The organism is Paenibacillus bovis (assembly GCF_001421015.2).
In the GTDB taxonomy this organism is placed as follows: Bacteria; Bacillota; Bacilli; order Paenibacillales; family Paenibacillaceae; genus Saccharibacillus; species Saccharibacillus bovis.
This window is the reverse complement of the sequence record NZ_CP013023.1, coordinates 2799291-3029976: the sequence shown is the minus strand read 5'-3', so window position 1 is coordinate 3029976 and position 230686 is coordinate 2799291. Positions and strand designations below refer to the sequence as shown.

188 protein-coding genes, 1 tRNA gene, 5 pseudogenes and 2 riboswitches (2 of these 196 only partly in view) are annotated in these 230686 nt (G+C 47.2%); of the genes and pseudogenes, 48 read left to right on the top strand and 146 right to left on the bottom strand.

From position 1 onward, the window contains the following. Positions 1-71, bottom strand: a riboswitch (cyclic di-AMP (ydaO/yuaA leader); it reaches 130 nt to the left of the window's first position. Positions 72-550: 479 nt separating this feature from the next. Together AR543_RS13015 and AR543_RS13010 are read right to left on the bottom strand one after the other, a co-directional pair. After that, positions 551-2095, bottom strand: coding sequence for an SMI1/KNR4 family protein (locus AR543_RS13015; protein ID WP_060534929.1), 1545 nt, complete (start codon positions 2093-2095; stop codon positions 551-553). Between the two features lie 95 nt (positions 2096-2190). After that, entirely contained in the window at positions 2191-2394 is a 204-nt protein-coding gene (locus AR543_RS13010; RefSeq protein ID WP_060534928.1) for a DUF4177 domain-containing protein, read from the bottom strand. A 194-nt stretch (positions 2395-2588) separates the two neighbouring features. Between AR543_RS13010 and AR543_RS13005 the strand changes: the two genes are divergently transcribed. Continuing rightward, complete coding sequence (locus AR543_RS13005) at positions 2589-3161, top strand: histidine phosphatase family protein (RefSeq protein ID WP_060534927.1); 573 nt, start codon at positions 2589-2591, stop codon at positions 3159-3161. A gap of 131 nt (positions 3162-3292) precedes the next feature. Here the strand turns inward: AR543_RS13005 and AR543_RS13000 are convergent, their stop codons facing one another. Together AR543_RS13000 and AR543_RS12995 are read right to left on the bottom strand one after the other, a co-directional pair. Next, positions 3293-4156: an MBL fold metallo-hydrolase gene (locus tag AR543_RS13000; RefSeq protein WP_060534926.1), complete on the bottom strand. Its 864-nt coding sequence runs from the start codon at positions 4154-4156 to the stop codon at positions 3293-3295. A gap of 191 nt (positions 4157-4347) precedes the next feature. Continuing rightward, entirely contained in the window at positions 4348-5205 is an 858-nt protein-coding gene (locus AR543_RS12995) for a helix-turn-helix transcriptional regulator (RefSeq protein WP_060534925.1), read from the bottom strand. 131 nt (positions 5206-5336) lie between these two features. Here AR543_RS12995 and fabF point away from each other — a divergent pair, with 131 nt between their 5' ends. After that, positions 5337-6575 (top strand): beta-ketoacyl-ACP synthase II, encoded by a 1239-nt coding sequence (fabF, locus tag AR543_RS12990; protein ID WP_060534924.1) that lies wholly within the window; start codon positions 5337-5339, stop codon positions 6573-6575. 128 nt (positions 6576-6703) lie between these two features. Here the strand turns inward: fabF and AR543_RS12985 are convergent, their stop codons facing one another. Continuing rightward, complete coding sequence (locus AR543_RS12985; protein ID WP_060534923.1) at positions 6704-7189, bottom strand: P-loop NTPase family protein; 486 nt, start codon at positions 7187-7189, stop codon at positions 6704-6706. Positions 7190-7901: 712 nt separating this feature from the next. On the opposite strand from AR543_RS12985, the gene AR543_RS12980 reads away from it, so the two are divergent. Continuing rightward, complete coding sequence (locus AR543_RS12980; RefSeq protein WP_060534922.1) at positions 7902-8906, top strand: RNA polymerase sigma factor; 1005 nt, start codon at positions 7902-7904, stop codon at positions 8904-8906. 187 nt (positions 8907-9093) lie between these two features. On the opposite strand, the pseudogene AR543_RS12975 reads toward AR543_RS12980, so the two are convergent. From AR543_RS12975 to AR543_RS12965, 3 genes and pseudogenes are all read right to left on the bottom strand, one after another. Beyond that, positions 9094-9935, bottom strand: a pseudogene (locus AR543_RS12975) (sugar ABC transporter permease). After that, a complete protein-coding gene (locus AR543_RS12970) occupies positions 9932-11281 on the bottom strand; it encodes a carbohydrate ABC transporter permease (RefSeq protein WP_174703741.1) in 1350 nt (449 codons plus the stop codon). The pseudogene AR543_RS12975 and the gene AR543_RS12970 overlap by 4 nt, the downstream one beginning before the upstream one ends. 2 nt (positions 11282-11283) lie before the next feature. After that, entirely contained in the window at positions 11284-12573 is a 1290-nt protein-coding gene (locus tag AR543_RS12965; RefSeq protein ID WP_060534921.1) for a sugar ABC transporter substrate-binding protein, read from the bottom strand. A 652-nt stretch (positions 12574-13225) separates the two neighbouring features. Here AR543_RS12965 and AR543_RS12960 point away from each other — a divergent pair. Beyond that, positions 13226-14263 carry a LacI family DNA-binding transcriptional regulator gene (locus AR543_RS12960; RefSeq protein ID WP_060534920.1) on the top strand — a complete coding sequence of 346 codons (1038 nt, stop codon included), beginning with the start codon at positions 13226-13228 and terminating at the stop codon, positions 14261-14263. A 369-nt stretch (positions 14264-14632) separates the two neighbouring features. Next, positions 14633-14815, top strand: coding sequence for a hypothetical protein (locus tag AR543_RS12955; RefSeq protein ID WP_060534919.1), 183 nt, complete (start codon positions 14633-14635; stop codon positions 14813-14815). Positions 14816-14932: 117 nt separating this feature from the next. Here AR543_RS12955 and AR543_RS12950 read toward each other — a convergent pair whose 3' ends face one another. The 11 genes from AR543_RS12950 to AR543_RS12900 all read right to left on the bottom strand — a co-directional run bounded on the left by AR543_RS12950 (position 14933) and on the right by AR543_RS12900 (position 23704). Continuing rightward, complete coding sequence (locus AR543_RS12950) at positions 14933-15676, bottom strand: DUF7638 domain-containing protein (protein WP_060534918.1); 744 nt, start codon at positions 15674-15676, stop codon at positions 14933-14935. Positions 15677-15970: 294 nt separating this feature from the next. Beyond that, a complete protein-coding gene (locus AR543_RS12945; protein ID WP_060534917.1) occupies positions 15971-16561 on the bottom strand; it encodes a PepSY domain-containing protein in 591 nt (196 codons plus the stop codon). Between the two features lie 129 nt (positions 16562-16690). Further along, positions 16691-17437, bottom strand: coding sequence for a PepSY domain-containing protein (locus AR543_RS12940; RefSeq protein WP_060534916.1), 747 nt, complete (start codon positions 17435-17437; stop codon positions 16691-16693). Between the two features lie 135 nt (positions 17438-17572). After that, positions 17573-19036, bottom strand: a complete 1464-nt coding sequence (locus AR543_RS12935; RefSeq protein ID WP_060534915.1) for a sensor histidine kinase — start codon at positions 19034-19036, stop codon at positions 17573-17575. Next, positions 19033-19731 (bottom strand): response regulator transcription factor, encoded by a 699-nt coding sequence (locus tag AR543_RS12930; RefSeq protein WP_060534914.1) that lies wholly within the window; start codon positions 19729-19731, stop codon positions 19033-19035. The genes AR543_RS12935 and AR543_RS12930 overlap by 4 nt, the downstream gene beginning before the upstream one ends. 27 nt (positions 19732-19758) lie before the next feature. After that, positions 19759-20271 carry a GNAT family N-acetyltransferase gene (locus tag AR543_RS12925; protein ID WP_060534913.1) on the bottom strand — a complete coding sequence of 171 codons (513 nt, stop codon included), beginning with the start codon at positions 20269-20271 and terminating at the stop codon, positions 19759-19761. Positions 20272-20297: 26 nt separating this feature from the next. Then, on the bottom strand, positions 20298-20840 hold the full coding sequence (locus AR543_RS12920) for a GNAT family N-acetyltransferase (protein ID WP_060534912.1): 543 nt from the start codon (positions 20838-20840) through the stop codon (positions 20298-20300). A 39-nt stretch (positions 20841-20879) separates the two neighbouring features. Then, positions 20880-21311 carry a GNAT family N-acetyltransferase gene (locus tag AR543_RS12915; protein ID WP_064505583.1) on the bottom strand — a complete coding sequence of 144 codons (432 nt, stop codon included), beginning with the start codon at positions 21309-21311 and terminating at the stop codon, positions 20880-20882. Between the two features lie 56 nt (positions 21312-21367). Then, a complete protein-coding gene (locus AR543_RS12910; protein WP_060534910.1) occupies positions 21368-21922 on the bottom strand; it encodes a GNAT family N-acetyltransferase in 555 nt (184 codons plus the stop codon). A gap of 237 nt (positions 21923-22159) precedes the next feature. After that, the gene (locus AR543_RS12905) at positions 22160-22852 is read right to left on the bottom strand and encodes a phospholipase D-like domain-containing protein (protein WP_060534909.1); all 693 of its coding nucleotides are present in this window, start codon (positions 22850-22852) and stop codon (positions 22160-22162) included. 429 nt (positions 22853-23281) lie between these two features. After that, complete coding sequence (locus AR543_RS12900; protein WP_060534908.1) at positions 23282-23704, bottom strand: chemotaxis protein CheW; 423 nt, start codon at positions 23702-23704, stop codon at positions 23282-23284. Between the two features lie 341 nt (positions 23705-24045). On the opposite strand from AR543_RS12900, the gene AR543_RS12895 reads away from it, so the two are divergent. Both AR543_RS12895 and AR543_RS12890 read left to right on the top strand, forming a co-directional pair. Further along, on the top strand, positions 24046-25020 hold the full coding sequence (locus AR543_RS12895; protein ID WP_060534907.1) for a glycoside hydrolase family 43 protein: 975 nt from the start codon (positions 24046-24048) through the stop codon (positions 25018-25020). A gap of 95 nt (positions 25021-25115) precedes the next feature. After that, positions 25116-26396, top strand: a complete 1281-nt coding sequence (locus AR543_RS12890; RefSeq protein ID WP_060534906.1) for an MFS transporter — start codon at positions 25116-25118, stop codon at positions 26394-26396. A gap of 802 nt (positions 26397-27198) precedes the next feature. Here the strand turns inward: AR543_RS12890 and AR543_RS12880 are convergent. The 3 genes from AR543_RS12880 to AR543_RS12870 all read right to left on the bottom strand — a co-directional run bounded on the left by AR543_RS12880 (position 27199) and on the right by AR543_RS12870 (position 32759). Next, positions 27199-29121, bottom strand: coding sequence for a beta-glucoside-specific PTS transporter subunit IIABC (locus tag AR543_RS12880; RefSeq protein WP_060534905.1), 1923 nt, complete (start codon positions 29119-29121; stop codon positions 27199-27201). A 281-nt stretch (positions 29122-29402) separates the two neighbouring features. Then, positions 29403-30251 carry a BglG family transcription antiterminator LicT gene (gene licT / locus AR543_RS12875; protein ID WP_060534904.1) on the bottom strand — a complete coding sequence of 283 codons (849 nt, stop codon included), beginning with the start codon at positions 30249-30251 and terminating at the stop codon, positions 29403-29405. Positions 30252-30497: 246 nt separating this feature from the next. Beyond that, positions 30498-32759 carry a glycoside hydrolase family 3 N-terminal domain-containing protein gene (locus tag AR543_RS12870; protein WP_335582692.1) on the bottom strand — a complete coding sequence of 754 codons (2262 nt, stop codon included), beginning with the start codon at positions 32757-32759 and terminating at the stop codon, positions 30498-30500. 252 nt (positions 32760-33011) lie between these two features. Between AR543_RS12870 and AR543_RS12865 the strand changes: the two genes are divergently transcribed. Then, on the top strand, positions 33012-34295 hold the full coding sequence (locus AR543_RS12865; protein WP_060534903.1) for a helix-turn-helix domain-containing protein: 1284 nt from the start codon (positions 33012-33014) through the stop codon (positions 34293-34295). A gap of 21 nt (positions 34296-34316) precedes the next feature. Here AR543_RS12865 and AR543_RS12860 read toward each other — a convergent pair whose 3' ends face one another. The 7 genes from AR543_RS12860 to AR543_RS12830 all read right to left on the bottom strand — a co-directional run bounded on the left by AR543_RS12860 (position 34317) and on the right by AR543_RS12830 (position 42981). Further along, positions 34317-35228, bottom strand: a complete 912-nt coding sequence (locus AR543_RS12860) for an NmrA family NAD(P)-binding protein (RefSeq protein ID WP_060534902.1) — start codon at positions 35226-35228, stop codon at positions 34317-34319. A 183-nt stretch (positions 35229-35411) separates the two neighbouring features. Continuing rightward, complete coding sequence (locus AR543_RS12855) at positions 35412-37853, bottom strand: glycogen/starch/alpha-glucan phosphorylase (RefSeq protein WP_060534901.1); 2442 nt, start codon at positions 37851-37853, stop codon at positions 35412-35414. A 37-nt stretch (positions 37854-37890) separates the two neighbouring features. After that, positions 37891-38994: a glucose-1-phosphate adenylyltransferase subunit GlgD gene (gene glgD, locus AR543_RS12850; protein ID WP_060534900.1), complete on the bottom strand. Its 1104-nt coding sequence runs from the start codon at positions 38992-38994 to the stop codon at positions 37891-37893. Between the two features lie 20 nt (positions 38995-39014). Then, positions 39015-40145, bottom strand: a complete 1131-nt coding sequence (locus AR543_RS12845) for a glucose-1-phosphate adenylyltransferase (RefSeq protein ID WP_060534899.1) — start codon at positions 40143-40145, stop codon at positions 39015-39017. A 166-nt stretch (positions 40146-40311) separates the two neighbouring features. After that, on the bottom strand, positions 40312-40869 hold the full coding sequence (locus AR543_RS12840; RefSeq protein ID WP_060534898.1) for an imm11 family protein: 558 nt from the start codon (positions 40867-40869) through the stop codon (positions 40312-40314). 266 nt (positions 40870-41135) lie between these two features. Continuing rightward, the gene (locus tag AR543_RS12835) at positions 41136-42314 is read right to left on the bottom strand and encodes an acetoin utilization protein AcuC (protein WP_060534897.1); all 1179 of its coding nucleotides are present in this window, start codon (positions 42312-42314) and stop codon (positions 41136-41138) included. A gap of 34 nt (positions 42315-42348) precedes the next feature. Continuing rightward, positions 42349-42981 (bottom strand): GNAT family N-acetyltransferase, encoded by a 633-nt coding sequence (locus AR543_RS12830; RefSeq protein ID WP_060534896.1) that lies wholly within the window; start codon positions 42979-42981, stop codon positions 42349-42351. A 211-nt stretch (positions 42982-43192) separates the two neighbouring features. On the opposite strand from AR543_RS12830, the gene acsA reads away from it, so the two are divergent. After that, entirely contained in the window at positions 43193-44917 is a 1725-nt protein-coding gene (gene acsA, locus AR543_RS12825) for an acetate--CoA ligase (protein ID WP_060534895.1), read from the top strand. Between the two features lie 234 nt (positions 44918-45151). Here acsA and AR543_RS12820 read toward each other — a convergent pair whose 3' ends face one another. The 3 genes from AR543_RS12820 to AR543_RS12810 form a co-directional block, all read right to left on the bottom strand. Next, a complete protein-coding gene (locus tag AR543_RS12820) occupies positions 45152-46798 on the bottom strand; it encodes an ATP-binding protein (RefSeq protein WP_060534894.1) in 1647 nt (548 codons plus the stop codon). Between the two features lie 306 nt (positions 46799-47104). Then, a complete protein-coding gene (locus AR543_RS12815) occupies positions 47105-48265 on the bottom strand; it encodes a C40 family peptidase (protein WP_060534893.1) in 1161 nt (386 codons plus the stop codon). 219 nt (positions 48266-48484) lie between these two features. After that, positions 48485-49993 carry an N-acetylmuramoyl-L-alanine amidase family protein gene (locus tag AR543_RS12810; protein WP_060534892.1) on the bottom strand — a complete coding sequence of 503 codons (1509 nt, stop codon included), beginning with the start codon at positions 49991-49993 and terminating at the stop codon, positions 48485-48487. A gap of 695 nt (positions 49994-50688) precedes the next feature. On the opposite strand from AR543_RS12810, the gene AR543_RS12805 reads away from it, so the two are divergent. Next, positions 50689-51732 (top strand): glycoside hydrolase family 53 protein, encoded by a 1044-nt coding sequence (locus AR543_RS12805; protein WP_060534891.1) that lies wholly within the window; start codon positions 50689-50691, stop codon positions 51730-51732. A gap of 431 nt (positions 51733-52163) precedes the next feature. On the opposite strand, the gene AR543_RS12800 is transcribed toward AR543_RS12805, so the two are convergent. After that, positions 52164-54233 carry a beta-galactosidase gene (locus AR543_RS12800; protein WP_060534890.1) on the bottom strand — a complete coding sequence of 690 codons (2070 nt, stop codon included), beginning with the start codon at positions 54231-54233 and terminating at the stop codon, positions 52164-52166. Positions 54234-54868: 635 nt separating this feature from the next. On the opposite strand from AR543_RS12800, the gene AR543_RS24440 reads away from it, so the two are divergent. Beyond that, on the top strand, positions 54869-55075 hold the full coding sequence (locus AR543_RS24440) for a hypothetical protein (protein WP_162495395.1): 207 nt from the start codon (positions 54869-54871) through the stop codon (positions 55073-55075). 31 nt (positions 55076-55106) lie between these two features. Here AR543_RS24440 and AR543_RS12795 read toward each other — a convergent pair whose 3' ends face one another. The 9 genes from AR543_RS12795 to AR543_RS12755 form a co-directional block, all read right to left on the bottom strand. After that, positions 55107-55985: a carbohydrate ABC transporter permease gene (locus AR543_RS12795; protein WP_060534889.1), complete on the bottom strand. Its 879-nt coding sequence runs from the start codon at positions 55983-55985 to the stop codon at positions 55107-55109. Between the two features lie 27 nt (positions 55986-56012). Continuing rightward, positions 56013-56903: an ABC transporter permease gene (locus AR543_RS12790; protein WP_060534888.1), complete on the bottom strand. Its 891-nt coding sequence runs from the start codon at positions 56901-56903 to the stop codon at positions 56013-56015. A gap of 111 nt (positions 56904-57014) precedes the next feature. Continuing rightward, positions 57015-58685, bottom strand: a complete 1671-nt coding sequence (locus AR543_RS12785) for a type 2 periplasmic-binding domain-containing protein (protein WP_060534887.1) — start codon at positions 58683-58685, stop codon at positions 57015-57017. 140 nt (positions 58686-58825) lie between these two features. Continuing rightward, positions 58826-60433, bottom strand: a complete 1608-nt coding sequence (locus AR543_RS12780; RefSeq protein WP_060534886.1) for a response regulator — start codon at positions 60431-60433, stop codon at positions 58826-58828. Between the two features lie 67 nt (positions 60434-60500). After that, positions 60501-62252 carry a sensor histidine kinase gene (locus AR543_RS12775; RefSeq protein ID WP_060534885.1) on the bottom strand — a complete coding sequence of 584 codons (1752 nt, stop codon included), beginning with the start codon at positions 62250-62252 and terminating at the stop codon, positions 60501-60503. Between the two features lie 20 nt (positions 62253-62272). Beyond that, entirely contained in the window at positions 62273-63016 is a 744-nt protein-coding gene (locus AR543_RS12770; RefSeq protein ID WP_060534884.1) for a DUF1361 domain-containing protein, read from the bottom strand. After that, the gene (locus AR543_RS12765; RefSeq protein ID WP_060534883.1) at positions 63006-64010 is read right to left on the bottom strand and encodes an ADP-ribosylglycohydrolase family protein; all 1005 of its coding nucleotides are present in this window, start codon (positions 64008-64010) and stop codon (positions 63006-63008) included. Before AR543_RS12765 ends, AR543_RS12770 begins: the two co-directional genes overlap by 11 nt. A 103-nt stretch (positions 64011-64113) precedes the next feature. Beyond that, positions 64114-64455, bottom strand: coding sequence for an RNA polymerase subunit sigma (locus tag AR543_RS12760; RefSeq protein ID WP_158523959.1), 342 nt, complete (start codon positions 64453-64455; stop codon positions 64114-64116). 346 nt (positions 64456-64801) lie between these two features. Then, positions 64802-65434 (bottom strand): hypothetical protein, encoded by a 633-nt coding sequence (locus AR543_RS12755; protein WP_060534881.1) that lies wholly within the window; start codon positions 65432-65434, stop codon positions 64802-64804. A 390-nt stretch (positions 65435-65824) separates the two neighbouring features. Between AR543_RS12755 and AR543_RS12750 the strand changes: the two genes are divergently transcribed. From AR543_RS12750 to AR543_RS12735, 4 genes are all read left to right on the top strand, one after another. Continuing rightward, positions 65825-66637 carry an ABC transporter ATP-binding protein gene (locus AR543_RS12750; RefSeq protein WP_087071269.1) on the top strand — a complete coding sequence of 271 codons (813 nt, stop codon included), beginning with the start codon at positions 65825-65827 and terminating at the stop codon, positions 66635-66637. Positions 66638-66679: 42 nt separating this feature from the next. Continuing rightward, positions 66680-67657: an aldo/keto reductase gene (locus tag AR543_RS12745; protein ID WP_060536767.1), complete on the top strand. Its 978-nt coding sequence runs from the start codon at positions 66680-66682 to the stop codon at positions 67655-67657. Positions 67658-67689: 32 nt separating this feature from the next. Beyond that, a complete protein-coding gene (locus tag AR543_RS12740) occupies positions 67690-68778 on the top strand; it encodes a S66 family peptidase (protein WP_060534880.1) in 1089 nt (362 codons plus the stop codon). Positions 68779-68986: 208 nt separating this feature from the next. Then, positions 68987-70480 carry an MFS transporter gene (locus tag AR543_RS12735; RefSeq protein ID WP_060534879.1) on the top strand — a complete coding sequence of 498 codons (1494 nt, stop codon included), beginning with the start codon at positions 68987-68989 and terminating at the stop codon, positions 70478-70480. A gap of 220 nt (positions 70481-70700) precedes the next feature. Here AR543_RS12735 and AR543_RS12730 read toward each other — a convergent pair whose 3' ends face one another. The 10 genes from AR543_RS12730 to pxpB all read right to left on the bottom strand — a co-directional run bounded on the left by AR543_RS12730 (position 70701) and on the right by pxpB (position 81725). Beyond that, positions 70701-71177, bottom strand: a complete 477-nt coding sequence (locus AR543_RS12730) for a VanZ family protein (RefSeq protein ID WP_227871745.1) — start codon at positions 71175-71177, stop codon at positions 70701-70703. Between the two features lie 63 nt (positions 71178-71240). After that, positions 71241-71792, bottom strand: coding sequence for a GNAT family N-acetyltransferase (locus tag AR543_RS12725; RefSeq protein ID WP_060534878.1), 552 nt, complete (start codon positions 71790-71792; stop codon positions 71241-71243). Further along, positions 71782-72984, bottom strand: a complete 1203-nt coding sequence (gene yqeK, locus AR543_RS24710; RefSeq protein WP_082472219.1) for a bis(5'-nucleosyl)-tetraphosphatase (symmetrical) YqeK — start codon at positions 72982-72984, stop codon at positions 71782-71784. The genes AR543_RS12725 and yqeK overlap by 11 nt, the downstream gene beginning before the upstream one ends. A gap of 77 nt (positions 72985-73061) precedes the next feature. Continuing rightward, positions 73062-74963 (bottom strand): glycoside hydrolase family 2 protein, encoded by a 1902-nt coding sequence (locus AR543_RS24620; protein ID WP_060534877.1) that lies wholly within the window; start codon positions 74961-74963, stop codon positions 73062-73064. A 220-nt stretch (positions 74964-75183) separates the two neighbouring features. Further along, a complete protein-coding gene (locus AR543_RS12710; RefSeq protein ID WP_060534876.1) occupies positions 75184-76878 on the bottom strand; it encodes a M3 family oligoendopeptidase in 1695 nt (564 codons plus the stop codon). A 223-nt stretch (positions 76879-77101) separates the two neighbouring features. Further along, on the bottom strand, positions 77102-78109 hold the full coding sequence (locus AR543_RS12705) for a TRM11 family SAM-dependent methyltransferase (protein WP_082472218.1): 1008 nt from the start codon (positions 78107-78109) through the stop codon (positions 77102-77104). Positions 78110-78292: 183 nt separating this feature from the next. Next, complete coding sequence (locus tag AR543_RS12700) at positions 78293-79159, bottom strand: DMT family transporter (protein ID WP_060534875.1); 867 nt, start codon at positions 79157-79159, stop codon at positions 78293-78295. Between the two features lie 15 nt (positions 79160-79174). Beyond that, on the bottom strand, positions 79175-79942 hold the full coding sequence (locus tag AR543_RS12695; RefSeq protein WP_060534874.1) for a LamB/YcsF family protein: 768 nt from the start codon (positions 79940-79942) through the stop codon (positions 79175-79177). A gap of 23 nt (positions 79943-79965) precedes the next feature. Continuing rightward, positions 79966-80970 carry a 5-oxoprolinase subunit C family protein gene (locus AR543_RS12690; protein ID WP_060534873.1) on the bottom strand — a complete coding sequence of 335 codons (1005 nt, stop codon included), beginning with the start codon at positions 80968-80970 and terminating at the stop codon, positions 79966-79968. Then, a complete protein-coding gene (gene pxpB, locus AR543_RS12685; RefSeq protein WP_060534872.1) occupies positions 80967-81725 on the bottom strand; it encodes a 5-oxoprolinase subunit PxpB in 759 nt (252 codons plus the stop codon). The genes AR543_RS12690 and pxpB overlap by 4 nt, the downstream gene beginning before the upstream one ends. A gap of 275 nt (positions 81726-82000) precedes the next feature. Between pxpB and AR543_RS12680 the strand changes: the two genes are divergently transcribed. Next, a complete protein-coding gene (locus tag AR543_RS12680; RefSeq protein ID WP_060534871.1) occupies positions 82001-82846 on the top strand; it encodes an alpha/beta hydrolase family protein in 846 nt (281 codons plus the stop codon). Between the two features lie 218 nt (positions 82847-83064). Here AR543_RS12680 and AR543_RS12675 read toward each other — a convergent pair whose 3' ends face one another. From AR543_RS12675 to AR543_RS12665, 3 genes are all read right to left on the bottom strand, one after another. Next, positions 83065-84531, bottom strand: a complete 1467-nt coding sequence (locus AR543_RS12675; RefSeq protein ID WP_060534870.1) for an NAD(P)/FAD-dependent oxidoreductase — start codon at positions 84529-84531, stop codon at positions 83065-83067. 179 nt (positions 84532-84710) lie between these two features. After that, a riboswitch (purine riboswitch) is annotated at positions 84711-84810 on the bottom strand. A gap of 322 nt (positions 84811-85132) precedes the next feature. Further along, complete coding sequence (locus AR543_RS12670) at positions 85133-85900, bottom strand: TIM barrel protein (protein ID WP_060534869.1); 768 nt, start codon at positions 85898-85900, stop codon at positions 85133-85135. Between the two features lie 204 nt (positions 85901-86104). Beyond that, positions 86105-86479 (bottom strand): hypothetical protein, encoded by a 375-nt coding sequence (locus AR543_RS12665; protein WP_060534868.1) that lies wholly within the window; start codon positions 86477-86479, stop codon positions 86105-86107. A gap of 433 nt (positions 86480-86912) precedes the next feature. On the opposite strand from AR543_RS12665, the gene AR543_RS12660 reads away from it, so the two are divergent. Then, on the top strand, positions 86913-87254 hold the full coding sequence (locus AR543_RS12660) for a protein YmzB (RefSeq protein WP_060534867.1): 342 nt from the start codon (positions 86913-86915) through the stop codon (positions 87252-87254). A 196-nt stretch (positions 87255-87450) separates the two neighbouring features. Beyond that, positions 87451-88944, top strand: a complete 1494-nt coding sequence (locus AR543_RS12655; RefSeq protein WP_060534866.1) for a glycoside hydrolase family 30 protein — start codon at positions 87451-87453, stop codon at positions 88942-88944. Between the two features lie 173 nt (positions 88945-89117). On the opposite strand, the gene AR543_RS12650 is transcribed toward AR543_RS12655, so the two are convergent. Further along, on the bottom strand, positions 89118-89771 hold the full coding sequence (locus AR543_RS12650; protein WP_060534865.1) for a DUF3298 and DUF4163 domain-containing protein: 654 nt from the start codon (positions 89769-89771) through the stop codon (positions 89118-89120). A gap of 316 nt (positions 89772-90087) precedes the next feature. On the opposite strand from AR543_RS12650, the gene AR543_RS12645 reads away from it, so the two are divergent. Continuing rightward, a complete protein-coding gene (locus AR543_RS12645; RefSeq protein WP_060534864.1) occupies positions 90088-90804 on the top strand; it encodes a GntR family transcriptional regulator in 717 nt (238 codons plus the stop codon). 182 nt (positions 90805-90986) lie between these two features. On the opposite strand, the gene AR543_RS12640 is transcribed toward AR543_RS12645, so the two are convergent. After that, positions 90987-91751, bottom strand: a complete 765-nt coding sequence (locus AR543_RS12640) for a GolD/DthD family dehydrogenase (RefSeq protein ID WP_060534863.1) — start codon at positions 91749-91751, stop codon at positions 90987-90989. Continuing rightward, a complete protein-coding gene (locus tag AR543_RS12635) occupies positions 91741-93399 on the bottom strand; it encodes a xylulokinase (RefSeq protein ID WP_227871744.1) in 1659 nt (552 codons plus the stop codon). The genes AR543_RS12640 and AR543_RS12635 overlap by 11 nt, the downstream gene beginning before the upstream one ends. Positions 93400-93665: 266 nt before the next feature. Here AR543_RS12635 and deoC point away from each other — a divergent pair, with 266 nt between their 5' ends. Continuing rightward, entirely contained in the window at positions 93666-94421 is a 756-nt protein-coding gene (gene deoC / locus AR543_RS12630) for a deoxyribose-phosphate aldolase (RefSeq protein ID WP_060534862.1), read from the top strand. A gap of 332 nt (positions 94422-94753) precedes the next feature. Here the strand turns inward: deoC and AR543_RS12625 are convergent, their stop codons facing one another. The 5 genes from AR543_RS12625 to AR543_RS12605 form a co-directional block, all read right to left on the bottom strand. Continuing rightward, positions 94754-95839 carry a hypothetical protein gene (locus AR543_RS12625; RefSeq protein WP_060534861.1) on the bottom strand — a complete coding sequence of 362 codons (1086 nt, stop codon included), beginning with the start codon at positions 95837-95839 and terminating at the stop codon, positions 94754-94756. 1 nt (position 95840) lies between these two features. Further along, a complete protein-coding gene (locus tag AR543_RS12620) occupies positions 95841-96371 on the bottom strand; it encodes an NUDIX hydrolase (protein ID WP_227871743.1) in 531 nt (176 codons plus the stop codon). An 89-nt stretch (positions 96372-96460) separates the two neighbouring features. Then, the gene (locus tag AR543_RS12615) at positions 96461-96934 is read right to left on the bottom strand and encodes an NUDIX domain-containing protein (RefSeq protein ID WP_060534860.1); all 474 of its coding nucleotides are present in this window, start codon (positions 96932-96934) and stop codon (positions 96461-96463) included. Between the two features lie 146 nt (positions 96935-97080). Then, complete coding sequence (locus tag AR543_RS12610; protein ID WP_060534859.1) at positions 97081-97926, bottom strand: PPK2 family polyphosphate kinase; 846 nt, start codon at positions 97924-97926, stop codon at positions 97081-97083. A gap of 146 nt (positions 97927-98072) precedes the next feature. Beyond that, on the bottom strand, positions 98073-98939 hold the full coding sequence (locus AR543_RS12605) for a CHAD domain-containing protein (RefSeq protein ID WP_060534858.1): 867 nt from the start codon (positions 98937-98939) through the stop codon (positions 98073-98075). 195 nt (positions 98940-99134) lie between these two features. Here AR543_RS12605 and AR543_RS12600 point away from each other — a divergent pair, with 195 nt between their 5' ends. The 3 genes from AR543_RS12600 (at position 99135) to AR543_RS12590 (ending at position 101501) form a co-directional block, all read left to right on the top strand. Continuing rightward, positions 99135-99446 (top strand): ArsR/SmtB family transcription factor, encoded by a 312-nt coding sequence (locus tag AR543_RS12600; RefSeq protein ID WP_060536762.1) that lies wholly within the window; start codon positions 99135-99137, stop codon positions 99444-99446. A 149-nt stretch (positions 99447-99595) separates the two neighbouring features. After that, positions 99596-100759 (top strand): MFS transporter, encoded by a 1164-nt coding sequence (locus AR543_RS12595; protein ID WP_060534857.1) that lies wholly within the window; start codon positions 99596-99598, stop codon positions 100757-100759. A gap of 319 nt (positions 100760-101078) precedes the next feature. Next, on the top strand, positions 101079-101501 hold the full coding sequence (locus tag AR543_RS12590; RefSeq protein WP_060534856.1) for a hypothetical protein: 423 nt from the start codon (positions 101079-101081) through the stop codon (positions 101499-101501). 218 nt (positions 101502-101719) lie between these two features. Here AR543_RS12590 and AR543_RS12585 read toward each other — a convergent pair whose 3' ends face one another. Then, positions 101720-103441 carry a carboxylesterase family protein gene (locus tag AR543_RS12585; protein ID WP_060534855.1) on the bottom strand — a complete coding sequence of 574 codons (1722 nt, stop codon included), beginning with the start codon at positions 103439-103441 and terminating at the stop codon, positions 101720-101722. A gap of 333 nt (positions 103442-103774) precedes the next feature. Further along, complete coding sequence (gene rpsN / locus AR543_RS12580) at positions 103775-104044, bottom strand: 30S ribosomal protein S14 (protein WP_060534854.1); 270 nt, start codon at positions 104042-104044, stop codon at positions 103775-103777. 231 nt (positions 104045-104275) lie between these two features. On the opposite strand from rpsN, the gene AR543_RS12575 reads away from it, so the two are divergent. Together AR543_RS12575 and AR543_RS12570 are read left to right on the top strand one after the other, a co-directional pair. Further along, positions 104276-105589 carry an MFS transporter gene (locus AR543_RS12575; RefSeq protein ID WP_060534853.1) on the top strand — a complete coding sequence of 438 codons (1314 nt, stop codon included), beginning with the start codon at positions 104276-104278 and terminating at the stop codon, positions 105587-105589. Between the two features lie 440 nt (positions 105590-106029). Beyond that, entirely contained in the window at positions 106030-107046 is a 1017-nt protein-coding gene (locus AR543_RS12570) for an LCP family protein (RefSeq protein ID WP_418304196.1), read from the top strand. A gap of 126 nt (positions 107047-107172) precedes the next feature. Here AR543_RS12570 and AR543_RS12565 read toward each other — a convergent pair whose 3' ends face one another. The 8 genes from AR543_RS12565 to AR543_RS12530 all read right to left on the bottom strand — a co-directional run bounded on the left by AR543_RS12565 (position 107173) and on the right by AR543_RS12530 (position 117370). After that, positions 107173-107904 (bottom strand): LutC/YkgG family protein, encoded by a 732-nt coding sequence (locus tag AR543_RS12565; protein WP_060534852.1) that lies wholly within the window; start codon positions 107902-107904, stop codon positions 107173-107175. Further along, positions 107897-109420 carry a LutB/LldF family L-lactate oxidation iron-sulfur protein gene (locus AR543_RS12560; RefSeq protein ID WP_060534851.1) on the bottom strand — a complete coding sequence of 508 codons (1524 nt, stop codon included), beginning with the start codon at positions 109418-109420 and terminating at the stop codon, positions 107897-107899. The genes AR543_RS12565 and AR543_RS12560 overlap by 8 nt, the downstream gene beginning before the upstream one ends. Next, the gene (locus AR543_RS12555) at positions 109359-110144 is read right to left on the bottom strand and encodes a (Fe-S)-binding protein (RefSeq protein ID WP_060534850.1); all 786 of its coding nucleotides are present in this window, start codon (positions 110142-110144) and stop codon (positions 109359-109361) included. Before AR543_RS12555 ends, AR543_RS12560 begins: the two co-directional genes overlap by 62 nt. Positions 110145-110463: 319 nt before the next feature. Continuing rightward, positions 110464-111222: a DeoR/GlpR family DNA-binding transcription regulator gene (locus AR543_RS12550; protein ID WP_060534849.1), complete on the bottom strand. Its 759-nt coding sequence runs from the start codon at positions 111220-111222 to the stop codon at positions 110464-110466. A gap of 21 nt (positions 111223-111243) precedes the next feature. Further along, on the bottom strand, positions 111244-112719 hold the full coding sequence (locus AR543_RS12545) for a rhamnulokinase (RefSeq protein WP_060534848.1): 1476 nt from the start codon (positions 112717-112719) through the stop codon (positions 111244-111246). Beyond that, entirely contained in the window at positions 112716-113936 is a 1221-nt protein-coding gene (rhaI, locus tag AR543_RS12540; RefSeq protein ID WP_060534847.1) for an L-rhamnose isomerase, read from the bottom strand. Before rhaI ends, AR543_RS12545 begins: the two co-directional genes overlap by 4 nt. Positions 113937-113990: 54 nt before the next feature. After that, a complete protein-coding gene (locus AR543_RS12535) occupies positions 113991-116060 on the bottom strand; it encodes a bifunctional rhamnulose-1-phosphate aldolase/short-chain dehydrogenase (RefSeq protein WP_060534846.1) in 2070 nt (689 codons plus the stop codon). A 362-nt stretch (positions 116061-116422) separates the two neighbouring features. Further along, positions 116423-117370 carry a ring-cleaving dioxygenase gene (locus tag AR543_RS12530; protein WP_060534845.1) on the bottom strand — a complete coding sequence of 316 codons (948 nt, stop codon included), beginning with the start codon at positions 117368-117370 and terminating at the stop codon, positions 116423-116425. A 257-nt stretch (positions 117371-117627) separates the two neighbouring features. Between AR543_RS12530 and AR543_RS24550 the strand changes: the two genes are divergently transcribed. Continuing rightward, positions 117628-117798: a hypothetical protein gene (locus AR543_RS24550; RefSeq protein WP_017813166.1), complete on the top strand. Its 171-nt coding sequence runs from the start codon at positions 117628-117630 to the stop codon at positions 117796-117798. A gap of 286 nt (positions 117799-118084) precedes the next feature. Here the strand turns inward: AR543_RS24550 and AR543_RS12525 are convergent, their stop codons facing one another. The 3 genes from AR543_RS12525 to AR543_RS12520 form a co-directional block, all read right to left on the bottom strand. After that, positions 118085-120757 (bottom strand): cation-translocating P-type ATPase, encoded by a 2673-nt coding sequence (locus tag AR543_RS12525; RefSeq protein ID WP_060534844.1) that lies wholly within the window; start codon positions 120755-120757, stop codon positions 118085-118087. Positions 120758-121240: 483 nt separating this feature from the next. Further along, complete coding sequence (locus AR543_RS24545; protein ID WP_169725597.1) at positions 121241-121393, bottom strand: hypothetical protein; 153 nt, start codon at positions 121391-121393, stop codon at positions 121241-121243. A 211-nt stretch (positions 121394-121604) separates the two neighbouring features. Beyond that, positions 121605-123203 (bottom strand): catalase, encoded by a 1599-nt coding sequence (locus AR543_RS12520; RefSeq protein ID WP_060534843.1) that lies wholly within the window; start codon positions 123201-123203, stop codon positions 121605-121607. Between the two features lie 350 nt (positions 123204-123553). Here AR543_RS12520 and AR543_RS12515 point away from each other — a divergent pair, with 350 nt between their 5' ends. Then, positions 123554-124276 (top strand): AAA family ATPase, encoded by a 723-nt coding sequence (locus AR543_RS12515; protein WP_060534842.1) that lies wholly within the window; start codon positions 123554-123556, stop codon positions 124274-124276. Positions 124277-124592: 316 nt separating this feature from the next. Here the strand turns inward: AR543_RS12515 and AR543_RS12510 are convergent, their stop codons facing one another. Beyond that, positions 124593-125039 (bottom strand): nuclear transport factor 2 family protein, encoded by a 447-nt coding sequence (locus AR543_RS12510; RefSeq protein WP_060534841.1) that lies wholly within the window; start codon positions 125037-125039, stop codon positions 124593-124595. 85 nt (positions 125040-125124) lie between these two features. After that, positions 125125-126339 carry an MFS transporter gene (locus AR543_RS12505; protein ID WP_060534840.1) on the bottom strand — a complete coding sequence of 405 codons (1215 nt, stop codon included), beginning with the start codon at positions 126337-126339 and terminating at the stop codon, positions 125125-125127. 359 nt (positions 126340-126698) lie between these two features. Between AR543_RS12505 and AR543_RS12500 the strand changes: the two genes are divergently transcribed. Beyond that, on the top strand, positions 126699-128378 hold the full coding sequence (locus tag AR543_RS12500; protein ID WP_060534839.1) for an esterase/lipase family protein: 1680 nt from the start codon (positions 126699-126701) through the stop codon (positions 128376-128378). Positions 128379-128585: 207 nt separating this feature from the next. On the opposite strand, the gene AR543_RS12495 is transcribed toward AR543_RS12500, so the two are convergent. The 17 genes from AR543_RS12495 to AR543_RS12410 all read right to left on the bottom strand — a co-directional run bounded on the left by AR543_RS12495 (position 128586) and on the right by AR543_RS12410 (position 147414). Next, entirely contained in the window at positions 128586-129095 is a 510-nt protein-coding gene (locus AR543_RS12495) for a hypothetical protein (RefSeq protein ID WP_145953915.1), read from the bottom strand. A gap of 134 nt (positions 129096-129229) precedes the next feature. After that, complete coding sequence (locus AR543_RS12490) at positions 129230-130378, bottom strand: NADH-dependent flavin oxidoreductase (protein ID WP_060534837.1); 1149 nt, start codon at positions 130376-130378, stop codon at positions 129230-129232. Positions 130379-130777: 399 nt separating this feature from the next. After that, positions 130778-132253 (bottom strand): MDR family MFS transporter, encoded by a 1476-nt coding sequence (locus AR543_RS12485; RefSeq protein ID WP_060534836.1) that lies wholly within the window; start codon positions 132251-132253, stop codon positions 130778-130780. Beyond that, positions 132246-133154 carry a TetR/AcrR family transcriptional regulator gene (locus AR543_RS12480; RefSeq protein ID WP_060534835.1) on the bottom strand — a complete coding sequence of 303 codons (909 nt, stop codon included), beginning with the start codon at positions 133152-133154 and terminating at the stop codon, positions 132246-132248. Before AR543_RS12480 ends, AR543_RS12485 begins: the two co-directional genes overlap by 8 nt. Before the next feature lie 243 nt (positions 133155-133397). Further along, a complete protein-coding gene (locus tag AR543_RS12475; RefSeq protein WP_060534834.1) occupies positions 133398-134417 on the bottom strand; it encodes a metal ABC transporter substrate-binding protein in 1020 nt (339 codons plus the stop codon). Between the two features lie 139 nt (positions 134418-134556). Next, on the bottom strand, positions 134557-135477 hold the full coding sequence (locus AR543_RS12470) for a metal ABC transporter permease (RefSeq protein WP_060534833.1): 921 nt from the start codon (positions 135475-135477) through the stop codon (positions 134557-134559). Continuing rightward, on the bottom strand, positions 135423-136127 hold the full coding sequence (locus AR543_RS12465) for a metal ABC transporter ATP-binding protein (RefSeq protein WP_060534832.1): 705 nt from the start codon (positions 136125-136127) through the stop codon (positions 135423-135425). Before AR543_RS12465 ends, AR543_RS12470 begins: the two co-directional genes overlap by 55 nt. Before the next feature lie 271 nt (positions 136128-136398). After that, on the bottom strand, positions 136399-137400 hold the full coding sequence (locus AR543_RS12460) for an aldose 1-epimerase (RefSeq protein ID WP_060534831.1): 1002 nt from the start codon (positions 137398-137400) through the stop codon (positions 136399-136401). A gap of 234 nt (positions 137401-137634) precedes the next feature. Beyond that, the gene (locus tag AR543_RS12450) at positions 137635-138642 is read right to left on the bottom strand and encodes a Gfo/Idh/MocA family protein (protein WP_060534829.1); all 1008 of its coding nucleotides are present in this window, start codon (positions 138640-138642) and stop codon (positions 137635-137637) included. A gap of 284 nt (positions 138643-138926) precedes the next feature. Next, the gene (locus AR543_RS12445; RefSeq protein ID WP_017813149.1) at positions 138927-139289 is read right to left on the bottom strand and encodes a replication termination protein; all 363 of its coding nucleotides are present in this window, start codon (positions 139287-139289) and stop codon (positions 138927-138929) included. 152 nt (positions 139290-139441) lie between these two features. Further along, positions 139442-140599 carry an acyltransferase gene (locus AR543_RS12440; protein WP_060534827.1) on the bottom strand — a complete coding sequence of 386 codons (1158 nt, stop codon included), beginning with the start codon at positions 140597-140599 and terminating at the stop codon, positions 139442-139444. Between the two features lie 33 nt (positions 140600-140632). Further along, positions 140633-140842, bottom strand: a complete 210-nt coding sequence (locus tag AR543_RS12435; protein WP_060534825.1) for a hypothetical protein — start codon at positions 140840-140842, stop codon at positions 140633-140635. Positions 140843-141133: 291 nt separating this feature from the next. Further along, on the bottom strand, positions 141134-141835 hold the full coding sequence (locus AR543_RS12430) for a general stress protein (RefSeq protein ID WP_060534823.1): 702 nt from the start codon (positions 141833-141835) through the stop codon (positions 141134-141136). Positions 141836-141981: 146 nt separating this feature from the next. Continuing rightward, positions 141982-144594: an ATP-dependent helicase HrpB gene (hrpB, locus tag AR543_RS12425; protein ID WP_060534821.1), complete on the bottom strand. Its 2613-nt coding sequence runs from the start codon at positions 144592-144594 to the stop codon at positions 141982-141984. Between the two features lie 72 nt (positions 144595-144666). Continuing rightward, on the bottom strand, positions 144667-145038 hold the full coding sequence (locus tag AR543_RS12420; RefSeq protein ID WP_060534819.1) for a DnaJ family domain-containing protein: 372 nt from the start codon (positions 145036-145038) through the stop codon (positions 144667-144669). A 468-nt stretch (positions 145039-145506) separates the two neighbouring features. After that, on the bottom strand, positions 145507-146310 hold the full coding sequence (locus tag AR543_RS12415) for an SDR family oxidoreductase (RefSeq protein WP_060534817.1): 804 nt from the start codon (positions 146308-146310) through the stop codon (positions 145507-145509). A gap of 276 nt (positions 146311-146586) precedes the next feature. After that, entirely contained in the window at positions 146587-147414 is an 828-nt protein-coding gene (locus AR543_RS12410; RefSeq protein WP_060534815.1) for a hypothetical protein, read from the bottom strand. 422 nt (positions 147415-147836) lie between these two features. On the opposite strand from AR543_RS12410, the gene AR543_RS12405 reads away from it, so the two are divergent. Together AR543_RS12405 and AR543_RS12400 are read left to right on the top strand one after the other, a co-directional pair. Then, entirely contained in the window at positions 147837-148076 is a 240-nt protein-coding gene (locus AR543_RS12405) for a hypothetical protein (protein WP_017813140.1), read from the top strand. A gap of 375 nt (positions 148077-148451) precedes the next feature. Continuing rightward, positions 148452-148805: a winged helix-turn-helix transcriptional regulator gene (locus tag AR543_RS12400; protein ID WP_017813139.1), complete on the top strand. Its 354-nt coding sequence runs from the start codon at positions 148452-148454 to the stop codon at positions 148803-148805. Positions 148806-148988: 183 nt separating this feature from the next. Here AR543_RS12400 and AR543_RS24540 read toward each other — a convergent pair whose 3' ends face one another. Next, positions 148989-149132 (bottom strand): hypothetical protein, encoded by a 144-nt coding sequence (locus tag AR543_RS24540; protein ID WP_017813138.1) that lies wholly within the window; start codon positions 149130-149132, stop codon positions 148989-148991. 294 nt (positions 149133-149426) lie between these two features. Beyond that, on the bottom strand, positions 149427-150893 hold the full coding sequence (locus tag AR543_RS12395) for an aldehyde dehydrogenase family protein (protein ID WP_060534813.1): 1467 nt from the start codon (positions 150891-150893) through the stop codon (positions 149427-149429). 735 nt (positions 150894-151628) lie between these two features. Here AR543_RS12395 and AR543_RS12390 point away from each other — a divergent pair. After that, complete coding sequence (locus AR543_RS12390; protein WP_060534811.1) at positions 151629-152855, top strand: replication initiation protein; 1227 nt, start codon at positions 151629-151631, stop codon at positions 152853-152855. 628 nt (positions 152856-153483) lie between these two features. On the opposite strand, the gene AR543_RS12385 is transcribed toward AR543_RS12390, so the two are convergent. The 5 genes from AR543_RS12385 to AR543_RS12365 form a co-directional block, all read right to left on the bottom strand. Further along, positions 153484-153849 carry a nuclear transport factor 2 family protein gene (locus AR543_RS12385; protein WP_064505581.1) on the bottom strand — a complete coding sequence of 122 codons (366 nt, stop codon included), beginning with the start codon at positions 153847-153849 and terminating at the stop codon, positions 153484-153486. 96 nt (positions 153850-153945) lie between these two features. Further along, positions 153946-154326 carry a hypothetical protein gene (locus AR543_RS12380; protein ID WP_060534809.1) on the bottom strand — a complete coding sequence of 127 codons (381 nt, stop codon included), beginning with the start codon at positions 154324-154326 and terminating at the stop codon, positions 153946-153948. A 116-nt stretch (positions 154327-154442) separates the two neighbouring features. After that, positions 154443-155336 carry an NAD-dependent epimerase/dehydratase family protein gene (locus AR543_RS12375; protein ID WP_060534807.1) on the bottom strand — a complete coding sequence of 298 codons (894 nt, stop codon included), beginning with the start codon at positions 155334-155336 and terminating at the stop codon, positions 154443-154445. Positions 155337-155571: 235 nt separating this feature from the next. Further along, positions 155572-156114 carry an SUKH-4 family immunity protein gene (locus AR543_RS12370; RefSeq protein ID WP_060534805.1) on the bottom strand — a complete coding sequence of 181 codons (543 nt, stop codon included), beginning with the start codon at positions 156112-156114 and terminating at the stop codon, positions 155572-155574. A 107-nt stretch (positions 156115-156221) separates the two neighbouring features. After that, positions 156222-156827, bottom strand: a complete 606-nt coding sequence (locus AR543_RS12365; protein ID WP_060534803.1) for a hypothetical protein — start codon at positions 156825-156827, stop codon at positions 156222-156224. Between the two features lie 376 nt (positions 156828-157203). Between AR543_RS12365 and metE the strand changes: the two genes are divergently transcribed. Then, positions 157204-159498: a 5-methyltetrahydropteroyltriglutamate--homocysteine S-methyltransferase gene (gene metE, locus AR543_RS12360; RefSeq protein ID WP_060534801.1), complete on the top strand. Its 2295-nt coding sequence runs from the start codon at positions 157204-157206 to the stop codon at positions 159496-159498. Positions 159499-159821: 323 nt separating this feature from the next. On the opposite strand, the gene AR543_RS12355 is transcribed toward metE, so the two are convergent. Both AR543_RS12355 and AR543_RS12350 read right to left on the bottom strand, forming a co-directional pair. Then, positions 159822-160565 (bottom strand): spermidine synthase, encoded by a 744-nt coding sequence (locus tag AR543_RS12355; RefSeq protein WP_064505580.1) that lies wholly within the window; start codon positions 160563-160565, stop codon positions 159822-159824. Between the two features lie 120 nt (positions 160566-160685). Then, complete coding sequence (locus tag AR543_RS12350) at positions 160686-160910, bottom strand: hypothetical protein (RefSeq protein ID WP_060534798.1); 225 nt, start codon at positions 160908-160910, stop codon at positions 160686-160688. A 469-nt stretch (positions 160911-161379) separates the two neighbouring features. Between AR543_RS12350 and AR543_RS12345 the strand changes: the two genes are divergently transcribed. Further along, a complete protein-coding gene (locus AR543_RS12345; protein WP_060534796.1) occupies positions 161380-161976 on the top strand; it encodes a hypothetical protein in 597 nt (198 codons plus the stop codon). Positions 161977-162088: 112 nt separating this feature from the next. Here the strand turns inward: AR543_RS12345 and map are convergent, their stop codons facing one another. Then, entirely contained in the window at positions 162089-162835 is a 747-nt protein-coding gene (map, locus tag AR543_RS12340; RefSeq protein ID WP_060534794.1) for a type I methionyl aminopeptidase, read from the bottom strand. A 6-nt stretch (positions 162836-162841) separates the two neighbouring features. After that, positions 162842-163426 carry a TetR/AcrR family transcriptional regulator gene (locus AR543_RS12335; protein WP_060534792.1) on the bottom strand — a complete coding sequence of 195 codons (585 nt, stop codon included), beginning with the start codon at positions 163424-163426 and terminating at the stop codon, positions 162842-162844. A gap of 346 nt (positions 163427-163772) precedes the next feature. On the opposite strand from AR543_RS12335, the gene AR543_RS12330 reads away from it, so the two are divergent. Continuing rightward, positions 163773-164300, top strand: coding sequence for a GrpB family protein (locus AR543_RS12330; RefSeq protein ID WP_064505579.1), 528 nt, complete (start codon positions 163773-163775; stop codon positions 164298-164300). A gap of 7 nt (positions 164301-164307) precedes the next feature. Further along, on the top strand, positions 164308-165294 hold the full coding sequence (locus AR543_RS12325; RefSeq protein ID WP_060534790.1) for a phosphotransferase: 987 nt from the start codon (positions 164308-164310) through the stop codon (positions 165292-165294). A 96-nt stretch (positions 165295-165390) separates the two neighbouring features. Here AR543_RS12325 and AR543_RS12320 read toward each other — a convergent pair whose 3' ends face one another. From AR543_RS12320 to AR543_RS12280, 9 genes and pseudogenes are all read right to left on the bottom strand, one after another. After that, the gene (locus AR543_RS12320; protein ID WP_060534788.1) at positions 165391-167418 is read right to left on the bottom strand and encodes a PTS fructose transporter subunit IIABC; all 2028 of its coding nucleotides are present in this window, start codon (positions 167416-167418) and stop codon (positions 165391-165393) included. Positions 167419-167554: 136 nt separating this feature from the next. After that, a complete protein-coding gene (locus AR543_RS12315) occupies positions 167555-169273 on the bottom strand; it encodes a BglG family transcription antiterminator (protein WP_060534787.1) in 1719 nt (572 codons plus the stop codon). A gap of 56 nt (positions 169274-169329) precedes the next feature. Next, entirely contained in the window at positions 169330-169503 is a 174-nt protein-coding gene (locus AR543_RS12310; protein WP_082472214.1) for an HTH domain-containing protein, read from the bottom strand. A gap of 202 nt (positions 169504-169705) precedes the next feature. Next, positions 169706-170665, bottom strand: a pseudogene (locus AR543_RS24990) (acetylxylan esterase). Between the two features lie 37 nt (positions 170666-170702). Beyond that, positions 170703-171613 (bottom strand): annotated as a pseudogene (locus AR543_RS25055) (glycoside hydrolase family 113). A gap of 103 nt (positions 171614-171716) precedes the next feature. After that, positions 171717-172761: pseudogene (locus AR543_RS12295) on the bottom strand (glycoside hydrolase family 130 protein). Between the two features lie 119 nt (positions 172762-172880). Then, positions 172881-173690: a carbohydrate ABC transporter permease gene (locus tag AR543_RS12290; RefSeq protein ID WP_418304224.1), complete on the bottom strand. Its 810-nt coding sequence runs from the start codon at positions 173688-173690 to the stop codon at positions 172881-172883. 27 nt (positions 173691-173717) lie between these two features. Beyond that, positions 173718-174599, bottom strand: a complete 882-nt coding sequence (locus AR543_RS12285; protein ID WP_060534783.1) for a carbohydrate ABC transporter permease — start codon at positions 174597-174599, stop codon at positions 173718-173720. A 104-nt stretch (positions 174600-174703) separates the two neighbouring features. After that, positions 174704-176005: an ABC transporter substrate-binding protein gene (locus AR543_RS12280; protein WP_060534781.1), complete on the bottom strand. Its 1302-nt coding sequence runs from the start codon at positions 176003-176005 to the stop codon at positions 174704-174706. 218 nt (positions 176006-176223) lie between these two features. Here AR543_RS12280 and AR543_RS12275 point away from each other — a divergent pair, with 218 nt between their 5' ends. From AR543_RS12275 to AR543_RS12260, 4 genes are all read left to right on the top strand, one after another. Continuing rightward, on the top strand, positions 176224-177393 hold the full coding sequence (locus AR543_RS12275; RefSeq protein ID WP_227871742.1) for an AGE family epimerase/isomerase: 1170 nt from the start codon (positions 176224-176226) through the stop codon (positions 177391-177393). Positions 177394-177396: 3 nt separating this feature from the next. Beyond that, a complete protein-coding gene (locus tag AR543_RS12270) occupies positions 177397-178575 on the top strand; it encodes a glycoside hydrolase family 130 protein (protein ID WP_060534779.1) in 1179 nt (392 codons plus the stop codon). Between the two features lie 131 nt (positions 178576-178706). Then, on the top strand, positions 178707-179714 hold the full coding sequence (locus AR543_RS12265; RefSeq protein WP_060534777.1) for a substrate-binding domain-containing protein: 1008 nt from the start codon (positions 178707-178709) through the stop codon (positions 179712-179714). Between the two features lie 190 nt (positions 179715-179904). Next, positions 179905-180888 (top strand): glycoside hydrolase family 5 protein, encoded by a 984-nt coding sequence (locus AR543_RS12260; RefSeq protein WP_060534775.1) that lies wholly within the window; start codon positions 179905-179907, stop codon positions 180886-180888. A gap of 102 nt (positions 180889-180990) precedes the next feature. Here AR543_RS12260 and AR543_RS12255 read toward each other — a convergent pair whose 3' ends face one another. Then, the gene (locus AR543_RS12255; RefSeq protein ID WP_060534773.1) at positions 180991-181773 is read right to left on the bottom strand and encodes a DeoR/GlpR family DNA-binding transcription regulator; all 783 of its coding nucleotides are present in this window, start codon (positions 181771-181773) and stop codon (positions 180991-180993) included. A gap of 171 nt (positions 181774-181944) precedes the next feature. Between AR543_RS12255 and AR543_RS12250 the strand changes: the two genes are divergently transcribed. Beyond that, positions 181945-182442 carry a GNAT family N-acetyltransferase gene (locus tag AR543_RS12250; RefSeq protein ID WP_060534771.1) on the top strand — a complete coding sequence of 166 codons (498 nt, stop codon included), beginning with the start codon at positions 181945-181947 and terminating at the stop codon, positions 182440-182442. Between the two features lie 17 nt (positions 182443-182459). Here AR543_RS12250 and AR543_RS12245 read toward each other — a convergent pair whose 3' ends face one another. Both AR543_RS12245 and AR543_RS12240 read right to left on the bottom strand, forming a co-directional pair. Next, complete coding sequence (locus AR543_RS12245) at positions 182460-182906, bottom strand: NUDIX hydrolase (RefSeq protein ID WP_060534768.1); 447 nt, start codon at positions 182904-182906, stop codon at positions 182460-182462. Positions 182907-182984: 78 nt separating this feature from the next. Further along, positions 182985-183290, bottom strand: coding sequence for an NIPSNAP family protein (locus tag AR543_RS12240; protein ID WP_060534766.1), 306 nt, complete (start codon positions 183288-183290; stop codon positions 182985-182987). 326 nt (positions 183291-183616) lie between these two features. Between AR543_RS12240 and AR543_RS12235 the strand changes: the two genes are divergently transcribed. Continuing rightward, positions 183617-184357 (top strand): GntR family transcriptional regulator, encoded by a 741-nt coding sequence (locus AR543_RS12235; RefSeq protein WP_060534764.1) that lies wholly within the window; start codon positions 183617-183619, stop codon positions 184355-184357. A gap of 315 nt (positions 184358-184672) precedes the next feature. Here the strand turns inward: AR543_RS12235 and AR543_RS12230 are convergent, their stop codons facing one another. Further along, positions 184673-185587 (bottom strand): phosphotransferase, encoded by a 915-nt coding sequence (locus AR543_RS12230; RefSeq protein WP_060534762.1) that lies wholly within the window; start codon positions 185585-185587, stop codon positions 184673-184675. Positions 185588-185793: 206 nt separating this feature from the next. On the opposite strand from AR543_RS12230, the gene deoD reads away from it, so the two are divergent. From deoD to AR543_RS12215, 3 genes are all read left to right on the top strand, one after another. Beyond that, positions 185794-186528 carry a purine-nucleoside phosphorylase gene (gene deoD, locus AR543_RS12225; RefSeq protein WP_060534760.1) on the top strand — a complete coding sequence of 245 codons (735 nt, stop codon included), beginning with the start codon at positions 185794-185796 and terminating at the stop codon, positions 186526-186528. Positions 186529-186678: 150 nt separating this feature from the next. Continuing rightward, positions 186679-188001: an MFS transporter gene (locus AR543_RS12220; RefSeq protein ID WP_060536758.1), complete on the top strand. Its 1323-nt coding sequence runs from the start codon at positions 186679-186681 to the stop codon at positions 187999-188001. Positions 188002-188356: 355 nt separating this feature from the next. After that, entirely contained in the window at positions 188357-190084 is a 1728-nt protein-coding gene (locus AR543_RS12215; protein ID WP_060534758.1) for a cellulase family glycosylhydrolase, read from the top strand. Positions 190085-190247: 163 nt separating this feature from the next. Here the strand turns inward: AR543_RS12215 and AR543_RS12210 are convergent, their stop codons facing one another. After that, positions 190248-191747: a TROVE domain-containing protein gene (locus AR543_RS12210; RefSeq protein WP_060534756.1), complete on the bottom strand. Its 1500-nt coding sequence runs from the start codon at positions 191745-191747 to the stop codon at positions 190248-190250. 889 nt (positions 191748-192636) lie between these two features. Continuing rightward, positions 192637-192701, bottom strand: a tRNA-OTHER gene (locus AR543_RS24145). A gap of 328 nt (positions 192702-193029) precedes the next feature. On the opposite strand from AR543_RS24145, the gene AR543_RS12205 reads away from it, so the two are divergent. Beyond that, positions 193030-194337, top strand: a complete 1308-nt coding sequence (locus AR543_RS12205; protein ID WP_060534755.1) for a helix-turn-helix transcriptional regulator — start codon at positions 193030-193032, stop codon at positions 194335-194337. Then, positions 194324-195145 (top strand): WYL domain-containing protein, encoded by an 822-nt coding sequence (locus AR543_RS12200; protein WP_060534752.1) that lies wholly within the window; start codon positions 194324-194326, stop codon positions 195143-195145. The genes AR543_RS12205 and AR543_RS12200 overlap by 14 nt, the downstream gene beginning before the upstream one ends. 203 nt (positions 195146-195348) lie before the next feature. Here the strand turns inward: AR543_RS12200 and AR543_RS12195 are convergent, their stop codons facing one another. The 8 genes from AR543_RS12195 to AR543_RS12160 all read right to left on the bottom strand — a co-directional run bounded on the left by AR543_RS12195 (position 195349) and on the right by AR543_RS12160 (position 209166). Further along, positions 195349-195627: a hypothetical protein gene (locus AR543_RS12195; protein ID WP_060534750.1), complete on the bottom strand. Its 279-nt coding sequence runs from the start codon at positions 195625-195627 to the stop codon at positions 195349-195351. 27 nt (positions 195628-195654) lie between these two features. Next, positions 195655-197364 carry a hypothetical protein gene (locus tag AR543_RS12190; protein ID WP_060534748.1) on the bottom strand — a complete coding sequence of 570 codons (1710 nt, stop codon included), beginning with the start codon at positions 197362-197364 and terminating at the stop codon, positions 195655-195657. A 74-nt stretch (positions 197365-197438) separates the two neighbouring features. Further along, the gene (locus tag AR543_RS12185; RefSeq protein ID WP_060534746.1) at positions 197439-200981 is read right to left on the bottom strand and encodes a DUF4132 domain-containing protein; all 3543 of its coding nucleotides are present in this window, start codon (positions 200979-200981) and stop codon (positions 197439-197441) included. A gap of 59 nt (positions 200982-201040) precedes the next feature. Then, positions 201041-202213: a VWA domain-containing protein gene (locus AR543_RS12180; protein ID WP_060534744.1), complete on the bottom strand. Its 1173-nt coding sequence runs from the start codon at positions 202211-202213 to the stop codon at positions 201041-201043. Further along, positions 202198-204609, bottom strand: coding sequence for a DUF5682 family protein (locus tag AR543_RS12175; protein WP_060534742.1), 2412 nt, complete (start codon positions 204607-204609; stop codon positions 202198-202200). Before AR543_RS12175 ends, AR543_RS12180 begins: the two co-directional genes overlap by 16 nt. Further along, the gene (locus AR543_RS12170) at positions 204597-205697 is read right to left on the bottom strand and encodes an ATP-binding protein (RefSeq protein ID WP_087071267.1); all 1101 of its coding nucleotides are present in this window, start codon (positions 205695-205697) and stop codon (positions 204597-204599) included. Before AR543_RS12170 ends, AR543_RS12175 begins: the two co-directional genes overlap by 13 nt. Positions 205698-206070: 373 nt before the next feature. Further along, positions 206071-207408, bottom strand: a complete 1338-nt coding sequence (locus AR543_RS12165; RefSeq protein ID WP_060534738.1) for an MATE family efflux transporter — start codon at positions 207406-207408, stop codon at positions 206071-206073. A gap of 174 nt (positions 207409-207582) precedes the next feature. Further along, positions 207583-209166, bottom strand: a complete 1584-nt coding sequence (locus AR543_RS12160; protein ID WP_060534736.1) for a sensor domain-containing diguanylate cyclase — start codon at positions 209164-209166, stop codon at positions 207583-207585. Between the two features lie 480 nt (positions 209167-209646). On the opposite strand from AR543_RS12160, the gene AR543_RS12155 reads away from it, so the two are divergent. Then, positions 209647-209844, top strand: coding sequence for a hypothetical protein (locus AR543_RS12155; protein ID WP_017813090.1), 198 nt, complete (start codon positions 209647-209649; stop codon positions 209842-209844). Positions 209845-210288: 444 nt separating this feature from the next. On the opposite strand, the gene AR543_RS12150 is transcribed toward AR543_RS12155, so the two are convergent. From AR543_RS12150 to AR543_RS12070, 17 genes and pseudogenes are all read right to left on the bottom strand, one after another. Continuing rightward, entirely contained in the window at positions 210289-211803 is a 1515-nt protein-coding gene (locus tag AR543_RS12150) for an efflux RND transporter periplasmic adaptor subunit (RefSeq protein WP_060534734.1), read from the bottom strand. Between the two features lie 50 nt (positions 211804-211853). Further along, a pseudogene (locus AR543_RS12145) lies at positions 211854-213382 on the bottom strand (DHA2 family efflux MFS transporter permease subunit). A 16-nt stretch (positions 213383-213398) separates the two neighbouring features. Beyond that, the gene (locus AR543_RS12140) at positions 213399-214052 is read right to left on the bottom strand and encodes an HlyD family secretion protein (RefSeq protein ID WP_060534732.1); all 654 of its coding nucleotides are present in this window, start codon (positions 214050-214052) and stop codon (positions 213399-213401) included. A 200-nt stretch (positions 214053-214252) separates the two neighbouring features. Then, the gene (locus AR543_RS12135) at positions 214253-214897 is read right to left on the bottom strand and encodes a TetR/AcrR family transcriptional regulator (RefSeq protein ID WP_060534730.1); all 645 of its coding nucleotides are present in this window, start codon (positions 214895-214897) and stop codon (positions 214253-214255) included. Between the two features lie 488 nt (positions 214898-215385). Beyond that, on the bottom strand, positions 215386-216963 hold the full coding sequence (locus tag AR543_RS12130; protein WP_060534728.1) for a sensor domain-containing diguanylate cyclase: 1578 nt from the start codon (positions 216961-216963) through the stop codon (positions 215386-215388). Positions 216964-217278: 315 nt separating this feature from the next. After that, positions 217279-219036: a dihydroxyacetone kinase subunit DhaK gene (gene dhaK, locus AR543_RS12125; RefSeq protein WP_064505578.1), complete on the bottom strand. Its 1758-nt coding sequence runs from the start codon at positions 219034-219036 to the stop codon at positions 217279-217281. Positions 219037-219201: 165 nt separating this feature from the next. Next, the gene (locus tag AR543_RS12120; RefSeq protein WP_060534726.1) at positions 219202-219771 is read right to left on the bottom strand and encodes a YdeI/OmpD-associated family protein; all 570 of its coding nucleotides are present in this window, start codon (positions 219769-219771) and stop codon (positions 219202-219204) included. Between the two features lie 64 nt (positions 219772-219835). After that, a complete protein-coding gene (locus AR543_RS12115) occupies positions 219836-220357 on the bottom strand; it encodes a DinB family protein (protein WP_060534725.1) in 522 nt (173 codons plus the stop codon). Positions 220358-220437: 80 nt separating this feature from the next. Then, positions 220438-221373, bottom strand: coding sequence for a helix-turn-helix transcriptional regulator (locus AR543_RS12110; RefSeq protein WP_060534724.1), 936 nt, complete (start codon positions 221371-221373; stop codon positions 220438-220440). A 10-nt stretch (positions 221374-221383) separates the two neighbouring features. Beyond that, positions 221384-222166 carry an SDR family NAD(P)-dependent oxidoreductase gene (locus tag AR543_RS12105; RefSeq protein WP_060534722.1) on the bottom strand — a complete coding sequence of 261 codons (783 nt, stop codon included), beginning with the start codon at positions 222164-222166 and terminating at the stop codon, positions 221384-221386. Positions 222167-222346: 180 nt separating this feature from the next. Then, entirely contained in the window at positions 222347-223000 is a 654-nt protein-coding gene (locus AR543_RS12100) for a M48 family metallopeptidase (protein WP_060534720.1), read from the bottom strand. A 184-nt stretch (positions 223001-223184) separates the two neighbouring features. After that, on the bottom strand, positions 223185-223949 hold the full coding sequence (locus AR543_RS12095; protein WP_060534718.1) for an SDR family NAD(P)-dependent oxidoreductase: 765 nt from the start codon (positions 223947-223949) through the stop codon (positions 223185-223187). A gap of 269 nt (positions 223950-224218) precedes the next feature. Further along, complete coding sequence (locus AR543_RS12090) at positions 224219-226183, bottom strand: GTP-binding protein (RefSeq protein ID WP_060534717.1); 1965 nt, start codon at positions 226181-226183, stop codon at positions 224219-224221. Positions 226184-226354: 171 nt separating this feature from the next. Beyond that, on the bottom strand, positions 226355-227161 hold the full coding sequence (locus AR543_RS12085) for a dienelactone hydrolase family protein (protein ID WP_060534714.1): 807 nt from the start codon (positions 227159-227161) through the stop codon (positions 226355-226357). 199 nt (positions 227162-227360) lie between these two features. Then, entirely contained in the window at positions 227361-228464 is a 1104-nt protein-coding gene (locus tag AR543_RS12080) for an NADH:flavin oxidoreductase (protein ID WP_060534713.1), read from the bottom strand. 80 nt (positions 228465-228544) lie between these two features. Continuing rightward, positions 228545-229084 carry a histidine phosphatase family protein gene (locus AR543_RS12075; protein WP_060534711.1) on the bottom strand — a complete coding sequence of 180 codons (540 nt, stop codon included), beginning with the start codon at positions 229082-229084 and terminating at the stop codon, positions 228545-228547. A 171-nt stretch (positions 229085-229255) separates the two neighbouring features. Continuing rightward, positions 229256-230152, bottom strand: coding sequence for an SDR family oxidoreductase (locus tag AR543_RS12070; RefSeq protein WP_060534709.1), 897 nt, complete (start codon positions 230150-230152; stop codon positions 229256-229258). A 165-nt stretch (positions 230153-230317) separates the two neighbouring features. Here AR543_RS12070 and AR543_RS12065 point away from each other — a divergent pair, with 165 nt between their 5' ends. Further along, positions 230318-230686, top strand: the beginning of a protein-coding gene (locus AR543_RS12065) for a helix-turn-helix transcriptional regulator (protein ID WP_060534707.1). The gene runs 597 nt beyond the window's last position; 369 of the gene's 966 nt are visible here — the first part of the coding sequence; the start codon lies at positions 230318-230320; its stop codon lies beyond the right edge, outside the window.

Sequence of the window (230686 nt, the reverse complement as noted above, 5' to 3'; positions counted from 1 at the left end):
CACCGCCAGTACTCCCGCTTGATTGGTTCCCCCGTTTTCCGGTTATCCCGGAAACTCAGCAATTACAGAATATAAAACCCAATTATAATGACTGCCATTTACAGCAGCCGCCGATCCCAGATTGGTTGTCCAAATCTGTGAATCTCTAAATCCTGAAATGTATATTACGCCTGTCCTTGCTAACTGTAAAGGTGAAAGAAAAGGCAAAATGAACCTTGATGGTTCACAGATGTTCCTGTACAACAATTATTAATTTTTTATCTATCCGAACCTCTATTTTGCTCCGTTTTACTTTCATTTGCTTGAATTCGACTTTATTTTCATTCTTGTTAACATGGATTTTTGCAAAATAATGAAAATGAATATGTCATTCTTTTCATGAGTGTCACGTTCTGCTCTCCTTCTCGAAATCATAGCTTGTATATATCACAAAAAGCCGAAGCATCTACAATGCTCCGGCAACTGTTGCTTATAGCCTGATGTCCACTAAATAAGCAGGCTGAATAGAGATCCGCACAAAATGGCCTGCCCTGCAATCCAATCTGTAAGATCAGCGGGTATGACGTATCCATATATCCTGCTGCTCATCGGTCATTTCTCCGATCATTTGCGAGAAATTCACGTATTGAGCAAAAGCATCCTTGAGTAATTCAAATTGGGCAAATGTTCCGGTGAACTTTTCCAGTGTCACCGAGCCGCCTATCGATTCCAGATTACCGATACTGCAGCCTTCCATTAGCTTGAGCTCTTTGAGTGCTGGCAGATCGGCCAGAGCGGAAATATCCTCGATCTGGGAATCATACAGAGTAAGACACTCCAATTGACTGTAACTGCTCAGATAGTGGATATGTGGCTTGTGCAGCGCGCCGATATACAGCTTGCGCAGCGGTAGCATACGCCCCAGCTGCTCCCAGTCTTCTTCCTCCCATTCATCAGCTCCGAGAATAGTCAGTTCGCATAGCTTCGGCAGGCTGGCGATAAATGCAGCTGCCTGACGGGTCGGTGCCGAGATTGCCAGCTTGTGCAGCGTCGTCAATTGAGCAAGTGAGGAATAATCCTGCACGGCTGTACCACGGCAATCCAGCTCAGATAGACGTGACAGATTGGTCAGCGGCTTCAGGTCTTGCACCTGGGTGTCCTCAATATTCAAAATCTGCAGATAAGGCAAATTCTGCAGCGGCGACAGATCACGTACCGGATTACGGAACAGATGCAGCTTTTTCAGTTCTCGGCAGTGGGCTAGCGGCGTAATATCCTCGATCTCATTACGGTTCAGCAGCAGCTCACGCACCTGGGTGCAGCGAGACAGCGGACGAATATCACTCAACTGCGCATCAGGCAAATAAATCTGATGGGCTGAAACAAACGACGCTGCATCTCCATAACCTTCTGTTATCAGATTGCGCCAGATTGGGTCCAGACTCGCAAACCAGGTATCCAGCTGTTCGCTCTCCTGCCCTTCGGACTGCTGCATAATGTGACCCATGGCATACATCTGTGCATCCCTGAGCAGACGGGATTGTTCATTCCGTCCATACATCCAGTATCCCATGCCCTCTTCTTCCACAACCGTATAATTCCCTTCACGCACCGTATCCCGCATGAAATGGATAAACTCGCCGAGACTTGGCGCAATCACATGCTTCATTTCCTCATCCCGGCCAAAGTTGATAATTTGCCCTGCTATGCCTTTTTCAGCCGGGTCCAGATCGATCCCGAGATGATTGCCTCCGCCATCGTGACAGAAAGGCAGCCAGCCTTTGTTGATATACTGCTCTTTGATCCAGCCCGATGGAATCGAATAATGATCGCCAAGCTCCTGATACTCCGGCTGCAGATCCGACCAGATTTTCCATTCGCTCACCATATCATCCAGACTCAAAAACTGAAGTCCAAAGAAAAGGCCGGGACCGTTGCGGGATTCCCCGTTGTGAATATGATAGAGCTGCTTTAATTCATCCGGAAATGTCACTCCTATTGCCTGTTCTGCCTGAGCAATCTCCACATCTCCGGCAGGTGGCAGCAGAAAGTCTTCCAGACTGTTCAGTTCCGGTCTCAAAATGGACTTGATTTCCTCGATCCATGTTCCTATCATATGCAAGCCTCCTTCTTCCTAACTTAAACCAATCTCTCCGTTTTCTATCCATGGCGATATGTAGACTGCCGGTATCGCTGACTATGTAATTCCGATTAATCCAGAAGAGCGCTGCGTTTGAAAATAAGAACGACTTCTCCGAGATCGCCCTGACTTGTGCTCGTATCAAAGGACGATACCAGCTCCCAACCGTCAAAGCCGAGATTATTCAACTCTTCCTGAAGAAGACGGTCATCGACCCGTCCATTTACAAAACCGGCTGCCGGTAATTTTAATGTTTTATATTCCCACTGACTCATGGTATGATCTTCCTTTCTCCAAAACAATTCGGCATTTGCCAAAAAGGGTATACAATGTATAGGAATAGCATGTATACCATAGTAACTGCCGATTATTAACTTTGTAGTCATGAATCGGAATCTTGACTTATTTGAACCGATCCAACAAGCTATATTGTAACATAATAACGATAAGGAGTTACACCAGACTCGTGATGAAGACTATAGGGCTTGTCCGCCATTTCAAAGTGAATAAGGAATTCCCCATTCGGCAGATGGTGACGGTTCGCGAGCTGGTCACCTGGCTGGAAGAGTATGATGTTGCCGACATCGAGGAAGGTCAGACGGATCTGCTGGGCCTGAATTGGGAGAAATGTTTTGCCAGTGATCTGCCCAGAGCGCTCAAAACAGCTCAGTATATTTACCCCGGAGAAATTATTATTATGCCCGAACTGCGAGAGATTACACCGCCTACCTTTCAGACCGAGCTGCGTTTTCCGTTTATTGGCTGGGCTGTGTTTGCCCGGATCGCTCCTCTACTGAGTCGGCGCTATAAACGCATGGTCGCCGAGACGGAAGCACGAATCGACCGTGCGCTGGATGTTATCCTGTCTTCGGATGCCGAGCATGTGCTGGTAGTCAGTCACTGGGCGCTGATGCTATATATGCGCAAGCAGCTGATCAAGCGTGGATTCACCGGACCGCGGATGCGAATGGTGGAGAATGGCAAACTGCATATTTTCCGGGATGCCGAAGCTCAGGCTGCTTTACGCCGGATGCCACGTTAATCGGATGCAATCTTATCCCTGAACAGTGAATCCGCTTGCTGTGCCTGCTCAAAATGTCTTATCGCTGCTACTCTACGAATACTCAAACACCCTGTACCGATTAACCGGACAGGGTGTTTTTCGTGAATCAATTAGATATGCGCTTCCATAGCCCGACCGCTGATAAACAGATCAATAGTCTCTTGCTCATATTCACTGAGCTCTCTGCCATATTGTTCTTGCAGCAGTCTGGCTGTGCTGTCCCGGTCATTCTCTGCATTCTGTACCAGCAGTGCTGTACGCTCCAGCAGTACCAGTTCCTGTTCGAATCGCTCGGCATCCCAGATCTCTGCGTGATGAGACAATACTACCGTATCGGCATCATACTTACGCAGCGACTGAATCAACTTCAGCGTAGTTGCTGGCGTATAGCAGTTGGGCGTTACATGAATATTCGGATATAATGCATCCCCGAGGAACAGTACTTTGTCTTCCTGGATATAGATAATCGAGGAATCGGCAGAATGATCTCCACCTACATGCTCGATAATACAATGCACACGTCCAAGATCCAGCTCCAGCTTGCGGTCAAAGGTAATATCCGGTGTGGGCAGCAGAATATCGCGTTCTTCGCCAAATTCCTTTTTGATAGCATCAGCGCAAAAAGCAATTTCGGTACCTTCCTCCACACGCCGGTCCAACTCTTCGTCTGTCCAAGACAGCTGCTGCATTTCCTTGATATGCTGCGTTGTCAGAGTCTGGGCAATAATGGTGGTATTCGCCTGATTCATGCCAAATACATGATCCCAATGCCAATGGGTCAGCACCAGCCAGCGGGGAGAAATATCGAGCTTCACCAACTGATCGATAAACAGCTGGATATGACTCGCGGAGTTCCCTGCATCGATCAACAAGGTTGAACGGGTACCTGTAACAGCCGCCAAAATAGGACGATCCGTTTCCTGGTAGGGAGTAAGATAATTAATATGGGAAGATAAATTCTGCATAATCTGCATAGACGGCAGCTCCTGTTCTGATTACATGCACCTGCACAATGGTAAGGCGCATCTTATGATAAATTCCATAGATGGATAGCGTATTCATGGGACAGTCCGGCTCTATATTGATCCAGACTATTTGGCATACGGACTATTTCTATATTTCCCTATTGTACTACATCTGATAGCTGTACCCAACGGCAGACAGATTACTGCATATCCGCTTCCCTGCTTCGTTCCATTAATGCCATCAGCTTCACCTCTGTCGCCGAATCCTGTACAGGCGTATAAATGCTGCAGCGCAGATCCCCACTTCCCTGTACGACCAGCGACGTCAATTCGAACAGCATCTTGCCTCCACGGGCATGACGGAATTCAATCACGACCTGCGGCGCCGAGCTGACTTTGCTGTGCTGCCATAATGAGCGAAAATCCGGATACAGACTCATCATTTCATTTAAAAACTGCTCATACCATTCATCCTCTACATACTGCCCATAGTAAGCACGGAAAATAGACAGAAAATCACCGGCAAAATCATCCCAGTTCACAGCGAGTCTGCGAAATTCCTTGCGGGCAAACAGCAGACTGATCATATTGCGCTGCGATTCGGGAATTTGCTCGAAATCCAGAAATACATGCTGTGCTGCCTCATTCCAGCCGACGATCTGGCAATGTCTGTCGGAGACGATAGTTGGGCAATATTTGAGCTGCTCCAGTATTTTGGTCAATGACGGGGAGATATGCGGCAGCTCTTCGGCAATAGGCGTTACACCATGCCCTTTATCGAGTGCCAGCGAGAACAGGTAACGCCGTTCATCCGAGTTCAATTGCAGGGCAGCAGCTACATTCTCCAGTACCGAAGCAGACACCTGGATATCTCTTCCCTGCTCCAACCAGGTGTACCAGGTAGTACTTACTCCCGCGAGCTGAGCTACCTCTTCCCGCCGCAGACCGGGTGTACGACGCCTTGTACCTGCGGTAAGTCCTACCGATGTAGGCAGAATTTTGGAACGCTGGGATTTAAGAAAAGCCGACAAGGCTAGTAAACGGGCCTGATGGTTCATAACTCCTCCTCGGTGAATACATTTGAATAAACCTGTTACTTATTATACTAGGATAAATGCTAACTTGTAATAGGATAATTTACATGCAAAAATACATATAGCAATCAATACAGCTACAAGGAGGAAGCCGTATGGAACGAGTAGTGATTACAGGGATGGGTATTGTTTCCCCCATCGGAAATAATGTAGATACGTTCTGGCAGCAATTGAGCAGTGGCCAATCAGGCATACGTTCTATTGATGCTTTTGATACCCAACGATATAAAAGTACTATTGCAGGTGTAGTGCAGGACTTTGATGCGGATGCTCTGTTCGGCCGCAAAGAAGCACGCCGGATGGATCGCTTTACCCAGTTTGCTATAGCGGCAGCGGATCAGGCGATACAGGATGCCGGTCTTGATATGAATCAGGTTAACCGGGAGCGTGTCGGTGTCTATGTCGGTTCAGGCATTGGTGGAATTCAATCGCTGTTGGATCAGCATCAGACTCTGCTGCAGCGCGGGCCGGAGCGAGTCAGTCCGACACTTGTACCTTCGATGATTGCCAATAGTGCTGCAGCCATGATCAGTATACGAATTGGTAGCTGGGGACCAACGCTCGCACCGGTTACAGCCTGTTCAATCGGCAATACCGCGATTGGAGAAGCGATGCGTATGATTCGCGCTGGAGATGCCGATGTGATTATTGCAGGGGGCACCGAATCGGCGACCAATGAAGTTTCTCTTGCCAGCTTTGGCAATGCAACAGCGGTATCCACCCGCAATGATGCACCGGAGGCTGCCAGTCGTCCTTTTGACCAAGACCGTGACGGATTTGTAATGTCCGAGGGGGCCGGTATTGTCGTGCTGGAATCTCTCAGTCATGCTTTGAGCCGCCAGGCTCCCATCTATGCAGAAGTAATCGGCTACGGCGCCAGCTCGGATGCCTATCATATGGTCGCTACCCACCCCGAAGGTCGAGGTGCACTGCTGGCGATGAAAACAGCACTGGCTAATGCGCGCATTACACCGGAGCAGGTAGATGTCATCAGTGCACATGCTACAAGTACTGTGATCGGTGATATCTCGGAGACATTGGCTATCCGGCAGCTATTTGGCGAACATGCCTACAAACTGCCTGTCACTGCAAATAAGTCAATCACCGGCCATATGCTCGGCGCAGCAGGCGGTGCAGAAGCAATCGCGCTTGTACAGACGCTGCGCCATGGCCTGATTCCGCCTACTATCAATCTGGAACATCCCGATCCTGCTTGTGACCTGGACTACGTGCCTCATACGGCACGCAAAGCCAATATGCAGATCGGTTTGTCGAACTCCTTTGGATTTGGTGGTCATAATGCTGTAATTGTACTGAAGCGATACGAGGAATAATCGAAGAATACAAAAAATCAGCCGGGGGCATTCACCCGGCTTTTTTCTGTCGATACATGTGAAAAAGCACCGGCAGATGCCGGAGCTGTGGTGATTGCTGGACAGGCAGAATATAGCTGCGCAAATATTCAGTCTACCTGACGGGTTACAATCAGTTTATGTTTGTAGGGTTCGGCGACCTTAAGAATAGCAGGCTTAGACTCATATTCAAACCGGTGATTCCAATATAACCGGTCAATCAGCCCTATTACATTCAAGCGATCCCGATCCGGGTCTGTGCCAATTTTCTGCCTTAGAAAACGCTGCAGCATTCTGCCATCCCGTACAAATGGATGAGGTGTCAGGAAAATGATCTGGTCTGCCAGCGCAAAGCTCGGAATAAGCCATTCCATCAAATTCCCTTCCACGATCCATTCATCCCTGCCGATAATATCCAGCAGCATACGCTGCCGTACAACCGGTGTGTTGCGACGTCTTTTTTTGCCTTCATTGTTCCAAAGGACGGATTCCAGCGAATAGTTGGGTATATCCAATCGCTCAGACAGCCTCGCAGCCAGCTCGGTTTTGCCGCTGCCGGGTGCTCCCACAATATGTATTCTTTTGGCCAACGACATAGTCACTACCTCCCCAAGATTACCCCGCGCCGGTGAATAATCGTTCAGCCAAAGGCTCTACGTACTATCTTCACCATTTTGTTGTTTCCTTTTTCCTATGGGCAGTAGATATCGTCTACCCTCTATTTCAATTATTAACCAGAAGTAAATGAACATGCACCAATACATCAGGCGTACCTATATTGCTGTTTCACATACATTTTTATAGCTGTTCCTGTGTTGCAGTTGCTCTTGTATAGGCAGTCAATTTTTGAAATCAGCTTTCAAACAGATCTGGAAATCGATGTTATAATAGTAACAGAATTTCCACAGGGAGGGAAAAAACCATAAAAAAGATGATAACCAAATCAGCTGGAAGCTTTTTCGTTATTGGTTAAAGATCCCGCGTATCCTGCGCATAAGTATTATACCGTTGGTATTGCTAATCATCGCCGTCCTCGGCTGGATCCACATTTTCCGGTATGGCTGGTAGAAGAGCGTATCCTTTGACCGGTTTTATTCGTTTACATCATATCAGCAGAAGCACTGGAATAGATAGAGAGGTACGGTACGCCTATGTGATCTTTGGAAACAACGGTACGGATTACGCAAAATGTATCTGTCTATTGTACTGCATGATCTGCTGAACACGACGTTATGCATCCTTTCCAGTACCGGATTACTGGATAATTTCGTTTTATTTTACTTGGAACAAACAAAGGAGGGCCCCATTATGGCCTTTGTACACTCCACTGCTCCTGCGGCAGCAAGTCATTCACAGCATTCCTGTTATTCGGATACTACTTCAGGCAATACATATTCTGATTCGGAATCCGCCAGCATTTCCATACAGCCTGTCCACAGCAGCACCTCATGGAATATGTCTTCGGCTTATTCTGATACAAATGGCAAAATAGAAGCATCTGTCCTGCCTAATCCCCGCTCTGACATACCTTATGCTGGTATGGATGATACGATCACTTCTTTTTCCGATCAGCAGGAACTACAATCACTGATGCACAGTCTGTACAAATACTGTCTGCATCTTACCCGTTCTGCCTGGGATGCAGAAGATCTGGTACAGGAGACCTGTCTGAAAACGATCTCACTGCTCACAGAATCAACAGCGATACAGCACATAAACCGGGAAGCCTATATGCTGCGTACCGCACGCAATCTATGGATCGATATTTTACGACGACGTACGACCTGGCAACACAAGCAGATTTTGCTGCAAAATTCTGCAGATCAACTGGATTGCCATAGCGATGCAGGCTATCAGCGGCTGGAATCCGAGTGGGCCGCCGCCCTTCTGCTGCATCAGCTATCTCCGTGGCAGCATGCTGTTTTTGTACTCCGCGATTTGTTTGGGTACCCGGCAGCAGAGACTGCCCGTATACTGGATACCACCGAAGGTGCGGTCAAGGCCGCACTTCATCGTGCGCGTGCTGTTGTGCGATCTATGCGCGAGCAAATCGAATCAGACGATGATGTTGCTCTCCCGTTGCCTGATAAACAGGATCAGAAATTATTGCGCAGCTATCTGTCTGCTTTTCGTAATGGACAGGCCGAAGATATGGTGCGACTGCTCCTCGATCCTGCTGTAGATCCAATCTCGATTGCTCCGCAGATCATCCGGCAGGCTCGCTATACACTGCGGCAGACAAAATCTGTACAATCAATACCTTATAACAATAAGCTGAACGGCAGCAGAACATGTATGCTAGTGTCTGCCTGATTTTAGAAAATAATTAAAAACATACCGAGAAGAATACCAATCTCGATTTCTTTTTTACTATTTAAATCTGTACAAACAAAGAAGAGACCTGTACGTAACGGTCTCTTCTTTGTTTGCTGCATCCTATTATACTTTTATACGAAGCAGCATTATTTGGGCATATTCTTCTTATTTCGATGTTTTACGATTATCCTTTTGTTGCACCAGCTGTCAGTCCATGTACCAGGAAGCGCTGCAGGAACATGTACAGCAGTGTAATCGGCAGAGCGACCAGCACCGAACCAGCTGCAAACAGTGTAAATTCCGTACTGGAATAACTGCTCACCAGTTCGTACAGTCCTACCGCCAGTGTCCAGTTTTCACGGGAGCGCAGGATCAGCCGGGCGAAAATAAAATCAACCCAAGCAGCGGTAAAAGTCGTTATGGCGATGTACGTCATAATCGGTGTCGACAGTGGCAAAATAATCAGCCGGAAAATCTGTGAATGACTCGCACCATCGAGCAGAGCTGATTCTTCAAGCGCCCGTGGAATCGTATCAAAGAAACCTTTGGCTACGAACATCCCCAGTGCAGCGCCAGATGTATACACCAGTATAAGCGCCCATGGCGAGTTCAGCAGATTCATCTGCAGCAGAATTACATAGACAGCGATCATACTCATGAACCCCGGAAACACCCCAGAATCAGAATGATCGACATCATGGTCTGTCTGCCTTTGAACCGGAAACGGGACATCGCATAAGCTGTCAGAACCTGCAGTAGTGTACCCAGCACCATACTGGTTACAGCGATTTTGAGCGTGTTCCAATACCATTTTAGATAAGGCAGATCTTTGTCCGATTGTGAACGGAACAGATCCATATAATGCTCAAGTGTCAGTTGGGTCGGAATCAGCGTCTCGCTGTACAGGGAGTCACCGACTTTGAACGAAGACAGAATAATCCACAGCGCGGGATAGATACAGACCAGCGCGATCAGCACGAGCAGTACATAGCTAAGCGCCAGATTGAGGCGTCTTTTTTGCTTCATTGGATCATATCCTCCTCTTTGAAGGAACGGCTTCGGCGGTAATTGTACAGCGAGAATGCCGCAATAATGATGAAAATAATAATTCCGATCGCCGAGGCAAAGTTATAACGCTGATTATCCAGTGTCAGCTTGTACAGCCAGGTGACGAGCAGATCGGTACTGCCTGCATACGCATAGTCTCCATTAGCTGGAAGACCATTCGTGAGCAGGAAGATCACGTTAAAGTTATTGATATTCCCGGCAAACTGCATAATCAGAATCGGTGCAGTCTGGAACAGGACAAACGGCATCGTGATATTGCGGAACTTCTGGAATCCGGTCGCTCCATCTACTTCTGCTGCTTCATACAGATCACGCGGAATGGCGGTCAGTACGCCCAGTACCAGAATCATCGATACCGGAATACCAATCCACATATTGACCAGAATAACGGTTACTTTGGCCCAGAACGGATCATTTAGCCAAGGTACCCCGCCAAACCCCATCATACGCAAATACTGGTTTACCGGTCCAAACTGGTAATTCAGCAGATTACGCATAACGAGCAGCGAGATAAACTGCGGAATTGCATAAGGCAGAATAAACAGCGTACGCCAGAATCCTTTGAATTTGATACCGCGCTGTTCTATTAGCAGCGCTACCAGAATCCCGCCAAAATAAGTCGTTACCGTCGCTACAACGGCCCAGATAATCGTCCATGTAAATACTCCTACAAAGGTATGACTCCAGGCTTCCAGCGTAACCAGATTGGTAAAGGTACGCAGCCCTACCCAATCCACCAGACTTTTCGGCGGGATATGATCCGGTGCCGAATAGTTGGTAAATGCCATTAACACCATAAAGATAATCGGCAAAATCGTAAATACGAGCACACCAATTGCAGGCAGCGTCAGCAGTACATACGGAAATCCCTGATTACCAAGCAAACGCCAGGTTTCACGGAAACTATTCACTTTTTCCCTGCGTTCACGGCGCTTGCCAATACGATAAGCATCCTTGATATTGGCAATATAAAAACATACCAGCAGTCCGATATACAGCAATGCTACCAGACCATAGATCATCATGAAAATGGAATGATCTCCAGGTACATTGCGGTACAAACGACCGATTTTCTCCATATGGGCAGGCTGTTCACCCAGTGTGACCAGCCCCCACAGATTATATGCCAGACTGGTAACAATCAGATACAGACTGACCAGCTCGGCAACTAAAAAGATAATGCCTTTTGTCCATTGACGGTTGTACATCTGACCCAGACCCATGAATATAGCGGACAGCAGAGCCGCTATGCCGGCATTCCCCATACCTGCAGCTCGATTATGATCGGCGATAGCTTTATTCATTCTTATTGTCCTGTCTGGATATTACTCTTCATTTGCTTAACCATATTATCCAGAGCTGCTTTTGGATCTTTGTTGTCATTCCAGATCGAAGACATCGCTGCTTCCATCGGTGACCAGAATTGTGCTGTAGCAGGGATTGATGGCATTGGTACAGAATTCTCGAACTGCTTCAGGAATACGGATGCGATCGGATCGCTCTGTACCGTTTCGCTCGCAGCAGCCTTGGTATTGGCTGGAAGCGCACCGTTCATCTCAAAGTTCTTGACCTGCCACTCTTCCGAAGTGATAAAGTCCGCGAACATTTTGGATGCATTTGGATATTTGGTATATGCATTAACAAAGTAAGCTTTGACACCAGAGAATGGCGTCATTGGCTTGCCATTAGGCAGGTTCGGATACATACCTACACCCAGGTTTTTCACCGATTCCTTGAGTGAGCCGGTATCCCATGGTCCGCTGATATTCATAGCCAGTTTGTTTGAGGTAAACAGGGATTTCTTGATATCCGCATTGATATCGGATGTTTTGAGCGGCAGGATTTTGTTGAGGCTCTGGATAAACTTGGCACCTTCTACCGCTTGCTCATTGTTCATACCGATATCGGTTGCATCCGTACCTTCTTTACCAAACAGGTAAGCTCCATATCCACCCAGGAACGGGAATACATAATAGCCATTGCCGACTTCCCACATAATCGCGAACTTGTTGGCTTTGGTATCATTGAATGTATTGGCAAAGTCCACTACGCCTTTCCAGTCCTGCGGTACTTCCTTGATCAGATCCTTATTATAAAAAACAGCTGTTGTCTCTACCGATTTGGGATATCCGTACAGAATATTCTCATAGGTAAGCGCCTTCACAGCCAGCTCACTGTTACGACCACGTGTATCTTCCTCGAACCAGTCGTTAGGCATCAGTACGCCTGCAGATACACCCTGACCGATCTGGTCGTGTACACCTGCGAACACGTCGGCACCTACACCTGCCGGACCATCGGTCACCATTTGCACCATCGATTTATCCGGTCCCAACTCGGCAAAAGTAACATCCACATTATATTTTTCCTTGAATGCTTTGGCTGCTTCTTCGATAAATGCTTTTTGATCGCCACTATCCCATACCGTCAGCTTGGCACCATCTTCCGGTTTCATCTCCTGCATTTCTTCTCCAGCACCAGCGGCAGGATCGGCTGTTTGCCCTGCTCCTGTACCACTTGGTCCTCCACACGCCGATACCAGCAGCATCATGATCAGAATAGAGCTCAATATTCCCCAGTTCCGTTTACGTGACATATCTTCTTCATCCTTCCGCTCCGTATTAGCTTGTGAGCGCTTTCCATGCACGGTTCATAAGAGGATTATGCAAATGATAATACGGTTCCCTCCCTGCTTGTCTATGTGCAGTTCAGGAAAGTGCCTGCCGGTGTGCATAATAATACTATGTATGTGCAAACGTTTGTTCAAGTTACAGCGTTTCTCCTCTTATTTAGCTGTACCTATGTACTGCAATCTGTAATTTACTACATATTGCTTTTAGAAAGCGCTTTATTAAGCAAATTCATCATAACTCAAATCTTTTATTAGTTAAAACGTTTGCACAGATGATTTTGGGCTATTTTCCGTCATTTATGGTACATTATATAGAGTATGCTTAATATTTCTTCTTCTCATGCATTTTATTGGAATTTTACAGCTGCTGCCTGATCTGTTAATTTTACAGTTTACATGATAGCGCGATTTCGATTACCATAGATACACATCGGTTAGACGAAATATACATCATGGATTCATGCTTGTTCGCTCCTGTATTTCCGCCTGGCGGATTCATTACCCTGAACGGCATCCTTTTGTACTTGCCGCTGCATAACAGGGATTCTGCTTGTTGTTTTGCTTTGTTGGACAGAATGATTCTGTCTGATCATACATTTTAATCCTGGAGGTACATATGTCAGTTACGATCAAAGATGTCGCCAAAAAGGCGGGCGTATCTCCTTCTACCGTTTCGCGTGTATTATCCAATCATCCGCGAATCAGTCACGCCACTTCCGAAAAAGTAAAAGCCATTATGCTGGAAATGGGCTATCATCCCAATATTATGGCCAAGAGCCTCGTATCCAAAACGACTCACAGTCTGGGCGTGATTCTGCCCAAGCCTGCGGAAGAATTATTTCTGAATACCTTTTTTATGGAGCTAATTCGCGGTATTGTCGCTCAGGCCAATCGCAGTGGCTACGATGTGGTCCTCAGCTCCGGTTCCAGTGAGCAGGAAGAGGTCGAGGCGGTATCGCGTCTCGTATACGGTGGACGGATCGATGGAGCTATCCTGCTCTATTCCCGTAAAAATGATCCGGTTGTCGATTTTCTCAGCCGAAATCATTTTCCTGCTGTTCTCGTCGGACGCAGTGAGCAGCATAAAAATATTATTTCTGTAGATACGGATAATGTGCAGGCTGCTGCCGATGCAACGCGTCATCTCATCCAGATGGGCCATCAGCGTATCGGTTTTGTGAGTGGTCCTCCCGAACTCGTCGTCTCGCTTGACCGAATGGAAGGATTCAAGATGGCGCTCAATGAAGCCAATCTGGAGTTTCACAAAGACTGGATTGTCGAAGGCGAATTTTTGCAGGAGAGCGGCTACCGGGCGATGTCCTTTTTCATGAATCTGCCGGAGCGTCCTACCGCATTGGTCGTTGTCGATGATATCGTTAGCTTTGGTATCCTGCGTGGACTGCATGAGCTAGGATATAAGGTACCTGAGGATATCGCAATCGTGAGCTTTAATAATATCGCTCTCTCCGAGCTGTCGACTCCCCCGCTGAGCAGTGTGGATATCGGCATTTATCATCTGGGATATACCGCTTCCCAGGCATTGATTCAGGCGATTCAGGAAAAGGACCCTGACAAACTGGTGCATCAGCGTCATATTGTGCCGCATCGTCTGATTCTGCGTCAATCTTCAATGTTCGCTCCTTCGCGCAATTGATTCGGTCTCTTTATCTTCAGTGCCCTTTCTGTGCGTAAGGTAAGTCGACTGTATTAGTAAGCACACAACAAAGCCGTGTCGTTATGCTCTCCAACCTCTGGACAGCGTAATCGCCCGGCTTTTTGAATTGTACTTTACAGTCGATTATTGATTGTTGCTACAAGTACGCTTTGTATCCAAGCGTATGTATAAATTTCTGAATTTAATGTAATTTTAAGGTGAACATCACATTTTATTAAACAAAGGACGATACAATAGGTATACAGATCAGGCAAACACGTCCAGCCCACATCTGCCGCTTACCTTTTTATTATATTGTATTGAACTATCTGGTTAATGCTTTTACTCTATATTGAGGAGGGTTACATCATGAAAAAGGATACTGATCTATCCCTGTGGATGACCCAATTTCTATGCAGTTCCGATTCCATCAAAGAAGTACGTATGGAAGAAGCCGAGCAGGAACATAACCCGCTACTGCTGGAGAGCATCCGCTTTCACCTGGAACTGCGCAATCGTCACGATCTGCTAGAACATCATTCACTGAAATAATCGAATCTCGTCCTATTCCCTCATTTGCTTAGCAGATGGGGGTATTTGCTATATGAAGATTATGGTACAGCAGGATATCTGCACATAGGAATCACACCCATATACAGATCCAGCACCCTATTCTTTGCTGTCTTGTTTTTGATTAAGACGTCTATAAATAGCCTGGAGCTGGTCATATTTCTGCTCGATATTAACCGCATATCCATGACTTACTATATCTGCTTCTCCCAGATGATCAAATACAACTCGCAGCGGAGTATGAATTTCCGTAAAAAAGACGCCTTCCATAAACAGATCATGCAGTTCATGAATATGAAATATCTCCTCGAACACTGTACTTTCACACTTGATCCGTCCATCTTGATAGACCGTCAGATAAACAAGATAATTCTGCTGTTCCCGTCGCATAAAGATAAAGCTGCCATCTCCACGTACCGGTGTATAATCTTCCTCCGACGGTACATAAAAATCTTCCGGTTCAGCCAATGGAATAATCCGGCGCTGTTCCATTTTCATCTTTTCCTCCAGCGTCATTTTATAAATATTGGTCATGGAAGGATTCAGATCATGCAGGATATTAACGATACGCTCATAATAGCCATCCTGGTCATAATTCCATTTTCCTCCCAGTACACGGAAGCTTCCCAGATCAAACACTAGAATAGATTCGCGTTCCGGTACAGATGCCGTAAGCCAGCCCAGTTCGATCTTCTGGGATAATCCTTGCATATCGACCAATTCCCAGCAGTTGACCATACCATCTTCAAAAATATGCACATTGATATACATGTATTCTCCATTACTGATAAAACCGGGGATCGTAGTGCCTTCAATAGTTTTTTGTCTGCTAATTTTATGCATTTTTTTCTTCTCCTTTTGGTACGTCCTGCGAAAACGCCTTTTTTGATATTGCTTTATCTATCTATTAATTAATTTCTTACCTTCTTAATCATTTATTTTCACATAATGTGGATGAAGATTCAAATGGTGGAATTGATTATAGCCCGGCAGCCCTTCTAAATACAGAGGAGAAAGCAGCAAAAAGACCGGCCTGAAATGATAGTATTCTACCATTTTAGGCCGGTCTCTATTTATACAAGCAATTTTTGCTATAATAGCAGACAGTACTACTTCGTACTATACTCTGACTTCGTATTAATCGTTATCGTTGTCATCCTCATCATTATCAAAATCCTTGTCGACTGTAGTTACTTTGCCGGTAGCCGCATCAATCTCTACAGTAGCTTCGCCGCCCGTGATGCGCAGGTCAACCTCATACTGAATTCGTCCATCCTCTTCATCGCGCTCAATACCGGTAACGGTACCGCTCACCTGAACTTTGGCGATTTGTGCAGCCTGTTCGTTGGTTTTCACTTTCAGATTGGCATTATTCACATTTTGACGTTCACGGATGGTCGCTTCGTTGTCGTCATTATCATCGGTAACGGTACGAATAACACTGCCATTCAGTGCGTTAATATGCACGTCCACATCAGCTGCTTGCGGACGATCGACATCGACTTCATAATACAGCTGACCGCGCTCACGATCCAGTTCGATACTTTCCACTGTACCGCCTGGTACTTTTTGCAGAGCAATCGTTTCTGCTTTTTGTATACCGATGACATTATTTAGATTGTTCTGATTATTCGATGTGCCACCGCTTGTAGCAGCAAATACGCTGCCTGCTGTTCCCAGGGTAATGGCTGCAGTAAGTACGCTAATTCCAACTTTTTTGTTCATCATAAGTAACTCCTCCTCATATGGTGTGCTGTTTATCGGGTATGCTTATACTATAAAGTTCCCGAATGAGACGAAGATTACAGCAACATTAGAATTTGATGAGAAGCCCTTCTGATCAAATAGATACTCAAATTATGACTCCGGTTCGTCAGCATCATCCCAGGTAACCGACATGACTTCACCAGAAATAGCGTTGATCTGTACCGTAGCTTCGCGATCATCGGCTGTATCAATCTCTACCAGATAATAGCGCTGCCCCTGCTTGTCCCCATGTTCATAGTCGGTATCATCGACTGTTCCCTGTACCTGTCGCAGCGCGATTTGCTCGGCTTTTTCTGCGCTGATCACCCCTGATGGGGATACGTTTCCAGATTGGGAAGATTGATTACTTTGGGATGTATCGGCTGGATTGGGTTCATTGCCAGATGAATGATGGTCTGATGAAACCGCAGACGATGAAGTGGATGGATTTTGCTGCTGGTCAGAAGGCTCCGGATTCGGTGATGACGAAGACGGATTGTTGTGGTTATTGTTATTTTTATCGGTCGCAGCCGTGCCCGTTGAATGCTGGCTCGTGGAAGTATTGTTCGCTGACGATGCACTATCCACACGCTTAATAGACTGGATATCTCCATTTTGTGCCCCCAGCACCATATCATAGATACCCTGTTCCGACTGCAGCCGGATGCTGTACGTATTTCCCTGCTGGATTAAGCGAGTAATTTCTCCCGGATATTCTGCCAATACCCGTTGGTTGACTTCTTCCACCGTGAGTGCCGGCGATGTCTGCAGCCATGTTCTCCAGATCAGGACACCTACACACAATATAATAATACTTGCGGCTACTCCTCCTGTGAGCCACCAGCGACGTTTGATCATGTCTGTTCCTCCCTGCATAATTGTCCCTTGTATATCGTTTGACGACTCTATGAATTCAATACGTATGCTGTAACTTTGCTATCATGAATCCACAGCTGGTCCAATCGTATATATTTCTTTCCAGTATACAGAGGTTCAATTAGAATTCGCTGAGAAAGAAGGCATCGAGGTCGGCGCTTCCGGCAAAGTCAAAATAGCACTCGTTCCTTGTCCAGCAACACTTTCCAGACGAATCGAAGCACCCAATGCTTCGGCGATTCGCCGGGCAAGAGTCAGGCCGAGGCCTGAACCACCCGTGTCCTGACGAACCCTCGCTTCGTCCACCCGGTAGAACCGGTCGAACACTTTATCCAGCTCGGCTGTCGGTATACCGATTCCATAATCGATAATTTTGATACATCGGTTGGAAGTGACGGCTGCCGTATGCTGACGCTTGCCTGAGGTGCCTTGCTGACGCGGCGTATGATCAAGAGACAGTTCGATAGTGATATCATCCACGCTGTACTTGCGTGCATTATCCAGCAAAATAAACATCATCTGACGCAGCTTGCCTGCATCGGTCTGGACAGAAAGCAGGTCCGGCTGCTGCTCCAGCTGTGGATCTACCCGAATCTCGATCCGGCGATGGTAGGCTGTATCAAACTCTCTGGCAAGCTGCTGTGCCTGTTCCAGCAGATCAACTGGCTCTACTGTCAGATTCCACTGTTCTTCGTGTCTTGCCAGCATCAGCAGCTGCTCGGTCATTTCCTTCATACGAACGGCTTCGGAATGGATAGCTTCTACTGATTCCGCAAATAGTTCAGGACGATCCATGCCACGGCGTTTTAACAAACTGGCATAGCTCTCGATAATCGTCAGCGGTGTACGCAGTTCATGCGAAGCATTGGAGACAAATTGCTTTTGCTTATCATAATTACTTTCCAGCAGATCCATCATGCTATTAAACGTGGCGCTCATCTCATAAAGTTCATCGCTGGAAGCTGACGGCATGGTTAACCGTTGAAACTGTCCGCTTCGACGAATATCCCGCATTGTAGCCGTAATCGCAGCTATCGGACGAATAATAATCCGCCCAAGCACATGACCAGACAGAAATACCGGAATCATCGCCAGCCCGGTTACGATCAACAGTACAATCCGCAGAGCACGCAGGTATTCACCGGTCTGGCGTAGACTCTCGGTGATCTGAATATTGATAACCTGTCCGTCATTCCAGATTACAGGTACCGATACAAATACATAACGCTGCTGCTCATAGGTAATAATCTCTGCTGTACGTTCTTGCAGATATTGTACAGGGCGCTTAGCTAGCTGCTGTTGATCGGCTGATGTCACGAGCAGTGTATTGCTGCCTGTCTCGCGTACGATCCAAATCATCCCTTCTACCGGAACATAAGCTCGTAGCAAATCGGCAGCAGGCGTATCTACCGATGACTGGCGCATGTTATCCGCAGTTTTGTTTGTCTGCGACTCGATCCGGCTCTGCTGCTGTTGAAGCGTCATTGTACTGAATACAATATAGACAATCAGATTGGTGGTCAGAAACAACAGGGCAAATAATACGGATGAGTACAGATGAATCTTGGTACGCAGCTTCATGTGTTATCACGAAGTACATATCCTACACCGCGAACCGTATGAATCAATTCACGATCATATCCTTCGTCCACCTTTTTGCGGACATAGCGTATGTACACATCCACTACATTGGTATCCCCATAGTAATCATAGCCCCAGACTCCAGCCAGAATCTGGTCCCGGTTCAGTACCTGACGCTGATTACGCAGCAAATAAGCCAGCAGATCGAATTCTCTGGGGGTCAGCTCGATAGAATGACCATTTCGCTCCACTTCACGAGTACCTTCATTCAGGCGAAGTTCCCCGGCCGAGAGCCACCCGGCATCTTCCGGTATAGCTGCTGCCTGCTGTTGTTCACGCAAACGAAGTGCGGCGCGAATACGTGCCAGCAGTTCTTCAATCTGAAATGGCTTGGTCACATAATCATTGGCTCCGAGATCCAGCCCGGATACTTTGTCTTCTACAGAATCCTTGGCTGTCAATAAAATGACCATGGTTGACGGATCATTGGTGCGTATACGACGCAGAATCTCGATACCACTCATCTCCGGCAGCATAACATCCAGCAGGATGAGATCCCAACTGTCCTCGCGATACATATCCCAGGCCTGGGCACCGTTATAAGCCTGAGACACTTCATACCCTTCTGCCTCTAGCTCGATCTGCAGCAGCCGGGATATTTTATGTTCGTCTTCTACGATCAAAATGCCTGACATATGAAGCCTCCTCTATCGTCCATCCTTTTATTCTTTCATGATTTTCTGGTAGCTGGCAATATCGAGCCAGCGATCAAATTTACGTCCGATCTGCCGAAAATGGGCGCATTTCTCATACCCATGACGTTCAAACAAACGGATACTGTTTATGTTCTCTGTACATACGGTAGCAACCAGCACATGGAATCCACTCTCGGCAGCGGCTTCTTCCAGAAAGCAAAGCGCCTGACTGCCCAGACCCTGACCGGTCTGGTCCGGATGAAGATAAACGGTGACTTCTGCCGTTGTATCATAGGCCTGCTTGTTTTTGTGCGGAGTCACCAGTATATAACCGGCAATATCAGCAGAAGCTTCTCCACTGCGAATAATATAGGATTTGTAATGAGCCGGTACATTCATCAGCTGCGCCCGCATCTGTTCCAGGGATAACGGTTCAGTATGAAAAGATACTGTTGTATTCAGCACATAATAATTGTAAATGGCTAAAACTTCCGGTACATGCTGTTCCTGTATCGGCTCAAATTGGATCGTCATCGTCATGATCAATATCTCCCCGTCCTATCAAATTATAAACTATAATGCATAATCCATTGCAGTCCGACAATTCCTTGTCGGCGCATTCCATGATCGACAAATCCGCTATGAATATACAGCTGCTGGGCCGGTTCATTTTTTACGTTAACAGCCAAAATGAGTTCTCGGATCTTCGGAAAATGCTGCCTTACCCAATCCGGTAGCTGGCGCATTGCCTGTCCCGCATATCCACGTCTCTGCTGGTGATAATCGATCAACAATGCCCGAATAAGCATAAGTTCCGGTAAGGAGGTACTGGTGTAAGATCGGTAAGATCCAATACCGCTGCCGATATGTAAAATAAAGAACCCCACCGCTTGCCCGGCAGCAGTAATGACTACCGGATAGCGATCAGGATCGGTCAAAGCCCGTTCAAGCACTTCTACCGGCAGAGCTGTAAAACGATGCTGTTCTGCCGGCAGTTCAAATTTCTTCAATGCTTCCAGATGCCCCGGATGATAGAACTCCATCTTGACCTCCGGTACAGACGAGGTCGAAGATGGAGGCTGAGATGAAGCAGATGGATCAGGTAACATATTTGACACTCCTGTCTTCAAAAAAGTACATGCCAACAATCAATACTCGACAGATCGGCTACAATGAAATCTCTCGACACCAGGATACTTTTCTCCCAGACTGCTTATAACAAATCCACTACGTCGATAAAACCCAACAGCTTCCTTGTCCGTCTCTGCAAACAGCTGAATATGAGGATAATCCCTGTGGTAAGCCTGTATCATTTGCCTGCCGATTCCTACATGCTGTTCATCAGGCATTACTGACAAGTGAGCAATCTCGTGCACAACCGAACTGTGAACATGGATACCCATCATTCCGGCAAGCCGCTCTGCCTGCACCCATCCATATAAATGAAAAGGATCACCCAATCTATATTGTGCATAGACCTGTTCTGTACGATACGGATTCCCCATAGATAGACCCAATAGCTGTAGAACAGTCTCCTCATAATCGCCTTTGTGCAGAAGGATTAATGGTCCGTCAGCCATGATCTAGCCTTAAATATACCGCACAGATAAGAACTGGTTGATCTATCCAATGATGCTTATTCATGTGTTATCCCGGCATAGAGCTTAACATCATGAAATCTGCCTTTGGCATACAGATGTTTGCGCAAAAGACCCTCGTACTGCATACCCAGTTTCTCCAGCACCCGGCCGGAACCGATATTTTCCGGCATACAGCGTGCTTCGATTCGCATCAGCTTCATCTGCTCCCGGCCAAATTGCAGAATAGCTTCCATGGCTTCGGTCATATAGCCCCGATTCCAATACGGACGTGCCAGTACATAACCTACTTCTGCGCGAAACTGCCTGATATTCCAGTCGATATAACCTGCGGTTCCAATCATTCGTCCGGACTCTTTATCCTGAATAGCCCAGGGCGCAACTTGTCCTTCGGCATACGTACTCAGCAAATATTCAATAAAATTATCCGCATCGTCAATTGTCTGATGCGTATGCCAGGTCACATAACGCGTGAGTTCCGAGTCTGATCCATATTGGTACATATCTTCCCGATCTTCCTTTGTTACCGGACGCAGCAGTAGCCGCTCCGTCTCCAATACCGGCAAATATCCGAATACATCTTCCACGCGCATATTCCACACTCCTTCGCTATTATGTACCGACTGTGAACCTTTTCCAAAATACAGTGTGTTCGCTAAAGATTATTTCGTATTTTATCACAAATAAAGCTTGCATTGCTCTCTTATATTTGCGGATAAAATGAACAAGACTGCCCCGGACGGGACAGTCTTGGAATCCATGCTATTTTGCTGACTTTTGTTATGATTTTACAGATTATTTTATTCTAGTCAATCGCAACAAGCTGCAGGTCAATTTCCTTTCCATTCCCGATAACGCTCCTGATCGTCCCACATTTTTGTGAAAATCGTATTCCATTGACCGGTCAACGCTGCATCATGAATAGCCAGCAGTACTTCATCATTCTCTTCGCTGGAAGCACGGGTATAATTGAAGGAACCTACAAGCGCTGTTTCTCCATCTACCAGCATTAGTTTCTCATGCATTTTGCCTTCAAACGTATTGATTCTAATCGGTACCCCTGCATCCACCAATCGCTGCAAATCGTCCAGATTGACTTTGGACTGATCGCTGATAATTCGTACCTGCACGCCGCGCTCTGCTGCTTTGGCAAGCGCTTTGACAATAGAACCACGCGATAAATTATACATTGCCAGATCAATAGACTGCTGGGCATTATTGATCGTCTTCAGTACCATTTGTTCTCCATCTTGTCCCTGTGAAGTAAATATATAATCAATATTCGCTGCATTTACAGCAGCAGACACGGATGGACTCGATCCAGCTGTTGCGGACACGTTGTTTTCGTTCGCTTCGGATGCTGTATTTTCCTGTGCAGCAGCTGCGTTAGTACTCTTCTCAGTAGAAGACAGATCGGACGAACAGGCACTGAGCACCAGGGCGCTACCCAATACCAGTACAGCCAATTTATTGATTCGCCAGAATCGTACGTTCCGGCTTGTAAACAGGTGATACCATTTCATAATTAATAATCCTTTCTATCGTTTCAGTGCTATGCTGAACGTTTTTTCTGCAGCATGTCATTGTATTCGGACTATAGTGGCATAAGCTTAGTTACTGTACTATCTATGAGACAATTCTTTTAGTATACGTTATATGACAGGATTTTGTCATGCCAAGGCTTCTTTCTAATCCAATATGTCTTCTATCTATTCTTATATCTATAGATAACACACATATCGCACAAATCAGCGGATGGTATATATATTTGCGATTTAATGAGCAGCTCTCGTTTTTTCTATTTATCAGAAACAATAATATTACGCTGCCTTATACATATCTATTTGTGACGATATTCAATTGGTTAGTCCACCTTTGTTCATCTATCACAAAAAGCCCTGCCTAAAATCAGACAGAGCTTTTGTAAATGACAATTATCGGATAACAAAGGATTATACGTAGGAATTGCGTGTGTAAGACAGCAGAATTTCAACGTTTACGATAGGCACGATGTTGCCATTCGATTCAAAAGCATTTGGCAGAATATCACGGCTGTTCACTTCCGGATTCTCGCGCAGATCAGATTCATCAATAATAGCAGTATTATCAAGTTCATCGACCAGCAGGGCAACACGGGAGCGACGCAGCAGAATCATTTTATCGGTTTCTTTGGGACTGTCATAAGACACGGCGAGCAGCTTCCGCAGATTTACGAGTGGATAAAGGGAACCACGAACCGTGATCAATCCTTCATGCCAGTCTTCTGCAAACGGCAATGGTGTTCCTTTTTTGGCCGGTTGAATCTCATCAATTTCATTAAAGTTAATCGCATAAGGCTGACCCGCCACATAAAAGACAATAAGTTCGATTTTCATATTTAATTGGCTCCTTGAATGTATTTCTGGCTTATGCATATGCATTTATAACTTATATCGACCAAATCATCATATTTGTTTAATTATTTATTTTTTATCTCAATTGTACGTACAACATTAATATAATATTGCTTTTTTATAAAGCTTGTCCTACAACATTATGGATTCAATATTGCTTTCTTGAAAAAAAAGTGCTAGGATTTAATCAAGTTATGTATGTACTTATTTATTATTAACATTTTTATTAATTAAACTTGTACGTACATTATTTTTATAATATTCATGTAAGCGTTACCTGAATATTGTAGAATGGTTCAATTTGAAAAAGGAGTGGGGAAACTATGAATTCATCTCAAACATTTAAAAATCCGATTGTCGAGCAGCGTGCTGATCCATGGGTGTACAAACATACGGATGGCTACTATTACTTTACAGCATCTGTACCTACCTATGATCGTCTGGAGATTCGTCGCTCTACTACGATCCAGGGTCTGGGAGATGCAGAAGCTGTAACCGTATGGCGCAAGCATGACCATGGTCCAATGAGTCAGCTGATCTGGGCACCGGAAATTCACTATATCCACGGTAAATGGTACATCTACTTTGCTGCTGCAGATGTAGACCATCCGGTCAATGATACATTCAACCACCGCATGTATGTCATCGAAACGGATGCGATTAATCCGCTGGAAGGCGAATGGGTAGAAAAAGGTCAGGTTATCACCGAATGGGAATCTTTTGCACTGGATGCTACTACGTTCCAGCACAATGACAAGCTGTACTATGTATGGGCACAGCGTGATTATGATATCCCGGGTAACTCCAACCTGTACCTGTCCGAAATGGAAAACCCATGGACACTGAAAGGTCCACAAATTATGCTGACCAAACCGGAACTGGAATGGGAAGTTATCGGATTCCTCGTGAATGAAGGACCGGCTGTACTTAAAAAGAACGGCAAAATCTTTATTACTTACTCTGCAAGCGCTACCGACATCAACTACTGCATGGGTCTGCTGAGTGCAGATGAAAACAGCGATCTGCTCGATATCAATTCCTGGCACAAAGCCGATCAGCCTGTATTCCGCAGCGCACCGGAAAACGGACAATATGGTCCCGGTCACAACAGCTTTACTCGTTCCGAGGATGACCAGCACGATGTACTGATCTATCATGCTCGTAACTACACAGAGATTGTAGGCGATCCGCTGCATGACCCTAACCGTCATACTCGTGCCCAACTGATCGAATGGAATGAAGATGGTACGCCAAACTTTGGCAAACCGGTACCGGACGAAGGATTCGTTCACTCCTGATTCAATAAACAGAAACTATACTGTGATTTGCTCACTCGCCTGAATATTGTATACAAATAGAGACAATGCTTCATATTGGATAGGAGGTTTACATCATGAAATTACCTAAATGGAATTTCTGGAATTTTGGCGGTCTTTTCTTCTTCTACTTCTTGATCTGGGCAGTTGTACTGGCCTTCCTGCCGATCTGGCTCAAAGAACAGGCAGGTCTTGATGCAGGTCAGACTGGTCTGGTCTTCTCCGCGATCTCACTGATCGCACTTTGTTACCAGCCGTTTTTCGGGGTTATCTCCGATAAGCTGGGCTTCCGGAAAAATCTGTTCTGGTTCGTTGTTTGTGCAGCCCTGTTGATGGGTCCTTTCTTCACCTGGGTATTTATTCCGATCCTGCAATTCAACATCTGGGTAGGCGCTATTATTGGTGGTATTTACCTCAGTGCCGTGTTCCAGGGTGGTGTAGGTGTTGTAGAAGCCTATATCGAACGTGCGAGCCGTGCCAGCTCGATTGAGTATGGACGTGTGCGTTTGTTCGGTTCTATCGCAGGTGCTACAGCTACATTGATTGGCGGTATGATGTATCTGGCCAATCCGATCAGTATTTTCTGGTTTGCATCCGCTTCGGCGGCTGTGCTGGGTATTCTGCTGCGTACAGCCAAAGTGGATACATCTTCTTCGGCCGCTGCAGCTGCTGATCCGGCAAGTGATGGTGGCGAGATTACCAAAGAACGGGTCTTCTCAATCTTCAAACTGCGTAATTTCTGGTTCCTGTCCCTGCTGATTGTAGGTACAGCGAGTGTCTATGATGTATTTGACCAACAGTTCCCGAACTATTACAACCAATTCTTCCCGACCACAGCGATTGGTACACAGCGTTTCAGTGAGCTGGTCTCCCTGCAGACAGCCATCGAGGCTGTACTGATGATCTTTATGCCATGGATCATTAACAAGATTGGTGCCAAAAATGGTCTGATTCTATTCGGTATTCTCACCTTTGTACGTATCTTTGGAAGCGCTGTTGCAACCGATACCATTTCCCTGTCTCTACTGCGTCTGATCGCTGCTGTGGAAATGCCGCTGCTGCTCGTATCCATCTTTAAGTATATTACTGGTGTATTCGATGTCAGACTATCCGCTACCATTTATCTGTTGGCCTTTAACTTTGCCAAGCAGGCTGCTATCGTAATCTTCTCCAGTATTGCAGGTAATATGTACACCAATATTGGATTCCAAAATACGTATTACTTCCTGAGCGCGATTGTACTGGTGATTACGATCATCTCGATCTTCGGTCTCTCCAATGACAAGAAGCATCGTAGTCCAGTGGGTACAGTCCAGCCAAACAGCAAGCCCAATATGGTCGCTTCTCCTAAAATGTAAACGCTATTTGTAAGCGTTCTTTGTAAGCGATTCAAAGTTGAAACAAACCCTTTCCCATTTATGGTGAAGGGGTTTGTTTTTTTACTGGAATTCACTTGAATCATTTATGCAATCTGGTACAATGTGGTAGTATCCTGCGCAATTCGCCAGGTCTTATTTTATTTGTACAAAGGAGTTACTAACCTTGAATTCATCTGTAAAAGACCGAATTTATACGGTACTGGGCATTGCCATTGTCTGGGGCGGCGTTGTTCTTATCAAAGCATTCAGCGGGGATCTGTAAGCATAAGCAGTCGCTCTGTTTCTATGTTCTAGCAGCGGCAGGATGAATAAAGCCTGCTATTACTTTTTTATCAGCTACAAATCTAAAGCTTGACCAGCATGGCTGCTGTCCTTGGATACGGCATTCGCGCTGATTAGGCTTTTTCTGCTTGTCATCCAGTTGGTGGTGCATATGTCTAGTAACGTTCATCCTAAATTGCAACTAACTATGTATAGAAATACAAGCTGTCTCTGTCTCTGTCTCTGTCTCTGTCTCTGTCTCTGTCTCTGTCTCTGTCTCTGTCTCTGTCTCTGTCTCTGTCTCTGTCTCTGTCTCTGTCTCTGTCTCTGTCTCTGTCTCTGTCTCTGTCTCTGTCTCTGTCTCTGTCTCTGTCTCTGTCTCTGTCTCTGTCTCTGTCTCTGTCTCTGTCTCTGTCTCAAGGATTATGGTGTATCGCCTGGCTGTTGTCTATATACAAAATAAAAAGCCGTGAGACTACAGTTATCCTGTAATTCTCCCGGCTTTTTAAGGAAATTTGATTTAGTTCAGTTTGTAGAGCGGCTGGCCTACCTGAGTGGTAGCGTGACCTGCCGGTTCCAGATTATTGTAGTTCTGAATATTCGTTACGATAACTGGTGTAATCGTCTCATAACCATCGGCACGAACAGCTTCCAGATCGAATTCCATCAGCAGATCGCCGATTTTTACTTCCTGGCCTGCCTGGGCATGAGGAGTGAAATGCTTGCCTTTTAGTTTCACGGTATCGATCCCGATATGGATCAGCATCTCGGTACCTTCCTCGCTGACCAGACCGATGGCATGACCGCTTTTGGAGACGGAGAATACGGTACCATTCACCGGAGAAACCACACGACCTTCGGAAGGTTCAATGGCGACACCTTTACCCATAATCTCCTGGGCAAATGCCGGATCGGGAACTTCACTAAGCGGCTTCACTTCACCACTCAGCGGGCTCATAATCTGTGCCGGAACCACAGCAGACTGCTGGGATTCGTGGTCAATCAGCGTTGCGGCTACAGCGCTTGTATCTGCGACTGCAGGAGCTGTGATCTCTTCAGTCACGGCTTCCGCTTCAGCATCCTGTTCACTGTCTTCCTGGATGCCCATAAAGTAAGTCACTACAGCTGCAACTACCAGAGCGATTACGCCACCGATCAATGCATAGACCAGTGTACTAATCTGCGGACTGATAAACGCTGCGATACTCGGCAAACCGACCAGACCGGTAATTACGTACGATTTAACGTGCATAATACCCATAAATGCACCACCTGCAGCACCACCGATCAGTGCAGCAATAAATGGCTTTTTGAATTTCATGTTGACCCCGTACATTGCTGGCTCGGTAATCCCCATAGCAGCTGTCAATCCTGTTGAGTAGCCAAGCGATTTTAGTTGTTTATTCTTCCCGCGCAGACCTACTCCCAGTGCTGCACCCGCTTGCCCCAGATTGGCTGCGAACATAAGCGGAATAATAAAATCATACCCAAGTGCTGTAATAGAACCGATAACGATTGGTGTTAGTGCGTAGTGCATACCGGTAATAATCAGCAGCGACATTGTTCCACCAATCAGAATACTTGCTACCACAGACATATTATCGAACAACCATGTAATACCACCGGATAATCCGCTACCGATCAGGGAACCAAGCGGCCCTACTGCGATCAATGTGAGCGGTACCATAATTAACAGAGTTACCGTCGGTACGATCAGTAATTTGACGGAGGCGTGAGTAATACGGTCTACTGCTTTTTCTACATATGAAGCGATCCAGATTGCGATAACAATCGGAATAACGGTCGAAGAATACGTAGCTGCCAGAACAGGCAGACCCGCAAAGGATACGGTATCCCCTGGTGCGAGCAATGCTGTAATCGTCGGGTGCATAATAGCGGCGCCAAGTGCTGCTCCGATATACATATTACTGCCAAGCTTGCGTGCCGCACTCACTGCCAGGATAATCGGCAGGAAGTAAAAGGCCCCGTCACCAATTGCAGACAGAATAATATAGGTGGAACTCTGATCGGACATCCAGCCAACAGCGACGAGAATCGCGATAATCCCTTTGATCATGCCTGCACCGGTAATCGCTGGCAGAATCGGTGTAAACATACCGGAAATGAAGTCAAATAATGCGCTTACGGGATTACGTTTCTTTTTCGGCCGGTCACTGCTGGTTTCCATACGTTTGCCACCGGACATCGCGCCGGATAATTCTTTGTAGACAGCGGCTACATCGTTGCCGATAATCACCTGGAACTGTCCTCCATTTTTCATAACACCCATAACACCCGGTGTTTTCTCCAGTTTGGCTTTGTCTGCCTTGTTGTCATCATGCAGATTGAACCGCAGCCGTGTCATACAGTGTGTAACCTGATCGATATTCTCTTCCCCACCGACCAGCTGCAATACGTCTTTTGCTACTTTTGCTTTATCCATGTCAGACACTCCTTTTAATGGAACAAACGTTATTTATTGTATTTTTTGTGCATATAAAAAAACCTAAATGAGGATGAATGAACCGCGGCAGCCTGTAAGCTGGTGGTATGTATCATTCAACGACATTTAGGTTTTGCCTACCAAAAGTAACAATCCCTGCCGGGTATTATGTTGTCCTGGCGAATTACGCGCTTTCATCTTGCTGAATATCATCGTATCGATGATTATGGTTATTGCTGCTTATCTGCTTTCTATTTGCTATAACCGCTCTGCTCTGCTTGTTATACCTGCTCTGCATTTTCTTTTTTGGTAACTCTCTCAATATGAATAGTCAGATAAAGCAGCTCTTCATTGGACAGGTCCCGCTGATGAATCTTGCGAGTGTAATCCTGAATTTTCAATGCACAGGCATATGCCTGAGGATACTGCGATTTTACCATATCATGCAGTGGGCTATCCCCCTGATCACTCGCAGCACCGCTCACTACACGCTGGGCAAAAAATTTGAGATGAGTCAGGAAACGAAAATAGTTGAGCGATTCCTCATCCAGCTCGATTACAAAATGCCGGGTGACAATACGAAGCACATCCTTGACAATATTGGTCATGCTTACCGTCTCGCTCATTTGGCCGTTCAACTGGGAATTCACAAAATGCAAAGCGATGAATCCGCCTTCATCTTCGGGAAGCGATACGCCCAGTTTGTCTTCGATCATCTGCAAAGCTTTGGTACCGATAAAGTATTCTTTGCGATACAGCTTTTTGATTTCCCATAGTAGAGCATTTTTGATTTCCAGTCCCTGCCGATGCCGTTCAATAGCAAAATGGATATGGTCTGTCAGCGAAATATAAATGCTGTCATGCAGCTTACTGCCCAATACAGTCTGCGCATACTGGATAATCTCATCCGAGCATTCCATGTATTCAATCGGAATATCCGATAACAGGGTCATCAACTTGTCCGACACTTCCTGGCTCTCCAGCTTGAATACCTTTTCAATTTTCGCTTCATCGACAAGGTCATCCGGATGTTTCTTGAATCCGATCCCCCGGCCCATGACGACCAGTTCCTGTTTGCCAGGATCTACAACGGTGACGACATTGTTATTCAGAACCTGCGATATCTTCATTCTCATCACCTTTTTTTATAAAAATACTTAAAAAGGCAAAACCAAAAATGACATGCATGTCAGTTTCGGTTTTGCCTGATTACTCAGTAACAATCCGTGTTTTGGTTTCTATACATTTATACTAACATAGGCGACAAAAAATGACAACCACCTTTGTAAGCCTTTTCTACTGCTGGATATCAAGCAGTTTGTATAGGGATTAATTACCCGGTGATGCGTATTTTTACACCATATTGTCGAAAAAAATTATTTGAGTAGTTCGAAAGTCTGCTCCAGTGTATTGCCGGAGTGTGTCCCTACGTATACTTTAAACTCGCCTTCTTCGGCTGTCCATTCCAGTCTGGCATTGCAGTATTCCAGATCCTGCTCGGTGATCACAAACTCGATTTGTATGGATTGCTGTGGAGCCAGCTGGACTTTGCGGTATCCTTTTAATTCTTTTACCGGACGTACTGTCGTGCCGTACAGATCCTGAATATACAGCTGGGCGATCTCTTCGCCAGCCATGCTGCCTGTATTGGTCACTGTAACAGTCACGGTAATCTGCTCTCCACTCTTCATCTGCTGACGATCCAGCTGCAGATCGGAATAACTGAACTCTGTATAGCTCAGTCCATAACCAAATGGATACAGCGGATCATTGGGACCATCCAGATATTTGGAGATGTACTTTTCATCCTGATTCTCGGCGGTTAATGGACGGCCTGTATTGAACCGGTTATAGTAAATGGGAGACTGACCGAGATGTTTGGGAAAGCTCATCGTCAGCTTACCGGTTGGATTGTAATCTCCTGTCAATACATCTGCAATCGCATGTCCTGCCTGAGAGCCGAGGAACCATGTCTCTACAATTGCATCCACATTTTGCTCATACCAGTCGAGTACCAGTGGACGACCATTGGTGAGTACGAGTACGACCGGTTTGCCGACAGCAATGACCGCTTCGGCCAACTGCTGTTGAACGGCAGGAATAGAAATATCCATACGGGATGCTGCTTCTCCGGACATTTCGCTATGCTCGCCCAGTGCCAGCAGTACGATATCTGCGGCTTCTGCTGCGCGAACAGCCTGTTCAATGCCGCCTTCTATCGGATCATTCACGCCGCTGCCTTCGGCATACAGCAGTTGATCTTCTGCGATTCCTTTGGCGGTTAATCCTTCCAGCAGGGTTACGGTTTCTTCTTTGTAGCGGGAGAACTGCCATGTACCTAGCATATCCTTGCTATCGGCAAAAGGACCAATGACTGCAATTTTCTGTGTACCGGCTATAACCGCTTCTGTCTGAAGAGGCAGTGTCTGATTTTCGTTTTTGAGCAGTACGATTGATTTACGGGCAAGCTCGCGGCTGGCCTGCAAATGATCGGCATGGAAGTGATATTCTTCTTCTTTTTCAGGACGGATATAACGGAATGGATCGTCCATGATACCGATTTTGTATTTGTAAATCAGGATCCGGCGTACCGCTGCATCAATCTGCGCTTCCTGGACTTTGCCTTCTTCAATTAATTGTGGCAGATAGTTCTCATACAGCTGTGTGACCATCTCGATATCCATCGTGGCTTCCAGAGACTGGCGAGCCGCATCTTTGCGGTCACGAGCAGCGCCGTGAATATAAATCTCATCCACTGCACCATAATCCGAGATCAGCATGCCATCGAATCCGAGTTCTTCGCGCAGCAGATCATGCAGGATAAACTTGTTACCCGCAACAGGAATGCCATTATAAAAGTTAAAAGCATTCATAACCGAAGCGGAGCCTGCTTCCAGACCTGCCTTGAATGGTGGCAGATACACATTGCGCAGCGTCCATTCCGACATATCAACCGTATTATAATCACGTCCTGCCTCAGAAGCACCATAACCGATAAAATGCTTCAGACAGGCAATCAGTGTCTCTTCGCTAAACAGCGTATCTCCCTGGAATCCCTCGACCTGAGCACGTGCGATCAGCGCACCCAGATACGGATCTTCGCCTGCTCCCTCCATCACACGGCCCCAGCGGGCATCGCGGCTAATATCTACCATGGGTGCATGATTGTACGTAATACCGGATGCTGTTGCTTCTTTGGCTGCGATCATACAGGCACGCTTGATCTCCTCCAGATCCCAGCTGCACGCCCAGGCGAGCGGAATCGGGAATATGGTCTGATAACCATGGATAACGTCAGCATTAAACATCAGTGGAATCCGCAGCCGGGACTGCTCTACCGCCAGCTTTTGCAAATCAAAGGTACGGCGGCTGTTAAATGCGCCCAGAATAGATCCTACGCGTCCTTCACGGACAAGCAGTTCGGTCGGATCCGCTTCGATCTCTCCACCAAAAGCAAATTCGGAATCGGCACATTGACTCATTTGGCCAATTTTCTCGGCCAACGTCATCTTGCCAAGCAGCTGCTCGACAGATTCGCGGATATTTTCATCACTGCGGGGAGTTACATTCTGCTTGCGATATGGAGCAACCAGTTCAGATAGCTCTGCATGTATGTTTGTTTTTTGACTATTCATCATCGTATCCCATCTCCTGTGTAATGATAAGTTGGACCAGACGTTGTAACTATACGGAACGATTGGATTATGATTGAGTTAATCCGCTTGTGTATCATTATGGTGATGTCCGTATTGTCTGGATAAGGCAATAAGCTCATCTCTAATGTAGGCTTATTCGTAGTACATTTATGGTATTATTCTTCGATTTTTAGTAAAATAACCACAAATACATAGAGAGCTGCTTGTTCAAGCGAGTGATGGAGGGGATCAACAATGAATACCGAGTTTCTCGGTTTGCTTCGTTTTATGATGAAAATGCTGTATGTGGAATACCATATGCCTATGTATATTCTGGATATGAACGGGGAAATGATTGATGAATATCCGATTCAGCCTTTTAACCCCTTGTATGCCGATAAGCTGCAAGGGCTTGCCCTGCTCACAGCCCAAATACCCGACGATTATCCGGCAGTAAAAGCGACCAATTTTCTGGAACAGTATCTGATGATCCCGCTTCACCAGGACGGCATGCGACAGGGCACACTTGTTGCCGGTCCCTTTTTCCATGCGATTGTACCGGAAGAACTGGTAAAAGGTATTATCCGGGATTACCATCTGACTTTTCGCCAGCAGGACAATGTGCTGGAATTTTACCGGCGGGTACCGCTGATTTCCAAGGAACGAATTTATAATGCAGCCGTGATGATTCATTATATGCTGTATCAGATTCAGCTTGATATCGCAGAGGTAATCCAGCATACGCTATATATCGATATTGTACCTGGCGAGCTGCCTGCCGTTCCCGATGAGCCGCCTTCGCCCTATGATAATTATGAACAGCATTCCCAGACGTCTTACCACCAGAATCCGGAAATGGAAAAGGTCTTCCTGCAGTACATCCGCGAGGGACGCAAGGAAGACCTGGTGAAATGGGAACTGGGATTTCCTACCGAAAAACTGGGCGTACTATCCAAAAAAAGTCTGCTGCGCAGTGAGAAAAACTTGGCGATCTGCTCCATTACACTCGCTACCAGGGCTGCAATGGATGGTGGAGTCAATGCCGAGATTGCCTATACCCTGAGCGATCTGCATATTCAGGCGATTGAAGAATGTCAGACTCCTGCCGAAGTAAAAATCGCTCTGCAAAAATGCCATACCGACTTTGTCGATCGTGTACTGGAGTGCCAGCGGCAGCGCTATTCGGAAGAGATTAATATTTGCCGGAATTATATTTTCAATCATCTGTATGAACCGATCCATCTGCATCAGCTGGCAGATGCTGCCCAGCTCAATGCCGACTATCTCTCGCAGGTATTCAAGCGTGAGACCGGCGTATCACCGGTTATGTACATTCAGCAAGCACGCATCGAGGAAGCCAAGCGGCTGATCGGACTGTCCGTTCACTCCCTGGCAGAGATTGCAGCTATGCTGCAGTTTCATGACCAGAGCTATTTTACGAAAATATTCAAAAAATACGTCGGTATCACACCGAAACAGTATCGCAAAAACCCGACAGGTGGTGAACGTGCAGCATTAAATGCACATCAGCTGGCTTGATCTGAACAAGATCATAAACAGCTATTCATTACGAATATGATTGGATAAAATCTGTTTTGCCGAAGTCCATTGGATATCTGGATAACGATCGTTGTCAATCTGATGAAGTTTGCCTGCGCCGGTAAACATGCCGTTCATATACTGCATACCCTGCCAGGCTGGGAACGCATCCTGTTGCTTTCTATCAAACAGGCGCGCTAATGCGGTCAATCTTTCCAGACGCTTGTGTCCGCCTGCGCGCAGCAGACGATACTGCTGACCACTGAGTTCATTCATAATGGTTACCAGCTGGCTGGCACTCACCTGATCACCGGCTATCTGCAAAAAGCGTGGTGTATCCGGATCCAGAGCAGCCCGTGCAGTATAGGCCGCTACATTATCCTTGGTTGTAAAGTCCATCAGCTGGTCTGCATTTTCCCAGTATAATATACGCTTGTAACGAAATAACACAATCGGTGCCATACCGGTCAACAGTTCGCCAAATGCTCCGTTCAAAATAGAGGTCGTCTTGATCGGTGTCTTATCCAGCTGCTTCATAAATTCACGGCGCAGATTCAGATTACGATTGGACCCTTCCGGCAAATTCCGGTAATCCATTGAATAATCCGACGGGATAAAACGGGGAACTCCTGCCTCTACAGCAGCATTCAGCAGCAGTGTCTGAGTGCCTATCATCACATCACGTAATCCATTCAAAACCGAGACGACACAGGATACATCCTCACATGCATTCCGCAGCGCTGTACTATCCGTGTAATCGATCGGAACCGTCATGACTCCCAACTGGTGCAGGTGTTCCAGTTTGTTCGCTGAGGTACCGGGACGGACAATAGCTTTGACTGTTGCTCCTTGCGCAATAAGGGCTTTGGTAATACGTTCACCGAGATCACCGGTAGCTCCGGTCAGTAGTATGGTTGTACGGGAATTATTCAAAAAAAACAGCCACCTTTTTGGATATAATTTTTTGGGACTGCAGACTGTGTAGGCTGCATGATTTGCGTGTACTATGCTTTATGCTGACAACTATGCTTTTATGCTGAATAATTGAATAGCTGTCTTTTGCATAAAACAACCCTCTCTCCTGCTATCTGTGTGCAGTGTGAGAGGGTTGTTGTTTTACTTGTTCACCGGATGAATTTTCCAGATTTCGGATGCATATTGTCCAATCGTGCGATCACTGGAGAATTTGCCGGAATGGGCAATATTATGAATCGATCGTTTCAGCCAGTCTTTCTGATTGCGATAGGCTGCTTCGATCTGTACATGGGATTCAGCGTAGGAATCAAAGTCCTTGAGCATAAAGTACTCATCATTGCCATCCAGCAATGACCGATACAGGGAATCAAACTCATAGGAATTCTGGGCAAAAGCGCCCGGAGTGACCAGCTGATCGACCACTTCCTTGATTCGTGGATCGCTGTTGTAGATATCCCGTGCATTGTAGCCTCCATGCTGATAATAGTTCATCACCTGATCTGCCGTCAGACCGAACATGAACATATTCGCGTCTCCCAGCATCTCGTACATCTCCACATTTGCGCCGTCCATCGTACCGATCGTCAGTGCTCCGTTCATCATCAGCTTCATATTACCGGTACCGGAAGCTTCCTTGCTCGCTGTAGAGATTTGTTCACTGACATCCGCAGCAGGAATAATTTTCTCTGCCAGGGACACTGAATAGTTTTCCAGGAAAAAGACATTCAGCTTATCCTTTACATCCGGATCATTATTCACTACATTGGCTACCGTATTAATCAGCTTGATCGTGCTTTTTGCCAGATAATAGCCTGGTGCCGCTTTGGCTCCAAATATAAAGGTACGTGGCACCATATCGTGGGATGGCATCGATTTGAGCTGATTATACAGATACATGACATGCAAAATATTCAGGAATTGACGCTTGTACGCATGCAGACGCTTCACCTGTACATCGAAGATCGATTCGGTATTTACGACTGTTCCATACTTCTGCTCGATATAGGAAGCCAGATGTTGCTTGTTATGCTGCTTGATCGCAGCCGCCTTTTCCTGGAAAGCCGCATCTTCACTGTACTTGAGAATACCGACCAGTTCCTGCGGATGCGTGATCCAGCGGCTACCGATCGAATCGCTGATCAGATCGCACAGTTCGGGATTGGCATGCATCAGCCAGCGGCGATGGGTAATCCCGTTTGTTTTATTGTTAAAACGCTGTGGATACAGCTCATAGAAATTGCGCATTTCCCGCTCTTTGAGAATATCTGTATGCAGTGCTGCTACACCGTTAATACTGTGGCTACCGGCAATTGCCAGATGCGCCATTTTGACCTGATCATCATAAACGATAGCCATATGCGCCACACGGTCCGGATCATCCGGATACTTGTCCATCAGCATTTTGCAGAAGCGGGTATTGATCTCGTCGATAATCATATACACACGCGGCATCAGCTCACGGATCATCTGTGCTGGCCATCTCTCTAGCGCTTCGCTTAGAATCGTATGGTTCGTATAGGAAACCGTACGGCAGGTAATATCCCAGGCCGCATCCCATCCATAACCCTTTTCATCCATTAGAATACGCATCAGCTCCGGAATTACCAGAGTCGGGTGCGTATCATTGATATGGATCGCGATCTGATCCGGCAGATGATCATAGCTCAAGTTGAGCTTGTCATACGTACGCAGAATGCTCTGCAGCCCGGCAGAACAGAGGAAGTACTGCTGCTTTAGACGAAGCAGACGACCTTCGTAATGACTGTCATCCGGATACAGGAATTCAGAGATCGATTCGACCGAGCGGTTATAATTCAGGTAATTATAGTAGTTACCGCCGCTTGCCATATTACGATTGGCCATCTCACGTACCGGCTCTGCACTCCACAATCGCAGCGTGTTGATATGATAGTCGGGATTGCTGCCTTTGTAGCCAATGACCGGCACATCATACGGTACCGCCCAGACCGCTTCATAATCGCGAGTGGAGAAGTACAGTTCGCCATCTTCTTCACGTGTCTCCACCTGACCGCCAAAGCGAACTTCTACTTTGCGATCGGCGCGGCGAACTTCCCATTCAAATCCTTTTTGAAGCCAATCATCCGGCAGTTCTACCTGATTGCCGTCGACAATTTTCTGTTCAAATAGTCCATACTGATAGCGTATTCCGCAGCCATGGCCGGCATAACCGAGCGAAGCCAGGGAATCAAGGAAGCAGGCAGCCAGGCGGCCGAGACCGCCGTTACCCAGACCTGCATCTGCTTCTTCCTCTTCTATCTCCCCGAGTGATATACCCAGATCTTCCAGACCTTCCTTGACCGTCTTCAGCATGCCCATATTCAGCAGGTTGTTACCAAGTAGACGACCAATCAGAAATTCAAGCGACAGGTAATATACCTGCTTCTCCTGATCCTGACGCAGCTCACGATTGGTAGCTGCCCACTCCCGGCCGGCAAACTCGCGCAGCATCCGGCTCAGAATCGTATAGACATCTTCATTGGATACTTCATCCAGCGGCTTACCCAGCTTGGAGACAACGTTGTTCTGAAAGATCTGTTTGAATTCTTCTTTATTTTTAAACAAAAGTGTATTCCTCCTGCAGTCAGATTAGCATCAGCGTTTACAGAGAAGTACTTTTGGCAGTTACATAAGGATGTTTCACATCACCGATCAATGTACGATCGTGGGTGATCTGTACATCTTTGTCGAGAATTACATTTTCCAGTACGGCTCCCGACTCAATCGTGCATTTCTGCAAAATGATCGAGTTAACCACTTTGGCACCCTTCTCGACTTTGACACCGCGGAACAGAATACTGTTATCCACTTCGCCGCCAATGACACAGCCATTGGCTACCAGGGAATTATGCACCTGCGCAGACTCCAGATACTTGGCCGGAGCTTCGTATTTGATCTTGGTCTGAACCGGATTCTCGCGGAACAGCTGATGGTAATTATCCGGGCAAAGCAGGTCCATGCTGTTTTTGTAATAGCTTTCTACGGAGTTAATGACCGCATTGTAGCCTTTATATTCATAACCAGCGATTTTCAGATGATTCGGATTGTTCTGGATCGCATCACGGAAGAAATAGCTTTTACCATGGGCGATGCAGTAATTCACCTGCTCCAGGTACAGATCCTTGCTCATGATAAATGCTTCCAGATAAATATTCGGATGATCCAGTTCCTGGTGGATATCGGTAACAAATCCACTTTCATCTACTTCAACCCGGCGGCAGGCTGCATGCTCAGGCATCAGCTCGTCAGCTTTTTTGTAAATAACCGTTACATCCGCGCCTTTTTCCAGATGATAGGCATAGACGTCCTTGTAATCAATTTTGTTCACATGCTGGGTACCGGTGTGGATAATAATATCGCCGGTACTGCGATGGAAGAAATCCATATTATTATGGATATGCTGCAGATCTCCTGTCGATGTATCGGTCGGATCATGCCAGTCCGGAGGCAGGATGAACAATCCGCCGCGCTTGCGATCCAGATCCCATGGTCTGCCTTCCCCCAGATGATCCATCAGAGAACGGTATTTGCGGCGGACAAACAGCGAGATGTCCTGTGCGCCTGCATACATCATGTTGGACAATGCAAAGTCAATCAAACGATAACGGCCAGCAAACGGAACTGCCGCGCCGCAGCGGAAATAGGTTAATTCCTTCAATTGATCCAGTTCATGATCGAGATTAATAACGCCTACAAATCCTTTCATTGCAGTCACCGTCCTCTATATTATGATTCGTTGGTTACGAGCATGATTTCCTTTTCATCCGTACGTTCCACGCCGATCTGTGCTCCATCTTCCAGCACCATATCTTCGTTGACAATCGCTTTGTGGATACGTACATTTTTGCCAATCTTGACGCCAGGCATAATTACGGAATCCGTGATAACACTACCTTCACCGACTTCCACATTGAAGAAGAGAACGGAGTGCTTCACTTCACCGTGAACGACGCAGCCTTCGTTGACAATACTGTCCTGTACAACCGCCGAAGGTGCAATATACGCTGCAGGCTGATTTGGACTGCGTGTGAAGATTCTCCAGTTCGGATCATTCAGATCCAGCTCCGGCTCTTCGGACAGCATGTCCATGTTCGCTTCCCACAGGCTCTCGATTGTACCTACATCGCGCCAGTATCCTTCGAATGGATAAGCGTATAAGGTTTTGTTATCGCCAAGCAGTAATGGAATCAGGTCTTTACCAAAGTCATAAGAGGAAGCGGGATCTTGCTCATCCTTGATCAGATAGGATTTGAGCACATCCCATTTAAACAGATAGACACCCATAGAGGCCAGTGTACTTTTCGGGTTCTTTGGTTTTTCATCGAATTCATAGATTTTGAGGTCATCGTGGGTATTCAGCATACCGAAACGGCTGGCTTCTTCCAGCGTGACATTCACGACAGAGATCGTGCAGTCTGCATTTTTGGCTTTATGGTAATCAATCATTTTCTGGTAATCCATTTTGTAGATATGGTCACCCGACAGGATCAGCACATGCTCGGGATCGAAGCTCTCCACGAACTTGAGGTTGCGGTAGATCGCATCTGCCGTACCCTGATACCAGCTGCTGCCTTCCTGGCGTTCATGCGGTGGCAATACGAATACGCCGCCGTTTTTGCGATCCATATCCCAATCGTTACCGACTCCTATGTACGCATGCAGGAGTGTCGGCTCATATTGTGTCAGAACACCTACAGTATCAATGCAGGAGTTCGCGCAGTTACTGAGCGGGAAGTCAATAATCCGATACGTTCCGCCAAAATAGACGGCTGGCTTTGCCAGTGTTCTGGTCAAATCTTTCAGTCTCTTGCCCTGTCCGCCGGCAAGTAGCATAGCAACTACTTCTTTTTTACTCATGGGAAAGCCTCCTTGGTGTGAGTTGTCATATTCTTTACCTGAAATACGATAACGCTGAGAGACTAATACTGAATTACATTTGAGCCAGATCATTACCGCTTAAAAAGGGGAGACTTCCTCGTGACGCATCGGATTGTAACCGCCGTCCATCGTAAGATGGTAGAGCTTACAGATTCTCTTGAAAACGAATGCCTGTAATACTCTCGGCATGGCAGGCTTCCACAAATTCTGCCGAAGCCACGATCAGGCTGATATCCTCATTAGAGCGAACCAGACCGTGTCCTTGCAGTGCGTCAGGCCGGAAAGCCACCGAAATAAAGTGTGGCGGACTGCCGTGTACGCCCGGAAGCAGCGGTACATACACCGATTCTTCCATATCCAGACAATTGATCACACTCGTGATGTTGGGAACCTGAAATCCTTTGAGCGGTTCGCCATTGACCGTTACCTCGGCATCAATCAACTGTACATCCCTGGGAGCGTATTTGCGGATCAAAGATGCCAGACGCGGACCAATCAGATCCGGTCCATCCGTCATGAACCAATCAAAATGGAGCAGACGGCCAAGATCAACCTCTCCCTGAAGATGAAACTTCGGGGATTTGGCCCAATCTTTTTGCACCGTACCCTTTTTAAAGTTCAGATGATCCGGTGAATCGTGAAAGCTGTACTTGAACCAATAACGGTCCGGGTAAATCTCTGCCGGTAGCAGGATATAACACATAGGCATCTCTTCCTTTCGAGAACGGCAGGTAAATCATAGATATAAAGAAATGATTCAATAGCCCTAATAATAATGATGCTATGGTATATTTCTACATCGAGGCAGCATTAACCTTCAAATTCAAAACGCATTTGTACATTTCTTCATCTATTTTCCTTATTTGTTGCTGCCTGTCTTCCCGGCACTGCTTATATACCCGAAAAAACCGTTATCGCCACTTTTTTACAAAAGGATTTTCGGCAGGACGTTCACCATTTTTATATTTTCTATCTTAAATAGGAAGCCGCCAGTTCGCTGATATACCGATTTTGGCGGGTTATTTCCTCTCTGCGCGGCATTTCTTGCCAGCGCTGCACATCGTCCAGCCAGGTAGTTGGCAGTTCCACCGGACTCTCTTTTTGCCATCGTTCGAGCCATGTGGCTGGCAGAGAAAGCAGCTTTCTTGTTGCCATTTCCTTCATCAGTGGATGTCCGCTCATTTCCAGCCATACGAGCGACCATGCCCTCGGTACAACGCGCCAAATATCATATCCGCCTCCGCCCAATGCCACCCAGCGTCCTTCACACCATGTATGGGCCGCCTCATGGATCATACGCGGCATTTGCCGGTAGATCTCCATGGAGCAGTGAATATGGGACAGGGGATCAAATGCATGGGCATCACAGCCATGCTGGCTGATAATAATATCCGGTCGCGCCCGCTCCATCACCCGAGCCAGCGTCATCTCAAAACATTCCAGCCAGGAAGCATCTTCCGTATAGGGCTCGACGGGTACATTGAGTGTAAAGCCAAATCCTTCTCCTGCTCCACGTTCTTCTACAAGTCCTGTACCCGGAAACAGATATTTACCTGTCTCATGAATCGAATACGTAAACACATGCGGATCGGTATAAAAGCACATTTCCACGCCATCTCCATGATGCACGTCGGTATCAATATACAGCACTCGTGCACCATACTGCTGACGCAGATGAGTAATCGCCAACGCTGCATCATTATAGACGCAAAATCCGGCACTCTTCTGTGGCATGGCATGGTGAAGTCCTCCGCCCAGATGCAAGGCATGGCGATATTGGCCGCTCATCACCAGATCCGCGGCATACACAGAGCCTGCTGCGATAGCTGCAGCACTCTCATGCATACCGGGAAAATACGGATTGTCTCCATGATCCAGACCATATTGAGCTGCATTTTGCAGGGCTTCGGCAGAAGGTGAAGGAATACTCAACTGCTTGACCGCTTCAATATAGCCCGGAATATGAATCTGTTGCAGTAAATGCTCATCGAGAGGCTGATCCGGTGTCAGGATGCTCGAAGCTGGCAGCGCGTCAGCCTGCTGTAGCAGATCCATGGTTAATACCAGCCTGCGCTGATCAAACGGATGTCCCTGATGAAATATATATTTTAGACTATCGGGATGGTGTACATAGACAGCATCATTCATCACCTTCACTCCTCTCTCGTATGTTTATTAAATCTCAATACATAAACCGCTGATGAAAGCGAATCCGGTCAAAAGCTTCCACCGAGGACTGGGGAACTTTTTTGCCGACCCGAACCATCAGACAATTTGCCGGATGGGAACAAATCTCCGGATCATCGGTAGCAAACCAGACCATATCTACATTCTTCATCAGCTTCTCCATCATTTTGCGATAATCCCATACGCTAAGACCTGTATTCTCCAGATCCCAGTGCCAGTAATATTCAGTTGTGAATACGATCATATTATCGAGCTGCTGCTCCCGAAAAGCGAGCTGAATCAGCTTTTTCGCAAGGCCGAGGCCGCGATATTCATTGGCAATCTCCACAGCACCCAGTTCGACCAGATCCTCCATATTGCCTTCTGACCAGCGTTCGTATTCATCAGGATAATGAAAAGTAACGTAGCCTATAATCTGATCCTGATCGGTCGCCATAATAATGCGCCCTTCCGGCAAACCGGCAATCTCGATCAATGCTTCCTTTTGCTCTGCTGGCCGCCGGAAAGCATCCAGTTCGGCATGCATCCGGCAGGTCTGAATCTGCTCCGGCGGCACAGGACCTTCCAATACCAGGGAGCCGTTCTCCGTATGAAGTATTTCCTTTTGCCTAATTTTCAAATGATTCATACCGGTTCCTTTCCCAAACAGGTTGATAACGCTTTCTTAGATTATATATAATTTTCCAATAAATGCATGTAAAAGATATTAGTTTGGAATATGATTCCTTTTTTGATAAGGAAAGATAAATTTGAACATTTTGTGAAAAGGTAGTATCTTATTTTGTAAGCGCTATATATGGTAAATGAAACTCTATATCTTATTCACTTGGAGGGTACTAATGGGAAAAGATACGCTGGAAGTCATTGCTGTAGAAGCTACTCAGGCCAATATGATGGATTATGAAGAAGCCCGTAGACAGTTTGACTGGGCAGATGTAGAGAAAAGATTCAGCTGGTATGAAAGTGGTAAAGTCAATCTGGCTCACGAAGCGATTGACCGCCATGCTGCCTCGGAACTGAAAGACAAAATCGCTCTTCATTACAGTGATCCGCAGCGCGACGAGTCCTATACCTTTGAGCAACTGCGCCAACAGTCCAACAAAGCGGCGAATATGCTGCGCGAACTGGGCATCGGCAAAGGCGATCGGGTGTTTATTTTTATGCCGCGTACACCGGAATTGTATTTTACGCTGCTCGGCATTATCAAAATAGGAGCAATTGCCGGTCCTTTATTTGAAGCCTTTATGGAGACAGCTGTACGTGATCGCCTGCTGGACAGCGGCGCTGTAGCAATTGTAACCACGCCGAAACTGGTCGGACGTGTGCCTGCTGCCGAACTGCCCGAGCTGAAGCATATTATTGTGTATGGCGAGGAATCAGAGCTGGAAAATGGCCAGATCCATTTCTCTACAGCCATGGATGCAGCCTCCGATGAAACGGAAATCGAATGGGTTGAACCCGAAGACGGATTGATTCTTCACTACACTTCCGGTTCAACCGGCAAACCAAAAGGTGTCTATCATGTACATCAGGCGATGCTACAGCATGAGTATACCGGACGGGTCGTGCTCGATCTGCAGCCGGATGATATCTACTGGTGTACTGCCGATCCGGGCTGGGTTACCGGTACCTCCTACGGTATCTTTGCTCCCTGGCTGAATGGCGCCACCAATGTTATTCGCGGTGGACGCTTTAGTCCTCAGGATTGGTATGAGACGATTCAGCGCTACAAGGTCACTGTGTGGTACAGCGCGCCAACTGCCTTCCGGATGCTGATGGGTGCGGGAGATGAAGCGGTCGAGCAATATGATCTATCTTCCCTGCGTCATGTACTCAGCGTAGGCGAGCCACTGAATCCCGAAGTAATCCGCTGGGGCTACCGGGTGTATCAGCAGCGTATTCATGACACCTGGTGGATGACAGAAACAGGCGCCCAGCTGATCTGCAATTATCCGAGAATGGATGTTCGTCCAGGCTCCATGGGACGCCCTCTGCCGGGTATTGAAGCGGCTATTGTCGATGACCAGGGAAATGAACTGCCGCCGCTGCGAATGGGTAATCTGGCGATCAAGACGCCTTGGCCGTCGATGATGCGCAAAATCTGGAACAATCCGGCCAAATACGAAGAATATGTACGTATTCCCGGCTGGTATATTTCCGGCGATTCTGCCTATATGGATGAAGACGGCTATTTCTGGTTCCAAGGACGTATCGATGATGTAATCAACACCTCCGGTGAACGGGTGGGTCCTTTTGAAGTGGAAAGCAAACTGGTCGAGCATCCTGCAGTTGCTGAAGCTGGCGTTATTGGCAAACCAGACCCGGTACGCGGCGAAGTTATCAAAGCCTTTATTTCCCTGCGTGAAGGATTCACAGCTTCGGATGAGCTCAAGCAGGAAATTACCCGCTTCGTCAAAGAAGGATTGTCCGCTCATGCAGCTCCACGCGAAATCGAGTTCAAAGATAAATTGCCCAAAACCCGCAGTGGTAAAATCATGCGCCGGGTGCTCAAAGCATGGGAATTGGAACTGCCGACAGGCGACCTGTCTACCATGGAGGATTAATCTGTTTTCTATGAACAAACAACAAAAATAGCTATTTATACACAAACAGATACAGCTGCTTCCTCTTTACTGTTACAAACATGTATTGGCCTAACAAGTACCGAAAATTGCACGATTGATTGTATATTCCCAATAAAAATAAGCCGTCACCTGTTAGCGTGACGGCTTATTTGGCATATTTAATTCGAATGGTCTACCGGTATTTGTATCCTGACATACCTGTATAGCCTGCAATCAGGCTTTGTTCTGCTTTTTCTGTTCTTCCAGTTGGCGGCATAAGTCAGCCAGTCGTTCCATCTGAACCGGCTTGGACAATGCACCATTCATACCTGCAGCAATAACCTGCGCCTGATCATCTTTAAAAGCATTGGCTGTAATAGCGATAATCGGAATATTCCGATTCTGAATCTTGCCAGAATGACGAATGGCATATGTAGATTCCAATCCGTCCATTACGGGCATCTGAATATCCATTAGTACCATATCGTAGGAATTATCTGATTCCAGCATATGGATTGCTTCCAGACCATTATCCACCGTATCTACATAGTATCCGAGCTTGTTCAGCATACGGGCAGTAATCAGACAGCTGATTCGGTCATCATCTGCCAGCAAAATACGCAATGTGCCTGCTTCTGTATTCAGGTTCTGCTTGGACTGCGCCAGTGTATAAGCAGCTTCTGCCTTTTGTTGCTCCGTTTCTTCAATCGCTTCGGAAATTTCCGGTTCTTCCATTTGTTCGGAACGGATTTCCGGAACAGTTACCGGAATCATAAACTCAAACGTACTTCCTTTGCCCTGTTCACTTTTTACCGTAATCTCACCATTCATCAGTTCCACAATCTGCTGACTGATCACCAGACCCAGACCGGTACCGCCGAATTCGCGGCTCTGGGAATCATCGACCTGACTAAAGCTTTTGAACAGCTTGTCCCGGTCTTTCTCTGCAATACCGATTCCGCTGTCTTTTACTTTGAAATGCAGCTTCATCGTATTCTCATCAATCTCGATTCCATTGACCGATACATCTACCGAACCTTCACGTGTGAATTTCACGGCGTTGCCAATCAGGTTATTGAGCACCTGTTTTAGCCTGTGTGGATCACCGTATACCTTTTGGGGAACCGTATAACCGATATGCAGATTCAGATTAATCTGCTTTTCAATAGTTAATGGGCGATGAGCCTTGATCGTCATATCCATCAATTCATGCAGATTATATTCGATATTTTCCAGGTTCATTTTTCCTGCTTCCGCTTTGGAAAAATCAAGAATATCATTGATCAGCATCAGCAGCGTCTCTGCACTGTTCTGAACAATTTTCATATTATCACGCAAATCCTGTTCCACTTCGTTGAGCAGGATCAGCTCGGTCATGCCGATAATGCCATTCAGCGGCGTACGAATCTCGTGACTCATATTGGCCAGGAAGCGACTTTTGGCGAGATTGGCAATCTCGGCCTGTTCCTTGGCGCGGATGACCTGCTCCTCCGCCTGTTTGCGTTTGGTAATATCAAACTGGATACCTACAAAGTAATGGCATTCCCCATTCTGATCAAAAATCGGGTCCAGATTTACTTCATTCCAGAACGGTACACCCAGCTTGGTGTAATTCAGAATCTCGATGGTAACCGATTCTTTTTGGGCGAGTGCATCGCGGAATTCCTGCACAGCCTTCGGGTCTGTATCAGGACCCTGTAAAAAACGACAGTTATAGCCTATCGCTTCTTCACGGGTATACCCTGTCAAATCCGTAAAATGACCATTAACAAATACAAGCGGAAAATCGGGTTTTCTTGCATCTGCAATGGTCACTGAAGATTTCAGATTTTGTACTACATATTCCCAGTCAATCGCTGGTGCTTTAGGATCTATATTCATGCTGCCTCCCTGAAGTGGGTATCATAAGTTAAATGCAGATGAGTCACAGCCGATTAGTGACCCAGTAAGCTATATTATTGTAATTAAATCTAGCATACCATACAAACATATGTTTTTTAACGTTTATTCGCAATGTTTGACAGGGGATAGCCGAGAAAATTTCCTCTATCTCCGAGACACCTCTACTATAAAAGATATTCTGCCTTCAATCAAACTTCAATCAAATTCCCTATAGATCAAAAAAAGCCCGTCGTGCCGGTATTCTACCGGCATCAGACAAGCTTTGAGTAATGGAAGTTGCAATAATTAACGAAGAATACGACGCGCCGTTACATAGTGATCGACCCAGTAATTAAGGTCCAGATTGGAAATAGCAATTCCATCCAGACTTGGGCTATTATGAATCAGCTTGTTATCTCCTGCATAGATACCTACGTGCGTAATCACGCTCGGATCTCCACCTGAAAAGAAGAGCAGATCTCCTTTTTGCCATTGACCGCGTTCCACTTCGATACCTACATCTTTTTGGTATCTTGTACCCCATGCCAGATCAATACCTTCCAGCCCGTAAATATAACGGGTAAAGGAAGAACAGTCGAATAAGGTAGGAGCTTCATTTTTGCCGAATCCGTAATGGGTAACTCCCTGCAAAGCCAGTGCGCTCGCTATAACACGATCTGCAGAGGCTTCATCCAGCGGTGAACCTGTTGCCAGTGAAGGCATCGTTACAGCAGGCTGGGGCGGATTATAAGGAAGATCCTCCACTTCATCAATCGTTTGAGCAGGCACTTCATTCAGTACTGCTGTCTCGGAAGGAGGCAGTGTATAGGATACGTAGTCTGTGGATACATATCCGGTGACTCCGTCCTTATCCTTGATTTTGACCCATGCTGCAGTCGGCTGCTCCAAAGCAGTAAAACTTTCTCCAACCAGCAGTGTGCGCAGTACCGGACTGCCAGTTGTTGGCTGTGCACGGAAATTAACTCCCTTTTCGACGATGCCTGTACCCGGCTCGTTCGGTACCGACGAAGGCGATACCGCTGCTGGAGTAGAGGTAGTCTCTGCAGAGACCGTCACATTAGACGTGGAAGCGCTATCTGAACTTTTCGTATTCGTATATGCCGATGAAGCTGTTACGATCGTAGTTGTACTACTATTAGTCGTATCTTTGCTATTATTTACGGAATTGGAACTAGGTTTATAATCCACATAACCGGCAGATACATAGCCTGTTTTCACACCTACTTTGACACGTAACCAGTGGCTGTTGACCTCACGCAGAATCTTGATGCTGGTCCCCGGCTGCAGCGTACTGTAAACATCGCTGTCTGTAGTAGGACCGGAACGGAAGTTGACGGGAAGGTTGATTTTGCCGATCGGTACAGGTGTCACTGCTGCGCTCGTCACTTGGGGTGTTGAAGTCAGTAATACGGCGGCAGTCAGTAGAGTGATGATATTTCGTTTCATGGATGTCCTCCTCGGGAAATTCTCTCTATGTTGTATACTCGTGGAGTTATGTATAAGTATAAGGAAATAGTAACAAAAAAATGTGGCAAGCCTATGATGGAATGAACAAAATGACAGCCTCGTCATATTTTCATCATAGTTGCTTACCACATTTATACCATACTGAATCAGGTTCTGTCGACCATAAAAATTATATTCAAGTAACTTTTGTACTAATTATTAAACACCCAGATATTCTTTAATACCATCTACAACCGCTTGAGCCAGCTTCTGCTGGAACTCGTCTGTATACATCAGCGACTCGTCGATTCTATTGCTCAAATATCCTGCTTCGATTAAGACAGCCGGCATTTTGGTCTCTCTGGTAACATGCAGGCTCTTGGTATGAATACCACGATCCGGCAGTCCCAGTGCATTGATCACATGATCATGAATAACCTTCGCAAAAGCTGAGCTGTCACTGCGGGTGTAATAAATTTCTGTTCCGCTTGGTGATACTGCCGAAGAAGTACTGTTACCATGAATAGATACAAATAAATTTGCATTCAGGTCATTTGCTGTTTTGACCCGTCCCTGCAGAGTCGGATACGTATCATCGCTGCGTGTCAGCACGAAGTCGATATTAGGTTCCTGCTGCAGCAGTGTCTGGATTTTCAATACCACTGCCAGCGTAAAATCTTTTTCCTTGCGCTGCTGGATACTCGGAGCACCCGGGTCTTTGCCTCCATGTCCCGCATCAATAACAACGAGCATTTTGCCGTCTTTGCCCGGTCCGGAGGTTGGCGTAGCCGGTACAGACTGGGATGGTTCATTGTCTGCCGGATCTGCGGACACCGTTCCATTATCCGTGCCTGTCGGAGTCGTATTTGTTCCTGCAGCCGGTGTCGATGGATTTAGTGCTCCATCCAGCTCCACCATAACAATTCCTTTTTGGTTATTGATCACCTTGTACTGTTGGGCACTGTTCAGATCGAGTACAATACGTACCGAAGATGGAGAACTGCTGAACAGCGAGTACCGTATTCCCGCTACATCCGGATAGCCGGTAACATCTACTTTACCGATCGCGCCTACACTTGGCTGCTGTCCTTTGAGGAACGTACTGGAAAAGGAAGTTTTCGGCAGATCCAGCACTATGCGGTCCGGGTTGTTCAATGAGCTGTACTTGGGTGATACACTTCCATCTACCGTAATCGTCAATCGGTCATCACTGAAGCTGATAGCATTGACCTTGGCTACATTTTCCTGCTCTGGTGCAGCTGTATCCTTGCCGGTCGAAGCTGTTGCTGCAGGCGTAGTGGTCAGATAGACTGTTTTGACCGCATTATCCCACTTCACGCTAGTACCGGTATTTTCGCTGATAAATCGCAGTGGTACCAATGTAGTGCCATTGTGCACGGAAGGTGCCGCTTCCAGATCTACCGACTTGTCATTAACGAGCGCCGAATAGCTGTTGGCTGTCAGTTGCAGCGTATTGCTTCCTTGCTTGATGGTCGCTGTCTGCGTTGCGTTGGACCAGGTTACTTTGTAACCGAGCTGCTCTACTACTACACGCAGCGGTACCATAACCGATCCTTTGACCGTCGTAACCTGTCCGTCTGCAGGCAGTGTCAGCTCCTGGCCGTTAAAGTTAATATGCGTCTGTTCTGCAGCATGACCTATCGAAGGTGCAATCAGCATCAACAGCAGCATGAACATTCCCAACATCCATACATTTGCTCTTTTCATAGATCCCCTGCCATTCCCTGACCGGTATTGATTATCCCCTCAATGCCTGTGTCAGTAAGTAGTAATTGTGTGTACTTGTCTTCCGACTATATGTGAATACCGGCTGGGCCGGTGATATACAGCTACAATGCAGTTCACTTTCTTTATCGGAAAATTGTGCTGGATTATTGAACCTGTGCAGTTCCAGCAGCAATTATTCGCTGATCAGCCTGAATCGTATGCTCTACTGTTTCGACAGAAACCCCACCCTCTCCTTTCCGCTCATATCATAAATAGGCTGTCTTCCTGCATTGCATTAATGTCCAAAAGGCATGAAGCGGACATTATCATACATTATGTATATCTTTTATTATGATAATCAGATTGTTGGAGCTTGTAAACTTTCGCGCGTTTTGCCGCGTTGTTAGACATATTGTCGAATAGTCGGTCTAGTCTTTCTACAGATGCACTGATCGGCAGTTCACTGACAACTGCAGTCAGTTGGATAAATGCTTTTTATGCCCATGTGGGCAGTATCCTGATGCACTGATGATAGATGGGTATGTTCTTTGTACAAAGTTATCAAAAGTGCTTAAATGTTGATTTTTTGCAGGTACCTCCTATTCATGATTCAGGCTACAATGAATCATGTTCCTTCGCGAAGAACCGATTATTTTGTAAACGCATACATTCATGATAGGGAGAGGGTTCAATTTATGATGTCTGTCAAAACAATAATAAAGCGTGCTTCTGCACTGGTACTTGGTTTGACCTTAATAAGTGGTCTGGGCAGTGGCTATGCCAAAATTACTCCTGCTGCCGAAGCAGCCTCTGCGTTTGCCAAAGGTGCCGATGTAGGCTGGTTATCGGAAATGGAAAATTACAACTGGGCTTTTTACAATGATGCTGGCAACAAACAGGATGCACTGCAAATTCTGAAAGATCATGGCATCAACTCGATCCGCCTGCGGGTATGGGTGAATCCTTCAATTAATTTCTCCAACAAAGCTGATGTGATCAAGCAGGCGGTACGCGCCAAAAATATGGGGTTCCGTATTATGATTGATTTCCATTACAGTGATAAATGGGCCGATCCCGGTCAGCAGTCCAAACCAGTTGCCTGGAACAACCAGGATATTAATGGCCTCAAAAAATCGGTCTATGATCATACCTATGATGTATTGACTGCACTCAAAGCGCAGGGCGTTACACCGGAATGGGTACAGGTAGGCAATGAGACCAATGATGGTATGCTGTGGGAAGAAGGTCGCGCCTCCAAAAACATGAAAAACTTTGCCGACCTAATCAACTCCGGCTATGATGCTGTGAAAAAAGTAAATGCCGGTACCAAAGTTATTATTCATCTGTCCAATGGTTACGACAATTCCTTGTTCCGCTGGATGTTCGATGGACTCAAAGCAAATGGCGCCAAATATGATGTGATCGGTATGTCCCTCTATCCGGACAAAAGCAACTGGCAGACACGTAACCAACAGACACTGACCAATATGAATGATATGGTCGCCCGTTATGGCAAAGAAGTAATGGTCTGCGAAGTAGGTATGGATGCCTCTGATCCGGCTACATCCAAAGCATTCCTGACAGATATCCTGGCGAAAACACGATCCGTATCCGGCGGCAAGGGACTGGGTGTATTTTACTGGGAACCCGAATCCTATGGTACCTGGTACGCCTATACCAAAGGAGCCTTTGATTCCAAAGGTAAAGTCACGATTGCACTGGATGCATTTTTGAATTAAATCAATTTTCGGATGTTCAATCCCGTTTATAACGAGTAGCGAATAATGAATGACAATTGACAAATAGCAAACGATAAATCATTAATTAATGGTAAATCATCAATGAATGATATTATTAAAATACTCTTGTAACCAAGCAGCGTATCACCTTTTAGTCAGGGTGATACGCTGCTTTTGAGTGGATTGCTATGAATTGTATGCTGCTGCCTGGACTGCCTTCTTAACAAGAAACTCCAGATTGCTTACCACAAAATCCAGAGCACTCCAACAAATTTCAGACTCATTATAATAAAAAAGCTGCTTCCGAACCTTTATCGATTCGGAAGCAGCTGTCTGAACTGCTATACAGTATACTTATTTGTCAGTCCTATCATGAAATATCATACGGTATACTATTTTCCCAGTTCTGCCATGAACTACGATACTTGCTATTACAGCTGTCTTTTGAGAATACGGATACCAAATGGCTGAAGTTCCAGTGTACTGCTCGGAGCCATCGTTTCTGCATTCAGCAGATCCTCATAATCATTGTCATCCAGCTGCAGCGATTTTACTTCATCACTGTAGTTCTGCACAAATACAAACTCCTCTTCACCCTGTACACGCGCATGGGCGGTTACATGTTGCGGCAGCTTGGCAGCGATTGTACGCTTCACCCCTGCACGGGTTGTAATACTTTCGATCAGATCACTCAGGAAATGATCTTTGGTACGGGCGGCCACGTAATAGGCTTCACCGCTACCATAGTGATTGACCGTCACTGCCGGACGACCTGCATAGAAATCATCTCCATACACAGCCAGTGATTTGGCACTCTCCAGATGGATCAGATCACACAGATCCTGTACTTCATACGTTCCCTGCAAGCCCAGCTCATTCGTATCATCTGCAATAATACGGTTGCGGTCATTGATATGCAGACCGTCAATTTCTTCCGACCAGATTCCCAGTACACTGCGCAGCGGACCAGGGAAACCACCCAGGAAACAGAGATCATTTTCATTTACAATACCTGACCAGTAAGTGCTGATCAGCGTGCCGCCTGCTTCTACAAACTTCTCGAAACGTTCGCCTACACCTTCACGAACCATGTACAGCATTGGTGCAGCGACGACTTTATATTTGGACAGATCCTGCTCCATATCGATAACATCGACAGCAATACCGCGCTCCCAGAATGCACGATAAAAGTTCAGCACGGTCTCTTCATAGCCAATACCTGTATTGCGCGGTCCCTGGCTGTCTTTGACCGCCCAGCGATTTTCCCAGTCGAAAATAACAGCAACTTCTGCCTGTACCTGGCTGCCGCGGATACGCTGCAGCTGTTCCAGTGCTGTACCCACATCCTGTACGTCACGGAATACACGGGTGTGCTCATGGCCGGCATGGTCTACGACCGCACCGTGCAGCTTTTCACTGGAGCCCTGACTTTTACGCCACTGGAAGTACTGTACCGAATCCGATCCGTGTGCTACAGCTTGCAGTGAAGACAGCAGATGCATACCCGGACGTTTATTTTTGCTGATCGGCTGCCAGTTGGTCAGACTTGGTGTACTCTCCATCAACAGGAACGGCTGCTGTTTGATCGAGCGGACAATATCATGCATCATGGCAATTTTGGCGGCCTGCATCGTATCCCCTTCATGATCATGCCATGTCGGATAACTGTCCCAGGAGAGAATATCCAGGATATCAGCGAATTTCCAATAGTTCAGTCCTTCGAAAAATTCCATAAAGTTCGTCGTTACCGGCAGCAGACGCTCGGCGTGACGCAGCGGCTCAATCTCGTGACGACAGAAATCCACCGTCTGATCTGTGACAAACCGGCGCCAATCCAGATTCATACCATGAACCTGCGTCTCTCCATGCGGAGCCGGAGATTCTACCTGGGACCAGTCTGTATACGTATGACTCCAGAACGTCGTCCACCAGGCCAGATTCAGCTGCTCCAGCGTACCATACTTTTGCTTCACCCAATTACGGAAAGCTTCCTGACAGTAATCACAGTGACATTCACCACCATACTCATTGGAGATATGCCAGCCAATGACTGCCGGATGATTACTGTAACGCTCGGCCAGCAGCGTATTCATGCCGGTTACTTTTTCCCGATAAACCGGTGAAGTAAAGCAGTGATTATGGCGGAATCCATGAAGATTGCGCACACGATTCGCTTCTACCCGCAATACCTCTGGATATTTGGCAGACATCCATGCCGGACGTGCTCCACTCGGTGTGGCCAGCAATGCCGATATGCCATTTGCCGCAAAACGATCCAGCACTTCATCCAGCCATTCAAAAGTATATACGCCTTCTTCCGGCTCCAGGGATACCCAGGAGAAAATGCCGACAGACATCACATTACATTTTGCCAGCTTCATCAGTCGAATATCCTCTTCCAGAATATCCGGACGGTGTCTCCATTGCTCGGGATTATAATCAGCTCCATGCAGCATCTGCGTCCAGGATGGAGTAACGGTAGTCGTATTGATCGGGTTCATAGCAGTCTCCTTTGTCGTTCAGAATTGTATATTCTACTTGATGTTCAATGTACATATGCGTGTGCTTGCGATTGTTGAGACAATTATGCAGTCTGGTTTAATGGCAGTATATAGTTCATTTGCAACATGTACTCAACCGAGAGTCGCACGACAAATGCATACTGTTTGCTGTTTGCTATTTGCTGTCTGTGTATAGGTCAGGCGCTCCAAAATTGGATGATTCTTCTGCCCTCCGTTAAGATCAGATATCCTGAATGTCCGCTTGCAGCGGAGGATATCCGATCTTAAATGAGGCCGCTTCGCTGCTGAAGTATCATTCCAATTCCTCCGCTTGATGCAGAAGCTACATCGAATGGACCTAGCAGCCTGCGGTAAATCATTTGCACAAGCTAATTCAAATTAATGCAAATCGAGCAGTACATAAATTGTGTAAATACTAGCAAGAGTACAAGACATTCTGTAAGAACGATACGATGAAGTTGATAAAAACTTGTCAATACTGCTCATCTATACCATGCAATACGATCAATATCATAAGCGTCTTAACAAACATGAACTAAGCAAGTGTTTTGAAGCAATAAGCACACAGCGGAGGGAAGGGAATCATCCTTCAAGCCGACCTTTAAGAATGGATTTTGACTGCTGCAAGCGGTCGTTCAAAAAATCCATTCTTAACCGGAGGCCAGAAGGATGATCCCTTTCCGGAGCGCTGTTTGTCCAACACCGCCGCTCTTGCTCTTGCTCTTGCTCTTGCTCTTGCTCTTGCTCTTGCTCTTGCTCTTGCTCTTGCTCTTGCTCTTGCTCTTGCTCTTGCTCTTGCTCTTGCTCTTGCTCTTGCTTAAATTATGCACTACCCACTTTATTCAAATGCAACTATTCTTTTACCGAACCGAGTGTCATGCCTTTAACAAAGAACTTCTGCAGGAATGGATACACGATCAGAATAGGTGCTGCGCCAATAAAGATCTGGGCGGCTTTGACAGTTGTCTGCGAGATTAGTTCCATCTCCTGCGGACTTGCGCTCATGGAACTCATATCCTGCTGGATAATAACCGTCTGCAGGAACGTCGCAAGCGGGAACTGGCTGGAATTGTTCAGGTAGAGCAATCCGTCAAACCAGGAGTTCCAGTGGAATACCATACTGAACAGCGTAATGGTCGCGATCGATGGCATCGAGATCGGCAGATACATTGTGAACAAAGTGCGGAATGGACCGGCTCCGTCGATAAAAGCAGCTTCTTCCAGTTCTTTGGGAATGCCACGGAAGAAGTTCATCATCAGGATGACCAGAAACGTGTTGACCGCACCCGGCAGTACCAGCACCCAGAAGGAATCGATCAGACCCAGCTTTTGGATCACGATGTAAAACGGTACCAGACCGCCCGTGAATACCATGCTGAATACAAACAGCCAGGAGTAGATCGTCCGTCCTTTAAAAGCGGATTCTTCCTTGGACAGTGGATAAGCCGCCAGGAAGGTCAGCATCAGTGTAATCGCAGTACCAATGATCGTACGAAGTACCGAGATCCAGATGGAGTGCAGGAATATCGGATTGAACATTGTTTTTTTGTAAGCTTCCAGTGAGAACTGGACCGGCCAGAGACCGACCAGATTCGCGTCGGCTGCCGCTTTGGCACTGAACGATACAGCCAGTACGTGTACGAGCGGTATCACACAGGCGATAGACAGAAAAATCAGCAGTGCGATATTGAATACATTGAATATACGGTAACCGGTTGTTTTATAATACATAGTTCCCCTCTTTTCCCTGGCCTGTCATTAGAAAATGCGATAGTTGGCCCATTTGTAGGCAGCACGGTAAGACAGCAGAATCAGCACCATACTGATTACGGATTTGAACAATCCGATTGCTGTACCAAAGCCCATTTCGCCGTTCAGGATAGCTGTACGATAGACAAAGGTATCGATGATGTCGCCTTTTTCATAGACCAGCGGATTGTACAGGTTGAAGATCTGGTCGAAGCCGGCATTCAGTACGTTACCCAGCGCCAGTGTACCGACAACTGCAGCGATCGGAACGATCGATGGAATCGTAATATGCAGGGTCTGGCGGAAACGGGAAGCTCCATCCATCTCGGCAGCCTCATACAGTGCAGGATTAATACCTGCCAGGGCAGCGAGGAAAATAATTGTGTTATATCCAAACTCTTTCCATACATCCGATACGATAACGGTAAAGCGGAACCAGTCATTATCTCCGAGGAAGAAAATCGGCTGTACGCCGAAGCTAGACAGGATACGGTTCACAAATCCGTCTGTTGCCAGCAGATCAATCAAAATTCCGCCCAGGATAACCCAGGACAAAAAATGCGGCAGATAAACCATCGTCTGAATGGTGCGCTGCAGTCGTACTTTGCGGATTTCATTGAGCAGCAGAGCGAATACAAAAGGAACAAATAGGTTAAAAATCAGTTTCAGTACAGCAATAATGAGTGTATTCCAGATGACTTGTATACTATCCTGACGTTCGAACAGATAACGGAAATTTTGCAGCCCTACCCATTCCGATCCGGTAAAGCCAAGCCATGGTTTGTAATCTTGAAAAGCCATAACGATACCGGCCATCGGCACATAGCTGAATAACAGCAAAAAGATCATGGATGGCAGCAGCATCACGTGGAAAGGCCATGTTTTGCGAAGTGTTTTCATTACTTTCCTCCTATGACAGGTCTGGCGGCTTGTAATCAGCCAAGAAAATAACGACCCGATAAGCCAGGTCGTTATCCTCTCGTATATTGATGTGTCCGCCTGACAGCTGGTTTATTTTTGGATACTGCTGTACCAGTCGTTGACTTCTTTGGTTACATCGTCACCGCCGGAAGATTTCCAGGTCTGAACGAACGTATCAAAGGAATCGACTGGAGACTTGCCATAGATAATTTCATTGAAAGCCTGGCTTTCGATTTTGTTCAGATAATCCATTTTGGTTTTCATGCTTTGTGTCGTTGGACCGGTAAACATATTCGGATAGGAAATATCTTTTTGGGACATCAGCACTTTGGCTGCTTCCGGTGTTAATGGACCATAGTTATTGGCAATATCGCGTTCCAGACGGGTCTCCGGCTTGGCACCATCTGCCAGTTTGAGCAGGGCATCCATCTGTGCATTCGGAATACGTGCTCCATCACGAACCAGCAGATAACGTACGCTGTTCACATAACCGCCCGGAATTTTGTCGATCGGCATTACTTTGCCGGATGCATCCAGATCATAGTCATAGCCTTTGAACAGACCGTTGTCGAACTCGCTGTCTGCCTTCGGATTCGCCAGATGATCAAACATATAATTCTGGTAGGTAAAGAAAGCTTCCGGATTTTTCATGTTTTTGTTGATCAGGGTAACACCGTTGGTGGTTGCTGTACCGTGACGCATTGCTTTGCCATCCGGCCCGGCTGGGATTGCGATTGGCTTCCAGACAGCGCCCGGTGCATTTTTCACTGTATCCTGCAGCGGCCAGCCACTCATCCAGTAAGGTCCCGGCAGGATACCTGCTGTACCTGCTACCGCTGGTTCGGATGTTTTGTTTTCATCCCACAGGGCAGCTTCTTTTGGAATATAGCCTTTGTCGAACCATTCCTTGATTTTGCTCAGCCCCTGCTTCATGCCCGGCTGAATCGAGCCGTATTGCAGTGTACCGTCAGCGGCTTTGTTCCACTGCTGTGGCAGTGTGCCGTAAGCGCCGAAGATCCAGGACGGATCGCCCATCCATGTATTCATGGAATTTTTGAAACCGATACTCAGCGGAATGACTTTATCCGGAGACAGTCCATCCGGGTTTTTGGTTTTGAAAGCGTCCATGACTTTTTCCAGCTCATCCATAGTCGTTGGTGCTTTCATGTTCAGCTTGTCCAGCCAGTCCTGGCGGATCCACAGTACATAATCATGATTGTAGGCGTAATCGAGAACCGGAATACCCATTTTTTTGCCTTCACGGATATAAGGGTTCCAGACATTTGGATCTTCAGCCATAGCCGCTTTCCAAGTGTCTGACGCATATTTGTCAAACAGCGGACCTACTTCGCTGTAAATTCCTGAATCGATCAGATCCTGTGCCAATTGTGCATCGGTGTCGCCGATAGTCACCACATCCGGCATATCTTGACCGGATGACATGGACAGACGCATTTTGGTAGCAAATGCTCCATTGGTATCCGTTACGGACCAGAGCGATTTGATATCGATCCCGAATTTGTCTTTCGCCCATTTGGTCGCCACATTATTTTCAGCCGATTCGCCGTTTTTGAATTTGAGTGATGGATCAATACCCCATACGGTGCTGATCGTTACCGGCGGATCGTATTTTTCCTTGTATGCGTTTTCAGTAGTGGCCGATGCGGAATTGCTGCTTCCGGTACCGCCTCCACATGCGGCAAGTGTGGCTGCGGTAAGTACTGTTGTCAGCAAAACCGCAGCGGTTTTTTTGATTCCCATGTTGCTCCCCCTTTAACTTGGACCGTGCTTATTTGGATGGTGATGTTTATGTTGGCTTGCTGTTCATATTTTTATTATAAGTGGGAGAGCGCACATATCCTATGTCACGAAATTAACATTCCTGCACCTTTTGCAAGCAATTACTTGTCCCTGAATTCATTCGGGGTCATGCCATAGTGCTTTTTGAATAATTTGCTGAAATACTGCGGATTCTGATAGCCCAGTTCAGCCGTAATTTCATAGATTTTATGATTCGTATGCTTAAGCAGATACAATGCTTTTTCCATACGGATACGGATAATATAATCGCCCAATCCCTCACCGGTCTCTGCCTTGTAAATTTTGGACAGATAGACCGGATGCAGAAATACGCGATCGGCAATATTTTTGACAGATACATCCTGTCCCAGATGACCGGCGACAATCTCCTGTACCTGCTTGACGATCCGGCTGCGACTCGGCTCTACAGATGAGCTGCGCTGTCCTTCCATCCGGGTCAGTACATCCATGCACCAGCTGCGCAGCCGATCCAGGGACCCTGTGATATGCTGGGCAGCAAAAGGATCCAGTCCGCCCGAATCATTGGCTGGCAGTACATGCCCATGATGATGCGCCATATAGACCAGCGCATTGCTCACTGCCAGATATACTTCGTACAGCTGCTCATGAGTCAGCGGCAGGGATTCCAGCGAATCCAGTACACCCGTCAGCTTTTCTCGTGCGGTATCCCATTGGCCTGATTCCAGCAGATGGATCAAGGTAGGCGGACGATACAGCGGCTCCATATATTTGTTGATTGCCGGACGTTCCAGTGTATGGTGCTGTGGCTGTACGGAATGAACACGGGAGTCCCCGGAGACCGCTGAACCCTGTGCAAAACGCAGTAGCTGCCGATAAGCAGAAGCCAGCCCATCCGGGAAAATGATCCATTCGCTAACATACACATTCAGTTGGAGCTTCAGATAGCGGTTGGCATTATCCACAAACGCCTCCAGCAGCTGCTCATCCTGCTGTGGTATCCCCTGCTCATCCCTTTTCCACAGCATTACCAGTCCGTTATGCGGCGCTCTGCCGGACCATAACGGACGCTGCTGACCCAATACTTCGGCTGCAATATTGGCGGCTGCATATTCCAGCAGACGGGCTTCGCTCTCTTCCATCCCGCGCAGCGATGGACTGGCAGGAACAAATAGCATGCGGACGATATCTCCGGGACGCAGTGTAACTTCATAGCTTTCCAGACGGTTCAGCAGCTCTCGTTCACCCGGTTCACGGCCAAGCATCAGGTCACTCAGTAGCCCTTCACGCAGCAGCTCCAGCTCGGACTGACGGCGATAGGAAAGCTGATTATAACGATCAAGCTGATCCCATTCTTCCTCCAATGCCTGAACAGCAGTATGGACGCTTTTGATAAACTGCTCGTCATCTACCGGCTTGAGGATATAATCACTTGCTTTGAGCCGGATTGCTTTTTGCGCATATTCAAAATCCGAATGTCCGGTTAGCACCATAGTGCGCACCTCCGGCCACTGGCGTGATATCTCACTCAGCAGCTCCAGACCGTCACGATCCGGCATACGGATATCGGTTACTACAATATCGATCTCATGCTGATGCATAAGTTCCAGTGCCTGATCGACCGAGTCGGCACGATAGACCTGCTGAATACGCAGCTGTTCCCAAGGAATAGTGAGCGCCAGACTTTCTGTTACATATGATTCGTCATCTACCAGTAAAATATTGACCATTCTGTTCACTTCCCTGATTTCAGTAATAACCTGTTTGTTATGATCATTCGCAGCGAGCAATTTCAGGTCAGGAGGTTATGTCAACCGGTTCACTCTGCCAGCGCAGGGTTACCTGCAGACCACCCAGTGGAGAAGCGGATAATGTGACACCAGCTCCTTCGCCAAAACGCAGTTGCATCCGCTGATGTACATTCCATAATCCGCAGCCCATCTCTTCTCCAAGCGGCTCTTGCAGGCTAGCCTGCAGCTGCTGCATCGGTTCCGGCTCCATGCCTTTGCCGTCATCTTCGACAGAAAGTACCCACTGCTCTCCATCCCTGTATCCGCTAATCCGAATCTGTCCAGCCGAGGAGTAACGTTCGATTCCGTGAATCACAGCATTCTCTACGAGTGGCTGAATCATCAGCGGTGGAATCAGTACGCTCTGCAGAGCTTCTTGGAGTTCAATATTATAGTTGAGCCGTGCCATCCGCATCTGCTGAATCGCCAGATAATTGGATACAAAGTCCATCTCCTCCGCTAGCGGTACTAGATCACGCTCCTGACGGGTCGTGTATCGATAATACTGCGATAGATTTTGGGACATGGCGATGACCGCCTGCTGATTGTTCAGCTTGGCCATACTCGTAATAAAGGAAAAGCAGTTATAAAAGAAATGCGGATTAATCTGAGACTGCAGCTGCTTGAGCCGTGCTTCCCGTACATGAATCTTCTCCAGATACACATGTTCAAACAGTGTCTGGATCTGGGAGACCATCGAGTTAAACCGATCCGACAGGTAAGCAAACTCGTTGCGTCCCCTGGGCGTAATCCGCACCGAATAATCCTCCTGCTTAAGCCTTGTAAACCCTACAATCAGCTGGCGCATGGGCACCTGCACCTGTGCGTACAGCAGATACGCAGCAATAAAGCTCATCAGCAGCAGTATAATCACCGACAGGTAAAACAGTCGGTTGGAATCCTGAATCGGCTGCAAAATATCATTGAGCGGAATATAGTCAATCATGTACCAGCCGGTTACTTCCGAACGTACCGCATTGACCATATAGGATTGACCGTTCACATTAACCGTCCGGCTCTCAATCTCTTTAAGCGGCTGTTCATGCATCGCAGTGATCAGCGCATCCGTTAACCGATGATCTGCAGATCGGTTATAGATCGTACCCAATCCGGGATTGTAATAAAACGGATCACGGCGTCCGTCACTTTTGAATTTATCCAGCATATCCTGAATGTTACCGCTATCAAATTCGACTTTGATAACCGTGCTGATATCGGCTGAGTCCACCGATGCATTATACGGCGAAATCGATGTCCAGGAAAATACAAATTGTGCCGGCGCGGAAGATAACGTATCCGGCACACGAGTCACCTGCCAGCCCGAGCGGAAATCCCGGGAGGCAGACGACGGATCTACCGAAGCGGCATCACTGTCCGTAACCAGCCGCTTCAGCGATGGCGAATAAATAGACAGATGCGCTCTCCAGTTGGACGAACTTTCCTGGATAGCCAGCTTGCTCTGAATCCGCTTGACCAGATTAATGGAATCCAGATTCAGATATCCATTTTGCAAATACATATCGTTAAAGCTGACTACATCCGGGTCGTGAATCAGCAGATTCGGCCAGGACGACAGCAGCTCAATATTCGTATTCACCTGATTTTGAAAAAAGCTAAGCTGATTCATATTGGACTGATTCAGCTCCTGCCGGAGTACATGCGTAGTCGTCTGATTGGAATACGTATAGAGAATAATAATAGGTACCAGCATCACAACAAGCAGAATAATCATTTTGGTAAATAAATTATAGCGGTACACGTTCATCGCACTCCTTCATCTCACCAGCGGGAACTTCTCCCCTGTAACCTAAACATACCGCCGCGCATAACCAGATAGCCTACCAGACTAATCACTAGCATCATGCTGCTAAATACAAGCATAAAATGTAGTTCTGCCGGATCGCCAACAATATGCACTACATCACTCCAGATCTTATGCGGATCGGTAAATACATCCCAGCTGTTCCAGCGTACAAAGCGTCCAATATAAATGCCGATACTGCTGAGTACAAGCACAATACATGCAAACACCCACGAACGCACAGCACCGTAACGCTCCGCAACAAGCAGCTGCAGGGAAGACAGCGAATACGTTCCCAGCCCCAGCCCTACCACAGCAGCCGTAACGAACAGAAACAGGTGATACCAGAATTCCAGATCATGCACAAAACGTCCATTGGGTTTGTAATGGACAAACGGATGAATCATATCTGTCACCAGATAAGCCGAGTTCGGATAAAACAACAGCCAGCTGACGACCAGCACCCCACTAACAATCCGGAGCGGCCAGGATATCCGGCGCTGTCTGTAAAAGGAAAATACTCCATCCAGCAGCAATGCCAGCATCACAGGAACCCATGCCAGAAAAATATCCCAGTTCAAAAAACGGTACAGTGATCGACCGGTGTAATCCCGGATATGCTGCCCCATCCAGACACAAAAAATAGTCCCTATAAGCAAAGCAGCCAGCACGACCACTTTGCCGATCCATGTACGACTACCCCATATATTTTCATTCCTCATCGTCTGTCCCTTTCGTCGCTGCGGACAGGCTCTCGATCATCCGGTCAAAGCGCTCGCATATCGCTTCGATATCTTCCAATCGGGCCAGCTGGCTACACCACTCTGCAGGTATGGACTCATAATCATAGTACATGCCTGCCAATCCACCTGTCACAGCAGCTGTCGTGTCAGTATCCTCTCCAAGGTTTACCGCCATCAATACCGCTTCCCTGTAACTGTCTGTATGCAGCAGTGTCCAGATACTGGCTTCCAGTGTATGCACTACATAACCGCTGGAGGCAATATCGTCTCTGGATAGCTGATCCAGACCTCCCTGTACAATACGTGCAAATCGGCTGTATTCCGCATGGTCGCTATAATGCGTCCGAATAATCTCGCACATCGCCAAATAGCTATCACGCAGACTCTGTCCAGATGAAGCGGATAGTATCTGCATGCCAAGCTCCACATAAATAACTCCTGCCAGAATAGATACCGGATGCCGATGCGTCAGCGAAGATACCCGTCTGACCCACTCATACCGCTCTGTTCTGCTCGTATTTGCCAACCGGTAAATTAGCGGCAAAATGCGCATCAGTGAGCCATTGCCATTGCTGTATTCATCTTTGCCACCGCATTGTTCATAAGGAGTATCTCCGCTCTCCATGCGTGTAATAGCCTGCCGGGTAGCAATCCCGATATCAAACAGTTCATCATGTGCTGTCCATAATCCCTGACGATACCACTGGATAAAACGTCGTCCTAGATCATCCGTATCCAGCTGCGGATGCATCACGAGGCTGTACAGCAGACAAAGCGTCATGGTGCTGTCGTCCGACCATGTACCGGGCGGCTGATTGTGGGTTCCATACCCGATCATATCGACTGCCGGATGAGCTGCGATTTCCTTTCGACTCATGAATTCATAAGGGACGCCAACCGCATCTGCTATAAATAGTCCGATAATGCCTCCTTTGACGGATGGTACAGGTATTGGAAATTGTTGATTATTCATAGGTGTATTCTTCCTTTCGTTATTTCAGGGTACATGCATCATTACAACATTATTCTTTAACTCAGAATGTCCTGCCAGCCTGTCCTGCCGATATGCTGTCGCTCTATCCAGCACTTCCTCCGCGAATAAAACGGCGCACAACTTCTTCCAGACGATCTACGTACTCTACCAGCTGCTCCTCAGGCAGATTCTCTATCATCGACCGATCATTCATATCAAAATGCCACATGATACTTTTGAGAATATAACTGTATGTAAAAAACACCTGCTCCATTAGTGTCCGATCCAGCGCAACATCTTCCGATGCCGGTGTCAGGTCGGTAATCGCTTGCACATAGGCTTTGAAACTGGACGGGTTAAAATAATTCTCTTCATGCAGAGCATGGATAAAGCTGCCTTCAATTCCTTTGTAATTACAGGCAATCACTTCTTCGGGTGTCATCATAATTAAGCATTCCTCCAGCATTCAACACTTTTCTCCAATTCTTTTAAGCATAGCTTATTTTGAGCAGTGTGAAAAGTTGCTTCATTATTCACAAATCTGCTCTATTACCAGTGCACTTCTGCTCGTAATTAATACTCTGTTTTATTGTAGTTAAAGTAAAATACAATGGAATCCTTCATTTTTATTAGATGATCAAAATAAAAAGGCTGCCTTTTCCGACTCGAAAAGACAGCCTTTTTCTATAAGATTGATCCGGTATTTCCGATTTGTAGACTGCATTTCCAAATTATCGATTTGGCGTAAAGTCATATCAGGCGAGAACACTCCTCTGCCGGCCGGTCAATAATCAGGAGTTCAACTCAGCCAGTCTTGCACCTACGCGTGCCACAGTGATTCCTCGGAGTGGTGATCCTCCTGAGGTGAAATTCACATAATAATTGCCGGAAGCCCACGGCGTGGTTTTATAAATAGACCAGCTACTGCCACCGCCGATACTGACAATACTGTCGGGAATCAGCTCACCCGTCGGTGAATCTTTGGAGAGGGATATAGTCATACGCTGCTTCCCTGCATTTTTCACCCATATTTTCACAAATCCATAGCCTTCTGGCATATGAAAAGGCTGTGACATCTGAGTGCCGGACAACGACTCTGCAAATATCGTTTTGGTAGATTGAGGTGGGGCATTTGGTTTATCCTTTTTCAACAGAGGCACAGACATTTCATGTCGAAAAGTCATATCGTTGACTCCTTCTGATCGTCCAACAGAAGAAGCCAAAATCCTTGGCTTTTCCTGGACCTGCTGCTCCGGCACCATCGCAGCTACTGACGGCGCTGGAGGTACAGAATGACTCTCCACTTTAAAATACACAGCGAGACTCAGAAGCAGTACCATGACCACTGCCAGCGTCACACCGGTATAAATAACTGCTTTTTTGTTCTTTTTAGGACTTTGATGATGAGGTCTGGTTTTTTCCATGATTAATACTCCTACTTTCTGCTTATCAATAAACAATAGCTTTGCTTGGTTTCTTGAATCTATGTAGTGGTATGCTTCTCCTTTCATTATGTTCGACTAAATATTAGATACTTATGTATAATTTACATTTTATGACCACTTGATGTCAAACGGACTGTATCTGACAGTCTGCATTTCACGAAACAGGAAATTATTTTGCTATATCTCCCATTTTCAGCATTTCCTTGTGGTAATGAAGAATGTCCAGAAAGGATTTGCAGAGATTGTGCTACCAAAAACAGTCTTCCTCCTACTAGAGAAGCCTATAATAATGCTATAATTTCCATAATATCCACAGCAGCGCTTTCAATAAGCCGCTTAACCTTTTATTGATTCAAAGGAGTGAACATCTTGATTATTGATATCCATCATGCCAGCTGGCGGCGCGAACAGAGTACGATTATTAACAATATTTCCTGGCAGGTGCAGCCGGGTGAACACTGGTGTCTGCTTGGACTCAACGGCTCCGGTAAGACTACCCTGCTCAATATGATCAACGGCTACATATGGCCCACTACCGGCTCTATCAGTGTACTCGGCGAGAAATTCGGTGAAGTGGATCTGCGTGAACATCGCAAGCGGATCGGCTGGGTGAGTACTTCGCTGCAGCAGCGGCTGCACGGACGCGATACGGCAGAGAATATTGTGCTGAGTGGCAAATTTGCCTCGATCGGCATTTATACCCAGATTGAGGATCATGATCGCGAACAGGCTTTGCAGCTGATGCAGCAGTTGGATGCCGAGCGGCTGGTAGGCCGCACTTACGATACGCTATCGCAGGGAGAACGTCAGCGCATACTGATTGCCCGTGCACTAATGGCTTCACCTGATCTATTGATTCTGGATGAGCCGTGCACGGGTCTGGATATTTTTGCGAGAGATCAGCTGCTTCAGCGGGTACAAACTATCGCAAACGGACAAAATGCTCCTACACTGCTGTATGTGACACATCATATTGAAGAGATTATGCCCTGCTTTAACAAAACGATGCTGCTGCGTGACGGTCAGATATTCGCTGCCGGTTCTACTGCCGATATGCTGGATTCGCAGCGACTCAGTGATTTTTTCAATACCAGTGTCGAAGTACGTCCCGAACCGGGCGATCGGTACTCGATCCGTCTCACCGGTCCTTTCACCACCATGCCTGCAGAGGCAGCAGAATAACATCTATCGACTTCAATGTGAAGGGAGCACTTAATAAATATGATGAAATATCAATATCTGGGACGAAGCGGATTGCAGGTGTCCCTGCTCGGATTGGGCACCAACTCGTTTGGTAAGCGCGCCGACAAAAAAACATCGATTCAAATTCTGCATGCAGCGATGGACAGCGGTATTAATTTTATCGATACTGCAAATATCTATGCAGGTACCGCTTCCGAGCGGATTATCGGCGAAGGACTCAAAAACGGTAAACGGCATGAGGTGATTCTTGCGACCAAAGCCGGCTTGCCACGCGGAGATGAACCGAATCAACGCGGCTCTTCACGCTACCATCTGCAGCGCGAACTGGAAGACAGTCTCAAACGTCTGCAGACCGACTACGTGGATCTGTATCAGATTCATACATTTGATCCCTATACACCGCTCGACGAGACACTTCGTACACTCGAACATATGGTGCAGTCCGGTAAAGTGCGCTATATCGGCGCTTCCAATTATGCAGCCTGGGAACTTATGAAAGCGCTCGGAATCAGTGATCAGCTCAAGCTGGAGCGATTTGTATCGATCCAGACGTCCTACTCGCTGGCTGATCGTACACCGGAACAGGAATTAATGCCTCTCTGTCAGGATCAGGGCGTCGGGATTATCCCTTACTTCCCACTGGCTGGAGGAATACTGACCGGCAAATATTCGCAGGAAGACGAAGCGCCCGCAGGTTCGCGCGCGGACAAAGACCCTTCCTTTAATCGACTGTTGACCGGAGAACGAATCGGACTTGCTGACGGGATCAGCTGGTGTGCCCGTTCGCTGTCCATCGATCCGGCTGTACTATCCCTGGCCTGGCTGATGAGACAGCCTGCCGTCTCCAGTATTATTGCCGGAGCCACATCGGTAGAACAGCTGAATAATAATCTGAACAGCATTGAACTGGTACTGAGCGATGATGTCATGGCAGAGCTGGAGCGTTTAAGCAAGCCTTTCCGCTACAGTGAGCCTTTTGCAACCTATCGTCTGTTATAAAATATATTGCCCTTGAGGAGGCTCCACATCATATGGAATATATCCCGGATCGTTATTCATCTGCCGATAACGGCTTCAGCTACCCATCATCCCAGATTATCTATCCTGCTCCATTACGCAAAGGAGACCGGATTGCGATTATCGCTCCGTCCAGCGGCGTTAATCCCGAAGCTCATCATCTGTTGCACCGGACACGCGAGTACCTGGAACAATTGGGTTATATGGTTACACTCGGTGACAGCGTATGGACCAATGATAAATGCGTCAGTCTGCCCAAAGCCGAACGTGCTGCCGAACTGCAGCAATTTCTGCTGGATGAGCAGGTGCAGGCGATTATTCCGCCGTGGGGCGGAGAATTTCTGATGGAGCTGCTGCCGCTGCTGGACTGGGATCGGATTCGTGAGCAGCCACCCAAATGGATACTTGGCTTCTCCGATATCAGTACGCTCACATTTGCCTATACCCTGCAGACCGGGTACGCTTCGGCTCATGGCCCAGGAGCTATCGATATTTCCGGCTCTGATGATCCGACAACATCCATCTGGCTGCAAATGCTGACTGCAGCGGACGGCCAGAGTGTGGAGCAATATTCTTCTACCCACTATCAGACGGTCAGTGACCATAGCCAGCCCGGTTATAATCTCGATACATCCACCGAATGGCGCATTCTGGGCCAAGAAGATCAGCCAGAGGCCTCGCTCCAGTTCTCCGGTCGCCTGATTGGCGGTTGTATGGATGTTATTACGGTGCTGATCGGTACGAAGTGGGCTCCGGTAAATGAATTTATCGAACATTATGCAGCATCGGATAGTGTAATCTGGTATCTGGAGAGCTGCGAAATGAATGCCGGGGACATTTATCGCCATCTCTGGCAGATGGATCAGGCAGGGTGGTTCCGTCACGCCAAAGGTATACTGATCGGCAGACCTGCTGGTTATTCCGCGCTGGGCAATTTCGAACTGACCGATGCATTGCAGCAGGTATTCGGGGATCGGAATATTCCAGTCGTGTATGGCGTAGATATTGGACATATTCCTCCTCAACTGACGCTGATTAATGGTGCTTCAGCCATTGTGAGCGTGAAGTCCGGGCAGGGTAGCATCGTGCAGACCCTGGACTAGAATTACGAGAACAGCTTGTTTGGCGCTGGATATAACCAGCTTCAATCCATGCAGCAACAGTCAGCACTAATACATGCTGGCTGTTGTTTTATGATAAATGTTTATTCGGAACAGCTAAAAAAAACAAAAGGTGCATTTCATTTCATAATGCCGGATATTGATGATACAATAAGCTGGTTGGTTTCTTACAGGACAGGAGGAGTTCCGTTTGCGCGCGATCTTATCATTTCTGACAGAAGTACGGGACTGGCCGCGGAATGTGCGGCTTTTTTTCTGGGCGAATCTGCTTTACCAGATTGGTAATGGCATGTTCAGTGTTCTCTATAATCTATACATACAGGGATTAGGTTATCCCGATGCAATGAATGGACGCATTATTAGTATCCAGTCGCTTGCAACCGCTATCTTGTTTATTCCCGTCGGTCTGCTAGGAGATCGGTTTAGCCGCAAAAAGCTGCTGACACTGGGCGCTTTGCTCAGCGGGATCTTTTTTATCGGACGTTCGTTTGCTATGCAGACGGATGCGCTGCTGATCCTTGCTGTCTGTTCGGGGATTTTTGCTGCCATTTTTCAGGTAATGGCGATTCCTTTTCTCGCCGAAAATGTATCCCGTTCCCAGAGACTGCGCATGTTCAGCTTCTATTCTTCACTCGTGCTGGCTGCGCAGGTAATCGGTAACACTGGCGGCGGGATACTGGCAGATACGCTTCATGCTGCAGGTATGAGCTATGTATCCAGTCTGCAGCTGGTGCTTGTGACAGGCAGCGCAGCGACATTGCTGGCTTTTATACCAATGATCTTTGTTATGGAAAAGTCGAAAATATCGCAGGAAGTACAGCCTGTTCATCCAGCAGTATTCACAGACAGACAGCCGGCAGCAGATCATGCGTCTCCTAGCAATAAAGATAATAACGCTGGAGCTGCTGACGCTTCTTCTCCGGCACCGCTCGTTTCTGTGGCTGCTGATGTACCGGCTTCCACAACGCCAACTGCTGCAATCCCTACCGCACCAACAGCTATAACGGCTCCAGCCACTTCGGATTCAGCAGCTACTTTTCAGCAATCTCCTGCCCAAAGTGTACCCCATACTGCAAAGCAGGAACGCTCTTCCGATATGAAGTTTATCAGCCGCTTCATGCTCGCACAGCTGCTGACCGGCTTGGGATCGGGATTGGTCGTCCCTTATCTGAATCTGTATTTTACCAACCGGTTTGATGTATCACTCACATCCATGAGCATCCTAATCTCACTTGGTCAGTTGATGACGATTGTCTCTATGCTGCTCGGTCCGGCACTGGCGGCTCGCATCGGCACCGTACGCGCTGTGGTTGCTTTTCAGATGCTGTCGCTTCCGTTTCTGCTGCTGACCGGATTTACTAATGTACTGCTTGTAGCTTCGATCAGCTTCCTGTTCCGACAGGCTTTGATGAATGCGGCCAATCCACTGCAATCATCGATTATGGTAGACCGTGTCTCTGATAAACGCCGCAGTATCGCCAACTCGCTGATGCAGACTGTATTTATGCTAGGCTGGGCAACGATGGGACCGGTGCAATCGTACCTGGTCACCAGCTATGGAACGTATTGGGGATATGCGATTACATTTAGTATTACGGGTGTGTTGTATATAGCTTCTTCGATGCTGTATTACTTTATGTTCCGGAAACCACCTGCTCCAAAAATGGCAGAAGCGACCGTGTAGCATCCAATTGTGAATACATCGGTATAACACCATAAAAACTCTTTCCAGTTGTATGGAATAGAGTTGCTCATCGTATCTCTAATTGTTTCTGTACGTTTTTTTGTATCTTGCTTTGTATTTCAGCCTATCCATAACTATAAAAGTAGCAAACCCCTGCTTTTTCTCCGCCAAGATGGATACGAGAAAAACAGGGGTTTTATTGTATATACTATTGTGCCGACTATCGGCGATAACGAATCCGTTTTATCCCGCTCCATAGCATATAGCCGATCCAGGCACCCAGCGTATTCAGCCAAATATCGTCGACATCAAACGTACCTCGATGGGACAGCATCTGAATTACTTCTACCACAAAAATGCAGCCTATAAATCCCACCAGAAAATGCCGCATTTTCACAGACCAAATCCACGGAATCAACAAACCAAAAGGCACGAATACACCTATATTGCCAAGCAGATTAATCAGCATATCCAGCGGGCTCCCTACTTTTAATAAGGCAAAGTCCATAATGGTTTGAAAAGGAATCCAGTTATAGCGATAAGGGGCTTCCGGATGATAGCTGCGTCCAAATGCAAAAAACATCCAATAGAGCAGCAGCAGGGTATACCCTACCAGCAGCACCATTTTCCAAAAAACAGGTGTGCTGCTGGTAGGCGATTTTCTTTTCTCTGTAATATGATCTCGTTCTATGTTCAAAATAATATCCTTTCGCGTTTGATTGCTCTTCTTGAATAAAATTGCTTATTACACTATGGACACTTACTCCAATAACATGCGTAGATCCTGCCAGCCCAGCGTCACTTCCTTATGCAATGTGCCGCCGACCTTGATCGTTCGTTCTCCGAGGCGCTCTGCTCCGAGATGGTAATAAAATTGAATAGCCGGATTTTCTTTTAATGCTTCGACAATAGCCGAACGATATCCGTCCTCATGCAAGCATGCTGCCATCTGCCGAATTAGCTCACGGCCGTATCCTCTTCCTTGCGCTAATTGCAGTAAATACAAAGCATAAATTTCCGCATCATATCGCGAATACATCGAAGGCTGCCGGTTCGCCCCTCCGCTTACAAAGCCGATAATCGTCTCTGCCTGCTCCAGCACCAGCACATAACGACCATCTTCAGCCGCATTGAGGTTAGCTGCCCAGGCTTCTTGCCGCTGTGTCACAGACAGATTTTGCAAAAATTCCGTTGCCATCATACCAGCGTACGTAGTCTGCCAGCTGCGTACATGTACACTGGCTATGCCGGCTTCGTCGCCCAGACGTGCCTGCCGAATTGTGATTCTATTATCCTCTTTATCATCGCTCATCCATACCCCCGCTTTGCTGCCAGCAATAATATCCCATCCGGTAAAAGTCAGCCAGATCACTGCGCCCGGTGCGCTCGAAACGATCTACCGCTTCTTCGATCCCGACCACATCGACCCTGGCTATCTGTTCTCCATCCGGTGGATTAAGCGGTGCGCCTCCCAGCTGCACCTGTCCATATCCGGCAAGACGAATAAACCGCGGATGCGAAATATAGGGACGATACGGCTTTTCCGCAGCAGATTCGCAGTCAAAATATCCGAACACACGATAATCCAGCAGAGTACCACCCATTTCTTCTTCCACTTCGCGCTGTAATGCATCCAGATAAGGCTCATCCTTTTCCAGTGTTCCTCCAGGCAGTTCCCAGCGGCCATCCGTCAGCTGAATCATGACCAACTGATCGCCGACCATAGGTACAATAGACACATTACTGATCAGCTCAGGGTTCAGCCATACCACATCACTCCACACCTGAAAGCGTGCTGTGACCGGCCCCCAATGAATATCCGCCGACAATGCAGCAAGTGTGCGCAGATACTGCCGGTTCTGTACCGTTGCCCGGGCTGCGATCAGCCATGGATGAAGGACAGGGACACGATTCTTCTCTGCCCACACATAATCCACATACACCTGCACCGCTTCTTCCAGTGAATATCGTGCAGCCTCTCTCATATGATCAATATAGAGCGCGGCATCGCTCGCTTGCCAGGATAGCTTGTCTGCTACGAATAATAGCTGATCCATAGGCTCCATATCTTCTTTTAGTGTGGTATGACAGCTAATCGCACTGTGCAGCTGCGGTTCATGCAGTCCAAATACCATTTCGGCGATCCGGCTGGACAGCTGCTGATGCAGCAAAAAGGGAATCTGTTTTTCTTCCGGTAAAATAGGAATACCATAATGAGCAGCCAGTACCAATTTATGCTGATCTGGAATTACTGTTGATATATCATGCAGCCAGCCGCCCAGACAAGCAATCCGGGAATCCAGCTGATAGCGCTCAGCCAGCTGTACAGCCTGCTCAGCTACTTTACGACAGTGTATCCAGGTATTCGGCTCTTGATTATGCAAAAAAAATCGCTCCAGATACCCTGGCAGACCTTCACCTTCTTGTGGAAGCGGAAAATAAATGTCCAGTTCGGCAGGAATATGAATCTTGTGAAGTGTATATGCTTCCATCTCGTAGTCCACAATCGACCTTCTCTCTGTATTTTCAAATAACGATCATTTAACAGGTATTATAGCAAGGTTTTATCTACCAAATAGGTCTACACCTTATGTTTAAAATAACTTTTGACCATGTCATATGCAAGTTTGGGACGACGATAGCCATCGACAACGCCTTTATTATTCTGGGTTCGGGCTCGCAGCATGGGCCAGATACCTTCCTCAGTCACCCGGCAATCACAGAACTGCCAGATAAACATCCCGGATAGATAATCCCTGCTTGTGTAAGCGCGCAGATTATCTTCGATAATATCAAGCTGGCGTTCTTCGGTTCCTTTGACCCGGGAGGGCGAACGATAGCCATAAAATCCGTCTGCACCGAATTCGCTCATCATCATCGGCTTGCCCGCACCTCCAGTCGCATCTGCCCAGCCTCTTGCTTGGTCACAAAGTTCTCCCGGATCTTCCTCTCCATACCAACCCGGATACAGATTAAAGGATACAATATCAGCCAAATCAAAACAAAGCTCCTGCTCGCGATGATGTGAAGCAAAGCTCAGCAGCCGGCTCTGATCCAGTGCCCGAATCTGATTCAGCTGGCGTTCATAATGAACGCGTCCTTCTGGCAGATTGCTGGCGCATTCGTTCAGAATGGCCCAGATAATAATCGATGGATGATTATAATGCTGCTCTACCATTTCCCGGTTCACCTGTTCACACTGACTCACGAACAGCGGATGCCTCATATCCTCGATAGACAGTCCGCGCGCATGATTCTCCTCCCAGACCAGCATCCCGTATTGATCGCACAGATCCAGGAAACGCTCATCATTTGGATAATGACTGGTGCGGACTGCATTGGCTCCGGTCTGAACCATTAATTCCATATCCTGAACCATCAGGGATAAAGGCAAAGCAGACCCTGCCAGCGGATGATCTTCATGACGATTAAATCCTCGCAACACAATGCGCTCATTATTCAGTAAAAGATCCCCGGCTTCTGCAAGAATCGTACGGAAACCAAAACGTTCAATCAAATCATCGACAGGTTCGATAGTTTGTCCGGTAATAGAAAGTACAGTGTTCTCTGAATGACCGACAGATGCAGTCGTATACGCAGTTGATTCAGCATCATCCCATCGGGATTCGTGCCACTCTGTATGCAGCTCATACAGATCCGGATTATGAGGATTCCAGGCACGGATTCCACTCCATCGACAGATCGTTTCCCACTCCAATACTTCACCCGGTAGCAGCGTCAATATATCCGATAGACAACTATTACTTGTGTTATTGACGGCATCGGTATCAGTGTGTTGCCCGAACGCTGTCGAATGGGTATCTATCCATACCGAAGAAGCGGAGAGATCCGGGTCCTGTAAACTGCTCCATTTCAGCTGTAATCGGCCACTGACAGGATTGTCCGACAGCGAATGCAGACGCACCTGAATGCGTGCTTCCCATTGTCCGTCATATTCGGGTTCCCATGAGGATTTGTAAGGGGTAATATGTACCTGCTCGATCCAGCAGCTGTCGGCAGGCAGCAGCTCCAGTATCACCGGACGAATCAGACCGCCATATGTATAATAATCATTCGGCAAATGCAGTGCCGAGTGATTGCCAAATGAATTGTCCACCTCGACAGCCAGTTCATGCTCTCCCGCCTGTGCATCCGGAATAATAACCGAGAATGCCGTATAGGCGTTATAATGCTCTGCAATCAGCGTACCATCCCAGTAGATACGCGCTGTATGACTAACTCCTTTACATACCAGCCTTGCTGGTTGGGATTGTGGCAGATTCACCCTGCGACGATATAATCCACGTCCTCGGTAGGTGAGCAGCTCCGGATGATTCTCCCAGCAGCCCGGTACAGGCAGCAAATAATTATATTGTATCGTGGATATATCCAGCTCTGATTGCGCTTCCAATTTGGTAAATTCCCAAATACCTTCCAGGTTTATCGTCTTTCTGATCTGGTGCGTCTGAAATAATCGTTCCATAATATGCAGTTCCTCCTTCAAAAATGAAGTATCCGTTGCAAAATATTCGATACCATCAGATCCAGCATCAGACTTATAAAATACGCGGCTCGATTGGCATGTGTACTGGATTATTAAAATACACAGCAAACAGCCTGCCGCCGGATGTATCCGAATTATATCAGAATTCGGGGTTCGGGTGACAGGCTGTTATGGATTGCGTATAGCTGGGAGAAATGAATTACAGTTTGCTATCGTCGATGCTGTTGAGCCAGTTCTCGATATCCCCGATTACGGAGGCTACACAGCCTTCCTGGAAAGGAGAAATCAGACCGGCCACTTCTACCAGTCCGGTAAAGGACTTGCTTCCGCCCTGACGGCACAGGTTCACATAGTCTGCCCATGCAGCCGGCTGGTCTTCGTTCATTCGTTTCCAGAACTGGAACGCACAGATTTGCGCCAGCGTGTAATCGATATAGTAGAACGGCGCTTCATAGATATGGCCCTGCTTTTGCCAGTAACCACCGCTTTGCAGATAAAGATTATCGCTCTGATCCCAGAATGGCAGGTATTTCTCTTCGACTGCTTTCCAGGCAGCTTTGCGCTCGGCTGGAGTCAATTCCGGATTATTGTAAATCACATGCTGGAACTCATCCACCGCTACGCCATAAGGAATAAACAGCAGTCCGCCGGACAGATGATCGAATTTGTATTTGTCGGTGTCTTCCTGGAAGAACAGCTCCATCCACGGCCAGGTAAAGAACTCCATGCTCATGGAATGAATCTCTGCCGCTTCATACGTTGGCCAGATATATTCCGGCACTTCAAAGTGACGGCTCTGATACACCTGGAACGCGTGTCCCATTTCATGGGTCAGCACATCAATATCGCCGGAAGTTCCGTTGAAGTTCGCAAAAATAAACGGGCTCTGGTAATCATTGAGGAAAGTACAGTACCCTCCGCCCATTTTACCTTTTTTGCTAAGCAGATCCATCAATTCATTATCCTGCAGGAATTTATAGAATTGATCGATCTCCGGAGACAGCTCGGAGTACATTTTGGCACCGTTATTGATAATAAAGTCGGCATCGCCTTTGGGTGTCGGGTTACCGGTCGGGAAGCTGTAGCTCTGGTCAAAATAGGACAGCCGATCTACACCGAGACGGGCACGCTGACGATCTTTGAGACGGGATGCTGCCGGTACGATATACTCCTGTACCTGCTTACGGAACGCTTCGACCTGTTCGGGACCATAATCGGTACGCCCCATGCGTGCATACGCCAGCTCGGTAAAGTTGCTATAACCCAGTTTGCGGGCAATTGTCGTACGAACTTTGACCAGTTCATCATAGATGCGGTCCAGCTCTTCACTGTTCTCGGCCATAAACCCATAACGCGCTTCTCCTGCACGCTGACGCATATCGCGGTCTTTGGATTGCTCGAAAGGAGTCAGCTGGGTCAGCGTACGCTCTTCGCCCTCGAACATGATTTTGGCAGAAGCAATCAGTTGACTGTATGCTGTAGTCAGTTTATTTTCCTGCTGCAGATCAGCAATGATGTCGGGATGGAATGTTTTCAGTGTCAGTTCGGCAGAAGCGAACAGCTGATGTCCCCATTTGGTCTCCAGTTCGCTGCGGAAGCTGGAATTCACCAGAGCCTTGTAATAGCTGTCTATGTATTCCTGGAATACCGGTCCAATCTCATCCATATACTCCTGTTCGGCTTTGTAGAACTCATCATTGGTATTAATGGAATGACGTACCGAGACGAGCTGTGCCTGTGTGGAAAAGCTGTTGAACATTTTGTTGATCTGTGCCATCGCCTGATCCTGCTCTTCAAAGCTGGAAGCCTGGTTGAATTGCTCCAGAAGCTGGTCAAAATCTTTTTTCAAAACATCCAGATTGGGACGTTCGTACTTAAATTCGCTAAATTTCATATAGTGCACCTCTCTATCGATAGTCTCGGAATCCCCGGCTACATCTATGTTACTAAATTTCACAACAGATGAATAGATTTTTTATCCAATGGTTGAATAAATTACGCAATCCGTCGTCCGATGCCTGGATATATAGGCCTCTATAGAGAGGACAGACTGCCTTGCACTATTTTATCCTGACATTTGCAACCCAATTATAGATCATGGTTGGTCAAGTCAATCATTATCCAACAGATTCGCACAGCCAGAGATAGCGTGTAAAATGGCTTTTGCGAATATGACAAACTTCATGAATCTGCATACCTGCCGACCGGATCGATGCATCGATCGCTTCGGTAGAAATAATCAGTACTCGTCCAGCCAGTCTAGCAGCAGATAACAGCATATCCAGGCGCTCCTGTTCATTCAGCACCGAACACAGATTATACGGCAGATCGAGTATGAGCGCATCATAATGACCTTCCAGCTCTCGCATATCTGCCAGCTTCACCCTGTCAGGCATCTCATAAAAAGTCAGATTCTCTCTCGCTCCCTGTACAGCCAGTGGATTAAGATCATATCCAGTCACCGTAATGCCCATGGACAGTGCCTCGATTACCACAGTGCCGATACCGCAGCAGGGATCGATAAGTGAAGCAGACGGATCAGGTACCGCAATATTCACTGCTGCCCGGGCGACACGAGTACTGAGAGCAGTAGAATAATGACGCGGCTTGTTATTGTGATGCAGCCAGACAGGCTCTGAAGAATAGCAGCGCCCCGCTACCCAACGACCACCTGCATAGGCCATACCAAATACCTGCTGCGGCTGCTTCATCTGCGCTTTGCCCACAATATGCATACCGATTCTTCGTTCCAGCTGCCTTTTCTCTTCATAAGTAAATGTCTGTGCCGCGTCCAGACAGATCAGCTTGAATGTCTGAGCGTTCGTATCCAGCTGCACCACCATCTGCTCCAGCTGTTCCAGACTGGCTGCCTCGCACTGGATATCTAGACGGTAATGAATAAACGGACTGCGCTCCGGAGGGATAGCTATTCTACTTTCTAAATACAGGGATTCGGGTTCCTGGTTCAGCAGACAGCGAAGTTCCAGACTACATAGCTCCTGTTCATCTTCATGACAGGCATAGATGTATATATAACCTGACGGCTCCTTGCCAAAAGAAGAATCGTCAGTAAAATGTGGATTGGATAGGATAATAGAATCTGTATTGGATTGCAGTTGTGACAACGATGTTCCTCTTTTCCCGACCTTCTGGTCTATATTGTTAACTGATCTATGGTGATATTGGGTCTATACGAGTAACAGGCCCAAACCGGCAGCTATGTTCTGTACATTCAGTCATCTGTTCTGCTAGTCGATTGCCAGAATTATACGAAATACATAAAGCGGAACCGGTAAATGATCTCAACGTCACTTTTGCGTTTGCGGTCGTACAATATAGTACATTCCGGCAAATATTAGCAGAATCCCGCCCCACTGCCAGACATTGGGTCGAAACCCGGTCAGCAGTACATCGAGCAAAATAGCTACCGCCGGATCGACAAAAACGAGTGCCGAGATCATCCGGGTCGGCAAATAGCGCACACTGTTATAAAACAGCAAATATACGATTCCGGTATGGACAACACCGGTAATGATGGAATAGGTCCAGTTCATTTCATCCAATCCTGTATAAGCAGTCCAGGATACGAACGGTAGCAGCAGAATCATACTGAGCAGCATCTGGATAAAAGTAGTCGCATAGACGCTCAGCGTATGAATACTTTTGCCAAGCAGCATGGTAGCTGCATAGAAAAAGGCAGCAATAATCGCATAAATCGCACCGGTCAGCTGAAAACCTCCACCGCTCTGACCTACTCCTACGATCAACAGCGTCCCGGCAAAACACAACAGGATCGCGCCCAGACCCAGCCAGGTCAGCTTTTCCCGAAAAATAACGCTGCCCAGAATCATCGCAATAACCGGAGCCAGATGATACAGCGAGATTGCTACGGTTACCGAAGTCAGCTCAAAAGATTTGAACAAAAATACCCAGTTGAGCAGCAGTGTCGTCCCGCAGAGCAGCACTATTACGATTTCCCGGCGCTTCCATATTTCCGTGCGATACATGCCGCCAAACCACCATACACAGCCGATCAGAATCATAGCGCAGACGCATCGGATAAACACAAGCTCTACTGCTGACAGTCCTGATAATCCCGAGAAAAAGCCGACCGAGCCAAAAATGGCCATCGACAGAATCAGCTGGATCAAAGCGCTTTTATGTAATGTCGTCATGATGTATTCTCCGATTTATGAATTGGCGGATACCGCCTGTATGACAATGTGCTGCTGCTCCAGCTGCTCACGCAGTTCGCGGGCAAATGTTACAGCATGGGCATTATCCCCATGAAGGCAAATGGTGTCTGCCTGAATCGGGACAACAGTTCCCGCCACCGATATTACCTGCTGCTCCATCACCATCTGCAGCACCTGCTTTACAGCCAGCGCGGAATCAGTAATAAGTGCTCCGGCAGCAGAGCGCGGTGTAAGTGTGCCATCCGGCGTATATGTCCGGTCCGCAAATACTTCATTCGCCACCGATAGACCTGCCCGCTGACCGGCAGCAATCAATTCGCTTCCCGCCAGCCCGTACAGAATCAGCCGGGAATCGATAGTATGTACCGCCTGTGCAATCGCATCGGCCAGTGCCGGAGAGACCGCTGCCATATTGTACAGCGCTCCGTGCGGCTTGACGTGATGCAGCTGACTGCCCTCCTGCATGGCAAAAGCCTGCAGCGCACCTACCTGATAGGTGATCATATCATAGACTTCATCCGGAATAACCTCCATTTTGCGGCGGCCAAAGCCAATCAGATCAGGCAATCCGGGATGAGCACCAATTTTCACTCTATGGGCTATCGCCTGACGTACCGCTGAACGCATTACCGAAGGGTCGCCTGCATGGAAACCGCAGGCAATATTGGCAGATGTAATACTGCCGTACATAAGCTCATCTGCTCCCAGGGTATACACGCCATAACTCTCGCCCATATCACAGTTCAGATCTACCTGGCGCATGTTCTATCCTCCTGTTTATATGATCAATGCAATTCTTTTAATTTTTGTTCAATCATTTTCCGCAGAACGCGCAGCTCTCTTACCCAGGTTCCATACCACTGCTGGGCTTCTGCAATCGATACCTTTTCAAAACGAATATAGTCACCTGGAGCCAGCTGCGCCATGACCGGAAGATCCAACGAGATCACCTGCGCTATTTTGGCATAACCGCCTAGTGTCTGCCGATCAGACATCAGCACAATAGGCTGCCCATCTGCCGGAACCTGAATAGTTCCATGAGTGACTGCTTCCGAGAGATACTCCTGTGAAGACTCCAGCTCCAGGGCGCTGCCCGATAATCGGTAGCCCATCCGGTCGGATTGCGGGGTAACCCTGTAGCTTTCTTCCAGCAGCGAATGCCGACTCGCCGCCGTAAAATCTTCCCATTGACGTCCCGGAAGAATTCGAATAACCGGCTTGCCCGTCTGTGAAGGCAATAACAGCGGACTTACCTGCCAGGGCACGGCATATAGAGAAGAGTCCCTGTCCAATTCATCGGATAATTCTGGCAGCATACAATGTTCTGTAGACGTACCGAGTAGGTCTCCCTCACGCAGTGCTCTTCCCCTGTAGCCGCCGATACCTGCGCGTAGATACGTACTGGCACTGCCCATTACAGATGGAACATCCCATCCACCAGCAACCGCCAGATAGGCGCGACAGCCGGATTCTACTTTTTTAAAAGATAAACGGCTTCCCTGGCGTACATATACAGGTCGCCACATAGGCAGTAGTTGTCCGTCGATCATGGGAGTCAGCTGACCTCCTGTCACCGCAATCCAGCAGTCCGCTGTAAATTCAGCGACAAAGCCGGCCAGGGTTATTTCCAGAGCAGGCTCATGTCCGGTATTACCGACCAGCCAGTTCGCAATGACATGTGCCGGACGATCCATCGCACCTGTTATACTGACTCCATCCCTGCCATAGCCGGTTCGTCCGATATCCTGTATCGTCGTTAGTAATCCGAGTTTCTCCACGATTATACTCATCGGCAGTCTCCCTCCTCGCCTGCTCTTGGTATTGCAGCAGATGCTTGCTGTTCCCAGCGAACGTATTCCTCCGCTGTAATGGACAGGAATCGTACCCGATCTCCACTCTGCAGGAGCGCAGGCGGCGATTGTGCAGGATCAAATATACGTACAGGCGTCCGTCCAATCAGTTGCCAACCACCCGGTGTCTCCAGCGGATAGATACCGGTCTGTCCACCAGCGATGCCTACCGATCCTGCTGGAATCGTTAGCCGCGGGGTCTGCTTGCGCAGTGCAGCAATCTGCGGAGACATGCCGCCCATATACGGGAATCCGGGAGCAAATCCGATCGCATACACTGTATAATCGCCGCTTGTATGAATCTGCACCACCTGATCGGTGGTTAGTCTATTATGATCGGCCACCACCTGCAAATCCGGCCCATATTCACCACCATAGCAGACCGGAATCTCCACTATTCTGCTTGCCTGCTTTTTCTCCTGTACCAAGGCTGTCAGGAGCCGCTGTTCTACCAGCTGGCAGACTTGTTCATATATACCGGGACTGCCTGGATGATTCATTAACGATAGCACTGCCAGATCATAATACACTGCCAGCGTTGTATACGAAGGAACACATTCGATCCAGCCGGGAAAAGGGTTCTGTTCGATCTGCTGTGCCGCTGTCTGAATTCGGCCAAGTGTATCGCTGTGAATCTCCTGTCCAAATTCGATAAGCAAAGCTGAATCACCAAGCGGGTGTATCGTCCATTCCATCGCACTCATTCCTTCCGTCCGAAGCTGAATATGGTACACTTTATAAGACATTTTATCGATTCATGTTCAGCCTGTCGAGCAGATCACGTTATGAAGAGTTCCGTGTACATTAAGTATCCGCTTCCTATTTCAGTTCATTATACAGCCTGATTATGCGGTCATATTACTTCTGTACATCCGAATTTAGGAATATTATAAATATCTTCAATTCCAAATAATAAAATAATCAATTTCTTTAATACTAATTCAATCATTATTTAAGGCGGTGCAATTTCATGATCTACCAAATCAGTTATCTCTCTAATGATTATCAGGTAAAAGGCTATCTGGCGCTGCCTTATGGCGTAACAGTCTCTACTGAACAACTGAAAGGTTGGTTGAACTCTTTTTACCAGACGTCTACTCTAGAGGTTCTGCCAATCGCCTGTCCTCTGCTTCCTCCCACCATACCTGTCGTAGATGGACAATATCCGGTATTTGTCTACTGCCGTGGAGGGATTGGACGGGTTGGCAGTGTTCGTATGGATTGGCTGGAGCGGTTTGCCCAGCACGGTCATATTGTTTTTGCTCCCTGTTACCGCGGAGCCGAGGGCGGCGAAGGGCGGGATGAGTTCGGTGGTGCAGATGTAGAAGATGTGCTCTCGGGTATTCGCTGGCTGAGTCAGCTTTCCTTTGTGGATGAACAGCGGATAGCAATCATGGGCTTCTCTCGCGGATCGGTCAATGCAGCTCAGGCAGCAGTACGATCCACTGAACCGCCTTTGAGCCAGCTGATTCTGTGGGGTGGTGTATCTGATCTTGCTCGTACTTATGAGGAGCGGATCGATCTGCGCAGAATGCTCAAGCGGGTAATCGGCGGATCGACCGGCAAATATCCCGAGCGATATGAAGCACGCTCGCCTGTTGCTCTGGCAGAGCAAATTCATTGTCCGGTACTCATTATTCATGGGCGGCAGGATATGCAGGTAGACTACAGCCATGCCGAGAATATGATCCAGCGGCTACAGGAACTGGATAAAGAGTACGATGTACAAATTTACGAAGAGTATGGTCATCACATGCCGGAAGATGTGCATAAACAGGCGATAGCAGCGATGTTTGACTGGATACGAGCGAATTGAGAATAGATAGACGTAGCCGTAACCGGATGATTGGGATATACAAAAAAGCTGCCGGAACGCCTACGACAGCTTTTTTCATATCTACTTTCGTTATTATGATTTCCAGTTCATTTACAATGATGCAGCTTACTAATATGCAATTCAAACAAGTAAAGTTTACGTTTCAGCCCCTATCATAGCAACCTAGCGTACTGCGTTTACAATATTCATTGCTACACTCAAACTACTGTCGCAGGCACCCGGCTGCTATTCCCTGTCTTGGTGAACATGCTGCGGGCGATCCAGACGCCGGCTGCTCCGGCCTGGGCCAATCCGCGAGTTACTCCTGCACCATCTCCACCGCAGTACAATCCATCGATCTCGGTCTCCAGGTTCTCACCCAGCTTGGGACGAGCAGAATAGAATTTGGCTTCCACACCATAGAACAGGGTGTGTTCCGAAGCAATACCCGGTGTTACTCCTTCTAGTGCCTGTACCATTTCAATCAGACTCTTCATTGTATTATAGGGAAGAACCAGCCCCAGATCACCCGGTACTGCTTCTTTGAGCGTGGGTTCGAGGAAACCTTCTTTGATCCGGTCGGTTGTAGAGCGGCGGCCGCGCAGAATATCGCCGAACTTTTGCACAATCACGCCTCCACTGGACAGATCATTGGCACGACGGCAGATCTCACGGGCATATTCATTGGGCTTGTCGAATGGCTCGGTGAATTTATGCGATACGAGCAGAGCAAAGTTGGTATTACGGGAACCCAGCGCAGGATCTTTGAACGAATGACCATTGGCTGCCATCACACCACTATGATTCTCAACAACCACATGACCGGACGGATTGCTGCAGAATGTGCGAACCCGTGTACCGACAGAGGTGTTATAGATAAATTTGCCTTCGTACAAATGCTTGTTGATCTCCTGCATAACCACATCCGAGGTCTCTACCCGTACCCCTACGTCTACCTGGTTATTGTACATTTTCAGGCGGCGCTTTTTGAGAATCTCAGTGAGCCAGGCAGAACCGTCACGCCCCGGGGCGATCATTACATTTGCCGATTCATAAGTCTCGCCTTTTTTGGTAACGATACCGGTGATCCGGTGCTTACCTTCTTCCTTGATCGTCAGAATATCTTCCACTTCCGCTTTATACACCATATCAATCCGTGTATTCAAATATTCATAAATAGACTTCAGAATCTCCAGATTCTGCTCGGTACCGAGGTGGCGTACCTGTGCACGCAGCAGCTTTAATCCCGAAGCATAGCCGCGCTGTTCGATATCGCGAATAACGTCTGTTGTCGGGTCGGTAATCGATTCGGTAGCTCCGTGCTCCAGATTGATAGAGTCTACATAACGGATCAGATCTTCCACTTTGGATGGAGACAGATAATCGGTCAGCCAGCCGCCAAACTCTGTCGTGATATTAAATTTGCCATCGCTGTAGGCGCCGGCTCCACCGAACCCGGCTGTTACCGAACAGGCAGGCAGACATCCCGCGAAATCTTTTTTACCTGCTGGCGGCGGACAAAACTGGATTTTCTCCTGCATGATCGGGCAGTTACGGCGATAAATGTCATGTCCTTTATCAATCAAAAGAACTTTCCAGTCCGGAGCAATCCGCGTCAATTCATAACATGCAAAGATTCCTGCTGGTCCTGCGCCTACTACGATACAATCATATTTTGTCGTCATAATATCCTCCTGATAAACCGCTATAGGATCATGTATGCCAAGTCTTATACTTGTATTATACTGCGTGATCCCAGCAGATAGATTATTAAGTAAAATATTCCTTTTTATTACATATGAAGTATGTTTATTGATGAGCTTAATTACTTGAGCGCACAAAAAATCCTGGCTTGCGAACAGGTATGCCAAAGCATCCTATTCGTAGCCAGGAATTTGCGGTTCCTTGTAGAGACCCCCAAACCCTATTTTCGGGGATATACGAATAATAAATTATGATTTTATCTTTAATGTACGCTTATAAAGCAAAAACCACTGTATTCCCAGGCTGTTTTGCCGGGGTACAGTGGTATATTACCGAAAAATATCCGTATGGTCAAGTTTTTATTTTGTTTATTGTTCGTATTTTTCGCATTTAAATATAAGGTATAAGCAAAATAATTCTTGCAGAAGCTATTTATACGAACATTGTTTCAACTTAACTCTCAAATAGTTATTTTTATTATATAATATAATAAAGCGAATAATATCTTGTTTGTTTTGTTCCTGATCAAGTTATACTTTTACTCTTGAAATACTACAGCATCAACACATACGTAATTTATTCTCAGCCGGTATGAAACTTTTCCTTGATGCGCACCAGGTCATCAATCGGATCATGAATCGGAAAATACTCAATGCCCACATACCCGTCATAATCCATCTGCTTGATTGCATCGAATACATAGTCATAATTGAGTTCGCTGATAAATAGCTCATGACGTCTCGGTGCGCCTGCGCCCTGAATATGGCCGACATGACGAATATTATTTTGCAGGCGTGGCAGTACATTACCTTCCATCACCTGTACATGGTACATATCGTAGCAGACTTTGACCAGTGGATGATTCACTTCGGTTACAATATCAAATGCTTCCTGTGAGGTATTAAGATAATAGCCGCTCAGCTCTTTGTCGGTTATGGTGTTGAGCGGTTCAATACATGTAGTAACGCCAAATTCCTCCAGTGCCGGAATAGCCGCCCGCAGTCCATCAATCAGACTCTGCCGCATCTCTTCCCGGCTCATCCCTTCTTTGACAAATCCAACCGTATGCACCATCCGTGAACAATCCAGCGAACGTGCCGCTTCTGCCGAACGGCGAATACCCTCTACCGCTTCGTCACGTTGATCCGGCTCCAGCATGGTAGCCAGCTTCACAACGATCGAAGCCACTTCCATACCCAGCTCCTGTCGAAGACGGTTAATCGCCTGCAGATCCTTGTCTTCCCAGGACCAGAACTCAATGATATTCAGATCATGGGCATGCAGTACCTGCATCACATCCAGAATATCTCTGCCTTCAAAAAGCGTCTCTGTATTATACGAGATTCTCATTATACGCACCTCATTTCAGGAGATAATCAATTCCAAAATATGTATAAACCAAAAAGACGTCCACTAACCGAATACTCCTCTTTTACAAGTAGAAGCATACCGCTAGCTGACGCCTAAAAAGGATGTATATTACCCATGATCCGAGAGGCTTACTTTATCCATAATTTTGGATATGCCGTTATCGGGAGTGCAGAGATCACCCTTTTACTTTTTATATAATCGATTGGTGTATGTACCAAAGATGAATTGATTGTCATAAAATTGGAATGCTGCAATAGGCTGTGGAGATTTCTGCTGCTTCTGAATGTCCGTATAGATTCCAACCGCCACTTTTACACATTCCTGTACGGTGCAGCCGGCATAGACACCAAAGTATTTCTGCATAATCCAGTATAACTGCTCTCCCAGTTCATCGGATGACTCAACATGCGGCAGCACTTTGATAATATGCTCGATTTCGATGCTGTACTCGTCAGGAAGACACCATTCCCGCAGATTCATCGGATTCCACTGCATCATATGCAAGGCTACAATCTGGTAATTTAGTTCACGTGTTTGCTTGTTGTGTCCATCATTCATTCATTCTCCTCCTTATCCGTCCGGGGCTTCCGGACCCGCTCTTATTTATGTGTATGAGCTTTTGTATTTGAAAATGAAGTTATTGGATGATAACAACCCTGCGCAGAAGACTTTTGAGAGTCTGGCCCGGCACAGCTAACTAAAGTATGGATGATCCTCTGCCCACTGTAAATGCGGTAAAAGACCCACAATTTTGCCTGTTCACGCATTTTCATATGCTGCAGCGATTATGAACTCGTCAGGCAGGGTAATTGACTATTTATAGAGATATTCCAGCACAGCTGCCTGCATATATTCTAGACATCTTTGCGCCGGAAAATCATGGTTTATGGATACATTATTATTTATACATGCTCCAATACGTTGATAGATGCAGCGAATAGAACTTGCTGTTCATCACACTTACCTACAAACCAGTAAAGGAATGATACCCATGACAGAAACCAACGATATTCAAACCCTCAAAGATTGGCTGAACAAGCACAAGGACAATACGATTATTATCGAGAAAAAAGAGCTGGATGATACCGATATTGTACACTTTACGCTGTCGGATATTGACGAAAGAAATGAAGACAATGAAATCGATGATTATCTGGAAAGCGCCCTGCTGCTGCGCGGCGAAGGAGTAACGCAGAACGCCGATGGTGAAGAAGTACAGGTACCTCGTGACACCTACGAGATTATCACTCATGATCTGCGTATTGATGAAATCAGCGACTCGCGTGTCCAACTGAACACCGAGCGGGCTGCCTACACACTAACCACAAAATAAACCGGAACAGGCAGAGTACTAAGCTCTGCCTGTTTTTTTGTATACGAATTTCGAACTGCAGTATGTAGGCATTTCTACGTATCCTCGGTGTGTTTCTATCTGCTCTGTTATAAGGCATTGTAAAACACCTCTCGTATTGATACTTTATTCCCTGTTATTGATAACGCTTACAGAAATGAAGGAGAGGTGTTGTATTATGTCCATGTTCAAAAAAGGCATCCAGTTTGCCCTGCTAAGCTCTCTTGTAATGACTCCGCTCGTCTCCCTTGCCCCTTCCGCTTATGCTGCCAACGAAAAAACCCAAGTATGGCTTACCACAGCCGATCCCAGTAGCGAACCCGCTGTAGGTCTGCGTACGGATACCAGGCTAACCCGGCAAAATGACCGTGCCTTCGGTGCCACTGGTGATAATGCCGATTATACCTTTACTGTCAACGAAGGCAAAACCTATCAGCAGATGGATGGATTTGGCGTATCGATGACCGATTCTGCCGCCTGGCTGCTCAATTACAAATTAAGCAGTAGCAAGCGCAATGAAGTGATGGATCATCTGTTTGGCACATCCGGTATTCATATGAGCATGCTGCGCCAACCGATGGGTGCGAGCGATTTTGCCTGGAGTACGTATACGTATGACGATACTGCTGGCGATATGGCATTGAACCAGTTCAGTATTTCCAGAGACCAACCTTATATCATCCCCATGATCAAGTCGGCGCTGTCCAAAAATCCGAATATCAAATTTATCGCTTCCCCCTGGAGTGCTCCAGCCTGGATGAAGTACACCACCAATGACAAAAACGGTACCGGCAAATTGAAAGCAGAAAATTACCCGGTATATGCCAATTATTTCATCAAATTTATACAGGCTTATCAGGCTCAGGGTATTCCGATCTATGCGGTAACTCCGCAAAATGAACCACTGTTCGAGCCAGGCCGCTATCCGGGTATGCTCATGAACGAACAGGATCAGATCGGTATGATCGGCGACTATCTGGGACCTGCTCTGAAAAATGCGGGCCTGAACACCAAAATCATTGCCTACGATCACAACTATGATAATTGGAATTTCCCGAATACCGTGATCCAGGCACTCAAAAATAACGGCAAGTCCCAATATGTCGCCGGTAGTGCTTTCCACCATTATGGTGGTGACTTTACAGCTATGACTAATATGCATAATGCCCATCCGGACAAAGATATCTGGTTTACCGAAGGCGGATTTGGTACTTGGAATGATCCGGTCAACGGAACGACTCAGGGATTCGATAATATGATCAATGAGTTTATCGGGATGACCCGCAACTGGTCCAAATCTATCATTCTCTGGAATGCAGCTCTGGATCAAAAAGATGGACCGAGCGTGATCGGAGACAATAATACCAACAAAGGTATGGTGACGGTGCAGAATTCCGATAATAGCTCCAGCAATCCGGAAGACAAAGTAACTTACACCAAGCAATACTATCTGCTCGGACATTTCAGTAAATTTGTAAGCTCCGGTGCTTACCGAATCGACTCCAACACATTCGCCGATATGCAAAGCGTCGCTTTCAAAAATCCGGACGGTTCCAAAGTTATCGTACTGTATAACTCCCAAAATACTGCGAAAACAGCCAAAATCCAGTGGAATGGACAAGCATTGAATTACACAGTTCCCGGCAAATCGGTAGTCAGCCTTAAATGGTAACAATTAAGAGTACACAACGTCTATTTGTAAGAAACATCTAGTGTGCAGTACCCATATAGTCTCAAACTCATTGTAAAATATAAATTGGCTCTATTTCCAAGCTCAACCGCTTAATTCAAACGGTCATGCTGGAAATAGAGCCATTTTCACAAAAAAATTTAGTTTGGTTTTTATTATGAATCTATTCCTTTATTTATTTCATCGAAGGGAACTTTAACAATAACTACTCCTTCAGAAAAAGCAGCTACTTCGTACGGATTAAATAATATGGCTATACCATTTTGATAAAAATAAAATGGAGTACTAGAATTTAATGAAAAATTATAAATATTATCTTCGAATATGCCTGCTCCTGCATCGTATCTCGCTTGCAACTGGTTAGAAATCGCATTTTTAAGATTTATACGTTGTGCCTGCGTTCGAATATAATCCATTAATACAAAGGGCTTTCCAGTTTGCAGATCATAATTATAAACAGTAGCGCCATATAATTCATGGGCTCCTCCTGAATACATAGTTTCAGTATACATTACAGAAATTTTCTTATTGTCATTATATTTGGTATTTGCTTTTAATCTGTAATAGTAACTTTTATTTTCTCTTTTTAACTCGCTATTAGAAATAGCTGCATTAACTGCTCTTCTTTTAAGTGACTTGTTGAGCTTATTAGTGACAGTCTGATCTGCTCCACTTAATTGAACATATTCTTGTCCTTTATAAGTAAGAATCTTTGTAGTAACTGAAGATGCAGCCTCTACTTTTTGAAGATCAGCCGACAGACCAATAAATAGCAGAACAATAATTATGCAAATCCATTTCTTTTTCATATTCTCCCCCTAATTAATATCACATCTAAATAAGGGAAATTATATATTTTTATTATTGAAATATACAAGGAATATTATGGTAACAATATACTCGTCAAGACAGTATATTGTTAAAATAAATACATCATTTGTTTTATAATCTATATATCTCTTTTTATCGCTTTTATTTTCTGACTATTTTTCAGCAAACATAATGATCTTTGGTTGAAGCCTTATCTTTTTTATGGCATGATCACTTATAGACAAAGATGGTTGCTGCCTTGTACTCCTGGCTGCCGTCTTATCACCATGCCAGCACAATCAGAGGAGTTTACTTATGAATGATATTCCGGCTTATCGCACAGTATATACTCAACTCAAACAAGATATCAAAGAAGGACGTTATGCACCCGGCACGCTTTTGCCTACCGAATCGGAATTGGAGCAGCGCTTCTCGGTCAGCCGAACAACGATCCGCAAAGCTATTGAACTGCTCGGCAGTGAAGGGTTCCTGAAAAAGACACAGGGAAAAGGTACCGAGATTCTCGATACCTCTACGACCCAGCGGCTGAATCATCTGACCTCTATTACCGAGACATTAACTTCCAAAGGCTACACTGTAACAACACGCGGAATGTCGATCGAATTGATCACGCCACCAGAGCATGTCGCCGATGCGCTTAAGCTGTCACCCGGCAGCAAGGTCTATCTGGTTCAGCGGGTTCAATATGCTGATGATCGGCCGATTGCACTCATGAACAATTACCTGCGCGCCAATTATGTGCCTGGTCTGGAACAGCATGTAAACCGGTTTAACAGTCTCTATACATTCCTCGAACAGACGTATCATATTATTCTGCTGCATGCATGGGAGCGCTTATCAGCTGTAGCAGCTGATTTTACCGAATCCCAGATTCTTCAGGTTCCGCTGGGATCTCCTCTGCTATGCAGCAAACGGATCAGCCATGTAGAGCAGGGGCCATTTGAATACAGTATAATCAAGCTGGTCGCCGACAAATACGAGTACAGCGTCTATCTGGAAGGCCGGGTCTAAACCAGTCTCGGCTGATCCTTATTTATACGAACTCTATCATCCGTCTCTAGGAAATCGATACAGATTGGTATGGAGTTTATACCGGATCTGGATGACATACACACTTCTTTTACCGCCGGTTATGCCTGCTCTGTATCCAGCATGCTTTTTACTCCTCCAGCTTTATTCCCTATTCACTGCTATCAATGAATCGTATATCCTCCATCCACTACCAGATTCGCTCCGGTAATCATATTCGCGGAGCCGCTGGCCAGGAACAATGCAGCTGCAGCAATCTCCCCTGGCTCGGCAAAGCGTCCGACTGGTGTATTGCGAATGGCTTCTTCCTTGATCTCGCCTTCCCAATAACCGGTAATCAGTGGTGTATAGGTAGCTGTCGGCGAGATCGCATTGACCTGAATATTATGTTTGCCCCATTCGTGAGCGAGTGATCGGGTAATAGAAATAACCGCTGCTTTGCTCGCGCTATAAGCTACATGCCGATCAATAGCTACTATCCCTGCCTGTGAAGCCAGACTGATAATTTTGCCGCCCTGCTGCGCTGCAATCATCTCCCTGCCCACCTGCTGGGACATGAAAAACATGCCATTCATATTGACTTCCATCGTCCGGTGCCAATCTGCTTCGGGATAATCTTCTGCCCATTCTACCGGTCCAATGCCTGCACTGTTCACCAGAATATCAATATGGCCAAGTTTCTCCTGAACCTGCGTTATTGCTTTTCGTACCGATTCACTGTCTGCCACATTCACTTCAAAAGCAGCGCTGTATTCTATTCCTTCTGCTGCTCGCTGTGCTTGTTCCAGGTGAAGATCCAGCAGTGCGACCGATGCTCCCTTTTCTGCAAATAGCTGCGCTGTTGCCAGACCAATTCCCGACGCTGCTCCTGTAATCACAGCGGTCTTTCCATCCAGCCGAAACGTTGTATCGTACAGATTACCATTCATATCCGCTCACTCCTTTGACTGATCCAATAGGGTATGATGCGCTGTCCGTCTTTTCGATCTTGCCAGCTTTGCCGGCTGTATTCATTTCCAGTGAGATAGAATGCTGATGCATATAATCACCCAGCTGCGCAGCAATCTGATTAACATGCCGGAATACCGGCATTAACTGACGATACTGCTCACGACAAACAGGATCTGGCACAAATGTATTTTCGACCGTATGAAGCGTATCGATCATACGGTAATCGTTCCACCAGCCTGCTGTCCGGGCAGCAATAGCAGCCGCACCCAGCGAAGCCGCGTCCTGATCGATATTGGTTTTGACTGTATCCATACCAAAAATATCGGCAAATATCTGCATCCACAGCGGACTTTGACTGCCGCCACCGCAGATCAGCATACGATTTTCTATCCTTGTATGCTGCTGCAGCTGATCCAGCGATATCCGCAAATTCATTGCAATTCCTTCCATGGCTGCCCGGATCATATCCGCTCGCGTTGTTCCCAGATGCAGTCCCACATAACCTCCACGAATATGCACACTGCGATCCTGGGAACTACCGCCTGCCAGACTGGGATTGAATATAATTCCGTTGGAACCAATCGGAACATCGGCCGCCCACTGATTCATCTGCTCATAGGCATCTGCCCGGTCTGCCAGCTCCATGCATAAGGTGTCTCTCACCCAGCGCAGCGAGCTGCCACCGGCAAAAATAGAATACGCACTCGTATACATGCCTTCGGCAATATGAGCGAATACATAGGGCCGCGTCTGTGCATCCAGCACCGGCTGACTGGAATTGACCGGAATCCAGCTGGATGATCCCAGTGACATGTACACCTGTCCTTCCTTTGCGCCTACTGCTCCGAGTGCCATACAGGCATTGTCCACTCCTCCGCAGGCGACAGGTGTTCCTTGCTGCAGTCCTGTATAGGCTGAGGCTTCCGCAGTTACCTGTCCAATTATCTGATGTGAAGGAACAATATCCGGAAACAGCTCACTGGATAACCCGGCTGCCTCCAGCATCTCCTCCATTAGCTGTCCCTTGTTCAGATCATAAGCCCCAATACCGGAAGCATAGGAATGATCTGTAGCCAGCTGGCCGGTAAGCCGATAATTGATATAGTCTTTGGAACCGAGCACCTTATCAATACGGGCAAACAGGTCGGGATGATGCCTGTTTAGCCACATTAATTTGAACAGTGGATAACAGCCTGCCGGAAACCCATTACCTGTCTTCATATACCATTCCCGCTCATCGATAAGGCGGAAAAAGTGCTCCGCTTCTTTGTCTGCGCGGCGGTCTGACCAGATCGGTACATATTCTTGCAAACATCCAGCCTGTCTGCTCACCGGCACACTCACCAGACTATGTCCTGACAGACTAATACAATCAATCGCTGATGCAGCAATCCTTGAGGACGCTAGCAGCTGTTTCGTAGTTTCCCGAATTCCTTTCCACCAGTCGTCTGGCCGCTGCTCATGCCAATCCGGCTGCGGATAAAATGTCTCGTATTCCACAAACGACCGTGCAATCGTCTGCAGTCTCTCGTTATACAGCGAAGCTTTGACTCCTCCGGTACCCAAATCGTAGGCAATAATATTCGGCATGATCGTCACCTTCCACAGATCATTTTTGGTTATCATCTGCTGTCTTCACCATAATTCGTAATCATTTATATTGTTTCGAATATATAAAGATAATTATCTTTTGTCAAGCGCTTTCATAATAATACAGCTAGTTATATTCTATGATTAAATTCTATTTATATTTCTATATGTATCAGACTTTCTGCAGAAATATAAAACATAGAAAATAAGTTATACTTACTTCTTGAATTTCATTGATTAGAGAGTTATAGTAAGTGACATCAATAAAAGGTAATTATCTTTGTGAGCGGGAGGTACATTTAATGAGACAATCCGAAATCGATTATGCCCATATCGGACGCATGCTGGATGTGAGTGCAGTACGTACAGATGTGACGGTAGATGAAGTGGACCAGCTGATTGATATCGTAAAACAATATCATTGTATATGCGCTAGTCCGATGCCTTATATGACGGAATATGTGATTAAGCAGCTGGCAAATGTGCCGGATACGGTAGTTACCGGTGTAGTGGGATTTCCTTCGGGTGCAGATACTACTTCTATGAAAATACACACGGCCAGGGAAATGCTGGATATTGGCTGTAAAGAGCTGGATATGGTTATTAATGTAGGAGCCCTAAAGTCCGGGAATGGCGAACTGGTCATACAGGATATTGCAGCCGTGGTCGAAGCCGCTGAACAGGTACCGGTCAAAGCGATTCTGGAGATTGCCTATCTAACCGATGACGAGATTCGCCGGGGTAGCGAATGGATTGTTCAGGCAGGTGCTGCTTTTGTAAAAACAGGAACCGGTTGGGGACCACGTCCGACAACAGTAGATACGATCCGGCTGATTAAATCTGTAATCGGTGATGCCGCTTTGATCAAAGCAGCCGGAGGGATTCGTGATCTGGATACCCTGCTGCTGATGAAGGAAGCAGGCTGCGATCGGTTCGGCATCGGTGTGCGATCGGCGCTGACTATTTTACAGGATGCCTATGATCGGGCGGGTATAACTGTTGACTCAGCGGTTCGAACAGGATTGTCTTCGGCAGCTAACCTCACTGACACATACTAAGACCGTAACTGCTAACTGCTAACTGCTAACTGCTAACTGCTAACTGCTAACTGCTAACTGCTAACTGCTAACTGCTAACTGCTAACTGCTAACTGCTAACCTAACTGCTAACTGCTAACTGCTAACTGCTAACTGCTAACTGCTAACTGCTAACTGCTAACTGCTAACTGCTAACTGCTAACTGCTAACTGCTAACTGCTAACTGCTAACTGCTAAAAGTGTACTTATCTTCTACCCTCTATTCAAATTCCGGCTCATGCGTCCATAGTTAAAAACCACCAGCTGCAATAAAGCTGGTGGCTGAATACACGAATGCATTTTATAACCAAATACTAAGCCAGATCCTGCAGCAGCATCCGGTACATTTGAGCAAGATCTTCGTCCTGGTCAGTTACCGTATCCAGTGCCTGCTGAATCAAAGGACGAATCGCCGAGCCGGCTGCCAGCAAAGCAGCATAAGCATGGAAATCGGTTTTGCCGTATTTGCTGATTACACTTTTGTCCGTATTCCAGCGATTCCGGCGAATCTGCTCTGTCCAATACTGAAACTGTTCCTCTACCGGTTGGACAGCATACTGCTGGAATAGTGCATCGAATTGTTCGTCACTCTCTTGTTCCTGTGGCATAGCCAGATACAATTGCTCCAGAGAAACCGTTTTGCGAATCAGTGTACTGAATGTCAGATAGTCGCCTCCTTCTCCATCCGGCGACTGTACATAAGCGATAAAGTCAGCGGTACGATCCAACTGTTCAAATACCGTTTCCGTGTGCAGACGTGCCATGACGTTCAGGGCGATCATGGTTAATCCACTATCATGGATCGACTGGTCCATAATCTGAATAGAATCGGCATCTGCCTGCATAATCTGTTCACGGACAGCCGCATCGAGTACCGGCAGAGAACCTTCTTCATCTTCTTCCCACAACCGCTCGTTGATTTCCCGATACAGATGGAGCGGTTTTTCCAGCGCTTCTCCAAAATCATCAATCATCTCCGGATAATCGCCGGTTGCATACTTGATCGATTGGCGAATCTGCTCTGCAGAACGGTTATACGATTCGTTATGGTTCTCCGCATACTTTTCCTGATAGTACTGATCATAATAAGCAGTAGTCTGTTCCAGATCATTGATGGTATTCAGATACATCAGATAGTTTCCGTTCACATTATCCGCTTCGATGATACATGTATAGACCTGCTGATTGGAATCGGATTGTGCAAAGGACCCAATGATCTCCTTACATGCCTGATACAGCAGATCCTCTACAGCCTGCATACTCCAATACGTACCCTGGATTCCTTCCAGATGATCCGTTGTAAATAAACCTTCCGGCGCAGACACATAATACTGTCCCTGCCCTTCCGGTTGACGTAGTCCTGCAAGCAAGCGTCCGATCTGTACTTGATATACACTCATATTAGATTTTCTCCATTTCTTTGGCAGTCTGTGCCCGTAATAGACGGCGATCCAGAATCCCCTGAATAATCAGCTGCTGCGACCGGGGCAATCCTTTGGGCCAATCCCCAGCCCGGCAGTACATAATATCTGTAATTTCGCTGCTGGCCACAAAGGTTCCTGCCCGCACTTCTCCACTAAAAATCAGATCCACACAATTGGGATCGCTGCGCTGAATCGCTTTTTCCAATCGATCAATATGTACTTCCAGTCCTGTCTCTTCCCGTATCTCGCGCTTTAGTCCATGTTCGGGCTGCTCCAGCTCCATCCACCCACCAGGGATTCCCCATGGCTCCTGCTCACGATACGAATGGCGCAGCAGCAGCACTTCGCCTTTTTCATTGGTAAATACGCCCAGCACCGCAACCAGAAAATGGTGCTGAGAACGACGAACCGCCCAATTTTTGAAGCGGTTCAGCGGCATATGACGGTACATCCATACGAGCCAGTCTCTTGGTATACGGTTAATCCATTTGGCAAATATTGATTTCACCTTCCCTGCTCTATCTATTGATATCAGCCTGTTCTACTATTCATTTGTCTGTACTGTTTGGCCATTTACTGTTCACTGCTGCCTGTGTGTCAGCTTCGCAAAATATCACCCTGGCGATCGTTACGCAGATCTTCTACCAATGGACGCTGCGCACGGTTGACCTGCTCCAGCTTCATCTCATCTATGCTGCAAAAGAGCAATGTAGTCGATTCACCATCGGGATCATTATATTTCAGTGTCACACCATCGTCCTCCAGCTTGCCTGCCAGGTCGGCCTGGATATCGAAAATAAACATGACAAATACCACATCATCTCCGCTGGGATAAGTATACTCAAGCCGTTCACCGGTATATACCGCATAGAGCTGGCTGGCGATGACTTCCAGCCCGGTCTCTTCCTTGACCTCCCGAATCATCGTCTCTTCAATCGCCTCCCCCGGTTTCATCCCGCCTCCCGGCAATCCCCAGTCATGGGAGTCACCACGCTTTTGCCATAGAATCCGGTTGTACTCGTCACGAATAATCGCTCCGCCGGTTACGATAATTTTTCTTTTACTGGCCATAATTAGCCTCCTCGCTGTATCTGCTTGCTGTACAGACCTACTGTACAGCGATTATCTTGTTTATGTAGAAGTGGTTGAGAAAATGATAAATGGCGATCCGCCGCTTTTGCGATATTGCAGGGATCGCCATTATATCTGATATTACCTTATTTCTTTTTGAGCTTTTCCAGTTCGGCGTACATATCCGGCAGATGCTCCTGAAGTTCGGGAATCGGGTCCGGGTAGGACAAATCCATCTCTTGCAGGGTACGTACGACAATCTGCAGGACAGCCAGATCACGATACCAGCGATTGTCTGCCGGAATAATATGCCATGGATGATCATCGGATGCACAGTGCTTGAATACATCTTCATAACATTTCTGGTAATCATCCCAATACTTGCGCTCCTGCAGATCACCTTTATCGAACTTCCAGTTCTTGTGCGGCTTTTCTACACGATCAATCAGCTTTTTGAGTTGGAATTCCTTGGAGATGTGCAGGAAAATTTTGACGACACGCACTCCATTTTCTTCCAGCATCTTTTCGAAATGGTTGATCTGCTTGAACCGCTGCTTGGCGGTAGGATCATCGATCTGTCCATGCACTCTCGTGATCAGCACATCTTCATAATAGGAGCGGTTAAAGGCACTGATATATCCATAACCAGCTACATGCTGATGCGCCCGCCACAGATAATCATGATTCCGCTCCTCTGTTGTCGGTGCCTTGAAGCTGTGAATATGAATCCCTGCCGGATTGGAAATAGAGAATACTTTGTTGATCACGCCATCTTTACCACTGCAATCCATTCCCTGAAAAACAAACAAGACCGACTTTTTGCCGCTTGCGAACAGCTTGGGCTGCAGCTTTTCGAATATTTCAGTCAGCTCGGCTTTTTCCGATTCGGTATCTTCTTTGGAGTGGTAATCTCCGGTGTAGCCTGGATCAATATCTTTTAGATCGATAGAATCGCCTTTGGCCAGAAACCAGTTTTTGGATGATTTGGACATCGTAATCGCTCCTTTTGTAGAAAGTACATTACTGCATCTACAGGTTAATACGTCATATTCTACATATTACCCAGTTCCTGTCTCTCTTTAGCAGCTATCACTTATTTGATAAAGCGATCCTTGTCAGATTCGTTATATCCACTATATTAAATAGCACGCTGCTGCTCCTGAATCGCAGCAATCATCTCGGCACGCAGCTTGTCCACAAAACGAGTGCGTACTTCTTCATCTACGCCCATTTCCTTGGCATCCAGTTCTTCCAGCGATTCGATCCATACATGGGTATCATTGATTGTACCCAGCTCTTTTTGGATCTTTTTGTACGTTTCTTCATGATCGCGGAATTTGGAGTTCAAAGCAAATTCTGCAGCCTCCGCTGTATAACGCAGCTCTTTGGCTGCGATCCGCACTTTGTGCAGGCTATCCAGTGTCTCGGCGGCTTCGATACCTTCCGCTTTGGCAGTCTGGCGGTATACCTGCTTTTTCTGATCGTAAGCGATCTCAAGTTCTCTCATCATCCGGTTCACATCGGCCTGGATAGCCAGAGTAGGCAGCTGGTTGTCCATAAAGTCTTTCCACTGCCGTTTGAGCTTTTTGCCCTGCAGCTTGGGCAATTTTTTGACCAGCTTTTTCCGGTAAAATTGCCGCTGTTCCTTGTGTTCTTCGATGGCCGCTTTGAGCAGATCGGCTTCGTCACCGTGACCTTCTTCCTTGGACTGCTTGCGCCGATCTTTGAAGGCATCGATCAGCACATCCGCATCACGTACTTTGCCAAGACGCTTCTGGGCTTTTTTGAATACCGGTAGCAGACCGGTCTGCTGTTCGGGGTCCAGAATGCGCATCAGGGTCATTAATTTGCGGCAATTGACCCGGGCCTGATGGATCGCTTCATCGTCATAATCCTTGACTGCCTGCTGTCCATGATCCTGGAATTTATCGTATAAATCATTTAGTACGCTTCTCCACTGCTCCGTTTTGTCTTTGCGATTGACTGTCGTCATACTTTGATTCACGCTGCATCACTCCTGTCTTGTTCATTCTTTATGGATTACCCCATATTCTGTGTTATGCAATCTCATGAATGAAATGAGTGGGATCCTTTTATTATAGTGGATAGGCACAGGTATTAGCTATTTCGGCTCTTGTCCAGTTGGCGAGCTGCTATCTATTTGTTTTACAAATCTATAAAAATAGATATAATGATGAATATGGAACCTGCACTTATTTACAAAGCTCTGGCAAATGACACCCGTCGGCAAATCATGGTATGGCTCAAACATCCCGAAGAATATTTTGATCCCAGTGCTTACGCACGTGAGGGAATCAGCCTGAAAACCGGTGTATGTGTAGCCGATATTCAGAAGAAATCCGGTCTGGCGCAATCTGTAATCTCCAGCTATCTGGCTTCGATGCAGCAAGCCCGGCTGCTTGAATCTGAACGAATCGGCAAATGGACATATTACCGTCGTAATGAACAGACGATTCAGGAGTTTTACAAATACATTCGTGATGAACTTTAAAAAAGGAGGTTTTCGACCTGATACATCTACATATCTAGATATGAATAAATTTTAACCGAATACATCTACTTATATAGATATGTATGTGTATTCAATTATAGTTATCGTTTTGTACGTAGAATAAATCTGAAAATGGAGTCGAGATACCGATGACTAAAACTAATTCTTTTTCTATTTTGTTGCTGGCGCTTGGGGTATTTGGCATTATCACTACCGAAATGGGGATTGTAGGTGTGCTTCCTCAAATCACCGAGAAGTTCCAGATCTCTACCGCACAGGCTGGAGGGCTTGTTAGTATATTTGCGCTGGTCGTTGCTATTTCAGGGCCTTTTCTTACCCTGCTTGCTTCAGGCCTGAACCGCAAAAAGGTTCTGCTTTTTACTGTATTGATGTTTGCTCTGTCCAATCTGGTTTATGCCTATACCGAACATTTTGAAATGATGCTTGTTTTCCGAATTTTGCCGGCTCTTTTTCATCCTGTTTTTTTCTCTATTGCCCTTGTAACTGCAGCACAGCTGGTTCTGCCCGAAAAGAGTACACGTGCTGTAACACAGGTATTTGCCGGTATTACTGCAGGTTTTGCTTTTGGCGTGCCTCTAACCTCTTATCTGGCTGCCAAACTATCCCTTGAAGCGGCTTTTGGGTTTGCTGCACTGGTTAGCTTGATTGCGCTGGTAGGGATGCTGATTGGACTGCCTTCCCTTCCCGTGAGTCAAAAGATCTCTTACGGCGCACAATTACGCATTTTGCGAAGTGCCCGGTTATGGCTGAATATCCTGGCTGTTGTCTTTATTTTCGCAGCAATGTTCTCGGTATATAGCTATTTTTCCGAATATCTGACACAGGTTACTCATATGAGCCATGTATGGATCAGTGTAATGCTGATGGTGTTCGGAGTGGTTATGATCGCAGGTAATTTTGGATTCGGCGAGCTTTTGCAAAGAAACAGATTACGAACGGTGCTTGTCTTTCCTGTATTGCTGATTCTGATCTTTTTGCTAATACATAATTGGGGATACGATTGGAAAATGATGATTATACTCATTCTGGTCTGGGGCATTATTCATTCCGGTGGATTGGTCGTCAGCCAGACCTGGCTTATGATGGAATCAGGCGACGCGCCTGAGCTGGGGAATAGTCTGTTTGTATCCTTTTCCAATCTTGGTATTACTGTGGGTACGGCAATCAGTGGTCTGTTTATTACTCATCTGGGGATGGATCATCTATTCTGGTGTGGCATTCTATTTGCGCTGGCCGCTTTTATTTTAATTATAATTAGAGTACTGGGGATTCAGCAGAATAGACGCAGATAAGTGATCTGATAAATCTATTCAGGATTGAATAGCACTGTAGATTATCAAATGGCTGCCAACCGTGACTAGCTGATGCTCCTTTTTCGTACATTGCTGCGCATTTATATAGTGATATATATATCCGTTCGCTACTATCTTTCACTCGTTCATCCAAATTATGAACTGCATATATACATTTTTTGGTGTATAATATTACTAAATGGGTGTCTACTTTTGAAACCGATAGCTGTTCTGTATTATGATAGAGGATGGATTCTCAATTTCCAGGGATAGAGCGACTATTATAAATGATTTGCAGCATCAAGCGAAAGGAGTCATCATGAAAGCGTATATTTTGCTAATTATCACTCTTCTGGCTGGCTCTTCAGGTATTCCGTCCGCGTATGCGGAGCCTGTGATCGAAGCCGACGTACCTACTCCGGCAGAAGCCCAGGAGCAGACAGGTTCCTCTTCTTCATGGGAATATCCGATTGTTCACTTCCGTGATAATACGTACCGTATTATTATGCAGCAGCCTGTCAGCAGCGCCAAGGTTGGGCCGCGGTTGGGCCGGGTACAACGGAATATCAGCAGTTTTGACGAAGTGGAAGAAGGTAATACACTAATTGATACGAGCTATCAAAACGGCGACAGCAATGTGCTGAAAGTAGAAGCCCCGATCTACAAGATGCGCAAGCACAGCTCACGGGAGTGTATTGTCGTCAGCCATATGAACAAATACTACAAAGCCTACAAAAAATAAAATAAAGCCGCTGTATCTCCGGTGTTAGCTACCCGGAGATACAGCGGCTTTTTACGTTTGTCCTATAATAATTTACTGTACTTTTATTGGTCGATTGCAATTATTGGTGTTCTGATTGTCATTGCGTTCTTCGAGCACATCATTATAGAAGCCAGACATGAACCGTAGCCACGCATAAACGGCTGCTATGGATCTCTATCTTCTGGTGAATGATCAAATCAGTACTGCGGCTGAATGAAAAAGCGTCCTTTCAGTACTTTGTCCCATACGGTTGCAGAAGCTTCTGCTGTCAGCGAGGAACGGATCTGCTTTTGCAGCACATTATAATCCGGTGTACCTTTGATCAAGCGCAACTGTGCTTTGGTATTGCTAGCATCAAACCAGAACAGCTGACCGGATTGCTGCCAGGTTGGCCATTTCATCTGTTCCCTACTATTGGTAGTGCCATTATGAAGGAAACTCTTGATATAAGCGCGATATTGATGCATTAACTGGATACGTCCAGCTTCATTATCTGATTTGTAAAATTGATTCGGGAACATCGCGGCAAAGCTGCTGCCGGCAAAGTTACCACTCAGGAAATCCAAATCAACTCCATGTGTGGCAGCTACATATTTGGCTGGTGCCTTCAGATCATTCACACTGTTGCCCCAGGCAAAACGGTAGGCATAAATAGGGCGTGCGCTCTTATCCTGACTGTATTTGTCCGCCACCTGGTCGGCATTAAAAGATGAATACAGCCGGCTGCCATAAGCGGTCGCCTGCCAGAACTGCTTTTCGGTAGCCTTATCCCATGTATTCTTGGTAAAGCTGTTCATAAACACAGGATCATAAGCTGCAAATCCATTAAATTCATTCTCCATACTGCCGATCAGCATCGGTACACGATTATAGCTGCCTTTGCCGATCACATCGAATCCTTCTGCCGGCAGCACTTTGCCGTCTGCGAACAAATGCGGGAATTCGGACATACGGATCATGACACTGCCAACGGCCTGAACGAGCAGCTTGCCATCCAGAGCGCGCAGTGTCTGCTGAAGTTCTCTGGAATCGGTCTGCTGTAAATACTGCAAGCCTTCCTTTTCGGTAGATACTTTGCCAGCAGATACGAGTACAGCGGCCAGTTTGCGATTGGAATACGCTTGGCCTTGTGCCGGGGTCGAAGTGGTCATTCCTCCACTCAGCGGCATAACTTTGGCAAACAATCCTTTGGCAAGCGGCGAGATCGTCAGTACCAGCACATCACGGGCGCCTGCTGATTGACCGGCCAGTGTTACATTGTCCGCATCGCCGCCAAAGCTGTGAATATTCTGCTGCACCCATTGAAGAGCCTGAATCTGATCCAGCAGGGCAAAGTTACCCGAGTCTTCAGCAGCACGACCGGTATGAATTGCCGGATTATTCATCCATCCCAGCAGACCCAACCGGTAATTGACTGTCACAACAACCGAGTTGGTGCTTGTTGCCAGCGACTTGGCTTCCAGTGAAGCTCCGCTGCCTGTAACATTGCCTCCACCATGCAGGAAGACCAGTACAGGCAGATTGTCTGTCTGCTGATGAGGACGATATATATTCAGATACAGGCAGTCTTCGCTGCCAGTTACCTGACCATTAGCGAGCTGGAGACACACTGGTGGCAGCCGGTTCGCATCATGGGATTGTTCCGGCGAAGCTGCTAGCGGTTGTGGCGCGCGCCATCGTAATTCATCCACCGGCGCCTGAGCATAAGGAATACCAAGCCATGACAGTACATTACCATTACCCGACTGGATTCCGTTATACCATCCTTGTAGCGTATGCTGCTTCGTACTGGACGAATAGGAATACATATCCGAATCACCTCCTGTACTACGGGATGACGTAGCTGCCCCTGCTGTTCCTGTCATACTAAACAGCAGTATGAGTACGACGATACCTGTAAACCAGCTGCTTTTCTTCATTATAAACCTTCCTCCTGTCACTGCGATAATCGTAAAAGTTATACGGTTATAGACTGTATGCGAAAAACATTTCCTGTTGCAGGAAGTCATTTTGCCCATAAAAAAACCTGATCCAGCAGTAAACGGTGCAACGCTGCACGTTCACTGCCGAATCAGGTTTCGCCTGCATAACCAGTAACAACCCTTCTTCTAATAGCCAGTATAGCATTTTATAGAGCGCTTACAATAGTTAAAAAGTACCGATCACTCACTTCCCAAACCCAGTTAGGGAAAGTTATTCTTTCCCTAACTGTATGAGTATATAAGTTTTGGATAAGCACTATTTGTGGCTATTTACCAGCTGGATTTGGTTACGCCCGGGATTTGTCCTTTATGGGCCAGCTCGCGGAACATGATCCGTGACATTTTGAATTTGCTCAAGTATCCTCTCGGGCGACCGGTAATCTGACAGCGGCTGTGCAGACGTGTCGGCGATGAATCTCGCGGCAGTTTGCTTAGTGCTTCATAATTTCCTGCTTCTTTGAGCTGACGACGTTTCTCTGCATATTTGGCTACCAGCGCTTCACGCTGCTGCTGGCGAATCACTTTGGACTTTTTGGCCATATTGTACACTTCCTTTTGTTTAATCGTAATTATTACTATTTAGCAGTATAACGTATTTTTCATCTGCTGACAACTGTACACAGCAACGCAGCTTACAATAAATTCACATATCCGTTTTCCATACCTGGGACGTTTTGTAAATCATCCTGTAGACGGAGGAAGTTAGACTTTTCTCTCCTTATGATACATATATACATATTTTATTTCATTTGAGGAAAGGGAGGATGTTTTGTGGCAACCAATCTATCTCCCGGCAATGATCCGACGGTAGCTTCACTGCTGCGCAACCGGGCTTACCGGACACTTATTACCGCACAATTAATTTCCAATCTGGGCGATTGGCTGCATCTGCTTGCTCTGCTGACACTGGTCGGTATCAAATGGCAGGCTACCCCCATGCAGATTACCTGGGTTACCCTGTGCGCTGTTGTGCCAATGCTGCTCGGCGGGCCTTTTGCCGGAGCACTTGCGGATCGGCTGAATCGTAAATGGCTGATGATTATCTCGGATGTACTGCGCGCAGTACTTGTATTCGGTCTTATTTTCGCCGATCAGCTGTGGCAGGTGTATATCATTCTCGTACTCAAAGGGTTATTCGATGTACTGTTCTCGCCGGCCAAAAGTGGCAAGATCAAGGAAGTCGTACCGCAGGAGCATCTACAGCAGGCAGTCTCGATCAGTTCCTTTATTGAACAGGGCAGCAAAATCGCCGGTCCCGCTCTCGGAGGACTGCTGCTTGCCGCCGTTGGGATTCACTGGTGTTTTGTGATCGATGCGTTTACGTTCTTGTTGTCGGGAATTATCCTGCTGGCACTTCCTGGTCACGCTCTGTTCGATACAGTGGATGAAGAAGATGCGGCAAAAACGCAGGAACGCCAGCGCTCGTTTCTCTCGGATACAGCAGCCGGCCTTCGCTATCTGGTTCGCATCCCTGTTATCGCCTACGGAACATTGCTGCTCTGTCTGGTGCTGCTTGTTCTTCAGTTGGCCGATTCACAGACTATTATCCTGCTGCGACAGATTCCGGATATTAACGAAGATCTGCTGGGCTGGTGTATTACAGCGAGCGGTATAGGAACACTGCTGGCTGCCCTGCTATGTGCAAAGATCAAAACCTCCCATCTGCTGCAGATGAGTCTGGGTGCTGCATTAATGGGCATTGTGTTTGGACTGGTTGGGCCGTTTGCCGGTATGCTGCATGCCGGATGGCATACGACGTTTATACTGACAGCTTCCTTCCTGCTGGCAGGAGTAGGAGCCGGATTTACCTTTATTCCATTCCAGGTTATGCTACAGGAACAGACCCCTGTACATATGACCGGTCGTGTATTCGGTACGGTAAACAGCCTGACTTCTGCCAGTTCAGTAGCCGGGCCCCTGCTCGGTGGTATTCTCGTCACTGCTTCCGGCGTTATACCGGCATTTGTGCTGACCGGTGCTTCACTCGTCGTTATGAGTCTGGCTATTTTATGTATCAAAAAGTGGATTGATATCAGACAGTCCAAGCAGTCTATACCGGCTGCTATCCATCAGCCGCTCAAATAATCAACATCCCGAATCACATATGCTCCAGCAGCCGCTTCTTCGTAACCGAAAGAAGCGGCTGTTCGCATTTTATGTCTTTTTTCGATGGATGCCGTCCTATCCAGTACAACATGGTGCAAGGAGATATTGGGTTGGTTCTCATCAGACTTTGCCAGATTCCTGTTCGATTCTCATCGATTGTTGCTTGATTATTGCTTATTGGTTGTGTTCTGCTGTTTATTCCAGCATAGTTCATTTTCATTATGTAATCAAAACCATATATTGACCAACTTAAAGAAAATATTAATCTCATTTACCATTCGTATATTAAGATAATATGCTTATAAATTGACAAATTGATTTTAAATAATTATGATTTATAAGGCCTGTATTGCATGCAAATGCTCTACGAAGCGCAGGCAATAACGGTGATTGAATCACTATACAGGATGAACAAACATGTGATTATTTATTATCAGGGAGTTGATCAATTGTTATACAATCTGCTTCGACAATGGAAATGGATACTGCTGCTGCTGTTGCTCACCGGCGGTGGTATTGTTGGCTACTATACATATTCTGTCGTTCAATTTGCGAGTACGATTTCGGTAGAACCTGTTGATCCGGCTGGCGCAGACGCCCAGGAGACGACTTTCCAACTGCCTGAATGGGATGGCCAAGATCCTGTTCATATTCTGCTGCTCGGTACCGATTCGCGGGATGAAGGCAGCAATGGACGCTCGGATTCCATGATGGTCGCCACGGTTGATCCGGTCAGTAAAAAAGCCTATCTAATGTCTATTATGCGGGATACCTATGTCAATATTCCGGGACATGGCCGCAGCCGGATTAATGCTGCCTATTCCTACGGAGGTGCTCCACTCGCTATGGAGACGGTAAGCCAGCTGCTCGGTGTTCCGGTAAACAGCTATGTCAAAATCGACTTTGAAGGCTTCAAAGCATTGGTCGATCAAGTGGACGGCGTCGATATGGATGTGGAGAAAGATATGCATTATACCGATGGCGGCGATGGCCACCGCTATGATATTGATCTCAAAAAAGGTTATCAGACCCTGGACGGTACGCATGCCCTGCAATACGTAAGATTCCGGCATGATGCCACCTCGGACTTTACCCGGACCGAGCGTCAGCGCAAATTCCTCACTGCTCTGGCTGCCAAAATGCAAAGCTCTGCCTCTATCGTCAATTTGCCAGGCATTCTCAAGGCTACTGCTCCATATATCCAGACCAATATGTCCCCTTCTACCATGCTCAAACTGGCCGGACTCGGTATGGATGTCAATGTGGGCAATATCGAGAAACTGCAAATTCCGCCTACCCCGCTGCTAAAAGAAGAAACGATCCACGGCGCAGCAGTACTCGGCGTAGATGAAACCCAGCTGCGCAGGTATATCCAGGACAAGCTGTCAAACAATAATGAAGACGAAAATAATGATCAGGATACAGCTGAACAATAGATGACTGGATGATAAGCGACTGGATGACAAGCTAAATAAATAAAAGCGCTACCCTGCGGAATTTCGATTCGCAGAGCAGCGCTTTTATTGTTACCAGAGCATAATTAAGATCCTACCGGATATTCCCTATCCAACCAACAGTGTATAAATAATACCGGGGCCATGCACACCTATAGTCAGATCATTCTCAATATCCGATGAACGACTGGGACCGGAGATAAAATGCATACCGGCAGGCAGATTCTCGCGTCCGATCTCATCCATCGGAATCAGCAGTTCACCGAGTCGGGTATATAGACGATCCACCGGCAGAATCACGATACATACGGTAGGCAGCAGACTGACCGACCTTCCCTGGTGCGGAGCCGACGTAACCATCACTGTACCGGTATAGGCAGCTGCTCCATCTGCCATCACAACACCGATATCCGCCTCGGCTGCACGGGCTGTCCAGACTTCCTCCACATCACTGTTCCAGCTGGAAATCTGTACATCGGGCAGACGCTCTTCCAAGCGCAGCTGCGCTAGTTCCGGCTGCTGCTGACGAACCAGATAACGGGCATTCATCTGCACTGCATGATCGGCAATAAATTGTGCCGCTTCTTCCATTGTCTGCAGACGAACCACATGACCGCCCACTTCCCGGAAATGGGTGGTGAATTTATCAATCCGCTGCGGTTCCTCCCACTGGAATTCACTCCAAAACGCCGGTGTTCCGCGGTACGGATGATCCGGTGCTTCCGTCATACGCGGACGACCAAGCCGATTCGAGATATTATCCATAAACGCCTGTTGGCTAATACGGGACTGCTCCTCCAGCTTATGCAGCCAATCAGGCGTAGATTGCGAATTATTCATGATGACCTCCCTGTATGCCGCTGGCACGGCGTTGGCGCAGAATTTGCTCCATCCGGTCTCTTGTTTCTGCATTCATCGGCGGAGCTGTCCGGCGTGTATCTTTTGATAGTTCCTGCCAGTTCTCGCGGAAAGAATGATCCGCCATCGATGGGGCGACCCGGTACGTATTCCAGCCTTTTAGCGGCCCTATTTTCAGCGTGATTCCTTTGTTATGCACGACCGGTTTCTGGGCGATACGTCCCATTTTGAGTGCCAGATTCAGCCGTTTGGAATTGGCCATCAGTACAGCAAAACCTTTCATGCCGAGTGTTTCCCAGCGATTACCGTGTCCCCGTTCTACTTTGCGGCGCCGCAGATAGACCAGCATATCATGCAGTGGAATCTTGACCGGACAGGCTTCCGAGCAGGCACCGCACAGACTGGATGCATTGGCGATATCGTCCCATTCTGCAACATTGCGGTTCAGAGCCGGCGTCAGCACCGCGCCGATCGGGCCACTGTACGTTCCACCGTACGAGTGACCGCCAATATGCCGGTAGACCGGACATACATTGAGACAGGCACCACAGCGGATACAGTTGAGCAGCTCTTGAAATTCAGGATCACCCAGCTGCTCCGAACGCCCATTATCCACGATAATAATATGCATTTCTTCCGGCCCATCGCCATCGCCAGTACGTTTCGGACCGGTGATACCGGACATATACATGGTCAGGCGCTGACCGGTCGCTGACCTTGGCAGCAGCGTCGCCATCACCTCCAGATCTTCCCAGGATGGGATGATGCGCTCCATCCCCATAAGGGTAATCTGTGTTTTCGGCAGCGTGGTCACCATCCGGGCATTGCCTTCATTTTCAAACAACACCATCGATCCGGTCTCTGCAATAGCAAAGTTACATCCGGTCATACCGATATCCGCTCCAAGAAATTTCTCGCGCAGCTTGCGCCGCACATAACCGGCCAGAATAGTCGTATCCGGCGGCAGCTCTTCTCCCGCATCCTCGGACAAGAGCTCAGCAATCTGATAGCGGTTTTTGTGAATAGCGGGAATCACGATATGCGAAGGGCCTTCACCAGCCAGCTGGATAATATATTCGCCCAGATCACTCTCGATCGTCTCGATTCCGGCGAGCTCGAGTGCTCGGTTAATATGCAGCTCTTCGGATACCATGGATTTGGATTTGACGACCGATTCAGCCTGCTTGTTCCGCGCGATGGTCATCACAATATCCGTTGCAGCCGCTGTATCGGGGGCAAAATGTACATGTACACCGTTACTGCGGGCATTTTCTACAAACAGATTCAGGTAATAATCCAGATGAGCGATCGTATGCAGACGGATCTGCCGGCCGCGCTCCCGCCACTCCTCCCAATTGCCATGTTCGGCAGAAGCAGCCTGCTTGCCACTGCGCAGCCGCTCGGTCGTGAACTTGACGGCATTGCGCAGAAAATCATTATTCAGCGCGACACCTGCTCTTTCTTTCACTGTGCCCTGCGTGGATTGTGCCGGATTCATGATACCCCCCCCCTTCATACAGCAGCTCTGCCAGATGCATCACCCGCACCTGCTCACCCCGGTGACGCAGATTACCGGCAATATTCATCAGGCAGGCCATATCCAGTCCGACGAGTACCTGTGCTTCCGTTTCCTTGATATGATCGACCTTCTCCGATACCATGGCACCCGAGATGTCCGACATTTTCACGGCAAATGTCCCGCCGAACCCGCAGCAGTCCTCGGCAAAAGGCAACGGCACCAGTTCCAGTCCCCGTACATGGGACAGCAGGGCGATCGGCTCTTCCTTGACGCCAAGCAGCCGACTGCCGTGACAGGACGGATGATAAGTGACTTTATATGGAAAATGCGCGCCAACATCGGTAATTCCCAGCACCTGCACGAGAAACTGGGTAAATTCATACGTTTTGGCTTCCAATTCGTGAGCCAGCTGCAGCCAGTAGGGATCATCTTTGAATAGCTCTGGATAATGATGCACCATATAGGTACAGGAACCGGATGGTGAGACGACAAAATCACTCGATTCAAACGCTTTCAAAATCGTTTTGGCAGCGGTTCGCGTCTCTTCCCAGTATCCACTATTATACGAAGGCTGTCCGCAGCAGGTCTGTACCGGCGGGAAATCCAGCTGTACACCATGTGCAGCCAGCAGACGAACCATGGCTTCTCCTACACGGGGGTAAATGGCATCGCTCAGACAGGTGATGAATAATGACACTTTCATGCTGCACCTCTTTTCGCTCCATAATACACAAAAGATGGCAGGTTGCAGGGAGCCCGGCTGCCATCTTTTCCTTTTGTGCTTCGGTCGTGATGCTGATACGGTACATTTATTCCGGTTGCGTGATACGTAATTAAAAACTTCGATCCAGGAACATCGGCTACGTAAAGGGTCAGAAGGCGTCCTCCGATTAGGTCTGGGGATCCTGAATAGGTTGCAGAGACAGAGGATTTCCAGATTTCAATGTCATCCGTTGTCCTTCTTCCTTTTCCATTGCTCCATACTAGTAGTTATTGGATAATGAGAATTTGAATATACTGGCTTAGACGATGGTCATATGAAGTTCACGCTCTTCCAGCTGGCGAATCGTCTCCTGGGGAAGACGGGTATCGGTAATCAGATGGTCAACCTCGCCAAGATCCATGACATGGGCAAAAGCCTGTACACCGAATTTGCTGGCATCGGCCAGCAGGATAACCTGATCGGCCATGCCAACCATTTTTTGCTTCACCCGTGCCTGCAGTTCATTGGATTCGCTAATACCGCGTTCCAGATGAAGACCTTTGCAGGACAGGAACAGCTTGTTCACATAGTACGTCTCCAGTGAGCGCTCTGCCAGCGGTCCGACAAAGGATAGTGAGCGAGAAACCAGCTGGCCGCCGGTCGAGATGACTTCGATCTTCTCTCTATTACTGAGCTGGGTCGCTACACGAATCGAATTGGTTAGCACGGTCAGCGGAATATCCGGCAGACTCGCTGCCATATACCAAGCGGTCGTACTCGCATCCAGCAGAATCCGGTCCTGCGGCTGAATCAGCCGGACCGCTTCTTCGGCAATGCGCCGCTTCTCCTCGGTATGCATAATCTCCCGCTCCGAAAACGGGGTCTCCGGCTGTTCATCCTTGACGCTGACGGCGCCGCCGTGTGACCGCTTCAGCAGACCCTGCCGCTCCAGCCGGTCCAGATCGCGGCGAATCGTCTCCTCGGTGACCTGGCAGCGCTCGCTCAGCTCCGTTACCCGCATACTGCCTTTCTCATTCACCAGCTTTACAATCATGTCATACCGTTCCGCGACTAACATAATGTCCTCAACTCCGAATCGTTATTGTACGGGAATCGCCGTCAATCTCAGGAAGCGTCCATAAGCATCTTCCCAGGCTTCGCTTTCCTGCGGTTCATAGATATCCATCGGAAAGGAATCCCGGATAACAGCACGCGCTTCCCGGATATCGCTAAATGTCCCCTGTGCTATCCATTGTACCGCTAAATTGCCAATCGCGCTTCCCTCCGCCGGCCCCGCCCATACCGGGCGTCCGAGTGCATTGGCTGTCCATTGGCATAACAGACGGTTCTGAATCCCTCCGCCGACCATATGCAGTCCATCGAACCGCTTGCCTGATAGCTGCTCGGTCTGCTCCAGCACATAACGATATTTTAATACGAGACTCTCAAAAATGCAGCGTGCTACCGCACCATACGTATCCGGTAGCTGTTGTCCGGTCTGACGGCAGTACTGCCGTACCCGGGAGCGCATATCACCTGCATGCAGGAACAGCGTATCATCCGGATCGATAAAGGAAAGAAAAGGCGCCGAACCTGCCGTATGCTGAATCCATTCACTGTATGATGCGTGATGACCATCACGCTCGCACTCCCGCTTGTATTCCTGGAAAATCCATAATCCCATAATATTTTTGAGCAGCCGATAGGTACCATAGGCGCCGCCCTCATTGGTAAAGTTCAGCTCTCTCGCCTGCTCCGTAATAACCGGTTCGGATACTTCCGTACCCATCAGCGACCAGGTACCGCAGCTTAAGTAGGCAAAAGAATCCGACAATGCCGGAACAGCCACGACCGCCGAAGCCGTATCATGCTCCGCTACCGCTGTCACTGGAATCGCAGGCAGCCCCAGATCGACCATCAGGGAAGAACGCAGATGTCCTGCCGGAGCTCCAGGCTGTACCGGTCTGCCAAACCATGAAGAGGGAATCCCGATATGCGACAGCAGCTTGCGATCCCAATCCTGCTGCCGTGAATTGTACATCTGGGTTGTGGTGGCATTGGTGAACTCATTAATCATCTCACCGGTCATAAAATACCGCAGCAGATCCGGAATCATCAAAAAGCGCTCCGCTTCCTTGAGCACCGGCGAACCATTTCGGCGCATCGCTGCCAGCTGATACAGGGTATTAAAGCCCAAAAACTGAATACCGGTGGATTCAAAAATCTGCTCTGTCCCCAGTTCATTCTGCATCTGTTCCATCACGCCGTGAGTGTGCCAATCCCGGTAATGCGAGGGATTGGCGAGCAGCTCACCGGTACGTCCGATCAATCCAAAATCAACAGCCCAGGAGTCGATGCCGATACTTTCCGGCAGCATCCGCTCCTGCTTGGCAATAACCAGCCCCTGCTGAATCTCGTGATACAGGCGCAGTATATCCCAGTATAGGCGATCTCCTACCTTTACCGGATCATTGCTGAACCGGTGAATCTCCTGTGTCACGATCCGGTTATCACTGAGTCTGCCGATAATCGCTCTGCCGCTGCCTGCTCCAAGATCATAGGCCAGGATGGTCACCAGCTGGCACCACCTTTGCCTCTCGCCAGAATCGATTGTCCGTAGCTGCCGGACAAATAGGCTTTCATCGGATCAAGCGGTAATCCCTGCTCTTCGCGCACGGCATGCAGCAGTGGAGTCACATCGAATTCAAAAGCGCGACGTACCGCGTCTTCTGCACCCAATACATCATTGTTCGCCTGTGCTTCTGCGACTTCCTTATGATCGATTAGCAGCGCTTTGGCATACTGAGTCTGTACATTCAGTACCGAGCGGATCATTGCCGGAATCTTCATTTCAATATTATGGGACTGGTCGATCATATAGGCGATATTGTTCACCGCCTGCACGAGCCGCTCTTCTCCGCTCTCTGCTGCATCCAGAATCTGATAAAAGATCAGGAACAGCTCATACGGATTGATCGAGCCGACGATCAGATCATCATCCGCATATTTATAACTATTAAAGTGGAACCCGCCCAGGCGGCCTTCATCGATCAGATAGGAGACGATATGCTCCACGTTCGCTCCCGGCAGATGGTGCCCGGTATCCACCAGCACATGTGCCTGTTCTCCCAGCTTCACCGCATAATTGTAAGCCATGCCCCAGTCGGCAATATCCGTATGGTAAAAGGCCGGCTCAAACGCCTTGTATTCGATCAGCATACGCATCTCCGGCGTCATCGCCCGATACATCTCGCCAAGTGCTTCCAGCATCCAGTTTTTGCGCTTGCGAATACTGCCCTGTCCGGGATAATTGGTACCATCGGCGAACCAGAGACTCAGATCGCGCGAACCGGTCTCTTTGGCTACATCCACACATTCCAGCAGATGATCCGTTGTTTTGCGGCGAATAGCGGGATCGCTATTGGTTACGCCGCCAAGCATATATTCTTCTTCCTGGAACATATTCGGATTGATGGCACCGATCTTCAGGTTCAGGCTTTCCGCGTGGCTGCGCAGCTTGCCGTAATCTTCGACTTTGTCCCATGGAATATGAATCGCTACCGATGGACACAGACCGGTAACTTTGTGCACCTGCGCAGCATCTTCCAATTTCTCGAATGGATCGCGCGGTACGCCTTCTTTTTGAAATACTTTGAAACGGGTACCGGAATCACCGTATCCCCATGATGGCGTCTCGATTTGTAGCGCTTTCAAACGCGATTTGATAACTTCCAGATCTATTCCCCTGCTCTGCTGCTGTTCCTCGAATAAAGCATAGGCTTTGTCTGTCATCCTGTATCCTCCTCCATAAGGTTCTCCTCATCACACTATCTATTCATTCTAACATTATCTGGTAAATGCTGCCGGAACACCGCCATCGATTGTCAGCATACAGCCGGTTGTTTTGGCTGCTTTGGAAGAAGCAAAATAGGCTACTCCTTCAGCGATATCATCCGGGTAAATATTGACGAGCAGTGTTGTCCGTTTGCGGTAATGCTCTTCCAGTTGATCCGGTTCGATACCATAGGCAGCTGCACGTTCATTGCGCCAGTTGGAATTCCAGATCGCCGACCCCTGCAGGATGGCATCCGGCAGAATCGTATTGACACGAATACCAAATTCACCGCCTTCGGTTGCAATACAGCGAGCCAGATGGGCTTCGAGTGCTTTGGCAGAACTGTAGGCGGTTACATTTTTGCCGGCATAGACGGAGTTTTTGGAGCCGATAAACACCATACTGCCGCCGAGTTCCTGATCTTTCATAATTTTAAAAGCTTCGCGGGCGACGAGGAAATAACCGGTTCCCAGTACATTCATGTTCAATTCCCATTCTTTGAGCGATGTCTCGTCAAATGGACTGGAAGTCGCCAGACCGGCATTATTTACAATAATATCAACGCCGCCGTAAGCCAGTGCCACTTCGGAATACGCATCCTTGACCATTGTTTCTTTGGTCACATCCATTTGGACAGCCAGTGCCCGATTGGCTCCATATTGTTCATTGATCTCATCCGCTACCTTCTGCGCACCTTCCAGATTCAGATCGGCCAGTACAACATGAGCGCCTTCGCCCACCAGACGACGTGCTGTTGCGCTGCCGATTCCTCCGGCTCCACCGGTGATGAGTGCCACCTGACGGGAGAATTCTGCTTCAGCAGGAGCAAGCGTCAGCTTATACAATTCCAGCGGCCAGTATTCCACATTATACGATTCCGATTCGCTCAGTGATACGAATTGTCCCAGTGCAGTCGCGCCGCCCATCACAGCAATTGCCCGGTGATACAGCGCACCGCTCACGAGCGACATCGCGTGACTCTTGCCGGTGTTGATCATCCCGATGCCCGGGATTAGAATCACGCGCGGAGCGGATTCGAACATAATATCGCCTTCATTACGATTGCGTTCAAAATAGGCTTGATACTGTTCCTTGTATGCGTGTATACCCTGTATAACCGCCTGCTTGAGACCTTCCGCATCTCCTGCCGATGGTGTCCAGTCGATGAACAGCGGCGTCATTTTGGTATGTACCAGATGATCCGGGCAGGCAGCTCCCACCTGGGATAACCGTGCAGAATCCTGTCCATTTACAAACTCCAGTACATCGTCCGCATCGTCAAACGTCAGAATCATCCGTTTGCTGTCGCTGACCGCACCGCGTACTGCCGGCATAATACCTGCAATCAGCTGTCTGCGCTCCTCGGGCTGAATAGATTCTACTTTGGTACCGCCAAATGAAGGTTTTTCTTCCGCTTTGCGGGCAATATATTCGGCCGCCTGATTAATAATCTCGATCGTTTTGTTGTAACATTCTTCCTGCGTCTCTCCCCATGTGACCAGACCATGCTTTTCCATCAGTACAAGTTCGGCACCCGGATGATCCAGTACACCCTGGGCAATCATTTTGGAAAGGGTAAATCCCGGACGAATATATGGCACCCATACGAATTTGTCACCGAAAATTTCACTTGCGATCTGCTTGCCGTTATCCGCGCAGCACAGACTGATAATCGCATCAGGGTGGGTATGATCCACATGCTTGAACGGCAGAAAGGCATGAAGCAGTGTCTCAATAGAAGGACGTGGCGCTTTGGCATCAAGCATACAGTTTGCCAGATATGCTACCATTTCTTCATCCGGCATTTCATCACGTTCGAACAGAGGACGAATATCTTCCATACGCAGTCCGGTAAAATGCTGTGCTTTCATAGAAGCAAGATCGGAACCGCTGCCTTTGACATACATAACTTCAATCTCACGGCCGCGAAAATCGCGTACCATTCCTTTGGTAGAAGTATTTCCGCCGCCCCAGTTGCATACACGACGATCTGAACCGATCAGATTGGAACGGTATACGAGCTTGTCCACACCTTCCTGAATAGTATCCGCCTGCTGTGCATTCCATTGATTAGGTATCATGCTTCATCCTCCATTGATCTGCGTAATCGTGACAGTCCCGCTATATCTTGCTGCGATTCACTGCCCGTCAAAAAATCGTTTGAATGTATTACACTGAATCCAACTGTATTTCTGGAATATGATGCCAAAAGCAGTTTCTTTGTTTGCAGTATATCACTTCTGTTTTTATTTGAAAACACATAAAACAAAAATAAACAAAAATATATTTAAAATTGATAACGCTTAACCAATACTAAATAAATATATTTTCTTTAATTCACCTCAAAAATAACTCATAGCATACAAAAAACAGCCGTCTCATAATAAGTGACGACTGTCTTTATAAAATGCCTGGATGCTATTCATTTATCGGCTGCACCTGATCATTCATGATGATCCAGCTCCCGTACTTCAAAAGGCAGCAAAATCTGTTCCAGTTTGGCACGATGCTGTTCATATTGTTCCGGCAGCTTCAATTCGGTACCCAGTGTTTCTGGCGATTCGTCATGCACAAAGCCAGGTGGATCGGTAGCAATCTCGAACAGAATCTCGCCATGCTCCCGGAAATAAATTGCGTTAAAATAATTGCGGTCACGTACCGCCGTTACGCCGTATCCGAGATCATGCAACTCATTTTGCCAATTCACTTGATCGCTGTCATCCACTGCGCGCCAGGCAATATGGTGAACCGTACCGACACCCATTTCGCCGCGTACACCGCTCGTCATTTTCAAATCAATAATATTGCCGATATCGGCCGTCGAACGATAACGCGTATAATCGCCTTCCTGTGCAATCAGTTCCAATCCCATCACCTGTTCCAGCAGCTGTGCTGTCTGGGCAGGATGAGAGGAAAATAGCGTCGCGCCACCAAATCCTTTGATCGCCACCTCAGTCGTTACGCCGCCAAAGCTCCATTGACTATTTGCACCGGCGCTGCGTTCTACAATCTCCAGATGCAGACCGTGCGGATCGTCAAATGCCAAATATTGCTCGCCAAAGCGTTCCACTTCACGATACGAGATATGAAATTGCTCCAAACGTGCTTTCCAGAAAGGCAGTGCCTGCTCCGGTACAACATAAGTGGTCACACCTACTTGGCCATCACCGATTACACCACGCTGTGCGCCTGCCCATGGGAAAAAAGTAATAATCGTGCCTGGATGACCGGCTTCATCGCCAAAGTAAAAGTGATATGTTCCCGGATCGTCAAAATTTACCGTTTGTTTTACCATTCGCAAACCAAGCACACCTGCGTAAAAATCAACATTCTCCTGAGGATGCCCTACAATTGCCGTAATGTGGTGAATACCTGCTGTTGATCTGTTCATTATTTATCCGCCCCTTTGTCCTTAAATAATAAATCTTAATTTAAAGATTATTAATCATGAGATAATAATAAATTCAATTCAAAATAATGTCAACCCCTTATTTTCGTATTCATTTGTAGCTCATTTGCATCTATTCTTTACATTCGTTTATATGACCTTTTCGATATCAGCCTGTTTCCCTTTTCTCCAATCGGGTAATGAAGAACAGAGCATACTAAATAAAATAAAGTGAATTATTCACTGAGGAGGAGAGCATCATGACAGAAGACAACAAAATGGAAAATCCAAATTCAGAAGATACACTGATGGAGAAGCACAAGAAGGAACAAGGTGCAAATCCTGAAACTCAGGCAGACGATTGGGCATCCAAACCGTCTCCAGTTGCCTCGGGCGACGATGATAAAGACAAAAAAGATTCCGACAAGTAATCCATATTGGTATGGGATCACTCAAGGAACCTGATACATGCATACAAGCAGGCAGTACCGATCCTAATCATCGGTACTGCCTTTTTATTGTGCGGATATTCTACCTATCAACAAATCTATTCTTTACATCATTACGATCAGCTTATATTATGCAGAGCGTTCAATTTGGGCATAGTCGATAAAACATATGCAAAAGCGTGTATAACGTTTATCCTTCGTCATACACGCTTTTTGGCTATACTTGCAATATTGATAGTTACGCTTCAGGCGGTAACGCAGTTTGCATTTAAGCTGATCTGTGCGGTTGTGCACGGCTGTCTCCCGATGCGGCACGACGGATTAGTTTTTCCAATTCCATCAATACCAGCGCTGCTGCTGCAAGGCCGGTAGCAATCGCCCACTCCTGTACGCCAAAACTATCGGGAATCGAGAAGATTCCGCGCACACCCGGCAGCAGAGTAATACCATATAGACCAAAGCATAATACAACTGAACCGATTACATATTTATTGCTGAACAATCCTGCTTCTATAGCGCTCTGTACATTGGAACGAGCAGCAAAAGTCTGCAGGGTACGCGCCAGGATCAGCGTTGTAAAGGCCATCGCTACACTCATCTCCGGCGAATGCTGCAATCCGATATACTGGGACAGTATGACTGCTGCCCCAATCATAATTCCGCGCGTAATAACGGCTCTCAGCGTACCACCGGCAAACAATCCTTCATTGATATCACGCGGCTTGCGATCCATAACGCCCGGCTCTTCTTTTTCCATACCCAGCGAGATGGCCGGCAGCGAATCATTGGCCAGATTGATAAATAGCAGTTGAATCGCTGTGAACGGATTTACCCAATCCATAATAAGTGCGAAAATAATCGCGATAATCGCACCCAGATTGCCTGCAAACAGATAGGCAATCGACTTTTTGATATTATCGAATACGGTCCGGCCGACACTGACTGCATTGACGATCGAGACAAAGTTATCATCGGTCAGAATCATCGCTGCCGAATCCTTGGCTACATCGGTTCCGCTACCCATGGCTACTCCGATATCGGCCTGCTTGAGCGCAGGTGCATCGTTTACACCATCTCCGGTCATTGCGGTGATTTTGCCTTTTTTCTGCCAGGCACGTACAATCCGAATCTTGTTTTCCGGCGATACCCGGGCGTAGACGGAGATATTCTCCAGATTGCGATCCAGCTCTTCATCCGACATTTTGTCCAGTTCCTGACCGGTTACGGCAATATCATTCTCATCCATTAGTCCGATATCACGACCGATTGCCTGAGCGGTCGTTTTGTGGTCACCGGTAATCATAATCGTGCGGATACCGGCCCGCTTGGATTGCTCGATCGAGCCATAGACTGCCTCGCGCGGCGGATCAATCATCGCTGTCAATCCGACCAGAATCAGCTCCTGCTCATCTTCTATACCGACGGTTGTCTGATGATCAGGGATTATTTTGTAGCCATAAGCGAGTACGCGCAGTGCCCGGCTGGAAAAGTCCTCGTTGGCCTCATACAATCGCTGACGGATTTCTTCATCAAGCGGTACCACCTGTTCACCCAGCAGTACCTGGGTACAGCGGCTGATGAGTACATCCGGTCCACCCTTGGTCAGCAGCATTTTCTGACGATCAAAGGTATGCACGGTAGACATCAGCTTGCGATCCGAATCAAACGGAATCTCTGCTTCCCGCGGAAAGCTGTCCCGGATTTCGGTATAGTTTTTATTCTTTTTGTTACTGAAAGCGATCAGTGCAACCTCGGTCGGATCACCCATTTCTTTGCCTTCTTCATCGATATTGGAGTCGTTGCAGAGTACGGCAATATGAACCAGCTTGCGTTCTCCCTCCGACCATTCTGCCGGATTATCCGGGAAGTCATCGCGGCTGCCATCCGGCAAGTAATAATCCACGACAGTCATCTTATTCTGGGTTAACGTACCGGTTTTGTCTGTACAAATGACGCTGGTGGAACCAAGCGATTCTACCGCAGGCAATCTGCGAATAATCGCATGCTGCCGGGCCATCTTGTTCGTTCCGGCAGATAATACGATAGTCACAATCGAAGACAAGGCTTCCGGTATAGCAGCTACTGCTACAGCCACTGCGAACATCAGCGCTTCCAGGATCGCAGCGGTCGTATCTACTGTATCCGCAGAGAACCAGATACGTGCAGCTTCTACTGCAAAAATCAGAATACAGAGCAGTAAAATAAACACCCCGAGCTTTTTGCTGAAACTCTCCAGTTTGCGCTGCAGTGGGGTCTGCTTGGATTCGGCACTCTCGATCAGACCGGCAATCTTGCCGATTTCGGTATTCAGTCCGGTTCCGGTAATAACAGCTGTACCACGACCGTACACAATGAGTGCACCGCTGAATACCATATTTTTGCGATCTCCAATAGGCGAATCTTCATCGATCACACGAATATGCTTTTCCACCGCTTCCGATTCACCGGTCAGCATGCCTTCATCTGCTTTGAGACTTTCTGATGTCAGCAGCCGCGCATCTGCCGGTACAAAATCCCCGGCATCCAGCTGAATAATATCACCGACTACCAGCTCGCGGGCAGGCAGCGATTTGCGCGCTCCATCACGCAGCACTTTGGCTTCGGGCGCAGACATCTGCCGCAGCGCTTCGATGGAGCTTTCTGCTTTGCGTGTCTGTACCACGCTTATAATCGCATTCAGGATCAGTACGAAAATAATAATGCCTGCTTCCACCACATGCCCCAGGATAATCTGTACAATCGAGGCGATCAACAAAACAACCACCATCGGGTCCCGCAGATTTTCTACAATCAGCTTCCAGGTAGGCGTACGTTCTTTGCCTTTGAGTTCATTGTATCCATCGCGTTCCAGACGCTGCTGTGCTTGCTGTGAAGTTAATCCCTTCTCTGTTGTGTCCGCCTTATCCAGCGCTTCTTCTACACTTGTCCGGTAAAATTCCATTCACACCACTCCAGTCCTCAAAATGTAAAAAACAATTTCTGTCTGGTCTCCCGTTTACAGCAGATACGGTCATACGCAGGTCTTTACCAGTCATTATGTATATCCTTTTATATCAGCTAACAACTGGTTGTATATACTACCTTTTACCCCTGAAAATGATTTTGGTTTCAAAAAGAAAGTGTAGATTGTATGACGATTGCTGTCGACAACATGCAAAAAAGAGAGATCATCTGTACCAATGCCCTGTAACCATAAACCGGACTTAGAAAGATGATCTCCCTTGTTATTTTATGCAATTTGTAGATGCTCATGACAAGCAGGATAGCCATATTAGTAAAAGTATATCAAGCCGTATAAATAAAGAGACAGGTTTCCGAGTAAAAAGACAGGTTCGCACGCTATAGGCTTGCATGCCTTGCAGCAATATAATCTATAGCTATCGCAAACTCTATCTGCTCTATCTCTATAACCTGCTATATTCTACTAAATGATCTGAAGCTTGCGCGCCTGTTCTTCCGTGAGGATATACTGCTCCTGCGGATATGTCTCATCCTCGCTCTGTACACCAAACATCTGCATCACTTCATTCCAGATGCCTTTTTGTACCGCTTCTTCCTGAGTAATAATAATTTTCATCCTCATCGCCGCCTTTATTGTAAAGTATATTGCTGTATGCGCTGATCTGTAGGTTATGGTGTTATTTAAACAAAATACAGTCTGTATCAAACGTACAAAAGTATAGGTGCGGCCAAGTTCCTGTCTGCCTGATATCCGATACAACCATCACGCAAAAAATAGCCCTCATCCCGGTTTCGAGATGGGGCTATGTGATAAATTATAAATCCGATTAATACGGATCGGCTTCGTGTCCTTTTTCTTCGGCTTTTTTGGCAGCCATGTGGGCACGATGCAGCGGCTTGCCTTTTTCCGGATCAGCCATTACTTTTTCCATCATTTCTCTGACCCGTTTGCCATAATCGGCATCAGCTTCTGTAATATTGGCAAGCACTTTTTCCTGAATCACTTCATTACACTGGGCCAGATTGCTGCCCAGGTTGCTGATCAGTTCATCGCGCTCCCAATCTTCAAAGTTGCGGTAGGTCTCGCCAGCCTGCGCAAAGTCATTCGGACGGTCAATCTTCTGACGCATCAGACGGGTATTGTAATATTCCGGTTCATGATCTTTTCCTGCTTTTGGCGCTTCCTGAAGACCACCCAGTGAAGACGGCTCATAATTCACATGCGGGTTCTGACCCGGCGCACGATCGGTCTGATAACGCATCTGGCCACCGGAATGATTGGTTGCTACACGAGACTTCGGTGCGTTGATCGGCAGCTGCTGATAGTTCGCACCGATACGGTGACGCTGGGTATCCGAATAGGAGAATGTACGACCCTGCAGCATTTTATCATCCGAGAAGTCCAGTCCGTCTACCAGTACACCTGTACCGAAAGCTGCCTGCTCCACTTCGTTAAAGTAATCTTCCGGATTGCGGTTGAGCGTCATTTTGCCTACTTTGAGGAACGGGAATTGATCTTCCGGCCACAGCTTGGTATCATCCAGCGGATCAAAATCCAGCTCCGGATGATAGTCATCGCTCATGATCTGTACACACAGCTCCCACTCCGGATATTCTCCGCGCTCAATCGCATCATACAGATCGACGGTCGCATGGTTAAAGTCGAGCCCCTGAATCTGATTGGCTTCCTCCTGCTTGAGATTGCGGATGCCTTGCAGCGGTTCCCAGTGGTATTTGACCAATACCGCCTCGCCTTCGGCATTCACCCATTTATACGTATTAACGCCCGATCCCTGCATCATCCGGTAATTCGCCGGGATGCCCCATGGAGAGAACAGGAAAGTAATCATATGTGTAGACTCCGGACTGTTCGCGACAAAGTCCAGAAAACGTTCCATATCCTGTACATTGGTGATCGGATCCGGTTTGAAGGCATGTACCATATCCGGGAATTTGAGCGGATCACGGATAAAGAATATTTTCAGGTTGTTGCCGACCAGATCCCAGTTGCCGTCTTCGGTATAGAATTTGGTCGCGAATCCGCGTGGATCACGCAGTGTCTCGGGAGAATGACCTCCATGGATAACACTGGAGAAACGTACGAATACAGGAGTTTGTTTGCCTTTTTCCTGGAATAGTTTGGCGCGGGTATATTTGGACACAGGCTCATCGCCTACTGTTCCATACGCTTCGAATACGCCATGCGCTCCCGCTCCACGGGCATGAACGACACGTTCAGGCACACGCTCACGGTCGAAGTGTGTTATTTTCTCTAGAAAGTTGTAGTTCTCCAGCGTAACAGGACCCCGGTTCCCTACAGTTCTTACATTTTGGTTGTCAGTGACAGGATGTCCCTGCCGGTTAGTCAGCGTTACATTTTCTTCTTGATCATTCGATTGCGGTTGCTTCTTGTTCTCATCTGCCATAAGATCTTCCGCCTTTCAAGAAAGTATAAGTTTGCTGAATCTGTATTCTTCATGACACAGGAAAACAAAACATACGCCCGGCATAAGGACATATTACCTTTTTTTACCTGCTCCTACTCATTATAAAACACTTTTCAACCAAAAAGTGAACCGATTTCATAAATTTGTCCAATTTGTGAATGAAGATAAAGTGAAGTATGATTTTACTTTTGATTTTGCCCTCCTTTATACTGGGCTTATTCCAAGAATGAGCTACTATATGGATAATCTGTAATGTGGATCTGTAACAATAATGGACAATATGCTGTCTTACCATATAATTGTATTTTGATATAGAGAGGTGGAGTATTATGTACTTGCGGAGGATTACATTACTCAAAGAAAAAATAAACGATTACAGCATCTATCCGTTCTCCCTGCCACTGATCCAGCGAATGGATATGCTTGAGGTGCGGAGCCCGGTAACTTTCTTCGTCGGCGAGAACGGATCGGGCAAGTCTACACTACTGGAAGCGGTGGCTTATCAGTGTGGATTCCATACTGCCGGAGGTTCACGCCAGAATACGTATGAGGTCAAGTCTGCCGAGGCTGCGCTGGGTGATCATATACGCCTCTCCTGGCTGCCCAAGCTGACCGAAGGATTTTTTCTGCGGGCGGAATCTTTTTATCATTTTGCCAATCATATCGACGAGACCGATATGACCAACTACAAGTACTATGGTGGCAAATCCCTGCATCAACAGTCGCATGGGGAGTCTTTTCTCAACTTGTTCAGACATAAGTTCACGAGTATCCGGGAATCGGCGATTTATCTGCTGGATGAGCCGGAGGCGGCACTTTCTCCCGCCCGTCAGCTTTCCCTGATGCGGATTATTCACGATCTGACGCCACGCTGCCAGTTTATTATTGCCACGCATTCTCCGATTCTGATGGGCTATCCGGAAGCGGATATTATTAGCTTTGACGAGGACAGGCTGCAGCGAATCGATTACAGGGACACCGAGCATTACCAGATTACCAGACGCTTTCTGGAAAATCCGGCTCCGCTGCTGCGTGAGCTATTCAATGATTAGATTCCTACTAACACCGATCGGGTTCTTGCTTCGCAGAAGGTTCGCCCTACCGTTTGTAAAATTCTTATTTTCTGAAAATATTAAAAACGCTGCAGCTTATAAGCCGCAGCGTTTTTTGGTGCATATAGATGAGTTGCTGTGTCGGAATAGATAGAAAAATTGCTTTTGAAGAGATAGATGAATGATTTCTGAATAGATAAGTGAATCCGCTCGACATAGCATAATTCTCGACTGAATCAAGCCTACTCCATATTCAGCTCTACAGCCGGAATATTGTATACCTTTTCACCCTACTATTCTACTTCATCATACTGTTCTACAAAATATCCAGACGCAGACGCTCCAACCGGGTATGCTTGATATACCAGCGTCCATCCAGCTGTACAAAAGTCTCGTGATAATATCCATATCCGTGAAACGATTTGTGTTCGCTGCCTTCCGGGAACGTCACATAATCTTCCATTGGAGACAGTACTCTGGCTTCTATTGGCGATATCAATTCGATATCTGCACTATGTACCTGATGCACTGTAACCGCCGGGTCTACCAGATCCTCGAATACTTTTACAATAGTATCCCGTCCTTCCAGTACCGGAATCGGATTGCCTTCCGTACTGAAGTCCGCGACCGCATCCGGAGCAAATACATCCTTGAGCGCTTCCCACTGCTTGGTATCGATCAGCCTGCAGTAACGGGATTTGACCATGCGGATCTCTTCATAGGCGAGCAGCAGATCTATACCTGATAAAAATGAATGATTCATTGCTTGATTCCTCCATCATGATGATTAGGTTACTATCCAGTTACCTGAATCTCCATTATAAGTCATCCGCAATCGAATCAGCCAGTTATTCCAGCTCCAGCCCTTTGGTTTCTTTGCCCAGGAACAGCACAGCCGCAGCTCCAATCAGAATCGCCACGAAGAAAATAGTAAAAATCGTACTCACCGGTATACCGTCTCCTACGAGCATTCCGACCAGGAATGGTGCAATAACGCCGCCGATCCGTCCAAATCCGGCAGCCATTCCCGTACCCGTCGAACGTACCCGTGTCGGATACAGCTCCGGTGTATAGGCATACAATCCACCCCATGCTCCCAGGTTGAAGAATGACAGACAGACTCCTGCGAGAATCAGCGACAGCTCGCTGGTAGCATAGCCGAACCAGATCGCACTGACTGCTGTCAGTACCAGATAGACGACCAGCACGAATTTGCGGCCGAATTTCTCGATAAAGTATGCTGCAGTAAAATAACCCGGCAGCTGTGCCAGCGTCATGATCAGTACGTACTCAAAACTTTTGATCAGTGTAAATCCTTTGAGTCCCATAACGGATGGCAACCAGAGGAACATGCCATAATACGAGAAGACCACTGTAAACCAGAGAATCCAGGCCATCAGCGTTGTACGACGATGCGGACTGCTCCATATTTCCTTCAGACCTTTGCCAAAGGAAGCCTGTTTGCCAGCGCCACCTTTTATAAACCGGGGGGAATCATCGATCGCACGACGAAGATACAAGGCATAAAGTGCCGGTACCGCTCCAATTACGAAGCCCCACTGCCAGCCATAACGCGCGATAACAAAATAAGCGACTACCGCCGAGATGATCCAGCCAAATGCCCAGAAGCTCTCCAACAGTACCACTGCGCGTCCACGATCCTTGACAGCGACCGATTCCGATACAAGTGTCGAGGCTACAGGCAGTTCCCCGCCCAGACCGAATCCGGCTATAAACCGAAGCAGCAATAAAACTCCAAATCCGGTAGCCAGCGCGGATAAGCCACTGGCGATCGAGAAAATCAGCAGCGTCCACAGCAGAATCGATTTGCGGCCATAACGATCTGCAAGATAACCGGCAGCCACTGCGCCGACTGCCATCCCGACCGAGTTAATACTGGTGAGATATCCGATTTCCTGTGGACTGAGACTCCAGCTTTTTGCCAGTGCCGCCGCGATAAAGGAAATCATACCGACTTCCATCGCATCGAACATCCAGCTGAATCCTGCACTGAACAGCAATTTGCGCTGTTTGGGATTCTGGAGTAATTCCATCTTGCTCATGTGATTAACCCCTTCTTTCTGATTCGCTTGTACTTTTTTGAACATACTTTTAGCTGCTTACGTTTGCTAACCGAGTACCCATCTCTGCTGCGCATTAGCCAGATCCGTTATCGATAGCAGTTCCCCTTTGTATTTTTCACGCTGAGGTACAGTCAGCTGCATAATTGTAGTCACGATTTTTATTATACTCAAATCGTGGAAATTTACCTCACATTATTTTCAAATTGTTAAAATTTAATTTATTGATGCTGTATAGCTAAACAAAACAAATACATAAATAAGTAACAGCTTTAATATTAGCCCACTACATTAGAAAAGGAAAAAATATTTCCAATTATTACATATCAAGGAGGAATATCATGTCGATCCAAAGTAAACTGCTGGTTTGCACACTCGCTGCCGGACTGGCACTATCCGCTTTTCCATCACAGGCTTTTATGGCTCCTTCTACTCCGGCTGTAGCTGCTTCACCCGGAGCCTGGGCAGCAGGCCAGACGCCTGCCAATGTGTCTGCCGACAAGCCTGTTATTTTGTTTGTACATGGTCTGACCAGTCAGGCCAAAGTCTGGTACGATAATAATGATATGTATGAATACGCCTATAATAATGGTTATCAGACTGCTTTTATCAATATGTATGATATTTCCGGCACTCCGCAAGACATGTGGAAAGACGGCGAACTGCTCGCTGCCAAGATCAAGGAAATCAGCCAATACTTTGGCAAAAAGATCGTTATCGTTGCTCACAGCAAAGGCGGCGTGGATACCGAATCCGCACTCGTCCGCTATAACGCCTATCCGTATGTCAACCGCGTAATTACACTCAGTACGCCACATCATGGCTCCCAACTGGCTGATCTGGCTTACAGCAGCTGGGCCGGATGGCTGGCCGATCTGGTCGGCTCCCAGAGTCCGGGTACCAGCTCTTTGCAGACCTCCAATATGGACTATTTCCGCTCGGAAATGGCCAAAGATCCTGATGTGAATAAAGTGCCTTTTTATACTCTTAGCGGTAACAAATGGTCCGGCTCCGGCAAATCCTCTTATACATTTGGCGGCGCTTATCTGGCAATGTTCGGCAGCAATGATGGCGTCGTCACGACCGAGAGCGCGCTGCGTCCGAACAGTACGCTTATTCAGATGGGCCCGTGGAATCATGCGACTGTCCGCACTGGTTCATACACATTTGACCTGTTCAAATCCTATATCGGCAATGCCGGTGTACGTGCAGCTGCTTTATCCGCTGCTTCGGTAAGCTCCAGCGTATACGGCGATGTATATACTTCACCATCTTCCAGTCTTCCTGCTGTGGATATGTCCGGCTCGGGTATGAATGCCTTTACCCAGCCTTCCCTGCAATCGACAGCAGCAGCATCCACAGCCTCAACAAACTATGGACAATATTATGTGCGCGGCGGTGAATATAACGGTACCGCTACTGAGACGCTAACTGTAGAAAACAATGTAAAATCTGTTACTCTGGATTGGATCACCAACCAGCCGATAGATGAACTTCGTCTGATCTCCCCTCAGGGCAAAGTACGCCATGTCCAAGTCAGCACAGATCGGGATGAAGAAATCTTCAAAGGTGCCTACCATCAAGTGACCGAACTGAAAAAACCGGAAGTCGGGGAATGGCAGGTTCAAGCAATCAGCCACCAAGCCGGTGCCTATCTGATGACTGCTGTCTATGCACCGGGAGCAGAGAAGGCGCGCATGAATACTTCTTTCTCCGGTGAATCTCTCGATATGACTATCAATACTCACGGACTGGATACCGAGCAGACTACCCTCACGTCCAAAATCGAATACTATGATGCGCAGGGCAAACGCATCGCTCCTGCCACTGAAAGCCAGCGTTCCCTGTCTGCGAGCAGCGTGCAGGAAAGTGTCCCTGTACCTTCCTCCGGTCAAGCTTCCAATTATGTGATCACTACCGATGTAGAAGGCAAAACAGCTGCTGGTGCGCCTTATAAACGGACACTGATCCAATCGGTCTACGTGGATGCAGCAGGTCATACGTATTCCCAGCAGAATTAATCGGTTTCCCGGAATATGCTCTAATCTATACCCTTAAATGACAACAGCAGCAAATATGAACAGCCTGTACATGTGCCAATCCGGCATGTACAGGCTGTTTTTACACTGTCTGCTTTATCGTGGTTATTTTATAAGTGCAATGTTTTATCGCAGCTATTTTATATGCCAACACCGGCAAGGCATACACGAAGATTACTTTTATGATACTTACTCACTAATAGACGAAGAATCCGTTTCTTTTCTCTCTGCATCAGTAAAAAGCTGATCCGCAGTAATATGATAATACTCCAGCTCATACTCATTGTCACTGAATACGATCAACCGATCCGGCCGAAAAAGAATCAGTGTCAGATCCCGGTTACCCTGATATTCCCACAGACTTTTTAGAAAAAGATCCTTGTCGATAATGGTCATGCTCAGCCAGAACGCCGGGTCTACCGCCTGAATCACTTTTTGTATACCTGCCTCCTGCAGCTGGCTCTTTACCCAGATATGGGCAAAATCCGTATCTGCCGGATAAGGAAGCACTGCTGTAGGCGCAAGTCGACGGTTATAGCTTTGAACACTGCGCAGTATCTGTTCATGCCAGACCGTATCCACAGACTGACGATCCATAATAACTACGCCTGATACCCCCTCCAGCTGATCTGCATATCTTTTTATTTGGCTGTAAGCCAGCTTTTGCTTTATTCGTTCATTATTGGACAATTGCATCATATCCCTCTTTATATCTATTTCGACATGCTGACAGGATGCTTTTTTGAACACGCAACCTGCTGTATAAAAGCAATATGTAAAACACCCCGGCTTCCGCGTCTGCGTACATGCCGGGGTATTGAATTCAAAGCATATTATTTCGCAGATTCTTCCGCTTCTACAATCGGGAACCAGCCAGGAATATTAATAACCATGTTCCAGAGCGGATCCGGCAGTGTCAGCGCTTTTTGATCATTTTTGCTAATGGTGTACAGGATCTCGTCTTCGCGACCGGATTGTACTTTCTCCACCCATGTTGGATCTACAATCAGCTGACGACCCAGTGCTACCAGTGGAGCGCCTGTCTCCAGTACAGCTGCTGCATCATCAGGTGTTTTCACGGAGCCCACACCGATGACCGGAACTTTGGCACCAACACGTTCCTGGATAATAACCAGACGGGAGCGTGTATCTTCAACACCGCGACGTGGTACGGATGTATATTCCATCAGGGAAGTATGCAGATAGCTGAGGTTTTTGTCAGCCAGTGCATCGATCAGCACCAGAGTGTCTGCCATAGTGATTCCCGGCGTTTCCGGTTCTTCCGGAGAAAAGCGATAGCCGACGATGAATGGACCTTTCGCTTGTTCTTTGACAACACGTTGCACTTCATCCACAACAGCCAGTGGGAAAGCCAGACGCTGATGCACATCGCCGCCCCATTTGTCTTCACGACGATTGGAGTGCGGGGAGAAGAATTGCTGAATCAGATAACCGTTGGCACCATGGATTTCTACGCCGTCAAAGCCTGCTGCAATCGCATTGGCTGTTGCTTTACCAAAATCTTTGATAATATCTTCGATTTCCTGACCAGTCAGTTCGCGTGGAGTAGGACCTTGACCACCGTCGCCGCGTTCGCTTGGTACAGCACTTGGAGCAGTTACATCGCCATCTACCAGTTCGGGAGGAGCCAGACGACCGGCATGGAAAATCTGCAGTACTGCTTTGGCACCATTCTTTTTCAGTGTTTCGGCCAGACGAGTCAGTCCTGGAGTGAACTCTTCGCCTACAGCACGGAACTGGTTGGCAAATCCTTTACCACCCGGAGTTACGTGTGCAACAGCAGTAATGGCCAGACCTACACCGGTTGTACGGCTGGCATAGTATTCCAGCTCTGCATCGGATACAGTCTCATCCGGATTGGAAGAAGAGTGAGTCATCGGTGCAAGCACCAGACGGTTTTTCAGCTGAATACCATCGTTCAGTGTGAATGGTTCAAACAAAGCGTTATATTTTGGATTCAAGGTTTCTCTCTCCTATCTAATATGTGTTTAGTAAATGAAGCTTTTCTACTGCTCAAAAGCTATTATTAAAAGTAACAATATATATTATAGTAAACAATTATATTTTTCACAAGTTATTTAAGAAATGATCTTTATTTTTTTGAAATTTGTACTTTCCAGAGTATATTTTATCCGGAATTCTACTCATTTTTATGCAGCAACAGGCTCCAGAGTAAAGGAACCCATCTCCTTTTAACCCTTAGAGCCTGCTGTCATTTCATTCCGGCATATCGCTATACCTTGTCGCTGTATAGCTATGCCGAAATACTTTCTATTCCTGTTACTATAGTGATACTAGCTTCTTGGTGACTTTTGCCATTGTGCTATTGATGTCCTTAGCCTTGATCGCTGCGATGCTGATCAGGACTGGGAAGCCGGTTTGGCATGTTTGCCTGAAGACTCGGCAGACTGTTCTTTTTTCTGTACATCGACACGTGGAGGTTCTTTGAGGAAAAACATCATAATCAGTGCTAGTACCGACAGCGCCGAAGCGACCAGAAAAGCCATATTGGTACCGTGTATCAGCGACATATCGGCTCCCTGCCCGGAAGACGTCGCCGAGATCGAAGCATTGGTGAAAATAGTGATCAATACAGCGGTACCGATCGATCCCCCTACCTGACGCAGTGTATTATTCATCGCCGACGCATGAGATAGCAGATGTACCGGCAGCTGATTAAGACCTGCTGTCGTTACCGGCATCATGACCATCGACAGACCGAACATACGCAATGCGAACATGATTACGATAAATGGAACCGGCGTCTGATCTGTCAGGAAAGAAAACGGAATCGTGCCAATCGTCAGCATCAGCAGACCGATAATACCGATCCGCTTTGCACCGAATTTATCAAAAATACGTCCGGTAATCGGTGACATAATCCCCATCAGTATAGCACCGGGCAGAACGATCAGACCGGACTGCATAGCTGTCAGATGACGTGCATTTTGAATATACAACGGCAGCAGTGTCGATGCACCGATCATCGCTGTAAATACAATAACCGTAATAATCATCGAGATGGTGAACAGACGATTCTGGAACACACGGAACTCCAATAGCGGCTGCTTCAGCTTGAACTGGCGTGTTACAAACAGAATCAGACTGACTACGCCGACAGCGATCGTCACAATGACTACCGGATCCGCCCAGCCTTTGGAAGCTGTACTGAATCCATACAGCAAACCGCCGAATCCCAGAGTCGACAGGATAACAGAAGGTATATCCAATTTGGGATCACGCAGCTGCCCTACATTTTTGAGAGCAAATATAGCGATGACCAGATCGATCAGGGCAATCGGCAAAATAATATAAAACAGATCGCGCCAGGAGAAGGTATCGACGATCCAGCCGGATAATGTCGGACCGATCGCCGGTGCAAAAGATATAACCAGACCGATCATCCCCATCGCTGCCCCGCGGCTTTCTTTGGGGAAAATAACCAGAAATACGGTCTGCATCAGCGGCATAATAATTCCTGCTCCGGCAGCCTGTACGACCCGCCCAACGAGCAATATGCCAAAATTCGGCGATATAGCGGCAATTAGCGTACCCAATGCAAACAATCCGATCGAAGTAATAAATAAAGCTCTTGTATTAAACTTATCAATCAAATAAGCCGTAACAGGAATCATGATCCCGTTCACCAGCATAAAAATCGTCGTCAGCCATTGTGCAGCCGTGGCATCAATATTCAAATCACTCATAATATGCGGCAGCGCAGTCACCAGCAATGTCTGGTTCAGTATCGCCACAAACGCACCGGCCAGCATAATGCCGACAATGAGCTTGATATTCACTTTTGGTTGTGGCTGTTGTGCTACAGCATTACCCATGTTTCTCTTCCTCCCAATTTGCAAAATAGACATGTTGAAGATAGGAGACCTCTTCAGTTAATTCCTCACGCTGCCGGAGATAGGCGATCAGTGCATCGATCATAAATGCCTGTGGCACCTTTTTACGACGCTCGATATCCAGCCGCTCTACTGCAGCCAGCAAATCGGCACGGATAGGTTCCGGTGATCGTTGGTGTACAGCCAGCGTCAGCTCCCGTACAGACTTGCGCCACTCACTTTCGCCAAAGTACTTGCGTCCGACTTCGGGATCATACAGATTCAGATGGGCGGCCAGCTCTGCATCCACTACAGGCGTTTTGCCCATACGCTGATGGATCATCGTTTCTATACTGTCTACGATAAAAGCGGCCAGCGCTTCCAGATCCAGTTTGGTTTTGCGATCCACATGCGACAGGAAAACAAATTCTCTCAGCATCCCCTGCATACAGACAGCCATATCCCATACAATCGGCTCGATTTCGGTTCCAAATGCCTGTATCAGAGCTTCTTTCTGCCAGCTGATCATCGTACGCTTGAAATTTAGCATAACCGTACGAATCTGGCTGCCCAGCTCCATCGGTACATTCTGGTTCAGGTTAATAAAAAAGTTATGTCTGACTATAAATTCATGCAACTGAACAATCAGCTTTTGCACAAGCTGATCCCGTGGCGGCACGTTATCTTCAAAATGAAGCGCACTGCTCGCCTGTACGATCTCCTCATGCAGCGTGCTTATGATCTGCAGCAGTATGTCCTCTTTGGACTGAAATAATTTATAGATGGAAGCCTTGGACATGTTACACTGCTCGGCAATATCCTGAACAGTCGTTGCAAAATAGCCCTTTTCTGCGAATAACTGGCTTCCTGCATGTAGGATCGTTTTCTTCCGGTCCTCTATCATAATAGAGCATCTCCTATTTTCTAATATACCCCGTAAAACCTGACGGTACTCACAAAACCCGTCAGTTCTTACTTACTATTTTATATGAACTTATTTACAAAGTCAATCGTTGTCATGACAAAAGTATGTATACGATGTAATAAAATGGATACTATATTCTTTATTCGCAATCCGTCTATTTACATGACAAGACAAAAAGCACCCTGTACCTGAAAAGGCAAGGGTGCTTCAATATACGTTAGATTACTCGTTGAGTGCTTTGGTAAGAGCAGCCAGGTTTTCGCGCATTACGGAGATATAGTTCTCTCCAGCCGTTGCCTGCTCGCTGGTCAATCCTTCCAGCGGATTCAGTACTGCTGTCTGTGCACCTACTTCATTGGCAATCGTATCAGCCACTTTGGAAGACACCAGCGTTTCGAAAAAGATTGTTTTTACATTATTTTTTTTGGCAAAATCAATAACTTCTGCCATTTTGGCAGCTGTCGGTTCTTCCTCGGGAGACAGTCCGCTAATACCTACTTGAGTCAGACCGTAATCACGTGCCAGATAGCCAAATGCCGTATGCTGGGTAATAAAGTCTTTGCGTTTGGTATTGGACAAATCCGTTTTGTAATCGGTGTCCAGCTTTTGCAGTTCTGCCAGATAAGCATCTGCATTTTTTTTGAAATCTGCGGCATGATCAGGTGCCAGTTCACTCAGTGAAGCCTCAATATTGCGCACTTCAGTCTGTGCCTGCTTCGGGGATAACCATACATGCGGGTCCATGCCGCCATGATCGTGATCATGGCCTTCTTCTGCAGCATGATCCTCTTCACCGGCATGAGCTTCTTCACCCTCATGTTCTTCCTCTTCATGGTAGCCATCCATAACCTGTACACCTTTGCTGGCTTCTACCATTTTGGGTCCATCGGTACCTATAGCATCCTGTACCTGGTTCATCCAGGATTCGAGACCTGCACCATTGTAAACGAGCATATCGGCTTCGGTGATTTTGGCAATATCCTGTGGAGTAGGCTCCCAGTCATGCGGTTCGGTTCCCGGCGGAATCAGTACCTGTACGTCGGCCAGATCGCCGGCAACCTTGGAGGTGAATTCCTGCATTGGATAGAAACTGGTTACAATATGCAGTTTGTCTGTGCTGCCCTCGCCGGCAGTTGTACCTGTTGCAGCTGGTGTGCTATTTCCGCAGCCTGCCAACATCGTGCTCATACTCAGTACAACTACTGCAGGCAGTGACAACCAATTACGTTTGTTCCATTTCATTTCAATACTTCTCCTCCCCACTCCATCTACTGTACAGAAATATGTTCTTTATCCGCGCTTGGCAGTGTAATCATATTCGCTGATGACTGTATGCTTAATGATATTCAGTACAATGGATATCCCTTATTAAGTGGTTATATTAGTTTTTGTTCAGTACTTCGGTTTTGACATTGCTTTTCTGTGAACTGCGACTCTGGCGCTGCCAGAAACGGCGGCTGTCCATATCAACGACATAACCGGGATCTTTGTCCCGGCGAATACGATAGACCATGCGCTGAATCCCCATACCGATCAGCAGGAAAGCCAGCAGCAGCAATGCTACTGTCGCTCCCGGCGGCGTATTGACATAATAAGAAGTCGTCAGTCCGCCGAACATGCCGATCAGACCGATACTGACAGCCATGATCAGCGCCGAAGTGAATCCTCTGGCAAAGCGAAGCGCCAGTGCAGCAGGCAGAGCCATCAGCGCTGATACGAGCAGTACACCGACGATCGGCATCGCTGCTGCTACCGTCATCCCGGTCAGCACCGAGAACGTCTGGGATAACCAGCGTACATGAGTCCCGCCAATCTGCGCGGTTTCTTCATCAAAAGTAATATTGTAGAGCGGCCGTCTCATCGCTGCCCAGTAAATCAGCACCAGCAGGAATACCGTACCGATAATCCATAGCTGGGTCGTGCTCACCGCTACAATCGAGCCAAACAGATAGGAGCTGAAGCTGCGATTCAGTCCGGAATCCATACTCATCAGCACCAGTGCCAATGCCAGACCACCGGTCATAATAACAGCAATGGATACTTCACCATAACCGCGGAAATTCTGCCGCAGCCGCTCTATAACCAGCGCCCCGGCAACCGCAATTACAAATCCTCCAACCGAAGGATTGATGCCCATAATAGCTCCGATCGCTACACCGGCCAGCGATACATGAGATAGCGTATCCGCCATCAGAATCTGCCTGCGCAGAACCAGATAAATACCGAGCAGCGGAGCGATGACAGCAATCATTCCTCCGGCCCAAAACGCGCGCTGCATGAACTCGTAGTCAAACATGCCCATCCTCCACCCTCCTCTCGTTCCAGACGGATCATGCGGTCGAGATACGGTTCCGCTTCTTCCAGTCCATGGGTTACCATTACTACCGTACGTCCATGCTGCTTCACATGGTGACGCATCAATTCGTAAAATCCTTTGCGGCTTTCCAGATCCATCCCGGTTGTCGGTTCATCCAGAATCAGTACATCGGGCTCCTGTGCCAGCGCACGTGCAATACATACGCGCTGCTTCTGTCCACCGGACAGTTCACCAATCTTGCGGTCGCGAAGTTCCCACATGCCTACCGCTTCCAGTGAGGAACGCACCAGAGCTTCCTGCTTGTCGCCAAAACGCTTGAACAAGCCCAGTCTCATATAACAGCCGGAACGTACCAGTTCAAAGACCGTACTGGGAAACCCGCTATTAAAGGATGCTACCTGCTGGGGCACATAGCCGATCACCGGACGCTTTCCTTTTTCATTACGATTAATCTGTACCCGTCCACTCCAGGGCTTCAATATACCGAGCAGCAGCTTCAGCGATGTCGTCTTTGCAGCACCATTGGGTCCGCTAAGCGCCATAAATTCATTGCTGTATATTTCCATCGACAACCGGTTCACTACCGGTTCCCGGTCATAACCAAACACTATATCCTGCATGGAAGCCAATAACAAGATTAGCCCTCCTTTCGTTCTTATCGTAACCGTTACGAATACCACCTGATTTACTTTACTCCTCGTATGTCAGCATTGTCAATATGTTTATCCAAAATAATTACGATCTGGCTGGTTGAGCTTCCTTCTATAAATGATCCTGCCTTGGACAAAACAAACAGACACGATGCCTCTACAGATTATTAACCCGTAGTACGCACCGTGCCTGTTATACTGCTAATTTATTGCTGGATACCTGCCTTAATTATTATATACAAAAATAACTATTCGTTTATTTCTGAATCAGATACAGTCTGGATGTCTCTTCCCAGATTTCTCCCTGTTTGAGGCTGAAAAATCCTTTTTCTTCGTCTGGCAGATCTACATTCGGCGCATTAACCAGGTTGGTCTGTGGTTCAGGACAGAGGAACGCACCGGAAGCTTCGCTGTTCCAGATCATCCAGTGTTTATAGCCGGTACCCACATCATAAACGAGCTTCTCTCCAAGACGGTTATCGATAATCTCGGCATAATTGCGTCCATTTTGCGGAGCAGCTGTATAGTGATTGTCCATCACTTCGCCATACGGATTGGCTCCGTCTGCTTTGAGCTGTTCTTCCCAGGAAGATAAAGGCTGGAATTCACCTGTAGGCAGCATACGCTCGGTCATCTGGCGGCGCTGTCCGTATGTTGCACGGAATGTAACGTCATCGGCAATACTTTCCGGTGCAAACGGTGCATTGATAGCTGTATGGAACGCCAGCATCATCGGCATCGGATCATTGCCTTCATTACGTACCATGACCTGCTGCTGCAGTCCGTCTTCCGACAGCGTGTACTGCAGCTTCACTGTAAACTGGTGCGGCCAGTATTGATAGACTGGATGGGAATCATCAATACTTACGCTCAGGCAGACTGTGCTGTAATATTCATTGGCATCATAAGACACCACATCCCATACAATCGTATGCAGGAAACCATGCAGATGATTATTGGTTGCTTCTTCATTAATAGGGAAGCTGTATCTTCGTCCGTTCCATGTAAATGTACCATCTTCATAACGGTTTGGCGGGAACAGTACCGGAATACCGTGTGTGCCGGGACTTGAGCGGAATTCTTCCATTTCAGCCTCTTGAGGTTCGCGCAGGAAATTGTATCCTTTGACCGTATCGCGATAAGCGATCAGATTGGCTCCTACTCCAGGCAGCACAGCCGCTTCATAAGGGCCATATTTTAGCCAAACTGCGGGTTCTCCCTGATAGGGTTGTTCATAAGCACTGGAATGATTGGACATAATAAAAGTCTCCTTTGTGGTCAAATCAAAATGACATAGGCAGAGGATTTGTTATGTAATGCATACTCCGTCTATGCGGATAACCAATAACGTTAATATTTTTATTTATATATTAATAAATAAACAACCATTAATGAGTGTAGCATATTTTCACTTATTCGCCAAAGGCAAAGCAGCAGCTGAACCAATACCTGATCGATTACCCGCTATCGCCAACTTTATCAAAAAAATAACTTAGACAATACGAACTTTTTCACCTTTACGGGCCGATTCCAGACAGGCAGCAATCACTCTCGTATTGCGTACTGCATCTTCGGGACTGTAGGGTAATGGAGTGCCGTCTAATACCGATGCAGCAAAAGCATCCATCTGAAGTGCAAAATGATTGGCTGGCTCAATATACTCTTCACGTTTACCTTCATCAGTATAAATAGTAATCTGCGGCTCTCCATGAATATCATCACGGCGAAACGCATACGGCAGCTTGATTCTTCCCTTAGTGCCGATAATCTCCAGCGCACAGCTCGAATATGCCCACATGCCGCATTCAAAGGTAGCAGACCGGGCATCCGGGAATTCCATTAATCCCGAAGCCATCATATCCACATGATCATGCTTGGCCGAGAACATGGCATGTACGGTCACCGCGGTAGGCTCGGCTCCAAAGTACATTCGGGCTGCAGATACAGGATAGACTCCCAGATCATATAACGAGCCTCCACCCATAGCCCTCCGGTACCGCACATTATCCAGATCATCTGCATTACTTGAAGTAAAGCGTCCATGCATACTGCGCAGTACACCAATTTCTCCTGATTGAATAATTTCTCTTACCCGGTCATGCTTGGGATGATAACGGTACATAAATCCCTCGGCAAAAGTAACACCTGCCTTGCGACAGCGGTCAACCATCTCGGCAGCATCTGCTGCATCAAGCGCAGCAGGCTTTTCGCATAATACATGCTTGCCTGCTTCTGCTGCTCTGATTGTCCATTCTTTATGCAGATGATTCGGTAGCGGAATATATACCGCATCAATATCAGGATCTGTCAGCAGTGCCTCGTAGCTGCCGTATGATCTGGGAATCTCGCAGTGTGCCGCTACATGTTTGGCTACTTCTGCGTCACGACTGGAGATCGCCAGTACTTCATTACGAAGTGATTCTTTGAGGGCAGGTATAATAGCGCTTACAGCAATTTCCGCAGTGCTGATGATTCCCCACTTTAATTTACGTTCAGTCATGGCTGTATTCCTTCCCTTCGCTTCAGATTCGGTCTGCCTGCTTGCCGGATATACGTCCATCCTGAACGGAACCCGATCTCCGATTCCTGCTGAAGATTAGATTTCTTCTATAATATAGAGCAGTACACCTGTCTGCATCACTTGACTCTCCACAAGCCTATATTTATTTATTTGGTGCCCTCAGATCCCGCAGTTACCGCCTCGTTTCTGTGAATCGTCGATGCAATATCTACAGGATTGATGAGCAGCCTATCAGCTGCAGAATACGATCATTATGCAGCTTGTCAGTTATAATTATCCGCTTCCGCCTTAGTCAGCATCCCTATACAACGATCGAGATCGGTTTTAACCTGTTTTTTGTAGAGCTTGGCTTTTTCACGGCCATCGTCTGTAAAATGATAAATAACAATCTCCTGAAAATCAACCTTGGGATCGTTACCTTTTAACTGCTTGGTCCGATAAAAAACACCTTCATGCACCAGTTCATGTAGTGCACGATAAATCTCGCTCTGTGGTGGAGAATAGCCGAATGATTTAAAACGTTCTTTCATGTTCTCCAGCATTTCGTATCCGTAGCCGCGGTGCTCTTCGACCATCGTAATCAGATATAATTTGATAAAGGCGCGCTGGGCGATCATAAATGCCATATCACTCTGCTCCTTTCCATAGTTGCCCGTACATTTATCGCAGTGGAACAAATTATTCCACTTGTTCTATTATATGAAACTTTCACTACTTTGAAAAGTTAAGCAAAGGTAACAAAAAGACCTGTTCATCGGCGAACAGGTCTTTGATCAGTCTAAGTTGATTTGGGAATTTTACGGTATGGAATTCCAGTGAGCCAGGCACCGTAAGGAACACGGGATAGCAGATAGGTCAGCAAAATGGATAAGCCCAGAGTAATAAGGGCTGTAATTATTGTACGTATCGTGATATCCCATCCTGCCATGATCCAATCATCGAATTCATACGTAATTCTCAGCATCAGGGCATGAGCCAGATAACCGCCATAGGAATACCTGCTGATTGTGATCCACCATTGACGATGTCTGCTGTTCTCTGATCGGGTAATGCCGAGAGCCAGCTGATAGACCAGCAGCACAGATGCCGTCAGAAACACAGCCATCAACGGCTGCAGCAGCGCAAGTCCAATAAATCGTCTGCCATAAGAGGCATCTGCCGGAAATCCCCCAGTGACCAGCCCTGTGTAATACAGTACAAATAACCCGCATAGCAGCAATATCGGGAATTTGACCCGTTGCAGCATACCCAGGAAACTATTAATATGTAGACCGGCTAACGCTCCTAGAAAGAAATAATACAGATAGTATACAATATTCCGGTCTGCATACGTAGTAAAGTACGGAGTCAATACCGGGATTTGCCAAGCTTCCGCCAAGTCCGATAGCCAAGGCCGTAGAAACAAAATCAGCTCATAACCCGCAAACAGGATCAAGGGCAGTAGCCATAACGCATATTGCCGTTGACTCGTCCACTGTACCGCTTTTCGTACCATCGTACGCAGAAAAGGAAACAGCAGATACATAGGTATAATCATGACAATATACCAGAGATGGTAGCTGGACTTGCCAGTATACCAGTACCGGGTAACATCCGGCAGCCATTCTATAACCGGTCTGGCATAAGTTCCATTCAGCCCGGCATAAAGCAGTGACCACAATAAATAGGGCACAATAATATCTTTAAACCGTTTGCGGATAAAAGAGCTGTAGGATATCACCCCGTCATAGTTATAAAAAAGCACCAGCCCAGTGATAAAGATAAAGGCCGGTACCGCAAATTTGGCCGCTAATAGCATCAGTGTAAGTCTGACACCATCTCCCGCCGTCACTTCAGGCACGACGGAGTAATGAGCGATCGAGTGCTGCAGCACAACGGCGGCAAAAGCCATGCCACGCAAAATCTCAATTTCTCCAAGTCTTTGTTTTTGTATCATACTGCTCTCCCGATCATCATAACAACTGCATGATTATTTACATATCATCATTTCATCATTCCACGTACCTGCATTGGACATTGCTGGCGGAGCTGGAATATACGCGCCTTGTTTTGGAGTCTGCGCTGGTGAACCAGGCATCCGCAGTTCATTGCGCAATTTTTTAATCCATTGACGACGCGTCTTTTTCTTTTCTTTGACCGACCCTGACGTCTGATGATTAAACATTAGCTGAGCTTGCATCAGTATTACCTCCCCATTCATAGTTTTGGAAAGTATAGTACCTTCCACTGCCAGTATAACGTCAATCCTGCAAATCGGATAGGGCATTTATAACCTAATCCGTAAAATTAGCTCTGAGATTATAGCGAAACCTGCTGAAATATGACGAAAAGCCCATCTCCGGCAGTATTCTACCGAAGATGAGCCTGTTTAAAGCGTCATGTTTGCAGGAGACAGATTATTCATCTATCCGATTTGCTGTATATGCTGGTGTATTTACTGGTAAGATCTGCATGGGTCATACGGCTGCTTTTAGACGCCGTATCCACCATTAGAGTAAGAAGTCAGTTTGTTATCCGAGCCCTGACTATCATTATTGGTATCTTTTGGAGTAACATCGCTGCGAACTTCCGACTCATTCGGATCATCTTCGGTACGAGTCTCTCTTTGACTTGTTGCTGAAGCATTCATTGTTGTGCCAGTCGTAGTCGAATCAATTGCTTGTCCGTCGTCACGTGTACGGTATCTGGATTCGTTCAGTGAGCGGTTGTTCCGGAATACTCCGTAAGCATGATCATAGCGATCATCTTCATCTACCAGCACCAGAATTTTACCTTCATTTACGTAGCCTTCATACTCGTTGGCTTCGTCTTCAGGAATACCCATGCCTACCAGACCACCTACCAATCCGCCTGCACCTGCGCCTACAGCAGCTCCCGTAATTGTCGCTGCGATAGGTCCGGCTGCCAGAATCGGTCCGATACCCGGAATAGCCAATGCGCCCAGTCCGGCGAGCAAACCTGCCGTACCACCGAGAATACCGCCTGTAGTTGCGCCTGCAGCTACACCTTCGGGTGCTTTGGTATCGGTCTCGTCCGTGATGGCACGCATATCTTCTTTATCCTTGGTAATAACCGAGATTTCATCTGTAGTGAATCCCTGTGCTTTCAGCTCTTCTATCGCTTTAGATGCTTCGCGTTCCGTTTCGAATACACCCACAATTTTCTTGTCCATGATTGTTACCTCCCTATGGTTGGCTTTGTACAAGCCGTCGTGAAGATGTTGTAACTTTCAAGATTTGGTACATTGTTGTACATGTGGTCCTGCTTATACTTACCCGTGCAGGGATTCATTCAAACGTCGACTCATCATGTAAGCATCTACTGGCGCGGTTTGAACCGATTGGTCGCTTGCGCTTCCAGCGGCTGATCCGGCCAGTAATGTTTTGGATAACGGCCTTTTAGATCCTTTTTCACTTCAAAATAAGCTTCTTTCCAAAAGCTCTCCAGGTCATTGGTCACCTGAACCGGACGACTTGCCGGAGACAGCAGCTGAATGGTAAGTGGCACTCTCCCGCCGATCAGCGGTGTAGACGTACAGCCGAACATCTCTTGCAGACGCACAGCGATCGAAGGACGCTCCGGGTCGGTGTAATCTATAGGGATACGACTTCCGCTAGGCACTTGGATATGGGTAGGAACCTGCTGATCCATTCGCTGCTTTTGCTCCCAGGAGAGCCTGTTAGCAAGCAGTTCTGCCGGATTCAGCTTTTTCACTTCGGAGAGACGACGCATCCCCTGCAAATAAGGCAGCAGCCATTCCTCCGCTTCATTCAGCAGCTGCTGTTCGTCAACCGATGGATAATCTGGATCCAGCCGGTGCATACAGTCTATTCGCTGACGCAATTGCAGCGCTGCTCGCGACCACTGAAGCATGCCAAGTCCTCTCTCACGAATAGCAGCCAGCAGTGCCTGCTGGATATCCTCTGCGGAAGGCAATGGATCATTAACCGAGCTCAGCTCAATTGCACCGAGCCGCGTTATTTTCCGGGCAGATACCGATTCCCGCTCTGCATCATAAGCCACTGCTCGAACAGTCTGTATCTGATCGGCATGAATCTGACGAATACTCTGTTCGTGGATACCCGCTGCCAACAGGATGCGGCTCTCACTGCCGTTATCATCCAGTTCCGCAGCGACCAGATAAGAGGAAGTGGATACGTATTCGGCTTGTCCGCGATAGACAGGGATATGTGCTCCACGTCCTAGCCGCAGCAAAAATTTGCCATCTCCCCGGTTTTTGGCGATTCGATCTGGATATGCCAGAGAGACCAGCATACCCAGCCAGTCATCGCCCGGCGCATATTCTGCATGAACCTGCGCATACTGTGTATGGGTAGAGGTATTATGTTTTGAGTCTGTTTTCTCCTTTGAAGATTCATGGAGCGAATCTTGATGCTGAACGTGGCTCAGCTGTTTGTAAAAGCGTGCTGACCACTCCTTGATTCGCTCTATAATATGACGATCAGCCGTATAACAGCCTTTTCCCTGAAGCGTTTCGAGCCGGTGAGCCAGATCAATACCGGCTGCAGTCGAAGACAGGATATCCCTTTCCTGCAGCAGGGCCGCTATATCACAGGCTTCACGTTCCATATTCCAATGGACAGCCTTTAGCATCATATGACCAAGACGCGGATGTGTACCCATTTGCGCCAGACGGCGTCCATGTTCGGTAATGCGTCCATCATGTTCAAGACCTTCCAGTTGCTTCAGCAGTTCTACTGCCTGATTATAAGAAGCTGCAGGTGGCTGATCCAGCCAGTACAATTCTTGTACCGATGTTCCCCAGGAAGCTACTTCCAGTGCGAGCGGAGCCAGATCGCTTTGCAGAATCTCTGGCGTACGCGCTTCTGCCAGATGCCGATGTTCTTCACTGCTCCACATTCTGTAGCAGACACCCGGCCGCTGTCGCCCAGCCCTGCCCCGGCGCTGGTCGGCAGCATCGACAGATACCTGTAGCGTCTCCATTCGCTCCATGCCTGTGCGGGCAGAGAACAGACGCGTACGCATCAATCCGCTGTCAATTACGATATTAACCCCATCCACCGTCACACTGGACTCGGCCAGCGATGTAGCCAATACCACCTTGCGGCGATCAGCCGGGCCCGGCCGAACAGCCAGATCCTGTTGCTCCGGCTTCAATCCACCGTGCAGCATTACAATATCCGTCTGACGCAGCAGTGGCTCACTACTCGCCAGCAGTTCATCCTGTACGCGCCTGATCTCCCGTACACCTGGAAGAAAAACAAGCGCATGTCCTTCATGCCGGTGCAGAGCTTTAATTATGGTAGCAGCCAGCTTCTGCTCTATTCGTCCCGAAGAACGGCGATATAGTGTATACGCCGACTCTCCTTCTTCATAATAGGTCTCTACAGGATAGCTTCTGCCGGCACTGGATAATACAGGCGCACCGCCGAGTAATGCGGCTACAGGTTCAGGATCCATTGTGGCAGACATAACCAGTATTCTCAGATCTTCACGCAAAAGGGACTTGCTCTCCAGCGTGAAAGCAAGTCCAAGATCCGCATGCAGATTCCGTTCATGAAATTCATCCAGAATAATCAAACCCGCCTGTTCCAGTGAAGGATCATGCTGAAGCATCCGTGTAAGCACGCCTTCGGTTACTACTTCTATTATTGTTCGCGGGCCAACGCGAGTATCCATGGCAACCCGATATCCAACCGTTTCACCTACACGTTCTCCCAGAGCAGCTGCCATATAACGGGCAGCCGATATAGCTGCGAGTCTTCTCGGTTCCAGCATAATAATGCGCCGACCGTTCAGCCAGGATTCATGCCGCAGTGCGAGTGGCAGCCGTGTCGTTTTTCCGGCACCAGGCTCCGCAGTCAATACAGCAGAGCCTGATTGTGCCAGCGCGTTTTTCAGATCGGTGATCAGATCATCCACCGGTAATGATACAGATTCATTAAGCATAGTATTTCCTTTCCGGTCAACAATTTAGAAAAAATGGATTTATCGCCTATCCCGCTATGCAGAGCTGCATACTTAGAAGCCGGTGAGACGCTTGCGAATCTTGTTCTCATATCGTCCATAGGATGGATTATTTGCCCATCCGTTTTGAGCAGTGAGCATATTCAGCCGCAGAGTCTTTTCATCCAGCCTTTTGCGCAGTTCCTGGCGCTCTCCGTCATGCTGACAGGCTGTAATCAGATCAGTCAATGTCAGCATCTCCTGCCGGAGTGTCAGCTCCTCCGGCATAATATTTGCATTTTTCATAATTTTATAAGCTGCACGCAATTCCTCGGGCACATGAGACAGATCTTCCAACTCCAGCGGCTTGCCTTTGCCGGGCAGATCATCAAATTCTCCTTTTTGCATAGCTTCCTCAATCATCTGATCCGCTAGCCAGGATAACATAGTACTCTCTCCTCTCGGCAGTTCAATGTATCGATCAAATTAAATTTTCTCAAATTAAGTACGTTTTTATACGTTTTTATACGTTTTTATACGTTCTCAATTTATACGTTCTTGATAGTAACGTCACGATTAATATACAAAATATTGATCTAATATACAAAATATTGATCGTTATCTGCTCACCATACTCTATTCTATCCAAATGCACTGCATTGTTCACTTATCGCTCAAACGTTCTACATTATTCACTTGCTACTGTCTGCGTCAGATTAACCTTGGCAAACGATTTATAGTAATTACTTATAACTTTTTATAGTGAACTTAGCTTATTTTCATTTTTAATTATACATGATCCTTTATAAAAGTTTGAACCTGCAAAGCCAAAAAAGGAAGCTCTAATGGGAGAGCTTCCTTTTGCAAATATTTAAATGTATAAATTATTCCGATAAAGATTCGCCGGGCAGATATTTAGCAGAGCAGGGATTCCGCACCATCAATAACAATCTGGGCACCTGTAATATGAGAAGCTTCAGCGGAAGACAGGAAAGTAACCAGATCCGCTACATTGTCTGCCGAACCGGATTGACCAGCCAGCGGCTGTCGACCGTTCGGGAATTCGATCGGAATCGCAATTTTTTCCACCGTTTCGTTGCGTTCCGTACTCTGGTCGATATTGGTCGAGATAGCTCCGGGACAAATAACATTGACCCGTACTTTGAACTGAGCGAGCTCAAGCGCTGCCATCTTGGTAAAGGCCACCTGTGCTGCTTTGGAGGAACTGTATGCCGACATACCGAAGCTTGCAAATGTAGTATTACCATTAATGGAACTGGTAATCACAATACTGCCACCTTCTTTTTTCAAAAAAGGAAGCGCATACTTTACAGTCAAAAATGTACCGCCCAGATTGGTATTGATCGTACGCTGCCAGTCTTCATAGCTGATCTCGTCGATCGGAGCCAGTGTACCGTTAATTCCGGCATTGGCAAATACAACATGCAATCCGCCAAAATGTTCTGCACCTTTTTCAATAGCATGTTTAACCTGTTCTTCGTTTGCAATATCTATCTCAAGAGCGAGCACGGCATCGGCACGGATCGCCTTAATTTCTTCTTCAGTCTCCCGGATTCGTTCTGGCGACAGGTCACAGATAATGACGTTAGCCCCCTGCGCAGCAAACTTTAATGCTGTAGCCTTACCAATACCGGAGCCGCCACCGGTAACCAGTGCCGTCTTGCCCTCAAAACGGTTAGATTGAACTGTGGATTCCATATTATTCACTCCCTCACATGTGTTGTTGGCCACTTGCTAATTAGCTTGCCACAACAATTACCCACATACAGGTAATAAGGAATCACCTTAATATATATTTATATACAGACGTAGGAGAGAAATGACAAAACCGGACAGCGTAAAATACTGTCCGGTTTTTATTTGGCTTCTGATATGAACGTTCTGACAATCGTAAAGATAGTCAATGACCAATAAACAAACTTTTTTTGATAACTATCTGTTTCAATTCGTCGATTTTGCATATCAATACAGCTTTTAGACGGATTCAGGCTGCTGTACCCAATCCAGCAGCATTTGACGAAAATGAACTTTATCTGCTGGTACTGCAATCATCCAGTCTTCCTGATCTTGATTGCTGCGCCGTACGATCCAGTTGGTATCATCATCCGCCAGCAGAATTGCGCCTTTGCGCTGCCAGCTTTCTTCATCCCAGTAGGAAAATTGAACCTCTGCATACAATCGGTTCTCTGCTAATACACCGGCAAATAATCTGGACCCTTCCAGATCACCAGTCATTTCACTCAGCTGTTTAGTTAATTGGCGATTACGATGACTCTGCTTGTTCCGTATATACTCATCAAACCATTGACCGGAAAAAGTCAGTGCCGGCATCTCATTGGCCGGATACGTATTCAGATTCATCTGTTCCATAACTACGCTGCATGCCTCTGTTAATGTGCCCATAGGTCTGAGTGTATAATAACCAGGCAAATCCTCCGCCTGTCGGATCTCGATTACTCCATCACTGCTAAAATAAGTATGACTATCATAGAGCTGCTTGCCTGACTCTGTCTTATACTGGTACCGGAGACAGCATCCCCGCTTGTAAATACCGGTAAACGGATGTGTGTCAGGCGCTGTCTGAGTCACCAGAGCTTCAAACTGCTCTGCACTCAGGCATCCTTTTTGCAGCAGCGATACAGCTACCTGCTTCCAGTTCATAGTCAGTGCTCCGGTATTCTGCATCGAAAACGGGTTATCTGTACCCAGAATCCGGTCAAAACCCATAATGCCAGCCAGAAAAAACATCTCTTTATCTGTCAGCGTCAACGTTCTCTCATTGAACGAGTTAAAAGCAAACATATGGCAGGTCTTCTCCCTTCAATATTGACATGTAAGCTTTTATATCTATATAAAAGGGTAATCATGTTTATATAATAGTATTCAAAGGTTCTTTGTACCCATTTAAATGTAGCACTATAGACTTAAATTTGTCAATTATAGTTTAAACAATTATTCTTATTTTTTGCACTTTATCATTACATTATGAACAAATGATTACTGGCTTGTATGGAATCTATCGATGATTTGATAAATATATGTCCTGGAAGCTTATTTTGACAGAGGTTTTAGGTGAATATCAGGTTCCTTTAAGTTTTCTTTAAGGAAAGCCGATTACAATAAACTCAAGTTAACGGAACACTATATCTATTTTCCTGAATGATAGACTTATGATCACTTGCCGTTAACTATGAATGATTTATAAATAGATGAGGTGATTAATAGTGAAAACGACAATTCTGTTAGAAAGCAAAATCGTTCCGGTTTACTTTAACGCCGATAATACACAGCCAGTATCCAAACTTCTAAGACTATTACGCAGAACCATTGAAAATAAAGTGATTAACGGCAAAAAAATGATTAAAAACTGTCTGGATACTGTAATTAGTATCGAAGTTATCGGATCGGAAGCCATTTTGCATACTTATCGTGAAAGTGATACGTTAGCATTATCACTTTACTAAAACCAACTACAGACATAATGAAGATGATCACTAATTACGCGATCATAAACAGAAGCTTGGACGGGCCTGGGAACCGGAAATTGATTTTCCGAACGGCCCTTTCTGTTTTTAACGGGATAAAATACATAGACCGGATTTCTGCTGATTGTTATAAATTCCAGCAGGAATCCGGTCTTTTCCTATTCAATGCTATAATAGAAGCAAATAAAGTAATGTTACTGTATTGTATAGCAATCAATTGATAACAAATTAACTTTAAGTAATTTAGTAGCTTTTCATAATAAAGATCTATAAAGTTATTATATTACCAAAAGGTTAGTCTGTATCAAATATATATTATGTGTTATAATAAGTTAAATAAAAGAGGTGATATAGATGGATACATCAATGCTTTGTCCCCGATTTGAAAAAGGGATGCAGATTTTAAGTAAACGTTGGAATGGTCTTATTATTTATCAATTGCTGAATGGTCCCCAGCGCTTTTGCTCAATTCAATCATCACTTCCTGTAAGCGGTCGTCTTTTATCCGAACGTCTCAAAGATCTGGAGCATGAAGGAATGGTTGTTCGTCATGTCTATCCGGAGACTCCTGTACGTATCGAATATGAACTGACCCAAAAAGGATTGGCATTGGAAACTGTTATCCGTGGTATTCAGGATTGGTCTCAAGCCTGGGTACAACCCGGGGAACAGCAGGCAGAGTGCGAATATACTCAAGCTGCCAAGTAAACAACCCATAGTATAACAAAAACATCCGGTTTTCCTCATTTAGAGGAGCCGGATGTTTTTTGCATGGAATACGGTTTTTTAGGGGTCAAATGTATTTATGGGCGCCAGTCATGTATCGCTATAATAGAAATGTATAGTAAGTCTAATATTCAGATGCTTATTCGTGCAGCAGGTACATGGTCACTAGCTGACATATTGTCTGTTTTTACCGGCTTCCATCTTTTCCGCTCTACGAATGCGAATAATGAACAGACGCAGCAGATTCGTACGCGTATGTTCGTCGGCATTCCGGCCCAGCTTTTCCAATATAAAACGGTCTATTGACATGCCTGCTCACTCCCTCTCAATTCGCCGGAAAGGTATACTGTATTTCATCGTCGTAAATGTTCCGGTATCCATTAATAACCTTTTCGCGCGGCTTCTAAACTGCAATTGAAGTGTTTTGGGAGTATTTACCTGATGAATCTTTTGTAACTATTTGTCATATTTATTTACCCATAAAAGGCCTATCCCTTGTTATAAAGGATAGGCCTTGAACAGAATAATGAACGTTAGCAGGTAGCCGGCGAACCGACAACTATAAGATCATTTACAAGTACTGTGAAGCAGCTGTATACAGACTTAGAAGAAATCGCGGTATTGATGCTGAATACTGATCCAGCGGGTACGTGTGAATTTCTCGATCGCCCATTCACCACCAAAACGACCTACGCCGGAAGCTTTCTCGCCCCCGAACATAACATGGGCTTCATCGTTAACAGATTGATCATTGACATGGATCATACCTGTCTCCATCTGCTGTGCGACCTGGTAGCCACGTTCCAGATTGGTAGTAAATACTGAACCGCTTAGTCCATATTCACTGCTGTTCATAATACGCAAAGCATCCTCTTCCCCTTTGGCACGAATCAGCAAGGCTACCGGACCGAACAGCTCTTTTTGGGCAGCCGGATTATCAGCCGCCACTTCACTCAGTACCGTAGGCTCCAGCACACTGCCGTTCGCTTTGCCGCCGTATAGCAGCTTGGCTCCGGCTTTTTGTGCCTGTTCTACAACGTCCAGCAGACGCTCGGCTTCTTTTTCATGGATCAACGGCCCAACAATCGTTTTCGGATCGGAAGGATCGCCGAATTGAAGTGTTTTGACTTTGGCCACGAATTTGTCCGTAAACGTATCATAGATAGAGTCATCCACGATAATCCGGTTCAACGCCATACAGATTTGGCCCTGGTGGAAAAACTTGCCGAATACGGCTGCTTCGACAGCGCGGTCAATATCTGCATCATCCAGTACGATCATCGCATTGTCTCCACCTAGCTCAAGTGCTACTTCCTTCAGATGTTCGCCAGCCAATTTGCCGATTCCTTTGCCTACTTCTGTAGAACCGGTAAAGGAAATGATTTTGGGAATAGGATGTGCGACAAAAGCATCGCCGATCTCGCTGCCGCTACCGCTTACGACGCTGAGTACACCTTTGGGAAGTCCTGCCTGGTCAAAAATATCAGCGATCAACAGACCGGCTGTAATAGGCGTATCGGAAGCTGGCTTGATTACCACGCCATTACCAAGCGCCAGTGCAGGAGCTACCGTACGCATACACAGATGCAGCGGGAAGTTCCACGGGCCGATCATGCCAACCACGCCTTTGGCTTCACGAACGACACGGTTTTCTTTGCCCGGAATATCGGAGCCCATAATATCGCCTTTCATCCGGTATGGGAAAGAAGCCGATTCTTCCATAATACGGCGCGCAGCTGTCCATTCGCGCTCTGCCTTGATTCGGGTGCTGCCTGCCTCGGCAATCAGCAGTTCGATGATTTCTTCTTTTCGTTCATCCATTTGCGCCAGTGCTTTGTAGATCACCTGTGCACGGACACCGAGTGGTACTTTGGCCCATTCTTTGCCTGCTTTGTAGGCTGTCTCATAAGCACGGTCCAGATCGTCCTGGCTGGAAGCTTTCATTTCGACGAGCAGCTCGCCATTGTATGGATTTATATTTTTGATTGTTTTATCAGAGGTACCTTCGGTCCATTCACCAGCAATAAATTGTTTGTTCCATTTAGCAAATTTGGATTGTACGAGTGTCATATGTTGTTCCTCCTTAGTAGTAAGCGTGCGAGTAGATTATTATTCATACAATAAAGATAATAAAATGAAGATAACAATAAGTTAGTATATTACCGTTTAGTGGTGCCTTTGTATTGTTACCCGTATGTTACTAATGGCAAACATAAATTTTATATTCAATATTTATCATATGGGAATTCCGCTATATGCGGATAAAGCAGCAACAAGCTATGTGCATATGAAATCGGACAAAAATAGGGTCATGAGCTGTTTCAATTATAAAAATTGTGGTTTCAGTTCATCTGTTCGTGATTTTAGCCATATTTACTCCTCATTCAGACTGTTTATGACTATTAATCAGACAAAAATAGGGCAGAACGACAGGAGCTACAAAAGCACACCCTATTTTGGTCTCTTTTACCCTAGAAATGTCTTTCTTCACCCTGATTTTGTCCTGATTCGCCCTATTTTTGTCTGATTAATAACCCTTTTTCTGTCCACATTTCACCCTTTAAATGTCCATAATTGACCCTAAAAACGTCGCAGTATACCCTATTTTTGTCCGTTAAAGAGTCTGTAATCCCTTACAACACAAGGAATAGAGCCTGCGGAAAACAAGCAAAAGATTTAAAATATATTAAAACCATGTTTATAAAACAAGAGAAAACATCACAAAGGGCTGTAGCGAAGCTCTTCCCTGTTTTTATCCTTCGGCTTGCTTTATAATGAGCCTATGATTCAGATACGGAGGCTTATATGCGGAAAAACAGTCTGGTTACCAAATCCAATAATTTAATTGAAACCCCGCTTAATCTGGGTGTTGTGGAGCTGCGGATTATTTTTGTACTGATCAGTACCATCTCTCCCAGTGATGAAGAATTCAAACCTTATCGCTTCAAAATCAGCGACTTTGCCAAATTGATTGGCGTGAAAAATAAAAATGTATATCAACAGATCAAAGATTATACATACAGCCTGATGTCCCAGCCTTTTTATGTGCATGACAATCTGCAGGTCACCTGGCTGGCTTCGGCAGAATATTTTCCCGGTGAAGGCATGATCGAGGTTGAATTTTCGCCCAAGCTCAAACCCTATCTGCTGCAACTCAAAGAGAAGTTCACCACCTACCGGCTACAGGACATTATCAAGCTAAAAAGTGCCTATGCGATGCGGATCTATGAACTGCTCAAACAGTATGAGCGTATTGGAACAAGAACATTTACTATCCAGCGGCTCAAAGAACTGCTCGGTGTCGAAGAACAGTATCCAGTCTATTCCGATTTCAAAAAGCGGGTAATTGTCAAAGCGCAGGAAGAAATCAACAAGCACACGGATATCAAAATCGACTATACCGAGATCAAATCCGGACGCAAAGTCAGTGAGGTCAAATTCATTATCACTTCCAAAACGCCTGATAAAAAAGCCACCCTGCTCCCGAACAGAGAGACGGCGGCGATTGCCCAGCCCAATACCTCGCAGCAGCTGAGCAGCTTGCTGAAATACGAATTCGGCCTCAAGCAGCCGGCGATACAGCCTATTCTGGCTGAATATAGCAGAGACTATATTATGGAGAATCTGGATAAAGTCCGGCAGGATGTACTGCGCGGCAAGGTTAAAGATATTCCCGCTTATACGATGGCTGCTTTGAAGCATGATTATCGTACGCCCAAAACCGGGCTCCAGGCGGAACAGGAACGATTGCAGGAAGAAAAATCGCTACAAAAGCAAAAAGCGATAGAAGCGGAGAATTACTATAAAGCACTCTCCGGCAAAGTGAGCGACTTTATTCAGCAGCTATCAGCGGACGAGCTGGAAACTGAGCTGGCCAAACTCAAGGCAAGCGTAAAAGACAAGGATATCGATATTATCGATGCAGATGCTACCGATCCGCACCGGATGACCGGCGCCTATTTCCAGCAGTTTATTCAGAAAAAGTTTTTTGCGGATTATACGATCGAGGTCTATCGCGGAGAACAAACATAACAAGCAGCAGATCATTGAACAGCTGTAATCAAATAGATACAAACTGAAAAATACAAATTGAAAGCTGCCCATTGCTGCAGCAGGCTGCCAGATAACGCTCCGAAAATTATTAATAATCATTTTGGCGAGAATACAAGTGGTATCGGAGGTTCATCGACTCGTTGCCGTTTCCTTTTTATAGTAAACAAGATTAGTGATAGTCTGTTCTTGTTATGAAAAAGTGAATAAAGATCTAAAATGAATAAAAATCGGCATGGCAAACAGCGTATTTCTATAAAAAGAATACGCTGTTTTGATGTGGATCTATAAGTTGATCTGCGGCGTCGATTTCATGTGGAATGTGATGTTCACGAATTGATATCGTTATTTTATAAGTATAATCATTACATTCCGATAAAATCGGACAAAAATAGGGTGTCTAAGCAGCTGACTATATCATGATGATCTTCCCCCGGATAAAGATGCCCTATTTTTGTCCGTTTTATTTTATTTCACTTTTGTTCCTAAAGTTTATGCATCTTTTGCTATAGCCCGTCTCCCTACCGCTATAGCGTGTTTACCTAGTTAGTGTTGATCGACCCTAAAAATGTCGCATTTCAAAAAGTCTGCTCATGGTTCCACCTGTCTGTTATTGAACCAAACTGCAATGTCCTGATACCACTTTCAATTCGTCGTTATTCATTTGCCAGACACGGGTATAGTACATTTCTTCGTCAATAGGATTTCCGGCTGCCATCCCTGCCAAAGCTGCTCGTGTGACCGTAACAGCAGAATCCTGCAGGAGGATAATTCTTTGTTCCAAAAAAGTAATATTGCTAAAATTCACTATTCCGGAACGATGTGCTTCCAAATCGTCTTGCTTGGACAGTGCCTGTCCGAAATGGTTTACAAATACCAGCTGATGATCGATCAGCTGATCTAATCCATCAACATCCCCTTGCATCATCGCTTTACGCAGTCTTTCTTCATATGACACTACGAGTTCCTTATTCACAATCCCACTACCTTTCCCCGTTTTATACAAAGCAGAATTCCATATTATTCGGCCATCTTTTATTTACATCGTGTTATATCTTGTATTGATACCCGCTTATTTATCGATCTTCATCTCTACTGCGGCAATCTCCAGCAGTGGCTGCTCGCTCCAGCTGTTCAGAAAAGAATAGACTGATAGACTATCCAGTGTCTCCTGATCCAGCTCGCCAGTCTCTAGATCTGCCAGCAGCGAATCACGAATATAGGATGGCGCAAGGTGAATCGGCTGCGTTGTCATACCACCGATCTCCTGACCTGCAGCACGCTTTTCCCATACGCCTGCTGTTTGTTCAAATGTGAATGCAGCAGAAGCGCCATTTTCTGTTCTAAAATAGATTTTGGCTTGATCTGGCAGCAGGGTAATCGATTCTATTATTCCATCGACTAGCGGTATATCTGCTGCAAACAGTTCAAGATTTGGCTTTGATTTTCTCATTAGGGTTGTTCTCCTTTACTTTTGAAAACGGTATGCTATTCTGCCGCTGCGGTGCCAGGTATAGCCTGACAGCGAGCAGCAGGAGTAATCGGCAAAAGGCTACTCCTTTTCCCTCCTTACCGATCGCCTCTCTCCTCTGCGGCAATCCGGCTGATCAGAACCGGCAGCCATTCGGACAGCTCGCGGAAACGGAATCCGGCACGGTAGGCTTTGGATGTATCCATTATCCACGAAGAAGGTACACCAAATGGAGATTGTTCGCTCTCTTCGGTCTGGCTGCGTACGATAGCTTTGCAGCCGGTCTCCTGCTCGATCAGGGTGATAAGCTCCAGTAGCGTGATTTCTCCATCCGACCGTGCATTGACCGGACCTGTCAGTTCGGACGATAATCCCAGCCAGTACAGAAATTCTGCTGCTTCCTGCTCATGGATAAAGTTCATGCGGGCTGACAGATTGGATAGGCCAATGACTTCACTACGCTGTACCCGGCCAACATGGAAATGAAGACGTTTGGTATAGTCATGAGGCCCCAGCACAATCGGAAACCGCACAGCTGCCACCGGAAAATCAGCTTGCTGGAAAAAAACAGCTTCTACCTGCCGCTTGCCTTCTGCGTAATCCAGCTTGGCTTCCGGATTGGAATTAATCGGATGATGGAAGGTATCCACCTGCTCCTCCAGCAAGGCCTGTTCTCCAAACTCATATACAGACAGCGACGAAGTAACAATATAGCGTCCTACGTGGCCGCTGAATACAGAGCAGGCTTCTATCGCTTCGCGCGCCTGATAACATATATTATCGTATACCACATCGAATGTGCGACTGCCTATTGCCTGCTTCAGTGCATGAACATCAGTCCGGTCAGCTGTCAGACGCTGTACACGATCTCCAAAGGAATCCTCGGTTTGGCCACGTGTGAGAAGAGTTACCTGCACCCCTTTATCCAACAAAAATTCCACCAGATCCTTGCCGAAAAACCGCGTGCCTCCAATAACAAGTACATTCTTCATTATGCGTAACCTCCTATGATAATTAGTGGTAAGGACCAAATTCAGCTGCAATACACAGCAGGCAGAAGTAGCCCCTGGATACTCATTCTGGTCCAGTATCAGTGCTGCTATATCCTTTATTATGAAAACGAGTTACCTAACGAATAAGATACGCAGACTGCCTCACCAGATTACAAACTTGGCTGAAATGTACGAAGCAGCAGATTCTGAATGATTGTTATTTATCCCCTACCTATCAGGACTGCTCATAAAGGGATCTGTAAAACTCCAGGCGTGCAGTATCCAGTGGGAAAAATCCTTCGGAAACTTCGTATAATCGTATTGGCCAGAAATGCTCTTCATTCTCCATAGCTTGCCGATCGAGCGTATAATACGTCTTTTCAAGTTCTTCCAGCATATCGCCGCTATTTGCCGCATTCGGGAATTGAATCCTTTTCAGAACCATATTTATAAACGAATTATGAAAATGCACAAAATGTTCGATGCGCGAGTTACAAAAAGTCTGTTTGTACTGATCATCCTCAAGATGCAGGTAACCTATATACATCAGCTGCAAATCTGTAAAAAAATATCCTCCCATATCATGACCAAAAATAATAAGATGTTCTTTTTCCAGTGATAGATCATACAGTTCCTCGTAAAACACGGTACCATTATTGTGATAAGGAATTAATTGACAGGATTGGTGGAGAATCTCGCTCAATGCTTTATCATTTTCCACTTCCGTACGGGACAATGGGTACAGTCTGTCTGCGATCGCCTGCATCATGGGATTCATCTTTTGCATCCTCCCTTAATTGTTATGTTTATACTCCTAGATAACAATCGTGATATGGTACATATGCTCTGCATAGTTGCTTTTGTTTCACTTTTTGTGAGGTTCTCTTACTGTTGTGACTGCGCTGAAGGAAGCTCCAGCTGCTTGTGTGCTTTCCAGGTCAGGAAGAGCATCAGAAGATAAACCACCAGATTAAGAACAACATAGATGATAGCGAGTATGGCAGAGACGGTAGCCCAGAGGTTGGTCTGTTCGGTATCTGTAAGCAGGCTGCATATGAACGACAGCACCAGTGTCACTTCACAGTAAAAGTACAGTCTCCAGCGCCGGTAAGCAGATTGCTGCAAATTGGGCTGCAGCTGCTGCTCCGCCATCTGCCGGATACCAAGGCACAGATAATACACCATATACAACTGTGCGGCAGCAACAGGCAGTGTCAACAGACTTCCCCAGAATGCTGTTGCCGGCGTAACCGGAAGCACTATCTGGATCAAAGACAACAGAATCAGCACGGCAGCTCCCCATTTTCCTTTGCCCATAACCGGATGGAATCGTTGTATACGTACAAATCCGATAATCATGATGATATAACCGATAATCAAAGGTATGGTATCTACCCATCCGCTGACCAGTTCGGCACTACGCAGTCCTCCAGTCACCATGCGTAGCAACCACTGGACAAGAAACCCCCAGAAAAAATACAAAAAACTCATAACAATCCCCTTTCACTTCTATATGTCTATACATGTGCATCAATCTCCCGGCCGTAAAAGGGTGAAACGGATTTCTTTTAGTATTCATTTCAGCCTGCATATCCGGTTTTATTACAGAATGAGTACTGCACAGAAACAGCAGAAAATAATAATAGATCCTATTGAATACTATGTATCAGACTGCCTGCCACTGTTCTTTATCTTATCATTGAACCCGTCGTTTTCCAAAGCAATAGCGCTTTCTCGATTCGCCCGGTATAGCTCTATGCCATTGTATGGTATAGCCAAAACGTATAACCACGCTGCTATATAATGCTGTAATATGAGAAACAACTTAAGCGATAGTATCGCAATCCATATCTGGGAGGAAATGAATATGCCAAGAGTACTTAGCAGCAACCTCGGTTACCCGCGTCTCGGTGAACAACGTGAATGGAAAAAAACACTGGAAAGCTACTGGAGTGGCAAAAGTGACAAGGCGACTTTTTTGGATACAATGAAAAGTCTGCGTCTGGATCATCTGCGCAAGCAGCAGCAGGCAGGTGTCGATCTGATTCCAGTCGGCGACTTCTCTTATTATGATCATGTGCTCGACACAGCTGTCACATTCGGTCTGGTACCTTCCCGTTTTGGTTACACCGGCGGCGAAGTATCGCTGGAACAGTACTTTGGCATCGCTCGTGGTACCAAGGATGCCGCTGCCGGCGAAATGACCAAATGGTTCAATACCAACTATCATTACATCGTACCCGAGCTAAATAATCTGACTCCCCAGCTGACCGAGAATCGTGTGTTGAAGCTTTATCTGGAAGCCAAACAGGAATTGGGACTGGAAGGCAAACCGGTGCTGCTCGGACCGTATACGTTCCTCAAATTATCCAAAGGCTATGATAGCAGTGAGTTTGCTGGCTGGCTGAACAAACTGGTTCTGCTGTATGCCCAGGTGCTTAGCGAGTTGAACCAGGCTGGCGCTAACTGGATACAGATTGACGAGCCTTCACTGGCACTGGACGTATCTGCTGATGAATGGACGCTTGTGCAGGAAGCCTATACCCGACTCAACGAAGCTTCCGGCAACAGCAATTTGCTGCTGCAAACCTACTTTGAAGGTGTCGATGGATTCGGCAAGCTGATCGATCTGCCAGTGCAGGGTATCGGTCTGGACTTTGTATACGGTCTGGAGCAGAATCTCAATGCTCTTGATGACTGGGGCTTCCCGGAAGACAAAGTGATTGGTGTCGGCCTGATCGATGGACGCAATGTATGGCGCTCCAATCTGGAAGAAAAGCTTGGACTGATTAATGTGATCGCCCAGACCGTTTCTCGTGACCGTATTCTGCTGCAGCCTTCTTGCAGTCTGCAATTTGTACCGGTTACTTCCCGTCATGAGACGGCACTGGAGCCTGTCCTGCAAAGTGCGCTTGCTTTTGCAGATGAGAAGCTGGCTGAGCTGGCACTGCTGACCCGTGCAGCGAATATCGGCGGCGCTGCGGTACAGACAGAGCTGGATCAGAGCCGCAAAGCGGTATCCCAACTGGCAGGTTCGGACTGGCGTTCTCCGCAGCATCCGGATCAGGTAGCCAATGAGAACGATACGCGGAATGTTCCTTTCGAAGAGCGTCGCAGCCTGCATGACGAGAAATGGAAACTGCCTGTTCTGCCAACCACAACAATCGGCAGCTTCCCGCAAACGGTGGAAGTTCGTCGTGCCCGCCGCCTGTGGCGTACCGGTGAATGGACGCCGGAGCAGTACGAGCAATTTATCCAGCAGGAGATTCGTGAATGGATTCAGATTCAGGAAGAACTGGGATTGGATGTACTGGTGCATGGTGAATTCGAACGTACGGATATGGTGGAATTTTTCGGGGAACAGCTGGATGGATTTGCTTTTACCAAAAATGGATGGGTACAGTCCTATGGATCACGCTGCGTCAAACCACCGATTATCTATGGCAATGTGAACTTCGTCGAGCCAATGACGGTCAAAGAAACCAAATATGCGCAGTCTCTTACCTCCAAGCCGGTCAAAGGCATGCTGACAGGCCCGGTTACAATCCTCAATTGGTCATTTGTTCGTGATGATATCCCTCGCAGCCAGGTATCGTATCAGATTGCCCGTGCCATTTCCGACGAAATTTTGGCACTGGAAGCGGCTGGTATCGAGATGATTCAGGTCGATGAGCCGGCACTGCGTGAAGGTCTGCCGCTCAAACGCTCCAAATGGCAAGAATATCTGGATTGGGCAGTGGGTTCGTTCCGCCTCTCTACTGCTGCGGTCAAGGAAACAACGCAAATCCATACACATATGTGCTATTCGGAATTCCATGATATTATCGACGCGATCAAAGCGATGGATGCCGATGTTATCTCCATCGAGACTTCACGCAGTCATGGCGAACTGATCTCTTCCTTTGAAGTACACGGTTATGACAAAGGGATTGGCTTGGGCGTCTACGATATCCACAGCCCTCGTGTACCTGGCAAAGAGGAAATGGTACAGCTGATCGAACGTGCCCTGCGCGTACTGGATCCGAAGCTGTTCTGGATTAATCCGGATTGCGGTCTAAAAACACGTGCTCATCCAGAGACAGTCGCTGCCTTGAAATTAATGGTCGAAGCCGCTCAGGATATCCGCCGTCAACTCGGTCAGGAGACCAAGGTCGGCGTGTAATCAGAATGAATCGGTGAAATCCGGACATTAACAGGTATTGCTAAATAGTTATACGTGATGTCTAATAAAGCTAATGTTAGTACTAGATCCATACAGTTAACGGATGATGTATAGGCATAGATAATGATCCCGGTTATTATATCCGCAATACAAAAGCATTCTGCTGCAGTCCTATATAAAAGGGCTGTGCAGAGTGCTTTTGGGTTTGTCAGAAACATGAAATGGGCTATAGACAAGTAGTTTATTTATAAGGACAGAGATGTAATCGAGACGGATACCGAAATAGCTGGCAGCCGGATAATTTATACTTTTCCCAACGACTATCACATTCCATCCCGAATCACATAAGCATACTCAGGCTGCTCCTCCGTAAATCCAGCGAGATAGCGGGATTGATAACGTATAGAGGCCTGACTGCCCATCATAATAATATTGCGTACATCACTGTTCTTCTCTACCGGCAGCTGAAAGCAGCGTACATGAGAAAACACTTCACACATCGTCGTGTAAATCGCATGAATACGTGTATCATGGGTACCTCTGCCGATCAGATTCATGATTAGCGCTCCCTTTTCATGCAGCTTGTGCTGTACCTCTGTGAAAAACTCCAGCGATACCAGCTGATCCGGAGTACCCGATTCATCGAATGCATCGACAATTACACTATCATATTGATCGTTAGGCTGCTTCTCCAGCAGCTGCCTGCCATCCCCAATCCACAGTGGATCGCTTGCACAGCCAAAATACTCGATACTCAGTTCTGCTACGGTAGGATTCAGCTCTGCCACCTGAATCTGTTGATCGGCAAAATAACGACTCAGTGTACCAATCCCCTGTCCGATCATAAAAATATGTTGCGGATCACCCAGATGGTGTTCGAGCAAATGAATAATAGCACGCGGATATTCAAAAACAATTCGCTGTGGATTGTTCAGATCAAGCGCTCCCTGTATATCGGCATTGGCAAACTGCAGAACACGAAAATGTCCTTTTTCCCCGTACAGCCGATCCGTCTCATAGATGGTTATATCCGCATAGGAAGTTGCCTTATGAAATAGCACCTGCACAATTATATTCTCCTTTGATGATCGAGTAGTATTTTTTATCTACCCGCTCTTTTGGTTGAGTCCGTTTCGCCTTTTCGGTCATGCATAGATACACTGACCACTCTATGGACTGCTTTATTGTTATACTGTCTCGACCGGTCGGCGTGTCTGCCATAAATAGAGCAGCAGACCGGCATAGAATAAAGGGAACAATCCCAGCAAGGTGAACATCGCCAGCAGCGAAGGCTCATCCGATTGTAGAGTGATCAATGATTTCAAATAAGGATCAGGTCCCGGCATATCCGGCGATAGCAGCAGTGCATATCCAATAAATCCGATCCAGACGAGTAATAGCACATATTTCATAATAGATGAACCTCGCTTTCCGGCAACCGGGTATTCACTGCTTGATTCTAACAATCGCTGCAATGACTCTCCACTATTACCTTCATCTATTAACCGGTTTGTACATCTAATTAATCCAATCGTTCACTTGCTAGTTGATGCGAATGATTCGCAGAATATGGATCATAGATTTTACCGGATAGAAGGTGCTGCATCTGTATTTTGTACGTGAGTTAAATTCCTTTTAAAATAGTTACATTTTTTTCATGTTTATCGGATTCTTCCCTTTTCTTAATCGGTGGATGGGGTATGTAATGAGCAACAACTATTTTACTTCCTTCCGGGCTACATCTTCCTCCCGATCCCAAAACATATCCACCCCGTATCCAGTTGTATTTTCTGCTACAAAGAGGCTGGTGGCTCAAGTATGCAACTACCTGACAACCGGCTGTTCCGGCCGGATCTCTCTTCATAATGAAAGGAGAACGCCATGTCCAAATTTATTCCTGTCTTGCTGAGCTTCTCTCTGCTGACAACCATGCTGATCGGCTGTACAGACAATAGTTCCTCGTCCAAAGCTAGCTCTGCCCAGGCAGCCCGTACCGATAAACCCGGTCCTTCTGCCGATCCCGTCCTGGGACTGGATAATGTTCAGATGCAGGATGCCATGAAAGCAGCCGTCAAATACTTGAAAACCCAGTATACCGTTGATACTATTTATGACAAAAAAGACGAGTCCAAACAGCTAAAACGGGTTCAGCAAAAGCTCAAGCCCCTGCTGACTACCGAATATTACGAATGGATTCGCACAGAACGATCTGTCGGTTTTCCTTTGCAGATTGCTATCCAGGAAAAAACCTCTATCACTCCCAAAGAAATTACGATTCGCTCCCGTACCGTGTCCAATACCGATCAGATCATCCGTCTATCGTATCGGCTCGATTTTCATCTGAATAAGCAGAATGAGTCGATTCCACTCGGCGGCAAGCTGATTATGCAAAATGAAAATGGCAGCTGGAAAGTCGCCAGCGATTACAATAATGCAGACAGTCTGCGGGAATGGCATGGTATTCCTTACGATCGCTAATTTGCTCTATCCCGCCGTCTGCCTGACCAACAATGCGTATGTCAAAATCAAACCAGCCCATAACGTATTACTTGCCTCCATAAATCCAAGCAATTCTTTTCAAGTACTTCTGTTATTGGGCAGTCAGAACTTGTGGGCCTTCCGCTGTAATAGCAATCGTATGCTCATATTGGGCAGCCAGTTTATGATCCAGGGTTCGCGCTGTCCAGCCATCGGGATCGATAGTCATATGATAGGTACCTTCCGTGATCATCGGCTCGATTGTGAATACCATGCCTTCTTTGAGACGCACGCCTTTGCCGGGCTTGCCAACATGCATATAAGTTGGCTCCTCATGCAGATTCTGACCAATACCATGCGCGAGAAGATCGCGAACTACACCTAAACCGTTCGATTCCGCATGCTGCTGAACCGTACTCGTTATATCGCCTAACCGATTACCGGACTTGGCCTGCTCAATTCCCAGATCAAGACATTCTCTGGTAACACGCATCAGCTTCTCGGCGGTTGGTGATATTTGTCCAACTGCATAACTCCAGGCCGAATCACCCAGCCAGCCATCCAGTTCCGCCACGGTATCGATCGTTACGATATCTCCTTCTTCCAGCGGCTTGTTATCCGGGAAGCCATGTGCGATTACGTCATTTACCGAAGCGCAGGTGGCATACTGATATCCTTTATAGCCTTTCTGATACGGTCTGGCACCATGCTTTAGCATAATCTCTTCGAATATTCGTTCAATCTCATTGGTAGTGATGCCTGGCTGGATCATGGGAGCGATAGTGCGATGACATTCAGCTACCACCTGACAGGCTTTGCGGATAGATTCGATTTCGTGTTTGCTTTTTAAAATGATCATGTGGGTTCAGGGCTCCTTTGTAATAGCTTGCATAGCCAGTTGGGCGATTCGATCAATATCAGGAACGGAATGTTCCGCATAATAGTTCAATCCGCAGCATCCAACCAGTACAGCCAGCATATAGCGGATACTGTCGCTGCTGCATTGTGTCATTGTCTGGAGAGGGATATACAACTGTTCCATAAATCGCTGCCGGGCGGCATGCTGTTCTCGATCCGGCAGACCTGTATAATATTCCGATGCCATTTTATAGACAAGATAAGCGCGGGCATCCGACTGCCAGAGCTGAAGCAGTGATTTGCAGTAGGATAACAGCTGTTCTTGCCCTGTGTAACTACCTATAGTATGGGACCACTCTGTCAGGACGTGCTCGCATCTCTCAAATCCACTGTCCAGTACATCCTTTATCAGTAAATGACGGTTGGGATAATAATGGTAAACTGTGCCATAGCCCAGCTGCGCCTCACGAGCTACATCCCGGATATCAAAACTGCCCCCCGTCCGAAAATAAGACCGTGCCGCTACATCCAAAATCTGTTCTTTGCGCTGCATACGTATAGACTCATTTTGTTCCTTGGTGCGAGGACACATGAACGCCAATGCCTCCTTTTATAGACATACAAATTTGTCGATATAAAAAGAATAGCTGATTTATGGACGACATGCAAAATAAATCTACCGATTCTTAGGTGAATTGAACCCCATTCGAACCTGCTATTGCAACGATTTGGAATAGTAGTACAGCAGACTGCCTATACGACAGATTCTGTTCTTTGATCTATCCTGGCGTACTGATACAATATATGGAAGAAGTGTACATAAAGAAATCCGTTCGCATGGATAAGCTGATATAGCTGCATTTACTGCATCTATTCTACTGTTCCAGTGAGCATTTTTGGTCATAGGTCTGTAAACGCACGAGGAAAGGAGTACAATTATGCGCAAAGTTGATGTAGAGCCATGGACAACGGAGTGGGTGATGAAATACGAAGCAGAAGCAGCTATGTTACGGTCTATTTTTACAGATCAATTGCTCGGTATCCATCATATCGGCAGTACTTCGGTATCTGCAATAGGTTATGCCAAGCCTATTATTGATATTCTGCTGTTGGTCCGGCAGATTCAGGATGTTCCGCTCTACTATGAATCATTAAGATTGGCTGGCTATGAGCCTCGCGGGGAGAACGGGATTGCTGGCCGGGAATACTTTGTCAAAGGTCACGATCAGAGGACTCATCATCTGCATGTTTATGAGCCTTCTCATTTACAGGCTGTACAGCATTTATTGTTTCGGGATTATCTGATTCATCATCCACTGAATGCGCGGCAGTATGGAGAACTCAAGCGGCAGCTGGCTGCCCTTTATCCATCTGATCCAGCTGCCTACCAGCAAGCCAAAGCAGACCACTGCCAATCTATTATGAATAATGCCCAGCAATGGAAAGACATGAACCCGGGAGGATAAACCTGCCATGGATATAGCCTATCAGGAAGATATGATTTTGAATGATATTATCGATGCCTGCGTACAGAGAATGGGATGGCAGATACAATCTATCACACCCATACGCCGCGGCTGGCTGAATCTAAAATGGAAAATACATACCGATAGCGGAATATATCTGATCAAGCAGTATAATCGCGAACGTTTTCAGGCTTATGATCCTGCTGTACTGGAACAGGCTTTTGCGCAGCAGATTCGTTTGCGGGCCAGTGGCATTCCTGCACCGCAGCTAATTACGGATGGTCATACCGTCTGGCATACCTCGGCACTCGGGGAGCGCTTTCTTGTCATGGACTATTGTGAAGGTGAGATTATAATGCCGGGCATGGTAAATGAAGCTCAGCTATATGATCTGGGACGAATTACCGGACAGATGCATCGTCTGCTGAATGATAACTCTTTACCAGTACAAGCGCCGCCACTGTTCCAGCCACCGACGCGTGATCAGCGACTACAATATTGGGAGCAATTATATATCCAATTCCAGGAAGAAGGACATCAAATCTATTTGCCAATAGTGGAGCAGCAGCGCCAGACGACTATTACGATGAATATGGATATCTTGCAAACTCTTCGTCCAGGCTGGGCTCATCGTGATCTATGGACCGATAATCTTTTGTTCTACCCGGATAAAGTTACTGCTGTACTGGATTATGACCGATTGAACTATGATTATCCGCAGCTGGATATTGCGCGGGCTATTCTATCCTGCGTCTGGGATGGAGAGTTTGATTTGACCCGGGCTGCAGCTTTTATGCAAGGATATCGTGAAGTACATCCTCATTATAACGAGCGGCTGAGTGTGTCTTTGCAGGCGCTGTGGTATATGGAAAGCGTCTGGTGGATTCGAACCGGCATGGATAAGGACAGCGGACCACCAGTTCGATTTGTGCGGGAGATGAGCTGGCTAGCTGAGCATTATGGAGTATTGGATGAGATTATAGACTTTTTATGAAAAGTAAATATAATTACAAAAAGCAAAGCAGCGCAGAATAGACTCTGTGCTGCTTTGCTTTGGTAGTGACTGCTTTTGTGGTGACCACTTTTGAAATTAACGGATTTGTTCGAGTAATTGATAAGCTTCTTCACGGCTGCTTACCTGCAGTAGCTGATTGCGATACTGTTCATCCATCAGTTTACGGGACAGCATTTGCAGTACTTTGAGATGGGCATTGCCCTGGCTGCTGCGCGGTACGGCAATCATGAAAATCAACCGTGCGTCTGTACCATCCATACTGTGCCAGTCTACTCCATCTTGCTTTAGACCGAATACGACTGCTGGACGTTGAACCGCCTGTGATTTGCCATGCGGAATTGCTATATTCATGCCGATACCGGTAGTACTCTCATGTTCACGATCCAGAATAGCCTGCTTGAAATCGGTAGCAGAAGTCAGTCTCCCCTGCTGATCCAAAATATCAATCATCTCATCGATCACCTGATCGCGGCTTTCTCCCTGGAGATTCAGCTCGATCAGATCCAGATCCATAATATCGGTCAGCTGTTCGATTCTAGTTTCTTCAGCGGGGCTGGCAGATTGTGCCGCATCCTGTTGTCCAGTCGATGCTCCAGTATGAACCGCAGAAGACGATACATGGCTATTGCCGGATACTGCCTGATGATCTGCTGGTGCTGCAGATGTATCCTGATCGTTGAACATGCCCTCGGGCTGCAGCTGTTCTTCAAGCGGCAGGGTTTTTTTGAGCAATGTAATGAGCAGGGCTGCTACGACTACACCGACAATAATAGCAATAAAGAACATAATAATATGATCGACTGCGCCCAGTACGCCTACAATCGGACCGCCATGGGCTACGCGGTCTCCCACATGACCGAGCATAGCAATCACCGATCCGGTCATTGAACCCACCATGATACTTGGAATAACACGCAGCGGGTCCTGAGCGGCAAATGGAATCGCGCCTTCGGTAATTCCAAACAATCCCATTGTAAATGCCGCCTTGCCAGCTTCGCGTTCTGCCGGGCGGAACTTATGCTTGGCGATAAAGGTAGCCAGTCCCATACTGATCGGCGGAATACAGATCGCTACAGCAATCGGGCCCATAATCTCGTAGTTCCCTTCTCCGATCATAGCCGAACCGAACAAAAAGGCTACCTTGTTCACCGGCCCACCCATATCAAAAGAAATCATCGCTCCCAAAATCAGCGCGAGCAGTACGGAACTCGTTCCCTGCATACTTGCCAGCCATACAGTTAATACTTCAAAAACATGGGCAATCGGCGCACCGATCAAGAATACGAATACCAGCCCCACTACAAGCGACGACAGGATCGGAATAATAATGATAGGCATGATCGGCTGAAGCGCCCGCGGTACTTTGAGCTTCTTGATCCCCAGTGCTACATAACCTGCCAGAAAACCGGCTACAATCCCGCCGATAAATCCGGCTCCCGATTCGCTATGATAAAAGCTTCCTGTAGCTGCGATATAACCGCCAATCACACCGGGTGCAATACCTGGCCGGTCCGCAATACTATAAGCGATAAAGCCTGCCAGTATAGGTACCATAAAGGTAAAGGATGCAGCACCAATCTGCTCAATCGTTTTCCAGAATGATCCGTCGGGAATAACCAGTCCGCCTGGTGTTTTCTGTCCACCCAGTGTAAGTGCAATCGCAATCAGCAAACCTCCTACCACGATAAAAGGAATCATATAAGAAACTCCGCTCATCAGATGGCGATAGATTGGATTCTGCTTATCCTGGCGTTCCTGCTTTCCTGTTGCCGAAGAGCTTTTGGCTGCCTGATGAACAGGTACTTCACCTTCGCTAAATCGCTTGATCAATTCCTGCGGCTTACGGATACCATCCTGTACACCGACTACGAGCAGGCGCTTGCCACCGAATCTGGAGGTATTGACCGTTTTGTCCGCTGCGATAATGATTCCATCCGCTTCACGTATATCCTGCTCGGTAAATTCATTCTCGACACCAATCGAACCCTGTGTTTCCACTTTCATCTGAATACCGAGCTGATCAGCTGCTTTTTGCAGATTTTCCGCTGCCATATACGTATGTGCAATTCCATTGGGACATGAGGTAATTGCCAGTAATTTCATGCTTATCATCCTCCATTGTTGTAACGCTTACATGTATTATAAACAGGAGAATGCCTATCAAATGTTCAACCTTTTACCGGAAGACGCAGCAAGATGCGGTAAAAGCAGTTTTATTTCCGGAACACGGATATTATCGCTAAAATCCGCTCAGAAATGTCATCACATCCTGCTGTTCACGCAGACGCTGAACCAGCAGCGGATTCTCGCTGATCCCGGATAATTCGCGGAAAAGCAGCCGCGTCTCCTGTTGATCTTCATTTTGTACAGCCAGCATAAATACGAGTGAGACATACTCATTGCCCCAGCGCAGCGGCTGTTGTAATGTCGCAATAGCAATTGCCGACTGGACGATATGCTGCGGGCTGCCGTGCGGAATAGCTACGCCCATGCCTATTGTTGTCGCAGACATTTTCTCACGGATAATAGCGCTGTGAATATATTCCGCGGTAACAAATCCTTTTTGATGCAGCAGCTGACCGAGTCGTTCAATAATCTCATAGGGATGGTCGGCCTGCTGCTGAAGCAGAACAAGAAAAGGGGTTGTATATTTGAGCAGGATCGATTCCTGCGGCTTCTCGGTCTGGGTATGTTCCGACTTTTGGATAAACAGCTCCAGCTTTTTCTCTTCTCCTGCCTCCAGCAGCGGGGAAATAACAATATAAGGCACCGATACAGGTGGCAGCTCAATCGTCGAGATGATCATATCTACCTGATGCCGACGCAGAAACTCATCCAGCTCGGCCAGTCCAATACAGCCTGCCACATGCACTGCGTAGAATTTGCGCTCGATCCGGGAAGAAAGCAGTTGGGACATTCCGACTCCCATATGACATACAATCACAACCTGCTTGTGCTTGCGGCTGCTATGATTGAGCCGCTCTACAGCTGCCTGAAAATGCAGTGTCAGATAAGCCATTTCCTCTTCCGGAATAGTCAATCCGTATTCCTGGTTAATCTCATCTACAGCCGATACCATCATATCGAACATATAGGGATACATTTTCTTGATCTCGTGCAGCATCGGGTTGGTGACTGGCAGTCCATACTGGAGCCGGTTAAGCGTCGTGCGCAGATGTACGTGCAGTCCGCTGATCAATGTTTCGTCTCTTGTAAAATCAATCAAATTCAGACTGCACATCGTTCGTACCAGCTGATCCACCAGAATAACAGACAGCCCTTCACTGCCTTTCTCTGCCGGTTGAGTATCATTTCGATCCGGTTTGTAGCGCAGCTTGCCGCCCAGCAGATGCAGTGCCAGATAACACTTCTCCATTTCGGGGAAAGACATCGCAAATGATTTTCCCAGATCAGCTGCCAGTTCGCTGGCCCATTCATATTCACGCTTTTGACGGATCTCTTCCATTTCGCTGCCGGTTACCATGATCGGCTGTCCCAGTTTGATTCGGCGGCTGATCAGCAAAATATGGATCACCAGACTATCGAATGTCTCATCTGTAAAATCAAGCTGATGCCGCCGGCATAACGCTTCCAGCTCGTGATAGACCGTATCCACCTCGTGAGCGGCAAACTGGCTTTTGAGCCATTTGCCTGCAGGCTCTCCGGTATCGGCCAGCGGTTCAGCCGTACCAGCGCAGTCGTTTGTGACGCTCTCCCCCTCAATGACCATACCGATTCGCTGCCGGGTGACCATCCGCAAATGAAACGGCGCCAGCCAGTCGGTAATCAGATCCAGATCACTGCGAATCGTATTGCGGCTCACATAAAAAGCATCCGCCAGTTCCTGTGCAGTCAACGGTTCCGTGCTCATCAGCAGCCGGTAGGCAATCTGCACAATCCGCTCTTTGTCCGGGACGATAATGGCGGATGGCTGTATCGTCTGCAGCCGCGCAAGCATCGCATGGATCGCTTCGCCGGATGCGCTCAGACTGATACCTGCACCGGGTCTTCGAATCAGCGCTGCCGATGGATAGCCGCTATATACTGTTCAATCATTTTGCAATCGTTACGAACTGTCTTTTCCGAGCAGTGCAGCTGATCCGCAACATTCTGAATCTGGATAAACTGTCCGGAATGATGCAGGAGAAGCTGTAAAATATCCTGCTGTCTGGCATTTAGCAATATCATTGTTATTCGTTACTCCTTCACAATCGGACAGGAGCTTCTTGCTCTGTCCGTAACCGTCTGTCGATATCGGCTGCACTATTTTCTCCTGTCTTGCAGCCTGAAATGCAATAATAACCGGAGCCTCCGAGAAGGTCCGGTTATTATAATCCGTTACATTTTTATACAATGAAATATCATTACATGCAAGGCTACAGGCAAGAAATTATGCATGCAGCTGCATCAGCTTCTGTAAAGTCCGATCAGCCAGAGCAGGCAAATACTCATGTCCGTATTCATGATACAGCAGCATTTCCTTGGGTGACGTAATTTTGTTGTAGGCTGCAAACTGGGTAGATGGCGGACAGATGATATCTGCCAATCCGGTTACCCATAGCACATCCCCTGGATACGCGGCGCCAGATTCTGGATATCAATATAGCCCAGTTTTCAAAAATCTCGTCTTCTCGATAATGATGCGGATCAAAAAACGGAAATAATAGACCAGTTCTTCATAAGCGGAAGTCGTTGGTTCAGCTGACTCGCCTGCTTATAATCCGATAGAAACGGATAGACCGGCACAGCAACCTTGATACGAGGCTCCAGTGCAGCACATGCAACCGTAAGCGCTCCACCCTGGGACAGACCATGAGCAGCGATCCGTTCGGGATCGACTCCCTCCAGCGACATCAGAATACGGGCAGCCTGTACGGTATCCAAAACACATTGCGAAAATACAGCTTGTCCGGATCCGGATCATCAATACCACGGATAAAATGTCCACGAATCGTCGTCCCTTTACTGTCAGTGCATCCTCCGACCAGCCACCCTGCCCCGGCAATCCATCGCCAGAACGGTAAATCCATGAGCCGCATAGCCGATTTTGTCAAACCAGTCTCCGCTGTCACACGCATATCCATGGAACATGACCAATCCGGGACCCACAGGACGCGAAGGGCTTCGGCAGGCTGTACCAGTTTGCAATGGATTCTCGCGCCGCCGATTCCTGTAAAATACAAATGATAACACTGTGCCACCGGTGAATCGTAGTCGCCGGAACCAGCTCATACTCCAGAGATTGTTGATCCAGCTCGGCGAGTCCCTTCCCAGTATTCATCAAAATCCACAGGTCTCGGACTGCTGCCCATGTACTTTTTAATTGCTCCAAAGACATGTCTACCGCCATCGGTTCTCCCCTTTTCCACTTGTCCTGCTGTCTTACTCTACGGTCTGCAGACGCTCCGGCAGTGAAGTATAAAACTCCGGATCACCTGCTCGGCCGGCTTGCCGTATACGCTGTATCCATCATGATTCAAGGCTTCCTGTTCATTGTACAGTGCGGCGCTCCAGCCCATAATCCAAATCCATTCACCACGGAGGGTTCTACTAGCGTTGAACATCGCTGTATAATAGTCAGCCTGTTCTCCCGGATTCACTGCGCCTGCCCACTCCCAATCATTCGGGATCATTGCCGAACCGGTACGGCTGGGACAGCCAGCTTCCGCAAAGAAAAACGGCTTCTTATATGGACGGATAATCGATTCAATCCGGTTCAGCTGATCGTCCCAATCATGGATCGGATAATAACCGCTGGACGAGATCACATCGACCGCGTCCCACCATTTCACATTATCCTCCTGATATTTATCCGTATTGTACGTAATCAGACCGGAATAGTCCTGACGTACATCCGCTATCAGCTGACCCACTCTGCTGCTCGCCGTTCGGTCTGCACCATTTCACAGCCGACAATCATCATCTCGCAGCCTGTCTGCTCGGCAATCCGGGCATAATGCCGCTGATAATCGGTATAGCTAGCAAACCATTCATGCCATTTGGGCTCACAGGGTACGTTCTGATCAAAAAAGTTGATATGCGCCCGCCAGGTACCATTGCGGCAGTTCACGGTCGGTTTCATAATCAGTTTGAGTCCCAGAGAACGGGCATACTCCAGCATGGCAATCAGCTCATCATCTTCCACCATGTGTTCTCCGCGGTAATCCACCTGTGTGGAATGAGGCGTATCCTGCAATGCGGCCAAGGCAAAAATAACAGTAGTACTACCGGTGCGTTCTTGCATAAGCCGCAGCGATTCTCTAGCTTCAGGTGCGCGGAAGCTGCCACGTCCACTCATCCAGCCATAGGTAAATCCTTTGATGTAGTCCATGAATCCATTCCTCTCTGCTCCTGCTGTTGGGTTCATTGTGCTGCTTTGTCCATATTGCGCCAGAGACCCATTACATGCGGCCAATCTCCTGATCATCCGCGATCTCTTCATGATGCTCGATCACATAGCCTACAATCTCTTCGACCGTGGTATAAGCAACGCCCACATACGTATCCGCTGCTCCGTAATAAATAGCAATTCGTCCGGTATTTGCATCATGCAGAGTCGCACAAGGGAAAATAACATTGGCGACAAATCCGCGTTCTTCATACCATTCTTCCGGTGTCAGCACAAAGGTGGACGCGCGATATTTCACACGGGACGGCTCGTCCTTGTCGAGAATTACTGCACCCATACTGTACACGAGACCATTGCAGGTACCGGTTACACCATGGTAGAACATCAGCCAGCCTTCGCTGGTCTCGATCGGTGCAGGCCCTCCACCGATTTTGACAGCCTGCCACCAGCCCTGTCCGCCTTTGGCCATCACATGACGATGCTTGCCCCAGTAGACCAGATCGGGACTTTCACTGACAAATACATCACCAAATGGAGTATGTCCGCTGTCACTTGGACGGGACAACATCAGGAAGTTGCCGTTTACTTTGCGGGGAACAATACACCATTGCGGTTGAAGGGCAGGAATGGATTTTCCAGACGGGTAAATGATTTGAAATCCTGGGTGCTGGCAAATCCTATCGCCGCTCCATAAAAATCGGTGCACCAGATAATATAATAGGTATCTTCTACTTTGACGAGGCGCGGATCATAGGCATAGTTCGGTTGAAACGGCTCTCCTGCTTCATCGTGGAATTCAATGCGCTCTTCTTCAATCTGCCAGTCCAGCCCATTGTCACTCCAGCCCAGATGCAGATGTGGACGTCCATTCACCGTTTCCGCACGGAATATGCCTACGAACCGTCCCTCATAGGGAACAACCGCACTGTAAAAATGCGCGCGATTCCTTTGACCGGATTACGGCCGATCACTGGATTCGCCGTATGGCGCCATACCGGAAATTCGTAACCTTCGGGCTTATCCTGCCATGGCATTGCAGCCAGCGGCTCGCCAATAATTTTCACCGTAGTTACAGTCTTGTTTTGAATATCAGTCATGATTAATCTCCTCCATGTTCTCTTTTTGGGTTTTGCATTTTGGGTTTGGGAAAAGTTATGCTGAGAATAAGAAATAGCAAGTAAACCAGTAAAACTGCTGTATACTCACAAAACGATTTTTATTTCACGGAACCATTGGTGAATCCGTTATAAATGTACTTTTGCAGGATCAGGAAAATAATTAGCGTAGGAATAATAGCGATCATAATGCCTGCACAGATCACTTCCCACTGGGAGCCATACGGTCCCTTGAATTTGAACAAAGCGGTTGATATGACCTGCAATCCCGATTTGGGCATATACAGAAATGGAATATAAAAGTCATTGTAAATATTGATTCCTTTGACAATAATGACCGTGACAATCGCCGGCTTCAGCAGCGGCAAAATAATTTTCCAGTAAATCGTAAAGTATGAGGCTCCATCCAGCATCGCCGATTCATCCAGCGCCGGAGCGATCGATTCCAGAAACTGCAGGAAAATGTACACGGCGATAATATCCGTACCGAGATACAGGATAATGGCAGCCCAGTGTGTATTGACCAGATCAAGCGCATTAACGATCTGGAAGGTAGCTACCTGGGTCGTTACACTCGGAATAAGCGTCGCCAGCAGGAAAGCACCCATGATTAGCTTGCTGCCTCTAAACTGGAATCGATTGAGTACAAAAGCGATCATCGAACCGGTTAGCGTGGCGCCGACAATCGAGATCACCAGGATAAAGGTCGTATTGGCAAAACCGAGCAGCATTTTGCCATCTACAAAAGCTTTGGTGTAATTGGCAAAGTTCAGCCAGTTGTCCGGAGGCAGCAGCGGACTGGTAGAAGCGTATTCTTGCTTGGTTTTGAATGATGCAAAAAAGACAACCAGGATCGGCAGCAGTGCAATGATTGCACCAATGATCAGAGTGGCGTATTTGAATGTGGACATGGCCGAATATTTGAGTCTATACACAGCTTATTTCTCCTCCTTCACCAGCATACGCTGTGCAGCAGTAACGATCACAACAATAAATAGCAGGATAACCGCCATAGCGGATGCCAGCCCCAGCTTGCTGTATTTAAAGGCCAAATCAATTGTCTGAATAACAAAGGTCTCACTACCGTTCGAGCCACCCACCATAATATAAGGAATATCAAAAGCACTGATAGCTCCACTTACAGCGAGAATAATATTCAGCTGTACGATCTTGCCAATACTCGGCAAAATAATATGCCGGAATTGATGCCAGCGGTTGGCACCATCAATATCGGCTGCTTCATACACATCACGGTCAATCGACGAGATCGCACCGAGGAAAATAATAAAGTTGAAGCCCATATACCGCCATACGGAAGCACCGGCGAGCGAGTAGTTAATAATATTCGGATTGCCCAGCCATAGCTGTATGTAATGACCGAGTCCAAGTGCATTCAACAGCGTATCCAGCGTGCCGTCTGGACGGAAGAAAAACAGAAAAATAAAACCGATTGCTACTCCGTTCAGCATATAGGGGAAAAACAGGACTCCTTTAAAGAAGTTCTTGAAACGGGTGCTAAAACTGAGAATAGTCGCAAAATAAAGCGCCAGTCCCATCTGCACAAATGTGGCAAAAAAGTAATACAGACTGACTTTGAATACAGCAAAATATTCGGGTTCGCTAAAAATCCGTTTGTAATTTGCAAAGCCTACATAATCCATATGCTTGCTATAGCCATTCCAGTCGGTAAAGCTATACTTGAACATATTGAACACAGGCAGATAGGAAAATGTAATTAGCAGAATCATCGGAATAGCCGAAAAAGCAGCTATAATTATTTTTCGTTGGGTCGAATAATTGTAATTGGAAAGTTTGAACATCCTTTACCTCCAGCTTCGCTCAGATACCAAAACCTTGCTGTCCCGCTGCAGCAGTCCCGGGAAGAAAGCAGGATTATCGCCTGCTCTCCCGTCCGCCTAACAGATTATTGCTCTGTGACAGCTGCTCTCGCTTTGATCCATGCGTCATTCAATTGCTTCATAATCTCATCATAGGATTCATTTTTGTTGCCGATTGCCGCTTCGATAATCCGCTTTTTGAAATCTGGCTGCCATAGTCCGATTTCCGCTTCCTTATCGATCTTGTCTACCAATCCTTCCTGACCGGCTTTGCCCGGAGTCAGCGTCTCAAAGCTAACGCCCTCTTTTTCGTACTCCTTGAGAATAGGTGGCAATTCGGAACCTTTGACTGCACTGATGCTTCCGGCTTGTTCTACAGAATAATTGGATTTATTGATAAACCAGTCTACCCATGCTTTGGCAGCCGGTTTGTTTTCGCTGTTCACATTGACGCCGATATTGTAGTCTGCTGCCAGAGGTACAACGACTTTGGCTGCATTGGTCGGGAACGGCATAAAGCCGATATCGTCAGGATTGGAAGCTACACTCTTGATCTGATCGATCGCCCAGGAGCCCAGTACCATTGCACCGATTTTGCCATTGGCCAGATCGGCTTTGGAGCTTTCCCAATCGGTTGTTGTCGGATCTTTCTCAATCAGACCGCTTTTGGCTGCATCATACAGAACCTTGTACAGTTCATAATGCGGCTGTCCCGGTACAAAATTATCATCCGAGTTGGGCTGGGTAATATTGACGTAATTCGGATCGCCTGCCACTGTTATCAGATCGGATTCCCACTGGGTAAGCGGCCAACCGGCAGCATAGTTGGTATAAAGAGGAACCGCTTGCGTTTTGTCCTTGATCTGCTGCAGTGCCTGCTGGAACTGCTCGGTAGTCTGCGGAACTTTGGCAACTCCCGCCTGTTTGAATACCTGTTTGTTATAGATGATGCCGGAATAAGTGATTGCCACCGGAATACCATAGATCTGGTTATCTACCATTCGCTCTTCGATCCCGGTATATTTTTGTTTCATTTCATCATAAGAACCGAGCGGTTCAAAGAAATCGGGAATATCCTTGATCGGAATACTGGTTGGAATGAGCAGTACATCTCCATAATCTTCTGTACTCATCCGTACTTTGATCTGTCCTTCGTAGTCGGACAGTGCTTCGAAATTTACTTTAACGTCAGGATAAATCTTGTTAAATTCCTTGGCGTAATCCTGAAATACGGTATCCACGATATCTGTACGCTGCGTAATTACTGTAATGTCGCCTTCGATTTTATTTGGATCGCTATTGTCCGAGCTGCCTTTGGAACAGCCTCCCAACAGTGAAACTACCAGCAATGACGCTACGAAGCTGGAAAACCATTTGCGCTTCTTCATTCCAATCCCCTTCCTTATTCCATAACTTTATTTAACCTTATCGATTAGGTTACATACGCATTCTATATTGTGAGCGCTTTCTAGTCAATCGTTATTTTAATACGTTATTCTAAATAACTGGCTTCTATTTCTATATTTTTCAATTGACATTTGCTTTTGTTAGTCATTATAGTGTTCACATAAGGTTATCGATAAAGTTATATTAGGATGGTGCCGATGTGACAATATTACAAAAAGAGATTCGGCAGGAATGGCTGGAGCATATCCTCCCTTTCTGGATGAAGCTCAAAGATGAACAGTATGGAGGGTATTATGGTGAGGTCGGCTATGATCTGAATATCTCTTCCAACCCACCCAAGGGCGGTATTGCAACAGCACGTCTTCTCTGGTCTTTTGCTGCTGCTTACCGGATAACCGGTGATTCCCAGTATGCCCAACATGCCAGACATGCATACCAGTTTCTGTCTGGTCCGCTGTATGATCAAGAACATGAAGGCATTTACTGGGCTGTCGATTATCAGGGTAATCCGCTGGATACGCGCAAGCATGTGTATAATCAGGCTTTTGCTATTTACGCGTTCAGTGAATATTACCGGGCAACCGGCGAGGAAGAAGCGCTGCAGCTATCTATCCGGCTGTTTCGGTGGTTGGAACAAACCGGCTACAATCATCAAACCGGAGCCTATCGCGAAGAATTCGATCGTTTCTGGCAGGAGCAGCCCAACGAGATGCTGAGTGAAAATGGTGTCATCGCCGACATTACGATGAATACACACATCCACATATTGGAAGCGTATACGAATCTGTACCGGGTTTGGCCGGATGAACAAGTCCACCAGGCGCTCGATAATCTGCTGCTGATTTTGCATGATCGCATGTATGATCCACAGCTGCGGAGGCTGAATGTATTTTTTGATAACCAGTGGAATTCCCTGCTGGACCTCACTTCATTTGGACATGATATCGAAGCCAGCTGGCTGATTGACGATGCTATGCAAGTGATCGGCAATACCGATCCTGTCTATCAGCAGATGGTTATTGATATGGCTTACCGTGTTGCCGAAGTAGCTATACAGCCGGATGGATCACTGATGAATGAGCAGGAAAATGATCATATCGATACTTCGCGGATCTGGTGGGTACAGGCCGAGGCCGTGGTTGGATTTTACAATGCGTATCAGCGTACCGGTGATAATCAATTTCTTCAATTGATTGATAAATTGTGGGCGTATATCAAAGTCCATATTATTGATCCGCGTCCAGGCGGGGAATGGTTCTGGTCCGCTGACGATCAGGGAGAGCCCGGACAGCGCGAAGTCGCAGGCATGTGGAAATGTCCGTATCATAACAGCCGTTTTTGTATCGAAATTACCGAGAGGATGAATTAAGCGATGATCCATGAACAATACGCAGTACTCGCAGCCAAGCAGGAACAATTGCTGAACCGACGCAATGAGAAAAATACAGAGTTCTATAACGGTATCTATGATCGTTACCGCTATCCGGTCGTCACACGTCATCATATCCCTGTTCACTGGAGATATGATCTGGACGCACAGCGCAATCCGCATTTTATGGAGCGACTGGGGATTAACGCAGCTCTTAACCCGGGAGCGATCTATCATGAAGGCAAATATATCCTGGTTGTTCGTACCGAAGGACTGGATCGTAAATCCTTTTTTGCCCTTGCCGAAAGCGACAACGGAGTGGATGGATTCCGGTTTACAGGCAAGCCGCTAACCTGGGATGATGTGGACCCTGCCGAGACCAATATGTATGATATGCGTCTGGTCAAGCACGAAGATGGCTGGATCTATGGTATCTACTGCTCCGAGCAAAAAGATCCCGATGCACCTGCCAATGATACATCCAGTGCGGTAGCACAGGCAGGACTTGTTCGTACTCGTGATCTCAAAACCTGGGAGCGTCTGCCGAATATCCGTACCTCCTCTCCACAGCAGCGCAATGTGGTGCTGCATCCGGAATTTGTAAATGGGAAATACGGATTTTATACACGTCCACAGGATGGATTTATCTCTACCGGTTCCGGCGGTGGTATCGCTTTTGGATGGTGCGATGATATTCTGAATCCTGTGATCAAGACCGAGACAGTCATGGATGAACGCCGCTACCACACGGTCTATGAAGCCAAAAATGGACAGGGGCCTGCCCCGATCAAGACGGAGCGCGGCTGGGTACATATCGCTCATGGTGTGCGCAACACAGCAGCCGGTCTACGGTATGTACTGTATGTGTTTGTAACCAGTCTGGAAGATCCGTCCATTGTTATTGCCAAGCCGGGCGGCCTGTTTATTGCTCCTTATGATGATGAGCGCGTAGGTGATGTATCCAATGTTATTTTCTGCAATGGTGCAGTCGTGAACGAACAAGGCGAAGTGTACATCTATTATGCTTCCAGTGATACACGTGTTCATGTAGCGGTCACCAATCTGGAGAAACTCACCGATTACGCATTCAACACGCCTGCCGATCCGCTGCGTTCCCTGGATTGTGCGATCCAGCGTTCCGCGCTGATCGAAGAGAATGAACGCCTGCTGGCATCCCGTTAATTCATGGGTCTTTTCATTTCCCGTCCTCGATTTCTTTATTACTCTACAGTAAAACTGTATACTGTGTTTACAATAACGACTTTTGTTGAGACAAACAGTATTCATTTACAAGAGAGGCCGGGAGAGAAATGATGAATAAAAATATTACGATGCGTGACATTGCACTCAAAATGGGCGTCAGCAGTGTTACCGTCTCCAAAGCGCTGAATGACAAAGATGGTGTCAGCGATGAACTCAAGGAAAAGATCAAGCTGGCGGCCTGGGAAATGGGTTATCGCATGAATACGGTAGCCAAGTCGATGCGTGAAGGACTTACGTATAATCTGGGTGTTATCATTCCCGAGCGATTCACCGGCACCTCCCAGACCTTTTACCTGCGCCTGTACCAGGAAATTGCGGTTGCGCTTCAGCAGCATAATTATTATGGCATTCTGCATATTCTGAGCCGCGAAGATGAGGAACAGCTGCATTTGCCGCGTATCTATCATGAACAAAAAGTCGACGGTTTTATTTTGCTGGGACAGGTGAGCAAGGAATATATCGAGGTCATCGAGCAGATCGAGCAGCCCAAGATGTTTCTCGACTTTTATGATGAGCATGCCGAGATTGATTCCATCATCACGGACAACTTTTACGGCGCTTATGAACTGACCAATTATCTGATTCGCCAGGGGCATCGCGATATCGCCTATGTGGGCAATCTCTATTCAACGAGCAGTATCCAGGACCGGTTTCTCGGCTATTACAAATCACTGCTGGAGCATCATCTGCCTTTGCGCCAGGAATGGATACTGAGTGACCGTGATGAACAGGGTACATTTGTTGATCTGGAGCTTCCTTCTTCCCTGCCTACGGCTTTTGTATGCAACTGTGATCAAGTCGCCCATCTGCTCCTGCAGCAGCTGCGCGCCGAGGGATATCAGGTACCGCAGGATTGTTCGGTTGTTGGCTTTGATAATGATATCTACGCGACCCTGTCCGAACCGCATCTGACGACGATTGAAGTGAATATTAACAAGATGGCCTATACCGCCGTCGATTCCATTCTCAAAAAGATACGTGACCCGCATACAAGTTTTGGAAGAGTACTTGTACCGGGCAATATCATATACCGGGATTCCGTAAAAGATATGACGTAACCTACAAGGATACACGTTGATCCGATCCGGCGATTCCTTTTCGCTATCCTGCCACGTACCTAGCGGCAGCTCACGGATTACCGAATCATCTGTACAATTTTAGCCCATGTGGTTCCGGCTGGCTGGCCAGCCTGTTCAAGCAATTGCGCCGGAATCGCTGGTTAAAATAAAAAAATCTGGAGGTTGTTGTATGAAAAAGCTGTTGTGCAAAGGGTTACTGTCTACGCTTGTCATGGTTCTGGCTATCTATGGAATGAACAGTTTTGCACCCAAAGCGTCTGCTGCAACAGGGTTTTATGTAAGCGGTACCAAATTGTACGATTCTACCGGTAAGCCTTTTGCCATGCGGGGTATCAACCATGCACATACCTGGTACAAAAACGATCTGTCTACAGCTATTCCTGCTATTGCGCGTACTGGAGCCAATACGGTTCGCATCGTCCTGTCCAATGGGATGCAGTACACCAAAGATGATGTGAATTCGGTTAAAAATATTATTTCCCTCGTCAACCAGAATAAAATGATCGCTGTGCTTGAAGTACATGATGCTACAGGCAAAGACGATTATAACTCGCTGGATGCTGCCGTAAACTATTGGATTAGCATCAAAGATGCCCTGATCGGCAAAGAAGATCGTGTTATCGTGAATATTGCCAATGAGTGGTATGGCACATGGAATGGAAGCGCCTGGGCAGACGGTTACAAGCAGGCGATTCCCAAGCTCAGAAATGCAGGCATCAAAAATACCCTGATTGTGGATGCCGCCGGCTGGGGACAATACCCACAATCGATCGTAGATTATGGACAAAGTGTATTCGCAGCCGATTCACAGCGAAATACCATATTCTCGATTCATATGTACGAATACGCGGGCAAAGACGCAGCTACTGTCAAAGCCAATATTGATGGTGTACTAAACAAAGGACTTCCTGTAATCATCGGTGAATTTGGCGGCTACCATACGAATGGTGATGTGGATGAGTACGCGATCATGAGATATGGGCAGGAAAAAGGTATCGGCTGGCTCGCCTGGTCCTGGTATGGCAACAGCAGCAATCTGAACTATCTGGATCTGGCAACGGGTCCCAATGGCAGCCTGACCAGCTTTGGTAACACGGTAGTCAATGATCCAAGCGGAATCAAGGCGACTTCCCAGAAAGCTGGCATCTTCTAAATTCTCTTCTTGTTCTATTCTCCTGTGACAACAAAAAGCCCCTGTGCAATCGCGCAGGGGCTTTTTGTTCAACTGATCCTTTGTTGATTATTTAAGTATTCATCAGCCTGTACCGGATCGCTCTTCCGCCAGCCGGATCTGGATTGAAGATCTGGTCTGCAAACGGCTAATCTCTTCCCGCGATACTTGTTCATCGGTAATCAGCAGGTCGACCCGGTGAAGAGAAGCAATTCGCGCAAAACAATCTTTACCGATACCGGGATGTTCTACCATACAGATGGTTCGGCGAGACTGCTCTATAACGGCCCGTTCAAAAACAGCATCTTCCGGAGCCGACATACTTAGTCCATTGACAGATACTCCCTCCACAGCAGCAAAATTCAGATCCGGCGAAAACTGCCTAATCCATTCGGCAGCAAGCGTATCGGTCATGGTACCGGATGTATTCATCCGTCCTCCCAGCAGATAAGTACCGGTCCGGTTCATTTCCCGCAATCCCTCTGCGATCTGCAGAGAATTGGTCACCACGGTAAAAGGCAGCCGAAACGGAAGATACGACAGCATAAGCTGGTGCAGGGAAGAACCGCCCAGAAAGATCGTCTGGCCTTCCTGAATACAGGATGCGGCAAGACGGGCAATAGCGTGCTGACGGCTGCTCTCATCCTGATATACCCGCTGCAGCGGCTGGGAGATCGTCCGCATCTGGGACAGTGGAATAGCACCGCCATGGGTACGTTTGAGCAGACGTTCCTCTTCCATTGCAGTTAAATCGCGCCGTATAGAATCGATTGAAACACCGAATATTTCTGCCAGATCCTTGGCGAGCACTCTGCCATCGCGCCGCAGCAGCTCCAGAATCTGGTTGCGTCTTTCTAGAGAGAACATGGGCTTCCTCCTTGATTATCTTTGCAGATCCTAATTAGCATTTTTTTTGCAGATCTATGCCAGGTTCACTGATTTTTAACAGAATATTGCAGTATAAGTATTTGTTACATGTACCGTTGACGGATATAATAGATCATATTACATATTTACCTACCCGTCAGGAGGCCAATAATGAATATTGAAATTCTGGATGCCCGTCATGCCGAAGCTTACAGACAGCTGCGGTTGGAGGCACTGGAGCAGTACCCTGAAGCCTTTGCTTCCAGTTATGAAGAAGAAAAAGATTTTCCGGTGGAGCGTTTTCACAAAAGGCTTACAGGAACAGATTCCACGACAATAGGAGCCTGGCATGAATCCGAATTGATCGGTTCGGTAACACTGGTCTATGAACGCAAGCCCAAGCTGCAACATCGTGCCAATATTATGGCCATGTATGTAAAACCGTCCTATCGGGGCTCAGGAATTGGCAAGGAGCTGATGCAGCAGGCGATTCGGACAGCTCGCAGCGCAGGAACTATCGAGCAAATCTATCTGTCTGTCATGGCACATAACGAGCCTGCCAAACGGCTGTATCAGGCACTCGGTTTTGAAGCCTATGGCAAGGACTGGCGTGCCCTCAAAATCGGACAGACCTATTACGATGAAGAATTGATGGCCCTCTTCCTGTAATTTCCGGTGTCTTTTGTCTACAGCGATTGATTCAACAGCAACTGCTGGCGCGCTGCCTCGGCCCGGCGTATACTTTCCTTTGTCCATGGCGGCGCAGACGGATCCCCAAGCAGTTGTTCACTTGTCATCCAGTAGACATCATCCACTTCTGCGGCGCTTTTGCTGTGCGCCTGCCCCTCTGCATATTCGCACAGAAATACAATATTAAGCACTGTTTGACCGGCATCCGTTCTGAATACCGAATTGTACAAATACTGCGGATTCGGTGCAATCCGGATGCCCACCTCTTCATCCACCTCGCGATACAAAGCTTCTTCCAGCTGATCGGTTCCCTGCTCATGTGCATCCAGCTTGCCACCAACCAGCGCCAGCGTACCACCAGCATGCTCTTCCTGCACACTACGGCGAATCAACAGCCACTGATCTGCGCGATAGATCGCTCCTTCCACATTAATAATACTCATCCCTATACCTCCTCTACCGTGTATATGGTTGTACGCTAGATACTACAACTCCCGTACATGTAGTAAATTACTGCGCTGCTATTCCAATACCGGCCGCATAAAGCTGCGCTCGTAGCTGATAATACAGCGTGTCTCATTGGCATAGGCATAAGCGGCCTGACATCCTTCATCGATCTCCATTCTGCGGCGGTACAGCTCATACTCTGCCAGACTGGGAAAACTGAACAGTGCATAAGCTATATTATTAGCGCCTTCATGAGGCAGAAAATAGCCATGATGCATTCCTCCCAGTCGATTTACCAGTGGAATCCACAGCTTGGCATAGTGTTCAAATTCGGGAACTTTATAAGGATCGATAATATATTTGAGATAACAGGTAATCATGATCTATTCCTCCCAATATGTATTTCCGATAGTTTAGCACACGCTGTGAAGACTGTCATAAAGCAAATTTAAAATAATTGTTTTTTTGCCAGTCGATTATTTTCATGGCAGCTTTCTCCGCTTCTTCCATACCCTCAAAGTCTATACAGCAAGAGATCATGACTCGTGAGGATCGTAATCTTCATGCTATAATGAGCGTATACAATAAGACGTGATCAGTACGTGCAGAACGTTTGGGTGCTGTAATGAACGGGACTGTTATACTTGGCAGCTTCCACGTTGGCAGTGCAGCAGACTTTGGTACGAAGATGCAGATGGAGGAAATAATGGGTTCAAATACGGACAATCTCTCAAGAGGTAAGCGGCCGCTGTATATTTCAGTATACGACGAGTTGTTTAAGCAGATCATGAACGGTACGCTGCCGGCGGGCAGCCGACTGCCTTCTGAGCCGGAACTTGCCAAACGCTTTGAGGTGAGCCGGATGACACTGCGTCAGGCACTCGCACTGTTGCAGGATGATGGACTTGTCAAAAGTTATCATGGCAAAGGAAACTTTGTAACCGGAGCTACGCATCGGGATGCCAGTCTGGGGTTGGAGAAGCTCGGTAACCCGCTTTATAAATGCCATACCGAAACAATCGATCGGGTTGAACTCAAATTCCGGCTGGATCTGGAAAGCGATTATACCCAGGAAGTACTTGGCCGCCGTGCAGCTGCTGTAGTTGCAGCTGAACGCTGGTATTGGAGTGACGAGCAGATCGTTGCTTATGCGTTTACCTTTTTGGCGATCGAGGCCGTCTCCGAACTTGGCATGGATCTACAAAATGAGCCGCTGCTGCTTGATACGCTGGAGCATGGTGTCTACGACCTGGCTAGTTCCTCACTGATAGAAGTCAAGCGTGCAAGCGCTGCGCCAGTGTCTGTACACAAATACAAAATGGATATTGGCGAAGGTTGTGATCTGCTGCTGGAAAGCGTACACATTAACGAGCAGTATCCTGTCTTGTATAACAAGTATTATATTCCGCGGCAATACAGTTCTATCCGGATTCGCGCCAGCAAATAAAGCAGTATCATCGAGAACGATTGAGCGACAAAGAGCGTTTTCCATTAACGGAAAGCGCCTTTTTGTTATTTCTATATCCTTTTACAAAAAGCTATGCTAAATTCCAGTGCTGATATTGGATCACAAGAAAACTGCCTTCGTTGAAAAGGCGGTTTATTGCTATTGTGTCCCGTTAGCGCAGCAACTTACTCTGTTGAATTTTGTGTTCCTCAATATACAGCAGCATCAGAAAAGGCCAATTGTATCTATGGCGGACTTTAAACGACAAAATAGTGCTGATACGCATAGCCCCATACATGTAGCGAATTAATGAACCTAATCCGACAACGCCCGCATAATATTGGATTTCGCCTCTGCTGCAATTGCTTCATTCCCATCATCGATTGCTTGCATCAAGATCAGTATAGGGATGTATACTGCGATTAGCCGCGCCAACATTTTCGTTTCCTCATCCGCTCCTCCGTATATTTCGAAAAACACACTGCGAGCGTAAGGTGGTAAAAAGCTATACGCAACGCTCAAATCGCAAGCCGGATGACCTACGCTCAGATCGCCCCAATCTATAATACCGGAAACGGTCCCGTTCTCATTCACAAGCATATTTTTGAAATGAAGATCGCCATGTAACAGTACATTTACCGCTTCGACACGGTCCTTTTGCAGGCTGCTCATATACGCTTCGATCACATCAAACTCCTCCGGCGATAAGTGTTTAACCACCTTCGTTAGAAAGCCCTCCAATTTCACTTTACGCGAAGCTATATCCGTCAAGTTTCGATGATCTTGCTGAATGCCGTACTTCAGCGCTTCCTGCACCGGAAACTCATGCAATCTCCGCAAAAATTTCGCCAACGTCTTCGCCGATAAAGCCCGTTGCTCTTCCGTCAAACCGATAGGGAAATCTCCCGGCACGTAGTCATAGCCAAGAAATGGTACCGGGTATTCGTCACTTGCTTCGCCATAAAACAACGGCTTCGGATAGGGGATAGTTATATATGTCTCCAGCTTCGGCAGCAGCTGGCCTTCCATACGAATCGAACCCATTGCAATCGCCCTTCTTGGAAACCGGAATACGTACTCGTCGCCGATGAGAAAAACAGTATTGTCCCAACCCCAGCCTAATCGCTTGACTTGCTTTGATGACAACTGAGGAAATTGTCTGCCGATCAGTGTACGCGCCAGCTCTTCGTTAACCCTCCACTCCGCATCCCATATATTCGTTCCTCCCATGAGTTGTCTGCCTCCTCGTTCCTCAAATTATATTCTTCTTATAGACCACTTATTCTTAATTATCAACAACAAAGTGTAACATAGCCTTTGCCAAAAAAAGAAGTTGTTGCATTCAGAGAAGTATGATATTTTATGTCTATACAAATTATACAAATATATATACAAGTATAGTATTTGTATAAAAATAAAACGCAGGAGTGAGCACATTGAATTATACAGATAACGGACGTAACTTTTTTACGGAGACGCCACATATCAAACCAAAGGGTGCCGAGATCGCAGAAACAATTTTGCTGCCAGGCGATCCATTACGTGCACAATTCATCGCGGAAACCTATCTGGAGGATGTTGTTGAGTTTAACCGGGTCCGCGGTATGCTCGGCTATACCGGTACTTATAACGGGAATCGTATCTCGGTCATGGGTACAGGAATGGGTATTCCGAGTATGAGCCTGTATTCGTGGGAGTTGATCCACGTCTTTGGCGTGAAGAATCTGATTCGCATCGGTTCGGCTGGTGCTATCCAGGATAAGCTGAACTTGTATGATATCGTGTTCGCTATTGGGGCCTCTACAGATTCCAATTATGCCAAACAGTACCACTTGCCAGGCTATTATTCGATAACTGCTTCCTTTGATCTGCTCGAAAAAGCCAAGCAGACCGCAGATCGTCAAGGACAGGCTGTACATATTGGCAATGTGCTGTCGAGTGATATTTTTTATAACGAAGATTCGACGGCTCTGAACAAATGGAGTGAAATGGGCATCTTGTGTGCAGAGATGGAGACGGCGGGTTTGTACATGAATGCAGCGCGAGCCGGAGTGAATGCGCTCTCGATTCTGACGATTAGCGATCATATTTTCCGTGAAGAAGCTACAACACCGGAAGAACGCCAGACCTCTTTTACACAGATGATGGAGATTGCGCTGGAGCTGGCTTAACACGGCTATTTATACACAAAGGAGCACACGTCGATGAATAAAACCCAGACTATACAAGCAGGCACAAATGAAAGCGTGGTCAATAAAAAGGATGGTTCTGTTCGATCGGATCTCTCAGCATCCGGGTCTTCTGTACAACCTGAGACGGATATGCAGTCAGCAGCAGAAACGCGCCGTCTCAAGCAGGCTATACCTGTTATTCTACTCTTCTTTCTTTTTGCACTGGTGATCGATAATTCATTCAAACTGGTCTCGGTTGCGATTGCACAAGACTTGAACCTATCAATGACTACCGTCAGCTGGCAGGCGACACTGGCCGGGCTGATCATCGGAATCGGAGCGGTTGTGTATGCAACGCTGGCCGATACAGTCAGTATCAAAAAGCTGCTGGTGACCGGTATTGTGCTGATCTGCGTTGGCTCGGTTATTGGCTTTGCTTTTCGGCATTCCTTTCCGATGATTCTGCTTGCACGCGTTATTCAGACAGCAGGACTGGCTTCAGCCGAGACGCTGTACGTTATTTATGTCACCAAATATCTGCCGCGTAGCGAACAGAAAATGTTCCTCGGGCTGAGTACAAGCAGTTATTCGCTTTCACTCGTTATCGGTGCACTTGCCGGCGGCTATATCTCGACATATCTCAGCTGGTCAGCGCTGTTCCTTGTACCTCTGCTTTCGCTTATTCTACTGCCTTTTATTCTGAAGTTTCTGCCGGATGAACAGTCCAGCCGCAGCCGTATTGACTTTGCCGGACTGATCCTGATCGCTTCGATCGCAACAGCAGTGATGCTCTATATCTCGGACTTCAACTGGCTGTATCTAATCCTATTCGCTGCCGCTGCTGCGCTGTTCCTGACTTATATCAGCCGCAGCCAACAGGCATTTATCGGTATCGAATTTTTCCGTAATCGTCGATTTATTTCTATTCTGGTTATCGTGTTTATTATGTACTCGGTCCAGCTCGGCTATATTTTCTTGTTTCCGTTCCTGATGGAAAAAGTGTACGGACTGAAGCTCGACAAGATCTCCCTGCTGCTGGTGCCGGGTTATATCACAGCCGTTATCGTCGGCGCCCTGTCAGGCGGTATCGCCAAAAAACTATCCAATCGACAAGCCGTATCCCTGGCGCTGCTGCTGATCGCTGTCAGTGTTGCTCTGCCTGGTCTGCTGCCGCAAAGTTCGCCTCTTATCTACGTATTATCGATGATGATATTCGCCGGATCATTTGCACTTATGTATGCGCCACTGCTCGACTCCTGTGTCAGTTCAATTCCTGTCGAAAAGGTCGGCACTGCTATCGGATTCTATAACCTAATGATCAATGTAGCGGCTTCGATCGGTATCACGTATACTGCTGCAATGACCGAAGCTCTTCCCTTTCAGCAAGTGCTTGTCATCCTGGGTGCGGTATCTCTAGCTGCCCTGCTGCTTTACACGCTGTTAATGGGACGTACCGGTACTCCAAAAGCATAACTATTTTTTTGCCGAGATTTCGACTCTGCGAAGTGACCTGCTGAAGAGCATTTTTCCAAGCGGGATCGCTTTGTATTGGATATAAAAAAGACCCGGAATGATGTTCCGGGTTTTTCGCATTCGAAGATCTACTATGAAGATTTACTGTAATGAACACATTTCGTTCCTTTAAATACCACCATCCATTTCCCATATATTATATAATTATCTTTTTATTAGAAAATCACTAATTTTCATATGAATTTATCTGCAATTATGCTGGTGTTATTTAAAGAAGCACTATGATAATTTATAAATCAGAAAGCGCTTTCAAAATAAAATTTCCACCTAATCCTGTACGGAAAGGAAGAATGTAATGATCAAAAGAAAGTACAAATCGCTGCTGTCTTTGACGATGGCTGCTGCTCTGCTCCTCTCGCTGATTCCTTCGGCTGCTTCAGCAGCAAGTGCGGAAGAAGCGGTACAACCCAAAGCTGCTGCTGCGACGAATATGCAATCTTATGTTGATGCGATGCAGCCAGGCTGGAATTTGGGCAATACCTTTGATGCTACCGGTGCGGACGAGACTTCCTGGGGCAATCCCCGCGTTACCCAAGCACTGATCAAACAAATTGCTGCGCAGGGCTATAAAAGTATCCGGATACCTGTGACCTGGGATACACATATTGGTGCAGCGCCGAATTATACGATCGATCCAGCTTATCTGAGTCGTGTAGAAGAAGTCGTCAACTGGGCGCTGAACGAGAATCTGTACGTAATGGTCAATGTACACCATGATTCCTGGCTCTGGATCAGCAAAATGGAAACCCAGCATGATACCGTACTGGCACGCTACAATGCCGCATGGAAACAAATCGCCGATCGTTTCAAAAACACCTCCAATAAGCTGATGTTCGAGAGTGTCAATGAGCCGCGCTTTACCGATGGCGGTACCAAAGACGAAGCCAAACAGCAGCAGCTGCTGGATGAACTGAATGTCTCTTTCCACAAAATTCTGCGAGCATCCGGTAGTCAGAACGCGACACGTCCACTGGTACTGTCTACGCTGGAAGCTTCTCCTTCTCAGGAACGTATGACTGCACTGTCCAATACCATGAGCAAGCTGAACGATGCCAACCTGATTGCAACAGTTCACTATTATGGGTACTGGCCGTTCAGTGTAAATATCGCCGGTTATACCAAGTTCAATGAAGAAGTACAAAAAGATATTACGACTACTTTTGATAACGTTTACAATACGTTCACAGCCAAAGGCATTCCGGTTATTCTCGGTGAATACGGTCTGCTCGGATTTGATAAAAATACAGGCGTAATCGAGCAGGGCGAAAAACTCAAGTTTTTCGAATTCCTTGGTTATTATCTGAAGCAGAAAAAGATCGCTACCATGCTGTGGGATAACGGTCAGCATTTCAGCCGTACCAACTACACCTGGTCCGATCCGGATCTGTTCAATGTGATCAAGGCGAGCTGGACCGGACGTTCTTCCAATGCGGACAGCGATCTCATTTATATCAAAAAAGGAACGACTGTACAGGATAAAAAAATCACCCTCAATCTGAATGGCAATCAATTGTCTTCCCTGAGTGTTGGCAGCACTACGCTGCAAGCCGGTACGGACTATACGCTCAGCGGCAATATCCTGACGATCAAAGCCAGCCAGCTGACCAAACTGACCACTTCCGGTAAATTCGGAGTAAATGCTACGATTACAGCCAAATTCAGCAAAGGTGCCAACTGGAAATTCAACGTTATCGTATATGATACGCCAAAACTGAGCAATGCCCAGGGAACAACCAGCGCTTTCAGTATCCCGACTGCCTTTAACGGCGATCAGCTGGCGACCATGGAAGCAACCTATGCTTCCGGCGGTAACGCAGGTCCGCAGAACTGGACATCTTTCAAAGAATTCGAGACAGCTTTCACACCAGTATACAGCAGCAATACGATCAAGCTGCAGCCTGCTTTCTTTAATGAAACCCAGGATGGTCAAGTCAATCTGAAATTCCATTTCTGGAGCGGCGCGATCATCAATTATACGATTACTAAAAGCGGCAGTACAGTAACAGGTACAGCTGCGCAATAATAATCTGTAAATAACAAAGGTATAAAATGCAAAAAGACTGCTTTTTCACCGGCAGTCTTTTTGCATTATTTCACATCAGCAGAATTGACCTCAAGTTGCTTTATATTACTTTGGGTATTGGATGCTGCATACTTTTTGCGCTCACTTTTGTCTTCGTGCACCCTTAATCCTCCAGTACTGTTGCCTCGACATGCTGTACCATTCCCTGATACCCCTGTACCGATTGGGCGATAAAAGACAACACCGTATCGCTCCAGCCATAAATATAAAACGTATTGTTGTCCTCAGGCGGTACCATACTGCTCTGATACGGTGCGATATCCACGATAAAAGCTTTGGCCTGGGGATTGATTTTGCGGCGGTATTCTCCAAGTTCCCGGTAAAAAGGGCTACCGGTATTCTGCTGTTCGTCGGTAATCATAATGATCTGATCCACTTTTTCTCCTAGCTCGATTAGGCGACGTACCGGCGCACCCGTATCAGTTCCACCACGTGCATGAATACGCTCTGCCTGACTCATAATGCTGTCCCGGCGCGAAGGTTTGGCGTCCTCTACCAGTGTATCGAACAGCCAGAACAGTGAGTTACCATCTGTCTTTTTATATAAAGCCAGCGCAAAAATCGATCCGGTCTGCAAATATTCACCTGTCATCGATCCGGAGATATCGAGAAAAATAGCGGTACGACCCGGCACATCCGGCAGATTGTCAAAGCTTAAATCTACCGCTTCGCGAAGTGTATCCCGCAGATCCGGATGGTCTACTTCTGCAAAAGCTTTTGCAAAACGAAACGGCAGAATTTTGGCTTTGCGCAGTGCTTCGGCGTCTGTCAGACGTTCCTGTACATATTTCAGATTCTTTTTCCGGCTGAATACATCATGCCGACTAAGCGTATTCAGATGACGCAGCAGCGCAAAAGCAGGCATTTCCTTCATCAGGGTTTGCCAGATGCCTCGTGTTGGCGTGATGGTACTTGTCACGACTTCATAAGGCAGCTTGCCTTCTTGAATCAAGCGAATACGCTCGTTATCATCGGTAGCTTTTTTGAGATTTTCCAGAGCTTTAATCTGCGGAAGCAGCGCCAGATTAGTCTCCTGACCACGCAAATAGCGGTAAAGCGCCTGCTGCCGAAGAGTAGTAGGCTTGGGATGTGCCGTAGCGATCGCATCGCCCAGACTGAATCCGCGTCCACGACCGTTATATTTCATTGCCCAGTACTCGGTAGTTCGGCCGAGGAACAGCGCCACCTGACGCTTGACTGCCCGGCCTCCCTGACCCCGGCGCATTCCTCGCAGAATAGTCAGAAAATCGGCCAGATCGGAAGGAATACGAACCACCTGCTGAAAAACAGAAGCAAAAAGATCCGGCCAGGCTCCTGATAGCACAGCCAGTCCATACAGCGGCTGCAATCGCATAAAACCTTCGTTGCGTGCGAATACCAGTGCTTTGGCCATAAATTCAGGGTTCAACTCCACCATGCCCTGATGAATCGATTGTGCTTCGGATAGCAGTTCCTGACTGTTCGCATAAAAGGTGTTGCTAAATGTATTGGTTAGCAGCAGCTGGAGGTACTCCTCTTCAATGCTGCGGTTATAAGCGACAAATCCTTCTTTGTTGGTGGTGGCGGCGATTCCGCTACCGAATAATTTTTTGGCATGACTCATAATGAGGTCCTCCTTGTGCTTGGTATGTATTTTAAAGGCAGAATCAGAAAGATGTTTCCTATGCTGCTTATATGTACGATCCGAGGAAAAAAAGAAAAAAGGGCTGCTCTACCACTGAGCTATTCCGCAGCACACACATAGCGGAAGCTGGAGTCGAACCGGCGACAGGCGAAGGAACCTTTTTGGGCGCCTCGGATCGGGAATTGACGTTGGGTGGTTGTACGTGTGCTTTTGGAAGCACCGCTTCGAAAAGAGATTCTACCACTCCCTCCGGTTAAGAAAGGAGATCTTGAACCACCGCCTTCAGCGGTCGATCTCCCTTCTTAAATGTCGGTCGTTGGTAGAATTCTCTTTCCTCCGCTCCGTGCAGGTTGCTTCTTTACTGCTGATCTGCACAACCTTGTAGTTGTGTAGTAGTTCGGGACGGGATCCATTTTTGTTACTTGGTGGAGTTAATAAAGCTTATCTGATTGTTTATGAATATAGTAAAGCTATTAGAGTGCAGTGTTTATTATGGTATTTTACTGGGTTAGTTGCTGATTAAGAGTGTTTGGTTTTGTGCTATTTTATTTGCTTGTTTGTTCTAATTGTCTATTGTGTTGTGTGATTTTTGCGTTTCAATAGTACGTGTTTACTTGGGAAACGATCTTTTGTATACATGTGTAGCTTTTAGTTTGGAATGTCTTTTGGTTTAAGTTTATTTTGCAAGTTCTACTTCTACTTCTACTTCTACTTCTACTTCTACTTCTACTTCTACTTCTACTTCTACTTCTACTTCTACTTCTACTTCTCAAATTATGACGCGGATCGATAATAAATAAACATACCCGAGGAAATTAAGGTGAAAAGGTTTTATACCGCTCTACCTACTGAGCTATTCCGCCATGAACGGCGGAAGCCGGACTCGAACCGGCGACCTGTCGATTAACAGTCGAAGTAACCCTTTCAGGCGCCTCGGGTATGAGGGACAGCAGCTTGATCATCGGCTGGCGACACACTGTTTTTTCTGTAGCTTGTGGCTTTGGATTGCAGTGATAGGCCGGTTGATGTTAGCTGTCATGTTCCCTTTGATGTGCTTATCTTCTCATTTTTGGGTACCAGCGAACAGGGTAAAAGTATGGCGACTTTATAGAAAAAAAGAAACGATAGCCTCTTTTCCTTTTGCCGACCGGTTTGTAAAAAGGAATCGTTTTGATACAATAAGAAAACATTTTGCGAATAATTACGTCTGGAGATAGAGACGATATAGATTGACTGTAGATTGATGGAGGTTGACCCTATTATGGCTAAAGAAAGCTTTGACAAAGAAATCCAGTTCCTGCGCCTGCTGGCGCTGACCGGGGGCAATTATGATCGGCAGCAGTTTGCTGGCCGACTCGGTATCTCTGTACATACATTTGATAAAACGATCCGCCGACTGAAAGAAGTGAATGGAGATGCCGACTTTGCCGACCTGTTCCGGTATAACTATGCGGATACGGCTGAACCGGTGCTGCTGTTTCTGTATCGGGCCAAATCGATGAAAGAATCCGAGAGCCGCCGACTGCCGATTATCCTCACTGCACTCAAGCAGGAGCCGATGACTGCAGCCGCTTTGCTGGATGTATGCGATGAGCAGCTGATAGACAGTGCTGCTGCTCCGCCGGATGAGAAAACGATTCGTTCCGATCTGCGTTATCTGGAGGAAATCGGTGTGATTCGCCGGGAACCGAGCGGTCGTCCTTATCGCTACCGGCTGAATAATGACCTAACCGATTGTCTGACCAGGGAAGAATTGATTGAACTATATGAATTCGTGGATATTATGGCAAATACACAGATTCCATCTGTTCAGGGCTATCTGCTGCGCGATAATCTCAAAAAGGCGATCAAGGCAACGGTCTCCGAATCTCCGGATGACAGCTGGCAGGAAGAGTGGCTGGAGCCATTCAGCTACCGTTATCATTATGACGCGCGTATTCTCGATGAAGCGCATCTGTATACGCTGCTGCGCCTGATTCGTGAGCATCGGTTTATTTCTTTTCAGTACTACTCTCCCAGCCGCAAGCGCAGTTATACGGCACAGAATACGAATCCACTGTTCAGCCGGGACAATGAGCCCCGTCGTCAGCATATGCTGCCGCTGCGGGTAGTGTATGATCATCAGTATGGTCGTTGGTATCTGCTGGGTACTACACCGGGCGGACGCATTGTTAAATACCGGATGGATGGCATCGTGGATATTACAGCTGAACAAGAGATCGATGCACGGTTATGTGAACAGTATGCAGCCAAGCTGGATGAGCATACCCGCTACAGCTGGCTGGTCGATACCGGCAGAACAGTTACGGTACGGGCACGCTTTTTCAAACCGGCGCCGCCACAAAATGACTTTATCCAGGAACGGGTACGTATGCAGGGACAATGGGGGCAGATTGTAGAAGAAGATGCACACAGCTTTATTTATGAAATCAAGGTAAACGGGTATACCGAAATTCGCCCGTGGCTGCGAAGCTTTGGTTCGAGCTGTGAAGTGCTGGAGCCTGCTGCATTGCGGGAATCCCTGATCGAGGAATGGAAGGAACTGATGAACGACTATGAATCTTTTTGAGAAAATATTCAGCTACCAGCTGGCTTCCAGGCTAGAAGAAACGGCTACCTATACACTCACCTCCCAGGAAAGAGCTTGGCTGAAAATGATGCTGGAGCAGCCTGCTGCTGCCCACGCACTGGATCTGCAGACTTTACATAAAATTGGAGATTGTCTGCTTGAAGAAGAGATTCCCCAACTGCAGCAAGCCCTGACAGAAAAGGCAGGCTCTGCTGCTGGTCAGACCTATTCTCCCCTGCTGCGTCCACTTCGTCTTATTATGCGCCGTCGTCAATCGATGGAGATCCGGCGGCTGAACAAACATGGACAGCTTATCCTCTCCCAGTATGGAGTACCATGGAAGCTGGAATTTTCTATGGCACGGCGTGAATGGTATCTGCTCTGGTACAATATGCGCACCCGAGCGGCGATGACGACGAGACTAGTTCATATTCAATCGATCACCGAAATACCGCTACCCCCAGACCAATATGAGCCAATCTGTCAGCGTATGCAGGACATCTGCAGTGTAGAACGGCAGGAAGCGGTGATCCAACTGCTACCGATGTACAATATGGAATTGACACGCATTTTGCATGCTTTTTCCTGCTTTGACAAACGGGTCGAATTTGTGGAGCAAGAGCAAACGTATTATATCTATCTGAACTTTGCCGGCAATGAAAGTGAATATGTACTAAATCGCCTCCGTTTCCTCGGCAAGCGCGTTCGTGTAATCGAGGGCGACCATCTAAAACGACGGATGCATGACACTGCGACGCGAGCCTTGGCACGGTATGGTCAGAATGCGGATAGGCATGATATAGATTGAATAGTTAAAAGTGTGTGAATCAGTCGGCTGCCTTTTCCCTGCTGGATATAAAATCCATGTTTACTGTTCTGCAGTATAGCCAAAACAAAAAACGCACTCCTTGAAAGGAACATTGATTTATCCACGCGTTTACCGAGGGATTGTCCAATGTTCCTTTTAAGAGTGCGTTTCATGTCTTCGCTGTCTTCTATATCGATATTCGATTATTCACTCAGTGAAGCATTTGCCATCTGAATATAAGCAGATAGTCGGAAATAGTCCGGAGTGATCGCTCTATCTTCCTGTCCGAGCAGTATCGCCTGACCTGTACTACTCAGCTGATTCAGCAGACGGCACAGTTCATCCATATGCAGCTGCTTTGCACGTTCAGTGTAGGTACCAAGCTGTTCCAGATCTCCAGAAGTCAGCTGGGTCAGACCACGCAGCAGCATTCCATTCAGCCAATCCTGAATAGTATCGGTTATCTGTTGAATTTCCTGCATCTATACCTATCCTTTCCAATCATTCTGTTATTCATCCAGCTTCAGATGTTGTATAGATGTGTCTTTGAGGAAGCTGATCGGATACAGATGCTGTCCATCGGCACGTACGAGCACTTTCATCTTACTGGACATTTGCTCAGGGGCAGTCTTTTCCAGCTTGCGAATCGTCTGCTTCCATTCCTGATGGTACGGAATAACCAGCGTGACCAGGCTGCCGCCTTGCAGTGTGGCATGAATCAGCAAATGCTGTAAAGAAGGATCGAATACAGTATGTTGAATCGAATCCAGTGTCAGCAGCAGGATACGAGGCTTTTTATAGCCAAATAAAGCCACCCCGGTGTGCTGCTGAATACATTCCGGATCTTCCACTTGATAATGGCCAAAATTTATCTGTTCGACCGGTACTCGGTCTAGCCTCTCGATCCGGGTTCCTTCTGCTGAAGATATTCGGCGATCCCGATTGATTTTGATATTCCGGAAATTCCACTGTCCTGCAGCCAGCTGCTTCATGGACAGGCTCGCTCGCCATGGAGAACGCCCGTTATACTGGGCATCATAATGAAAAGTATTGCTTTCGTAATAGATGGGTCTGGCATCTGTATACGTGTACATCTCTTCATCATCAGGGCAGTACAGGTAATACGTGATACCTCTGTAACCCGATCGGGTCTCCCACGGCTCGGCACCCAACGCATATAATTGAAGCTGTGCCCGTTCATAATAACGGCTGCGGAAGCTGCCGACCAGCTGTGCTCGCTGACTGGCGGTTAGATCCTGTTCCCAGGCTTCCAGCATCAGATAAGTCTCGGTTAATCTATTCATTAATTTGTTCATATTAAAACGAACATGACGGGCAAAGAAAAGCTCCAGCTCTCCCCGGATACTGCGCAGCGCCCGCTCCAGATTCGGTAACTCTTCGCTTCGCGCAGTAATCGCGAGTGCCTCCAGTCGTGCCATTACTGTCTGCGGCAGCCGTGCCAAGCCGATCTGACTAATATCGGTCAGCAGCTTGCGGCATTCTGCCACAGCGCTGGAGGATGTCGGTGCCGGATAACTCGATTCTTCCAGCAGCTGCTGTTCTTCGAGACCATGCAGTGCACGATAACGCAGGATCGCTTCCAACTTGTATAGCGATACACGGTTATCGCGTACATTGCAGAGTGCTTTGGTCAGATCGGGATCACGGGTAAAGGATACCTCGATCTGCTGGAGTTCCATTCTCACGGTCAGCAGTGTATCTTGCGTAACATGAATCTTTTCTTTGATGCTGAGCCTGAAATCGACTTCGGCTATCTGTGCCGTCGTATAAGAATGAAGCAGAACAGACAAAGGAATGTCCATCATCCATTCAAATCCCTGCTCCGGTTGTTCGGAATGGTTGGAATGCTCAGGAGACAGCTTCTGTTCCTGTTCTGCCGTTTGTTCGCTATCTTCTTGCTGTGTTCCCAATATTGAATAATGCTGTTCATATAGAATCGCCAGCAAAATATGGCGACAGATCTTATCGGAAGGACAGCTGCATACAGACTGCTCTATCGTATCAGCCAGTGTACATATTGTGCCATCACTCAGTGTGCACTGTACCCGTTCCTGCTCTGTCCATGTGTAGTCGGCAGTAATGCCTTTGTCCATATCTTTGAGCGCACGGTTATACAGGCCTTTATTGGTATACCGAATCAGATAATCCTCGGTGCATTCAGCGATAAATTGACGAAATCGTATGGGAAATGGCTGCATGCCGTTCCTCCTTTTCCCAGCTTGCCGGTCTTGGTAGCCAATGATATAGACTGTTCATAGATTGCTGGGCCAGCTCAGTCCACTTGTCCAGCAGCGCGCAAAATATCGTATACCGTTTCACTAAATACCCTGCTTGGGATATTGCCCAGCGGTCTCGCCTGGGTCGGATCATAATAATGATAGCGGCTCGAACTATTTTGTTTGTAGAAACTGAGTGTCTCCAGCATAATATCTTCCATGCCTTCATAATAAGAAATGCTGGTACCATTAAAATGCAGCTGTGCTACCAGATCACCGTAATCTTTGTACAGATCATAGTATACGCCTCCATCTTCGGCCATACCTTTGTACCAGCCGTACTTTTCCAGTGCTTTTGGAAAAGCGGTTGGAGAAAATTCATCCTGCGGCAGTCCTGTCCACTCCTTGAGTTGCCGCTGTTCTTCTTCTACGACATAGATTTGACGCTCCAGCTGGGTAAATGGCTGACTGATCTCATAATCTTCCAGCTGACTTTTCCAGTCTGCAATCTGCTGTGTAGTCATTTCCAGTGGATGAACCAGACCAATAGCGGCATCCGGCTGGGGTTCGTACTCTTCTTCCTCTACGGTATTGAATGTACCATCATCCATATAACGGAATGTCTCGGTCAGCTGTCCATCCTTATAAATGCCCCAGATCAATCCGACAGCAAACTGGCGCATAATCACATTATCTACAAATAGATCCGACCATTCATTTTGTGTCCACAAACGACGTTTGGAAAGTGACTCTTCCAGACGCTGCGCTTGCAGAGTAACCATGGTTTTGAGATCTTTTTTAATTTGTGTAAATCGTGCTTTGGATTGCTTGGCCAGCTCGGGATCATCTTTTTGGGAAGGTGCAGGCATACTTTTGACTGTTTTACCATTTTCTTCATTGATTACTGTCAGCTGCAGATCACTGTTTACTTTGACGGTAAAAGAACGTTCCCCGTAGCTAAGCTGCTGCTGACCCTTTCTATCAAATCCGAGCGTCGTGATCAAGCGGTCGGCCAGCTGCTCCGCTGTAAGATTCATATTTTCTGCAGCCAGCTGCAGCGCCTCGGTAGCAGCAGTCTTCACCTGGCGATTTTTGATTGTACGGGACAAACGGTCGATCAGCATCAGTGCCGAGACATCGTTCAGATAAGCCAGTACTTTGACCGTCTCGGCTGCAATAGCCCCACGGCTGCTTTCGGTCCACTCTTTGATCTGGTGACCCAGCAGATCCATTAGACGGCGATCACCATACAGGGAGGCGAGATACAATACCCATTTTTCCTTGGCTGCTGCTCCATGCTGAATCCATATCTGCACCAGCTCCAGAGCAAAATCTGCCAATGATGCGGCAGTAGCGTACTGCTTGATTTCCTGAAGTCGTTCATTAGGAGCTGTTGTGTAATCAAGCGACTGAAGCAGCATATAGCGCTTGATTTCATCATTGAGCGGATGCCCGTCCTGATGCTGCAGCTGCGGTAGACGTTCGATAGGCAACCAGTCCAGACGGCTGCGCTTTTTGGTATCGCTCGCGGCAGCCAGTGCAGCATGCGCCTGCTCGGGGCTTTGTCCGAGTGTATCCATAAATACCTGAATCAGCGTACGGAAAGTATCGGATTTTTCCTGTTTTAGCAGTGTGGTATACGCTTGCTCCGCGTGATCGCTACTGCGTAGCGCATTCAGTATCATTTCCTTCACATCGGCTTTTTTCTCTTTTTGGTAAATATTCATATACAGTTCATGATCTGCTGTACGGGAAAATTGTACACGGGAGAGCGCATTGATCCGTTTGGACGAGTCGCCCAGTCCCAGACGAATAGCTTCGGACAACTGATCCGGACTCAATTGCTCACGCTCTGCAAATAAAGTGTCCAGTACAGCGGCTCTGCCATCGGTAGGCAGCTCGTTATAATAAGCCAGACTCTCCGTGATATGGCTTCGGACAAGATCTGCATAGACCGGATCCGGGATAGAAATATAATAATAATTGCTGTGTCCATTTAGCATCAGCATGTTTTTCAGCATATTCTCGGTATCTATCTGCGGATCATTCTCATATACTTCTAGCACACGCTGTCCATCGAAAAACGGAGAACGATACAGCAGGGATAATGAACCCAGCATCCATTCCGGCTGGCAGGCAATTATAATAAACCGGCGGAACAAATCAGACTCTATCGGCAGCATGGTGACCGCTGTCAGCAATACACGGCCTTTGGGATTATGGCCGGTTCCATTCCAGATAGAGCTTACCTGTTGATCCTTGAGTACAGTCTCCAGTTCGAATTCACCGGTCAGATAGCGACCCAGCTTGCGTCCTGCGGTATAACTGTAGATTTTATTCGTCAGTACATCCAGAACCAGCTGTTCCAGATAGTGATCTTCGGCTGCGATAATATTCTGTTCAGCCAGCACTTTGTACATGATTGCTTTGACTATAGGCTGTCTGGCAATCTCTATACCACGACGTGTACGATCCGGCTGGGCGAGCAGCTCGGCTCGGATCGTATTCCAGGAGGGCATATAATAATTCAATTCACGCTGTACCATTGTAATCAGATCGTATGGTTCTTCCAGCGGCACAATGCCTTCAAACATCTGCATATCGGTAGAACGTCTCTCCAGTGAGGTGAGATAATAACTTACCTCGATTGGCAGCACGGTATACAGATGACGAATGGCTTCTAGCAGCGATGTGCCTTCGGCTCCAGGCTGTTCCAGCAGCTGCGTCTTGTCTCCATGGCTGTTCAATACATAGAAAAAGGCAGCATGTACCTGCATCATTCCCTGATAAAATTGTTCCCGGCTAATATTTTTTTCCTCGGGTATAACCATACCGCCAAAAGCGTTCTCGCGTATTTTTGTCTGCTGGCTTTCCAGAAAGGCCGGTTCCAGATCCAGAGCGGACAAATAATCATTCATCGGCATTTTTCCCAGTACTATCGGTTCCACAATCTGTTTCAATTCCAGTCTCAACTGCTCTTCATTGCCGGTCAGTACTGCCTGCAGCAGCGGCGGCAACTCCTCTGTCACTGTATTTACGAACTCGGGTTCCAATTCGCCATACAGCTTCATCAGTTCCAGCAGCTCCACAATCGTATCGAGTCTGCCAATCATATTTTCCCCTTTGGCAGGCGACTTTCTGTTTAGGGCTGCCTGTTTCATTTGCCGCTGGATAACGCCTTCGATAATTTCGCTGCCTGCATATTTATGCAGCATACGAAGCGCTTCCAGTCCTTTTTCTCTTCTATGTACAGCATTGCTGCCTTTGGCACTCAGACTGGTCGGCTTGATATATTCTTCCATACACAGACTGAACGGGTCCATATAATATCGCTGCTGCCACTGGCTACTCGTCAGAATAACTACCGCTGCTGCTCGGTAAAAAGAATCTCCCCGTTCCTTTTGACCTATTTTCTGCAGCAGTTCCATAGTGCGGTAACCATAACTGTTGGAATTATGCATCATCGCCGGGAATTCGTCTGTCTGTCCACTGATATAATCCAGAATAGACTGCTTCCGATCTACGGAAAGAGAATACTCTGCCGAGCATGCCTCAGCAAAACGAGCCAGCAAAGGATCTGTCGATTGATTGATTAACATGGTAATTCCTCCTTCGTTTATATAGGGATAGGCCTATTGATATGAACGGATCAGATCGGTCAGGTAATGATTTTCCCGATCCACTCCGCCAGCTGATTCGGTGTAATCGCGGCTACATGTGCGCCCATATCCGCAAGCCGCCGTGCTGCTCGCTGATCATAGACAGCTCCTCCTTCAAAATCAAGCGCAGTCAGCACCAGCATCCGGCAGCCTGCATCGATAATATCGCGGCTGGCCCGGTACATCGGTTCTGCTGCATAACCTTCTTCCAGATCACTCACAAGAATAAAAATAGTCCGTGCCGGATTCTCGATCAGGCTCTCGCCGTAACGCAGAGCTTTGGCAATATGTGTACCGCCGCCCAGCTGAACACTCATCAGCAGATCAACCGGATCTTCCAGTCGGTCTGTCAGATCCACTACTTCGGTATCAAAAATAAACAGATGTGTCTTGAGTGCATTGAGACGATAAAAAATACTGGCCATCACCGAACTGTAAATCACCGAGTTCATCATACTGCCACTCTCATCGACAGCAATAATAATATTCCAGCGATTATGCGGCTGAATATTCCCATCAAAATACAACCGGTCGACAACAAAGCGGTTATTGCGCTTATCGTAATTTTTGAGATTTTTTGCAATTGTTTTTTTGAAATTCAGATTACGCAGTGAACGTGAACGACTGCTGGTGTAGCGGCTCCGTCTGCCCATAATGCTGGCTTTTGCATCATTTTCCAGCTGACGACGCAGATCTTCTACGACCTGCCGGACAATTTCCTTGGCACTCTGCAGCACTTCGCCTTTCATTTTGCCTTTGAACTGCATAATATTCCGCAGCAGATTCATATTGGGTTCCATGGATTCCAGTACTTTTTTGTCACGCAGCAGTTCATTGAGTCCATAACGATCCAGCGCCTGCTTTTCCAGAATCTCTACCGTTTCATGCGGAAATAGCTTGCGTACCTGGCTTAGCCAGCGGGGCACAGTCAGCTGTGAAGGGCCTCTGCCTCCGCTGTTGCGCTCCCGGTATCCCTGATCCGCGCCATATTCGCGATCATACAGATAACCCAGTACTTCATCCATTTCCTGATATTCAAATTGTGCCGAATCGTAGCATTCGCTCTCATTCAGTGATGGTTCGGCAGAAGGTCCGAGCAGCAACCGCCAGCGATTCAGCACCTGCCGGTCTTCGAGCGGCTTGTCCGGCTGTCTGTTCAAATCAGTCTCCATCGACTCAGCTCCTCTCGAATAGCACGATCCAGTGCCGCCGACTGCTGCAATATGGTTTCGTCTACTGCAGACCCGGCTAATGACCCTGATCCTTTTTCAAACAGACTGCCGACACGATCGGCGATCCGGTCGATCTCTGCCGGTGTGAAAAAGGTAAAGGCCAGTCTCAATTCCGGAATCATGCGCAGAAAATCTTCATGCGGCAGCCGGGAAAGCAGCGTATTGAGATCGTCAACCAGTGCATTATCATACAACAGAACATCCCGTGCAGCAGCAAATACGCCCTGCAGATAGGATGCCGTATGCAGCATTTGCTCTGGTGTTCCCTGCATATATGCACGGGCTCGCCGGGTAATCTCGGCAGGGTCCCGCCCGTCGATCCGTGACAGGATGGCCATACATACCCCTTCTAGTCCCGGTGGCAGATCAGACACGGATAACAGCTCGGACAGGCGATCCACCAGCGGTTCCGAGGCAAATGTACCATCGGCGGATTCGGCGAGCATATATAGTTGTTTGAGTGCCTGTATTACCTGCGACTGCTCATCCTGGTGTATATGCTGCAATCCTGTAATTTTGGCAAGAGTATTATGATAGGCTTCCTGCAGCAATTCCAGCAGGACGCTCTCCCGATGAAGTCCCAGTAGTCGCCGATGCTCATAAATGCGTTCCAGAATAGCTACGGTGCGGGATAGCGACAAAAAGCTGCCATCCTGCCGGAGTGCTCTGCCCACCTGCTCAAATAATCGATCAGCGCTGTCCTCCAGTCCCATAAGCAGTACACGCAGCAGCCAACTCGCCGCTTCTTCGCTATGATGGGCTGGCAGCTGCCTGATTCGTTCTTCTGCCCGGTGAGCTGCCGCTTCGCGAATCGTTCCGCCATGAATAGAATTCTCGATCAGACGTGCTTCGGTATACGAAGAGTACGTATAGCTCCATGTCTCCCGCATTAGATTCACGTCCCGATAGGCCACCCAGTCGGGTCCGGATTCCAATGCGCCAAATTCCGTTTCCAGAAATACCATGCAGTGCAGCAATCGGCTGGTCTGTCGGTGTAACGGTTTGGAGTATAGTTCAAGCACTTTCCTGTGCCTACCGGTAGTGCTAATCTGCAATTTGCATTCGGCGGCAAGTCGTCTGAAGTCTTCAACAATGGGCACGGTAAATGTATTAGGAGCTACTGTTCCGATCCGGTTGCCTGTCAGCATACGGGATAATTCCTCCAGCGACTGTCCCGAAGCCAGGGTATGCTCACCTTTGATAAAGGTAGAGACTACACTATCTACTAGTTCGTAAACGCCGCCTTCCGGTTTACCGCGCAGTATTGCCAATCCCTGAACCATCCCGTAGGCTTCAATCGCATCACTGGTAGAGATTTCTTCCTGCTGCTTGCGCAGTACACGCATCAGACGAGAGAGCATGTGAATTGCAGTCTGCTCGTAAGCAGATGCTTTGCTGTTCTGCTGCAGCCTTTTCCAGATCTCGGCATAATAGCCTACATAGGGCATTCCGCTTGCATAGCCATTTAATCGATCAGCTTCTTCAAATGTATACACCATCGGATAGATTTGTTCCCGGTATTCAGCTGGCTTTACAATATGCGGCACATCGCTAGGCAGGTTGTTCGCCGGTATCTCCAGCAGTCCATACGTATGGAATCCGCCTGTAATTACCAGAATGCGTTCATACTGTGCTTTTGCTACTAATATTCGCTCTCTCATATGCTGTTCCCGGGCAAGTGTACCTTCCTGTTCCAGCTCGTCCCGCGAATAGCAAAAGCGGGACAGAGAGCAGTATACAAACACACTGCGCATAAAATCCTCGGTACGCTGCTGCGCCACTCCAAGTTCAAACATCTTTTCCCATAGTTCATCAAAGCTGCGGCAGTTCAGTCTGCGACAGAGTCTGCTGATAAAGGAAGAACCGGTGAGCAGCTTCTCGTCCTGATAGGACACTTGCTCCGCAGATTCTTCTGCCGGTCGTTCAGTCACCTTTTCCCTCGGCAGCGGTCGATCATTCAGATCAATAAACTGTGCCGGAATCCCCAGTTTGGCTGCCTGTCGGATCGCTGCATATTCGGGCGAATAATCCAGCAGGGGAAAATAAAAAGCAGCCTTTTCTTCGTTGGTCTCATATGTATAGTACAGGCTGACCGGAGCTTCGGTACGCTCATCCGCCAGTATCGGGATCAGCGCATTTCCACTGATTGGTCCTTCAATCAGAATGATCTGCGGCTGATAGTCATTAATAACCTGGAGCAGATGATACGAACATGCCGGACTGTGATGACGAATCGGAAAATGTACAACCTGCTTCTGCTTGTTATATACCTGCTGCGCAAACAGCTGCTGTAGTTCCGCCTGCTCTGCTGCCTCCTGCGGAATCAGCCGATCCATTTCTTTTCCTCATAATAGGCAGCCCACAGCTGATCTTCCCGGGCACGTTCCTTGATCACACGGGAAAAGTAGGTTTTGAGCGCAGCCAGATCTTTTTCATTCTCCTTGGCGACAGTACCGAGCATATTCTGCACCAACCGATCCAGCGTTACATTTTTGTCTTCATAATAATAGGAAGTCATAGCACTCTGCACATAGACAGATACGGCTTCGGCTGTACTCATAACAGCCTGTGGTACATCAATTTTGTAGCCTTCCCTTGTCATGCCGGTACGCAGCTCCATAAAGGTCGTTGCCAGCAGCTCCACGATCTCCAGATCGATCGGCATATCAATCCCGCTGTGAACCAGCAAATTATGTGCCTGACTCTCAATAATACGCGCTTCCAATTTGACATTGCTGATCGGACGAATCGTCTCGAAGTTGAAGCGGCGCTTGAGGGCACTGCTCATCTCATTGACCCCTTTGTCCCGAATATTGGCTGTACCGATAATATTAAAGCCCGGCTTGGCAAACAACACACCGCTTTCCAGCTCGGGAATATTCATTACTTTATCGCTCATGATACTGATCAGACTGTCCTGCGCCTCGGATGGGCAGCGGGTAATCTCCTCGAATCGAGTGACTATGCCCTTTTTCATTCCATGGTATAACGGCGAAGGAACCAGTGCTTGCTCAGAAGGACCTTTATCCAGCAGCATGGCATAATTCCATGAATATTTGATCATATCTTCCGTGGTGCCTGCCGTACCCTGGATCGTATTGGTGCTTGTGCCTGAAATAGCAGCGGATAGCAGCTCGCTTAGCATGGTTTTGGCGGTACCCGGTTCGCCGACCAGCATCAGTCCGCGGTTGCCGGCAAGTGTCACAATAGCCCGTTCGATTAAAATATCATTGCCATAAAATTTGCGGGTAATAGTTACCTCTTCTCCATCCAGCCGGGCTGGCTGCTCGCGTCCGATAATAAAATCACGTATGTATACAGGTGACAGCAGCCAATTGGGTGGACGCTTGCCGGTATCTTCCTGCTGCAAAGCCTGCAATTCCCGGGCATACAGTACCTCGGCAGGCGGCTTCATCATTTCCATTGTTGTGTATTCCCCTCTCCATATAAGATCATATGTTCCCATTTTATCATAATTGCACCTTATAATGCGAATCCCTCATCCAAAATAGTCAGAACGTCACTGGCAACAGTATACAGCCAGCTTACTGTTACAGGCCAAAGCTTCGTACCTACGAACCAGTAATATTACCGCATGATTCAAGATCTATTTTACGCGGAATAGAGTCCGACTTCCAATTATCATTATAGACAAAAACTCCTTTGATCCGAAGATAAAGGAGTTTTTGCCCAAAATAAATAAATAAATAAATAAATAAATTCGATTACAGATATCACATTGTATTTTCCAAAATCTTATTTTCCGAAAAAATAATTATCCGTGCGACTTTCCTCTGTCAGTCGACAGCCAGCCGTTTCTCCAATCCGGGTACATAGAGCAGCAAAAATACCGAACGCCCGATCCCGAATAATATAAAGCAGGCCCATAAACCATGGTTGCCATACATCGGCACCAGTACCAGGCAACCGATAATAAACAGTATGACTGACAGCAGCATCGAGTTACGGACTGGTGCAGTCATCGTCGTCCCTGTGAAGATGCCATAAAATACAAGTCCAAAACCTGTCGTCAGCGGGAACAGCAGCAGCCAGGCATTGTACTGAAGCGCAATATTTACTACCGCTCCATTATCGGTAAACAGGGCTACCAACTGTTCTCGTCCGATCAGATAAATAAGTGTTAGCAGTATAGCCGTGACAGTTGTCCATATCCACGACAGGGTCAGACTGCGTCGCAGCAATAGACCGCTGCGGGCTCCTCTGGCCTGTCCTGCATAGATCGAACTCGCATTTGCCAATCCATCAAAGAAATAAGCCATCATATAATGGATTTGCAGCAGTATGGAATTGGCTGCCAGCACTTCCGGACCGAATGATGTGCTGCGGGCTGTAAAAATATTAAACATGGTAAGCAGACAAATCGTTCGCACAAGCAGATCGCTATTCGCCCGGAACATTGGCTGCAGCTGATTCCAGGCGAACATGCCTTTTAGGCGAATCGCCTGACGATCCATATAAGGAGACCGCCAGACAAAATACAATCCTGCTACCAGTGCCAGTGCTTCCGCGAACAGAGTCGCTGCTGCTACTCCGGCTACGCCCCAGCCCAGCCCCTGGGTAAACCAGATCGCTAGCAGCATATTCACTACGTTCATGGAAATCTGGGTGATAAGTGTTTGCCGAATATGTGACATGCCCATCAGCCAGCCGATTAGTACATAATTCAGCAGCGTAAGCGGAGCTCCCCAGATACGAATATGAAAATAAACACCTGCCCAGTGAGCGATATCTGCGTCCGGCTGCATAAGCAGCAGCGATGCTTGCAAAATAGGGATTTGCAGCGCCACAAAAATCAGTCCAATGACCAGTGCGATCATCAGCGGCCGCAGCAAAGCAGCGACACCTTCCTGGAGATCATTCCCTCCTCTCGCCTGAGCAGCAAAACCGGATGTACTTACCCGCAAAAAGCCAAACAGCCAGTACATCGTATTAAAAATCAATGTACCGATCGCTGTGCCTCCCAGATAAGCGGGATCAAATAAATGTCCGACTACGGCTGTATCCACCAGCCCCAGCAAAGGGGTTGTAATCGTCGATACAATTAGCGGCAGACTGAGCAGTAAATATTCTTTGTGTGATGGACCTTTATGTATAGCAGTAGATAAACGACTCATTTCCAGTAACCTCCAGCAGCAATCTGTACTTGTTATACTTGCAATGCCTGCTTATTATAAGAGAGAGTTATTAATTTGTAAATATTACGATTAGTCGCTTCTTTTATATAACACACAAAAGAAGCCTCCCTATATTCCGGAGGCTTCTTCAAAAACAAATCCATATTCTCTGCATTATACCTGATAAAAAACAGTCTGATTACGACCATTTTCCTTGGCCTGATAAAGAGCAGTATCTGCATGCTTGAACAGCTGCTGCGCTTCGGCAGTTCCTTCCAGCGAAAGGGTAACACCGAGCGAAATCGTAATTTTATGTCCCATCGGTGTAGGGAAAATCGCCGTCGTCTGGCGAATCCGCTCTGCAACCTCCATAACTTCCTGCTCTGTAACTTCATACAGCAGAATCACAAATTCCTCTCCGCCATAGCGGAAGCAAAGATCTTCGGTTCGTACCTGACTGCGCAGCACACTGGCCAGCATTTTCAGCACTTCATCACCGGCCGGATGACCATACGTATCATTTACCAATTTGAAATGGTCGATATCCAGAATAATCACCGCAAAAGAATACTGATTACTCACCCAGTTGTCTGTAATAGACTGTAATGCACGGCGGTTCAGCAGGCCGGTAAGCGGGTCTTGATTGGCTTCGCTTTGTAGGCGTTTTTCCTTTTCCCTTGTTTCTTCTTCCAGCATCATAATGGCATGATGCAGCTGTCTGGCTTCATAATTCCAGCGGGCGAGCTGAGGACGGTTTTTGCCATGATGTCCGGCAGCCAGATTCTGTGCATAGGCAGCAAGCAAATAAAGCGGCTTGCCCAGCCAGCGGGACAGCCAGAATATAAGTAGCATAAATAGGATAATAACCGGCACCAGATAGACCAGTGTGGAGCGAATCAGATTGCTGGAATAGATATTCGTGTTCTCAATCGGTGTCTGGAAAACCACTCCCCAGCCTACATTGGAAATAACGGAATACCCCGCCAGATACGTACGATTTTTGGAGTTTTCGACGACTTGTTTGCCGCTTTTGCCCTGCATCAGCGCCTGTACGACTTTATTTTGCTGTACATTGGTATTGATCATGGACGAGTCCGGATGATATATAATATTCCCCTTGCGATCGACTACATAAAAATAAGAGCCATCCGTTTTCCTGCTGTTCGTTCCAAGTAGTTCTTTTAACTCATTTTTCTTTTGCAAATACAGCGCACCCGCGAGCATTCCCTGGTACTGACCCGAATGGTCAAACAACGGATGGGTCATCAATATAATCGTCCGGTTGATTTTGCCAATGTACGGACTGGAAATGGTAGGACGCTTGGCTTCCAGAGCATCAATACTGATTTTTGAAGTAAGTTTCGTTCCGGCCTGATTCAAGCTTGCCGGTGAATTCAGCTCAATCGTCCGATTGGGCCGGATCAGAAAAACAGCATTAAAAAAACTGCTCGAATTACGGAAATAATCCAGATTGTTTTGAGCCAACTGCTTATTCTGCGTGGGGTGGTTAACAATATACTTCGCACTTTCATCCAGGGAGTGCTGCATGGCAGAGACCAAGGATTCCGTGATATGACTGAGTTCTTTGGCGTGAATCTCATTTAACTCCAGCACCTGCTGTTCAATCGACTGCCGTTCCTGAGTATAGCCGATAAAAAGACAGGAAAATAAAATTAAAAAAGAGGTCAGAAAAGCCAGACCGCACATAAATGTTGATAGCCGGATTCCGCGCACCTCGGGTTGTGTTATTTTCTTCATGGCAAAGCCCCTTTGATACCTTCAATTAAGACTATTATCGGTTCGCCACGGCTCTATAATAAGTATAATCGGTGTATAAAAAAGGAATACGTACTTTTCTATTTTGGATAGGAATCAAAGTTCAATCTCTCTGATAATGCATGCCCGATTGCCATCAACAATCACATTATCCGGCACATTTTGGATGACCACAGTTCCCGGAGCCAGAAAGCAAAGATTACCAATTCGCACTTCATTTACAGCCAGAATCGTACAATCAAATATCTAAAATTGTATAGTCAAAATTGGAATCAAATAATCTCCATCATCCAAATTTTAATTGATTCTTAAAATTGTATGTAAAAAGTTAATAAACCCTGTTTATTCTATCTTTTAAGGGGTAATAAACAAGGTAACAAACGATATTCATGGATGTTTTTGTAGTAAAATGTGATAACCCACAGATTGCAACCATACTTCAAGACTAAGGAGAATGTGAAAGTGAACGTATTTATCCAGGAAGCCATTCATAACCAGGAACCTCTGAACATTCATCTGATCAGTGGTGAAACATATATCGGTACATGTGAAGCTCATCATAATCCTAATTTTTTTATTATTCATACTAATCATGGAGCACTGACTTTTCCGTATTGGACAATCAAACGTGTAAAGCCTGATACCCAGCTCCAGCATTGATATAACATAATCCTCCTTCTTAGGTGATGGAGTCGAATTAAAATTCGGCCTTTTAGCTGTTCCCCCGATTTATTGTATAGTTCGTCTATATAGTAATCCATCCACTCTTCTTTGACGCATTTTGTAACCAATGCCTTGTCTCTTACTCTTCTATTTCTTTTATCATTTATTTTCTTTCCCTTACTGGTCTTGTGTTTAATGCAGTATTATATAATTTATTCCAATCGCATAGCGTATCTATCGTGGGCCAGTAACCAAATTGCTGGCCTGTTTAATTTTTGTGCTGTTTTGTATACCAGTTGTCAGATCAGAACACAGGCTTTTTTCTGATTATAGGCATACGGTCGTCTTTTCCGGTTTTGTATAGCCATACACAGAAAAAGCAGCTCCCCTGAATCGGGGAACTGCTTGCAAATGAATATTCAATAGTACACGCAATATGGCTTAGTATTGTGATACCGTTACTGCCGTATTGTCGCCCAACAGAGCGAGATTATTCTCTACTACCTGCTCGCCGTCTTTCAGACCGCTGGTGATCAGTGTCTGGGAACCGGACTCGCTGCCTATAGTTACTTCCTTACGTACGGCGTGGTCTTTGTTGATTACATATACATAAGCTTTTTTGCCGTCTTTCTGGATGGCTTTGCTTGGTACAATAATACCCTGTTTGGCATTTTTACCGACAAAGCTCACATCTGCCAGCATACCCGATTTTAGTTTGCCGTCTGTGTTTGATACTGTGATTTTAACCGGATAACCGTTACCGCTCGCATCCATCGGGTTGATATTTTTCACTTTACCGTTGGTTACGATATTGGAGGAAGCGACACGTACCTGTACCTGATCACCTGCTTTGATATTGTTGATCTCATTGGCAGGAACATAGATCAGCATATTAACGGTACTCAGATTCGCAATAACCAGCGAAGCTGCCGAAGGAGCAGCCATCTCGCCTACTTCGGCATTTTTGGTCGTAACAATACCATTGATTGGCGATTTGACTACGGTATCGTCCAGGGAATCCTGAGCGATCTGTACGTTTAGCTGTGCCTGATCCAGTTTTTGCTGGCTGGCTTCGATACCAGCCGTGCTCTGGGAGACTTCCAGTTGACGCTGGGCGTTGCTATATCCGGAATTGGCATTTTCAAAACTGCTGGTTGCATTTTCATAAGCCGATTTGGCTGTAGACAATCCTTTTTGAGCAGTAGACACTGCTTTCTGGGCAGCAGACAGCTGCTCTTCTGCATTGGCTTTGCCATTTACAGCATTATCATAAGCAGTCTGTGCGCTGACTGCTGCAGCCTCAGCCTGCTCCAGCTCTGCCTGTGTAGCCAGTCCGTTACTTGCGAGCGACTGGGTACGTGTCAGTGTAGATTTGGCATTAGTCAGAGCTTCCTGGGATTGTTTGATTGTATTACCTGCTGTGGAGACAGCTGTCTGTGCTTGCTTGAGAGCTGTCTGTGCCTGGTTTACAGCACCCTCTGCCTGATTGATGCTGCCCTGAGCCTGATTAATAGAGCTTTTGGATGAAATAATACCGTTTTTGGAACTTACAACTCCGGAGCTCGCCGAGACCATACCGGTCTCGCGAGAATCCTTGGCTGTATTTACGCCTGCTGCAGCTGCTGATACATTGGATTTGGCAATCTCCAGATTATTGCGCAGATCATCGTCTTCGAGTTTGAGCAGTACCTGTCCTTTTTTGACTTCGGCACCTACATCTACAGCGACAGCAGATACTTTGCCGGAGATTTTAGGCATAATATTGACGGTGGCTGATGGTGTTACGGTACCGGTATAGATTTCACCCTGTCCGATAACACCCTGCTGTGCCTGGGCTACTTTTACATTCACGTTCATGTCCTGGGCTGCCTGAGTGCTGGCATTGCCGCAGCCGGACAGGACAACCGTACTGAGCAACAGTGCCCCTGCAGTTACTTCCCATTTTCTAATCTTCATTGGTTATTCCCTTTCTTTCTATCTAGAATATGAACCGGCAGAGACACCGATTATACTTTGCTTTCCTGAAGTGTTTCTTTGGCCGCTTTGCGTCTGCTGATGAACAGGAACACAAACGGTATAGAACAGAACAGCGGGATCGACGATACCAGGAAGGTATCCGCGATTCCTCTTGAATAGGCATCCAGTGAAATCAGACCTGATACGGTCGATGTCCAGGAGCTACCCAGCATCGCCTGGAAGGACTGCGCCGCATCCGGCGTAATCGATTCGGAGATCTGCTGGCTGTGCAGCGCTGTACGGTTCTGCATCAGGAAGGTCAGGATAGCAATCGCCATCGAGCCGGCAATCGTACGCACCAGATTGGATGCTGTCGATGCTTTACCGACTTTGTCCCGTGGTACAGCGTTCATACCAACCGTAGACAATGGCATCATACAGATTCCGATTCCCATCCCGCGGAACATCAGCACAATCTGCAGCCACAGATGCGGAGTCTGCGGAGTCAGGGTGTGCAGATGGTACGTCATGATACTGGTCAATGTCAGACCGACCAGACCGATCGGTACGATACCGATTTTGTCGAACAACTTCCCTGCAAATGGCATCATAACCGCCATCGCTATCGCCTGCGGCAGTAGGATAATACCGGTGTGTACCGGAGATACCGACTGAATATTTTGCAGGAACAGCGGGGACAGGAAAGTACCGCCATACAGACCCATCATGACAAAGCTCGATGTAATAACACTAATAGCAAATTTATAATTCTTGAACAATGAAATGTCGATAACCGGATTCTCCTGACCGCTCTCAACGAAGATCAGGAACACCAGTGCCCAGAAAGCGATAAAGAACAGGCCGACAATTTTGAAGGAATCCCAGCCATCGGTGGAACCGCTGGACAGTGCGTATAGCAGTGTACCTGCACAGGTTGCTGCCAGCAAAAATCCCAGCAAGTCGAACTTGACGATAGCCCCTTTGGGTGGTTCCTTAATCAGCAAAATGACCATCAGAATAGCAAATAATGCGACAGGCACACACACGATAAACAGGAAGCGCCAGTCGAACCATTCAATCAGATAACCACTCAGCGTCGGGCCAATTGCAGGAGCTGCCATTGCGGCAATCCCCCAGATCCCGAGCGCCATACCAATCTGTTCACGCGGAATAATTTTGTAGACGATAGTCATACTCAGCGGCATAATAACGCCGCCGCCCAGACCGGCGATAATACGCGCCGCAATCAGCGACGTATCGCTCCAGGCAAATATGCAGAATACAGTTCCCAGTGTGAAGAGACTGAGCGCTGCGATCAGAAACTTTTTATATCCGATCCGCTGCTCCATGAATCCCGTAATCGGAACAATGATCCCCGAAGCCAGTGTATAGCCCGTAATAACCCATTGAATTTTCGTCGTGGTTGAACCCAGGTCTGTCGTCAGCTGAGGAATCGCCACGTTGATCAGACTGTTATTCAGAATGGCGACGAACCCCCCAGTACAATGGCAAAAAAGGCTAACCAGCGTTCTCTGGGTGAATCACTGGGAGGAGAAGCGGCGATTTCATTAGTAGCCACTAGATACCCCTCCTTCTTAGGATGTGTGAATTTTTACTTCAACGTTACTGCCCGGAATCAGCTTCAGATCTTTCGGTACGCTGAGTGCGATTTCTACCGGGATACGCTGGGTGACTTTGTTAAAGTTACCGCTTGTATTGGTTGCCGCAATCGAGGCGAATACCGAGTTGGATGCTTGTCCTACTTTGCGTACTTTACCCTGAATCACCTGGTCGCCCGCAGCATCAAGTGTAATATCCACGAGTTCGCCCGGTTTGATACGGTCGATATCGGTTTCTTCAATATTGGTTGCTACGTACAGATTTTTCATATCCGCCATAATGGCAACAGCGGAGCTTGGGGAAGCAATCTCATGTTCTTTGGAATAGACTTTGATTACTGTGCCGTCGATCGGTGCGCGCAGTACCGATTTGCTGATTACGCTGGAATCGAGTCCGGATACATTTTGCTCGGCGATCGGTTCGTTGCGTGTCAGTACGTCGCCTTCTTCTACATCGATATGATCGATCTCTGCCGTGATTTGCGGCATAACTTTGTATTGATCCGCCGTAATGCGGGCATCATCGCTTTTTACATAATGTGCGCCTTGATACCAGTAGTAATACACCAGCGTGCCGCCGCTAATAACCAGTAACACGACTAGAATGGATAAAACAATCTTTCTACTCACTTACTCCACCTCTGCTGTTCAGATAAATTTGGTCATTCTACAGACATGCTGTATAGGATTGGCTGATATATCCAATTGTCAACGCAACATGCCCAAATGCTAATTCTTGAATTTAAGATAGCTAACACCAGTATCCTATCATCTCCGGCTTACTACGCTTGCCTACAAGAATATGTACCTGCATCCATACTTTCAAGCTGTTATTCTGGCGTACCCTCTGATGATGTATACAGACCCCGTTTCAACAGATCCAGTTCCAAAGCAAAATTGCGAAGCACTTCTTTGTCATCCGCTTCTCCTGCAAAAAACTGGATAAAGTTCTGGATAATAATCGCCCGCAAAATTTTGATTAGATGAAAAAGCTCTTTCTCATCCCTGATATTCAGTCCTGTACGGTTGATCAGACTCATATAGCTCCGGTAAAAATCGCGAATCCGTTCGGTGGTCGTGGGATTTTTCACATCCAGAATCAGCTTGTATTCTATCTTGTAATTCATGTTGAGGAAAATATTACGTGCAAAATCACGATGTTCATGATGCATAAACCGGTGCAATGTCGATTCAAAAAACTCTGCCGACGAGGCAAACAAATCGCCTTTGTGCTTGACCGCCATAGACATCATCAGCTCGCGGTTGCTGGCGCTATGTTCCTCCAGAATGTAAAAAAACAAATCTGCCTTGTCTTCAAAGTACTGATAAAAACTGCCGCGCGGAATACAGGCGTCCTTGATAATATTGGCAATCGACGCATCCGCCAGCGAAGCTCTTGAAAATTCGCGCATCGCTGCATTCATCAAATTTTGCCGTTTTTCATCCGGCAGATTAAAAAAGGTTTTTGTTGGCATACATTCACTCCACTGCCTCCTGCAACCTCCGGTTGATGATGCCGATCAGAGCTTGCTGCTATACGCAGAATATTCCATCAGATGTAGGCAGGCATAATTTGTTGTAAAAAGTTACATAAAGAATTATATGTGACACGGTGTCATGTGTCAATGTTGTTATTGAAATTAATACATATAAAGTGACAGATTGTTGTTATATACATCCTTTTTTATACACTTTTATAGATTATTGACGTTTTTTGTCGAATGAAGACAGGAAGATAATCTCTAGGTGGGCTGATAAAAACAAAACCTTGATACAATAAAAAGCCAATCATTCTCATATCTGCGAGCAGCAGACTGATAACAATTGGCATATTGGGTAAGATATATAGTTTTAAATCGACAGGCTACATAGGAATACATAGTTGTCGCACGATGACCGGTCAGCATATGATATCAAACAGCTGTTTGCTGTATACTCCCACCTGAGCTACCGCTGTCCAAATCTATAACTCGTGAACACGAAAATGGACACCGCGGTGCTGCTGCCGCTTGAGATGGTACATCTGCTGATCAGCGTAACGCAGCAGACCGATCATATCGGCAGCATCGTCCGGATAAATCCCCAATCCGGCAGCAAAAGAAACGGGAATTTCGATATGATCCTGCCGGAACACCTTGTCATTCAGCAGCGAGAGTCGGGTATGTACCATCTGGGCAGCATCACTATGCTCCGGACAGCCGAGCAGTAATACAAACTCGTCACCACCGATGCGGCCGATGATATCACCTGGCTTTTGCGCCAACGTGCGCAGTAGACGGGCAATATACTGCAGATACTGATCACCGGCTGTATGTCCATGGGTATCGTTAATAGGTTTGAAATGATTCAGATCGATCATTACCAGTGCAAAACGCTCGCTGCCCGCCATTTTTAGCTGCAGTTGCTCTTCTACTGCTGCCCGATTGTACAGTCCGGTCAACGTATCATGATGCGCATTGTATTTGTAATTTTGCTCGGACTGGATCAGACGACGCTCCGTTTCCTTGAGCGGGGTCACATCTGTCAGGTGCAGCACGAACAAATCTTCATTTGCTCCGGTGAGCAGATCAATACCGGCGACCAGATCGAGACCACTTTGCCCCTGCTTGGACACATGCATCTCCAGATGATGTACACTGCCCTGCTGCTCCAGACAGGAAGACAGTATTTGCTGAAGCGACTGCCCATGGGCAAATTCAAAATGCTGCGGAATCTGCTCCACCGGCATATCGGCAAACCAGCGCCGTGCACAGGGATTGATTTCCTTCACGTCGCCTTTTAGATCCAGCATCAAAATAGGATTGGGCGCAGACTCGAACAGAATCTGAAACCGCTTGTGATAATCCGGCATAATATTGTATTTGCCAATCAGATGACGCAGCCGCATCGCCCATACCAGATAACCGATAAAATAAAAAATCATCGATACCCGAGTTACGATTACTCCGCTTTGCAGCAGTGTCGTAATAAGTGCAAATGTACCGAACAGCTGAAAATCATTAAGCAGCAGCCAGCGATAGATGATTTTGCGCCGCGGCTCTGCAGTACGTAGCCAGCTGAAGGCCAGCAGCAGCACAGACAGCAAAATATACCCGATAATAAACGTGATCGATACCAGCAGATACGTTGGATGCAGCGGACTGCGGCCATCGGTTACATGCTCGTTATACAGTACATGATGATCCCAGGCAACCAGAAAGTAGAACCATAATCCATAAGGAGACGCGTATACAAGCGGCAACCATTTCCGAAATCTGTGCGTGACAGCGTCGCCCAGCAAAATACTGAGATGTATCAGCGTACAGACGAACATTAGCAGCGCAGGCGCACTGCCGTACAATACCAGCTGCATCTGATGCTGCGGCAGCAAAGACGTTTTTAAATATTCAAATAAAAAGTACATGACCAGCGCCATCATCATCAGGGCGGCTACACGATTGATGCTACTTTTGCGGTTGCGATAAATCAGTGTAATTGCCATATAAAGAAAAAAGTAGGTGGGTAGCTGAATCGTCAAAAAATCCATGAACAGATCGTTCATTCAACATGGTCCTCTCAATGTGGATATCCCGAATAAAGCCTATACTACTTTCCGATTTACATGGTCTTTAATGTTTGTCGCAACAGTATAAGTTTCTATTACAAATATCGTAAGGAATTAAAAGGCGTTTGACAACAAAAATCGTCTCAAAATGTAAATTTATTATTCTCTGCTGCATCTGTCTGGATAATGTCCCAGAACGAGGAAAAAAGCAGACCCCCGGACGGATAGCAGACGGCAATCATTATTGACTGCCATCTGTATCCAACCCATGTCTGCTTGTTAGGATTATATGCTGCTTGCTGCCGATCTATATCAACGCAGGCTATCGGACAATGCAGTGAAAATAACGCCCAGCGCGTGCGCACCGGCATCCGGATAACCGATACTGCGTTCGCCAACCGTACCTGCACGGCCCATGCGGGCTACAATGTCTTTGGTCTGCTCGGCACCTTTTACAGCTGCTTGCGCTCCCCGGGCAAAAGCCGTCTTGAGATCGGTCCCGGACTGCGCGCTCTCGGACCAGGCATCTGCGCAAGGAACAAGCGCATCGATCAGTGTCTTATCACCCACGACCGCTCCCCGGCCAAATGAACGTTCGCCGGTCGACTGGATTCCTTCTACAGCAGCCTGCATCATTTCCGCAAATTCGGCAACCGTCACTTCCTGTTTGTCCCCCGCCGCTTTGCCAGCTGCCCGGAAAGCAGAACCCCAGATCGGACCAGATGCTCCGCCGCAGGCTTCCATAATAATCAGCGATGATGCATTCAGAAAGCTGCCTATAGTCAGATGATCCTGCTCCAGAACCTCTTTCCATTCCCGTTTAAGCTGGCGGAATCCTTTGGCGACACTCATTCCAAAATCCCCATCTCCTGCATGGGAATCCAGATCACAGAACGGCACTTCATTATCGATAATAACTTCGCTCATCTTATCTATTAGATAAATAAGATTGTTCAGCTTCAGCGTATCTCCCTGGATTACTGCATCTTCTGCAGGAGTCTCGACCTTGTAAGAGGGATGATCGGATACCGGTTCTTGGGCAGCTTCCGTATAGGATACAGGCTCAACCGGGCCGGATACTTTGAATGCCGGAGTATCGCTTTCCCTGGACAACAATGTTTTCAGCTCATCATCCAGTTTCATAAAGGTCAGCGATATACCTGCCATATCAATACTGGTCATATAATTTCCGACAAAAGCGCGGTTGATCGAAATCTTTTTCTCTGCCAGTTCACGGGTAACTGCATGGTTGAACAAATACAATTCCTGCAGCGGCGTGGCACCAAATCCATTTACCAGAACAGCGATTTCGCCATCATAGCCTTCGTTCAGCTGCATATCTTTCAGTAGATCATGCACCATGCGCTGGGCCAATGTATCGGCCGAAGCCATCTCGTCTCGCTCGATCCCCGGCTCTCCATGAATACCAACGCCATACTCGATTTCATTCTCGCCCAGCTCGAAGGTCGGCGAACCTTTGGCAGGTACGGTACACGAAGTCAGGGCAAATCCGATACTGCGAACATTAGCGGCAGCCTTCTCGGCAGCTGCTTTGACAGCTTGCAGATCACGCCCTTCTTCTGCCGCAGCACCCGCAATTTTATGTACAAGCACCGTACCGGCGACACCTCTGCGTCCCACTGTGTATAGACTGTCTTCGACAGCAATATCGTCGTCCACTTTGACATAATCGACAGTGATGCCATCTTCTTCGCACAGATAGGCGGCATTTTTGAAGTTCATCATATCACCGCTGTAATTTTTGATAATAAGAAGCGCGCCTTTGTTGCTAGCGGTGGATTTGATCGCCTGATATACCTGAATCTGGGATGGGGAAGCGAATATATCACCGCATACCGCAGCATCGAGCATCCCTTTACCGATATATCCTGCATGTGCCGGTTCATGGCCGCTGCCGCCGCCGCTGATCAGTACTACCTTGTCTTGCGGAATGTTCTTTTTCTTGATGACTTTATATTTAGGGATCAGTTCCAGTTCGGGATGGGCCAGAACCATGCCTTTGGCCATTTCCAATACCATGTCTTCCGCTTTGTTCATTACTTTTTTCATTAATGTACCTCCTCTGATCTGTAAGATCGCTATCAATTAGGCTGCTGCACAGCAACAGATGCAAACAGTATATATTACCCTTCCATTCGTTGTTTGCCGCAGAGGTTCGGCAAGCAGCCTGATCACAAGCATAAGTAAGTACAAGATGCCATACGTTAGACGCTTTCAGTAATGAAGCAACCGTCCCTGATCATTCCATTGTCCGTACATTTTATTATCTTTGGTACAAGTAATAAATTTGTTCAAGCGCTTTTGAAAAACCAGCGGTTGATGGACATACCTCTGGATTGTATCGATACGAATATGACAGTAAAGGGAGGGAAACGCGATAAAGTTCGCATAGACTTGATCTTCCTCTCTCAGCCGCTGCCCGATCAGCTCATGAATGTGAAAAGAAGCAGGATTCATATCCGGTAGCACTTTCCTTCCCTCCTCTTTCATCAAACCGAGCTTTTCAAGACGGCGCACACGTTCTTTATTTAATTCGGTCCATGAACTTGTCGAGCTTCGTGGAGAAAAACGCTGGGCGAGCCGATGATCGGAGATTTTCTTTTTGATTCCATCGATCCAGCCAAAACACAGTGCTTCCTCGACAGCATCCAGATATAGCACTGTATCCGCCGAAGGAGTTATGCTGATCATCACCCAGCAACATCTGGCAGTCTGACTGTTCTCTTCCAACCAGTTTCTCCATTCTGCCCGGGTACAGACCATAATCAGATTTTCAATTTCGATATTTACCGTCTCCTTTTTGCATAGTATCCCGCCAATACGTTTTGGCTATTCTTGAGATACAGGATCAGGCAGAAGGAATATGCGGCTGGTTCGTATACCAGTAGAGTACATAATCTGTCATGGTGGAAGCATGGCCCAATTGACGCAGCATGGTTGAGATATTGCCGCGATGATAGGTTCCGTGATTGGCTACATGCAGCAGAATCTCCGATAAGCTGACTTCGCGAATACCTGCATAGGGATTATCAACCAGAATGCGCTGCTCCAGATCGGTCTGTTCCTGCAAGCAGGCATGATATTGCTCCGACAATTGATGGAGCACTTCTTTATACGTCCCTATGTCTGCCATTACCTGCGTAGCAAAAGACATACAGTCCTGCAAAGCTTGCGCCATATTGGCACCTGTCATTACTCTGTACCACATCTCGTCGACAGCATACATATGTGAGAGGGCATGCGCAATCGTCGGAAAAGAACTGTTTACCTCCTGATTCAGTACAGTAGGCGGAAGTTCGGCGATTCGATCCAGAATAGTGCGAGTAGCCCAGATGTGATAATTGAACATTTCTACGGGGTGGTTGGTCATGGATAACATTCTCCTTTGGTGAAGCATGAATGGGGTGGAAACTGTTATCATTATAAAAAAAGAAGTATGACAGCAGTCTGTCATACTTCTTCATAGAACCGTAGCGCTTTTTGTAATTGTTCTCTGAGAATACTGCGCAGTCCAGTCGGTGCCAGCACTTCCGCTCCACTGCCAAAACTCAGCAGAACCGACCAGAGCCAGCGGGCTTCCAGCGGCTTGTACACTTGAATCCGCATCGTCATGCTGCCATCTTCATGAAATTCCCTGTCCAACTGCTGGAATTGATCCAGTGCTTCCGCCAACGCTTCCGGCTGTACCCGGATCACCACTTCTTCCGTATCGCGAGTGGCATCGCTCCATTCGGTACGGCTCCATCCGGTTATCCCGTTTCCTTCCGGTACGGCATGATTGCTCTGAAAAGGCTCCGCCGTCAATTCCATATCCATCATACGTGAGAGACGGAATTCCCGATATTCCTGTCGATTCCGGCAGTATCCGTACACATACCAATTGCTGTATTTGAAATAAAGATGCACCGGCTCCATCTCGCGGGTAGTACGTATGTTATCCGCATTAATATAACCAAAACGAACTACCTTTCGCTCTGTAATCGCTGTACGCAAATGAGCAAGCACATGAGGCGCCGTACGTCTTGTCTCCAGATCAACAGACAGACTTGGCGGATGATGCTCCGCTTCGATCGTCTGCAGCCGTTCAATAGTCTTTTGCACATGCTTGTCTTCAAATACAGAAGACAGACTGCGCAGCACGGTGATCAGGGAAGCCACATCATAGGAGCCCAGCAGGCTTTTGTCCATTTTGTAGCCCTGCATCATGCCATAACCGCCATGGATACCTTGATGCGATACGACCGGGAATCCGGCAGCACAGATCACATCGATATCCCGGTAAATGGTTCTGGGCGATACCTGAAACTCCTCGGCGAGTGTGGCAGCAGACAGCACCTCGTGATTCAGCAGTTTGTAAATGATCGAGATCAAACGTTCCAGTTTCATGTAACGCTCCTTATCCTACAAATAATGACTCACTACCATCGACATAGATGATCGAACCGCTCACATGCGCGGAATCATCCGACAGCAGGAATAATACGACACTCGCGACCTGATCGGAGGTACCGTTTCCTTCGGGCAAAGGAACCGTTCCGTCCGGGTATTCGACCTTTTTAACTTTCATGTCTTTCATCTCCGGCATCTGGTTGCCGGTGCCCTGAATCTTGGTCTCGATCGTTCCCGGCGCAACGATATTCACCCGGATATTATACGGCGCCAATTCAAAAGCAGCCATTTGCCCAAAAGCGGCAATCGAAGCCTTGGATGTACTGTAAGCGGCAAAGCCCTGCTGGGAAAATACGCGCGTGCCGCTAATCGAACTGGTAAGTGCGATACTGCCTTTACCCTGTTGCTTCAGATAGGGAATAATATATTTCACACTGGTAAAAGCACCTTTGACGTTATTGGTCATCGTTGTGTCCCACTCGTCATCCGGAATAGCTTCGATCGGCCCGACTACGCCGAGGATACCGGCATTGGCAAACAATGCATCAATCTGGCCCCATTGCCTGGTAATCTGCTCCAATGCCTGTTTGTACTCTGCCGGTACCGAGATGTCAGCTGTAAATGCCAGCGCTTCTCCACCAGCATCTTCTATCATCTGTCTGGTCTCCTGCACATCTTTTTCTGTTTTGTTGATCAGCCCGACCCGTGCGCCTTCGGCAGCAAGGCGGATAGCTGCAGCGCGTCCAATTCCGGAACCTGCTCCGGTTACGATAGCTACTTTCCCATTCATCCGTTCTATATCATCCAGCTCCTCGGTTATGATAATTGCAATAGACTCTTTATGAAGTAAGCGTTATCTTGTCGAACCATTATTACCCCTGATGATGGGAAATGATTTTATTACGGCTATTCATTTCTTTACAACTATTATATGTAACAGCTGCTCCACTTGCAGCAGCCAAATATTTATTTAAAGCGTCATATACTTGCCGTATCTTGCCAGATACTCTTCTTTTTCCTTGTAGTCGGGCATAATTCCGCCCACCTTGCGCCAGAAAGAACGATCATGATTCATATGCAGCAGGTGGCACAGTTCATGGACAATCACATAATCGATAACTTCCACAGGTGCCATAGCGAGCCGATAATTGAAAGTGAGCTTTTTGTCAAAGCTGCAACTGCCCCATTTGGTCGTCGATTCGACGATATCGATACTTTTGGGTTTGACCTTCAGTTGCTGCTGGTAAGCGGCAATTCGCTGGTTGATCACTTTTTTGCAACTGGAAAAGTAGAACTTTTTGAGCTGGGTGCGCAGCGCTTCTTCATTGGCATCTGTCGTATCGATCAGTTCCTCCAACCGGTGCTCGCGACCCAGGTACATAAAGGTACCATAATCTTGATAGGTTCTCGCTTCCGGTGCAGGCTGCTTGCTGCCCAACCGTCGCAGATTCTCCAGCACCCATTCGCCATGCTGCTCGACGAGGCGGATAATAGCGTCTTCCGGTGTACCGTTGGGTGCTTTCACAGTTAGCAGGCCATTGGGATCGAGCTGGATCGATACTTTTTTGCGTTTGGAATACTGTACATTGCAGGATATAGTCTGGTTCTGAATCGTAATATTCATGGGCAATCTTCTTTCTTGTGGAATCTGTTGGATAAGCTCCTATCATAACATATCTTGCCGTTTCGGAAGCTATACGAGCTTATTGGACAGCAAAAGGACAGCACTAGTGTAATGTGCTGTCCTTTTGTATTTTATAAGCAAATGCTATATTGATCTGTCACGTGTCTCATCTAAAAATCTGTGATTATACTACCTGATCGGTTGGACGAATCAATACTTCATTGACTGCCACATGTCGTGGACGGGTCACGATATATTCGATCGCTTCGGCAATATCCTGAGCCTCCAGCAATTCGATATCGCTGAAGCTCTTCATGCTCTGCTCGCGAACTTCATCGCGCAGATGGGAGCTTAATTCCGTCTTCACGGCACCCGGTTCTACAGCAGATACACGTACGCTTTGACCGGCTACTTCCTGACGCAGCGCATCTGTAAAGGCAGCCACGCCAAATTTGGTCAGATTGTAGACTGCTCCACCAGCCATCGTTTTGCGTCCGGCTACCGAACTGATATTGATTAGATCGGTTACTTTGCGCTCAGAGATAGATGCGCTCCGTACCAGATGAGGCAGAGCCGCATGAGATACATAGAGCAGACCATTTACATTAATGGATACCATGCGTTCCCATTCTTCCAGCGGTGCTTCCGATGCCGGACCCAGCAGCATCACGCCTGCATTGTTGACGACGGTATCCAGGCGTCCATATTGTTCGACAGTACGGGTAACGGCCTGCTCGGCCTGCTTTTGATCTGTAATATCGGCTTCGATAACGAGCGCTTTGCCGCCGCTCGCTGTAATCTCTTCGGCCAGCTGCTCCAGACGATCTTTGCGGCGTGCCACTATGGCTACTGCTGCTCCCTGTGCAGCGAGTATCTTCGCTGTAGCTTCACCAATTCCGCTGCTTGCTCCTGTGATTAGTGCAACTGTTCCATGTAGTTTGGCTGTCATGTATAAGCACTCCTTTGGCAATCATATGATAGTTAGATATAAATGATAACTTGTGAACACCTACTAACTTTGTATTACCACCAGCAGACTACATTAATCACGTATCACAATTTTATTTTCCAAAACTTAATTTGAAAATACCAGCTTAATAATGGACATTCCCTGCTAATCCACATTGCTCATCAGCCTGTTTTCGTTGCTTGCTATTTGAGTAGAAAATAGACACGGATCATCAATACTCTATTCAATGAGCTGCCAATAGGCTGCTGTCAGGCATGCATATGATTTTTGGCTTCCTGCCATGGTACCGAATATCCCTGTCCCTTGGCACAAAAGATCGAAGAGGAGGAATAGAGCGGATCGGCTTCTTTGCGATACTGCTTGCGCTCGATCACTTCCTGCTGATTGTGACATGGCCAGTATCCATCAAGGGCGAGACTGATGATTCCTTTGCCATGGGTAAAAGAAGCCAGTTCTGCGCTATAGTTCATAAATGTCGCTACCGGCACTTTACCAGTCAGCAGACAATGGGTTGTCGTCATCTCGGGCGGTTCGATCGTTCCATGAGCCTGCTGTACATCCGACATAATCCGTCCCATATGTTCCAGCTCGGTCCGAATCCTGAAATGGTAATACGGCTCCAGCACAATATTGTCCGCCTGCTCCAATCCCTGACGAATCGCACGATAAGTCGCTTCACGGAAATCGCCGCCGCTCGTATGCTTGTTGTGCGCCCGGCCGGTAAGCAGTGTAATAACGGTATCCGTCAATCCCGCTCCTGTCAGCAGACCATGATGTTCACGTTCCAGTACATGCTGCCCCACCAGATTCTGATAACCGACTGCCAGCTGATCCGGGTGACAGGCATTACGAAATACAATCCCGCTTCCTTTCTCCCCCGGTTCCAGCTGCAGATGCACTTCGGCATAATGACGCAGCGGCTCAAAATGACCATACCCTATGACTGAACAAGTGATCGTTTCCTTATAAAGAATCTCTGGCGGCTCAAACGTAACCTGTAATCCAAACCGATCCAGCAGCAGCTTTTCCAGAATCTCCAGCTGGATCGCTCCCATAACCTGGATATGCAGTTCCTGCAGCTGTTCTTCCCAGTTTACGCCCAGCGAAGGGTCTTCTGCTTCCAGTTCGCGGAAAATACGCAGCACTTCCCGGATAGGTAGTTCAGATGGATAGCTGACCCGTGAAGTCAGCGCAGGAATTAATCGAAACGGCCGATTGCCTGCGTACTCGCCCAATCCGCTTAGCGGCCCGGCCTCGGTCAGTCCGGTGACTGCAAATAATTCCCCGGCCGATACATGGTCAGCCGGTTGGTGCTTCTCGCCATTATACATACGTATGCCGGTAATCTTTTCTTCCAGCACCAGATTGGACAGGTGTGAGGTATAGCTGAGACTATCTCGTACGCGAAGTATCCCCTGCAAGGCTTTGATATATGTAATCCTCGTTCCGTTCGTATCATGAGCAATCTTGTAGACTTGTCCGGCAAATGGGAGCCCGGCATCATAATTCGTGACCGTCAGTCGATCCAGCTGCTCCAGAAAACGTGTAATCCCTTCATCTTGCAAAGCCGACCCATACATGCAAGGATACAATCTGCATTCACGAATCATACGGATCATCGCCGTTTCCCACTGCTCTGTCGTCACTTCACCGTCCAGATAGGCACTCAGCAGTGTTTCGTCACGCTCTGCCAGAAAATTCTGCAATTCTTCATCTACCGGTTCATATTGATCGGGATGTCGGTATTGGGTAAAATCTGCTGCATCCGGTGTCAGCAGATCCCTGATCTCCTGCATCACTCTGTCTGCATCTGCACCGATCCGATCCATTTTGTTAATAAAAAAGAATGTAGGTATACGGTATTCCCGTAGCAGCTGCCAAATGGTTTCTGTATGCCCTTCGATCCCTTCGACTGCGCTGATCAACACTACCGCATAATCCATCATGCGCAGTGCACGCTCCATTTCAGCCGAGAAATCGGCATGACCCGGCGTATCCAGCAAATAATATACCGATTCGCCATATTGCATTACAGCCTGTCCGGCAAATACCGTAATCCCGCGTGCCCGCTCAATCTCATGATGATCCATAAAAGTATCCTGATGATCCACTCTGCCACGGCTGCGAATACTGCGGGTATGATATAAAAGCTGCTCGGCGAATGTGGTTTTGCCTGCATCCACATGAGCCAGCATGCCAATCGTTTTATTCATAGATAGTCTCCCTGGTTCTGTTCATTATATCTGCTGATTCCGGACCCAATGGTTCCGGTGAGATAACAGCAGGTATTCTGTCTATTATCGCATATATTGGCTATCTGTCAGCATAGCAATGCCGGGCTCCTCTGTAGGGAGTCCGGCATCAGCAATCTTTGGTATATATTTTTATTCGGGCATCTGGCTCTGGATCAGCCATTCCCGGCACTCCGGCCACCAGAGGTCGTATTGGGACGATTCTCGGTGTCCCATATTCGGAATAAGCGTCACAGCTACAGTATTACGATGATCCGGATACATATCCGCCATTTCTGCCTGGAAGCGCAGTGCGCCATCTGGCGGTACATGGGTATCCTCTTCTCCGCATATAAAGTGAATCGCGGGATGATGATTATAAGCAGGCAGATGTGTCAGCGGGTTCAGCTGATTATACCAGTAAGCAGCATAGGCATCCGGCTCACCAGCAGGAACGGGCGTACCCGGTTGACGAATATCTTCCATGTCAGGACGCAGCCAGTCCGGCGTCGCGACAACTGCCGCCACTTTATGAATTCGGCTATCAATGCCAGCAGCGGCGACAGCGATATCGCCGCCCATCGATAATCCTCCTATTTGCACATAAGGATCTACCTTCAGCTCGTGAATAGCCCAATCGATAACACGCAGGGTATCTACCGTTGTCTGTCCCAGAATGGGCCACATATAGCGCCGAAAATTGCCAAATACTCTCTCGAATAAATCTTCTTCATTATCTGGACGGCGTTCACCATGCTGCCAGGCATCCAGACTGACCGCAACAAATCCTAGTCCTGCCAGCTCTTCCAGCATCGGTTTCATCGTTTCCTTGGAACCGCCAAATGGATGCAGCAGCATAACCAGTTGTCGACGCGAGGGGCTTATTTCCGGTTCCGACCACAATACAGGGATATGATCTACCCATGCAGAGCGGGTAACAACAGACTGTTGCTCATTCATTATGTAACCTCCTTGATCGCCCAGTTGTACTGAACCGGACCATGTTATGATTTCGCTTGCATATGCTTTATCTACCACTACCTCTCTTCTCCTTAATCGAAACATTCCATGTCAAAAAGCCTTTTCCGGCAGCTGATCCTGTAGATGCAGGCCACTGCCGGAAAAGGCTATATATTATTTATGGCTATATTCTCTGTTATTAAACGAGCTTTTGCAGTGCTTCTGGATTGAACATTTCGATTTCATCCGTACGATTCTCGCGGACTTTGTTCGGCCAGGCCGGATCGCTGATCAGTGCACGTCCTACCGCAATCAGATCAAACTCCTGATCTTCCAGCTTGCGCAGCAGCGGATCAATATGTGCTGCCGGATCGTCTTCCTCTACCTGTTCTGCACGGTTGGCAAACTCGGATTTCAGACCGACAGATCCGACAGAAATCGCCGGTTTGCCAGTCAACTTGCGTGTCCAGCCTGCCAGGTTCAGCTCGGAACCCTCAAATTCCGGCAGCCAAAAGCGCCGTGTCGATGCATGGAAAATATCTACACCTGCTTCGACGAGCGGCTGCAACAGCTGTTCCAGCTGTTCAGGCGTCTCGGCGAGGCGTGCTTTATAATCGGACATTTTCCACTGGGAGTAGCGGAAAATAATCGGGTAATCCGGCCCTACGGCTTCGCGGCAGGCTTTTACCACTTCAACTGCGAATGTTGTGCGGCCTACCAGATCACCGCCATAGCGGTCGGTACGCTGATTCGTACGCTCCCAAAGGAATTGATCCAGCAGGTAACCGTGTGCTCCATGCAATTCGACCGCATCGAATCCGATACGCTTCGCATCGGCAGCAGCCTGTGCATATGCCTGAATAAGCTGCTGAATCTCTTCTTCGGACAGCGGTTCATTGACTTTGTTGCCTGACAGATCCAGTCCGGATGGTCCTACCGGAGCGGCTTCGGGATTCGGTTCGTCTCCCGGTTTGCGCGCCATACCAACATGCCAGATCTGGGGTGCTATTTTACCGCCTGCTTCATGCACGGCTTCAACGACCTTTTGCCAGCCAGCGAGTGCTTCTTCGCCATGGAAAAGAGGAATACTCGCTCCACTTACCGCTGAAGGATGATTGATGGCTGTGCCTTCCGTAATAATCAGACCTACACCACCTGCAGCACGAAGACGGTAGTATTCTGCAACATCGGGTCCAGGTACACCACCCGGTGAGAAGCCGCGTGTCATCGGCGCCATAACGACCCGATTACTTAGTTCCAGCTTCTCGCTTTGGAAAGGTTTGAATAAGGATTCTGTGTTCATGTTAACGTCCTCCTTGCATATGATGGATTACTAGATTATTTTTCGTAACAACAATACCTTAGCATAGTGAAATATGTAAATCAAACCGGCAGACGTCGAATGACCGGTACCGGATGATCCAGAGTTACATGATACAGATCCGGGTTGGTCATGGCTTCCCATTCGGTAAATCCGAACTGTCTATCCCACGATCCCAGCAGCAGCGAAATCAGATTCCCGTGCGAGACAATCGCAGGACGATGATATCCCTGCTCCTGCAGCTCGTTAATAACCCGGATTGCACGTTCTGTAGCGGCTCGGCTCGATTCACCGCCTGGATAGCATAGCTCATGATCTTCGTAGGTACGGCGGAGCCTATCGCGCCACTGCGACGAATCTTCTCCGCACAGCACACGCTCGATCAGTCGTTCGTCCGTTTTTATTTCCAATCCGAGCTGCTCGGCCAGAGGCTGAACTGTACGATATGCACGTTCATACGGGCTGGTCACAATACTATCCAGATCCTGCAGCACAGGCAGCCTGGTTAGCGCCTGTGCCTGCTGATATCCCCGCTCGGTCAGCGAAGCATCCGGAGCCTGTCCTTTTGCTTCACAATGACGAATAATATAGATTTCGGGCATCCCAATGATCCTCCTTTGGTCAGCCGGCCTGTTCATGGTTGCAGAGCCGGCTGATCCGATGTCTTGTATAGATATAATCAGATATGGTACAGCCTGTCTGTTAGCAGGCTGGATTTTAATATTATTTGTATTTATGGGCTATGGATGAAATGAAAACGATATATGTCCCTGTTACCCCAATCCATGTGCTGCTGCATAATTGCCCCAGTGCGGCTTCCGTCCATCCCTATCCGTGAATCCATAATCGTCGGACAATCCCCAGCTGGATAATGCCTGCCCCGATTTGGCTATCACGTATGGATCGGCTGCCAATGAAGCGATCGCCCTGCCGACAAAATAAGGCGTCTCCGATTCGCTAAAATGCTCGGCATGCAGCTTGCCACTACGCATAGCATCCTGCCAATGCTCCTCTGTCACCCCAAAGTAATCCAGCATCTCCTCGGAGCGCAAAAATCCTGGTGTCACCGATACAGCCGCTACATTATATGGACGAAGATCGGCTGCCATCGCTGCTGCCATATGAATCGGTGCAATTTTGGCCAGACTGTAATACAAGCTGCCCCGATAGGCATAATCGATCCCGTCCGTCACTTCGATGATTATACCGCTCCTCCGCGCCACCATCAAAGGCGCTGCATAATGACTCGTAATCAAATGTGTTTTCAGCACACGATCCTGTATCAGCAGTCCGTTGGCCAGTGAATGCTGCCAGAACGGCGTTTCCCACTCTGTCAGCTTCTCCCCGCCCCAGATATCATTTACCAGAATATCCAGCTGGCCGTTCTGCTCGTCCGTGATACGCTTCATCAGATATTTTACCTGCTGCTCGTCCGTATGATCGACCTGTATGGCAATACCCTGTCCACCATGTGCCGTCACCAATTCGGCGGTATCTTCAATCGTCTCGCTGCGGTTTAGATCGGAAGGCTGACCGCGTACACTTCGTCCAGTGCAGTACACGGTCGCACCTGCTTCTCCAAGCATCGCTGCAATTCCGCGCCCGGCTCCGCGCGTCGCTCCGGCTACCAGTGCCACTTTGCCAGTCAGATCTTTGATTATTGAATTCATGCTTTTCACTCCTTTGTTTGGTGGGTACGGGATCGTACGCTTTTAGCATACCGGCTATATATGTCATCTTGTGTCTTATATAATAGTAGCGAATAGCCTGATTTCCCTCTACTTGCCGAACCGATCAGGCAACCCATTTATGTACCTGGAAAGGAGAAACAAAAGATGAGAGCCGATCGTCTGCTGCGCATACTGTTACTTTTGCAAAATGAAGGGCAAATGACTACCCGGCAGCTGTCAAAAACGTTGGAAGTCTCTGCTCGTACTATTGTACGGGATATGGACGCTCTCAGCACTTCGGGCATACCGGTCTATGCCGAACGCGGCAGTCAGGGAGGCTGGAAGCTGACTGAGGGGTACCGTACCCGGTTAACCGGTATCAAGCCGGAAGAACTGGGTTCCCTACTGCTGTCTTCCCATCCGCAGCTGCTCGCTGATCTGGGTATCCAGCAATATTTTGACGATGCCCTGCAAAAGCTGCTGGCTGCCCTGCCTGCCAATGCTGCACAGACTGCCCGAATGATCCGTTCCAAA

Bases quoted from the DNA above. Each gene is read 5' to 3' on its own strand.
- AR543_RS13015 (WP_060534929.1), bottom strand. From the start codon at position 2,095: ATGATAGGAACATGGATCGAGGAAATCAAGTCCATTTTGAGACCGGAA.
- AR543_RS13010 (WP_060534928.1), bottom strand. From the start codon at position 2,394: ATGAGTCAGTGGGAATATAAAACATTAAAATTACCGGCAGCCGGTTTT.
- AR543_RS13005 (WP_060534927.1), top strand. From the start codon at position 2,589: ATGAAGACTATAGGGCTTGTCCGCCATTTCAAAGTGAATAAGGAATTC.
- AR543_RS13000 (WP_060534926.1), bottom strand. From the start codon at position 4,156: ATGCAGATTATGCAGAATTTATCTTCCCATATTAATTATCTTACTCCC.
- AR543_RS12995 (WP_060534925.1), bottom strand. From the start codon at position 5,205: ATGAACCATCAGGCCCGTTTACTAGCCTTGTCGGCTTTTCTTAAATCC.
- fabF (WP_060534924.1), top strand. From the start codon at position 5,337: ATGGAACGAGTAGTGATTACAGGGATGGGTATTGTTTCCCCCATCGGA.
- AR543_RS12985 (WP_060534923.1), bottom strand. From the start codon at position 7,189: ATGTCGTTGGCCAAAAGAATACATATTGTGGGAGCACCCGGCAGCGGC.
- AR543_RS12980 (WP_060534922.1), top strand. From the start codon at position 7,902: ATGGCCTTTGTACACTCCACTGCTCCTGCGGCAGCAAGTCATTCACAG.
- AR543_RS12970 (WP_174703741.1), bottom strand. From the start codon at position 11,281: ATGAATAAAGCTATCGCCGATCATAATCGAGCTGCAGGTATGGGGAAT.
- AR543_RS12965 (WP_060534921.1), bottom strand. From the start codon at position 12,573: ATGTCACGTAAACGGAACTGGGGAATATTGAGCTCTATTCTGATCATG.
- AR543_RS12960 (WP_060534920.1), top strand. From the start codon at position 13,226: ATGTCAGTTACGATCAAAGATGTCGCCAAAAAGGCGGGCGTATCTCCT.
- AR543_RS12955 (WP_060534919.1), top strand. From the start codon at position 14,633: ATGAAAAAGGATACTGATCTATCCCTGTGGATGACCCAATTTCTATGC.
- AR543_RS12950 (WP_060534918.1), bottom strand. From the start codon at position 15,676: ATGCATAAAATTAGCAGACAAAAAACTATTGAAGGCACTACGATCCCC.
- AR543_RS12945 (WP_060534917.1), bottom strand. From the start codon at position 16,561: ATGATGAACAAAAAAGTTGGAATTAGCGTACTTACTGCAGCCATTACC.
- AR543_RS12940 (WP_060534916.1), bottom strand. From the start codon at position 17,437: ATGATCAAACGTCGCTGGTGGCTCACAGGAGGAGTAGCCGCAAGTATT.
- AR543_RS12935 (WP_060534915.1), bottom strand. From the start codon at position 19,036: ATGAAGCTGCGTACCAAGATTCATCTGTACTCATCCGTATTATTTGCC.
- AR543_RS12930 (WP_060534914.1), bottom strand. From the start codon at position 19,731: ATGTCAGGCATTTTGATCGTAGAAGACGAACATAAAATATCCCGGCTG.
- AR543_RS12925 (WP_060534913.1), bottom strand. From the start codon at position 20,271: ATGACGATGACGATCCAATTTGAGCCGATACAGGAACAGCATGTACCG.
- AR543_RS12920 (WP_060534912.1), bottom strand. From the start codon at position 20,840: ATGTTACCTGATCCATCTGCTTCATCTCAGCCTCCATCTTCGACCTCG.
- AR543_RS12915 (WP_064505583.1), bottom strand. From the start codon at position 21,311: ATGGCTGACGGACCATTAATCCTTCTGCACAAAGGCGATTATGAGGAG.
- AR543_RS12910 (WP_060534910.1), bottom strand. From the start codon at position 21,922: ATGCGCGTGGAAGATGTATTCGGATATTTGCCGGTATTGGAGACGGAG.
- AR543_RS12905 (WP_060534909.1), bottom strand. From the start codon at position 22,852: ATGAAATGGTATCACCTGTTTACAAGCCGGAACGTACGATTCTGGCGA.
- AR543_RS12900 (WP_060534908.1), bottom strand. From the start codon at position 23,704: ATGAAAATCGAACTTATTGTCTTTTATGTGGCGGGTCAGCCTTATGCG.
- AR543_RS12895 (WP_060534907.1), top strand. From the start codon at position 24,046: ATGAATTCATCTCAAACATTTAAAAATCCGATTGTCGAGCAGCGTGCT.
- AR543_RS12890 (WP_060534906.1), top strand. From the start codon at position 25,116: ATGAAATTACCTAAATGGAATTTCTGGAATTTTGGCGGTCTTTTCTTC.
- AR543_RS12880 (WP_060534905.1), bottom strand. From the start codon at position 29,121: ATGGATAAAGCAAAAGTAGCAAAAGACGTATTGCAGCTGGTCGGTGGG.
- licT (WP_060534904.1), bottom strand. From the start codon at position 30,251: ATGAAGATATCGCAGGTTCTGAATAACAATGTCGTCACCGTTGTAGAT.
- AR543_RS12870 (WP_335582692.1), bottom strand. From the start codon at position 32,759: ATGATGAATAGTCAAAAAACAAACATACATGCAGAGCTATCTGAACTG.
- AR543_RS12865 (WP_060534903.1), top strand. From the start codon at position 33,012: ATGAATACCGAGTTTCTCGGTTTGCTTCGTTTTATGATGAAAATGCTG.
- glgD (WP_060534900.1), bottom strand. From the start codon at position 38,994: ATGAAAGGATTTGTAGGCGTTATTAATCTCGATCATGAACTGGATCAA.
- AR543_RS12845 (WP_060534899.1), bottom strand. From the start codon at position 40,145: ATGAGTAAAAAAGAAGTAGTTGCTATGCTACTTGCCGGCGGACAGGGC.
- AR543_RS12840 (WP_060534898.1), bottom strand. From the start codon at position 40,869: ATGTGTTATATCCTGCTACCGGCAGAGATTTACCCGGACCGTTATTGG.
- AR543_RS12835 (WP_060534897.1), bottom strand. From the start codon at position 42,314: ATGAATGATGCTGTCTATGTACACCATCCCGATAGTCTAAAATATATA.
- AR543_RS12830 (WP_060534896.1), bottom strand. From the start codon at position 42,981: ATGAATCATTTGAAAATTAGGCAAAAGGAAATACTTCATACGGAGAAC.
- acsA (WP_060534895.1), top strand. From the start codon at position 43,193: ATGGGAAAAGATACGCTGGAAGTCATTGCTGTAGAAGCTACTCAGGCC.
- AR543_RS12820 (WP_060534894.1), bottom strand. From the start codon at position 46,798: ATGAATATAGATCCTAAAGCACCAGCGATTGACTGGGAATATGTAGTA.
- AR543_RS12815 (WP_060534893.1), bottom strand. From the start codon at position 48,265: ATGAAACGAAATATCATCACTCTACTGACTGCCGCCGTATTACTGACT.
- AR543_RS12810 (WP_060534892.1), bottom strand. From the start codon at position 49,993: ATGAAAAGAGCAAATGTATGGATGTTGGGAATGTTCATGCTGCTGTTG.
- AR543_RS12805 (WP_060534891.1), top strand. From the start codon at position 50,689: ATGATGTCTGTCAAAACAATAATAAAGCGTGCTTCTGCACTGGTACTT.
- AR543_RS12800 (WP_060534890.1), bottom strand. From the start codon at position 54,233: ATGAACCCGATCAATACGACTACCGTTACTCCATCCTGGACGCAGATG.
- AR543_RS12795 (WP_060534889.1), bottom strand. From the start codon at position 55,985: ATGTATTATAAAACAACCGGTTACCGTATATTCAATGTATTCAATATC.
- AR543_RS12790 (WP_060534888.1), bottom strand. From the start codon at position 56,903: ATGAAAACACTTCGCAAAACATGGCCTTTCCACGTGATGCTGCTGCCA.
- AR543_RS12785 (WP_060534887.1), bottom strand. From the start codon at position 58,685: ATGGGAATCAAAAAAACCGCTGCGGTTTTGCTGACAACAGTACTTACC.
- AR543_RS12780 (WP_060534886.1), bottom strand. From the start codon at position 60,433: ATGGTCAATATTTTACTGGTAGATGACGAATCATATGTAACAGAAAGT.
- AR543_RS12770 (WP_060534884.1), bottom strand. From the start codon at position 63,016: ATGAGGAATGAAAATATATGGGGTAGTCGTACATGGATCGGCAAAGTG.
- AR543_RS12765 (WP_060534883.1), bottom strand. From the start codon at position 64,010: ATGAATAATCAACAATTTCCAATACCTGTACCATCCGTCAAAGGAGGC.
- AR543_RS12760 (WP_158523959.1), bottom strand. From the start codon at position 64,455: ATGATGACACCCGAAGAAGTGATTGCCTGTAATTACAAAGGAATTGAA.
- AR543_RS12755 (WP_060534881.1), bottom strand. From the start codon at position 65,434: ATGGAAAAAACCAGACCTCATCATCAAAGTCCTAAAAAGAACAAAAAA.
- AR543_RS12745 (WP_060536767.1), top strand. From the start codon at position 66,680: ATGAAATATCAATATCTGGGACGAAGCGGATTGCAGGTGTCCCTGCTC.
- AR543_RS12740 (WP_060534880.1), top strand. From the start codon at position 67,690: ATGGAATATATCCCGGATCGTTATTCATCTGCCGATAACGGCTTCAGC.
- AR543_RS12725 (WP_060534878.1), bottom strand. From the start codon at position 71,792: ATGAGCGATGATAAAGAGGATAATAGAATCACAATTCGGCAGGCACGT.
- AR543_RS24620 (WP_060534877.1), bottom strand. From the start codon at position 74,963: ATGGAACGATTATTTCAGACGCACCAGATCAGAAAGACGATAAACCTG.
- AR543_RS12710 (WP_060534876.1), bottom strand. From the start codon at position 76,878: ATGAAATTTAGCGAATTTAAGTACGAACGTCCCAATCTGGATGTTTTG.
- AR543_RS12700 (WP_060534875.1), bottom strand. From the start codon at position 79,159: ATGACGACATTACATAAAAGCGCTTTGATCCAGCTGATTCTGTCGATG.
- AR543_RS12695 (WP_060534874.1), bottom strand. From the start codon at position 79,942: ATGCGCCAGGTAGATCTGAACTGTGATATGGGCGAGAGTTATGGCGTG.
- AR543_RS12690 (WP_060534873.1), bottom strand. From the start codon at position 80,970: ATGAGTATAATCGTGGAGAAACTCGGATTACTAACGACGATACAGGAT.
- pxpB (WP_060534872.1), bottom strand. From the start codon at position 81,725: ATGGAATGGACGATACACCCGCTTGGTGATTCAGCTTTGCTTATCGAA.
- AR543_RS12680 (WP_060534871.1), top strand. From the start codon at position 82,001: ATGATCTACCAAATCAGTTATCTCTCTAATGATTATCAGGTAAAAGGC.
- AR543_RS12675 (WP_060534870.1), bottom strand. From the start codon at position 84,531: ATGACGACAAAATATGATTGTATCGTAGTAGGCGCAGGACCAGCAGGA.
- AR543_RS12670 (WP_060534869.1), bottom strand. From the start codon at position 85,900: ATGAGAATCTCGTATAATACAGAGACGCTTTTTGAAGGCAGAGATATT.
- AR543_RS12665 (WP_060534868.1), bottom strand. From the start codon at position 86,479: ATGAATGATGGACACAACAAGCAAACACGTGAACTAAATTACCAGATT.
- AR543_RS12660 (WP_060534867.1), top strand. From the start codon at position 86,913: ATGACAGAAACCAACGATATTCAAACCCTCAAAGATTGGCTGAACAAG.
- AR543_RS12655 (WP_060534866.1), top strand. From the start codon at position 87,451: ATGTCCATGTTCAAAAAAGGCATCCAGTTTGCCCTGCTAAGCTCTCTT.
- AR543_RS12650 (WP_060534865.1), bottom strand. From the start codon at position 89,771: ATGAAAAAGAAATGGATTTGCATAATTATTGTTCTGCTATTTATTGGT.
- AR543_RS12645 (WP_060534864.1), top strand. From the start codon at position 90,088: ATGAATGATATTCCGGCTTATCGCACAGTATATACTCAACTCAAACAA.
- AR543_RS12640 (WP_060534863.1), bottom strand. From the start codon at position 91,751: ATGAATGGTAATCTGTACGATACAACGTTTCGGCTGGATGGAAAGACC.
- AR543_RS12635 (WP_227871744.1), bottom strand. From the start codon at position 93,399: ATGATAACCAAAAATGATCTGTGGAAGGTGACGATCATGCCGAATATT.
- deoC (WP_060534862.1), top strand. From the start codon at position 93,666: ATGAGACAATCCGAAATCGATTATGCCCATATCGGACGCATGCTGGAT.
- AR543_RS12625 (WP_060534861.1), bottom strand. From the start codon at position 95,839: ATGAGTGTATATCAAGTACAGATCGGACGCTTGCTTGCAGGACTACGT.
- AR543_RS12615 (WP_060534860.1), bottom strand. From the start codon at position 96,934: ATGGCCAGTAAAAGAAAAATTATCGTAACCGGCGGAGCGATTATTCGT.
- AR543_RS12610 (WP_060534859.1), bottom strand. From the start codon at position 97,926: ATGTCCAAATCATCCAAAAACTGGTTTCTGGCCAAAGGCGATTCTATC.
- AR543_RS12600 (WP_060536762.1), top strand. From the start codon at position 99,135: ATGGAACCTGCACTTATTTACAAAGCTCTGGCAAATGACACCCGTCGG.
- AR543_RS12595 (WP_060534857.1), top strand. From the start codon at position 99,596: ATGACTAAAACTAATTCTTTTTCTATTTTGTTGCTGGCGCTTGGGGTA.
- AR543_RS12590 (WP_060534856.1), top strand. From the start codon at position 101,079: ATGAAAGCGTATATTTTGCTAATTATCACTCTTCTGGCTGGCTCTTCA.
- AR543_RS12585 (WP_060534855.1), bottom strand. From the start codon at position 103,441: ATGAAGAAAAGCAGCTGGTTTACAGGTATCGTCGTACTCATACTGCTG.
- rpsN (WP_060534854.1), bottom strand. From the start codon at position 104,044: ATGGCCAAAAAGTCCAAAGTGATTCGCCAGCAGCAGCGTGAAGCGCTG.
- AR543_RS12565 (WP_060534852.1), bottom strand. From the start codon at position 107,904: ATGAATAATTCGCAATCTACGCCTGATTGGCTGCATAAGCTGGAGGAG.
- AR543_RS12560 (WP_060534851.1), bottom strand. From the start codon at position 109,420: ATGAATCCGGCACAATCCACGCAGGGCACAGTGAAAGAAAGAGCAGGT.
- AR543_RS12555 (WP_060534850.1), bottom strand. From the start codon at position 110,144: ATGAAAGTGTCATTATTCATCACCTGTCTGAGCGATGCCATTTACCCC.
- AR543_RS12550 (WP_060534849.1), bottom strand. From the start codon at position 111,222: ATGTTAGTCGCGGAACGGTATGACATGATTGTAAAGCTGGTGAATGAG.
- rhaI (WP_060534847.1), bottom strand. From the start codon at position 113,936: ATGACAGACAAAGCCTATGCTTTATTCGAGGAACAGCAGCAGAGCAGG.
- AR543_RS12535 (WP_060534846.1), bottom strand. From the start codon at position 116,060: ATGATACCTAATCAATGGAATGCACAGCAGGCGGATACTATTCAGGAA.
- AR543_RS12530 (WP_060534845.1), bottom strand. From the start codon at position 117,370: ATGAACAGATCAACAGCAGGTATTCACCACATTACGGCAATTGTAGGG.
- AR543_RS24550 (WP_017813166.1), top strand. From the start codon at position 117,628: ATGACAGAAGACAACAAAATGGAAAATCCAAATTCAGAAGATACACTG.
- AR543_RS12525 (WP_060534844.1), bottom strand. From the start codon at position 120,757: ATGGAATTTTACCGGACAAGTGTAGAAGAAGCGCTGGATAAGGCGGAC.
- AR543_RS24545 (WP_169725597.1), bottom strand. From the start codon at position 121,393: ATGAAAATTATTATTACTCAGGAAGAAGCGGTACAAAAAGGCATCTGG.
- AR543_RS12520 (WP_060534843.1), bottom strand. From the start codon at position 123,203: ATGGCAGATGAGAACAAGAAGCAACCGCAATCGAATGATCAAGAAGAA.
- AR543_RS12515 (WP_060534842.1), top strand. From the start codon at position 123,554: ATGTACTTGCGGAGGATTACATTACTCAAAGAAAAAATAAACGATTAC.
- AR543_RS12510 (WP_060534841.1), bottom strand. From the start codon at position 125,039: ATGAATCATTCATTTTTATCAGGTATAGATCTGCTGCTCGCCTATGAA.
- AR543_RS12505 (WP_060534840.1), bottom strand. From the start codon at position 126,339: ATGAGCAAGATGGAATTACTCCAGAATCCCAAACAGCGCAAATTGCTG.
- AR543_RS12500 (WP_060534839.1), top strand. From the start codon at position 126,699: ATGTCGATCCAAAGTAAACTGCTGGTTTGCACACTCGCTGCCGGACTG.
- AR543_RS12495 (WP_145953915.1), bottom strand. From the start codon at position 129,095: ATGATGCAATTGTCCAATAATGAACGAATAAAGCAAAAGCTGGCTTAC.
- AR543_RS12485 (WP_060534836.1), bottom strand. From the start codon at position 132,253: ATGGGTAATGCTGTAGCACAACAGCCACAACCAAAAGTGAATATCAAG.
- AR543_RS12480 (WP_060534835.1), bottom strand. From the start codon at position 133,154: ATGATAGAGGACCGGAAGAAAACGATCCTACATGCAGGAAGCCAGTTA.
- AR543_RS12475 (WP_060534834.1), bottom strand. From the start codon at position 134,417: ATGAAATGGAACAAACGTAATTGGTTGTCACTGCCTGCAGTAGTTGTA.
- AR543_RS12470 (WP_060534833.1), bottom strand. From the start codon at position 135,477: ATGGGCATGTTTGACTACGAGTTCATGCAGCGCGCGTTTTGGGCCGGA.
- AR543_RS12460 (WP_060534831.1), bottom strand. From the start codon at position 137,400: ATGTCCAATCATTCCAGTGCTTATGAACAACCCTATCAGGGAGAACCC.
- AR543_RS12450 (WP_060534829.1), bottom strand. From the start codon at position 138,642: ATGACTGAACGTAAATTAAAGTGGGGAATCATCAGCACTGCGGAAATT.
- AR543_RS12445 (WP_017813149.1), bottom strand. From the start codon at position 139,289: ATGGCATTTATGATCGCCCAGCGCGCCTTTATCAAATTATATCTGATT.
- AR543_RS12440 (WP_060534827.1), bottom strand. From the start codon at position 140,599: ATGATACAAAAACAAAGACTTGGAGAAATTGAGATTTTGCGTGGCATG.
- AR543_RS12435 (WP_060534825.1), bottom strand. From the start codon at position 140,842: ATGCAAGCTCAGCTAATGTTTAATCATCAGACGTCAGGGTCGGTCAAA.
- AR543_RS12430 (WP_060534823.1), bottom strand. From the start codon at position 141,835: ATGGACAAGAAAATTGTGGGTGTATTCGAAACGGAACGCGAAGCATCT.
- hrpB (WP_060534821.1), bottom strand. From the start codon at position 144,594: ATGCTTAATGAATCTGTATCATTACCGGTGGATGATCTGATCACCGAT.
- AR543_RS12420 (WP_060534819.1), bottom strand. From the start codon at position 145,038: ATGTTATCCTGGCTAGCGGATCAGATGATTGAGGAAGCTATGCAAAAA.
- AR543_RS12415 (WP_060534817.1), bottom strand. From the start codon at position 146,310: ATGGAATCCACAGTTCAATCTAACCGTTTTGAGGGCAAGACGGCACTG.
- AR543_RS12410 (WP_060534815.1), bottom strand. From the start codon at position 147,414: ATGTTTGCTTTTAACTCGTTCAATGAGAGAACGTTGACGCTGACAGAT.
- AR543_RS12400 (WP_017813139.1), top strand. From the start codon at position 148,452: ATGGATACATCAATGCTTTGTCCCCGATTTGAAAAAGGGATGCAGATT.
- AR543_RS24540 (WP_017813138.1), bottom strand. From the start codon at position 149,132: ATGTCAATAGACCGTTTTATATTGGAAAAGCTGGGCCGGAATGCCGAC.
- AR543_RS12395 (WP_060534813.1), bottom strand. From the start codon at position 150,893: ATGACACTCGTACAATCCAAATTTGCTAAATGGAACAAACAATTTATT.
- AR543_RS12390 (WP_060534811.1), top strand. From the start codon at position 151,629: ATGCGGAAAAACAGTCTGGTTACCAAATCCAATAATTTAATTGAAACC.
- AR543_RS12380 (WP_060534809.1), bottom strand. From the start codon at position 154,326: ATGAGAAAATCAAAGCCAAATCTTGAACTGTTTGCAGCAGATATACCG.
- AR543_RS12375 (WP_060534807.1), bottom strand. From the start codon at position 155,336: ATGAAGAATGTACTTGTTATTGGAGGCACGCGGTTTTTCGGCAAGGAT.
- AR543_RS12370 (WP_060534805.1), bottom strand. From the start codon at position 156,114: ATGAATCCCATGATGCAGGCGATCGCAGACAGACTGTACCCATTGTCC.
- AR543_RS12365 (WP_060534803.1), bottom strand. From the start codon at position 156,827: ATGAGTTTTTTGTATTTTTTCTGGGGGTTTCTTGTCCAGTGGTTGCTA.
- metE (WP_060534801.1), top strand. From the start codon at position 157,204: ATGCCAAGAGTACTTAGCAGCAACCTCGGTTACCCGCGTCTCGGTGAA.
- AR543_RS12350 (WP_060534798.1), bottom strand. From the start codon at position 160,910: ATGAAATATGTGCTATTACTCGTCTGGATCGGATTTATTGGATATGCA.
- AR543_RS12345 (WP_060534796.1), top strand. From the start codon at position 161,380: ATGTCCAAATTTATTCCTGTCTTGCTGAGCTTCTCTCTGCTGACAACC.
- map (WP_060534794.1), bottom strand. From the start codon at position 162,835: ATGATCATTTTAAAAAGCAAACACGAAATCGAATCTATCCGCAAAGCC.
- AR543_RS12335 (WP_060534792.1), bottom strand. From the start codon at position 163,426: ATGTGTCCTCGCACCAAGGAACAAAATGAGTCTATACGTATGCAGCGC.
- AR543_RS12330 (WP_064505579.1), top strand. From the start codon at position 163,773: ATGCGCAAAGTTGATGTAGAGCCATGGACAACGGAGTGGGTGATGAAA.
- AR543_RS12325 (WP_060534790.1), top strand. From the start codon at position 164,308: ATGGATATAGCCTATCAGGAAGATATGATTTTGAATGATATTATCGAT.
- AR543_RS12320 (WP_060534788.1), bottom strand. From the start codon at position 167,418: ATGAAATTACTGGCAATTACCTCATGTCCCAATGGAATTGCACATACG.
- AR543_RS12315 (WP_060534787.1), bottom strand. From the start codon at position 169,273: ATGCTTGCGCGGCTGCAGACGATACAGCCATCCGCCATTATCGTCCCG.
- AR543_RS12310 (WP_082472214.1), bottom strand. From the start codon at position 169,503: ATGATATTGCTAAATGCCAGACAGCAGGATATTTTACAGCTTCTCCTG.
- AR543_RS12290 (WP_418304224.1), bottom strand. From the start codon at position 173,690: ATGTCCACATTCAAATACGCCACTCTGATCATTGGTGCAATCATTGCA.
- AR543_RS12285 (WP_060534783.1), bottom strand. From the start codon at position 174,599: ATGTTCAAACTTTCCAATTACAATTATTCGACCCAACGAAAAATAATT.
- AR543_RS12280 (WP_060534781.1), bottom strand. From the start codon at position 176,005: ATGAAGAAGCGCAAATGGTTTTCCAGCTTCGTAGCGTCATTGCTGGTA.
- AR543_RS12270 (WP_060534779.1), top strand. From the start codon at position 177,397: ATGATCCATGAACAATACGCAGTACTCGCAGCCAAGCAGGAACAATTG.
- AR543_RS12265 (WP_060534777.1), top strand. From the start codon at position 178,707: ATGAATAAAAATATTACGATGCGTGACATTGCACTCAAAATGGGCGTC.
- AR543_RS12260 (WP_060534775.1), top strand. From the start codon at position 179,905: ATGAAAAAGCTGTTGTGCAAAGGGTTACTGTCTACGCTTGTCATGGTT.
- AR543_RS12255 (WP_060534773.1), bottom strand. From the start codon at position 181,773: ATGTTCTCTCTAGAAAGACGCAACCAGATTCTGGAGCTGCTGCGGCGC.
- AR543_RS12250 (WP_060534771.1), top strand. From the start codon at position 181,945: ATGAATATTGAAATTCTGGATGCCCGTCATGCCGAAGCTTACAGACAG.
- AR543_RS12245 (WP_060534768.1), bottom strand. From the start codon at position 182,906: ATGAGTATTATTAATGTGGAAGGAGCGATCTATCGCGCAGATCAGTGG.
- AR543_RS12240 (WP_060534766.1), bottom strand. From the start codon at position 183,290: ATGATTACCTGTTATCTCAAATATATTATCGATCCTTATAAAGTTCCC.
- AR543_RS12235 (WP_060534764.1), top strand. From the start codon at position 183,617: ATGGGTTCAAATACGGACAATCTCTCAAGAGGTAAGCGGCCGCTGTAT.
- AR543_RS12230 (WP_060534762.1), bottom strand. From the start codon at position 185,587: ATGGGAGGAACGAATATATGGGATGCGGAGTGGAGGGTTAACGAAGAG.
- AR543_RS12220 (WP_060536758.1), top strand. From the start codon at position 186,679: ATGCAGTCAGCAGCAGAAACGCGCCGTCTCAAGCAGGCTATACCTGTT.
- AR543_RS12215 (WP_060534758.1), top strand. From the start codon at position 188,357: ATGATCAAAAGAAAGTACAAATCGCTGCTGTCTTTGACGATGGCTGCT.
- AR543_RS12210 (WP_060534756.1), bottom strand. From the start codon at position 191,747: ATGAGTCATGCCAAAAAATTATTCGGTAGCGGAATCGCCGCCACCACC.
- AR543_RS12205 (WP_060534755.1), top strand. From the start codon at position 193,030: ATGGCTAAAGAAAGCTTTGACAAAGAAATCCAGTTCCTGCGCCTGCTG.
- AR543_RS12200 (WP_060534752.1), top strand. From the start codon at position 194,324: ATGAATCTTTTTGAGAAAATATTCAGCTACCAGCTGGCTTCCAGGCTA.
- AR543_RS12195 (WP_060534750.1), bottom strand. From the start codon at position 195,627: ATGCAGGAAATTCAACAGATAACCGATACTATTCAGGATTGGCTGAAT.
- AR543_RS12190 (WP_060534748.1), bottom strand. From the start codon at position 197,364: ATGCAGCCATTTCCCATACGATTTCGTCAATTTATCGCTGAATGCACC.
- AR543_RS12185 (WP_060534746.1), bottom strand. From the start codon at position 200,981: ATGTTAATCAATCAATCGACAGATCCTTTGCTGGCTCGTTTTGCTGAG.
- AR543_RS12180 (WP_060534744.1), bottom strand. From the start codon at position 202,213: ATGGAGACTGATTTGAACAGACAGCCGGACAAGCCGCTCGAAGACCGG.
- AR543_RS12175 (WP_060534742.1), bottom strand. From the start codon at position 204,609: ATGGATCGGCTGATTCCGCAGGAGGCAGCAGAGCAGGCGGAACTACAG.
- AR543_RS12170 (WP_087071267.1), bottom strand. From the start codon at position 205,697: ATGGAAATGATGAAGCCGCCTGCCGAGGTACTGTATGCCCGGGAATTG.
- AR543_RS12165 (WP_060534738.1), bottom strand. From the start codon at position 207,408: ATGAGTCGTTTATCTACTGCTATACATAAAGGTCCATCACACAAAGAA.
- AR543_RS12160 (WP_060534736.1), bottom strand. From the start codon at position 209,166: ATGAAGAAAATAACACAACCCGAGGTGCGCGGAATCCGGCTATCAACA.
- AR543_RS12150 (WP_060534734.1), bottom strand. From the start codon at position 211,803: ATGAAGATTAGAAAATGGGAAGTAACTGCAGGGGCACTGTTGCTCAGT.
- AR543_RS12135 (WP_060534730.1), bottom strand. From the start codon at position 214,897: ATGCCAACAAAAACCTTTTTTAATCTGCCGGATGAAAAACGGCAAAAT.
- AR543_RS12130 (WP_060534728.1), bottom strand. From the start codon at position 216,963: ATGAACGATCTGTTCATGGATTTTTTGACGATTCAGCTACCCACCTAC.
- dhaK (WP_064505578.1), bottom strand. From the start codon at position 219,036: ATGAAAAAAGTAATGAACAAAGCGGAAGACATGGTATTGGAAATGGCC.
- AR543_RS12115 (WP_060534725.1), bottom strand. From the start codon at position 220,357: ATGACCAACCACCCCGTAGAAATGTTCAATTATCACATCTGGGCTACT.
- AR543_RS12110 (WP_060534724.1), bottom strand. From the start codon at position 221,373: ATGAAACTGGAACGTTTGATCTCGATCATTTACAAACTGCTGAATCAC.
- AR543_RS12105 (WP_060534722.1), bottom strand. From the start codon at position 222,166: ATGAATGGGAAAGTAGCTATCGTAACCGGAGCAGGTTCCGGAATTGGA.
- AR543_RS12100 (WP_060534720.1), bottom strand. From the start codon at position 223,000: ATGAATATTACGATTCAGAACCAGACTATATCCTGCAATGTACAGTAT.
- AR543_RS12095 (WP_060534718.1), bottom strand. From the start codon at position 223,949: ATGACAGCCAAACTACATGGAACAGTTGCACTAATCACAGGAGCAAGC.
- AR543_RS12090 (WP_060534717.1), bottom strand. From the start codon at position 226,183: ATGAATAAAACGATTGGCATGCTGGCTCATGTGGATGCAGGCAAAACC.
- AR543_RS12085 (WP_060534714.1), bottom strand. From the start codon at position 227,161: ATGAATGAGCAACAGTCTGTTGTTACCCGCTCTGCATGGGTAGATCAT.
- AR543_RS12080 (WP_060534713.1), bottom strand. From the start codon at position 228,464: ATGAACACAGAATCCTTATTCAAACCTTTCCAAAGCGAGAAGCTGGAA.
- AR543_RS12075 (WP_060534711.1), bottom strand. From the start codon at position 229,084: ATGCCCGAAATCTATATTATTCGTCATTGTGAAGCAAAAGGACAGGCT.
- AR543_RS12070 (WP_060534709.1), bottom strand. From the start codon at position 230,152: ATGAATTCAATAATCAAAGATCTGACTGGCAAAGTGGCACTGGTAGCC.